Source organism: Xanthomonas sp. 1678 (assembly GCF_031455575.1).
Taxonomy (GTDB): domain Bacteria; phylum Pseudomonadota; class Gammaproteobacteria; order Xanthomonadales; family Xanthomonadaceae; genus Xanthomonas_A.
Genome location: NZ_JAVDSZ010000005.1, coordinates 56,798 through 285,763, shown reverse-complemented (window position 1 = coordinate 285,763; position 228,966 = coordinate 56,798). Strand labels below are relative to the sequence as shown.

Genomic DNA, 228,966 nt, shown 5'->3' with positions numbered 1-228,966 from the left:
TCGCCGCTGACCGATTTCAGCTTCGATTTCCAGGATCTGTTGCTGACCCCGGTCGCCGACGCGTCGTGAGCTCGGCGGTGCCGATGCTCTCGCACGTGCATCTGGGGGTGAACGATTTCCCGGCCGCATTCGCGTTCTACGCGCCGCTGTTGCAGGTGCTGGGGCTGCAGCTGACGTTCCGCGACGACGTGCGCGGCTGGGCCGGCTGGACGGCGCCGGACTCGCCGCGGCCGTTGCTGCTGATCGGCCGCGCCTTCGACGGGAGTCCGCCATGCCGGGCAATGGGCAGATGCTCGCGCTGCAGGCAGCGAGCCGAGCGCAGGTGGATCGCTGCCATGCATTGGCGCTGGCCCACGGCGCGCGCTGCGAAGGCGCGCCCGGGTTGCGCGCGCACTACCACCCGGACTACTACGGCGCATACTTCCGCGACCTGGACGGGAACAAACTGTGCGTGTGCTGCCACCGCACGGAATGAGTGCGGTGGCTGCTGCGCTGCTGTTGGTTGCTGCCTCGTTTCGAGATGGCCCGCTGCGTCAGAAATAGACGCCGATCGCCAAGCCGATTGACTGTAGGAGCGGCTTCAGCCGCGACCCCGAAGCCGGAGGCCGTCGGCTTCGGTGGCAGTCGGGACTGAAGTCCCGACTGCAGAAGCAAGGGCGGCCGCGCGGATGGCTTTCGCGCGCCGCTTGTTGTGGAAGCGACTTCAGTGGCGACCCCGAAATCGGAAGGCATCCGGCTTCGGCAGCAGTCGGGACTGAAGTCCCTCCCACAGGGAGCCGAACCGGCCGTGCGAATGGCGTTCGGCACGTGCAGCTTTGTTGTGGGAGCGACTTCAGTCGCGACATCGAAGCCGAAGGCCGTCGGCTTCGGTGGCAGTCGCGACTGAAGTCCCTCCTACAAGAAGCCCTATCGCGGCACCGGTCACAGGGATACTCGCGCAGCGGCAAGCAGTCGCGATCGATCCTCCGGCGTCGGCACCGGTATCGGCGTGTACCAGCGCGACCCCCTCGTCCCGCTAACCGGCGATGCCGCCGATCGTGCCAGTTATTCGACCGGCCATTTGCGGTATTGCCTGCAGGATCGCCGGGACGGCATGCAGCCGGCCACGCGTTGCGCGCGCAGCATCGTTGCTCAGCGCTGTGCGGCGGGCGGGCCCAGCGAGCCGCGCAGCAACAGGCGGTACGGCAGGGTCTCGCAGGCCGCAGGCTGCGGCGCGCGCAGCCGCGCCAGCAGCAGTTCCAGCGCGCGCCGGCCCATCTGCTGCAGCGGTTGCTGCACCGTCGCCAGCGCCGGCGACACCTGTTGTGCGACCAGGGTGTCGTCGAAGCCGCAGATCGACAGGTCGGCGGGCACGCCGAGCCCGCGCAGGCTGGCGCTGCGCAGCACGCCGGCGGCCATCTCGTCGTTGGCGGCGAACACCGCGCTGGGCCGATGGCGCTGCCCGAGCAGGCGCTCGCCGGCCTCGATGCCGGAGGCGAAGTCGAAGCGGCCCGGCACCACCAGGCGCTCGTCGTAGGCGATGCCGGCGGCGGCCAGCGCATCGCGATAGCCGGCCAGGCGCCACTGCGTCGCGCCGTGGCCGGGCAGGCCGCGGATGTGGGCGATGCGGCGATGGCCGAGCCGCACCAGCTCGCCGACCAGTTCGCGCGCGGCGCGCCGTTCCTCCAGGCGTACGCCGGGCCAATGGCGCTGCCGCCGCGGCGAGATGCAGGCCAGTGCGATGCGCTCCGCATCCAGGCGCCGCAGCAGCGCGTCATCGTCGGTCAGTGGCGGGATCAGCAGCAGGCCATCGATGTGCTGGTGCCGCGCCAGTGCGACCAGCGCATCGGCATGGTCGGGGCGGCTGCGGTCCACCGGCGCCAGCATCAGCGTGTAGCGCTGCGCGCGGCAGGCCTCGAGCACGCCGTTCTGGATCTCCATCTGGTAGTACGAGGGATTGTCGTAGACCAGTGCCACCGCGTAGGAGCGCTGCCCGGCCAGGCTGCGCGCGGAGGGGTTGGGCTGATAGCTCAATTGCTGCATGGTCTGCTCGACCTTGCGCCGGGTCTGCTCGCGCACGTTGGGCTCGCCGTTGATGACCCGCGACACGGTCTTCATCGAGACGCCGGCGCGCGCGGCGACGTCCTCGATGCGCAGGCCCTGCGTCGCGCGTTTGCTCATCGCCTCGCGCCCGCCGCCGGTGCCGCCCAGACAAAGCTCGCCATGCTGCGCGCCGGCAGGGTGTAGCGGAAGCCGCGCGCGCCATCGGCCACCGCCACGGTGCGTTCGCGGTCGGCGCTGTTGACCGCCACCAGCACTCGCGAGCCGTCGGGATTCAGGAACGCCACGTTGTCCACGTCTTCGCCGCCTTCGCTGGAATCGATACGCCAGGCCTGCGGCCGCACGAAGCGGCTGGCATGGGCGAGCGCATAGTACTCGTCGGTGCGCACCACGCGCTCGCCGTCCGCGCCGATGTCGACGACGCCGCGGCAGGTGTCGCAACCGCCGGCATGCGGCCCGCCCTGCAGGTCCAGCGCAAGGTTCCAGAACAGCACGCCGCGCGCGCCGTGGCGCACCGACTGCACGATCAGCCGCCGCGCCTGCAGGGTCAGGCCGCCGCTGCGCAGCGGTTCCCAATCGCCGCCGGAACACTCGGTCATGTAGGCGTCCTTGTCCGGGTAGGCCGCCTGCACCGGGCTCTGCGCGGCGGGATCGCCGGCATAGCAGTGCCACGCGACGGCGGCGACATGACGCCGCGCCTGCGCATCGGCGAGCACCGCCAGCGGCTCGTGCGGCTGGTCCCAGTTGTGGTCCCAGTCGAAGATCAGCGGCGGATCGCGGCGCGCGTCGAGCAGCGGGCCGAGGTGGCGGCCGATCAATTGCGCGCGCTGGCTCGCCTCCAGGCGCATGCCCGGATAGTCCTTGGGGGTGAAGCCGGGTTCGTTCTGCAGGGTCAGGGCGAAGATCGGCACGCCGGCCTGCGCATAGGCATCGACGTAGCGCAGCAGGTAGCGGGCGAAGGCGTCGTAGTACTCCGGCTTGAGCGTGCCGCCGATCAGGCTGCCGCTGGTCTTCATCCACGCCGGCGCGCTCCACGGCGAAGCCATGATCTTCAGCTCGGGATTGATCGCCAGCGCCTGTCGCGCGATCGGCAGCACGTCGTCGCGGTTGGGAGCGATGCTGAAGTGCGCCAGCGCCGGGTCCGGCGCGTTGTCCGGAGTGTCGTCGAGGCTGTAGTGGTGGCGCGAGAAGTCCGAGGCGCCGATGGTCAGCCGCGCGAAGCTCAGTCCCAGGCCGCCGTCGGCGCGCCCGAACAGTTCGCGCATCAGCGCGTCGCGGCGCGGCGGCGGCAGTTGCTGCAGCACCCAGGCCGAGGCGTCGGTGATCGATGCGCCGAAACCGAGCATACGTTGGCGCCGCGCCGCGGCATCGATGCGGATGTCGGCGTGCGCCTGCGTGGTCCAGGTCGCGGCCGGCGCCGGTGCGAGCGCCTGGCGATGATCGTGGGTGGTGATCCAGACCTGGATCGTATCGGCCGGCGCTGGTGGCGTGGCCACGGCGAGGCTGCAGCAGACGCCGAGCAGGGCGCCGCAACAGGCACGCGCAGCGCCTCGCCGCATAGCGCGCGCGGCCGCGAAACGCCGCGCAAACCCCGTGTTGCGCCGCAACGATTCCATGCGGCGCGACGCCGCATCGGCGAAGAACGTCATGAATTTGCTTGGCTGCGGCATTGCGCGCTCCTACCGGGATTGACCGCACTGGATACAGCGCGTATGACAGCGCTGTCAAAAATGCCGGGAGGGGCAGCACATGAAGGGGATGCAGGAATTCTTCGTCGCCCGCGCACGCCGCGGCGTGCCGGCACGGCGGCTGCTGGCCGTGGCCTGTTGCATCGCCGCGCTGCAGCAGGCGCACGCGCAAACCGCCAGCCCGGCCGTGCCGGCGCAGCAGGACACGGTCGGCACGCTGGACGCGGTGCGCGTCACCGGCATCCGCCATGCCATCGAGACGGCGGTGGAGACCAAGAGCGAATCGTCGCTGATCGTGGAGGCGATCTCGGCCGAGGACATCGGCAAGCTGCCGGACGTGAGCATCGCCGATTCGATCTCGCGGCTGCCGGGCGTGGCCACCCAGCGCGTGGACGGGCGCTCGCAGGTGATCAACATCCGCGGCATGTCCGAGCAGTTCGTCGGCACCACGCTCAACGGCCGCGAACAGGTCAGCACCGGCGACAGCCGCGGCGTGGAGTTCGACCAGTTCCCGGCCGAACTGATCAATGCGGTCACCGTCTACAAGACCGCCGACGCCGCGGTGATCGGGCAGGGCCTGTCCGGCACCGTGGACCTGAAGACGATCCGCCCGCTGGACCTGGACGAGCGCCGCATCGTGGTCAGCGGCAACGGCGAGAAGAATTCCTTCGGCAAGCTCGGCGACGACGGCCACGACACCGGCTACCGCGCGGCGGCGTCCTACGTGGACCAGTTCGCCGGCGACACCATCGGCGTGGCGCTGGGCGTGGCGCGGCTGAATTCGCCGTTCCAGGAAAAGCACTACAAGGCATGGTGGTGGGGTAATCCGGACAGCTGGGGCGCCACGCAGCCGGGCAAGCCGCCGGGCGCGGTCGCGCTGCAGGGCTCCGAAGCGTGGATCAAGTCGCGCGAACTCACCCGCGACGGCGTGATCGGCACGCTGGAGTACAAGCCGAACGAGCACTTCCACAGCGTGCTCGACGGCTACTGGTCCAAGTTCGAGCAGAACGAGACGATGCACGGCGCGATGTGGTCCAACGCGCCGGACTTCAGTAACGCGCTCGGCCAGCAGGTCGCCTATCGCGACATCGTCACCAGCGACCGCCAGGGCGTGCCGATCATCACCCAGGGCACGCTGAGCGGCGTGCAGCCGGTGCTGCGCAACGACCGCAACGACCGCGAGGACAAGCTGCTCTCGGTCGGCTGGACCAACACGCTGCGCTTCGCGCCCTGGTCGCTGAGCCTGGACCTGAACTACTCGCGCGCCGAGCGCCGGCAGTCGCAGCTGGAGACCTACGCCGGACTGGCCGATCCGCAGGACATCGGCTTCGAGCTGCCGCTGAGCAACGATTTCGCGCGCTATTCGCTCGCCGACCTGGCCGACCCCGGCGCGGTGTATCTGTGGGACCCGCAGAAGTGGGGGCACGACGGGCGGGTGGAGAATTCCTGGCAGAAGGACGAGATCAAGGCCGGCCGCCTGGAGTTCAACTACGACGTCGACACCGCGCTGGTGCGCAGCTTCGACCTGGGCGTGAACGTCAACCGGCGCAGCAAGGACAAGCGCGCCGACGTGTACTTCGCCGACCTGCCGGGGCGCACGCCGACCCTGGTCGACCCGTCGCTGCTGTATGCGCCGACCTCGCTGGGCTTCGCCGGCATCGGCGACATCCTCAGCTTCGATCCGCGCGCGCTGCTGTCGCGCTACTACGACGTGAGCCTGTCGGAGAGCAACGACGACCTGCGCAAGGACTACGTAGTCGAGGAGGACGTCAACACCTACTATCTGCGCGCCAACATCGACATGGACCTGGGCGAGCGCGTGCGCGTGCGCGGCAATGCCGGCCTGCAGTACATCAGCACCGACCAGTCGTCGACCGGCTTCAACGCCAGCGGCGGTGCGGTGGTCGGCGCGCAGACCCTGGGCGCGCGCTACCACGACGCGCTGCCGAGCCTGAACCTGGTGTTCGACTTCGGCGACGGCTGGATGGCGCGCCTGGGCGCGGCCAAGCAGCTGATGCGCCCGCCGATCAACTACCTCAGCGCCGACGCCAGCGCCGCGGTGGACACCAGCACCGGGCTGTGGAGCGGCAGCGGCGGCAACCCGACCTTGCAGCCGTACCGCGCCGATGCGCTCGACCTGTCGCTGGAGAAATACTTCGGCTCGGCCAGCTACGTCAGCCTGGCGCTGTTCTACAAGGACCTGCAGACCTACATCTACCGGCAGAACCTGACCTGGGACTTCACCGGCTACAACCCCGACGGGCAGACCCCGGTGTCCAACATCGGCACCTTCAGCACCTGGGCCAACGGCAGCGGCGGCTACATGCGCGGCATCGAGTTCGCCGCCAGCGTCACCGGCGACGTGTTCAGCGAGCGCCTGGACGGCTTCGGCGTGCAGGTCAACGGTTCCTACACCGAGTCGTCGATCGACCCCGATCCCAGCGACAACTCGCCCGGCACCGACACCATTCCCGGCCTGTCCAAGATCGTCGCCAACGCCACGCTGTTCTACGAGAAGCACGGGTTCAGCGCGCGCGTCAGCCAGCGCTACCGCGACGCCTACCGCGGCGAGTACGGATCGCTGTTCGGCCAGCGCAGCTACCGCAACACGCTCAGCGAACGCGTCACCGACCTGCAGCTGAGCTACGACTTCCCGGACAGCGGCAGGCTCAAGGGGCTGTCGTTGATGTTCCAGGTCAACAACCTGACCAACGAGGCGTTCCGCACCGAGGTCAGCGCCGCCGGCATCGCGTCGACGGTGTTCCTGCCCGAGGAATACACCGAGTACGGCCGCCAGTACCTGCTCGGCTTCCGCTACAAGCTCTGAACCGGCGGCCGCGTACGCCGCACCGGGCGCCGCGCTGCTGCGCGGCGCCCGGCCGCCCATCGATGGAGGAAACCGCATGTCCACACCGCACCCCTGGGCCCGCGCGCTGCTCGCCGCCGCCAGCCTCGCCGCCGTGGCCGACGCCGCGCCGCCGGCCGCGCCGGCGCCGGCACCGCTGCGCGACTGGCCGGCGCTGCGCAGTGCGGTCGCGCAGGATCCGGCCAGCGAGGCGCGCATCGCGCAGATCCTGGGCGGCATGACCCTGGCGCAGAAGGTCGGGCAGATGACCCAGGCCGAGATCAAGTCCATCACGCCCGAGCAGGTGCGCCAGTACTACATCGGCTCGGTGCTCAATGGCGGCGGTTCGTGGCCGGGCAAGAACAAGCACGCGCGGGTGCAGGACTGGCTGCAGCTGGCCGACGCGTACTACCAGGCGTCGATGCGCACCGATGCGCAGGTGCCGATTCCCATCGTCTGGGGCACCGATGCGGTGCATGGGCACAGCAACGTGTACGGCGCCACGCTGTTCCCGCACAACATCGGCCTGGGCGCGGCGCGCGACCCGGCGCTGGTCGAGCAGGTCGCGCGCGCCACCGCCGAGGCCAGCCGCGCCACTGGCATCGCCTGGGCGTTCGCGCCGACCCTGGCGGTGGCGGAGGATCCGCGCTGGGGGCGCACCTACGAGAGTTTCTCGTCGGACCCGGCGCTGGTGCGCAGCTACGCCGCCGCCTACGTGCGCGGCATGCAGGGCCGGCTCGGCGACGATGCCAGCGTGCTGGCCACCGCCAAGCACTACCTCGGCGACGGCGCCACCGAGCACGGCCGCGACCAGGGCGTGGCGCGGATCGACAAGGCGCGGATGGTCAACGTGCACGGGCAGGGCTACTACGGCGCGATCGAGGCCGGGGTGCAGACGGTGATGGCGTCCTACAGCAGCTGGAACGACGTCGGCGCCGGCGTCGACTACGGCAAGATGCACGGCGCAGAACCGCTGCTGACCGGGGCACTGAAGCGGAAGATGGGCTTCGACGGCTTCGTCGTCTCCGACTGGAACGGCATCGGCCAGGTGCCGGGCTGCAGCAATGCCAGCTGCGCGCAGGCGATCAACGCCGGCGTGGACATGGTGATGGTGCCCGACGACTGGAAGGCGTTCATCGACAACACCGTGGCCCAGGTGCAGTCCGGGCAGATCCCGCAGGCGCGCATCGACGATGCGGTGCGGCGCATCCTGCGGGTCAAGCTGCGCGCCGGGCTGTTCGCGCACGCGCCATCCGCCAGCCGCTACGCCGGGCGCGAGGATGCGCTGGTGCAGCGCGACCTGGCGCGGCGCGCGGTGCGCGAATCGCTGGTGCTGCTGAAGAACGAGCGCAGCGCGTTGCCGCTGCGCCGCGGCCAGCGCCTGCTGGTGGTCGGCAGGCGCGCCGACAGCATCGCCGACCAGGCCGGCGGCTGGTCGCTGACCTGGCAGGGCACCGACAACGGCAACGCCGATTTCCCCAATGCGCAGAGCATCCTGGCCGGCTTGCGCGAGGTCGGCGGCGCCGCGCAGGTGCGTTATGCCGAGTCGGTCGCCGCGGCGCAACCGGGCAGCTACGACGCGATCGTCGCGGTGATCGGCGAAACCCCGTATGCCGAGGGCAGCGGCGACATCGTCGCCTCCAGCACCATGGCGCACAGCCAGCGCCACCCGGAGGACCTGAGGACGCTGCAGGACGCGGCCGCGACCGGCAAGCCGGTGATTACCGTGCTGTTGTCCGGGCGGCCGCTGTACGTCAACGACCTGCTCAACCTGTCGCAGGCCTTCGTCGCCGCCTGGCTGCCGGGCAGCGAGGGCGGCGGCGTGGCCGACGTGCTGTTCGGCGGCGCGCACGATTTCCGCGGCCAGCTGAGCTTCCCGTGGCCGGCGCAGGCCTGCCCGCCGCCGGTGGCGCCGGCCGATCCGGCGCGTCCGCCGCTGTTCGCGGTCGGCTACGGCTTGCGCTACGCGCGCGGCGGCCGCGTCGGCGCGCTGCCGGTGCAGCTGCCGGACAATTGCGGCGCGGCCACCACGCTGCCGGTGTTCAACCTGCGCGATGCGCCGCCGTTCGCGCTGAAGCTCGCCGCGCGCGGCCAGGAGCACGCGCTCGGCGCCGATCTCAATACCGCACTGCAGTGGCCGCAGCCCGAGCCTGCGCTGAGCGTGCGCACGGTGCAGGTCAGCACCCAGCAGGACGCCAAGCAGGTGACCTAGCACGCGCCGGCGCGACTGTTCGCCAGCAGCCCCGGTGGCCAGAACCTGACCGCGATGGCGCAGGCGCACGCGGCGCTGCAGTTCGACGTGGTGGTGGAGCACGCGCCCAGCGCGCCGGTGACGCTGCGCCTGGGCTGCCTGCGCGGCTGCGGCGACGGTATCGACATCGGCCCGCTGCTGGCCGCCGCCGGCAGCGGCAAGCGCACCGTGACCGTGCCGCTGGCCTGCTTCGCCAAGCGCGGCGCCGACCTGGGCGGCATCGACATGCCGTTCGCGATCGATGCCGATGCGCCGTTCGCGGCCGCCTTCACCCGCATCCAGATCGTCGCCGGCGCCGCGGATGCGGGCGACGCGGTGCAGTGCCAGTAGCCGCGCTGCGCAGCGCAAGCGGCCGCGGCTAGGTTGCGAGCCGGGGATGCGCGTGGCGCCGCCCGGCCCGCGCGTGCGTGGCGAAGCGCGCCGGATGTCGGCGGTTCCCGTTCGCGGACGCCGCCGTCCGCGCTCTGCGCTCTGCGCTTGACGCGCGATAGGCTACCCTGGCGCCCCGTTGGTCGTTGGCGTTTTTCGATGTTCCGCTGGTTCGAATCCCTGATCGAGGTCTTCCCGAAGGTGGAGACCGAGATGCCGCCGCGCGGCGTGGCGCGCTTCTACCTGCATTACCTGCGTCCGCTGTGGCCGCTGCTGCTGGCCACGCTGGTGGCCGGGCTGCTGCTGGCGCTGGTGGAAGTGGCGATGTTCGACTTCCTCGGCCGCATCGTCGACATGCTAGCCGAGCGGCCGGGGCCGGAATTCTTCCACCGCCACGGCGGCGAACTGCTGTGGATGGCCGCCATCGTGCTGGTGGCGCGGCCGCTGTTCGTGGCGCTGCACAACCTGCTGGTCAACCAGGCCATCGTGCCCGGGCTGAGCAACCGCTCGCGCTGGCTGATGCACAACTACGTGGTGCGGCAGAGCCTGGGCTTCTTCCAGAACGACTTCGCCGGGCGCATCGCCAACCGGGTCATGCAGACCGGCACCTCGCTGCGCGAGTCGGCGGTGCAGATGGTCGATGCGCTGTGGTACATCGCCGTCTACACCGGCAGCGCGCTGTGGCTGTTCGCCCAGGCCGACCCGTGGCTGATGGCGCCGCTGCTGGTGTGGCTGCTGGTCTACGTGGGCCTGATGGTGTACTTCGTGCCGCGGATGAAGAAGCGCGCGTGGATCGCCTCGGATGCGCGCTCCAAGGCGATGGGCCGCATCGTCGACGGCTACACCAACATCGCCACGCTGAAGCTGTTCTCGCATGCCGGGCGCGAGCAGAGCTACGTGCGCGAGGCGATCGGCGAGCTGGCGGCCAAGCACCGCCGGCAGACCCGCATGACCACGGCGATGGACACCGCCATCGCCGTCGCCAACGGCTTCCTGATCGCCGCCACCTGCGCGCTGGCGCTGTGGCTGTGGAGCCGCGGCCAGATCAGCGTGGGCGCGATCACCCTGGCCACCGGTCTGGTGATCCGCATCCACAACATGTCCGGCTGGATCATGTGGACGGTCAACGGCATCTTCGAGGACATCGGCGCGGTGCAGGACGGCATGGAGACCATCGCGCAGCCGGCGCAGGTGCAGGACCGCGCCGACGCGGTGCCGCTGCGCGTGGAGCGCGGCGACGTGCGCTTCGAGCACATCCATTTCCACTACGGCAAGCGCGGCGGGGTCATCGCCGGGCTCGACCTGCAGGTGCGCGCCGGCGAGAAGATCGGCCTGGTCGGGCCGTCCGGCGCCGGCAAGTCGACCCTGGTCAACGTGCTGCTGCGGCTGTACGACCTGGAGAGCGGACGCATCCTGATCGACGGCCAGGACATCGCCGCGGTCACCCAGGAAAGCCTGCGCGGGCAGATCGGCCTGGTCACCCAGGACACCTCGCTGCTGCACCGTTCGATCCGCGACAACCTGCTGTATGGCCGGCCCGACGCCAGCGAGGCGCAATTGCGCGCCGCGGTGGCCAAGGCGCGCGCCGCCGAGTTCATCGAGCAACTGGTGGACGGCGAGGGCCAGCGCGGCTACGACGCGCAGGTCGGCGAGCGCGGGGTCAAGCTGTCCGGCGGTCAGCGCCAGCGCATCGCCATCGCCCGCGTGCTGCTCAAGGACGCGCCGATCCTGATCCTGGACGAGGCGACCTCGGCACTGGATTCGGAAGTGGAAGCGGCGATCCAGGACAGCCTGGACGAACTGATGGCCGGCAAGACGGTGATCGCGATCGCGCACCGGCTGTCGACCATCGCGCGGATGGACCGGTTGGTGGTGATGGACCAGGGCGCGATCGTCGAAACCGGCACCCACGCCGAACTGGTCGCGCGCGGCGGCCTGTACGCACGGCTGTGGGCGCGGCAGACGGGTGGATTCGTAGGAGCGCGCTAGCGCGCGGCGTCAGCGCATTCGCGCTGTCGCCCCCACAGTTTGCTACGCAAACCGTGGGCCCCAGCTCATCACCATCCAGATCCCCCGCGCCTGTCGGCGCGCCCCCCTTGACTCAAGAGGGGCTTTTCTCCAGTTGGATCGCGTGAGGTCATCGGGCGCGGTGGACCGCTTCTACGAATCCCGACTCCCGAATCCCCAATCCCGGCTTCTCACTGGATCGGCTCGTCCAGCATCAACTCCCGCACGAACCGCACCGGCGGCGCGCCGTAGGACAGCACCTGGTCGTGGTAGGCCTTCAGGTCGAAGGTGTCGCCGAGCTTGGCCTGCATCGCCTTGCGCAGGTCCAGGTGTTCCTGCACGCCGACGAAGTAGGTCGGCAGCTGCGCCGAGGTCAGCTGCGCACGCACCCATTTGCCCTCGGCTTCGCTCTGCTGCTGGAAGGTGTCGTGCACCATCAGTTGCATGGCCTGTTCCTTGCTCCAGTTGTCCACGTGCACGCCCTGGTCGAGCAGCGCGTTGGCGAGGGTGCGCAGGTAGAACTTCAGCTGCACCAGGTGGAACAGCGGATCGTTGTCCAGGTAGCCCTGCTCCTGCATCATCCGCTCGGTGTACACCGCCCAGCCCTCGGCGAACACGCCCGAGCGCAGCACGCCGCGCAGGGTCGAGGGGAACTTGGCCGAGTGCCAGCCTTCCACGTAATGGCCGGGCACGCCTTCGTGGATGCTCAGCAGGTGGATCATGCGGCCGTTGTATTCGCGCAGGAACGATTCGGCCTGCTGCGCGCTCCAGTCGTCGGGAATCGGCGACACCGCGTAGAAGGTCTTCAGGTTTTTGTCCAGCGGGCCGGGCGAGTCGCAGTAGGCCACCGCCACGCCGCGCTGGAACTCGGGCATCAGGATGATGTCCACCGGCGCGTCGGGCAGGGTCAGCAGGTTCTTGCTGCGCACGAACTCGGTGGAGGACGCCAGCGAAGCCTTGGCGTCGTCGACCACCTTGTCGCGCGCCGGATGCTGCGCGTAGGCCAGTTCCAGCGCCGCCTCGATCGCCGCCTGCTGCTGCGCGTCGCTCGGCGCATCGACCAGCGCCGGCGCGTTCGGGGTGTCCTTCAGCACGGTGCGGGCGATGCCATACATCTCCTCGCGCACGCGCTTGAGCTCGGCTTCGGCGCGCTGCTTGATCTCGGCGCGCGACAGCGAGGAATTGAGCGCGAACTTCAGCTTCTGGTCGTACTTCTCCGCGCCGATGCGGAAATCGCCCTTGGCGTTGGGTACCAGGGTCTTGTCCAGCCAGGTCTGCTGTTCGGCCACCGCCTGCTTCAGCCCGTCGATCGCCGCCTGCAGGCGCTGCGCGTCGGCCTCTGGCAGTTCCTTGGCGTGCGGAACGATGAAGGTGTCGACGATGCTGAGGATGCCCTGGTTCTGCTTGGCCACGGTCTGCGCGTTGATCAGCGGCACCCGCGCCGGGTCCAGGTTGGCGCGCGCCTGCGCGAACAGCGCCGGGATCTTCTCCATGCGCGCGGTGGCCGATTTCAGCCGCTCCGGCAGCGGCGCGAATTCGCGCGCCATCAGCCCGTAGATCGCGCCGCCGGCCAGGCCGTTGTAGACCTGCGGATCCCAGGCCCAGCTCTGCGCCACCTCGCTGCTCCAGATGTCCGACTGCAACTGGTTGCGCAGGATCGCCGCGTCCACCTGGTTCTCGCGCGAGAGCTTGGCAATGTCCAGCTTGTCCAGTTCGGCCAGCAGCTGCTTGCTCGCGTCCAGGCTCTTCTGCCGGCCGGCGGCGCTGAGGTCGTCCAGTTCGCTGTCGTAGCGGTGGTCGCCAGTCTGGGTGGCGCCGACCGGGGACAGCTGCATCCAGGTGTCCACGGCGCGCTTGGACAGCGCGGCGAAGGCGGTGTCGGCGGCCGGGTCGGCGGCCGCGGCGGCGCTGCCGGGCGCGGCGGCGGACGCCGTCGTCGGGGCATCGGCGGGTTTCTGGCAGCCGGCGAGGGCGGCGAGCAGGGCGGCGGCGAGCAGGTGCTTGCGCATCGGGGTTCCTATAGTGGGTCGATCCGCCAGCATAGGCGGCCGCCGCTGCGCGCGCACCTGCCGTTGGATTACCCTTGCGCTTCTTCTTGGTCCTCGGAGTGCAGGGATGAACTACTCGGGCAGCTGCCATTGCGGCCGCATCGCATTCGAACTGGAAACCGAGGCGCCGATCGCCGAGGTCTACGACTGCAACTGCTCCATGTGCCGGCGCCGCGGCGGGCTGCTGTGGTTCGGCGCGCGCACGGCGCTGTCGCTGCGCAATGCGCCGGAGGCGCTGGGCACCTACCGCTTCAATCGCCTGCACATCGACCATCATCACTGCCCGGGTTGCGGCATCGCCCCGTTCAGCGAAGGCACCCACCCCAAGACCGGCGAGGCCACGGTGGCGGTCAACGTGCGCTGCCTGCCGCAGGTGGACCTGACGGCGCTGCAGGTGCACAGCGTGGACGGGGCGAGCCTGTGAGGGCGCGGCCCTTGCACTGGGGCGTGCTGCTGCTGGCGTTGGCCGCGGGCGGCTGTTCCAAGCACGCCGACAGCGTCGGCGGTGCGGCCGAAGCGTCCGCGGCGGCACCGACCGCGGATGGACGCGCGGCGATGCTGGCCTACGAGCACGAGGTGAGCGTGCAACTGCCGGCGGCGCAGATCGAGGCGCGGCTCAAGCAGGCCCAGGACAGCTGCCTGAGCGGGCGTTTCGGCGCCTGCAACGTGCTGTCGGTGGAACAGCGTGGTGGCGAGCATCCGCAGGCCTCGCTGAGCGTGCGCATCGTGCCCGCCGGGGTCGAGCCGCTGATCGCCCAGGCCGGCAGCGACGGCGAGATCGGCAGCCGCAGCACCCGCGCCGAGGATCTGGCGCAGGCGGTGCAGGACAACGCCGCCCTGCAGCAGCGGCTGCAGGCCGAGCAGCGGCGGCTGCAGGAGTTCCAGCAGCGGCGCGACCTCAGCGTGGCCGACATGATGAGCCTGTCGGCGAAAATGGCCGAACTCGACACGCAGCTGCTGGCGGCAAGTCAGGACGCGGCGCAGCATCGTCGGCGCATCGAGACGCAGCGGCTGACCCTGCAGTTCGCCACGCCCGACGGCGAACGTGGCCGCAGCGAGATCGGCGAAGCCTTCGCCGACACCGGCGCGATCTTCGCCTCCGCCACCGCCTGGGCGATCCGCGTGATCGCGGCGCTGACCCCGTTCCTGCTGCTTGGCGCGGTGCTCTGGTGGCTGATCGCCTGGCTGCGCCGGCGCCGCAGGCGCATCTAGGAAGCCGGTGCTGCCGATGTGTCTCTTGTAGGAGCGACTTCAGTCGCGACGGGCTCTACCGGTAAGCCGCCGCGGCTGAAGCCGCTCCTACAGTCCTTGGGCAGCCGAGAGAGAACGCGCTAGCCTTCGTCCTGCTCGAACTCCACGATCACTTCCAGGTCGAAGGCCAATGCCTCCACCGCCTCGCGCACCTTCTGTGCAGTGGCCAGGTTGCCGGCCTCGATCTCGACCTCGTGGGTACCGGGACCCTGGTCGTCGGGCAGCCCGGCGGAGCTGGAATCGTCGTCGTCCATATGGTTCATCAGGTCGTCGATCTCCTCGACGTGCTCGATGCCTTCCAGGCTGCCGAGCAGGTTGATGATGGCGCGGGCGTCGTCTTCGCTGCCGGTGATGCGGATACGGAGCAGGGGCATGGGCCGTTCTCTGGGTAGGGGAAAGCAAGGCTAGGCAGGCGCCGGCTAAGGCGAAGTGATGACGTCTCAGGATGCGCGTGCGGCCTGCTCCCGCACCGCCGCGTCGAGCACCGGCGACAGCAGCGCGTCGGCCGCCGCGCGCAGCATCGCCGGGGCGATGTAGTGGCGATGCGCGCGCGCGATCGTGGCCATGTACAGGCGCCCGAACCAGTTGCGGCAGGCCACGCGCGTGTCCAGGCTCAGTTCGACGCTGCCATCCTCGTCCAGTGCCACGCCCACGCAACTGCGGAACAGCAGATGGCGGTCGTCGGCGCCGAGCAGCACCTGCGCGCGCCGGTCGTGCGCGGCATGCGCCTGGTCCAGCACTGGGAAGCGGCCGGCGAACAGGCGCTCGCGCTGCGGCGACAGCAGCGAGGACACCGGACAGCCCAGCGGCGAGGTGCGCAGCCGCAGCGGCGCGACCAGCGTGTTGCGGATCCGCATCAACCAGGTCACGCCGAGCGGCGGACGCTGCATGAAGCCCTCCAGCAGCGCCACCATCAGCGCATGCGCGCCGTGCTGGTGCACCTGGTGCGCCTGCAGCCGCAGGCGCACGCTGTCCTGATGATCGTGCGCCGGCAGTTCGCGCCACAGCAGCGAACCGGGCACCGGCTGCGGGTGCGCACGCACCGCCGCCAGCCGCGGCGCCAGCGCGACGAAGCCGGGCGGGTGCCGCCAGCGGCCCAGCGCCTGGCGCAGGCGCCCGCTGAGCGCGCGCAGGCTCGCGCACCAGGCCAGCCGGCGGCTGCCGGGCGAAGCCGACAGCGACAGGCGCACCGTCGGCACCTGCAGCGCCCGCGCCTGCGGCGATGCCAGCAGCGCGGTCACCGTGTCCGGCAGCAGTTCGGTCAGCGTGGCGATGTCGGCGGTACCGGCCAGCACTTGCGCGCGGACCTCGGCGGCGAGATCGCCGCCGGCCTCGTCGCTGTGGCAGGACAGGGCGAAGAACGTCGGATGCGTCGCGTGCGCGCGCAACGGCGCGAACTGGTGCCAGGTGCCGCCACCGAAGCGCACGGTGAACAGGCAGTCGGCCGGCAGGTCGACATGGCGCAGCGCGGCCAGGAAATGCTGCGGGTCCTGCTCGAGTTGCGCCATCGACGCGGTGCAGAAGCGCAACTGCGCGCCGCCGCTGCCGGTGATCGCGGTGAACATGCGGTGCCCGGCGTGGCGATGGAAGGGATGCCCGTTCGCGCCGACCGCGAAGGAGAACAGCGAGGTCGTTTCGCCGTTGGCGAAATCGGTGCCGGCCAGACGCGCCGACGGCTCGTCCAGCGCGTCGTGGAAGCTGGGATGCGCGCGCTGGCGCACGCAGGCCTGGGCGATCAGCGGGTCGCCGGCGCCGGCGCCGAGCTGCGCGATCAGCGTCACTTCCACCGGCAGCCCGCCGCTGTACGAGGCCAGGCGCACGGACGGAAAGCCGGTCTGTGCGGCGGCGCGATCCCTGGGCGGGGCAATGGACATCGGCGGGTTCCTTGTGGCCGTTGCGGGAAGGGGCTCAGGCGTTCTTCTTGGCCAGCTTGCGCGCTTCGCGCTTGAGTGGGCCGGCGGTGGGGCAGACCTCGAAGGCGAAGCCGCTGAGCGTGTTGACCAGGTTGTCGGGGGTGAGCCGGTACACCACGAACTGGCCGCGGCGCTCGCTGGACACCAGGCCGGCCGCTTCCAGCACCGACAGGTGCCGCGAGATCGCCGGGGCGCTCATCGCGAAGCGCTGCCCGATCTGCCCGGCGCTGAGTTCCTGCGCCGACAGGTAGGCGAGGATCTCGCGGCGCGGGCGGGAGGCGAGGGCTTCGAACACACGATCGATGGACATCAGGGATTAGATAATTAACGAATTAGCTAATTAATGATGCATTGACGGCCGCGTGTCAAGCGCCGTATGGGAAGTCCAGTTTCGGGCGATGGCCTTTTGTAGGAGCGGCTTCAGCCGCGACAGGATCCATCGGTAACGCCTGTCGTGGCTGAAGCCGCTCCTACAAAAGCGCAGCCAGGCGAGAACAGTTAGCTCGCCCCCGGCGGCAGCCCCAGCAGTTCGGCCGGCAGCGCCGGCATCGGCGTGCGTTCGTCCAGCGCCTCGCGTTTGAGCCAGTCGATGAACTGGCTGGCCGCCGGGCTGGGCAGGCGGTGGCCGGGGTGCACGATGTAGTAGGAGTAGCGCGCCTTCAACGCCGGGCCGGGCAGCCGCACCAGTTCGTAGCGCTGCAGGTATGGCTGCGCGATGTGCTTGCGCGCCAGCACCGCGCCGACGCCGTACACCGCCGCGCGCATCGCGTCGGTGCTGTCGTTGAAGGTGTGCATCGGCGGCAGCGCCACGCCGCGCACCGCGGCGGCGCGGAACCAGTCGCGCCAGCCCTGCGGCGACATGTCGCTGAGCAGCGGCAGCTGCGCGATCTGTTCGGGATGGCGCAGCGTGGCCAGCTGCGGCAGCGCCGGGGAGGCCACCGGGAACAGTTCGTCGTCCATCAGGTGGTGCGAGGTCAGCCCCGGCCACGCGCCCTGGCCGTAGCGGATGCCCAACTCCGGACCGCCGTCCTCGAAGCGCGAGAACGCTGCGTCGGTCTGGATGTCCAGGCGCACGTGCGGATGCGCCTGGCAGAAGCGCGGCAGCCGCGGCAGCAGCCAGCAGTAGGACAGCGAGCGCAGCGTGGTGATGCGCAGCGGCGCTGTGTCGGCCTGTGGGTGCAGGTTGCCGGCCACCGCGGCGATATCGGCCAGCGCCGCGCTGGCCGCATCGGCCAGCTGCCGACCCTCGGCGGTCAGCTTGACCCCGCGCGCGTGGCGCTGGAACAGCGTCGCGCCGAGCAGCGCCTCCAGCTTGCGCACATGGTGGCTGACCGCGCTGGCGGTGAGGTGCAGTTCCTCCGCGGCATGGGCGAAGTTCTGGTGGCGCGCGGCGGCGGCGAACACGCCGAGCGCGGGCAACAGGGCAGGGCGCAATTGCATCGGCAGACACGCGGCAGATTTGTGGCTCGCGACGATACTACGCGCTTGTGGGCATTGCGACGGCGCGCGATCCTGGCAGCCATGCGCAAGATACGCGGCCGGCGCGGGCCACGTACCGGCGCGGCCCCCGCTTCTCGTGACCCGTTTGCCCGTGTGGCTGCAGGCGCACAGGCGCCGCCACACGCGACGGCATCGACAACGAACCAGGAGACAGCACGGTGAATGCAGCCAACCCCGCGTCCGGCGATCCGGCCGACCACCTTCCGGCGCCGGCGGTGCGCGACTGGCGCACGCCGCTGGAGCTGCTGTTCCTGGGCATCGTCTGGGGCTGCTCGTTCCTGTTCATGCGCGTGGCCGCGCCGCAGTTCGGCGCCTACGCGCTGGTGGAACTGCGCCTGGCGCTGGGGGCGACGGTGCTGCTGCCGTTCCTGTGGATGGCGCGCGCGCGCTTTCCGCTGCGGCGCTGGCCGACCCTGGCGGCGATCGGGCTGCTCAACTCCGCGCTGCCGTTCCTGCTGTTCGCCTGGGGCGCGCAGCATGCGCCGGCCGCGATCGGCGCGATCTGCAACGCGATGACCGTGCTGTTCACTGCGCTGATCGCGTTCCTGTTCTTCGGCGAGAAGATCGGCGCGCGGCGCGCGGTGGCGCTGCTGATCGGCTTCGTCGGCATCGTGGTGCTGGCCACCGGCAAGTCCGCCGGGCTGAGCGTGGGGCCGGCCGCGTTCGCCGGCGCCACCGCCTCGCTGCTGTACGGCATCGGCTACAGCCTGGTGAAGCGCTACATGAGCGACCTGCCGCCGGCCGCGTCGGCGGCCTCGACCCTGGGCTGCAGCGCCTTGCTGCTGGCGCCGCTGGCATGGACGCACTGGCCGACCGCACCGGTGCCGGCGGCGGCTTGGGCCTGCGCCGGCGCGCTGGGCGTGGTCTGCACCGGCCTGGCGTTCCTGATGTACTACCGGCTGATCCAGCGCATCGGGCCGGCGCGCGCGTCCACCGTGACCTACCTGGTCCCCGTCTTCGGTGCGCTGCTGTCGTGGTCGATCCTGGGCGAGCCGTTGACCTGGAGCATGCTGCTGGCCGGCGTGCTGATCCTGGGCAGCGTCGCTTTCAGTCAGCGCGCGCGCTAGAGAGGCCGCCACCGATTCCCGTAGGCTGCGTGGCTGCAGTCAGGCTCAAGCCACAGGCCGTCCTTGCACCTGCAGGTAGCAAGGAAAAGCGAGTGGACAGATACTTTTTCCGAGCCCGGGAGGTGTGCCCGGGAATCGATGACACGCGCCAAGGACATCCCGATGACCGCTTCCCTGCTCGCATCGCAATTCGCCTTCAAGGCCTGGGCCAATGCCGAACTGCTGCAGGCGCTGGCGCAGATCGATGCGGCCGCGTATCCGGCGCAACGCCTGCGCGCGATCCGGCTGTTGAACCATACCTATGTCGTGGACCGGATCTTCGCCGCGCACCTGGACGGCGGCACGCATGCGTTTACGGCCAGCAACACGCCGCAGACGCCGGAACTGGAGGCGTTGCACGCGGCCGTCGCCGAATCCGACCGGTGGTATGCCGGCTACATCGCCCGGCTCGACGCAACCGCATTGCAGCAGTCGCTCGCGTTCCGCTTCACCGACGGCGATGCCGGCCGCATGACCCGCGAGGAAGTGCTGTTCCACGTGCTGGCGCACGGCGCCTACCACCGCGGCAACATCGCCATGCTGCTGAGCGAGTGCGGGCTGGAGCAGCCGCGCGAGCTGTTCACCCGCTTCCTGCACGCGCGCGAACCCGAGCGCCGCGGCGCGGCGTTGGCTTAGACGCTGGGCCGCGTCGCCAACGCTAAACCGCGCTGCAGTGCATGAGCTGACGATGAGATGCAATCATGTTTGGCTAGCGACTGGATCTGCCTAACCAACCTGCCTCGACGATCTCGACAGCCGACAAGATTTTCTGCGCAAAAGCGCGAGCCTGCGTCACGTCGAACTCGATCGCAGCTTCGTAGGGCATTGCGACGACCTTGATGAAGATGACGCCCTCGTCCTGACGCGCCTCGCAGTCAACGGTCTCTTGGTAAGGCTGCCTGGAGAGGTCGGTCAGGTTTGTTAGGGCGCCTGACGTGCGGGTGAGGGGCAACCGGAGCGCGCGTTAGCCAACGCGCGCTCGCAAGCAGTGATTGCTTTGTCGACTAATTGTTCGCGGAGTTCTCATGGCACGTAACCATTACTGCGGTGGCGTGCGCACCGGCAGCGGTACGTTGCACAGGTCGATGTGCCCGGCCGGGCGCTTGTAGAAATCGTCGCGGCGGTTGCGCCGCGCTTCGGCCACGTCGCGGAAGGTCTGGGTGTCGGTGCGCAGCAACTGCAGCGGCGTGCGCTCGGCTTCGGGCAGGTCGCTGGCGAGCTTGATCGCGCGGATCGGCGTGCGCTGTTCGGGCTTGGCGTAGAAGCCCATCGGGTCCGGTCCGCGCGGGATCACGCTGAGCAGTTCCATGCCCTTGACCACGCGCCCGACCACGGTGATGTTGCGGTCCAGCTGCCGCGGCGATTGCCCGGTGACCACGTACAGTTCGGCGCCGATGCTGCTGTCCTCGTCGTTGTTGCGGCCGGCGCCGAGGGTGCCGTAGCAGTGTGCCAGCCAGGCCTTGCCATCCTTGGGATCGCGCGCGGCGGGGAAGCCTTCGACGAAGCCCACTTGCGGCGCCCAGCCGTCGCGGTCGGGCAGCGCCTGGAACGCCAGGCCCTTGGCGTCGCGCTGGAACTCGGCAGGCAGGTGCCGCTTGGCCGACCCCAGCGACTTGGCCTTGCCCGCCTCCTCGCCGTCGGGATCGCCGAACTGCACCACGAAGTTGTCCTGCGAACGGTAGACGCTCAGGCCGTCCCAGAAGTGCTCGTGGGCCAGGGTGCGGATGTTGTCGACATGCTCCGGCGCGAATGCCGGCGCCAGCTCGATGACCACGCGGCCGGCGTCCAGGTCCAGGTACAGCGTGTTGGCCGGGTCCAGCGTGCGCCAGTCGGCGGGCTTGGACGCGTCCAGGATCTGCTGCGGACTGCGGTACGGCGCGGCAGGCGCGGCGGCCAGCGCGGCGGTGGCGGACGACAGCAGCGCGAGGGCGAGCAGGGTGGGGCGCAAGGGCATGACGGCAGCCTGGAGGACGGTAGCCGATTCTTACCCATGCGCCGGCGGTGCGCCAATGGCGGCGTCGCGCCGCCGCGCCGCCGTGCCGGCACGCTCAGCGCGATGGCGCGCGTTGCTGGGCCTCCGCCAGGTCCTGCGTGGCGGCGGCAGGCGGCGCGGTCGCGCGCAAGGCATCGAGCTGGCGCACGCTGTCCTGCAGCGGGATGGCCGCGGCGGCCTGCGCGTCCACGTAGGCGGTGCGCTTGTCCGCGGCCATCGGGTCGCCCTGCACCGCAAACACGCGGCCGGCGTCGTTGCGCAGCACGTGGTCGACCTGGCTCAGGCCTTCGCGCTTGGCGGACAGCAGCAGTTGCGTCGCCAGTTGCGGATCGGCCGGCCTGAGTCTGGCGTCGATCGCGCACTGCATCGCGTAGTCGGGGTGGGTCGGGTCGCGCGGATCGGGCGAAGTAGCCGCGCGCGTGGCCGGTGCGGCGGCCGCCGCACCGGGTTCGGTCCCGCCGATCCCGGCGTCGATGCGGGTCAGCGCGCCGCTCAGTTCGCCATCGGCGTCGGTGGCGACGGTGAACAGGCGTTGGCTCAGGCCGTACGGCGAATTGCCCATGTTGCGCGCCAGGCCGACCGCGAAGTCTTGGTTGCTGGCAGTGGCGTAGGCGCCGGCCTGGTCGCGCTCGGACGGGCGCGCCTGCGCCGCCCTTGCGTACTGCTCGCGCAACGCGCCCATCTGCGCTTCGGAGAAGCTCAGGGTCAGGTCCTGGCCGGCGGCGATGGGGCCGTCCGCGGTGTCTTTCCCGGACAACGCGGCGTTGAGCAGTTGCGCCTGGTTGCCATCGACCTTGCCGAAGCCGAGCTGGTAGCGGCGCGCCTCGACGTCTTCGCTGCCGGCGGCATCGAACTGGCGGGTGAGGGTGAGCGGCACGTTGTCGGCGTACTGCAGGCGGCTGCTGACGGTGCTGCTGCCGTCGGCGTGGGTGGTGCGCACGTTCTCGCCGCTGTTGCGCTGCCCGGCCAGCTCCACGCTCAGCGATTCGCCCAGGCCGAGTTTGGCGCGGGTCTGCGAACTCATGTTTAGGGTGTCGATCCGCTGCACGTCGCTGACCCCGGAGGTCGGCGCCGGCAGCCGGCCGCTGCCGAGGAAGTCGCGGTAGGCGGCCTGCGCCTGCGGGTCGCGCAGGTCGAAGGTGGCGGTGTGCATGCTGGCCTGGCCGAGCGCGTCCTGGCGGCCGAACATGGCCTGCGCCAACGGCGTCTTCAGCCCGACCATCTCCAGCCGTTCGATCGCCGCGGTGGGGCCGGTCGCCACCCGCACGCGGTGCTCGTCCAGGCGCTGCGCGGCGTAGCTGACGCCCGCCGCGTCGGTCCGTTCGCTGCTGGTGGCGAAGCCGCGGAACGAGGCCTCCAGCGAGGTACGCAGGAACGCCTGGCCGTCGAGCTTGACGCTGCCGCCGACCGGGAGCGTGAGCGGATCGAACGGATTGACCCCGCGCGCGGTCTCGACGCTGGCGTCGCCGGGCAGGCTGACGCTGTAGCGCGCACGTTCGCCGAGCTGGGTCGAATTTTCGGCGCTCGCCGCGTTCCTGCCGCTGGTGGCGCCCTTGAACTGGTGGCCCTGGCGGAACTCCATCTCCAGGCCGAACTCGGTGTTGCCGTCGACGCTGCGGCGGCTGGCGCCCACGCTGCGGGTGGAGACGAGTTCGTGCTGCAACGGTCCGGTACGTCCCAGCGCGTGGCGTTCGGTGCGTTCGGCGGTGACGCTGCCGTCGGCCGGATTCCATTTCAGCGGACCGGCGCTGACGTTGCCGGCGGCACTGCCGAAGGTCGGATCGGTGGCCTGGGCGGGGGGCGTCGTCGAGCTCATGCATTCTCCTTGAGAGCGCCTGCCGGCGCGAGCGGCGGGGACTATAGCCAGGGGAATGTTGCCGATGCGTCAGGCTTTCGTTGTGCGGCCATGACTAGCGGCACATTCGCTATACCTAACTCAACACTAGTATGCATTCCAACCTAGTGGGAGGTGGTCATGGTCGATCCGGATGCGCAGCTGAGAAAGTTCCAGAAGGAGCTGAGCGCGGGCACCGTGTCGCTGGCGCTGCTGGCGGTGCTGGCCGAGGCCGCGGAGCCCTTGTACGGCTACCTGATCGCCAAGCGCCTGGAGAAAGTGGGCGAGGGCGTGCTCAGCGGCAAGCAGAGCGCGCTGTACCCGGTGCTGCGCAACCTGGAGGCGGCCGGCCTGTTGTGCAGCCATGTCGAACCGTCGGTGGCCGGGCCGCCGCGGCGCTACTACCGCATCACCGAACCCGGCCGCGCCACGTTGCAGCACTGGGCCGCCGCGTGGCGCGCCACCCGCGATTCCGTCGATTCCGTCCTGAAGGGGATTTCAGAATGAGCAGCGAACAATTCCAGGCGCGGCCGTTGCCGGCCACCATTCCCGACTACCTGGCGCAACTGCGCACGGCGCTGGCCGGCGCCGATCCAGCGCTGGTCCAGGACGCGCTGTACGACGCGGAGGAATACCTGCGCGCCGAGCTGGCCGAGCAGGGCGGCAAGAGCGAGGCCGAGGTCATCGCCGAGGTCGCCGGCAGTTATGGCGCGCCGGAGGAGGTGGCGGCGATCTACCGCGACACCGAGGTCACCGTGAACCGCGCGCTGAAGCCGCCGGCACCGCCCAGGCGCAAGTCGCTGCTGGGCCGCTTCTTCGGCGTGGCCGCCGATCCGCGTGCCTACGGCGCGTTCTTCTACATGCTGCTGTCGCTGGTCACCGGCATCTTCTACTTCACCTGGGTAGTCACCGGGGTCAGCGTGTCGCTAGGCATGCTGGTGCTGATCATCGGCGTGCCGTTGCTGGTGCTGTTCTTCGGTTCGGTGCGGCTGCTGTCGCTGGTGGAAGGGCGCATCGTCGAGGTGTTGCTGGGCGAGCGCATGCCGCGGCGGCCGCTGTACAGCGCGCGCGAACAGCCCTGGCTGCGGCGCATCGGGCAGATGTTCACCGATGCGCGGACCTGGACCACGATGCTGTATTTCGTGCTGATGCTGCCGCTGGGGATCGTCTATTTCACCGTGTTCGTCACCCTGCTGAGCACCGCGCTGGCGCTGGCGGCGGCACCGCTGGGCCTGTTGTTCCCCAACCAGATCAACGTGGGCCTGTCGTTCGGCGACTTCAGCTTCGCCGATCCCGGCCTGTGGCTACTGCCACTGTTCAGTGCGCTGGGCATCGTGCTGCTGTTCGCCACGCTGCACCTGGCGCGCGGCGTCGGCAAGCTGCACGGCCTGCTGGCCAAGCACCTGCTGGTGCACAGCGCGGCGCAGTGATGGTGATGACGCTGCGGCCGGCGGACGCCGGCCGCGAGCGGGATGCCGCTCAGCCGGCCTTGCGGCTGCCGCGGCGCTTGAGCGGGGTGACGTTGCCGCTCGGTGCCTGCACGGTGGCCGACGCATTGGCGGCGATGAACGCACGCACCTGCGGATAGACGATGTCGCGCCAGCGGCGGCCGCTGAAGATGCCGTAGTGGCCGGCGCCTTCCACTTCCAGATGCTGGCGGCGGTGCGCGGCGATGCCGGTGCACAGGTCCTGTGCGGCGGCGGTCTGGCCCAGGCCGGAGATGTCGTCCAGCTCGCCTTCGATGCTGAGCAGCGCGGTGTCGCGGATCGCCGCCGGATCGACGCGCTCGCCGCCGATCACCCATTCGCCGCGCGGCAGCAGGAACTCCTGGAACACCACCCGGATCGTGTCCAGGTAATAGCGCGCCGGCATGTCCAGCACCGCGTTGTATTCGTCGTAGAAGCGGCGGTGCGCCTCGGCATCCTGCAGGTCGCCCTTGACCAGGTTGGCGTAGAAATCCCAGTGCGACATGAAGTGCCGGCTGGGATTCATCGCCAGGAACCCGGTGTGCTGCAGGAAGCCCGGGTACACCGCGCGGCCGTGGCCCGGATACGCCTGCGGCACGGTGTGGATGACGTTGTGCTCGAACCAGGACAGCGGATTGCGCGTGGCCAGGTTGTTGACCTGGGTCGGGCTGCGGCGCGCGTCGATCGGCCCGCCCATCATCACCAGCGAGCGCGGCGTGGCTTCGCCGCGGCCGGCCATCAGCGACACCGCGGCCAGTACCGGCACGGTCGGCTGGCACACGCTGATCACGTGCAGCTTGTCGGCGCCGATGTGGCGGATGAAGTCCTGCACGTAGTTGACGTAGTCGTCCAGGCCGAAATCGCCGTCGCTCTGCGGCACCATGCGCGCGTCGATCCAGTCGGTGACGTAGACCTTATGGTCGCGCAGCAGGGTGCGCACGGTATCGCGCAACAGCGTGGCGTGGTGCCCGGACAGCGGCGCCACCACCAGCACGGCCGGCTGCTGCTTGAGCCCGGCCACGACCTTGGCGTCGTCGCTGAAACGCTTGAAGCGCAGCAGGCGGCAGAACGGCTTGCGCAGCACTTCCTGCTCGACGATCGGCAGCGGGTGGCCGTCGACCTCGACATGGTCCAGTGCCCACGCCGGCTTCTCGTAGTCCTTGCCGAGCCGGTGCAGCAGCTCATTGGTGGCGGCCAGGCGCTCGGCGCCCGGGAGCGTGGCCCACAGGCTATTGGCGTCGGAGAAGATCTTGGCGTTGGCCGCGGCCTGGTGGACCCAGGGAGCGAGCAGGTTGCGGGTCAGTTCGTGCCACTGGTAGAGCATGCCGGTGTTTCCATCCTGAGCGTATGCTGCCGTGCAGCATATCCTATCGGGTGTGATTGCACCTTAATGGGGCACCAGACCAATCGTCTCCAGCGCCGCCGCATCGCCCGCCAGCGCAGGCGAGAGCCAGCAATGACTGCCCACCGGGCGCAGCCCCAGCGCACCAAACTGGCGCCGGTACCAGCGCGCCGGACGCGGCTGGAAGCCGGCATGGTCGCCGTCGAAGGCGTCCTCCTGGGCGAAGGTTTCCAGGAACGCGACCCCGCCGCACAACTCGGCCAGGCCCGGCAGGCCCTGGCGCAACTCGCGGTTGGGCACGTAGTGCAGCACGTCCGAACACACCAGCAGGTCCACCGGCGCGCACGGCCGCAGCCAGGCGAAGTCGCCGAAGCGCGCCGGGCGCAGGTTGCGATGGCGGCCGTAGCGGGCGACCGCGTACTCGCTGCTGTCGAAGCCCAGGTAGCTCAGCTTCGGCCGCAGCTTCAGCAGCGGCGCGCGCCAGGCGCCTTCGCCGCAGCCGATGTCGAGCACGCTGCGGATCGGCCGTTCCAGGTAGTACTCGGCCTGGGCCACGGCGAGCGCGACCTTGCGCGCCAGGCGCGCGCTGCCGCCGATATCGTCGCGGCGATACCAGCGCTGGAAATAGTCGGCGTCGTACTGTTTGTCCATGCGGGGTCGTGGTCCGTGCGGGCGTGATGCGAATCGGCGAAAATGGCGTGACATCCTACGCCAGCGACCCGGAGCCAGCGCATGCAACTCTATCTGTGGATCAAGTCCCTGCACCTGCTGTTCGTGGTCGCATGGATGGCGGCGGTGTTCTACCTGCCGCGGATCCTGGTCAACCTCGCCGAGAGCGCGGGCCAGGCGCAGGTGCAGGCGCGGCTGGTGCTGATGGGGCGGCGCCTGTACCGCTTCGGCCACATGATGTTCGGCCTGGCGCTGCTGTTGGGGCTGACCCTGTGGCTGGGCTACAAGGTGCTGCCCGACTTCCCGACCATGGTCGCGCCCGGCCACAGCGGCTGGTTGCACGCCAAGCTGGGGCTGGTGGGGCTGCTGCTGGTGTATTTCGTATTCAGCGGACGCTGGCTCAAGGGCGTGGAACAGGCGCGGGCGCTGCCGTCCTCGCGCGTGCTGCGCCTGTTCAACGAGGTGCCGGTGCTGGTGCTGCTGGTGGTGATCTGGCTGGTGTTGGCGAAGCCGTTCTGAGCTGTTGCCGGGACTCGGGACTCGGGACCGGGGACTCGGAGCAGGGCTGGTGGCTGATCCGGTGGGGGCGTGCCCGGACAACTGGAGCGGGTGCGGCGTCACTTCAGGGCTGATGACCAAAGGTTGCCCAGAGTTGCTTCGCACCCGTCGTTGAGGGCGCAGTGCGCTAGGTGCTGGCGCTGTCGAGTTGCTTGAGTTCGCGGCGGGCCAGGTCTATCCACTGGCGTTGGTCGCGCTGGTAGTAGCGTGGGGCCAGGCTCGAGCGCTTCAGCACTTCGTTGAACACGGTGCCGGCGCGCTGCGGCTGGCCCGCGCGTTGCAGCAGTTGCGCGTAGCGCACGCGGGCTTCTTCGCCGGGGTAGTCGTCGGCGAGCGCGGCGTATTCTTCCAGGGCCGCGTCGGTCTCGCCCAGCGCCTCGGTGGCGCGGGCGTACAGCAGGTGGCCGTCGTGCGAGCGGAACTGCGGGTTGGCGGCGATCAGGCGGTCCAGCGTGGCTTTCACCGCAGCCGGTTGGTCCAGGCCGAACTGCGCCTTGGCCAGGCCCAGCAGCAGCCCCGGGTCGTCGCGGTGGATGCCGCGCAAGCCGCTCTCGAAGACCTCGGCCGCCTGCGCGTATTCGCCGTTGCCCAGGTGCACCTCGGCCAGTTGCCGGCGGTTGTCCACGGTGTCGGCAAGTTCCAGCCGATTGCCGGCGGTGCGCGTGTCGCGGTTCGGGTCGAGCTTGGCGCCGACCTTGCGCAGGTGGCGGCGCGCGCGCGGATCGTTGCGCCATTCCGGCAGCAGTTCGGCGATCACGTAGATCAGGATCCCCAGATACGAAAAGATCAGCAGGATGAAGATCCAGTACAGCGGGCGGCCGCTGCGCACCACGTGCACGCAACAGGCCAGCTGCAGGGCCAGCGACAGCAGAACGATGGGACTCATGGACGACGCTTCCTTGTCGTGGCGATCACGCTGCTTCGTACGCCCCGTAGCCGCGCAGGCGCTCGTAGCGCTTCTGCAGCAGCTGCTCGACCGGCAGCTGTTCCAGCGCGTCCAGTTCGTTGAGCAGCACCGCCTTCAGGCGCTTGGCCATCTGCGTGGGATTGCGGTGGGCGCCGCCGATCGGCTCGCGCACGACCTTGTCGACCAGGCCCAGCGCGGACAGGCGCTTGGCGGTCAGGCCCAGCTGCTCGGCGGCGTCCTTGGCCTTGGCCGCGTCCTTCCACAGGATCGAGGCGCAGCCTTCCGGCGAGATCACCGAATAGGTGCCGTATTCCAGCATCAGGGTGCGGTCGCCGACGCCGATCGCCAGCGCGCCGCCGGAGCCGCCTTCGCCGATCACGGTGCAGATCACCGGCACCTTCAGCTCGGCCATCTCCAGCAGGTTGCGCGCGATCGCCTCGCTCTGGCCGCGCTCTTCGGCGCCGATGCCGGGATAGGCGCCGGGGGTGTCGATGAAGGTCAGCAGCGGTAGCTTGAAGCGCTCGGCCAGCTTCATCAGCCGCAGCGCCTTGCGGTAGCCCTCCGGACGCGGCATGCCGAAGTTGCGCGCGACCTTGGTCTTGGTGTCGCGGCCCTTCTGGTGGCCGATGATGACCACCGGACGCCCGTCGATGCGGCCCAGGCCGCCGACGATGGCCTTGTCGTCGGCGAACGCGCGGTCGCCGGCCAGCTCCTGGAATTCGTCGCAGAACACGTTGATGTAGTCCAGCGTGTACGGCCGCTGCGGATGCCGCGCCAGCTGCGAGATCTGCCACGACGACAGATCGCGGAAGATCTGCGCGGTGCGCACCCGCAGCTTGTCCTGCAGCGCCCGCACCTCGGTGTCGACGTTGACCGCCGGGCCGGTGCTGGCATTGCGCAGTTCCTGGATCTTGGCTTCCAGATCGGCGATGGGTTGCTCGAAGTCGAGGTAGTTCGGATTCATTGGAAACCGTCGTGAACTAAAGCGGCAAGTGTAGCCGAACGGCTGCGGCCAACCCGTACGGGGCCGTGCGGTCGCCGCGGCGCGGGAAACGGAGCGGTGCCGCCGGCAATCAGCGCTGCGGAGCCGCCGCCGGTGCGGCCGCGACCAGCGCGGGGCTGCCGAAGGCCTGGCCGAGCTGCAGCACGAAGTCGTTGCGCGCCTGGTTCGCCTCGGCGCCCAGGTCCGCGCCCAGCGTGGCGGTGGCTGCGGTGAACTGCATCATGGCCTGGAAGTAGTCCTTCTGCAGCTGCAGCTGCTGCGCCGGATCGGACGCGCGCAGATAGCGCGCGTAGACCTGGCGCAGCGGCGCCGCATGCGCCTCGAACGCGGGCGCCAGCGGCGGCAGCGCCGCGGACGCGGGTTCCAGCGTGCGGCGCGGCGCCTGCCAGCCCGGCGCGCGCTGTTGCGCGAAGTAGCCCCGTTGGCCGCTGCCGGCCTCGTAGTAGGCGATGAACTCGGCGGCGCCGAACAGCTTGGTCTTGATGTTGCCGCCGCGGTCGGCGACGTAGGCCACGGTGCGCTCGGGAAACGGCTCGCGCAGCCCGTAGTCCCACTGCTTGCCGATGAACAGCGCGTGTCGCGCCTCGAACGGACCACTGACGCTCACTCCTTGCAGGGTCAGCGTGGACTCCACCGTGCCGAAGTTCTTCAGCTTGGAGGCGTCGGTGACGTAGATTTCCCGGCCGATCACGTAGTCGGACAGGGTCGGGTTGATCAGCCCGCCGTGGCCGCCGGCATAGACGATGAAGGGCACTTCGCCCAGCGCTGCGGTCCGTAGCCGGTGTGCGCCCGGCGCCAGCTCGAGCGTGGTCGCACTGTCCGCGGCCACGTCGTAGGCCTGGTCGTCGACGACGATCCGCAGCGGCGCCGCGGTCGGGTTGTCGACCACGAAGCGCTGCGCCGCTTCACCGCAACCGCCGAGCAGCGCGGCGCACGCCAACAGGATCGAAAAACGCGTCATGGAAGGCACTCGATGCATGCGGAAGGAAGGCGCTGCCCTGGAGTGGGCGGCAGGCTCACGTCGCCCAGGGCGGGTTGTACTTGACCTTGACCGCACGCACGCCGGGATCGGCGCGCAGGGTGTCCAGCAACTGCGGATCCACGCGCACCGAGTGGCTGCCGTTGAGGTCGAGCATGCCGGCCACGCTGCCCTGTTCCGAGGCCAGCAGCAGGTCCAGGCGCAGCGGCGTCTTGCCGGGGCGGTGGCGCGCCAGCAGTGCGTCGATGCGCGGCCAGGTGCTGCGCTGGCGCAGGTCCAGGCGCAGCGACAGGCGTTGCGCGTGGTGGGTGCAGATCTGTTCGTAGTCCCAGCACTGGCGGATGCGCATGGCATAGCCGCCATTGAATTCGTCCTCGCGCACGCCGCCCTTGACGATCAGGATGCGGTCGCGGGTGAGCAGGTGGCCGAACTCGGCGATGGCATCGGTGAACGCGCTGCACTCGACCCGGCCGCGGCCGTCCTCGAGTTGCACGAACACCTGGCTGTCGCCCTTGCGGCGCACGCCGACCACCTGGCCGGCCAGGATCGCGCTGATCTCCGGGCGCCAGGCGCGTTTCTCGCCGTCGCCACCGCCGCCACCGCGGCCGCCGCCGGATTGCGAACAGATCTTCTCCAGCGCGCTCAGGTCGCAGCCGACCAGGTCGCGCACTTCCTCGCGGTACGGATCGAACGGATGGCCGCTGAGATAGAAGCCCAGCGTCTCGCGCTCGCCGGTCAGCAATTGGCCCAGCGCCCATTCCTTGCTTTCCGGCAGTTCCAGGCGCAGCGCCGGCGCGCTGGTGTCGGCGCCGCCGAACAGCGAGTTCTGGCCCGAGGCGCGCTCGCGCGCCATCTGCTCGGTGGCCTTCATCACTTCCGGCAGCTGCAGCATCAGCGTGGCGCGGTTGCTGCCCAGCCCGTCCATCGCGCCGGCGTTGATCAACGCTTCCAGGGTGCGCTTGTTGAGCTTGGCCGATTCCACGCGCGTGCAGAAATCCAGCAGCGAGGCGTATTCGCCGCCGCGCTCGCGCTCGGCCACGATTGCCTCGCAGGCGCCGCGGCCCACGCCCTTGATCGCGCCCAGGCCGTACTGGATGGTGTCCGGCGTGGCCGCGGCGAACATGTACGCCGAGGCGTTGATCCGCGGCGGCAGCACGGTCAGGCCGAGGTTGCGCACCTCGTCGAGGAAGCCGACCACCTTGTCGGTGTTGTCCATGTCCGAGGACAGGGTCGCGGCCATGAACTCGGCCGGGTAGTGCCGTTTCAGCCAGGCGGTCTGGTAGCTGACCAGCGCGTAGGCGGCGGCGTGCGACTTGTTGAAGCCGTAGCCGGCGAACTTCTCCATCAGGTCGAAGATTTCGTCGGCCTTGGCCTGGCCGACGCCGCCCTTGGCCGCGCCCTCGCGGAAGATCTCGCGGTGCTTGGCCATCTCCGCCGGCACCTTCTTGCCCATCGCGCGGCGCAGCAGGTCGGCGCCGCCCAGCGAGTAGGCGCCGACGATCTGCGCCATCTGCATCACCTGCTCCTGGTACACCATGATGCCGTAGGTGTCTTTCAGGATCGCTTCGGTGCGCGGATCGGGGTAGATGATCTCCTGCTGGCCGTGCTTGCGCGCGTTGAAGTCCGGGATCAGGTCCATCGGGCCCGGACGGTACAGCGACACCAGCGCGATCAGGTCTTCGAAGCGATCGGGCTTGGCGTCCTTCAGCAGCCGGCGCATGCCCGAGGATTCGAACTGGAACACCGCGCCGGTGTTGCCCGAGGCGAACACGCCCTTGTAGGTGGGCGCGTCGTCGAGCGGGATCGCGGTGATGTCCACCGGCGGGATGCCGGCGCGCGCATGCCGCACGTTGATCGCCTTCACCGCCCAGTCGATGATGGTCAGCGTGCGCAGGCCGAGGAAGTCGAACTTGACCAGGCCGACCTGCTCGACGTCGTCCTTGTCGAACTGGGTGACCGGGTTCTTGCCCAGGTTGTCGACGTCGTGTTCGGCGAACAGCGGGCAGAAGTCGGACAGCGGCGTCGGCGCGATCACCACGCCGCCGGCGTGCTTGCCGGCGTTGCGGGTCAGGTCCTCCAGCTGCCGCGCCAGATCCATCAGGTCGCGGACGTCGTCCTCGCTCTGGTAGCGCTGGATCAGCTCCGGCGAGGCCATCTCGCTGTCCTTGCCTTCGCCCATCGCGTCCTTCAGCGTGATGCCGAGGATGTTGGGGATCAGCTTGGCGACGCCGTCAACCAGGCCGTACGGGAAGCCGAGCACGCGGCCGCAGTCGCGCACCACCGCCTTGGCCGCCATGGTGCCGTAGGTGATGATCTGGCTGACCCGGTCGCGCCCGTACTTGCGCGCGACGTAGTCGATGACCTCGTCGCGGCGGTCCATGCAGAAGTCGATGTCGAAGTCGGGCATCGACACGCGTTCGGGATTGAGGAAGCGCTCGAACAGCAGGTTGTACGGCAGCGGGTCCAGATCGGTGATCTGCAGCGCCCAGGCCACCAGCGAGCCGGCGCCGGAGCCGCGGCCGGGGCCGATCGGGATGCCCTGGTTCTTGCCCCACTGGATGAAGTCGGCCACGATCAGGAAGTAGCCGGGGAAGCCCATCTTGATGATCGTGTCCAGTTCGAATTCGAGCCGGTCGACGTAGTCCTGGCGGGTCTTGCCCGGCGCCAGCGGGTTCTTCTCCAGGCGCGCGGCCAGGCCCTCGCGCGACTGGCTGCGGATCCAGCTGTCCAGCGTCTCGTTGTCGGGCACCGGATAGGCGGGCAGGAAGTAGGTGCCCAGCTGCATCTCGATGTTGCAGCGCTGCGCCAGCGCCAGCGTGTTGTCGATCGCGTCGGGGATGTCGGCGAACAGCGCGGCCATTTCCTCGGACGACTTCAGGTATTGCTGGTCGCTGTAGTCGCGCGGGCGCTTGGGGTCGTCGAGCACGCGGCCGGAGGAAATGCACACGCGCGCCTCGTGCGCGGCGAAATCGCTGGCGTACAGGAAGCGCACGTCGTTGCTGGCCACCACCGGCAGCCCGCGCATGCCGGCCGCATGCAGCGCGAACTGGTTGAACGCTTCCTCGCCGTCGCGGCCGGTGCGGGTCAGTTCCAGGTGCAGGCCGTCGCCGAAGATGCGCTGCCAGTCGGCCAGCTGCTGCTCGGCCAGGTCGTGGCGGCCTTCGCTGGCCAGGCGTCCGGCCAGGCTGTCGCGCCCGGCCAGCGCGAACAGGTTGTCGCTACCGGTCTGCAGCCATTCCGGGCGCAGCGCCACGCCGCCTTCGTTGCGGTGGCCCTCCAGCCAGGCGCGGGTCAGCAGCCGCGACAGGCTCAGGTAGCCGTCGCGGTTGCGGCACAGCACGGTGAGCCGCCACGGCGCCTGGGTGCCGTCGCTGATCAGCAGGTCGGCGCCGGCGATCGGCTTGATGCCCACGCCTTCGGCGGCCTTGTAGAACTTGACCAGCGCGAACAGGTTGTTGAGGTCGGTGACCGCGAGCGCGGGCAACTCCAGTTCGACCGCGCGGCTGAGCAGGTTGGCCTGCTTGGCTTTCTTCGGGTCGGCCTGATCCGGTTTCTCGGGCACACGGATGGTGGAATCCGCCAGCGAGAATTCGGTGTGGACGTGCAGATGGGCGAAGCGGGAAGTGGACATGCGGAACCAGGACGATGCCCGGTCAGGTTAGCGGCGGGAGGCGGGGCGAACAAGGCTTGACAGGGCGGACTCGGGACTCGGGACTCGGGACTCGGGACTCGGGACTCGGGACTCGGGACTCGGGACGGGTCTCATTTGGGGTTGAGCGAGGCCTAGCCGTCGTTGATCGCTTCCGTCGCGCCTGCGCCAGCGAAATTCGCATTCGCGATGCCGAGTCCCGAGTCCCACGTCCCGAGTCCCGGCTCCCCCAGCGCACGGCGTACCGGCGCGAAGCTGCGCCGGTGCTGCGGGCACGGGCCATGGGTCTGCAGCGCCGCGAGATGCGCGGGCGTGCTGTAGCCCTTGTGCAGGTCGAAGCGGTAGTGCGGGTGCTGCTCGTGCAACTGCCGCATCAGGCGGTCGCGGGTGACCTTGGCCACGATCGAGGCGGCCATGATCGCGCGGTCGAGCGCATCGCCGCCGATCAGCGCTTCGGCTGCGCACGGCAGGCCCTTGGGGATGCGGTTGCCGTCGATGCGCGCGAACTGGGCGACGTGGGCCACGCCCTCGACCGCGCGGCGCATGCCGAGCATCGTCGCCTGGTAGATGTTGATGCGGTCGATCTCCTCGTTGTCGATCAACACCACCGACCAGGCCAGCGCGCGCTCGACGATGCGCGCATACAGCTGCTCGCGGCGCTCGGCGTTGAGCTGCTTGGAATCGTTCAAGCCATTGATGCGCGGCCGCGACGGATCGAACACCACCGCCGCCACCGCCACCGGCCCAGCCAGCGGGCCACGCCCGGCTTCGTCGACGCCGGCGTAGAGCAGGGATTGGTGAGTGGGGATTGGGGATTGGAACAGCAGGCCGGACCCGTCGGAGTGCTTCATGACGTCGCCTCCGAATCCCGAATCCCGAATTGCGAATCCCGGCCTTCAAGCAATTCCGCCACCGCATCGGCAGCCCGCACCGACGCATCCTGGCGCAGCAACTGATGCAAGCGCAGGTACTCGGGTTGCAGCGCTTCCACCGCCTGCGGGTCGCGCAGCCAGTGCAGCAGCGCGGCCGACAATTTGTCCGCGGTGCAGTCGTCCTGCATCAGTTCCGGCGCCAGATCGCGGCCGGCGAGGATGTTGGGCAGCGCGTAGCGGTCGACCTTCAGCAGGCCCAGCGCCTTGACGATGCGGTAGGTCAGCGGCGCGACCTTGTAGCCGACCACCATCGGCCGCTTCACCAGCATTGTCTCCAGCGTCGCGGTGCCGGAGGCCAGCAGCACCACGTCGGCGGCGAGCAGCGCCGTGCGCGCCTGGCCGTCGAGCAGGTGCGAATACACCACCGGCAAGGCCGAACGTGACAGCTGTTCGGCGATCAGCGCCTTGCACGCGGCGTTGGCCGCCGGCACCACCACGTGCGCGCCCGGCGTCTGCTGCAGCACCTGCCAGGCGGCGGCGAAGAAGGTATCGCCGAGCCGGCCGATCTCGCCCAGGCGGCTGCCCGGCAGCACCGCCAGCACGGTCGCGGCGGCCGGCAGCCCGAGCTCGGCGCGCGCCGCGTCGCGGTCGCCTTCCAGCGCGATCGCATCGGCCATCGGGTGGCCGACGAAGCGCGCGTCCACGCCGTGCCTGGCGTAGATCGGCGGCTCCATCGGGAACAGGCACAGCACCATGTCGGCGCTGGCGCCGATCTTGGCCGCGCGCTTCTCGCGCCAGGCCCAGACCGACGGGCTCACGTAGTGCACGGTGCGGATGCCGCGCTGCTTGAGCCAGCGCTCCACGCCGAGGTTGAAGTCGGGCGCGTCGACGCCGACGAACACGTCCGGGCGCCAGTCCAGCAGGCGCTCGCGCAGCGCGCGGCGCAGTTTCAGCAGGCGCGGCAGATGCCGCAGCACTTCCATCAGGCCCATCACCGCCAGTTCGCTGGCATCGAACCAGGTCTGGCAACCGGCGTTGCGCATCGCATCGCCGCCGATGCCGGCGAACTCGGCATCCGGGTACCGCGCGCGCAGCGCCTCGATCAGTCCGGCACCAAGCTGGTCGCCGGAGGCCTCGCCGGCGACGAGGGCGATGCGGATGGAGCGGGGACCGGGGACCGGGGACCGGGGACCGGCAACGCCCAGTACATCGACTCCTCGCTGTTCCCGGGTCCCTGGTCCCCGGTCCCCGGTCCCGGCATTCATCGCAACAACGGCCGCTCGCTGGCTTCGATGAATTCCAGCATCGCGCGCACGTCCTCGCTGCTTTCGGCCAGTGCCGCCAGTTGCTGCTTGGCTTCGGCCAGCGGCAGCCCGGCCACGTACAGCGCGCGGTAGGCGCGCTTGATCGCGGCCAGGCGCTCGGTGTCGAAACCACGGCGCTTGAGGCCTTCGCTGTTGATGCCGCGCGGGCGTCCCAGCGAGTTGCCGCCGACCATGGTGAACGGCGGCACGTCACCGTTGATCAGCGCGCCCATGCCGAGGAAGGCGTGATCGCCGATTCGGCAGAACTGATGCGCGCCGGCGAAGCCGCTGATGATCACGTGGTCGCCGACTTCGACATGCCCGGCCAGGGTGGTGTTGTTTGAGAACACGCAATGGTCGCCGACCACGCAGTCGTGGGCGACGTGGGTGTAGGCCAGGAACCAGTTGTCGCTGCCGACGCGGGTGATGCCGCCGCCGTTGCCGGTGCCGCGGCTGACGGTGACGAATTCGCGGATCACGTTGCGGTCGCCGATCACCAGTTCGGTGCGCTCGCCGGCGAACTTCTTGTCCTGCGGATCACCGCCGAGCGCGACGTGGCCGACCAGATGGTTGTTGCGGCCGATCCGGGTCGGACCGACGATGCTGCAATGCGAGCCGATCACGCTGCCTTCGCCGATCTCGACCTCGGCGCCTATCAGGCTGAAGGCGCCGACGCGCACGTCCGTCGCCAGCTTGGCCGATGGGTCGATCACCGCGGACGGATGGATGAGGGGGGCGTTGTCGCTCATTGCAGGTCTCCTGCCAGGATCATTCGCGGGTGCCGGCGCACAGCACCTCGGCGCAGGCGACGACCTTGCCGTCGACCTTGGCTTCGCCGTAGTACACGGCCATGTTGCGGATCACGCGCTTGATTTGCACGTGCAGCTCCAGCACGTCGCCGGGCACGACCTGGCTGCTGAAGCGGGCGTTGTCGACCTTGACCATGTAGAACAGCTTGGACTGCGCGTCGCGGCCCAACGCCAGCTGGGTCAGCACACCGCCGGCCTGGGCCAGCGCCTCGATGATCAGCACGCCGGGCATGATCGGCTGGCCCGGGAAGTGGCCCTGGAAGAACGGCTCGTTGACGCTGACGTTCTTGTGCGCAACGATCTTGCGGTTCTCGAAGTCGAGCGACACCACCTTGTCCACCAGCAGGAAAGGATAGCGGTGCGGAATCAAGGCCTTGATCTGGGTGATGTCCGGCAGTGTCTGTTCGTGGCTCATTGCTTCTCCTTGCTTACAGACAGGATGCGACGGGCCAGGGCATCGAGCTGCTTGAAGCGCGCGGCGTTCTTGCGCCACGTGCGGTTGTCGGTCAACGGGGTGCCGGAGGAATACTCGCCCGGCTCATGGATGGAGTTGCGCACCACCGACTTGCCGGTGATCACCACCTTGTCGCAGATTTCCAGGTGGCCGACCACGCCGACCGCACCGCCGAGCATGCAGTAGCGGCCGATCTTGGCGCTGCCGGCGATGCCGGTGCAGCCGGCGATCGCGCTGTGCGCGCCGATGTGCACGTTGTGCGCGACCTGCACCAGGTTGTCCAGGCGCACGTCTTCCTCGAGCGTGGTGTCCTCCAGCGCGCCGCGGTCGACGCAGGCGTTGGCGCCGATCTCGCAATCGTCGCCGATCACCACGCCGCCGAGCTGCGGCACCTTGATCCAGTGGCCGGCGTCCATTGCCAGGCCGAAACCGTCGGCGCCGAGCACCGCGCCGGGGTGGATGCGCACGCGTTGTCCCAGGCGCACGCGGGTGACCAGGGTGACCCGGGCGATCAGTTCGCCGCCGGCGCCGACCTGGCAGTCCTCGCCGATCACGCAGCCCGGGCCGATCACGCAACCGTCGCCGATCACGCTGCGCGCGCCGATGCTGACGAAGGCGCCGATGTGGGCACTGGGGGAAACCTGCGCGCTGGGGTCGATGCTGGCGCTGGGATGGATGCCGGGCGGACGCGCCGGCGCCACGTCGAACAGCGCGGCGATCTTGGCGAAGGCGACGTACGGATCGCGCGCGATCAGCGCGGTACCAGGCGCCGCTTCGGCATCGTCGGCGCGTAGCACCACCACCGCGGCGGTGCTGTCGGCCAGCTGCGCGCGGTAGCGCGGATTGGCCAGGAAGCTGAGCTGTCCGGGGCCGGCATGCGCCAGCGTGGCGACACCATGCACGGCGACGTTGCCGTCGCCATGCACCTGCAGGCCGAAGCGCTCGGCGATCTCGTATGCGGTATGGGAAGGAATATTCACGCAGGGATTCTACCGCGTGCCATCGGCACGGTCATGCTGCGCCCGTGCCGCAGGCAGTGCGGCCAGGATCGGCCAATGCTCAAGGCCGCGATCAATCAACAGCAGAAAAGCCCCGTTTGAGGGCCATGCCAGGGTCAACCAAGCGGAAAACCTCTGCTTCACTCAGATCGCGATCATCCAACTCGGACAAAAGCCCCCTTTAGTAAAGGGGGCGCGCCGAAGGCGCGGGGATTTGGGAGAAGACGAGCCGGGGCCCACCATTCGCGCAGCGAATCGTGGGGCGTCAGCGCGAACGCGATGACGCGCTCCCTGGCGGCGGGTGGGCAGTTCTTAGAACTGCCCACCAAACGTGAACTGCAGGCGCTCGATCTCGTCGTTGTCTTCCTTCTTCAACGGGAACGCGTAGCTGATCGAGATCGGGCCGACCGGTGCCCGCCACAGCAGCGCCACGCCGGTGGAGGCGCGCAGTTCGTTGGTCTTGTAGTTGTCCACGCCGTTGAACACGTTGCCGACGTCGATGAACGCCGAGATGCGCGCCGACGGGCTGTCGAACAGCTTCGGGAAATACATTTCCGCCGAGCCCACGGTCTTGAACGAGCCGCCCAGCGGCTGGCCGCGGCTGTAGGAGGCGGTGGCCTCCGAGCGCGGGCCGAGGGTGTTGTCCTCGAAGCCGCGCACGGAGTTGGTGCCGCCGGCGTAGAAGTTCTCGTAGAACGGCAGGCCCGAGGCGGTCACGCGGCGGAGCAGGTTGCTGCCATTGCAGTCGGCCGCCGTGTAGGCGTTGTTCTGGACCACGCCGCAGATGTCGCGCGAGACGTCGCTGCCGTAGCTGTCGCCGTAGCCGAACTCGGCGCGGGTGTTGAGCACCAGCGAGGGAATGATCGTCCAGTACTTGGAGACCTGGTAGTTCAGCTTCCAATACTCGACGGTGGAGCCGGGCAGGGTGGCTTCCAGGCCGATGCGCTGGTACAGGCCGCGGGTCGGCATGAAGTAGTCGTTGCGGGTGTCGCGCGCCCAGCCCAGTTCGCTGCGCCAGGCATGGAAGGTCTTCTGCCCGATCGCGTCGATGTAGTTGATGATCGCGTTCGGCGTGTAGCTGGGGTAGGTGGTGATCTGGTTGCTGTCGATGCCGAACATCAGCGAGACGGTGTCGTTCTCGGTGATCGGCACGCCGAAGATCATCTGAGCCGCGCCGTTCTTGCTGTTGTACTGGGCGGTGCCGAAGTCGGAGTAGTCCAGCTTGCGGTAGGAGATGTTGTAGCCCAGCGACACGCCGTCGTCGGTGAAGAACGGGTTGGTGTAGGAGAACGCGTAGCGCTCCTGATAGCTGCTGCGCGAAGCGTCCACCGAGACGCGGTTGCCGCCGCCGAGGAAGTTGTTCTGCGACAGCTGGATCGAGGTGGTCACGCCATAGGTCTGCGAATAGCCCAGGCCGAAGGTGAAGCTGCCGGAGGTGGTTTCCTTGACGCTGTAGACCACGTCGACCTTGTCGTTGCTGCCCGGCACCGGCGGCGTTTCCACGTCCACCGACTCGAAGTAGCCCAGCCGCTGCAGGCGGATCTTGGAGCGGTCGATCGCGGCCTGCGAGTACCAGCTGTTCTCGAACTGGCGCATCTCGCGGCGCAGCACTTCGTCTGAGGTGCGGGTGTTGCCCTTGAACACGATGCGGCGGACCGCCACGCGCGGGCCCGGCACCACCTGCAGGTTGATCGCGACGGTGCGCTTCTCGCGGTCGGTGGTCGGGATCGGATTGACCTTGGCGAAGGCGTAGCCGATGTTGCTGAGCGTGTTGGTGATCGCGTCGGAGCTGAACTCCAGCAGCGCGCGCGAGAAGGTGTCGCCCGGCTTGGGAATGACCAGCTTCTCGACCTCTTCCTGCGGCAGCACGGTGTCGCCGGTGACCTTGATGTCGGAGATCTTGTACTGCTCGCCCTCGGTGATGCCGGCGGTCAGGTACATGTTGCGCTTGTCGGGGCTGATCGACACCTGGGTGGAATCGACGCTGAAATCGACGTAGCCGCGGTCCAGGTACCAGGAGTTGAGCTTCTCCAGGTCGCCGGACAGCTTTTCCTTGGAGTACTGGTCGTCGCGGCGATACCACGACAGCCAGTTGTGCTCGCGCGACTCCCAGCTCTCCAGGATGTCCTCGGTGGCGAACTTCTCGGTGCCGACGATGTTGACGTGCTGGATCTTGGCGGCCTTGCCTTCCTTGATCGCGATCGCCACGTCGACCCGGTTGCGGTCCAGCGGGCTCACCGTCGGGGTGATCTCGACGTTGTACTTGCCGCGGTTGTTGTACTGGCGGGTCAGCTCCTGGGTCACCCGGTCCAGGCTCAGCCGGTCGAAGGTGCCGCCCTCGGTCAGGCCGATGTCGGACAGGCCCTTGAGCAGTTCTTCGCTCTTGATGTCCTTGTTGCCGGTGACGGTCAGCTTGTTGATCGCCGGGCGTTCCTTGACCGTGACCACCAGGATGTTGCCCTGGCGATCGACCTGCACGTCCTCGAAGAACCCGGTGCGGTACAGCGCGCGGATCGCCTCGCCGACCTTGGCGTCGTCGACCGTGTCGCCGCGTTCCACCGGCAGGTAGGTGAAGACGGTGCCGGAGGAGATGCGTTGCAGCCCGTCGACGCGGATGTCGCTGGCGGTGAAGGGCTCCGTCGCCTGGGCCAGCGCCGGCAGGCTGAGGCTGGCGGCGAGGGCGAGGGCTAGCAGGCGGCGAGTGGGAAATCTCGTCATGTCACGTCCGGGTAGAGGTCGATATCGTTGTTGCATGGGCGCCGGCGTAAGACGACGACAGCGGGGTCGGGTGGATCAGCATCGGGTTCATCGCAAAGCCTGGCCGAAGATGTCGTTGTAGAACGCCAACCCCATCAGCCCGGCCAGCATCGTCAGACCGACGACCTGCCCCGCCGCCATGGCACGCTCGCTCAGCGGGCTGCCCTTGACCAACTCAATAAGGTAATACAGCAAGTGCCCGCCGTCCAAGATCGGGATCGGCAGCAGGTTCATGATCGCCAGGCTCAGCGACAGCAGCGCCAGGAAATACAGGAACCAGTCCGGCCCCTGCTTGGCCGATACGTTGGCGACCTTGGCGATGGTGATCGGCCCGGACACGTTCTTGAGCGAGGCCTGGCCGGTCAGCATGCGCCGGATGACCCCCAGCGTGTCCCCGGCCAGCTTGCCGGTTTCGCGGAACGCGGCCGGGACCGCCGCCAGCGGGCCGTACTGCAGCTTGGCGTCGAACGCCGGTGCCGGGCGGTCCTTGCCTCCGAAACCCACGCCCAGCGTCAGGCCCTGCACCCGCGGATCCTTGCTGGGGGTCAGGCGCACGTCCAGCGCCAGGCGCTCGCCGGCGCGCTCGACCTCGACCAGGCCGCTGCCGCCGTTCCTGGCCAGCGCCTGGACTTGTGGCCCGACCTGGTCGGCGTTGGTGACCGGCGCGCCATCCACCGCCAGCACGCGGTCGCCCGGGCGCAGCACGCCATCGGCCGCCGAGCCTGGGGTCACCTCGGAGATGACCGCCGGCTGCAGGGTGAAGTGCCAGGTGAGGCCGGCCAGGCGCGGCACCTGCTGCTCGTCGAAGCCGGCGGGCAGCTGCGACAGGCGCAGGGTATGCACGCGGCTGGCGCCGTCGCGCGTGTCCTCGGTCTGGATGCGCACATCCGCGCGGTCCATCGCCGCCACGGTCAGCTGCATGCTGGCGTCGCTCCAGCTGGACACCTCGCGCGTGCCGATGCGCACGATGCGCTCGCCCGGCTGCAGCCCGGCCTGCAGCGCCAGGCCGTCGGCGCGGCCGACGACTGCGGCGTAGTCCTGCTTGCCGATCACGAACATCGCCCACAGCAGCGCCACGCACAGCACCAGGTTGGCGATCGGGCCGGCGGCGACGATGGCGATGCGCTGCCACACGCTCTTGTTGTTGAAGGCCTGGCCGCGCTCGGCCGGGGCCACGTCGCCCTCGCGCTCGTCGAGCATCTTCACGTAGCCGCCCAGCGGGATCGCGGCGATCGCGAACTCGGTGCCGTGGCGGTCGTAGCGCGACCACAGCGGCTTGCCGAAGCCCACCGAAAAGCGCAGCACCTTGACCCCGCAGCGGCGGGCGACCCAGAAATGGCCGAACTCGTGGAAGGTCACCAGCACGCCCAGGCTGACGATCATCCACCAGACGGACCCGATGAAATCACCCATGCGCGTGGCTCATAGGGGCGTGCGTGTCAGACATGGGCAGGCTGGCGGGCAATGGCGAGTTCGGTGATCTTGCGCGATTGCGCGTCCGCCGCGAGCAGCGCGTCCAGGGAGTCGGCCGCGCCTGCAGGCAGCACGGTCAGGGCGTTCTCGACCAGCGCAGGAATCGATAGGAAACCGATACGGCCCTGAAGAAAGGCTGAAACAGCCACTTCGTTGGCCGCGTTCAGGATCGCCGGGGCGCTGCCGCCGGCCTGCATCGCGCGCCAGGCCAGGCCCAGGCACGGGAACGCGTCCAGGTCCGCCGGCTCGAAATCCAGGCGGCCGTGGGCCAGCAGGTCCAGCCCGGCGACTCCGGACTCGATCCGCTGCGGCCAGCCCAGGCCCACCGCCAGGGTGGTGCGCATGTCCGGCAAACCCATCTGCGCCAAGGTGGAACCGTCGATGAACTCCACCAGCGAGTGCACCAGGCTCTGCGGGTGCACCAGCACCTCGATGCGCGAAGGCGGCAGCGCGAACAGGTGGTGCGCCTCGATCACTTCCAGGCCCTTGTTCATCAAGGTGGCCGAGTCGACCGAGATCTTCGGGCCCATCGACCACTTCGGGTGCGCCACCGCCTGCGCCGGGGTCACCGACTGCAGGCGCGCGCGGTCCCAGCCGCGGAACGGGCCGCCGGAGGCGGTCAGCAGCACCCGCCGCACCTCGGCGCCGGCCTGGCGCGAGCGCAGGCACTGGAAGATCGCGCTGTGCTCGCTGTCGATCGGGATGATCTCGGCGCCGGCCGCGGCGGCCGCGGCGGTGACCAGCTCGCCGGCCAGCACCAGCGATTCCTTGTTGGCCAGCAGCAGGCGCTTGCCGGCGTGGGCCGCGGCCAGGGTCGAGGCCAGGCCGGCGGCGCCGACGATGGCGGCGACCACGCTGTCGCAGGCGTCGCTGGCCACCAGCTGCTCCAGCGCGGCGGCGCCGGCATGCGCTTCGGTGCGCAACCCGGCATCGCGCAGGCCGTCGCGCAGCGCCGGGTACAGCGCCGGGTCGGCGATCACCGCGTGCGCCGGCCGGTGCACGGCGCACAGCGCCAGCAATGCGGCGACGTTGCCGCCGGCGGCCAGCACGCTGGCGCGCAGCCGCTGCGGGTGGCGCGCGATCACGTCCAGCGCGGAGGCGCCGATCGAACCGGTGGCGCCGAGCACGGCGATGGAGCGGACGGCATCGGACATGTTCAGAACCCGAAGATGTCCTTGCCCAGCGCGAAGATCGGCAGCGCCGCCAGCACGCCGTCGACGCGGTCGAGCACGCCGCCGTGGCCGGGGATCACGTTGCCCGAGTCCTTGGCGCCGACGTGGCGCTTGAGCAGGCTTTCGAACAGGTCGCCGACCACCGAGGCCAGCACGCTGACCGCGGCCACGATCAGCAGGCCGGGCAACTGCGGCAGGGTGACCCCGGCCAGCCAGCCGAAGCCGGCGGCGCAGACCAGGCCGGCCAGCAACCCGCCGATCAGGCCCTCGACGGTCTTGTTGGGGCTGATCCGCGGCGCCAGCTTGTGCTTGCCGAACTGGCGCCCGGCGAAATAGGCGCCGGAATCGGCGGCCCAGACCGTGACCAGTGCGGTCAGCAGCCAGCGGTGCCCGTTCGGCTCGCTGGCGTGGATCAGGCCCAGCGCAGACCAGGCCGGGACGATCGCCAGGGTGCCGGCGGCCAGCTTGAACACCCGCGCGTAGGTGGCGTGGTCGGAGCCGAACTGGAAGAAGCGCAGCCACAGCAGCGCCACGCACCACCAGCCGACGCCGACCAGGGTGGTCAGCTGGAACAGCACCAGCGAGCCGGCCGAGGCCCACACCAGCAGCACCATCAGCAGCAGGTTCAGCACCAGCAGGATGGTGCGCGGCAGGGTGTCGTCGACCTCGGCCAGCTTCAGCCATTCCCACAGGCCGACCAGGAAGATCAGCGCGGCCAGCGCCGCCAGCCATTGCGTCGGCAGCAGCAGGATGGCGCAGATGGCCAGCGGGGCCATGATCAGCGCGGCGATGACGCGGGTACGGGTCATGCGGGTGTGTTCTCCGTCGCCGGGGCGACTTGCGCGCTGGTCAGGCCGAAACGCCGCTCGCGGCTGGCGTAGTCGTCCAGGGCTTGTTGCAGCACCTCGGCGCCGAACTCGGGCCACAGGGTCTCGGTGAACCACAGTTCGGTGTAGGCCAGCTGCCACAGCAGGAAATTGCTGATGCGCACGTCGCCGCCGGTGCGGATGAACAGGTCCGGCGGCGGCAGGTCGGACAGCGCCATGCGCGCCGACAGCAGGTCCTCGTCGATCTGCTCGGGACGCAGGCGCCCGGCCGCCACGTCCTCGGCCAGTGCGCGCGCGGCCTGGGCGATGTCCTGGCGGCCGCCGTAGCTGGCCGCGATCGACAGGTGCAGGGCCTGGTTGTCGCCGGTGCGGGCTTCGGCCTGGGCCATGCGCTCGCGCAGCGACGGGGCGAAGCGCGAGCGGTCGCCGATGAAGCGCACGCGCACGCCGCGCCGCTGCAGTTCCTCGACCTCGCGGTCCAGCGCATGCAGGAACAGCTTCATCAGCGCGTCGACTTCTTCCTGCGGGCGGCCCCAGTTCTCGCTGGAGAACGCGAACAGGGTCAGCGCGGGGATGCCGCGCTCCAGGCAGAAGTCGATGGTGCGGTTGACCGCGCGCGCGCCGGCGCGGTGGCCGATCACGCGCGGCCGCCGGCGGCGCTGCGCCCAGCGGCCGTTGCCATCCATGATGATGGCGATGTGGCGGGGCAGGGACATAGCGTGGGGGTCGGAAGGCATGGCCGCGAGGCGCAGGCTCAGACCGCCATCAGTTCCTGTTCCTTGCCCTTGACCACGTCGTCGACGTCCTTGATCGCCTTGTCGGTCAGCTTCTGGATGTCGTCCTCGGCGGCGCGCGCCTCGTCCTCGGTGACCTTCTTGTCCTTCAGCAGATCCTTGATCTGCTGGTTGGCGTCGCGGCGGATGTTGCGGATCGCGACCTTGCTGTCCTCGCCTTCGCTGTGCACGACCTTGGACAACTCGCGGCGGCGCTCTTCGGTCAGCGCCGGCAGGTTGAGGCGGATGGTGGTGCCGGCGGTGTTCGGAGTCAGGCCCAGGTCCGAGGCCAGGATCGCCTTCTCCACCGCGCTGACCATCTGCTTTTCCCACGGGCTGATGGTCAGCGAACGGGCATCGGCCACGGCGACGCTGGCGACCTGGCTCAGCGGCATTTCCGACCCGTAGTAGTTGACCTTCAGGTGCTCGACCAGGGCGGTCGACGCGCGGCCGGTACGCACCTTGATGAGCGTATGGCGCAGCGCATCGATGCTCTTGGCCATGCGGGTCTGTGCGTCTTGCTTGATTTCGTTGAGCATCGCCGGTGTCCGTGCTGAATCTGAATCGGACGATTATAGCCGGGAACAGCGAGGTGCCGGGATTGGGGATTGGGGATTGGGGAATCGCAAAAGCGTTGCGCACTGCAGCAGGTTGTCTGCCGCACGCGCCTCGCAACGGCTCATGCTAGCGGCTGTCGCGTTTGCGAATCCCGAATCCCGAATCCCGGCCTCTCAGCTACGGCCCTTGACCAACGTCCCGATCTCCGCGCCGTGCAGGATCTTCAGCAGTTCGCCGGGCTGGCCCATGTTGAAGATGCGCAGCGGCAGGTCGCTGTCGCGGGCCAGGGCGAACGCGGCGGTGTCCATCACTTCCAGGTTGCGGGCGATCACCTCGTCGTAGGTCAGGCTGTCGAAGCGCACCGCGTCGGCGTGCTTCTTCGGGTCCTTGTCGTACACACCGTCGACCTTGGTCGCCTTCAGCAGCAGGTCGGCGCCGATCTCGATCGCGCGCAGCGCCGCGCCGGAGTCGGTGGTGAAGAACGGATTGCCGGTGCCGGCGGCGAAGATCGCGATGCGGCCCTTCTCCAGGTGACGGATCGCGCGGCGGCGGATGAAGTCCTCGCACACGTCGTTGATCTTGATCGCGCTCATCACCCGCACCTTGGCGCCGAGCTTTTCCAGCGCGTCCTGCATCGCCAGCGCGTTGATGACGGTGGCCAGCATGCCCATGTGGTCGCCGGTGACCCGGTCCATGCCGCCGGCGGCCAGGCCGGCGCCGCGGAAGATGTTGCCGCCGCCGATCACCAGCGCCACTTCGGCGCCGGCCTGCTGCGCCTCGATCACTTCATGCGCGAGGCGGTTGATGACCTTGGGGTCGATGCCGTAATCCCCGTCCCCCATCAGCGCTTCGCCGGAAAGTTTCAACAGGATGCGGCGATAGGCGAGCTGGGACATGGTGACCTCGTTGGGGGGACGGGCAAACCACGTGATTCTAGCCGAAGCGCGCCGCGGAATCTGCCGCGGGCGCGGGTTTCAGGCCAGAGTGTCGCGGAACGAGCGCGCAGTGACGCGGTTGCGGCCGCCGTGCTTGGAGCTGTACAGCATGTCGTCGGCGGCCTGCAGCAGGTCCTGCGCGGTGCCGAAGCGCTCGCGTCCGCCCTGGGTGGCGATGCCGGCGGAGAAGCTGATGTGCAGCGGCCCGCTCTTCACCTCGGCCATCGGCCGCTGCACGATCTCGATGAGGATGCGCCGGATCACGTTCAATGCGGCTTCTTCGCTGGTGTTGGGCAACAGCACCAGGAATTCCTCGCCGCCGAAGCGGGCCACGGTGTCGCTGCTGCGCAGCAGCGGCTGCAGGGCCTGCGCGAACGCGCGCAGCACCTGGTCGCCGATCAGGTGGCCGTGGGCGTCGTTGATCTTCTTGAAGTCGTCCAGGTCGATGAAGGCGACCGACAGCGGCCAGTCGTGGCGCGAGGCCAGATCGAACTGCTGGGCCAGCAGGACCTCCAACTGGTGCCGGTTGTAGACCCCGGTCAGCGCGTCGCGACTGGCCTGTTCGGCCAGGCGCCGCGCGCGGTGTTCCGATTCGTCGGCCTGGTGCCGTGCCTGGGTGGCTTCCTGGATCTCGCGCAGGTTGCGCAACACCATCAGTTCGCGGGCATGGCTGATGATCGCGTCGATCCGTTCCGGCTGCACGATGCGCACATCGAAGATCGGGCCGATTTCCGGCAGCGCCGCGGCCATGCCGGCGATCACCTCGTCGAAGCGCCGGCTGTCCAGCTGCAGGTCGCGATAGACCCGCTCCATCGCCAGGCTGCGCGCGGCGTCGGTGTCGGCGGCCAGCCAGATGTCGGCGATGCTGCCGGACAGCAGCACGCACCGGCCGAACGTGTCCGGCGCCGGCTCGGTGCCGGTGCCGAGGCCGATGCTGCGCTGCAGGTAGTCGGGCAGCTTCCACTTGCGCGCCAGCCAGGCGCCGACTTCGGCGTGGTCGCAGCCCAGTTGCTCGCGTTCCAACGCGGCCAGGGCTTCGCTGTCGCCGTTGCCGGCCTCGCGCAGCAGCGGCGCGTATTCGTTGTGGCAGACGTGCAGCAGGGCCAGCGCACCCATGTCCTGCAGCAGTCCGGCCAGCATCAGCTCCTCCTGCTTGCGCAGGCCCATGGCCTGGCCGAGCAGGCGGCTGGCCAGTGCCGACAGCACGCTGCGCTTCCAGATCCGTTCCTGCAGGTCGTTGGATGCGGTGCCGTCGCGCAGGCTCTGCACCATCGAGAAGCCCAGCGCCAGGCTCAGCGCGGCATTGAGCCCGAGCATGGTCAGCGCCTGGCCGAGGTTGTCGATGCGGCGCCGGCTGGCGTACAGCGGCGAGTTGGCGATGCGCAGCATGCGCGCGCTCAGCGCCATGTCCATCGCGATGGTTTCGGCGGTGGTGGCGAGATCGACCTCCGGATCCTGGGCCAGGTCGATGATGCGCAGCGCAATCCCGGGCGGCGAGGGCAGGTTGCGGGAGTGAGCCAGGATGGCTTCGAGTTCAGGGCGCATGCGGTTCCGCGTAAAGTGTGATCGGGGCAGCGATATGCCCCGGCATGCAGAGCGTACCACCGGCAAAAAAAAAGCCGCGACCAAGCGCGGCTTTTTTTGTCCCGGGACGGCGGACTCAGGCCAGGCCGGCCTGCTTCATCACTTCGGCGGCGTAGTCTTCCACCACCTTCTCGATGCCTTCGCCCACGGCCAGGCGCTGGAAACCGATCACGTCGGCGCCGGCGGCCTTGACCGCCTGCTCCACGCTCTGGTCGGTGTTCAGCACGTACGGCTGGCCGTACAGGGTGACCTCGTTGACGATCTTGGCGATCTTGCCGCTGATGATCTTCTCCAGGATGTCGGCCGGCTTGGCCTTGTCCTTTTCCGACATCTTGGCCAGCTCGATTTCCTTTTCCTTGGCGACGAAGTCGGCCGGGACGTCGGACGCCTTCACGTGCGGCGGGTTCATCGCGGCGATGTGCATGGCGATGCCGCGGGCCAGTTCGGCGTCGCCGCCCTTGACCTCGACCAGCACGCCGATGCGGCCGCCATGCACGTAGGCGGCGACGTTGTTGGCGCTGTCGATGCGCACCAGGCGGCGCACCTGCACGTTCTCGCCGACCTTGGCGATGACCGCGGCGCGGGCTTCCTCGACGGTCTCGCCGCCGGGCAGCTTGGCGCTCTTCAGCGCCTCGGCGTCGGCGGCGCCGGAGCTCAGCGCGGCCTGGGCCACGGCTTCGGTGAAGGCCAGGAAGTTATTGTCCTTGGCGACGAAGTCGGTCTCGGAGTTGATCTCGACCAGCACGGCCTTGCCGCCGTCCTGGGCCATCGCGATGCGGCCTTCGGCGGCGACGCGGTCGGCCTTCTTGTCGGCCTTGGCCAGACCCGACTTGCGCAGCCACTCGGCGGCGTTGTCGATATGGCCGGCGTTCTCGGTGAGCGCCTTCTTGCATTCCATCATGCCGGCGCCGGTGCGCTCGCGCAGTTCCTTGACCAGGGAAGCAGTGATTTCCACGGGGTGACCTCACAAAAGGTGGGAAAGGGCCGGCGTGCCGCCGGCCGGGAATTCTGGGAAACGGGCGCTTGCGGCGCCCGCGGACCCGGGCGCGCAGCGCGCGCCGGGTGGCGACTGCGCATGGTCGCGCAATCGCATGGCGCGCCGATTACTCGGCGGCGGGAGCGGCTTCTTCGGCCTTCTTGCCGTTCTTGCGCGGGCCGCGGCCCTTGTCGTCGCCGGCTTCGCTGCTGAACTCTTCCTCGCGCACGCTGGCGGCGTTCGGCGCGGCGGCCTTGCCTTCCAGCACGGCGTCGGCGGCGGCGCGCGCGTACAGCTGCACGGCACGGATGGCGTCGTCGTTGCCCGGGATGGCGTAGTCGACCAGTTCCGGGTTGTAGTTGGTGTCGACCACCGCGATCACCGGGATGCCGAGCTTCTTGGCTTCCTTGATGGCGATGTCTTCATGGCCGATGTCGATGACGAACAGCGCGTCCGGCAGGCGGTTCATTTCCTTGATGCCGCCCAGCGAGGCCAGCAGCTTTTCGCGCTCGCGGCGCAGGGTCAGCACTTCGTGCTTGACCAGCTTGTCGAAGGTGCCGTCGGTTTCGGCCGCTTCCAGCTCCTTCAGGCGCGCCACCGACTGCTTGACGGTGCGGAAGTTGGTCAGCGTGCCGCCCAGCCAGCGCTGGGTCATGAACGGCTGGCCGCAACGCTCTGCTTCTTCCTTCACCGAGTCGCGGGCGCTGCGCTTGGTGCCCAGGAACAGGATGGTGCCGCGCTTCTGCGCGACGCTGGAGATGAAGTTCATCGCGTCGTTGAACAGCGGAACCGTCTTCTCGAGGTTGATGATGTGGATCTTGCCGCGCGCGCCGAAGATGTACGGCGCCATCTTCGGGTTCCAGTAGCGGGTCTGGTGGCCGAAGTGGACGCCGGCTTCCAGCATCTGACGCATGGTGACTTGGGGCATTGCAGTGACTCCTGATGGGGAATCGGCCGTGCGCGGGCGATGGTAGGTGAGTCCGCGCATGGACATGCAGGCCCTGGCGGGCTTGCACGACGATTCCGGGGTTGGGCCTCCCTGCGGCCTTACGTGACCGAACTCCTTGCGGAGCACCCCGGCACGGGCGATGGCAGCAGGTGTGTATTCGCCGGTGCGTCCGGCGTGGACGGTCCGCCGGCCCGGGCGGGCGCAACGAAGCAGCGGAACTATAGCCGGCCGCGGCCGGCGGCGCAAATCCAGGTGCGCCGGGTCATTCGGCCGGCAGCGCGCGCAATTCGGCGTCACTGTCGAGCCGTGCGGCGAAATGGCCGCCGCGTGCGGTCCCGACCGCGGCCGGCAGCGGCCAGCGCTTCTGTTCCCCAGCGAGCACGTAGCCGGCCAGGTTCTGGAACAGGGTCAGCTGACTGCCGTCGGCGCCGATGAAGCTCAGGTCGCTCAGCCGCGCATGCGCGGTGCCGCGATTGCGCACCTGCAGTTCGTGGCCGTAGGCGCCGGCGATCAGGCTGGCGCTTAGCGCGGCGGCCGGCGCGGCGCCGGACGCGGATAGGAACACCGGCGTGGAGTAGCGCAGCAGCAGCCGCGGTTCGGCGCCGCTGGGCGTATCAGCGGGGGCGCGCTCCTCCAGCACCAGGCGGTAGGCGATCTCGCGATCGGTCGCCGCCGGCCCGGTGCGCACGACCCGCAGCAATTGCCGGCCCTGGGCGGGGATGTCGATTACGTGCGGGCTGAGCTGGACGTCGTCGGTCGGCTGCAGTTGCTCGATGCCCTCGGCCTGGTGCCAGCGGTACAGCTGGGCCTGCGCCCGCCAGGGCAGGTCCTGGGTGTTGTTCAGCCAGATCTCGGCGGTCTGCGCGCCGGGTGCGACGCGCACGATGGCCGGGCTGATGCGCACGCCGGCCGCCGCAGCCAGGCTCGGCAGCAGCGCCAGCAGCAGGCCGGCGATCCAAGCGCGACGGCGCCTGCCCACCTCAGAACGCGACCGTGGTGTAGCGCGCATCCTGTGGCCGCAGCCCGTCCGCCGCGCTCAGGCTCAACGCCAGCGCACCGGCCGCGCTGGGCGCGGCGGCGCCGTCGATGCTGACCTGGTAGGGCAACGGGCGGGTGCAGTTCACCTGCGGGGCGCCGGGTTGGTTGCGCCCGGCGGTGCTGATCTCGCAGCTGCGCTGCAGGCGAATGCCGACCCGGAACGCCGCGCTTTCGTTGGCAGCGATGTTCTGCGCTGCCGCATCCGCGCAGACGGCACAGACGCTCGCGAGCAGCAGCGATTGCATGAATGGCCTGGCGATCATGGCGGTATTCCGAGGAAGGCGTGACAGATAACGGCGCGCGGCGGCGCAACTTTACCCAAGGCGCGCGTGCGTTCAGTCCTCAGTAGGTGACCGTCACCTTGACCACGTCGCTGTAGCTGCCCGGGGGCGGCGTCTGCGCGGCCGGCACCTGGCCGTACAGGGTCAGCGACTGGGTGCTGCCGGTGCCGGTACCGGTCTGGGTGTCGCCGTTGAGGGTGCCGCCCCAGCGCTGGCTGCGCGCCGCGTCGCGGTACAACTCGTAGCGCAGGTATTGGCCAGCGGCGTTGCGCATGCGCCGGATGGTGCCGCTGGCGTACTGGCCGTTGTCCAGGCCGACCTGCCAGGCGGTGCGCCGACGGCAATTCATGCTCAGCGCGGTGGTGTAGTTGAGCGCGGTATCGACCAGGCCGGATTGGCTGCCGAAATCCAGGTCGGCGATGCTGGCGATGGTGCAGACCGGGGCCACGTTGGCCGAACTCACGAACGGGAACTGCGCCGAAGTGGCGCCGCCGGTGCCACCGGTGGTGCAGGAGGCCGGCATGCTCGCCGGGGTGCCGATCAGCGGTTCGTCGTAGCGGTACTGCAGGTTGGTGTACACCCCGCTGAAGCTGTTCTGGTACAGCCCGGTGGCGATGCCGCTCTGCAGCGGGACGCGCCCGTAGACGGTGTAGCTGGCGCTGCCGCTGCCGCCGATCGCCAGCGACGAATAGGCCAGGTCCACCTGCAGTGGCGTGGAGGCGTTCAGCGCGCTGCCCCAGATCAGGCTGCGTGCGCTGTCGCGGTACAGCTGGAAGCCGAGACTGTCGCCGAGCGGATTGAGCATGCGCCGCGACGCGATGCCGAGGCCGCCGCCTTGCGCGCCCTCGCCGATGTTCAGGCACAGGCGCACGTAGATGGTGCCCAGGATGCTGAGCGCGCCGGTCTGGCAGGTGACGGTGATCTGGGCGCTGCTGTCGGTGGCCGCGCTGTTGGAGACGTTGCCGAAGTCGAGCGCGGTGGCCGCTGCCGTGCACACGGTGGTGGCGCCGGCCCGCAGCGGCGCCAGCGCCGCGGCCAGCGCCAGCACGGCGGCGCACCGCCATGCGGCGGCGCCGGTCACGGCGCCGGCCCCGCGCTGCAGCGCAGCGGCCCCAGCCGGGCCGGGCGCTGTTGCGGCGTGTGCTCGATGCGCACTCGGCAGCTGCCTGCGGCCATCTCCACCTGCAGTTCGTTGCGTCCGACCCTCAGGCCTTCCAGGTAGGCCTCGCCGTCGTAGCCGACCACCGCGTCGATGCCGGGGCCGCGCACCCGGCTGCCGACCGGCAGCGGGGCGTCGCGCGCATCGTGCAATTGCACCAGCACGCCGTCGCTGGTGCGGATCGGGAAGTCCACCACCACGCCGGTGCGGTCGCGCGGCACCACGATCTGGTCGACCCGCTCCGGACGCATCCGCGGTGGCAGTTGCATCGGATCGATCGACACTTGGTTGTGCTGCCAGCCCATCAGCGGGGTGACCATCAGGAAGCCGCGCGCATCGGTGACGCCGATCGGGCGGTTTTCCAGCAGCACCGGCACGCCGGCGACGCCGTCGGTGGAGACCAGGGCGAAGGCCTGGTCGAGATCGCGGCCGGGGAACCAGCCGCCGCCGATCCGGGCCAGGCCGCCGGAGGCTTCGGCATAGCCGTAGGTCTGGCCGCCGTAGCTGGCCATGCCGGCGGCATAACGCGCGCGCTCGCCGCGCCAGCTGGCCTCGGCCAGGCCGCCGGCGCTGTCCTGGCCGCTGCGCGCCTGCAGCCGCCAACCGCTGCCGCCGTCGCCAGCGGCCGAACGGCTGAGGTCGGCGGCGGTGCTGAGACGGTCGCCGATCCGCTGCAGCGCGACGCTGGCCTGGCGCGCGCCGCTGAGCGCGATCGACCAGCCCAGGTACATGCTGCGGTCGCTGGCCTGGTCCAGGTTCTGGTTGACGCTGAGATTGAGCGAGGACTGCCACGGCAGCGCCCGGGTCCAGAACAGGCTGGCGTAGCGTACGTCGTCGCTGTCCGGGTAGGCCAGGCGCACATAGCTCAGCGACACGTTGCCGATCCGGTCCCAACTGACTCCTGCCAGCGCGCGTTCGCTGATCCGCGGCGGCGGCGCGCCGTACTGCGAGGCCACGTCGCGATAGCCGCGCTGCGCGCGCTGGGTGTCCATCGAGACGTTGAAGCGGCCGTTGTTCCAGCGGTAACTGAGCGCGTACTGGTGGCCGCTGCGGCCATCGCCCTGGCTGTGCGCGAGCGAGGCGCCGACCACGCCGGCCTGGGGCAGCAGCCAGATGCCGCCGGCGCCGGCGTTGCGCACCCCGGCGCCGGCCTCGGCATGCGCCTCGGCGGTAAAGCGGGCGCTGACGCCGCGGCGCCAGCTGGCGCTGGCGACGGTGTCGCCGGCATAGTTGAAGGCATCGCTGCCGTAGCCCTGGCGGACCCGGCCCAGCGCCAGCGACCAGTCGTCCAGACCATCGGCGAGCAGGTCCTGGGTGGCGTAGAACGGGAATTCGACCGAACGGCTGCGGCCGTAGGCGTCGGTGATGACCAGCTGCGCGTTGCCGGCGCCGTCCACGCCGGGCGCGGCCGACAGCTGGAACGGCCCGGCCGGTAGCTCCGAGCCGTACTGGCGGATGCCGTTGACGTACAGGTCCACGCTCGACGGCACCGTCACTTCGCCGAGGAATTCCGGCAGCGGGGTGGTCACCCGGTACGGCTGCAGGCCGAAGTCGCGGCCCACGCGTATCCCGCCCAGGCGCAGCGTGCGGCTCCAACTGGTGCTGCTGCTCAGCGTATCGCCGACCACCACGCTGGTCATGCTCTCGGGCAGCGACCACCACCACTGCGTGTCCAGGCGGATCGCCTGGCTGCGCCAGGCGCGCTGCGGCTCGCGGTACAGGCGGCCGACGAAGGATTGGCGGAACATGCCGCGGCCCAGCACGCCGTCGCCCAAGCCGAAGGCGCGCAGTTCGCCGCTCGCGGTGAGATTGCTGGCGCTGCCCTGGCGGCTGGCGTACAGGTCGTAGTCCAGCAGCGCGCCGGGCGAACTGGTCGCCGGCAGCGCCGGCCCGCCGCCTTGCGCGTCGATGCGGGTCAGCGGCACGTCGAGCAGCGCCACCGGCGCATCGATCGCCAATCGCTGCAGGCTGGCGTCGTAGCGGTAGCGCACTCCGTCCAGGGTCTCCAGGGCGATCGCGGCGGTGGCATCGTCGGCGATGCGCAGGCCCAGTTGGCGCAGCGTGGCGGCATCGGCGAGCATGCGCGCGCCGGCCTGCTGGAAACGGAACAGCCCGGGCTTGCGGGTTTCGTTCAGGGTGACCTCCAGGTACAGCGTTTCCTGCTCGGACGGCAATTCGACGGGCTGCGCGGCGGCGAGATGCACTGCGCTCGCCCACAGCGCCAGCAGTAGCTCAAGGAGCCTGTGCTTCCAACGCAAGCGACTGAGCAAGGGGCTCACCGTTGATCGTGGCCTTGAACGTGCCATCGGCACGCGCCAGCGCGGGAGGGAGCGGCCAACGCTTGCGCTGGCCCGGCAGGACGTAGCCGGCCAGGCCGTCGGCGATCGCGGCACGGGTGCCGTCGCTGGCGAGGAAATACAGGTCGACCAATTGGGCGTGCTCGCTGCCCTGGTTCACGACTTCCAGCGCCGGCGCGGCGGCGTCGTGGATCAGCCTGGCTTGCAGCGCCGGGGCTGCGGCGACCGCCGGCTTGACGAAGATGGGTACCGAGTAGCGCAGCACGAATTGCAGGCCGGCCGTGCTGCCGGCGGCGGCATCCGCCGTCGGCAGTTCGTCGACCAGCACCCGATAGGTGTCCTCGGTGGCGCGGGGTGCATCGTCCAGGCGGATGATGCGCACCAGTTGCCGCGAGTGCGGCGCCAGTTGCAGCATCGGCGGGCTGATCGCGATCCTGTCGGTGGGTTCGAGCAGGTCCTCGCCGTGCTGCTGGCGCCAGCGGAACACCCGCACCTGCGCCTGCAGCGGCGTGTCGCCGCTGTTGCTCAGCCACAGGCCCTGCGCCGATTCCTCCGCGGTCAGCTGCACCGAGGTGGGCGCAACCTGCAGGCTGGCAGCATGGGCCGCCAGCAGTGCCGCCAGCCACAGCGCGGCGGCGAGCGGCAGGCGCAAAACGAGGGATCGGTGCAAGGCCATGGAACGCTCCGGTTACCAGGTGACAGTGGCGGTGACGATGTCGCTGTACGAGCCGGCAGGGTAGTTGGTGCTGGCGACCTGGCCGTAGACGACCAGTGGTTGCACCGCACCATTGCCGGTGCCGGCCTGGGTGTCGTTGCCGATGGTCGAACCCCAGTTCTGGGTGCGCGCCGAGTTGCGGTACAGCGCGTACGGCACGCGTGCGGTATTGCCCGCATCGGCGCTGCCCATGGTGCGCGAGCTCACGGTCGCGCCGGAGCCGCTGCCGGCGTTGAGCGCGATGTTGTACGGGGTGCCCGAGGTGCAGCGCACGTTCAACGTGCCGGTGCTGTTGATCGAGGTCTGGGTGGAATTGACGCTGCCGAAATCGACGTCGGTCGGTGCGGTCTGGATGTCGCAGACGCTGGTGATCTGGATCTTGACGTTGAAGGTGCGCGAATCGGTCTGGGCGGACGCCACGCCGGTCCCGGAGGCCAGCAGCACAACGATGGCTAGTGCACGATGGAAAGCTTGCATTGGATGAGGCTCTTCGGAATGACGGAGTCCGTCGGAGCCCGGAGCAATGCAAAACGTGCGCCACTGCACATTTATATGGATGTGCATCTAGTTCTGATCAGTGACGCAATTCACCCTTCTCCAGGGTTAATTTTGTGAGAAGGGAGGGCGGCGGCCGGGTGCCGAAAAACCGGCAGCCTGCATCGGCGCGTTCAGGAAAGCCCGGATGAGCGATAATGGTGGGTATGACCGTCAATCTGAAAACCCCCCAGGACATCGAGAAGATGCGCATCGCCGGCCGCCTGGCCGCCGAGGTGCTGGACATGATCGGGCCGCACGTGAAGCCCGGGGTGACCACCGCCGAGCTGGACCGCATCTGCCACGACCACATCGTCAACGTGCAGCAGGCGGTCCCGGCCAACGTCGGCTACCGCGGCTACCCGAAGACGGTGTGCAGCTCGGTGAACAACGTGATCTGCCACGGCATCCCCAGCGACAGCAAGGTCCTCAAGGATGGCGACATCGTCAATATCGACGTCACCGTGATCAAGGACGGCTGGCATGGCGACACCAGCCGCATGTACTACGTCGGCACGCCGTCGGTGATGGCGCGGCGCCTGGTCGAGGCGACCTACGAGGCGATGTGGCGCGGCATCCGCGCGGTGCGCCCGGGCGCCACGCTCGGCGACGTCGGCAACGCGATCCAGCAGTACGCCGAGGGCGAGCGCTTCAGCGTGGTGCGCGAGTACTGCGGCCACGGCATCGGCAAGGTCTACCACGACGAGCCGCAGGTGCTGCACTACGGCCGTCCCGGCGAAGGCCTGGTGCTCAAGCCGGGCATGACCTTCACCATCGAGCCGATGATCAACGAAGGCTCGCGCTACACCCGCGTGCTGCCGGACGGCTGGACCGTGGTGACCAAGGACCGCAAGCTGTCGGCGCAGTGGGAGCACATGATCGCGGTCACCGAGGACGGCGTGGAAGTGCTGACCCTGTCGCCCGGCGGCCTCGGCGAGCCGTGAGCCTGCTGCCGGCCGGGACCGATGCCGGCATGCCCGATGCGGCCGCCGACGATGCCGACTGGGCCGCGGCGGCGCGGCAAGTGCTGGCCCAGGCCGATGCGCGGCTGAACAAGCGGTTCGACCAGGGCGACGATATCGACCGCCTGCTGGCATTGCGCGCGCGCGCGCTGGACCAGCTGATCAAGCATGCCTGGAGCCGCTGCCTACCGCGCGACGCCGGGCTGGCGCTGTACGCGGTCGGCGGCTACGGCCGCGGCGAGCTGTTCCCGCGTTCGGATATCGACCTGCTGGTGCTCGGCGAACCCGAGCGCCAGCGCGCGCACGAGCAGGCGCTGGCGCGGCTGTTCGCGCTGCTCTGGCATGCCGGCGTGCCGGTCAGCCACGCGGTGCGTTCGGCCGCGCAATGCACCACCGCCTGCGCCGACCAGACCGTGCTGACCGCGCTGATCGAGGCGCGTCCGCTGCTGGCCGATGCCGCCGCGCGGGCGTCGCTGGCGGCGGCGATCGCGCCGCAGCGGGTGTGGACGCCGCGCGCGTTCTTCCTGGCCAAGCGCGAGGAACTGCAGACCCGCCACCAGCGCTTCGGCGACACCGCCGACAACCTGGAGCCGGACATCAAGGACGGCCCGGGCGGCCTGCGCGATCTGCACACGCTGGGCTGGATGGCGCTGCGCGCGTTCGGCGTGCGCGACCTGGAAGCACTGATCGGGCTCGGCCACGTCGGCGGCGACGAGGCCGCGGCGTTGCGCCGCGAGCGCCGCGAACTGGCGCGGCTGCGCTACGGCCTGCACCTGGTCGCCAACCGCCCGGAGGAGCGCCTGCGCTTCGACTACCAGAAGACGCTGGCGCAGCGGCTGGGCTTCTCCGACGACGCCGAAAGCCTGGGCGTGGAGAAGATGATGCAGCGCTTCTACCGCAGCGCCGCGATCGTGCGCCGGCTCAGCGACCGGCTGCTGCAGCGCTTCGAGGAGCAGTTCGACGGCGAAGCGCAGCCGCAGCCGCTGGGCGGTGGCTTCTCGCTGCGTCGCGGCTACCTGGCCGCCGATGCCGAGACCTGGCCGCAGGACGATCCGGTGCAGGTGTTCGCGCTGTTCGCGACCTGGGCCGCGCACGGCGAGGTGCGCGGACTGCATTCGCTGACCGCGCGCGCGCTGGCCGAGGCGCTGCCGCAGCTGCCCGCCTACGCCAGCGCCAGCGCGCCGGCGCGCGAGCGTTTCCTGGCCCTGTTGCGCGGCCCGCGCGCGGTGCAGACGCTGACCCGGATGGCGCGGCTGGGCGTGCTCGGGCAATGGATCCCGGCGTTCGCGCAGGTGTCCGGGCGCATGCAGTTCGACCTGTTCCACGTATACACGGTGGACCAGCACACGCTGATGGTGCTGAAGAACATCGCGGTGTTCGCCAGCGCCCGCGCCGACGACCGCTTCTCGATCGCGCACGAGGTGTGGCCGCGACTGCGCAAGCCGGAACTGCTGCTGCTGGCCGGGCTGTTCCACGACATCGCCAAGGGCCGCGGCGGCGACCATTCCGAACTCGGCGCGGTCGACGCGCGCGCATTCTGCGCCGGCCACGGGCTCAGCGCGGCCGATACCGAACTGGTCGCGTGGCTGGTCGAGCAGCACCTGCGCATGTCGGTGACCGCGCAGAAACAGGACATCTCCGACGCGGAGGTGATCCACCGCTTCGCCACCCTGGTCGGCGACCGCGAGCGCCTGGACTACCTGTACCTGCTGACCTGCGCCGACATCGCCGGCACCAGTCCCAAGCTGTGGAACGCGTGGAAGGACCGGCTGCTGGCGGACCTGTACTTCGCGGCCCGGCGCGCTTTGCGCGAGGGCCTGGAGCATCCGCTGCCGGTCGCCGAGCGGGTGCAGGAGGCGCGCGAGGCCACCCGCGCGCTGATGCACATCCAGGGCCACGACGACGCGGTCATCGACCGCCAGTTCGCCGGCATGCCGGACGAGAGCTTCCTGCGCTTCCGTCCCGAGCAGTTGGCCTGGCAGGCCAGTTCGCTGATGGAAGTGGAACTGGGCGGCACCCTGGTCAAGGTGCGCCCGGTCACGCCCGACGACGACGCGCTGGAAGTGTTCGTGTACTCGCCCGACCGCGACGGCCTGTTCGCCGCGATCGTGATGACCCTGGACCGGCGCGGCTACGGCATCCACCGCGCGCGCGTGCTCGACGCGCCGCACCAGGCGATCTTCGATACCTTCGAGGTGATGCCGGCCGACGCCTTCGCCAGCGGCGATCCCGCGCAGCTGGAAGCCGCGCTGCGCGAGGCGCTGGCCGGCGACCTGACCCGCTTGCGCCCAGCGCGGCGGGTGGTGCCGCGGCAGCTGCGGCATTTCCGCTTCGCGCCGCGCATCGAATTTCGCGAAAGCGTGGACGGCCGCCGCACCCGCCTGAGCCTGGTCGCGCCGGACCGCCCCGGGCTGCTGTCGAACGTGGCGCAGGTGCTGCGCCGCCAGCAATTGCGCGTGCACGACGCGCGCATCGCTACTTTCGGCGAACGCGCCGAGGACCTGTTCCAGATCACCGACGAGCACAACCAGCCGTTGCCCGACGCTTCCCGCCAGGCGTTGCATGCCGCACTGCAGGCCTGCCTGGACCCCGATACCCCGCCTGGAGAATCCCGCTAATGGCCACCAAGAAGCCTGCCGCCGCCAAGAAGCCTGCTGCTAAAAAGCCTGCTGCCAAGAACGCCGCCGTCGGCAAGACCACCGCGAAGAAGGCCGTGGCCAAGAAGGCCGTCGCCACCGGCGCCGTCACCAAGCCCGTGGCCGCGCCGAAGTCGCCGGCCAGGCCGGCACGCGCCAAGCCAATCGCCGGCCCCAGCGCCGACGAGCTGAAGTTCACCATCGACAGCGCCTTCGAGCGCCGCGCCGCACTGACCCTGGACGAGATCGAAGGCTCGACCCGGCCGGTGGTCAACCGCGTCATCGACGGCCTGGAGACGGGCGAGTTCCGCGTCGCCGAGCCCGATGGACACGGCGGCTGGAAGGTCAACGAGTGGCTGAAGAAGGCCGTGCTGCTGTACTTCCGGGTCAACGAGATGGCCGTGGTCGGAGCGCAGCCGGCGCCGTTCTGGGACAAGGTCGAGTCGCGCTTCGCCGGCTACCACGAGGCCGAGTTCCGCAAGGCCGGCGTGCGCGTAGTGCCGGGCGCGATCGCGCGCCGCGGCAGCTACTTCGGCAAGGACGTGGTGCTGATGCCCAGCTTCACCAACATCGGCGCGCACGTGGGCGAGGGCACGATGGTCGACACCTGGGCCACGGTCGGTTCGTGCGCGCAGATCGGCAAGCACTGCCACCTGTCCGGCGGCGCCGGCATCGGCGGCGTGCTCGAGCCGCTGCAGGCCAGCCCGACCATCATCGAGGACCACTGCTTCATCGGTGCGCGCTCGGAAGTGGTGGAAGGCGTGGTGGTCGGCCACCACAGCGTGATCGGCATGGGCGTGTTCATCGGCCAGAGCACGCGCATCTACAACCGCGCCACCGGCGAGGTGTCCTATGGCTACGTGCCGCCGTACAGCGTGGTGGTGTCCGGCCAGCTGCCGTCCAAGGACGGCTCGCACTCGCTGTACTGCGCGGTGATCGTCAAGCAGGTCGACGCCAAGACCCGCAGCAAGACCAGCGTCAACGACCTGCTGCGCGGCCTGGCGGACTGAGGTCCGGGCAAGGCCGCCGCAGCACGAACGCGTGGCGATCCGCGCGGGCCGAAGTGCCGCGATGCGTGCGCGCATCGCGCAGCGCTCCAATGGCGGGCGCCCGGTCCGTCACGACCGGGCAAGCGGGCGTACATCGGCTGCCGGATACGCTCCGGCGAGGCGTCGCAGTGGCGCGCACCGGCTGGTCGTGTACCACGTCTGCCGCTGCGGCTGCCGCCGCCCTGACCGGAGAAACGTATGCGAATGACGATGTGTGGCTGGTGGCTCGTGCCTGTGTTCGCGCTTTGCGGATGCGGCGCGGCGCCAGATCGCGATGGCTCCGCCAACGCCGAGCGCGGCACTGCACCGAACGCCGATGCCGCGCTTGCGGCACCGAGCCCGAAGGCCGCGGCAGCTTCGACGCCGGCGGCCGATACGGCAGCGGACGCGAAACCGGCCGAGCCGCTGTCCTGCGCCGCCGAACTCGGCGCCGCCGTCGCGGCCAAGCGCGTGGCGACCTGCGTGGCGGTGTCGCCGGCGACCCATCCGCCCTGCAACGCGGCCAACAGCTGCGCCCTGATCGAGGACGAGATCGCACGCAGTTGCGCGCTGTTCGACGGCAAGGGCGCGCCGATGGCTGGCTGCGGGCCAGCGCCCAAGAGTCCGGAGGCCGCCGCCGCCGTGGTGCAGCGCTACTACTCGGCGATCGACGCGCGCGACTACGACGTGGCGTGGCGCCAGTGGGGCGAGGAGGGGCGTCCCGGCCAGAGCCTGGCCGCGTTCAAGGCCGGCTTCGCGCACACGCGTTCGACCAAGGTGACGATCGGCACGCTCGCAGCGGGCGATGCCGGCGCGGGGTCGCTCTACCAGCCGGTGCCAGTAACCGTTGAGGCGACGCTGGAGGACGGCACGCAGCAGCGATTCCAGGGCACCTACACCCTGCGCCGCGTCAACGACGTGGATGGCGCCTCGGCGGAGCAGCTGCGCTGGCATATCGGATCGGCCCAGCTCAAGGAAGTGCCGGCGGATTGATGCCGGCGGCGCCGTCGCCATGCGCCGCGGTGCGCCGGCCGGCTTGAAGGTGCCGTCGGCCACGCGTCGTATTCGCCGCTGCACGATGAAGCCTGGCGCCGCTGCGGCGTCGCCCGCGCGAACTGCTGCGCGGCTTGGCCGACGGATGCGCTTTGGGCTGCGTGACGCCTTTGCATGTGCGCCGTACCGGCACGGTGGCCTCCATCGGGGTGCAAACCGTCTTACACTCGAACTACGACTTCCAGCTCAGGATCTCCGATGCGATTCGGCATGGTGGTGGCAGGCGTCGCGTTGATGTCGGCAATGACGCTGGCGGCCGCGGCCACGTCGGTCGCGCGCGCTGGCAACCCGGTGTTCCCCGGCTGGTACGCGGACCCGGAAGCGGTGGTGTTCGACAAGACCTATTGGATCTACCCGACCACCTCGCGGCCCTACGCGCAGCAGACCAGCTTCGATGCCTTCTCCTCGCCGGACCTGGTGCACTGGACCCGGCATGCCGACGTGCTGTCGCTGCCGGCGATCGCGTGGGCCAAGCAGGCGCTGTGGGCGCCGGCGGTGGTGCGCAAGGATGGCAAGTACTACTTCTTCTTCTCGGCCAACGATATCCAGAGCGATGCCGAGGTCGGCGGGATCGGCGTGGCGGTGGCCGACAGACCGCAGGGCCCGTACCGCGACCTGCTGGGCAAGCCGCTGATCGACAAGTTCCACAATGGCGCGCAGCCGATCGACCAGTTCGTGTTCGAAGACGACGACGGCAGCTGGTACATGATCTACGGCGGGTGGAAGCACGCCAACATCGTCAAGCTCAAGGACGACTTCACCGGCGTGGAGCCGATGGCCGACGGCAGCGTGTTCAAGGAGATCACCCCGGCCCCGGAGTACGTGGAGGGCTCGCTGATGTTCAAGCGCGATGGCCGCTACTACTACATGTGGTCCGAGGGCGGCTGGGGCGGGCCGGACTACTCGGTCGCCTATGCGATCGCCGACGCGCCGACCGGGCCGTTCAAGCGTATCGGCAAGGTGCTGCAGCAGGATCCAGCGATCGCTACCGGCGCTGGCCACCACTCGGTGATCCGCGCGCCCGACGACGACAGCTGGTACATCGTCTACCATCGTCGCCCGCTGGGCGAGACGGACCGCAACCACCGGGTGACGTCGATCGAGCGGATGGACTTCGACGCGCAAGGCCATATCCTGCCGGTGAAGATCACTCACGAAGGCGTGCAGGCGCATCCGCTGCGCTGAGCGCCGGTGCCGCGCCGCGCGCGGCCTACCCTGGAAACGCATATGAGCACCACGCTGTACGGATTGAAGAACTGCGATACCTGCAAGAAGGCGACGAAGTGGCTGGACCGTTTCGGCGTGGCCTACAGCTTCGTCGACTACCGCGAGCACAAGCCGAGCCCGGAGACCATGGTCGAATGGGCCGGCAAGGCCGGTGGCTTCGACGCGCTGGTCAACAAGTCCTCGACCACCTGGCGGCAGCTGCCCGACAACAAGAAGACGCCCGGGTCCGAGGCCGAATGGAAGCTGCTGCTGCGCGAATACCCGCAGCTGATCCGGCGGCCGGTGGTGATCACCGACGACGGCACGCTGAGCCAGGGTTTCTCGGACAACGGCTTCAAGCAGCGCTTCGGCGTGGGCTGAGCCGGTGTCGGTGGCGCTGCCGCTCGTCGCTCCCTGTAGGAGCGGCTTCAGCCGCGACCGTATCGCCGGGGATGTCATTGAAACCCGGATCAAGCGCAGTTGCCGGCATGCATGGCACCCTCCGTACCTGTCGCGGCTGAAGCCGCTCCTACCGTGACCCCAGACCCATGTCCGACGTCGTCGACCTCACCTGCGAACTGATCGCCCGCCCGTCGGTGACCCCGGACGATGCCGGTTGCCAGGACCTGATCGCGCAGCGGCTGGCGCGCGCCGGTTTCGCCATCGAGCGGCTGCGCTTCGGCGAGGTCGACAACCTGTGGGCCACCCACGGCCGCGCCGGCAACGACGGCCCGGTGCTGGCGCTGCTCGGGCATACCGACGTGGTGCCGCCGGGGCCGCGCGAGGCCTGGGCCAGCGACCCGTTCGTGCCGCAGATCCGCGACGGCGTGCTGTATGGACGCGGCGCGGCCGACATGAAGAGCGGGGTGGCCGCGTTCGTGGTCGCCGCCGAGCGGTTCGTCGCCGCGCATCCCGATCACCCCGGCAGGTTGGCGCTGTTGCTGACCTCCGACGAGGAAGGCGACGCGCTGGACGGCGTGCGCAAGGTCGCCGAGACCTTCCGTGCGCGCGGCGAGCGCATCGACTGGTGCATCACCGGCGAACCGTCGTCCACCGCGCGACTCGGCGACCTGCTGCGGGTCGGACGCCGCGGCAGCCTGTCCGCCACGCTCGCGGTCAAGGGCGTGCAGGGCCACGTGGCGTATCCGCACAAGGCGCGCAATCCGATCCACCTGGCCGCGCCGGCGCTGGCCGAACTGGTCGCGCGGCATTGGGACGACGGCTACGAGAGCTTCCCGCCGACCAGCCTGCAGATCTCCAATCTGCACGCCGGCACCGGCGCCAACAACGTGATCCCCGGCGACCTGCAGGTGGCCTTCAACCTGCGCTACAACCCGCACTGGGACGCGCCGCGGCTGGAGGCGGAGATCGCCGCGCTGCTCGATCGCCACGGCCTGGACTACACGCTGCGCTGGCACCGCAGCGGCGAGCCGTTCTACACCCCGGAAGGGCGCCTGCGCAGCGTCGCGCGCGACGTGCTCGGCGCCTTCGCCGGCGCGGCGCCGGAAGAGAGCACCGGCGGCGGCACCTCCGATGCGCGCTTCATCGCGCCGCTGGGCGCGCAGTGCATCGAGGTCGGGCCGGTCAACGCCAGCATCCACCAAGTGGACGAGCATGTCAGCGTCGCCGACCTGGACGCCTTGCCCGGGTTGTACCTGCGCCTGATCGAACGGTTGCTGGCGTAACAGTTGCGCCGGCCCTGCTTGCCGGGTTACGTTCGCCGCATGACCTCGCTGTCCGCCCTCCGCCCGATCCACGCCAACGGCCGCAATAATGTGCTGGCGAATAATCGTGCGCGGCCGATGCGGGTCTGCGACTAGGCGCTAGCGAAACACCACGCCCAGTATCCAGAAAACCCGCATCAGCCGATGCGGGTTTTTTTATGGGTGCGTGGAGTGGCGGATCCCCCACGACAGCCCGGCCATCGATGGCCGGGAATGCAAGTAACACCAACCCCACGACCAGGAGTGTTTCATGTGTTCGATCTTCGGCATCTTCGGCCTGCAACCGGGCGACGACCTGCAGGCGCTGCGCCGGCAGGCGCTGGACTGCTCGCAGCGGCAGCGCCATCGCGGCCCGGACTGGAGCGGCGTGTATGCCGACGACGGCGCGATCCTGGTGCATGAGCGCCTGGCCATCGTCGATCCGGCTGGCGGCTCGCAGCCGCTGCTGTCGGAAGACGGCCAACTGGCGCTGGCGGTCAACGGCGAGATCTACAACCACCGCGAGCTGAAGAAGCAGCTGGCCCGGCCCTATGCGTTCCAGACCGCGTCGGACTGCGAGGTGATCAACGCGCTGTACCGCGAGGAACAACCGGCCGCGCTGCTCAACCGACTCAACGGCATCTTCGCCTTCGCGTTGTGGGACAAGGCGGCCGGGCGCGCGCTGATCGCGCGCGATCCGATGGGCGTGTGCCCGCTGTACTGGGGCCACGACCAGCAGGGCCGGCTGCGCGTGGCCTCGGAGATGAAGTCGCTGGCCGACAGCTGCGCCGACGTCGCCCAGTTTCCACCCGGCCACTACTACGACAGCGCCAGCGGCGAACTGGTGCAGTACTACCGCAAGCCGTGGCGCGACTACGACGCGGTGCAGGGCGTGGAGGTGAGCAAGCAGGAGCTGCGCGAGGCGTTCGAGCGCGCGGTGCACCGCCAGCTGATGACCGACGTGCCGTACGGCGTGCTGCTGTCCGGCGGGCTGGATTCGTCGCTGGTCGCGGCGGTGGCGGCGCGTTTCGCGCGCAAGCGCATCGAGGACAACGACGAGGCCGAGGCCTGGTGGCCGCGCCTGCATTCGTTCGCGATCGGCCTGAAGGGCTCGCCGGACCTGGCCGCCGCGGCGATCGCCGCCGAATCGCTGGGCACCGTGCACCACGGCTTCGAATACACCTTCGAGGAAGGCCTGGACGCGCTGCCGGAAGTGATCCGGCACATCGAGACCTACGACGTCACCACCATCCGCGCGTCCACGCCGATGTTCCTGCTGGCGCGGCGGATCAAGGCGATGGGAGTGAAGATGGTGCTGTCCGGCGAGGGCAGCGACGAGATCTTCGGCGGCTACCTGTACTTCCACAAGGCGCCGAACGCGCGCGAGTTCCACGAGGAGCTGATCCGCAAGCTCGACGCGCTGTACAACTACGACTGCCTGCGCGCCAACAAGTCGATGATGGCCTGGGGCGTGGAGCCGCGCGTGCCGTTCCTGGACGTGGAGTTCATGGACGTGGCGATGCGCATGGACGCGCAGTACAAGATGATCGACAAGACCAACCCTGGCGCGGTGCGCATGGAAAAAGGCGTGCTGCGCGCGGCGTTCGAAGGCTACCTGCCCGAGTCGATCCTGTGGCGGCAGAAGGAGCAGTTCAGCGACGGCGTCGGCTACGGCTGGATCGACGGGCTCAAGGCGCATGCCGAGGCGCAGGTCAGCGATCGCGAACTGGCCGCGGCCGACAAGCGCTTCCCGGTCAATCCGCCGCAGACCAAGGAAGGCTATTACTACCGCACGCTGTTCGAGCGCGCGTTCCCCACGCCCGCGGCGGCCGAGACCGTGCCCGGCGGCAAGTCGATCGCCTGTTCCTCGCCGGCGGCGATCGCCTGGGATGCGAGTTTCGCGACGATGGCCGATCCGTCCGGGCGCGCGGTGGCCGGGGTGCACGAGCAGGCCCTGGCCTCGTGAGCTGAGCGCGGCGATCGCTGCGCGAAGCGCGGGGCTGCGGCCTCGGCGCCGGCGGCTGTCGGCGCCCGGTCGCGCTGCTGGACTACGCAAGCGGCGCTTCGCGCCGCTGCAATGCGATGGCGATCGTCGCTTGCCGCGGCGCCGCCGGGTCAGGCGTCGTCCGCAGCGTCGCCGATACCGATGTGGATGCGGCCCTTGCCTTCGCGCTTGGCCGTGTACAGCGCCTGGTCGGCGCGCTTGAGCAGGTCCGCCACGTCGCCGCCAGCGTCCAGCCGCGCGGCGCCGGCGCTGAACGCGAAGTCCACGCCTTCCACGCGCAGGCCGCGGACCCGGTCGAGCAACCGTTGCAGCGACGCGCCGACCTGCGCGTCGCTCATGTTTTCGAACAGCACGCCGAATTCCTCGCCACCGAGCCGGCCGATCTTGCAGCGCACGCCGAGCCCGACCAGTTCGGCGGCCAGCGCCAGCAGCACCGCGTCGCCGACGTGGTGGCCATGGGTGTCGTTGACCTGCTTGAAGTCGTCGATGTCCAGCATCGCGAAATGCAGCGTGCCGTGCCCGCGCGCGGTCGCCGCGCGCAATTGCGTCATCAGCGCGCGGCGGTTGGCGATACCGGTCAACGCGTCGGTCTCGGCCAGGCGCCGGTAGTCTTCCTTCAGCGCGTAGGCGGTGCGCATGGCGCCGACGAACATGCGGTTGAGGGCGACACCGAGCAGCGCCACCACCGCCAGCAGGATCGCCAGCAGCGGAAGATCGCCGGCCACCGGCACCAGCCGCGGCTGTCCGCTGAACATGATCGCCCAGGTGCAGGCCATGGCCAGCAGATAGTCGCGCGACAACGAGAACAGCAGGCTCACGCCCAGGCAGATGGTGATCGCCACCGGCAGCACCCAGAACAGCCCGTTTTCTCCCATGGCGTGGAGTTCGACCCGGAACGCGGTGGTCAGCGCGATCACGAACAGGAAGCCGCTCTGCCGCCACTGCCAGAACCGCTTGGCCAGGCTCATGTTCGCCGAGCTGATGAGCAGGGCGACGAACACCAGCGCATAGCGGGCGTCCAGCGGCCCTTGCAGGTGCGGATTGCACAGCACCGACGCCGGCCAGGCCACCAGTGTCAGCAGCTGGATGGTCATGATGGAACTGCCGAGCATGCGGCGGATGTGGTTCTGGTACGTCTCGTCGCCGTGGGCGCCTGGCGCGGCGTGGTCGTGGTCGGCAGGAGACAGGCCATCCGGCTCCATGCCCGATGCCTCGATCGCCCTGGATCGCCGCTCGACTATCGACATGGCCTGGCGCTGCTTGAGCGCCGCCACGCGCGGTCCGCCGGCGGCCTGGCGCCGGACAGCTGCAGCGGAGCGTGCGTCATCGCGGGGGCGGCCATCGCGCTGCGCCGCGCCTTATTCGAAGCGCATGCAGCGCCCGTAGCGTTCGGGCTGGATGTCCACCCCGGAGGCGTCGGCCTGGTTGTTCTTGCGCCACAGGTTCTGGCGGAAGTCCGCGCCACTGCAGTTGGCGGCGCGGTCCACGCCGATCGTGTAGGTGTAGGGGTTGCCCTTGAAGGTGTTGTTCTCGAAGGTGTTGTCCTGGCTCATGCTGTTGTCCCAGCACAGGATCTCCGGGGTGCGCTGGCGGATCGAGCAGGCCAGGTAGATGCCCGCGCCCTTGTTGCCGGTGAACTGGTTGCCGGCGAACAGGTTGCGCCGCGCATCGGCCAGGTACACGCCCTGGCTGCCGTTGCGCTCCAGGCGGTTGTTGCGGATCTCGCTGTCTTCCAGATGCTCGGTGGTGATGCCGGCGGCGACGTTGTCGTGGATGTAGTTGTCGATCAGCTTGACCTTGGCGGTGCGGTTGAACGAGACCCCGTCCCAGATCGCGCCGGACACGTCGTTGCGCTCGATCAGCAGGTCGCGGCTGTCATACTCGCTGAGCAGGCAGGCGCTGCGGCACTTGCTCACGCGCAGCCCGGACAGGCGGATGTTCTGGCCGGCGCGCACCACCACCAGGCTGTTGCTCAGGTACGGGCGCTCGGGCATGAATTCCTTCTCGGCGCTGCCGCCGACGATCTGCAACTGCTCGACGCTGACGTCGCGGATCGGCCGCTGCGGGCGTTCGTTCTGGTAGTCGCCGACCACGATGACCGGCTGCTGCACGCCGTCCTGCATGCGCAGCACCGTGGCATCGCCCTGGCCGCGCAGGCGCAGGCCGTCGCGCTGGATCGACAGCAGCTTGGTCACGTGGAAGTCGCCGGCGGTGAGGCACACGGTGGCCGGCTTGCCGTCGTTGGGCACGCGGTCGACCGCCGCCTGCAGGTCGTCGCCGGGTTCCGCGCGCACGCTGCAATCGGTGGCAGCGGCGGTGGACGCGGGCGTGGCCGCCGTGGCGCAGCCGCTCGACAGGCAGGCGGCGAGCGGCAACAGCAGGGCGAGCAAGGGGCGGCGAAGCGTCATCGGATACAGGCTCTGCTTGGGGGAGGAGGGCAAGGCGGTTCGGCCGCGGGCGCCGCGCGGCCGCCGTGGCAGGCGGTACCGCGCAGCACGCGAGCGATGCCGCAATCGGTCATTGTTGCGCAGGCGGTCGTAATGTCAGCGTGTAGCGCGCAGGACCGGGCAGGAACGGCGTTGCCTGGCCCTGCACCCAGGCGTCGTGGCCGGCGCCCCAGAACGGCGACAGCGGATGCTCGCTCTGGCCGCCGGGCATGTGCGCGATGCCGTCGGCCTCGTGGCCGGGCGCCACCACCATGCGCTCGGAGGCGCCGAAGTCCGGGCGCTGCACCCGCGGCATGTCGTTGTCGCCGGGCAGCGGCTCGGCCGGCATGCACAGCCAGCGCTTCAGGAAGCCGGGCAGCGACCGCGCCAGCGGATGGCAGACCGCGGCGGTGTTCTGTTCGCCCCAACGGCGCTGCGGCAGCGGCGCGTCCTGCTCGGGCGCGTCGCGGACCTCGGCGGCGGCGTCCTCCAGCAACGCTTGCCAGCTGCCGTAGCGGCGCGGCAGCAGATGCGGAGGTTGTTGCTGCAGCAGCGGCCAGGCCACCGCTTCCAGCTGCGGCAGCGGCGGCATCGCGTAGTCGGCGCCCAGTTGGGCGCGGGCCGGGGCGATCAGGCCATCGCGGATCCGGGTCAGCAGCGCCAGGCGCCAGGCGCGCACCAGCCGATAGCTGACCGAATCGGTGCTGGCGCGGCCCTCCCAGTGCTTGCTGGCCTGCGCCAGCGCGTGCAGCGCGGGCGTGGCGGCGCCGCCGTCGCGTTGCTGCAGCAGCGTCCACCAGCGTTGCAGCAGCAGCGCACGGTCGTCGAGCTGGATCGCCAGCAGCTGGCGCTCGTCCAGCTGCGGATGCAGGCGCAGGTCGTCGCGGATCTGCTGCGCGCGCGCGCCCAGCGCGTAGCCGCCATCGCCGAGCAGCGCGAACTCCTCGCCGCCGACCACACGCGCATTGGCGGTCCACAGCTGCCCGTCGGCGGGATCGATGCGCTGCGGCGAGTGTTGCGTGGAGACCGGCCAGGGCGCGCAGCGTTGCGCCGCCGGCACGCCCGCGCTGACGTCGTGGACCAGGGCGTCGCTGGGGCACGCCGGGCCGCGCAGCGGCAGCGCACCGAGCACGCGCCAACCGATACGCCCGGCGCTGTCGGCCAGCACCATGTTCTGCGCCGGGGTGGCGATGTGCTGGGCACTGGCGAAGGCGCTGGCCAGCGAATCGGCGCGGGCCAGGTCGGCCAGGCCCAGGTTCAGCGCGCCGGGCAGCTGCGCCGCCCAGCGTTGCGCCAACGCGGTGCCGTCCGGCTCGTGCTGCAGGATCGGGCCGTAGACGGTGTCTTCCACGTCCAGCGCGACATCGACGCCACCGGCCACCTTGATCCGTTCGCGGTGGCGGACCACCGCGGTGCAGCCGGGCTGCGGCGTAGCCGCGCACGGCGTCACCCGGTACCAGTCGCTGGTGTCGGCGTAGCTGTTGGTGAAGCCCCAGGCGACATGGCCGTTGCTGCCGACGATCACCGCCGGCAGGCCCGGCAGCGAAAACCCGGTGACGTCCACGCGGCCGCCTGGTGCCTGCGCGTCGGCGTAGCGCAGCCGTACCCGGAACCAGAGGCTGGGCGCGCCCAGTTGCAGGTGCATGTCGTTGGCGACGATGGCACGGCCGTCGGCGCTGCGGCTGCCGGCGATGGCCCAGTTGTTGCTGCCCGGCGCGGCATGCTCCGCTGCGCTGCCGTCGGAGGGGGCGTCGGGCAGGGCGCGCAGATCGACCTGGCTGGCGTCGGGCAGCGTGGCGTCGCCGCGCGCCGGGGCGTCCAGGGCGGCGTCCCAGCTGCTGCCGTCGTGGCGCAGCAACGCGAACAGCGGCGCCGGCAGATGCTGCTGCAGGCGGTACAGCGACAGTTCGCGGTCGCCCTGGCGGCCTTGCAGGTCGAAATACATCGCCTCGCCGGCCAGCACCGAATCCACCGGCTGCCAGTCGCGCGGTGCCTTGAACAGCAGCAGGTAAGGCCACGGCCGCACCCGCAGCGCGTGCAGGCCGCGATTGACGCCGGCGCTGTAGGCCTGCAGGGCCGCGGCATGGCCACCGCCGAAGGCAGCCAGTTGCGCCCCGGCGCGCGCCCGCAGGCGGTGCGCACGGCGATGCTCGTCCACCCCGAGCGCGGCGCGGCCGACCAGATCCGACAGTTCGCCGGCGGCGGCGCGGCGCATCAGGTCCATCTGGAAGTAGCGTTCCTGCGCATGCACGTAGCCGAGCGCGCGCATCGCATCGGCCTCGTTGCCGGCGTCGATGGTGACCACGCCCAGCGCGTCGCGCTGGATCGTCACTGGCGCCGCCAGCCCGTCCAGATCGACCTGGCCGTCGAGCCTGGCCAGGCTGCCGCGCAGCAGCAGCCACACCACCAGGACCAGGCCGAGCGCCAAGGCCGCCAGCCACAACATCCCTTGTTTCCACCTGCTCCGCATCCACGTCTCTCCCGGCCGATGCTGGATTCTAGACGCGACTGCGTGTCGTTCCTGTGCGACCTGTCCGTGGCGGGTTGGGGCAGGGTCAGGTTCATCGCGCGGGTGGGCTATCGGTCGTCGCTGACGCGCGCTGCACGTCGGCTGGAATCGGGATGCTAATGATTCCGATTGGAACGCGGCGCGCGCGGCTCGGGCACTATGGCCGCCTTAGCTGAAAACGGAGCCTGCCCCATGAAGGGACATCCTGAAGTTGTGCAATGCCTCAAGGACCTGCTGCGCGGCGAACTCGCCGCACGCGACCAGTATTTCATCCACTCGCGACGCTACGAGGATCAGGGCCTGCAGGCGCTGTACGAGCGCATCAACCACGAGATGGAAGAAGAGACCGAGCACGCCGACGCGCTGCTGCGGCGCATCCTGTTCCTGGAGGGCGACCCGGACATGCGCCCGCACGCGTTCGAGCCCGGGCGCACGGTCGAGGACATGCTGCAGAAGGACCTGAAGGTCGAATACGAAGTGCGCGCGAATCTTGCCGCGGGCATGAAGCTGTGCGAGGAGCACGGCGACTACGTCAGCCGCGACATCCTGCTCAAGCAGCTGCAGGACACCGAAGAAGACCACGCCTGGTGGCTGGAGCAGCAACTGGGCCTGATCAAGCGCCTGGGCATGGCGCTGTACCAGACCTCGAAGATGGGCGGGAGTGCGGTGGGGGAGTAACGGGACTCGGGACTCGAAGAGTCCTACCGTCCGCTGCTGTTTTGATGCGAGAAAAAAATCGGCCCGAAAGGGCCGATTTGCTGTTTGCTGTTGCGAGTCCCGAGTCCCGAGTCCCGAGTCCCGGCCTCAAACTCACTCCACCGCCAAGTCATCCACCTTCTGCCAGCCGCGCGGCAACAGCCCGCCGCGGCTCGCGCGCACGCCTAGGTAGGCGTCCAGGTCCTTGAACGACAGCGACATGGTGCGCTGGCCGCTCTTCACCAGCAGCGTGTTGCCCGGTGCGACCGCGGCGATCGCCACCACTCGCTCGGTGCCGAGCTTGGCCTTGGGGATCTCGATGATCTTGTTGCCCTTGCCCTTGTCCAGCTCGGGCAGGTCGGCGATCGGGAACGCCAGCAGGTGGCCGGCGCTGGTCACTGCGACGATGCGGTCGGTTGCGAGATTGCTCACCGAGGCCGGCGTCAGCACCTTGGCGTTCGGGGTCAGGTTGAGCATCGCCTTGCCGGCCTTGTTGCGGCTGGTCAGGTTCTCGAAGCGGGTGACGAAGCCGTAGCCGTGCGAGGACGCCAGCACCAGCCGGCTGTCGTTCTCGCCGCTGGTCATGGCCTGGAACGAGGCGCCGGAGGCCGGCGAGAAACGCCCGGTCAGCGGTTCGCCGTTGCCGCGCGCCGAGGGCAGGGTATGCGCCAGCGTGGAATAGGCGCGCCCTTCCGAATCCAGGAACGCCACCTGCTGCGTGCTGCGCCCGCGCACCGCGGCCAGCAGGCTGTCGCCGTCGCGGTAGGACAGCCCGGCCGGGTCCACGTCGTGGCCCTTGGCCGCGCGGATCCAGCCCTTCTCCGACATCACGATGGTCATCGGCTCGCTCGGCACCAGTTCGGTCTCGTCGATCGCCTGCGCCGCGCCGCGCTGCACCAGCGGCGAGCGCCGCGCGTCGCCGAACTTCTTGGCGTCGGCGACCAGCTCGTCCTTGATCATCTTCTTCAGCTTGGTCTTGCTGGCCAGCACCGCCTGCAACTGTTCGCGCTCCTTGGCCAGCGCGTCCTGCTCGCCGCGGATCTTCATCTCCTCCAGCCGCGCCAGCTGGCGCAGGCGGGTTTCCAGGATGTAGTCGGCCTGTTCCTCGCTCAGCGCGAAGCGCGCGATCAGCGCCGGCTTGGGCTCGTCCTCGCTGCGGATGATGCGGATCACTTCGTCCAGGTTGAGGAACGCGACCAGCAGGCCTTCCAACAGGTGCAGGCGGCGCTCGACCTTCTCCAGGCGATGGTTGAGCCGGCGCACCACGGTGTCGCTGCGGAAGCGCAGCCATTCCTCGAGCAGGGTCTTGAGGTTCTTGACCTGCGGGCGGCCGTCCAGGCCGATCACGTTGAGGTTGACCCGGTAGCTGCGCTCCAGGTCGGTGGTGGCGAACAGGTGGCCCATCAGCTGCTCGGCGTCGACCCGGTTGGAGCGCGGCACCAGCACCACCCGCACCGGGTTGGCGTGGTCGGACTCGTCGCGGATGTCTTCCAGCCACGGCAGCTTCTTGGCGCGCATCTGCTGCGCGATCTGCTCGATCACCTTCGACGGCGACACCTGGTAGGGCAGCGCGGTGACCACGATGTTGGCGTGTTCCTTCAGGAACGTGGCGCGTGCGCGCACGCTGCCGTGCCCGGTCTCGTAGATCGCGCGCAGGTCGGCGGCCGGGGTGATGATCTCGGCGGTGGTCGGGTAGTCCGGGCCGCGCACGTGTTCGCAGAGGTCGGCGACGCTGGCGTCGGGATCGTCGAGCAGGCGGATCAGCGCGCTGACGATCTCGTTGAGGTTGTGCGGCGGCACGTCGGTGGCCATGCCCACGGCGATGCCGGTGGTGCCGTTGAGCAGCAGGTGCGGCAGCCGCGCCGGCATCCAGGTCGGCTCGTCCATGGTGCCGTCGAAGTTCGGCGACCAGTCCACCGTGCCCTGGCCGAGCTCGCCGAGCAGCACTTCGGCGATCGGGGTCAGCTTGGACTCGGTGTAGCGCATCGCCGCGAACGACTTGGGGTCGTCGGTGGAGCCGAAGTTGCCCTGGCCCTCGATCAGCGGGTAGCGGTACGAGAACGGCTGCGCCATCAGCACCAGCGCCTCGTAGCAGGCGCTGTCGCCGTGCGGGTGGTACTTGCCGATCACGTCGCCGACGGTACGCGCGGACTTCTTCGGCTTGGCTGTGGCGTTCAGGCCGAGCTCGCTCATCGCGTAGATGATGCGCCGCTGTACCGGTTTCAGGCCGTCGCCGAGGAACGGCAGGGCGCGGTCCAGCACCACGTACATGGAATAGTCGAGATAGGCGCGTTCGGCGTATTCGCGCAGCGGCAGCTGTTCGAAACCATGGAAGGCGGGGCGGGCGAGATCGGTCATGCGCGGGAAATACCTATAGGGGAACGCGGCGGCGGGCGCCGCAGGTCAGCCGGTCGATTATCCGGATGCGGCCGGCGATGCCAAGCCGCGCGTGGTGCCGGTGCGGCCGGTGCTGGCCAGATAACGGGCCGGAGGATGGCCGAAATGGCCGCGGAAGGCGGTGACGAAGGCGCTGGGGCTGCTGTAGCCGAGCCGGTGCGCGGCATCGGCGACGCTGGCGCCGTCGCTGAGCTGGCGCAGCGCCTCGGCCAGCCGTGCCTGCTGCCGCCAGCCGGCGAAGCCGAGCCCGGTCTCATCGCGGAAATGCCGGCTCAGGCTGCGTGGCGACAATCCGGCCCAGTGCGCCCATTGCGCCAGCGAGCGATCGTCGGCAGGCGTGGCGAGCAGTTGCCCGGCGATGCGCAGCAGGCGCCGGTCGCTGGGCATCGGCAGGTGCAGGCCTTGCAGCGGCGCTTTGCGCAACTCGTCCAGCAGCACCGCGCCGATCCGCTGCTGGTCCGCGTCCAGGGCCTCGGGAAGGTCCCATGAGGCCACCCGCAGCAGCAGTTCGCGCAGCAGGCCGTTGATGCCGATCACGCACGGGCGATCGGGCAGGTCGGCGCAGACGGACGGCGCCACCAGCAGCACGTAGCCGCGCAGCGGCCCGGAGATCTGCACCGTATGCATCGCCTGCGGCGGCATCCAGCCGGCGCAACCGGGCGGCAGCGACCAGTGGCCGTGCTCGGTGCGGGTGCTCAGCAGGCCTTCTTCCACGCAGATCATCTGGCCGCGGACATGGCGGTGCCAGTCCACCTCGTGCTCCAGCGCGACCGGCTTGTGCGCCAGGAACGCGAGCAGCGACGGGCCGTCGGCCCGCTCGAACCAGTCCTTCGCCCGCGGATCGAGCAGATGGGCCGGTTCGTGGTCGGGCGATGATGGCGAGAATGGCGCGATTTCGATATTCATTGTCCCGATTGTAATACTTGGCCAGGCCTGTCCGGGACTAGAGTGTGCGCGCGCCGGCGTTGCGTTGCTGCAACGCAGCATTTGTTTGTAGGTGCGATATTTCCTTGACATATATTTCCAGATGAAAATAATTGGCACCCATGAACTGCGCTCCCTCCCTTCCCGATCCGCCGTCGTTCGGCCTGCTGCTGCGGCAGGTGCGCGACGGCCTGATGCGGCGTCTGGATGACTCCATGGCCGAGCTCGAGCTCGGCCTGGGCTTCAGCCACTACATCGGCATGAAGGCACTGGCCTACATGGCGCCGTGCACCGCCAACGAACTGGCCCAGGCCATCGACCAGAACCCCAGCGCGGTCACCCGCCTGCTGGACAAGCTCCAGGACCTGGGCTGGGTGCGCCGCGAAGCGCATGCGCAGGACCGCCGCGCGCTGCAGATCGTGCTCACCGACGAAGGCCGCGCGCTGTGGCAACAGCTCAAGCGGCGCGGCGACGAGACCATCGCCAGCGCGCTGCGCGATCTTTCCGCCGACGAGCGCGAGCACCTCACTTCGCTGTTGATCCGCGTCCGCGATTCCCTCAATTCGCCATGAATCCGCTTATGAACCTCTCCGCTTCGTCCCATCGCCTGCGCCCGTTCGCGGCCGCGGCACTCACCCTGGCGCTGGCCGCCTGCGCCAGCAGCCGCGGCCTGGAGCCGCAGGGCCGCAGGCTCGACGCCGACCAGCAGCTGCAGGCCGGCAAGACCCTGGCCGCCGACCAGCTGGCGCCGGCCGCGTGGCCGCAGCAGGACTGGTGGAAGGCGCTGGGCGACCCGCAGCTGGACGCGCTGATCGCCGAGGCGCTGCAGGGCACGCCTAACCTGGAAGCGGCCGACGCGCGGCTGCGTCTGGCGCAGGCCCAGGCCGGCGCGGCCAATGCCGACCGCGGCGCCAAGCTATCGCTGTCGGCCGGCTATACCGGCCTGCAGCTGCCCAAGGGGCTGGCCGGCGACGAGATCGGCGGCAAGTACATCCACAACGAGCAGGCGCTGCTGAACTTCAGCTACGGCTTCGACCTGTGGGGCGGCAAGCGCGCGGCCTGGGAAGCGGCGGTGGACCAGGCGCATGCGGCGCAGGTCGATGCCCAGGCCGCGCGCCTGGACCTGTCGGCGGGCGTGGCCCGCACCTATGCGCAGCTCGGCTACGCCTGGCGCCTGTACGACCTGGCCGGCGAAGAACTGGCGCGTTCGGACAACAGCCTGAAGCTGGTGCGGCAGCGCGTCGCCGCCGGCATCGACAGCAACCTGCAGCTGCGCCAGGCCGAGGCGCGGGTGCCTGCGGCGCGCCAGCAGCAACAGGCCGCGCAGCAGCAGATCGACGAGGCGCGCACCGCGCTGGCGGCGCTGCTCGGGCGCGGCCCGGATCGCGGCCTGCAGATCGAGCGGCCGCGGCCGCTGGATCCGGTGGCGATGCAACTGCCGTCGGTGCTGCCCAGCGACCTGCTCGGGCGGCGCCCGGACGTGGTCGCCGCGCGCTGGCGCGTGGAGGCCTCCTCGCAGAGCATCGGCGCGGCCAAGGCGCAGTTCTATCCCAGCATCGACATCCTCGCGCTCGGCGGCGTGGCCGCGACCAATCCCTCCGACCTGTTCAAGGGCGACGCCGTGCTGGGCGTGTTCGCGCCGAGCCTGAGCCTGCCGCTGTTCGACAGCGGCCGCCTGCGCAGCCAGCTGGCCGAGCGCGACGCGCAGTACGACCTGGCCGTGGCCACCTACAACCAGGCGCTGGTGGCGGCGCTGCGCGAAGTCGCCGACCAGGTCAGCGCGGCGCGCTCGCTGGCACAGCAGGCGCAGCAGCAGGCGCAGGCGGTAGACACCGCGCAGGCCGCCTTCGACCTGGCGCAGCAGCGCTACCGCGCCGGCATCGGCAACTACCTGGACGTGCTGAGCGTGCAGCAGCAACTGCTCGAGGCGCAGCAGCGCCTGGCCTCGCTGCAGTCCAACCAGATCCTGGTGTCGGTGCGCCTGAACCAGGCGCTGGGCGGCGGCTACGAAGCCACCTCCGCGGCCGACGCCCCGTTGACCTCTTCCGCTTCCACGCATTCCTGAGACCGCCGCAATGAATCAGACAACGACCCCCGATTCCTCCGCTCCCGCCCCCAGCCGGCGCGGCAAGCTGCTGCGCGGCCTGGCCGTGGTGGTGGTGCTGGTGCTGATCGCGCTGGCGATCTGGTACTTCGTCTCCGGCCGCTGGCACGAAGACACCGACGACGCCTACGTGCAGGGCAACCTGGTGCAGATCACGCCGATGGTAGCGGGCACCGTGGTCAGCATCGGCGCCGACGACGGCATGCGCGTGCAGCGCGGCCAGTTGCTGGTCAAGCTCGACCCGGCCGATACCCAGGTCGCGCTGCAGCAGGCCGAAGCCAACCTGGCGCGTACCGTGCGCCAGGTGCGCGGCCTGTTCCGCAGCGTGGAAGGCGCGCAGGCCGAACTGTCGGCGCAGCAGGTGACCCTGCAGCGCGCGCGCGCCGACGTCGCCCGCCGCAGCAGCCTGGTCGCCACCGGCGCGATCTCCGCCGAAGAGCTGGCGCATGCGCGCGACCAGTTGGCCGCCGCCGAGGCCGCGGTCAGCGGATCGCGCGAGACCGTGGAGCGCAACCGCGCGCTGATCGACGACAACGGCGTGGCCCACCAGCCCGACGTGCAGGCCGCGGCCGCGCAGGTGCGCCAGGCGTTCCTCAACAACGCGCGCAGCGCGATCGTCGCGCCGGTCTCCGGCTACATCGCGCGGCGTTCGGTGCAGGTCGGCCAGCGCGTGCAGCCCGGCACCGCGCTGATGGCGGTGGTGCCGCTGGAGCAGGTGTGGGTGGAAGCCAACTTCAAGGAAACCCAGCTCAAGCACATGCGCCTGGGCCAGCCGGTGGAGCTGGAGTCGGACCTGTACGGTGGCGCGGTGCGCTACCAGGGCACGGTGCAGAGCCTGGGCCTAGGCACCGGTAGCGCGTTCTCGCTGCTGCCGGCGCAGAACGCCAGCGGCAACTGGATCAAGATCGTGCAGCGCGTGCCGGTGCGCATCGCCATCGATCCCAAGCAACTGGCGCAGAACCCGTTGCGCATCGGCCTGTCGATGAAGGTGGACGTGAACCTGCACCAGCAGAACGGCGGCGTGCTGCCGAGCAAGTTCGCCACCGGCACGTTGCTGGACACCGACGTCTACGCGCAGCAACTGGGCCAGGCCGATGAGGCCATCGCGCAGATCATCCACGCCAACCTGCCCGCCGCCGCCAAGGCGAACTGAGCCCGGCCATGTCCAACCAAGCTGCCATTCCTGCCGCGCCCGGGGCACCGGGCGCGCCTGCGCTGGGCTTCCGCCCGCCCAGCGTGGCGTTGTGCACGATGGGCCTGGCGATGGCCTCGTTCATGCAGGTGCTCGACACCACCATCGCCAACGTCTCGCTGCCGACCATCGCCGGCAACCTCGGCGCCAGTTCGCAACAGGCGACCTGGGTCATCACCTCGTTCGCGGTCAGCAACGCGATCGCGCTGCCGCTGACCGGCTTCCTGAGCCGCCGCTTCGGCGAGACCAAGCTGTTCATCTGGGCCACGCTGGCGTTCACCGCCGCCTCGCTGCTGTGCGGGTTGGCGCAGAGCATGGGCATGCTGGTGGTGTCGCGCGCGATCCAGGGCTTCGTGTGCGGGCCGATGTACCCGATCACGCAGAGCCTGCTGGTGTCGATCTACCCGCGTGAGAAACGCGGACAGGCCTTGGCGCTGCTGGCGATGATCACCGTGGTCGCGCCGATCGCCGGGCCGATCCTCGGCGGCTGGATCACCGACAACTACAGCTGGGAATGGATCTTCCTGATCAATGTGCCGCTGGGCATCATCGCCGCGGTGGTGGTCGGCGCGCAGCTGCGCGACCGCCCCGAACCGACAGAGCGCCCGCGCATGGACTACGTCGGCCTGATCACCCTGATCATCGGCGTGGGCTGTCTGCAGCTGGTGCTGGACCTGGGCAACGACGAGGACTGGTTCAACTCGGACAAGATCATCGTGCTGGCCGCGGTCTCGGCGGTGGCGCTGGCGGTGTTCCTGATCTGGGAGCTGACCGACAAGGATCCGATCGTCAATCTGCGCCTGTTCCGCCACCGCAACTTCCGCGCCGGCACGCTGGCGCTGATCGTGGCCTACGCCGCGTTCTTCAGCGTGTCGCTGCTGATCCCGCAGTGGCTGCAGCGCGACATGGGCTACACCGCGATCTGGGCCGGCCTGGCCACCGCGCCGATCGGCATCCTGCCGGTGATCATGACCCCGTTCGTCGGCAAGTACGCCCCGCGCTTCGACCTGCGCATGCTCGCCAGCGTCGCCTTCATCTTCATGGCGGCGACCAGCTTCATGCGCTCGGACTTCAACCTGCAGGTCGATTTCGCCCACGTGGCCGGCGTGCAGTTGCTGATGGGCGTGGGCGTGGCGCTGTTCTTCATGCCGGTGCTGCAGATCCTGCTGTCGGACCTGGACGGGCGCGAGATCGCGGCCGGCTCCGGCCTGGCCACGTTCCTGCGCACGCTGGGCGGCAGCTTCGCCGCCTCGCTGACCACCTACCTGTGGGCCAAGCGCACGCAGATGCACCACGCGCATCTCACCGAGCACATCTCCACCTACACGCCGGGGATGCAGGAACAGGTGCAGGCGATGGGGCAGGGCGACCTGCAGACCGGCGCGGCGTTCCTCAACAACACCATCAACCACCAGGCCTCGCAGATGGGCTTCAACGACATCTTCTACCTGCTGGGCTGGGTGTTCCTGGGCATTATCTTCTTCCTGTGGCTGGCCAAGCCGCCGTTCGCGGGCGGTGGCGGCAGCGCGGCGGCGGCAGGCGGCCACTGAGGCTGAGTGGGCGAGGGCTTCAGCGTGGCGCTACGCCCCTGCAACTTGGGGGCGCCGTGGCACTAGATGGCCATGTCGGTAAAGCGTCAGGGCTGAGGTCCCTTTGACGCACGCTACGGGGAGAGTTGAAATGCTGTTGAGCGCTCAACAACGGCTGTAGCTAGTGAGTCTTCGAGCCTGTACCTGCGGCTAGCCGTTCTCGGCTGACTTGGGCAAAGGGCATCCTGCCCAGATGACTTGCATCACGAGTACACCGACCCCGTTGTCGCAGTGCCAGCGGTACTGCCAGGGAACAGATTGGCACCTTTGCCCCCGGTCCAGATCGAAGACAGCACGTGCATTGCGTATCGCGGCCCCGTCGCCGCACCATTGAATGTGAGCGTTGCCGCATCACCTGCGTTTACCGAAGAATTGCGCCCTACGACGACAAAGCCAGCACTGAACGAAGGCGTCCCGGTCAGCGTTGTGGTAATTGCTGAGTAAACGGCCATCGAGCCATCAAGTACGCCGATATGAGAATTGGCGCCATCTGTAATCGTATAACCACCTTCAATAGAGAGGTATGCTTGCCGCGCGACCAAAATATGCCGGCTTGCAGCAGCTCCAAATACGCTGCCACCCTCCAGTATTAGCGACGCCTGGCCAGTTACGCCGATGTGATAGGTTGCAATTGTGCCTCCGCCAAATGTGAATCCTGCGACCCGGATGTTTGAGCCAAAGGACGCACGTAATGCATATCCGCCAACACCACGCCAGTTCGCCGCTGTGCTGCCTGCAAAGCGTATTGCGCCTGCGCTGCCATATAAAACAAGCACTTCTTCAGTATAGATGCCGTCCGCGACGTTGATATTTGCCATATGGCCTGATAGATCGTAATTGCGCAGCACCACATCCACTGCTCGCTGGATTGTTCGGAATGGCGTTTCTGGGGTCAGGCCATCGCTGTCATCATCCCCGATCGTACTAACGTACAGATTCAGTGTCATGGTCAAAGCAATACGGCCGCCGCTTATCAAGTCGCCTGCGGGCAATTCGCCCACTCGGTTGTCATCTAGTAATACCAGTGGCTTGCGCGTGCTCATGGGTCACCCCCGGATGATCGGCTGGTCGATTTCGGCGTAGAGGGTCGTGGCGGTGACCGCCACTCCAAGAACCTGCAAGCTCTCACCCGCCGTGGTAGTGGCCGTCCCCAATTCGATCACAGCGCCGGGTATGGAATGGCTCAGTGCGTAGGTTAAGCCTGGCGTCAAGCCGACCAGCCGGTCATTGGTGCCCTTGAAATATACCGTCGCATGGCTGCCCGCCGCTGTGGCAACTCTCACGAATCCTTGCGCGACCTTGTCGGCATTGGCGGCGGAAGCATCTGCCTTGCGAGCATTGGCAATTCCGCCGTTGTCGTAGATGTTAACAAAGTCACCCGGATCCAGATCCTCCGAGGCGAGGATAATATTATCCACGGACAGTTCCTCCTATTTGAGTCGGAGCATAACATGCACTAATAAAAGCTGCTGACGCCCCGAAGCATACATCAAAGATCTTGCCTGTTTCCAATTTGGGCATATCAAGGACTGCTGATTACAGTAGTATTTATTTCGGCACCAAAGTCTTGGACACAAGAAGATATCAGTTTGTTATGGATGCACCACGCGCATCTCACCCAGCACATCTCCACTACACGCCGGGGATGCAGGAACAGGTGCAGGCGATGGGGCAGGGCGACCTGCAGACCGGCGCTGCGTTCCTCAACAACACCATCAACCACCAGGCGTCGCAGATGGGCTTCAACGACATCTTCTACCTGTTGGGCTGGACGTTCCTGGGCATCATCTTCTTCCTGTGGCTGGCCAAGCCGCCGTTCGCGGGCGGTGGCGGTGCGGCCGCCGCAGGCGGTCACTGAGTCCGGGCTGCCGGCAACCACGAAACCCCGCCTGGTGCGGGGTTTCGTTTGTGCGGCGGACGCCGAGCGCCACACCGGACTGCACCGGCGCCGCGCTTGCCGCCGCGGCGATCGGCGGACCAGAATGCCGTTCCTTCGCAAGCATCGGCAGGTTCGGACATGCAGCGTTTTCTGCGCGCCTTGTGGTCTGGCTCGGACTTCTCGCGGCCGCGTCGCGGCGGTGCGCGCGCCTGGCAGGGCGCGGCGTTGCTGCTGTCGCTCAGCTTCTTCGGCGTTGGTGGCGCGCAGGCCGAAACCGGCGTGGCGGCGACCACGCCGGCCGATCGCCTGCACGAAGCCTGGTGGGCGCAGCGCCATGAGCAGGTGCTGGCGCAGGTGCGCGCGCAGCCGGACGCGCCGCTGCTGCTGATCGGCGATTCGATCACCCACAACTACGACAAGGCCGACGCGCCGGACGAGGATTTCCAGCCGACCTGGCAGACCTTCTACGGCAGCCGCGGCGCGCTCAACCTGGGCTTCAGCGGCGATGCCACCGAGCATGTGCTGTGGCGGCTGCAGCACGGCGAAGTGGATGGCCTGCGGCCGAAGGTGGCGATGCTGCTGATCGGCACCAACAACACCGGCCACGAAAACCACAGCGCGGCGGATACCGTGCTCGGCATCGACGCGGTGGTGGCGACGCTGGAACAGCGCCTGCCGCACACGCGCATCCTGCTGCTCGGCCTGCTGCCCAGCGCGGTGTCGGCGCAGAAGAGCGCGCGCGATGCCGAGGTCAATCGCGCGCTGGCGGTGCGCTACGGCGACAATCCGCGTGTCACCTATCTGGACATCGGCGCGGTCTTCGGCAAGGACGGCGCGCTCGACCAAAGCCTGTTCTACGACCCGCGGCTGCGTCCGGCCGGCAAGGCGCTGCATCCGGACACGCGCGGCCAACGGCGCATGGCCGAGGCGATCGAGCCGACCCTGGCGCGGCTGCTCGGCGAGCCGCCGCGGGTCCCGCTGGCGGCGATGACGCAGGCCAACACCGCGCTCGTGCCGGTGCCGTGGCTGGAGCAGGATTCCTACGACTGGTACGCGCGCCACCACGCCGCGCTGGACGCGGCGCGCCGGCTGCAGCCGGAGGTGGTGATGATCGGCGACTCGATCACCCACTTCTGGGCCGGGCCGCCGCAGGCCACCCGGGTCAGCGGCGCGCAGGCCTGGCAGCGCACCTTCGGCGCGCGCAAGGTATTGAACCTGGGCTTCGGCTGGGACCGTACCCAGAACGTGCTGTGGCGGCTGCGCCAGGGCGAGCTGGACGGGCTGGCGCCGCGCTGGGTGGTGATCAACATCGGCACCAACAACCTCACCGGTACCGACAACGCGCGTGCCAGCACGCCGCAGGAAACAGCCGACGGCGTGGCCGCGGTGGTTGCGCAGGTGCGGCAGCGGCTGCCGCGCAGCAAGATCGTGTTGATGGGCATCCTGCCGCGCGGCTTCGCCGCCGACGCGCCGCGGCGCGAACCGATCGTGCAGACCAACCGCTTGCTGGCCGCGCGTTTCGGCCACGACCCGGCGGTGCGCTGGCTGGACATCGGTGCGCGCTTCCTGCAACCCGACGGCAGCCTGCCGCAGGCGCTGATGCCCGACAGCACCCACCCCAGCGAGGACGGCTACCGGATCTGGGGCGAGGCGTTGCGCGAGGTCGGCGTCGGCGATTGAAACACTGCTTGGGGGAGCGGTGTTGCCCTGCCAGGGCGGCACCCGGCCACGCTGGCCGTCGGCGTCGATCAGCGGCGCGCCGTTTTTCTCTGTAGGAGCGGCTTCAGCCGCGACCGGATCTGTCCGGGAACGCCCCGGTCGCGGCTGAAGCCGCTCCTACAGGGGATGTCCGCTGGTGGATGCGGCGGCGGACTCAGCCCTTGTCCGGCTTGAGCAGCTCCAGCACGGCTTCGCGGCGCCGCGCCGGCAGGTTGCGGTAGCGGGTCAGCAATGCCTGCTCGTGCGCGTCGTGCGCCTGCAGCGCGTAGTCCCCCGGCAGCTCATGCACGCGCGCGCCCTGGCCCTGGCCGCAGATCAGTTCGTCGAGCGAGCGCTTGAGCACGCCGCGCAGGTTCGGCAACAGGCGGAAGCTCGGGGTCTCGCGATCGTTTTCCCAGGCCGACACCGACGACTTGGTCACGCCCAGCGCGAAGCCCAATTGTTCCTGGGTGAGCCCGGCGGCTTTCCTGGCTTCGCGCAAACGGTCGCCGAAGCTTTTCATCGCGGTGGGCCTTGCTGAGACGGGGCCTACCAAGATATGGAGCATCCGCAACCTTGTCGTACAGCCATGCTTGACTCTAGATGTTCTGAGATTCGATACTTTGGCGGTGCGGGCCACGCCGACGCGTGAGGACATGCACGCCGGACAAGGACGACCCAGGAGTACGCAGTGCTGCGCCCATTTTCCATTGCCGTCGCGGCGACGGCGCAACCGAGCGCCGTGCGGTCGCGCCGGACCGCCCGGGCCGGTGCCAGCGCGTGTTGCGCGGATGCGGCATGGCCACCTACGAAGTGAAGCTCAGGCGCGTGGCGCAGCTGGAGCCGACACTGTCCGTGTTGGTCCACGCCGCCAACGCCTACGTGGCCGCGCGCGCAGCCGAGCGCCACAATCCGGGCTATCGGGCGTACCTGGTGGCGGTGTGGGTGGAAGGTGTGCGCGTGGACCTCGGCGCGTTCCGGCGGCTGGAGCGCTGAGCGCGCCGCGGATGCGGGAACAGGCATGCGTGCATGCCGGCGCTGTTGCTGTCGCGTGGCGTTGTGCAGCGATCGCCCTCGCAGCGACGCGCGGCGGAATCCGGCGAGCATGCGGTCGCCGCGGCTACGCGGAGGCGTGGGCTATCGGAGTGGACGTGGTGAGACGTGCGGCGCAGGCAACAAAAAACCCGCCGAAGCGGGTTTTTCTTTAAGGCTCTTGCTGTATCGATGGTGCCCAGGAGAGGACTCGAACCTCCACGAAGTTGCCCCCGCTAGCACCTGAAGCTAGTGCGTCTACCAATTCCGCCACCTGGGCGATACAGGCGCGGAATTCTGCTGGCAGTGCGCGGTGCTGTCAAGCAAGTTAGTGCGTGCATGGCGTGCGATCGCGGCGCGCTGGCCGAACCGCTCCTGCGGCGCGACCCGGGCATGCATGCGGGGGCGATCGCGTTATCGGGGCAGGAGGGATGCCGGCCGCCTCGGCAAGCCAAGCGCTGACGCATCGGCGACAACATGGGACCGCAGTCGTTGTAGTTGTAGGAGGGCTTCGGTCCCGACGCGACACAGCCGGCAAAGCGCCGGACAGGCGTCCTCCCCACAAAGCCCGAGCAGGGCATGCACGGGTGACGCACGCCGCAGCGGCGAACGCCAGGCAAAAAAAATCCCGCCGAAGCGGGTTTTTCTTTACGACGCTTGCTGTATCGATGGTGCCCAGGAGAGGACTCGAACCTCCACGAAGTTGCCCCCGCTAGCACCTGAAGCTAGTGCGTCTACCAATTCCGCCACCTGGGCGATACAGGCCGAGAATTTTGTCGGTTGCGCGCGCCGCTGTCAAGCCTTGCCTGCCGACACCGCGTCGGCGGTGGCGCGTGCTGTCGGCGGTGCGTGCAACCGACGCTCCTGAGGGAGGGTCCAGCGCGAAAGCGCAGGTCTTGGGCGGTCGCGCCGCAGTGGCCGAGCGTGGCACCGCTCCGCCGATGGGGCAGGGGGCATCGTCAGGTTGCAGTCGCTGCTGCTGCCCGGATGCACTTGGTGGCGCGGGAACTGCCGAATTTGGCACGCCATCGCGGCGTGCGGCGACGTGTTCGGCGGCGGTGGACGCGTCGTCGTCGGCGATCCCCCACGAGGCGCCGATGCGCAGGCCTCCGCGGCCGGCGGTGGCAGGACACCGCCGTGGTCGGGCATGCACTGGTTCGAGCCGGTCGCGACGCGGCCGAAACGCCAGCGCATGGCACGCGTTCGATCACGGCACGCATCCAGCGGCCTGGCGACGCACACGGAATGTGCCGTTCGCTGCCCGCGCGTCCCCTGGCGCCGCGTCGTTCGCCGGCGTTGACAAGGGCGCGCGCTGCCCGCAGAATTCGCGGCCTTCAGCGCCCAGATGGCGGAATTGGTAGACGCACTAGCTTCAGGTGCTAGCGGGGGCAACTTCGTGGAGGTTCGAGTCCTCTTCTGGGCACCACATGCAAGACGCGGGAGCGCTGAACTCCCGCAACGACCGGCCCGCTGACGCGGGCCTCGTCGTTTCTGGGCGGCCCCGGTCCGGGACCGGGTTTGCCTGCGTTGACGGCCCAGCGAGTACCATGGGCGAATGACCAATCGAAAAACCAAGTCCGGCAAGCCCGGCAAGTCTGCGTCCCACGACACGCCCGCCAGCAAGGGCGGCGCCCCGGCCGCACCGCCTGCGGCGAAGAAATCTCGGATGCCGTCGTGGATGCCCAGTCTCCCCAGTTTCCTGCGGCGTAGTCCCAAGCCGCCGTTGCAGCCGCTGCATCCGCCCGAGCCTGTGGCCGCGCCGTCCTCGCGCAACGCACCGTCCTCACGCAAGAAACCTGCCGCGGTCGCCGATCCGTTCGCCGCGCGCGAGGCCGAGCGCTATGCCGAACCGATCGCCAGCCGCGAGGCGATCCTGCAGCTGCTCGACCGCTGCGATGGCCCGCAGACCCTGGAAGAGCTGGCCACGCAGCTCGGCCTGACCGAGCCCTCGCGCATGGAGGCGTTGAGCAAGCGCCTGGGCGCGATGCTGCGCGAGGCACAACTGGTGCAGAACCGCCGCGGCGGCTACGCGCCGGTGCAGCAGACCAACCTGATCCCCGGCGTGGTGATCGCCAATCCCGACGGCTTCGGCTTCCTGCGCCCGGACGAGGGCGGCGACGACCTGTTCCTGCCGCCGTACGAGATGCGCAAGGTGCTGCATGGCGACCGCGCGCTGGCCAACGTCACCGGCATCGACCGCCGCGGCCGCCGCGAAGGCAGCATCGCGCGGGTGATCGAGCGCGGCCTGAGCCGGCTGATCGGCCGTTTCAGCATGGAAGGCGGCATCGCCTACGTGGTGCCGGACGACAAGCGCATCCAGCGCAATATCCAGATCCCGACCGATGCGATGGGCGAGGCCCGCGACGGCCAGCTGGTGGTGTGCGAACTCACCTCCACCCCGGACGGGCGGCGCCCGCCGATCGGCAAGATCATCGCGGTGCTCGGCGACAAGCTGACCCCGTCGCTGGTGGTGGAAACCGCGATCCACGGCCGCGAACTGCCGTACGAATTCCCGCAGGCGGTGCTCGACGAAGCCGCGGCGGTGCCGCTGACGGTGGAGCCGGCCGCGATCAAGGGCCGCGTGGACCTGCGGCAGACGCCGCTGGTGACCATCGACGGCGCCGACGCCAAGGACTTCGACGACGCGGTGTTCTGCGAACCCAACGCCGACGGCTTCCGCCTGGTGGTGGCGATCGCCGACGTGTCGCACTACGTGCGCCCGGGCACGCCGCTGGACGCAGAAGCGATCCGGCGCGCGACCTCGGTGTACTTCCCCGGCTTCGTGGTGCCGATGCTGCCGGAGACGCTGTCCAACGGCATCTGCTCGCTCAATCCCAAGGTCGACCGCATGTGCTTCGTCTGCGACATGCAGATCGATCGCCAGGGCGAAGTGGGCGGCGCGCGCTTCTACGAGGCGGTGATGAATTCGCATGCGCGGCTCACCTACGACCAGGTGTGGCAGGCGGTGGGCGAGAAAGACGAGCAGGTGCGCAAGGACGTGGCCGCGGTGCTGCCGCAGATCGAGCGCCTGTACCAGCTGTTCCACGTGCTGGCCAAGGCGCGTTCGCGCCGCGGCGCGATCGAGTTCGAGACCTCGGAAGTGCGTTTCGTGCTCGACAACACCGGCGAAGTGACCCAGGCCGGCATGCTGGTGCGCAACGACGCGCACAAGCTGATCGAGGAATGCATGATCGCCGCCAACGTGGCCGCGGCGCGGCACCTGCTGGAGGCGCGCATCCCGGCGCCGTACCGCGTGCACGAGCGGCCGCCGGAGTCCAAGTACGCGGACCTGCTCGAGTTCCTGAAAGAATTCAAGCTGAGCTTGCCGCCGTGGAGCAAGGTGGTGCCGGGCGACTACACCAAGCTGCTGAAGAAGGTGCGCGAGCGCCCCGACGCGGCCTTGCTGGAGTCGGTGCTGCTGCGCAGCCAGAGCATGGCGGTGTACTCGCCGGACAACGCCGGCCACTTCGGCCTGGCGCTGGAGGCGTACGCGCACTTCACCTCGCCGATCCGCCGCTATCCGGACCTGCTGGTGCACCGCGCGATCAAGTACGCGCTGACCCACGGCGCGCCGGACAAGTACCTGTACTCGCCGCGCGAGATGGCGGCGCTGGCGCTGCAGTGCTCCGAGCGCGAGCGCCGTGCCGACGAGGCCGAGCGCGAGGTCGACGAGCGCTACCGCGCGGCGTGGATGGAAAAGCACGTCGGCGGCCAGTTCGACGGCGTGGTCAGCGGCGTCACCAGCTTCGGCCTGTTCGTGGAGCTGGACCAGTCCAAGGTCAACGGCCTGATCCACGTGACCCAGCTGCCGCAGGACTATTACCAGTTCGACGCGGTGCGCAAGACCCTGTCCGGCGAGCGTCGCGGCATGCAGTTCCGGCTCGGCGACCGGGTCCGCATCCTGGTGCTGAAGGCGAGCATGGAAGAGCGCAAGATCGACTTCCGCCTGGTCGTGGAAGGCGAGCCGATGACCGACATGCCGCCGCCGCCGGAACGCGGCCAGCAGCAGCCGGCCAAGCGCAAGAAAAAGAAGTACTGATGGCGCAGGATCGCGGCGGGCCGCCCAGCGGCCGCCGCGATCGCTGGCTCCTTGCGCGATGCGCAGGGGGCGCTTCCTGCGCGATGCGATTCGTAGCGGAGAGCGGACATGGAGCATGACGACTACAGCGGAGGTTGCCAGTGCGGCGCGGTGCGCTTCCACGTGCGCGGCCGGCTCGACGACGCCTCGATCTGCCATTGCCGGATGTGCCAGAAGGCGTTCGGCGCCTACTACGCGCCGCTGGTGTCCACGCGCGGCGCGGAGTTGGTATGGACGCGTGGCGCGCTGAAGCATTTCCAATCCTCCAATCTGGTGCGGCGCGGTTTCTGCGCCGACTGCGGCACGCCGCTGACCTACGAGGCGCCGGACGGCATCGCGGTGGCCGCCGGCGCGTTCGACGATCCGGCGGCGCTGCCGCCGCGGATCCAGTACGGGTTGGAGGGCAAACTGCCGTTCGTCGATGGCCTGCACCGCTTGCCGGCGATTCGCACCGATGCCGATCTGGACGCGGCGCCATTCCTGGCGCAGGTGGTGTCGCACCAGCATCCGGACCACGACACCGAGCGCTGGCCCGCCTGAGCCGGGCTGCTGCGGTGCCATGCGGCTTTTCTGTAGATCGCGCCTGGTGGGCTCACGTTCGCGACAGGACTCCTGCGCGCTTGGCCCCGGTCGCGGGGCCGCATGGAGGCGGGCGCGGTCCGGCCCGCGCGCCGGCAATGTGACGTGGGCGCCGGCAACGCCTACCATTCCCGCTTTCCTTCCTCGCAGTCTCCGCCTCATGAGCAAGCAGAACCAGTGGATCGTCGGCGTCAACGCCGTGGCCTCGTCGATCGAGAACGATGCCGACAACGTGCGCGAAGTGCTGGTCGAGGCGGGCAGCAAGAATCCGCGGCTGGTGGAGATCGAAGAGAACGCACGGCGCAAGGGCATCGAGGTGCGGCGGGTCAACACCCAGGCGCTGGACGGCGTCGGCGGTTCGGTGCGGCACCAGGGCGTGGCTGCGCGCTATGCGGCGGCGCGCACCTGGGGCGAGAACGAACTGGAAGGGCTGGTCGCCGCGGCCGAAGGCCGCGCGCTGCTGCTGGTGCTCGACGGGGTGCAGGATCCGCACAACCTCGGCGCCTGCCTGCGCAGCGCGGCCGCCGCCGGTGCGACGGCGGTGGTGATCCCGAAGGACAAGTCGGCGCCGGTCAATGCCACCGTGCGCAAGACCTCGGCCGGCGCCGCCGATCGCATTCCGATCGTGGCGGTGACCAACCTGGCGCGCTGCCTGCGCGACCTGCAGAAGCAGGGCGTGTGGATCTACGGCCTGGTCGGCGAAGCCGAGACCTCGCTGTACGCGCAGGACCTGCGCGGCAACGTGGCGCTGGTGCTGGGCGGCGAATCCGACGGCCTGCGCCGGCTGACCCGCGAGCATTGCGACGGCCTGGTCAAGATCCCGATGCCCGGCGACATCGAAAGCCTCAACGTGTCGGTGGCGACCGGCGTGACCCTGTTCGAGGCGGTGCGCCAGCGCATGGGGTGAGCGGCGCGCGCGCAGGCGGCTGATCGCTGGAAAGCGCGGCGCCACGCCGTGTCTGCGCAACCTGCCCGAAGGCTGCTCCGTCAGCCTGCGGGCAACGCGCGGCGCCGCTGCGCCGGAGCCGGGCGCGGCACGCGGATCCACCCGCGGCGGCGGATTTTTGCCTACCATATGCGCTCTCCCCGTGTTCCGTTCCGGCAATGAGCCAGCATCGCCCCCGTCTCGCCGATCCTGGCCGGCCATCGTGCCTGTGTCCTGGTGCGTGTCGTCCATCGCCGCGCTGGATCGACGCGCGCCGCTCCTGCGGCCGCCCGGGGTTGCGCCGGCGCGCGAAGGCGAACGTTTCTCCACATGCTCGTCCTTGCTTGCCGCGTGCGTGCGCAGGAACCTTGCGGCGTACCCAGGAATGGCCGGCACGTCCTGGCGCGCTTCGGGTCGGATCCGCTAGGTGAGGGGAGTGGCGCCGTTGCATGCGGCGGCTGGCCGCCGCGCCGCGCCCGCGTGGTTGCCGGTCTTGCTGGCGTTGCTTGCCTTGGTGTTCGGGGCAGGGGCCGCCGCGGCGAACGACACGCCCGATGCCGGGCCGCCGCCGCTGCGCGACTACGCCGTGGATGCGTGGACCTCGCGCAACGGCCTGCCGCACAACTCGCTGCGCGACCTGGCGCAGACCGCGGACGGGCGCCTGTGGTTCGCGACCTGGGAAGGGCTGGTGCGCTACAACGGCCTGGATTTCGCGGTGATCGACCGCAGCACCCGCCCGGGACTGCCCGACAACGGCGTCGGTTCGCTGTACGTGGGCCGCGACGGCGCGCTGTGGCTCAGCGACTCGCGCGGCAACCTGGGCCGCTACGACCGCGCCGGCAACTGGCGCTTCTGGGTGCAGCCGCCGGGCTGGCCGCGCGCCTTGATCCACGCCATGACCCAGGACCGCCACGGCCGCCTGTGGCTGCTGTTCGAAGGCAACGGCCTGGGCTGCCTGTGGCCGGACGGCCGCTTCGACTACCAGCCGGCGCCGCCGGGCCTGCCGTTGGCGGCGAGCTTCCCGCATATCGCCGTCGACGACCGCGACCGGGTCTGGATCGGCAGCCTCGACGGCCTGCTGTACCGCGACGCGCAGGGCGTGCTGCGGCGCGCGCCGGCGGCGTTCGGGCTGCCGCCGGGCCTGGCCTGGCCGTATCGCGACGCCGACGGCACGCTGTGGCTGGTCGCCGGCGAGAACGTGTACCGGCTGCAGGGCGAGCGCGCGGTGCTGATGCATCGGCTGCCGGGCTACGGCCATTTCACCGCGATGCTGCGCGATCGCAACGGCGCGCTGTGGCTGGGCACCGAGAACCGGGGCCTGCTGCGCATCGGCCGCCATGGCGTCGAGCACATGGCGCCGGGCGAGGTGCTGCCCAACGGCCGCGTGGTCAGCCTGCTCGAGGACGCCGAGGGCAGCATCTGGATCGGCGCCAACGGCGGCCTGTTCCGGTTGCGCGAAACCTTGTTCACCAGCTACACGCGCCGCGACGGACTCAGCGGCGACTACGTGCGCGCCTTGCTGGAGGCGCCCGACGGCGCGCTGTGGATCGGCAGTGCCGCCGGCCTCGACCGGATGGCGGCGGACGGCACGGTGGCGCCGGCGGGCTTGCGCAACGCCAACGGCAGCGCGCCGTCGGTGCTGAGCCTGGCGCGCGGCGCGGACGGCGACCTGTGGGTCGGCACCTACGCCGACGGCGTGTACCGGATGCGCGACGGCCGCGTGCGCCGCCACTACGGCCAGGGCGAGGGCCTGCCCAGCGGGCACGTGCGCACGATCAGCGTGGACCGCGCCGGCACGGTGTGGATCGGCACCCAGCGCGGGCTGGTGCGCATCGACGGCGAGCAGGCGCGGGCCGCCGCCGTGCCGGGCCTGCCGCAGGGCCTGATCACCGCGCTGGCCAGCATCGACGGCGCGCTGTGGATCGGCTCGGTCGAAGGCGCCTCGGTGCTGCGCGACGGCCGCGTGCAGCGGCTGCCGCTGGAGCCGCTGGGCGGCGCGCGCAGCGTGTTCGGTTTCCAGGCGCTGGGCGGCGACGTGTGGATCTCCACCGATCGCGGCCTGCACCGCTACCGCGACGGCCGCCTGGCGCGGGTCGGGCTGGAGCAGGGCATGCCGGTGGACGCGGTGTTCCAACTGGTCCGCGACCGCCTCGGCGACGTCTGGATCAGCAGCAACCGTGGCGTGCTGCGGACCAGCGCCGCTGCGCTCGACGCGGCCGCCGACGGCCGCGTCGGCAGGTGGCAGGTGACCCGCTACAACGAGATCGACGGCATGGCCAACGCGCAGGGCAACGGCAGCTCCGGCCCGTCGATGATCGTGCGCGGCGACGGCAGCGTGTGGCTGGTCACCGCCGGCGGCGTCAGCACGGTCGATCCGCGCCGTCTGCAGCGTTTCCGCGAACGCCTGCCGCCGCCGGCGGCGATCGAGAACGTGTTGCTGGACGGGCGGCCGTTCGCCTGGCGCGGCCGGTCGCGCCTGCCCGGCGCCACGCGCATCGCGGTGTCCTACGTCGGGCTCAGCTACCTGCTGCCCGAGCGCATCCGCTACCGCACCCGGCTCGAGGGCCTGGACGCGGGCTGGGTGGAGCGCGGCCAGCAGCGCAGCGTCGAGTTCATCGGCCTGCCGCCGGGCGACTACACCCTGCACGTGGCCGCGGCGCACCCGGATGGCGCGTGGAGCACGCGCGAAGCGGTGTGGCGGTTCAGCGTGGCGCCTTTGTGGTGGCAGCGGCGCAGCGTGCAGGCCGGCGCCGCGCTGGCGCTGCTGCTGGGCATGGTGGCGCTGTACCGCTACCTGATCGGCCGCTACAAGCGCCGCAACCTGCGCCTGGAACGGCTGGTCGAGCAGCGCACCGGCGCCCTGCGCCTGCAGACCGAACGGCTATTGCAGGCCGACGCCGACAAGAACCGGTTGCTGGCCGAACTGCAGGACCAGGCCGACGCGTTCGAGCGCCAGGCCCACGAGGATGCGATGACCGGGCTGCCGAACCGCCGGCATTTCGACGAAGTGCTGGTGCGCGAGGTCATGCGCGTGCACCGCAGCGGCAGTCCGCTGTGCCTGCTGGTGATCGATATCGACCGCTTCAAGCAGATCAACGACGGCTACTCGCATGCCACCGGCGATGCGGTGCTGCGCGAGGTCGGACGCCTGCTCGGCGAAGCCTGCCGCGGCTCCGACCTGCCAGCGCGGCTGGGCGGCGAGGAATTCGCAGTGCTGCTCAGCGATACGTCGCTGGCCGATGCCGAACGCGTGGCCGCACGCCTGCGCGAGCTGTTCCATGCGCGCCCGCAGTGGGCCGACGCGCCAGCGCTGCGGGTGACCTTTAGCGCCGGGCTGGTGGCGCTGAGCGGGGAGGAGACGCCGAGCCAGCTGCTGCAGCGTGCCGACGCGGCGCTGTACCGGGCCAAGAGCGGGGGGCGGGACCGGGTCTGTGTGGGGTGAGTGCGAGTGCGGCGGCAGCTCCAGGCGCAGGCAACGGCGCCCGCCGCGCATTCGTCCGTCGTGGCGGGATCGGGCACGCGATCGCGGCACAGTCGGGAAACTGCAGCCGCTGTCGCCGATGGCCCGCCGGTCGCAAACCGGCCGCCCAGCCTCGGTTGCTTGTGCAGCGGCGCTGGACGCCGCGTTTGCTCGCACCGCCGAGCCGGTGCAACTTGCCCGCGTGGTCAGGGAGAGGTGGTCTGCAAGAACTTGAACATGACGTGGGCGTCCACCAGGCCCAGCTGCCGATGCCGGAAGGCCTTGGGCAGCGTGCCGACGATGGCGAAGCCGAGCTTCCGGTACAGCGCCATGGCCGCGACATTGGTGCTTACGACATAGTTGAACTGCATCGCCATGAACCCCTCGCGCTGCGCCTGGGCGAGGCTGTGCTCGACCAGCGCGCGGCCCACGCCCTGGCCTTGCGCGGCCGGGTCCACCAGGTAGGTCGCGGTGGCGACGTGCGAGCTCAGATCCGGGTAGTTGGCGCCCAGTTTGTACATGCCGAGCAAGCGCGCGCCGGCCATGGCCACAGATGCGATGTGGCCCCCGAACCAGTGCGCGCGAAAGGTGTCACGGTCCAGGCCGTCGGCAAACGGCAGTGCGTCGCCAGGCGCGATGACGGCCTGGAAGAGCATCCACATCGCCTCCAGATCGGCCAGCCCGGCCTGCCGGATCAGCATGGTCGCGGGCAGGGAGCTCACCTGCGCTCGTTCGCGGCCGGTCGGCAAGGCGGGTCGGCCTGCTGGCGCCTGGTCAGGCCTGGTCGGCCGTCAGCGATCCCAGGCTGAAGCCGGACACCGCGTTGATCTTGCCGCGCCACAGCACGCCGCGGTTGTTCGGCAACGGTTGGCCGCCAGGCGAAAAGTGGCGCGAATCGATCAAGTGGATGAACTGCGGCGGCGACGTGGTCTGCTCGCCGTTCTCCGAGTCGTAGATGGAGGCGTGGCTGGCGAAGGCCTGGCGAATGCTCTCCTTGCCTTCGGCGTCGCCGGGATAGGCGGCGGAGAATTCCTGCGCGAAGGTCTCGAAGTATTTCTTGCCGCTGACCAGCACGCCCGAGACGATGGCCCCCTCGACGAACAGGGTGACGCCGAACTGCACGGTGGACGTGTTGACCACGGTGACGAGCTTCTGCAGATACCAGTCGACGCTCTGGCCGTCGAACGACAGCTTGATCTGTTCCGGAGTGGATTGATTTTCGTCTTGAGCGGTCATGCGGTTCTCCTCGGTGGAGCGGCTAGGGCGTGCGCTGAGCCGCACCGCGAAACGGCGTGGCTTGCATGGCATGTCAGGCAGTGACCGGCCGACGGGTTCGACGGTGCAAACCTGCTTCCCCAGCACTGCTGCCCGAGTGTGCCACAGTCGGCATTGCGGCCGTGGCGCGGCGCGGTCTTGTGGTTCTTCTTGAAGATGCAGGGCCTGTCGACCGCGACGTTGACGCCTGGTGCAGCGTCTCCGCGTCGCCAGGCTGCGCCAGCCGCAACGTGCGGAACGGCCGGCGCGCGGGCCGTGTGCGCCGCGCTCAGCCGATCTGCGGTGCCGGCCAGGCGTTGGCGATCTTGCAGAACAGCCGCGCGGTCTGCTCGGTGTCGTAGACCGCGCTGTGCGCGTCGGCGGCGTTCCAGTCGAAGCCGGCCGCCTGCACCGCGCGCGCCAGCACGGTCTGGCCGTAGGCGATGCCGGCCAGGGTCACCGTGTCGAACACGCTGAAAGGGTGGAACGGGTTGCGCTTGTGGCCGCAGCGCGCGACCGTGGCGTTGAGGAAGTTCAGGTCGAAGTGCGCGTTGTGGCCGACCAGGATCGCGCGCTGGCAACCGTATTTCTTCACCGCTGCGCGCACCGGCGCGAACACGTGGTCCAGCGCCTCGCGCTCGGGCTTGGCGAAGCGGAACGGGTGGTCGAGGATGATGCCGGTGATTTCCAGCGACTTCGGGTCGATGGCGGTGCCGGGCGCCGGCACCACGTGCGCGCTGGCGGTGACGCCGGGATACAGCTGGCCGAAATCGTCCATCTCGATCGGCACCGCGGCGATCTCCAGCAGCGCGTGCCGGTTCCAGTCGAAGCCGCCGGTCTCCACGTCCACCACCACCGGCAGATAGCCGCGGAAACGCCGCGACATGGGGGTGATGGCGAGGGGCTGGGACGGGCTGTCGACGTGATCGTTCATGCGTCCAGGGTAGCAGAGCGCGGCTAAACGCCCGCCGCTGGCGGTCGCGCGCGCATGGCTTGGGTACATCGGGGCAGGCGTAAGCCGGCGGTGCAGGCGCCGTGCGTAGCAGCGCGGATTCCTGAGGATCGCTGGAGTGGAGCGGCATTGGAGCCGAGCATTCGCAGGCTGCGACGTATGTGGGGCGTGTCCGGATGAGCGTCGGGTGATCGGTTGCGGCGGGCATTGCCGGTAATGCCCGTCGCGACTGAAGTCGTTCCCACAAGGCGGGCGGCACGCTGTTTCGGCGCTGCGTGGTGCGCAACAAAAAGGCCCCGCCGAAGCGGGGCCTTGATTGCGGTCGTTGCCTGGGTCAGCGGCTGTTGGCGATGACGCTGGTGATGATGCCGGTGGCCACTGCGATCAGCACGTACTGGTTGTCGACCCGGCGCCACTCGTGGCCGCGCGGCGGCGCCCTCAGCCCGTGCTTGCGGTAGTCCGACACGCGATCGCCGCGATGGCCGAGCGCCAGCCGTTCGCCGCGCTTGTGGTTGCGCCAGCCTTCGTGACGGCCATTGTCGTGGCGATCGTCATGGCGGTTGTCGCGGTGATCGTGGCGATCGTCGTCGTGGCGCGCCTGCTGCGGGCCGCGGTCGTCGCGGTGGTCGTTGCGGTCCTGGGGCCGATCGTGGTCGCGAACGCGGCCGTCCTGGCCGGCGGCGAAGGCGCCGCCGGAGGCCAGCAGCGACAGTGCGAGGACCGAACCGATGATGCGCTTCATGATGTCTCCTGGGTGGTCGGTGGAGAACGGCTCCACGCGTATCCGCACCGTACGCGCCCATAGATGAACGCGATGGATTGTCAGGAAATTCAGCAGGTTGCAGGTGCCGATAGGTGTCGCCACCTACCGGCTGCCTGGCCAGGCCGGGGAATCGCGCTCAGATGCCGGTGGTGGTGCTGGTCTCGTCGCGCTTGTCGCGCGGCGGCAGCGGCTGGTCGCCGTGCACCAGGAACCATACGTTCTCGGCGATGTTGGTGGCGTGGTCGCCGATCCGTTCCAGGTTCTTGGCCATGAACAGCAGATGCGTGCACGGGGTGATGTTGCGCGGATCTTCCATCATGTAGGTCAGCAGTTCGCGGAACAGCGCGGTGTACTGCGCATCCAGCAGCGCATCGCCCTGGCGCACCCGCAGCGCCGCGTCGGCGTCGCCGCTGCGGTAGGCGGCCAACGCTTCGCGCACCTGTTGCGCGGCCAGCGTGCCGAGCTGGCGCAGGCCCAGCGTCTGCGGCATCGGCGGTGAGGTGTTCAGCGCGATCGAGCGCTTGGCCACGTTCGCCGCGTAGTCGCCGATGCGCTCGATGTCGGCCGGGATGCGCAGGCCGGCGAGGATCTCGCGCAGGTCGCGCGCCATCGGCCCGCGCAGCGCCAGGCGCATCACGTCGTGGCTGATCGATTGCTCGAGCGCGTCGATCGCCTCGTCGTTGACGACGATGCGCAGCGCGGCGTTGTCGTCGCGCCGTTCGACCACGTCCAGCGCCGCTTCCAGCTGCGCCACCGCGGTCTCGCCCATGCGTACGATCTCGGCCGCGATGCGGTGCTGCTCTTCGTCGTAGCTCTTCACGATGTGCTCGTTCGGCTGGGTATTCATGTCGTAGGTCCGTTGAAGTCGTTAGTGTCGCCGCGGCCATTCCTGGCGTTGCGGGGCTGGCGTCGGAGCGGCCGGCCCGGCCCTCCATGGCCGGGCGTCGGCGGTCGCAGCCGATGCCGTTCGGGCTACGCCCGGGCGCTGCCGCTTACCCGAAGCGGCCGGTGATGTAGTCTTCGGTCTGCTGCTTGCTGGGCTGCGAGAAGATGATCTCGGTGCGGTCGTGCTCGATCAGGTCGCCCAGGTACATGAAGGCGGTGTAGTCGGACACGCGCGCGGCCTGCTGCATATTGTGGGTGACGATGACGATGGTGTAGTCGTTCTTCAGCTCTTCGACCAGCTGCTCGATGCGGCTGGTGGAAATCGGGTCCAGCGCCGAGGTCGGCTCGTCGAGCAGCAGCACGTCCGGGCGCAGCGCCACTGCGCGGGCGATGCACAGGCGCTGCTGCTGGCCGCCTGACAGGCCCAGCGCGCTCTGCCCGAGCTTGTCCTTGACCTCGTCCCACAGCGCGCCCTGGCGCAGCGCCTGCTCGACGCGATCGGTCATGTCCGCCTTGGACAGCTTCTCGTGGTGGCGGATGCCGTAGGCGACGTTCTCGAAGATGGTCATCGGGAACGGCACCGGCTTCTGGAACACCATGCCGACCTTGCTGCGCAGGCGGTTCATCGGGTACTTCGGCGACAGGATGTTCTCGCCGTCCAGCAGCACCTCGCCGCGCGCTTCCAGCTTCGGATACAGCGCGTAGATGCGGTTGAAGATGCGCAGCAGCGTGGACTTGCCGCAGCCGGAGGGGCCGATCAGCGCGGTGACGCGCTTTTCCGGCACCTCGATGTTGATGCCCTTCAGCGCGTGGTACTTGTCGTAGTAGAAGTCCAGGCCGCGCGCGGCCACCTTGACCGGCGATGGCGCCAGCGCGGTGTGCCCGGTGGGCATGGCGATGCGGTGCATCGGTGCGGCGTTGTGCTGATCGTTCATGGCCGGTTCCATAGGGGAATCAATCGTTGGATGTCTTGTAGCGGCTCAGCAGGCCGCGCGCGCCGAGGCTGACCAGCAGCACGAACACGGTGAGTACCAGGGCGCCGGACCAAGCCAGCTGCTGCCAGGTCGGGTAGGGGCTGCCGGCGAAGGAGTTCATCACCACCGGCACGCTCGCCATCGGCTGCATGACGTTGTTGTTCCAGTACTGGTTGCCGAACGCGGTGAACAGCAGCGGCGCGGTCTCGCCGCTGATCCGCGCCAGCGCCAGCAGCACGCCGGTGACGATGCCGGCCGAGGCGCTGCGGTACAGCACCTGGATCGTCACCTTCCACTGCGGGATGCCCAGCGACAGCGCCGCTTCGCGCATCTGCGAGGGCACCAGGCGCAGCATCTCGTCGGTGGTGCGCACCACCACCGGCAGCACGATGAAGGCCAGCGACAGCGCGCCGGCCATCGCCGAGAAGCGTCCGCCGGTCTGCATCACGTACAGCGTGTACACGAACAGGCCGAGCACGATCGACGGCGCCGACAACAGGATGTCGTTGACGAAGCGCACCACCTGGCCGGTCTTGCGCGCGTTGCCGTATTCGGCCAGCCAGGTGCCGGCGGCCACGCCCAGCGGAGTGCCGATCAGCAGCGCCAGGCCGCACATCACCGCGCTGCCGAAGAACGCGTTGGCCAGGCCGCCGTCTTCGCCCGGCGGCGGGGTCATGCGGGTGAACAGGTCGACGTCGATGCCAGCGATGCCCTTGGACACCAGAGTCCACAGGATCCAGCCCAGGAACGCCAGCCCGAACAGCGCGGTGAGGCAGGACAGCAGCAGCGCGAAGACGTTGACCACGCGGCGGCGGTTGTACAGGCGATCGGCGATGTCGGCGGCCATCAGTTGCCCTCCCGGCGCGACAGTTGCTGCAGCATCAGGCGGGCGATCGCCAGCACGATGAAGGTGACGATGAACAATACGAAGCCCAGCAGCAGCAGCGCCGAGCGGTAGGTCTCGGTGGCCTCGCCGAAGTCGTTGGCGATCAGCGCGGCGATGGTGGTGCCCGGCTCCAGCAGCGACGGCGACAGCCGCACCGTGTTGCCGACCACGAACGCCACCGCCATGGTCTCGCCGAGCGCGCGGCCCAGGCCCAGGAAGATGCCGCCGATCACCGCCGAGCGGGTATAGGGCAGCACGATGTCCCAGCTCACTTCCCAGCGCGTGGAGCCCAGCGCGTAGGCCGACTCCTTCAGCCGCGTCGGCACGGTCAGGAACACTTCGCGCATCACCGAGGAGATGAACGGGATCACCATGATCGCCAGCACAAAGCCGGCGGTGAGCAGGCCGATGCCCAGCGGCGGGCCCTGGAACATCGGACCGATGATCGGCAGCGTGCCGACGTGGTCGTTGAGCCACGGCGTGCCGTACTCGGTCATCACCGGCACCAGCACGAACAGGCCCCACATGCCGTAGATGATCGACGGGATGCCGGCCAGCAGTTCGATGGCGGTGCCGACCGGGCCGCGCAGCCAGCGCGGCGACACTTCGGTGAGGAAGAAGGCGATGCCGTAGCTCACCGGCACCGCGATCAGCATCGCGATCATGGCGGTGACCAGGGTGCCGTAGATCGGCGCCAGCGCGCCGTACTTGTTCTCGACCGGATTCCATTCGCTGGAGTAGAAGAAGCTCAGGCCCTGCATCTGCAGGGCATGGCGGCCACCCCACAGCATCGACAGCGCCGCGCTGGCCAGCGCGACGAGGACGAACACGACGGTGGCGGTAAGTATCCAGCGGAACAGACGGTCGGCACGGGCGTCGCGCAGATCGCGTCCGCGGGGCGCCGTTATCGCTTCGGGAATGACAGTGGCGTTCATGGGCTCGGTGTTTGCCGGAGCGCGCAGCTGCGCGCTCCGATCGTGGCCGCGGCGGGGGTGGCCGCTCGCGGTGGGTGGCTGCGTCGCTCCCGCGCAAGCGGGAACCCGAAAGTCCGGAATACGTCGTACCGATGCGGCGACCGGCGCTGCCTGCTGCAGCGCCGGTCGCGTGTCACGTGCGCGGCGCGTGCTGCCGCCGCGTACACGCTGCCGCCGGCGAGGGCGGCAGCGCGGTTGCGCTTACTTGAACTCCTTGGCCCAGTACGCCTCGATCTGCTGCACCAGCTCCGGCGGCAGCGGCACGTAGTGCAGGTCGTTGGCCTGCGGCTGGCCCTTCTCGAACGCCCACTTGAAGAACTCCAGGGTCGCCTTGCTGCGCGCCGCATCCTTGGGCTGCTTGTGCATCAGCATGAAGTTGGTGGCGGTGATCGGCCACGCCTGCGCGCCGGCGGCGTTGGTGATGACCAGGTTGAAATCCTTGGCGTTGGCCCAGTCGGCCGACGCGGCCGCCGCGGCGAAGCTTTCGGCGTTGGGCTGCACCCAGTTGCCGGCCGCGTTCTGCAGCGAGGCGTACGGCATCTTGTTCTGCAGCGCGTAGGCCAGTTCGACGTAGCCGATCGAGCCCTTGATCTGCTGCACGTACGAGGCCACGCCTTCGTTGCCCTTGCCGCCGACGCCGCCCGGCCACTGCACCGAGGTGCCTTCGCCGACCTTGCTCTTCCAGTCCGGGCTGACCTTGGACAGGTAGTTGGTGAAGTTGAAGCTGGTGCCCGAGCCGTCGGAGCGGTGCACCAGGTTGATCTTGGTGGTGGGCAGGGTGGTGCCGGGGTTCAGTGCGGCGATCGCCGGGTCGTTCCAGGTGGTGACCTTGCCGAGGAAGATGTCGGCCAGCACGGCGCCGGTCAGCTTCAGCTTGCCCGCTTCCATGCCGTCCATGTTGATCACTGGCACGACGCCCCCAATCGCCGAGGGGAACTGGCCGAGGCCGGCGGCGGCCAGTTCGGCGCTGTCCAGCGGCTTGTCGGAGGAACCGAAATCGACCGTGCCGGCCTTGATCTGGGCGATGCCGCCGCCTGAGCCGATCGACTGGTAGTTGATCTTGTTGCCGGTGGCGGTGTGGTAGTCGGCCGACCACTTGGACACCAGCGGATAGATGAAGGACGCGCCGGCGCCGGAGATCTCCGCGGCGGTCTTGGCGCCGTCGGCCGGAGCGGCTGCGGGTGCGCCACCTGCCGCATCGGCGGCACCCTGCGGCTTGTCGCCATTGCCCGGCTGGCAGGCAGTGACGGCGAAGGCGAGGGCCAGGGACAGGACGGCAAAGCGTGCCGGCTGCAGTTTCATGGGGTCACTCCGTAGCGAAGAGGGCCGGACGGGCCGGCGGATGCACGCTATGAAATGATGTTTTTGTTACAGCCTCATGACGCAGCTGCCCATCCGTGAGATTGATCAAGAAAAACAACCGCTTCGCCGCCCTTGTCCGGTCGGGAGAGGGGCCGGGGTGAGGGTAGGGGCGAAGCCACGCGCAGCTTGCTGCGCCTGCAGCTTGTGCGCCTGCACGCAGGCACCGCGCCTGGGCCGGCACCATCCTGCACATCTCCTGATCCGCCTTGCGGGCGCACTCCCCCTAGAAAGGGGGCATGCGCCCCGATGGAGAGAAGAAACAAAAAACGCGGACCCCATGAGGGGCCCGCGTCCTGGTAGCGATCGGCGGGAGAGAGAGCGCCGATCAGTACTTCAGGTTGGCGCTCCAGTAGGCGTCGATCTGCTTGACCAGCGCGTCCGGCAGCGGCACGTAGTCCAGCTGCTTGGCCTGCGCGTCGCCATTGGCGTAGACCCACTTGAAGAAGTCCTTGGTGGCCTTGGCGCTGGCCGGGTTCTTCGGCTGCTTGTGGACCAGGATGAAGTTGGTCGCGGTGATCGGCCACGAGGTCTCGCCCGGGGCGTTGGTCATCACCAGGTAGAAGTCCTTGGCGCTGGCCCAGTCGGCGCTGGCGGCCGCGGCGGCGAAGCTCTCGTCGCTGGGCTGCACGAACTTGCCGGCGGCGTTCTTCATCGAGGTGTAGGACATCTTGTTCTGCAGCGCGTAGGACAGCTCAACGTAGCCGATGCCGCCCTTGATCTGCTTGACGTAGGCGGCGACGCCTTCGTTGCCCTTGCCGCCGATGCCGACCGGCCACTGCACCGCGGTGCCTTCGCCGACCTTGCTCTTCCAGTCCGGGTTGACCTTGGACAGGTAGTTGGTGAAGTTGAAGCTGGTGCCCGAACCGTCGGAGCGGTGCACCACGGTGATCTTGCCGTCGGGCAGCTGCACGCCCGGGTTCAGGGCGACGATCGCCGGGTCGTTCCAGGTCTTGACCTTGCCCAGGAAGATGTCGGCCAGGGTCTTGCCGTCCAGCTTCAGCGCGCCCGGGGCGATGCCCTGCACGTTGACCACCGGCACCACGCCGCCGATCACCGACGGAAACTGGGCCAGGCCCGAAGCGGCCAGGTCGTCCGGCTTGAGCGGCGCATCGGAGGAACCGAAGTCGACCGTGGCGGCCTTGATCTGGGCGATACCGCCGCCGGAACCGATCGACTGGTAGTTGACCTTCTTGCCGGTGGCGGTGTTGTAGTCGGCCGACCACTTGGACATGACCGGATAGATGAAGGAGGCGCCGGCGCCGGTGACATCGGCGGCGTTGGCGGCGAACACGAACGACGCGGCGACGGCGGCGGCCAGGACGCGGGATTTGAGCGAGAAGATCACGGAGGAAGCTCCTGAAGGGTGGTATGCGGGGCACCGCACGCGGCCATTACATAACCGTTCGATGACAGCGACACGGCCGTTACATGACGGAAACATGACGCCGCGGCGGCGCAGGGTGCGGGTGCGGAGCGCGACGGTCGCGCCCCGCACCGGCTGGAGCGATTACCAGTAGAACTGCGCGCGCGCTTCGAGGATGTTCGGCTTGTCGCTGACGTTGCCGCGGACGGTGCTGCTGTACTTGCTGCTGTCCACCATCACGTAGTTCAGCGCGAACTTGAAGTTGGAATGCCAGTACCAGTTGGCGCCGACCGTCCAGGTGTTCATCTTGCCGCCGAGCACGCCGTCGACCAGCGGTGCGCCGACCGGACGCGCGACCAGGTCGCCATCGTTCAGGTCGATGCTGTCGTAGCGCACGCCCAGCTGCCACATGCCGCTGGCCGGCTCGTTCGGCAGCGGGGTGGTCGGCACGCCGGCCTTGTAGCCCCAGGTCTCGCCGGTGATGTTCCACACGCCGCTGAGGTACCAGCCGTCGGTGCTGTAGTTGTCGCTGGCGCCGTAACGCTCGACCTTGGCGTTGTAGTACTCGCCCTGGGCCTTGAACGGGCCGGTGACCCACATTGCTTCGCCGCCGATCACGCCGATGCGGTCGGTGTTGGTCAGGTTGCCGCTGTCGACCAGACGCACACCGGACAGGTCAGCGTTCGGACGTGCGCGCAGGCGCAGCGTGTCGGCGTCGGTGTCGTAGTTCACGTAGCTCAGGCCGAAGTGCAGGATGTTGCCCGACTCGTTGATCGGCGCGAAGGTGCCGCGCGCGCCGTAGCCGCTGCCGTGCGCCAGGTTGCGGCTCAGCTCGCGGCCGAACACGCTGCCGACCACGCTCCAGTTGCTGTCGCCGAAGCCGACCGCGCCGCCGAGACGGCGTGCCACCGCGTAGGTGTTGGTGACCGAGGACTTGGAGATGAAGTCGTTGTTCTTGGTGCTGGACAGTTCTTCCAGGCTGTTCGGCTGCTTGTACTGGCCGACCTGCAGGAAGTTGTTGGCGTTGCCGCCGAACTTGTACTTGATGTTGGTGTCCAGGAACTTGCCGCTGCTGCGCACCGTGGTGCCGTTGTTGGACGATTCGCGCAGGGTGCTGGCGTCGTAGCCCAGGACCCACTCGAAATTGCCCGGGCCCTTGCCCTTGGCGACCAACTCGGCACGGCGAAGGCCGAAATCGGTGTTCTTGCCGTTGTTGCCGGTGGTGCCGTTGAGGTCCTGGACGTCGTTGTCGTACCAGCTGCCGTCGGCCTGGACCAGGCCTTCGAAGGAGATTTCCGAGCCGCCGATCACGTCGATGGCGATCTCGGCGTGAGCGGCGGGCGCGAACATCGCAGTGAGCACGGCTGCCGAGAGGAGGGTGCGAGACAGTTTCATGGGTTGCCTGGGCGGTGGAAGATGCGCGCAGGCTAATATGTGAAGATTGCGTAAATATGACACTTGGCGGACATGGCCCGCGCAGGCTGGCGCCCGCTGCCGCGCCGTCTGCATCATTGGACGCGCGCCATGTTGCGGTCCGATGGCGCGCAGATGAAACCCGCGCGCCGCTGCCGCGCACGACGCGCATCACAAACTGCGGCATCGTCTCGCCACCGCGCCATCGATCGGCTTTTTTGTGCGCTGCACCACTTGTCGGTACTGGTCACGCTGGTTAGCGTGGAGGCATGAACTCGCATGCCTGCAAGCGGATGCCGATGCTCGCCGCACTGCTGTTGATCGCGTTGCTGGCGCTGATGCCGGCGTTGCGTTCTGCGCCGCCGGCCCTGCCGCCGCCGCCGGCCGACATCGGCCTGACGGCAGCGCTGGAACTGCCAGCGACGGACGCGCACGACGCATCGCGCAGCACTGGCGACCCGCTCGACCAGCTGGCTTACGACGACACGCCGGTACTGCCGGCCGCGGCGTGGCGGCCGACACGTGGGGCGCCCCTGTGGCCCGAGCCGGCGGCATGGCACGGCGCCGGCACCCATCCGCGGCCGCGGCTGCGCCCTCCCAGCGCCTGAGACGGCGGATCCGATCGCGCCCGGCCGCCGGCCGCTGCGATCGCCGAGCCGCCGCCCGCACGCCCCGCCTGCCGTGCTCGCGCAGTGCGCGATGGCATGGCCTTCGCTCTTCTTTCCCCGTTCTGCGGCACCGCCGCGGCGACACCTTCCCCTTGTTCCGAGGTTCCCCCATGCAAAGCCTGCTCGATGGTTTCCGCCACTTCCGCAAAGAGGTCTATCCGCGCCAGCGCGGCCTGTTCCGGCAACTGGCCGGCGGCCAGACCCCGCATACGCTGTTCATCACCTGCGCCGATTCGCGGGTGATGCCGGAGCTGATGTTCGCCGCGCAACCCGGCGAACTGTTCGTCTACCGCAACATCGGCAACGTGGTGCCGCCGTACTCGCAGCATGTCAGCGGCGTGGTCGCGGCGATCGAATATGCGGTGGCGGTGCTGCAGGTGAAGCACATCGTGGTCTGCGGCCATACCGACTGCGGCGCGATGAAGGCGGTGCTCAATCCCGACGCGCTGCGCGACGTGCCGAACGTGGCCGCCTGGCTCAAGCACACCGACAGCGCGCGCCAGGTCGCCGCGCAGCACGATCACGCCGGGCACGCCGAAGACGCGCTGCACTGCCTGACCGAGGAGAACGTGGTGTCGCAACTGGACCACCTGCGCACGCAGCCGGTGGTGGCGGCGCGGCTGGCGCGCGGCGCGCTGCGCATCCATGGCTGGATCTACGACATCGCCCATGGCGAGATCCGCGCCTTCGACGCCGAGCAGGGCCGCTTCGTGCCGCTGCTGCCGGAAGAGGGCAAGCGTCCTCCCGAAGCCACCCCGCGCCCGCGCCTGGCGCCGGTGCTGCGCGACGTCGCGGTCTGAAGGAGCCGAACATGCGAACCATGACAGACCGATCCGACGCCGGCGCTTCCGCGTTCGCCGGCTATTTGCGCAACCGCGCGTTCGGCCGCGACCTGCTGGCTTCGGTGGTGGTGTTCCTGGTCGCGCTGCCGCTGTGCATGGGCATCGCGATCGCCTCGGGCATGCCGCCGGCGGCCGGACTGATCACCGGCATTGTCGGTGGCCTGGTGGTCGGCTTGATCGCCGGTTCGCCGCTGCAGGTCAGCGGCCCGGCGGCCGGGCTGGCGGTGCTGGTGTTCGAGCTGGTGCGCGAGCACGGCGTGGCGGCGTTGGGGCCGGTGATCCTGCTGGCCGGCGCGATCCAACTGGTGGCCGGGGTGTGCCGCGCCGGCGTGTGGTTCCGCATGACCTCGCCGGCGGTGGTCGCCGGGATGCTGTCGGGCATCGGCATCCTGATCGTCGCCTCGCAGGCGCACGTGCTGATGGATGCGGCGCCGAAGGCGCGCGGCCTGGAGAACTTCGCCGCATTGCCGGCGACGCTGTGGCGCGCGCTGGACGCCGGCGTGGGTCGCGCCGCCTTGCTGGTCGGGCTCGGCACCACCGCGATCATGCTGGCCTGGGAGCGGCTGCGTCCGCAGCGGCTGCGTTTCGTGCCCGGCGCGTTGCTGGCGGTGGTGGCGGTGACCGCGTGGGTGCAACTGCAGGGCGTGGACGTGCGCAAGGTCGACGTGCCGGCCAACCTGCTCTCGGCGATCCACACGCCGACGCTGGCGCAGATGCTCGGCGTGTTCGACGCGACGCTGCTGCTGTCGGCCTTCACCTTCGCCTTCATCGCCAGCGCCGAGACCTTGTTGTCGGCGGCGGCGGTGGACCGTATGCACGACGGCCCGCGCACCCATTACGACCGCGAACTCGCCGCGCAGGGCGTGGGCAACATGCTGTGCGGCTTCCTCGGCGCGTTGCCGATGACCGGGGTGATCGTGCGCAGCGCGGCCAACGTGCAGGCCGGCGCCGCCACCCGCGCGTCGACCATGCTGCATGGCGGCTGGCTGCTGGTGTTCGCGCTGCTGCTGCCGTGGCTGCTGCGGATGACCCCGGTGGCGTGCCTGGCCGGGATCCTGGTGTACACCGGGCTGAAGATGGTCAAGCTGGGGCAGGTGCGCGAGCTGGCCGCCTATGGCCGCGGCACCGCCGCGATCTACCTGGCGACCACCTTCGCCATCGTCGCCACCGACCTGCTCACCGGCGTGCTGATCGGCTTCGCCTTGTCGCTGCTGCGGCTGGCGCTGCAGCAGTCGCGGCTGAAGGTCGGCGTGCATGCGCACGAGAACGCCGACGGCGGCGCCGCGGCGGGCGCCGGCAAGCTGCGCCTGTCGCTGGAGGGCTCGGCCACCTTCCTGCGCGTGCCGACCATGGCGCGGACCCTGGAACGGCTGCCGCCCAACACCGAGTTGCATCTGGATGTGGCGCGGCTGCACCACGTCGACCACGCCTGCCTGGAACTGCTGCGCGACTGGAGCCGCAACGCCGCCGCCCGCGGCTGCGCGCTGGTGGTGGACTGGAAGGAACTGGACCGGCGCGTGGAAGGGCAGCGCGCGGCGTAGTTGGCCGTGCCGAGGCAACCAAACGCTAGTTGGCCGTGTCGAGGCAGCCAAACGCTTCCTGTAGGAGCGGCTTCAGCCGCGACGAACGAAGCGGTGTGGTTTCCGTAGTGGCATGCAGTCGGGACTGAAGTCCCTCCCACAGAAGGCCCCGCAACTCCGCTTCGTCAGGGACGCCCTTTGTGGGAGGGACTTCAGTCCCGACGAGTGAAGCTGAGAGAGCTCCGGCTTCGGAAGGTGTCGCGGTTGAAGCCGCTCCTACAGTGCACCCAGCCGGCTATCCGAAGGCCGTTGTAGGAGCGGCTTCAGCCGCGACGAGCGAAGCGGTGTGGTTTCCGTAGTGGCATGCAGTCGGGCTGAAGTCCCTCCCACAGAAGGCCCTGCAACTCCGCTTCGTCAGGGACGCCCTTTGTGGGAGCGACTTCAGTCGCGACGAGTGAAGCTGCGAGAGCTCCGGCTTCGGAAGCTGTCGCGGCTGAAGCCGCTCCTACAGTGCACCTGATCGACGATCCGACGGCCGTCGTTCCAAGAGCCTCACTCCGGCGTCTTGTCCTTGAACCGGCAAAGGTCGCGGATCACGCAGCGCGGGCAGTCCGGTTTGCGTGCCTTGCACACGTAGCGGCCGTGCAGGATCAGCCAGTGGTGCGCGTCGTGCATGAACTGCGCCGGCACCCGCTTGAGCAGGCCGTCCTCGACCGCGCGCACGTCCTTGCCGGGGGCCAGGCCGGTGCGGTTGGCGACGCGGAAGATGTGCGTGTCCACGGCGATGGTCGGCTCGCCGAAGGCGGTGTTGAGCACCACGTTGGCGGTCTTGCGGCCGACCCCGGGCAAGGCTTCCAGCGCGGCGCGGTCGCGCGGTACTTCGCCGGCGTACTGCTCGACCAGGATGCGGCAGGTGGCGATGACGTTCTTGGCTTTCGCGTTGAACAGGCCGATGGTGGAGATGTAGCGCTTCAGCCCGTCCTCGCCCAGTGCCAGGATCGCCGCCGGCGTGTTCGCCACCGGGTACAGGCGGCGCGTGGCCTTGTTGACCCCGACGTCGGTGGCCTGCGCCGACAGGATCACCGCGATCAGTAGTTCGAACGGGGTGCTGTAGTCCAGTTCGGTGGTCGGCGTGGGATTGAGTTCGGACAAGCGCGAGAACAGTTCGTGGATCTCGGCCTTGCTCAAGGTCCGTCCGCGCCGCGGCGCGGCGGCGAGTGCGGTCATGGCGTTCCCCGTGCGGCGGCCTTGGCCTTGGCCCGCGCCAGGATCGCCGCGGCCGCCGGCGGCAACGATGGGGCGGTTGCGGCCACTGCCGCGGGCGGCGCCGCACGGCGGGCCTCGCGCGCGGCGGCGCGGCGCGCCAGGCGCGCTTCGCGGGCGCGATAGCGCTCGCGCGCGGCCCAGGCCTCGCGCAGGCGCCGCTGCGCCGCCAGCAACTGCGCGCGCAGCTGCGGATGGGCCGGGTCGAGCCGGTCGTCGTCGGCGTCGCCGGCGTAGTCCATCAGGCCACCGTCGATCGCCGCGTCGAGATCGTCGTCGAGCACCCAGCGCAGCAATTGCAGCGGCGCCGCAGGGGAGGGCGAGCCAGGCATCGGTGTGCGCGGCTCAGCGGTTGCGGAACAGCGGCGGGCGCCGTTCCAGGAACGCGCGGGTGCCTTCGCGCATGTCCTCGCTGGAAAACAGCAGGCCGAACTGCGCGGTCTCGTATTCGAGGCCTTGCTCGATCGCCGACTCGCCGCCCACCTGGATCGCGTCGAGGATGCCGCGCAACGCCAGCGGCGCGGCGCCGGCCAGTTGCCGCGCCAGCTGCAGCGTCGCCTCGCGCAGGTCGGCGGCCGCCACCACGCGGTTGACCAAGCCCAGCTGCAGCGCGCGCGCCGCGTCGATCGGCGCGCCGAGCAGGCACAGCTCCAGCGCCGCGGCGCGGCCGACCAGCCGCGGCAGGCGCTGGGTGCCGCCGAAGCCGGGGATCAGCCCCAGATTGATCTCCGGCTGGCCGAAGCGGGCGTTGTCGGCGGCCACGCGCAGGTGGCAGGCCATGGCCAGTTCCAGTCCGCCGCCGAGCGCGAAGCCGTTGACCATCGCCAGCACCGGCTTGGGCATGCGCTCGATCCGGCGCATCAGGCGCTGGCCGAGGTGCGAGAAGTCGCGGCCCTGAACCGGTGTAAGTTCGTTCATCTCGGCGATGTCGGCGCCGGCCACGAAGGCCTTCTCGCCGGCGCCGGTCAGCACCACCACGCGGATCGCGGGGTCGGCCTCGGCTTCGGCGAAGGCCGCATCCAGGCCCTGCAATGTTTGGCGATTCAACGCGTTGAGCTTGTCGACGCGGTTCACGGTGACGATGCGGATCGCATCCTGGGTATCGGTGACGACCGGCGCGCCGGACATGGCCATTCCTGAGATGTAAAAAAAAAGTGAAGGGAACTCTGGGCGCGCCGGCCTGTCACACCTGCGTCCCGTCGGTAGCGGTTATGCGCCGCGGCGGCTATCCTAACGCGTCATCTCAGGCGGCACAGGCCGTCCTGTGCCACCACCCTGGAGAATTGTTTGATGAAGTTGCGTTCTATTGCGGTCGCCGTGGCGGCCCTAGCCCTGAGCGGCAATGCGTTCGCCCAGGACACCTCGTCCGAGAAGGGCAAGCTGAGCTATTACTTCGGTTACGACTACGGCAACAACCTTGCCGAACTGTCCGGCCGCGGCGAGCAGCTCGATATCAATGCGGTGGTGAAGGGCTTGCAGGATGCCTACGCCAAGAAGCAGCCGGCGGTCGCCGCCGACCAGCTGAAGCCGGCCGTCGAAGCGTTCCAGAAGCGCGAGCAGGGCCGTGCCCAGCAGGCCAAGGCCGACTACGAGAAGGCCGCTGCCGAGAACAAGACCAAGAGCGACCAGTTCATCGCGCAGAACAAGGCCAAGGCCGGCGTGCAGACGCTGCCCAGCGGCGTGCAGTACCGCGTGATCGAAGCCGGCAAGGGCGCCAAGCCGACCCAGGCCAGCACCGTGCAGCTGGAAGTGGCCGGTCCGTATCCGTTCGGCCAGCGCCCGGCGCAGGCGCGTCCGGCGCAGCAGATTCCGTCGATCAAGGTCAGCGAAGTCGAGATGCAGGCCATGCGCGACACGCTGCTGCAGATGCCGGCCGGTTCCAAGTGGGAAGTGACCCTGCCGCCGGACAAGGCTTATGGCGCCGACCCGCGCACGCCGTTCCCGCCGAACGTGGCGGTGCAGTTCGAGATCAAGCTGATCAGCGTCAAGTAAGCGCGCTGCCCAGTGCATGACCAGTGCGCCGGCGGCAACGCCGGCGCATTTTTTTTTGTGGCGCGCAAAGTGCCGCCGCCGGCGAATCGCGCTAGGCTGATCAGGTGTCGAATCCGATGGATCCCGTCCCCCATGTATTGCTCACGCCCTGTGTCGGTCTGTGCACGCTCGATGCGCAGGGCTATTGCGCCGGCTGCCTGCGCAGCGGCGACGAGATCGCGCGCTGGCGTGGCATGAGCGACGCCGAGCGCCAGCACTACATGCAGGACGTGCTGCCGGCACGCGGCTGGTCGCCGACGCCGGGCCAGCGCCTGGCCGAACGCACGCGGCTGCTGCGCGCATTGCATCCGCTGCAGCGGCCGCCCGCAGGCCCGGGCTGGAATCACCACGAACTGCACGATCTGCTGCCCGACGGCGTGTTGGCCGAGGCCGCGGTGCTGGTCGGGCTGCTGCCGCGCGCCGATGGCGCCCACGTATTGCTGACCCGGCGCACCGACGGCCTGCGCCACCACGGCGGCCAGGTCAGTTTTCCCGGCGGCCGCATCGAAGCCGACGACGCCGATGCGGTGGCCGCGGCGATCCGCGAGAGCGAGGAAGAGATCGCGCTGTCCGCGGCGCAGGTGGAACCGCTGGGCTATCTGGACCCGTTCGTGACCATCAGCGGTTTCCGGGTGAGCTCGGTGGTGGCGGCGATCGATCCGGCCTTCGTGCCGCAGCCGCATCCGGGCGAGGTGGCGGAGGTGTTCGAAGTGCCGCTGGCCTATCTGATGGCGCCGGACAACCTGCGCAGCATCGAGACCGACTACCGCGGGCGGCCGCGCGCGGTGCTGGAATACGGCTGGCCGGGGCAGCGGATCTGGGGCGCGACCGCGGCGATCCTGCTCAACCTGCGTCGACGACTGGAGCAAACCGCATGAGCGATCCGTTACCCGATTGGCAGCAACTGGTCGACGCGCCGGCGCTGGCGGCCGCGCTCGACCATCCCGACCTGCGCCTGGTGGATGCGCGTTTCGCCGCGGCCGCGCTTGCCGATCCGCAGGCCGCGCAGCTGGCGCGCCAGGCCTACACGCAGTCGCATCTGCCCGGCGCGGTGTATGCCGATCTCAACACGGACCTGTCCGACCTCGGCCGCCCAGGCCTGGGCCGGCATCCGTTGCCCGAGGCCGACGCGTTCGCGCGCACGCTCGGCCGCTGGGGCATCGCGCCGCACACCCAGGTGGTGGTCTACGACGCCGGCGACGGCAGCATGGCCGCGGCGCGGCTGTGGTGGATGCTGGGCCTGCTCGGGCATCGCCGCGTCGCCGTGCTCGATGGCGGCCTGGCCGAATGGCGCCGGCTCGGCTTGCCGGAAACCGATGCCGTTGCCGCGCCTTCGCCGCAGCCGCCGTATCCGCAACGCTTCGATACCAGCCGCATCGCCGATGCCGAGGAAATCGCCGCGCGCCTGCACGAGGCGCCGGGCTGGTTGCTGGACGCGCGTGCTGCCGAGCGCTTTCGCGGCGAGGTCGAGCCGATCGATCCGCTCGCCGGGCACGTGCCCGGCGCGATCAACCGCCCGCTGGGCCAGAACCTGCGCGACGGACGCTTGCGTGCGCCGCAGGAGTTGCGCGCCGAACTGGAGCCGCTGCTGCACGGGCGCGATCCGCGCGAGGTGGTGCTGATGTGCGGGTCGGGCGTGACCGCCTGCCATCTGTTGCTGGCGCTGGAACATGCCGGCCTGCATGGCGCGCGCGTCTATGCCGGATCGTGGAGCGGCTGGATCGCCGATCCGGCGCGGCCGCGCGCCAGCGGCTGAGCGCTGCACGCGGCGCGCAGCGCGCGCGCCGGATCGGTGTGAGGAAACACACGGTGGCAAGCACAGAGGCTGAGGCGATGCGGTGGCGTGGAGTGTGGATGCTGGCGGTGGCGCTGAGCCTGGCCGCCTGCGGCGAGCGGCCGCCCGCGGCGGGCGCCGACGCGTCGCCGGCATCGCAATCCGGCGCGCACTACCGGATGGCGGTGGAGCAGCACCGCGCCGAGCGCGTGGCGCGGTTGCGCGCGCCGGCCGGCTGGCTCAGCTACACCGGCTCCGGCCGGTTGCGCAGCGGCGAGCACCGGGTCGGCAGCGCCGCGGGCAACGATGTGCAGTTGCCGGCCGGGCCGGCGTACCTGGGCCGCTTGCGGATCGACGACGAGGCCGGCGTGTTCTTCGAGGCCGCGGCGGACGTGGCGGTGACGGCGCACGGGCAGCCGTTCGGCGCCGGTCGCCTCGGCACCGACGCGGCGCACGGCACCGAGACGCGGCTGGCGCTGGGCGAGCAGGAGTTCTACGTGGTGCGTACCGGCACCCTGTTCGGCTGGCGCTTCCGCGATCCGCATGCGGCCGCGCGCAACGGCTTCCGCGGCATCGACTATTTCCCGACCGATCCGCGCTGGCGCGTGGTGGCCGACTGGCACCCGGCCGCGACGCCGCGCGCGATCGTCCTGCTCACCTCGATCGGCACGCCGCAGCCGCTGGCGCTGGCGGGCGTCGCCGAATTCACCCTCGGCGGCCGCCGCTACCGGCTGCAGGCGCTGCGCGAGGATGCCGGCAAGCGGGTGTTCTTCCCGTTCTCCGACCGCACCAGCGGCCGCGAGAGCTATGGCGGCGCGCGCTACCTGTTCGTCGAGCCGCCGCAGGGCGAGTGCGTCGTGCTGGACTTCAACCTGGCGCAGAACCCGCCCTGCGCGTTCACCGCGCACGTGGTATGCCCGCTCGCCCCGGTCGCCAACCGCCTGGAGCTGGCGGTGACCGCGGGCGAGAAGAATTACCTCGGTCCGCGCTGAGCATGCCCCGCTGTGGCGTCGTGCGCAGTGGCACGGCGCCGCGGGTGTCTTTTTGTAGGAGCGGCTTCAGCCGCGACACGCACCGTCAGGCTGCCTGTCGCGGCTGAAGCCGCTCCTACAGGGGCCTGCGCCAACGGCGTCAGTGGTCGGAAACCGCATCCGCCGAAGGCACATACGGCGTCAGCGCCACCGCCTGCAGCACCTGCGCCCACGGAAAGCGCGGACCGGGATCGAGCTTGCGCTGCACCTGCAGCGCCGGATCGTCGCTGGCCGGTTCGCGGCTGCGGTCCAGCGCGTCGTGGCCGGCGATGTGGCGCAGCTGCGGCAACTGCGCTTGCAGCTGGCGCAGCAGGGCGATCAGCGCCTGAATCTGCGCCGGCGGATACGCTTCGTCCAGCGCCTGGTGGCGCGAATCCAGCCAGTGCGGATAGCGCCCGCGGTTGACCAGTTCGATGCCCAGCGACTGCGGGTTGTAGCCGCGCACGTGGTGCGCCACCCGCTGCAGCGGCACGTAGCGGTGCACGCTGCCGTCGCGGTCGATGTAGAAGTGGCCGCTGTTGCCGGTGCCCGACGGATACAGCACGCGTTCGCCGTAGGCGCGTGCGCTGGCCAGGTCGGGTAGTTCGGTGCAATGGATCACCGCCAGTTCGATCGCATCCAGGGAGCGCGCCTGCAGCCGTTCGACGTAGGGCAGGGGGGCATCGTGGATCGGCAACGGCGGGGTCTGCGACATGCGCGGATGCTAGCATTCGCTGATCACTCTGAAGCCCGATGATGACTCTGAATCCCGATAGCCCGCTGGCGACGCTGCTCGCCACGTTGCCGCGCGCCGGACGCGTGGACTGGATAGGCCTGCGTCCGGCGCGCGACGTGCCGATGCTCGAGGTGGCGCAGGCGCTGGCGCATGCCGACGGCGGCCTGTTCGGCGACCGCTACGCGGGCAGCAACGGCAAGCGCGGGGTGACCCTGATCCAGGCCGAACACCTGCCGGCGATCGCCGCGCTTGCCGGCCATGCGCAGCTGGCGCCGGCGACCCTGCGCCGCAACCTGGTCGTCTCCGGCATCCCGTTGATCGCGCTGAAGGGGCGCCGCTTCCGCATCGGCGAGGTTGAGCTGGAGGGCATCGCGCCGTGCGACCCGTGCTCACGCATGGAAGACGCGCTGGGCGCGGGCGGCTACAACGCGATGCGCGGCCATGGCGGGCTGTGCGCGCGGATCGTGCACGGCGGCACGCTGCGGCTCGGCGATGCGGTGGTGGCGCTGTGAGCCGCGGCCACTGCATCCTGGTGCACGGCTTCGAGAGCGGCCCGGACGCGATCAAGGTCGCGGCGCTGGCCGAGGTCGCGCAGCGCCTGGGCTGGAGCCATGAGCGCCCGGATTTCACCGACCTGGACGCGCGCCGCGAGGTCAGCCAGCTCGGCGACGTGCCGGCGCGGCTGCAGCGCCTGCTGGCGCTGGCGCAGGCCGCCGCGCAGCGCGGGCCGTTGGTGCTGGCCGGGTCCAGCCTGGGCGCGTACATCGCCGCGCAGGTGTCGCTGCAGGTGTCGGTGCGCGGCCTGTTCCTGATGGTGCCGCCGACGCGGTTGGGCTGGATGCCGGCGCTGGACGCGGCGCCGGTGCCGATCTCGATCGTGCACGCCTGGCACGACGAACTGATTCCCGCCGCCGAGGTGATCGCCTGGGCGCAGGCGCGCGCGGCGCGGCTGCTGCTGGTCGACGACACGCACCGGCTGGGCGCCCACGTCGAGACCTCGGCACGGGCCTTCGCCGAACTGCTGGAAACGCTGTGAGCAGCGCTGCCTGCGTCGCGCGCTACGCCAACCGGAGTCGCCGATGGAACTGAACATCCGCGCCGAAACGGCCGCCGACCACGCCGCGATCGAGGCGCTGACCCTGGTCGCGTTCTTCCGCGTCGCGCACAGCCGCCACGACGAGCAGCAGGTCATCGAACGGCTGCGCGCGGACGGCGCGCTGACCCTGTCGCTGGTGGCCGACCACGACGGCTACGTGGTCGGCCACGTGGCGGTGTCGCCGCTGCAGCTGTCCGACGGCAGCCGCGGCTGGTATGCGCTGGGGCCGCTGTCGGTGGGGCCGGGCCATCAACGCCAGGGACTGGGCACGCGGCTGGTGCGCGAGGCGCTGGCGCAGTTGCAGGCGCTGGGCGCGGCCGGCTGCGTGGCGCTCGGCGAGCCGGCGTTCTTCGCCCGTTTCGGCTTCGCGCCGGAACCGGGGCTGGTGCTGCCCGGCGTGCTGGCCGAGTATTTCCAGGCGATCGGTTTCGGCGACCGCCTGCCGCCGGTGGCCGAGGCCGAGTACCACGCCGCGTTCCTGGCCGGCGGCTGAGCGCCGCCGCCGCTTCGCGGCCAGGCCGCGCGCACGCGGGTTACCATCCTGGCTCAGAGTAGTGAGCTAGCCGAGGATTCCTCCGATGCGCCAGTGATGCCGCCGTCTTCGACGGCCTTGTCCGTTCCTGCCGAACCCGGCGGGCGCGACCGGCATCCCTGGAGGTCCCATGACGCATCCCCTGCTCGCGCTGCAAAGCGCGTCGTATGTCCTGCCCGACGGCAGGACCCTGTTTTCCGATCTCGATTTCGTGCTCGATGCGCGGCGCACCGGCCTGGTCGGCCGCAACGGCGTCGGCAAGAGCGTGCTCGCGCGCCTGCTCGCCGGCCAACTGGCGCCGAGCGCCGGGCGCTGCCGCCGGCATGGCCGCGTCCATTACCTGCCGCAGCAGATCGTGCGCGCCGCCGGCGACACGGTGGCCTCGCTGGCCGGGGTGCGTCCGGCGCTGGACGCACTGGCGCGGATCGAGGCCGGCAGCGCCGATCCGGCCGACTTCGACACGCTCGGCGAGCGCTGGGACATCGCCCAGCGCCTGCGCGCCGAACTGGCGCTGCACGGGCTCGGCCAACTGGCGCCGGAGCGGCCGGCGGCCATGCTCAGCGGCGGCGAGGCGATGCGCGTGGCGCTGCTCGGCGCCTGGCTGTCCGACGCCGATGTGCTGATCCTGGACGAACCGAGCAACCATCTCGACTGTCCGCAGCGCCAGCAGCTGCAGCAGCAACTGCGACGCTGGCCGAACGGGCTGCTGGTGGTCAGTCACGATCGCGCGCTGTTGCAGGACATGCAGCGCACCGTGGAGCTGTCGTCGCTGGGCCTGCGCGACTACGGCGGCGACTACGCGTTCTACGCGCAGTGCAAGGCGCAGGAGCAACAGCACGCGCTGGCCGACCTGGAACGCTGCAGGCACGAGCGGCGCCGCCACGGGGATGCGTTGCGCGAGCAGCAGGCGCGCCAGCAGCGGCGCAGCGCGCACGGCCGCCGCCAGGCGCAGGACGCCAACCAGGCGTCGATCCTGCTCGGTGGGCAGAAGCAGCGCAGCGAGCACAGCGCCGGCAAACAGCGGCAGCAGCTGGCCGCTGCGCACGCGCGGCTGTGCGCACAGGTGCGCGCGGCCGCGAGCGAGGTCGAGGCCGCCGCGCCGATCGCGTTGTTCGCGCCAGCGCCGGCCGCGGTGGCCACGCGCCGGGTCGCCGACCTGCACGGCCTGCGGCTGCCCTACGCCCCGGCCACGCGCGCCGCGCTGGACCTGCGCATCGGCGGCCGGCAGCGGATCGGCGTGGTCGGGCCCAACGGCAGCGGCAAATCGACCCTGCTGCGGGTGCTCGACGGCCAGCTCGCGCCGCGGGCCGGGCGCTGCGATGTGCAGGTGCCCAGCGCCTACCTGGACCAGTCGCTGCAGCTGCTCGACCCGGCACGGCCGGTGCTGGCACAGGTGCAGGCGGCCAATGCCGTCGCCGATGTCGCCGAGCTGCGCACGCGGCTGGCCCTGCTCGGCCTGGACGCGCAGCGCATCGGCGTGCCCAGCGGCCGGCTCAGCGGCGGCGAGCGGCTGAAGGCGGCGCTGGCCTGCGCGTTCTACCGCGATCCGCCGGCGCAGTTGCTGCTGCTGGACGAGCCGGACAACCACCTGGACCTGGACGCGCGCGAGGCGCTGCGGCAGGTGCTGCTGCAGTATCCGGGCGCCTTGCTGGTGGTCTCGCACGATGCCGGGTTCCTCGACGGCCTGCGCCTGGACACGCGCCTGCAGGCCGACCCCGACCGCTGGCGGCTGGCGCCGTGGTGAGCGTGGGCCGCGCGCCATGCGGCCCACGCCAGGGGCATGGCGCGGCCCCGGGCTGGTAATGGCGGGCGCGATGGCCGACCATTCGCGTCTTCCCGTCCGTTGCCGCCGCCCGCCCGTCGCAGGCCGCGCTGCCGCGATACGCGCGGGGCGGGCCGGTGTCCGCCCGTGCATTCCTCCTTCTTCGTGTGGTCCGCATTCCCGTGAAATTCTTCGTCTCCTGCGCCAAGGGCCTGGAATACCTGCTCGTCGACGAGCTGCTCGCGCTCGGTGTGGCCAAGGCCACCGCCACCGTGTCCGGGGTCAATAGCGAGGGTGAGTTGCGCGATGCGCAGCGCGCCGTGCTGTGGTCGCGCCTGGCCAGCCGCGTGCTGTGGCCGCTGGACGAGTTCGATTGCCCCGACGAGACCGCGCTGTACGCCGGCGTCGCCGCGCTGCCGTGGCGCGAGCATCTGACCTCGCAGCACACCCTGGCGGTGGACGCGCACGTGTCCGGGACCGCGATCACGCATGCGCGCTACGCCGCGCAGCGGGTCAAGGATGCGGTGGTGGACACGCTGCGCGGCGAGGGCCTGGAACGGCCGTCGGTGGACGTGGAGGATCCGGACCTGCGGCTGAACCTGTCGCTGCGCAAGGGCCGCGCCACGCTGTCGGTGGACCTGGGCGGCGGTTCGCTGCACCGGCGCGGCTGGCGCCAGGCGCAGAACGAAGCGCCGCTGAAGGAGAACCTGGCCGCGGCGGTGCTGTTGCGCGGGCAATGGCCGCAGCTGTACGCGCAGGGCGGCGGCCTGCTGGATCCGATGTGCGGCAGCGGCACGCTGCTGATCGAAGGCGCGCTGATGGCCGCCGACGTGGCCCCGGGGCTGTTGCGCGGCGATCTGGCCGCCGCCCGCCGCGGCGACGCCGGCCCGCTCGGGTTCAGCGTCGCGCCGAGCCGCTGGCTGGGCTTCGACCAGGACGCCTGGCGCGCGTTGCTGGCCGAGGCGCGGCAGCGCGAAGCGGCCGGCCGCGCCGCGTTGCGGCCGGTGATCCATGGCGGCGACATCGACCCGCACGCGATCCGCGCCGCGCGCGAGAACGCGCAGGCGGCCGGCGTCGCCGCGGCGATCGCGTTCGAGGTGCGCGACGTCGCCGACCTGCGCACGCCGGCGCAGGCGCTGGGCACGGTGGTGTGCAACCCGCCGTACGACGAGCGCCTAGCCGCCGACACCGCGCTGTACCGGCGCCTGGGCGAGGCGCTCAAGCGCGCGGTGCCGCAGTGGCGCGCCAGCCTGCTGTGCGGCAATGCCGACCTGGCTTACGCCACCGGCCTGCGCGCGGCCAAGAAATACCAGATGTTCAACGGCGCGCTGGAATGCCCGTTGATCGTCTGCGACCCGATCGCGGTCGCGCAGCGCGAGCCGGCCGAGGCGCCGCGCGCGCTCAGCGACGGCGCGCAGATGGTCGCCAACCGGCTGCGCAAGAACCTGCGCAAGTTCAAGACCTGGCGCGCGCGCGAGCAGGTCAGCTGCTTCCGCGCCTACGATGCCGACCTGCCCGAGTACGCGGCGGCGATCGACGTGTACCAGGAAGACGGCGGCCAGGCGCGCACCTATCTGCACGTGCAGGAATACGCCGCGCCCGAAGAGATTCCCGACGCCGACGTGCGCCGCCGCCGCAACGAGTTGCTGGCCGCCGCGCGCGAGGTGTTCGAGGTCCAGGCCGAGCGGGTGGCGCTGAAGTCGCGCGAGCGCGGCAAGGGCGGCAGCAAGTACGGGCGCTTCGAGCAGCGCGGCGAGTTCCTGGTGGTGCGCGAGCATGGCGCGCTGCTGCGGGTGAACCTGTTCGACTACCTGGACACCGGCCTGTTCCTGGACCACCGCCCGCTGCGCGGGGCGATGGCGCAGCAGGCGCGCGGCAAGCGCTTCCTCAACCTGTTCTGCTACACCGGCGTGGCCAGCGTGCAGGCGGCGGTGGCCGGCGCCGATTCCACCACCAGCGTGGACCTGTCCGGCACCTACCTGCAGTGGTGCGCCGACAACCTGGCGTTCAACGGCAAGGGCGGCGCCCAGCACCGGCTGGTGCAGGCCGACGCGCTGACCTGGCTGGAGGCGGAGAAGAACCGCTACGACGTGATCTTCTGCGATCCGCCGACCTTCTCCAACTCCGCGCGCGCGGAGGACTTCGACATCCAGCGCGAGCACGTGCGCCTGCTGCGCGCGGCGGTGGCGCGGCTGATGCCCGACGGCGTGCTGTACTTCTCCAACAACTTCCGCCGCTTCAAGCTGGACGAGAACGCGCTGGCCGAATTCGCGCTGTGCAAGGAGATCACCGCGCAGACCATCGCGCCGGATTTCGAGCGCAACCCGCGCATCCACCGCGCCTGGCGCTTGCAGCGGCGCTGAGGACTGGTTGGTGCCGCTTGCTGCGGCGGCCCGATCCGGGCGCTGTTGGTCGTAAGGGCGTTTTTGTGGGAGCGACTTCAGTCGCGACGGGCATTACCGATAAAGCCCGTCGCGACTGAAGTCGCTCCCACAGTGTGCTCTGCGGCTCAGCTGTCGCTGTGCCGCGCCGCGGCCTGGGTGGCCGGACGCGGCTGCACGTCCTCGCCCGAGTCGCGTTCGCTCCAGTAGTCCTGGATCTGCAGGATCTGCGGCAGGATCGCGGTGAACAGCGCCACCAGGCGCGGCTCGAACTGGCTGCCGGCCTGTTGCTGGAACAGCTCCATCACCTTGGCCAGCGGCCACGCCTCCTTGTACGGGCGCTGCGTGGTCAGCGCATCGAACACGTCGGCCACGGCCACGATCCGCGCCGATTCGGGAATGCGTTCGCCGGCCAGGCCGGCCGGGTAGCCACTGCCGTCCCAATGCTCGTGGTGGTACAGCGCGACTTCGGCGGCGAGCCGGAACAGCGGTGCGCCGCTGCGGCTGAGGATGTCGTAGCCGATCTGCGGATGCCGCTTCATCACCCGCCATTCCTCCGCATCCAGCGGCCCGGGCTTTTTCAGCACCGCGTCGGGGATGCCGATCTTGCCGGTGTCGTGCATCGGCGCGGCCTGCTCGAGCAGGCTGGCGTCCTCGCTCGACCAGCCGGCGGCCACCGCCAGCGCACGCGCGTAGGCTGCCATGCGCCAGATGTGGGTGCCGGTGTCCGAGTCGCTGTAGTGGCCGGCCATGCCCAGCATGCGGATCGCGTCGCGGTGGCTGCTGGCCAGGCTGGCGGCGCTGACCAGCGACAGGTGGGTGCGCACCCGCGCGCGCAGGATGCTCGGCGAATAGGGCTTGGTGATGTAGTCCACGCCGCCGGCCTCGAAGCCGATGCTCTCGTCGGCGTCCTTGTCCTTGCCGGTGACGAAGATGATCGGGATCGCCGCGGTGCGCGGATCCTGCTTGAGCGTGCGGGCGATGGTGTAGCCGTCCAGATCGGGCAGGTCGACGTCGAGCAGGATCAGCGCGGGGCGGTGCTTGACCACCGCGCGCAAGGCTTCGGCGCCGTTCTTGGCGAAGGTCAGCGCGTAGTCCTCGCGCAGGATCTGCCGGATCAGCGCCAGGTTGCTGGCTTCGTCGTCTACGCACAGGATCGGAGGGTGGGCCATCGTGGTTCCTTGTCGTGTGCACGCCGCTGCGCCCGGACTGGGGCGCAGCGGCGGATGCTATTGGTTTGCATCGGCCTGCCAGCGCCTGACTTTAGTTTCGGCCTCGCGGAAGGAAAAGCTTTCCACCAGGTGCAGCAGTTCCGCCGTCATCGCCGCCGGCAGCGACGGCGCCAGGCCGTGCAGCACCCGCTCGACGCGGTCCGGGTCGTCGCTGTCCAGGGCCTGCAGCAGTTGCTGCAGTTGCTGTTGCAGCAGGACCGGGGACGCTGCGCTCTCGCCGACATCCGCGGCGGGAGCGGCCGGCGGCGCCTGCGCGGCGGCGGCCTCGGCCTCGGCCACGAAGCGCTGGATCGCCGCGGCGGTGGCGGCCATGGCCGTGCCCAGCGCCGCGATCGCCGCGCCGGCCTGGGCCGGCGCATCGCTCAGCCGTTCCTCCAGCGCGGCGCTGGCCGCGGCCAGCGCCGGCAGCGCCAGCGAACCGGCCGAGCCGCGCAGCTTGTGCACGTAGGAGATCGCCGCTGCCGGCGCCCCCGGGGCCAGCAGCGTGCGCAGCATCGCCGCCGGATCGGGGTTCTCCTGCAGCAGCTTCAGCAGGTAGCGCTGGTAGGGCGCGCGTTCGCTCCACAGGCGCCGCGCCTGGTCGGCGTCGAGCAGTTGCGGGTCGGCGTCGGGCCAGACCTCGGCAGCGACCGCCGGCGGTGGCGGCTCGAGCGGCAGCGGCATGCGCAGCGGCAGGAACTGGCGGATCACCGCGATCAGCTCTTCGACCTGGAAGGGCTTGGCGATGAAGCCGTTCATGCCGCTGGACAGGGCCAGGTCCTGCTGCTGGCGGTAGGCGCCGGCGGTCAGCGCGATCACCGGCAGGTGGGCCAGGCGCGGGTCCTCGCGCAGCAGGCGGGTGGCCTCGTAGCCGTCCAGGGTCGGCATCTGCACGTCCATCAGCACCAGATGGAAGCGGCTGGGATCGCGCCGCAGCCGTTGCAGCGCCTGCTCGCCGTCGTGCGCCAGCTCCACCAGCGCGCCTTCGCCCTCGAGGATGCGCTGTGCGACCTCGCAATTGATCTCGCTGTCGTCGACCACCAGCAGCCGCGCGCCGGCCAGGCGCGGGGTGCCGTCGCCGCTGAGCAAGGGCGCGGGGCCATCGCCGCGGCGCCGCGCCAGCAGCGTGGCGATGGTGCGGTACAGCGCCGAGGCGGTGACCGGCTTGGTCATCACCGCGTCCACGTCGCTGGGCGCGTGCTGCTGTTCCTCCAGCAGGCGGCGCTCGTAGGCGGTGACCATGACGATGATCGGTTGCCGGTCCGGCGCCGATTGCGCGCGGATGCGCTGCGCCACGCTCAGCCCGTCCAGGTCGGGCATGCGCCAGTCGAGTAGGATCACGTCGAAGCTGTCGCGTTCCGGACCGGCCGCGGCGACCGCCGCGGTCCCGCTGGACACCGCTTCCACCTGCCAGCCGAAACCGCTGGCGATGCTGGCCAGGTTGTTGCGCACCAGGTCGTGGTCGTCGGCGATCAGCACCCGGCGCGCCTCCGGGTGCTCCACCTCGGCGGCCGGCGCCGGCAGCACCGCGAAGCTGATCGCGAAATAGAAATCGCTGCCCAGCCCAGGCGTGCTCTGCACCTCCAACTGGCCGCCCATCAGTTCCACCAGGCGCCGGCTGATGGTCAGGCCCAGGCCGCTGCCGCCGTAGCGGCGGCTGGTGGAGGTGTCGGCCTGCAGGAACGGCGAGAAGATCAGGCTCTGCTTCTCGCGCGCGATGCCGATGCCGGTGTCGCGCACCGAGAAGAACAGCTTGACCTTGCCGGGCTCGGGGCTGGGGAAGCTGCGCACCGACAGCGCCACTTCGCCCTGCTCGGTGAACTTGATGGCGTTGCCGACCAGGTTGATCAGCACCTGGTTCAGGCGCAGCGCGTCGCCGCGCAGCCAGCGGCAGCCGGCCGGCAGCGGCTCGACGATCATCTCCACCGGCTTGGCGCTGATCGCCGAGGTCATCAGCGCGGCGATGTTCTCCAGCAACTGGTTCAGGTCGAACGGTTCCGATTCCAGGTCGATGCGCCCGGATTCGATCTTGGAGAAGTCGAGGATGTCGTTGATGATCTCCAGCAGCGAGCGCGCCGAGGTATCGATCTTCTGGATCATGTCCTTGGCCGCCTGCGGCAGCTCGCTGTGCTGCAGCAGGTACAGCATGCCCAGGATCGCGTTCATCGGCGTGCGGATCTCGTGGCTCATGTTGGCCAGGAAATCGCTCTTGGACTGGTTGGCGGTTTCCGCCGCGTCGATCGCCAGGCGCAGTTCGCGCTCGTGGCGCTTCTGCTCGGTCAGGTCGACCGCGATGCCGAGGTAGCCGATCACCTGGTCGTTGTCGTCGCGCAGCGTGCTCAGCGTCAGCAGCACCGGGAACGGGCGGCCGTCCTTGCTGACGTAGGTCCATTCGCGGGTATCGCTGCGCCCCAGCGTGGACAACGCGGCCACCGACTCGAACGCCGGCACCACCGCCATGCCCGATTGCGCGGCCATGTGCTCGGCGCGGCTGGCCAACTGCTCCGGATCCAGGAACAGGCCGGTGGCCTTGCGTCCGATCATCTCGTGCGCGGCGTAGCCGAGCATGGTCTCGGCGGCGGGGTTGAACAGGGTGATGGTGCCGTCCGGATCGGTGGCCACGATCGCGTAGCCGGCGTTGGCCAGGATCGTGCGCTGCAACGCCGAGTAGGTGACCAGCTCGCTGGTGCGCTGCGCCACCTGCTGTTCCAGGGTGGCGTTGAGCTCCAGCACCCGCGCCTCGGCGCGCACCCGTTCGGAGACGTCGTGCAGCAGGTGCGAGTGGCCGACGACGTCGCCGTCGGTGTCCAGGATCGGCGAGGCGCTGGCCAGCGCGCTGACCACGTGGCCGTCGCGATGGCGCAGTTCACGCACCTGCGTGTCGTTGCCGGTGGAATCGCGTACCTGCGTACCCAGCAGGTCCTGCAGCGGCTGGCCGATGGCCTGGCCCGGGGTGTGGCCGAAGATGCGTTCGGCGGCCGGATTCCAGTGGGTGATGCGGCCGTGCAGGTCTTCGGCCACGATCGCTTCGCTGGTTCCGCCGACCAGCGAAGCCAACTGGCTTTGCTCGCGCAGGATCAGGTCGCGCCGATGGCGGCCGGTCAGGTACAGGTACAGCAGCGCGGCGAGCAGCAGCGAGATGCCGCCGACCAGGCCGCCGACCAGCAGCGGCGAGGTCTGGTTGAGCGAGCGGACGAAGCCCGGCGTGGCCTGTGCGCTGAGCAGCCAGCGCCGTCCGTAGACCGGCAGGCTGCGCTCGGCGCGCAAGCCCGCGACCGGCGCCCCCGCGGCGGCACCGCGATAGAACGGCTGCGTGCTGTTCTCGCTGTCGGCCAGGGTCAGCAGCAAGTCGTGGGCATGGTTGGGGGACGACACCAGCACTTCGGCAATATTGAGCGGCGCATAGGCCCAGCCGGTGGTGGCCTGCCAACGTTGCTCCGGGGTCTGCAACGGCAGGTCTTCGCGGTAGATCGGCAGCAACAGCAGGAACCCGCTGTTGCCGACCCCGGGACTCTGCACCAGGCGGATCGGCGTGGTGAGGGTCGGTTTGCCCGAGCGCGCCGCGGCGATCGCCGCGGCGCGCCGCGCCGGCTCGGAGGCGATGTCGAAGCCCTGCGCGGGATTGTTGACGCGCACCGGCTGGATATACAGGATCACGAAGCGGTCGCCGTCGTGCGGCGCCAGCTGCCCGATCTGCAGCGACGGCGCCCCGTCGGCACGCGCCTGCTGCAGGAACGCGGCCTCTTCGCTGCGCGCCACCCGGCGGATATAGCCGAAGCCGCGTACGCCGGGGAATTCGCGCCGGTACTCGCGCGAATCGCTGTAGCGTGTGAAGCGTTCGCGAGTGATGCGGTCGCCGCCGGCGGCGATCACCGCGCCGCGCGCGCCGCGCAGGCCGTGTTCGTAGACGTTCATGCGTTGCTGCAGTTCGCCGGTGGCGTGGCTGGTCAGCTCCTGGAAGCGGTCGCGGGCCTGCTGCAGATTGCGTTGCTGCAGGCCGCGTGCGATCAATGCCGCGGCCAGCAACCCGAGCACCAGCACTGCCAGGGCGGCGATGCGCGCCAAACGCGCAGGGCCGGCAGCGGGTGTCCAGTGGTTCTTCGACATGAGCCCCTTTCCTTTGGCGAACGCTGGCGATGCGCTGGCATCGCCGTCCTTCCGCTTATACGGGATATCGGCCTTCACGATTGCAGCGCCGGTCCTGCCCCGACCGTGCGGACCACGCTAGCGCGATCGTTGCCGCCGCACCAGCCCCCATTCAGGGCTGGGGCAACGGTTCAGACCATCATGGAATCAGCGTGACGGCTGCGTGGAGCGCGAGCCCGATCAAGCCGCCGACCAGGGTGCCGTTGAAGCGGATGTACTGCAGGTCGCGGCCCACGCTCAGCTCCAGCTGCTCCACCAGGTGGCGCTCGTCCCAGCCTTTCACGGTCTGCGCGATGTGCTCGGTGACGCCGCTGCGCAGGCGCTGGGTCAGTTTCTCCGCGCCGCCCAGCAGGTGCTGGTTGAGCGCGTCGCGCAGCGCGCTGTCCTGGGCCAGCGACTGCCCGAGCGCGCCCAGCGAGCGTTGCAAATGCTGCACCAGCACACCGTCGCTGCGCGACAGGTCCTCGCGCAGGCTGGCGTGGATCTGCTCCCACAGGCCCTGCACGTAGTCCTGCACGCCGGGGTGCTCGATCAGGCGCTGCTTCATCGCCTGCAGCTTGTCGGCGGTGGCCGGGTCGTTGCGCAGGCGCTGCACGTAGCCGCCGAGCCAGCGCTCGTAGTCCTGGCGCAGCGGATGCTGCGGCTGCGACAGCACGTCCTGCAGTTCGTCCAGCAACGCATGCGCCAGGCGTTCGGCGAGGGTGTCGGCAATGCCTTCCACCGGCTTGACCCATTCCACCGTGCCGACCAGCTTGGGCCATTCGCGGCGCGCGTACTTGACGATCATCGCCGACACCCGCTGCTTGACCGCCGCGTCGTCCAGGTGCCGGCCGAGCCGGGTCAGCGCTTCGTCGAGCAGGGCCTGGTGGCGGCCGTCGGCGGTGAGCAGGCCGAGGATCTCGCCGGCGGTCGCGGCGGCATTCCATTCGTGCAGGCGCGCGACCACGAAGCCGTGGATGCGGCGCCGCACCGCGGCCTCGTCGAGCAGGTCCAGCGCCTGCAGCGCCCAACCGCGCGCCAGCTCGGCCAGCTTGCCTGCCTGCACCGGTTCGGCCAGCCACTGGCCCAGCCGCGCGGCGGGGTCGAACGCGCTGAGCTTGGACAGCAGCGTCGCCGGTTCCAGGAAATGGTCGCGCACGAACACCGCCAGGCTGTCGGCGATGCGGGTCTTGCCGTGCGGGATGATCGCGGTGTGCGGGATCGGCAACCCCAGCGGATGCCGGAACAGCGCCACCACCGCGAACCAGTCGGCCAGCGCGCCGACCGTGGCCGCCTCGCAGAACGCGCCGATCCAGGCCCAGGCGCCGTGCATGCCCATGACGTGGCTGAGCAGGAAGCCGGCCAGCATCGCCAGCAGCAACAGCGCGGCAAGCAGCTTCATGCGCCGCAGCTGCGCGCGGCGCGGATCGGGCGGCATCGACGGGGCGGAGGAAACGCTCATGCCGGCCAGTGTACGCAGCGGCGGGTTAGGCGGATTTCATCGCCGGGCGAGGGTGGTTGGCGTGTCGTACGGCAAGTGTGTAAGAACGATGGCCTTGCACATGTCATCGATGTGCGTGGCGTCTCCGTGGGGCGGGCGGCATCCCTGTGGGAGGGACTTCAGTCCCGACGCGGTATTGCCGGAACAAGCCTCGGGACGGAAGGCTCTCCTGCACGTGCTGCGCATGGGACCGATGCGTGGCGGGCCAGTGCCGGATCAGTCCTGCAACTGCGCCCGCAACGCCGCCAGTTCATCGCGCAGCACCCGGTTCTCGGCATCCAGTTCGGCCACGCGCAGGCGCAGCGCGGCCAGTTCCGCGTCGTCGCCTTGCACCGCGTTGCCCTCGCCATCCTGCTCGGCCGGGGTTTCGCGCGGCTTGCGTTTGGACTCGCGGGCGCGCTTGGCCGCCTGCTTGAGTTCATCCTTGCCGGCCCTGGCCGCGGCGCGCTGTTCCTCCTCCGGCAGGCTGGCCACCGCGGCGGCAGCGTTGATCGAGATCGCGCCGGACTTCACCGCTTCCACCACTTCGGCGGTAGCCTGCTTCTGGATCTTCTCGATCTGCACCACCTGGCTGTTGCTGAGCCGCGCGGCGCGCGCCAGGTCGGCACGGCTCAACGGCGCCGGCGCCGCCTCGACGCTCGCGCCGTCTCCGCCGGCTGGCGCATCGGCCCAGGGCGCGGCATCGTCGTGCGCATCGGTTGTCGCTTCAGGGCTGTCGACGGACGCCGCGGTCGCCGCGGCGGCGCGGCTGCGGCGCTCGGCCAGGATCTCGCGCTTGCGCAGCGCCAGCACGCCGCGCTGGAAATCGGACACGCTGCGCCGGCCCAGGTGCTGGTCGATCATCCACAGGTGCACGTCCTGCAGCGACTGGAAACGGGTGTTCTGCACGGTCTGGAACGGCAGCCCGTGTTTCTGGCAGATGCCGTAGCGGTTGTGCCCGTCGACCAGGATCTCGCCCCACAGCACCAGCGCATCGCGGCAGCCCTCGGCGAGCAGGCTGCGCTCCAGCGCCGCGTATTCGTCGGCGGTGAGCGGATCGATGTAGGCCTTGAGGTCTTCGTTGACGACGATGTTCATCGGGGCAGGGCACGGCATTGCGACAGGGGGCGGCATTGTAGAGACTTGCGCGCGTCCGCGCCGGTCGGTGTGCGGCCGTTGACGCTATGCCGGACCAGGCACAGAATCCGCACGGCCTGGCGATCGGGGGATCGCGGCCCGGCCGATGGGGACGCGACGATGATCTTGTGGGGCTGGGGCGAGCGCGACGTCGCCTGTGGCATGGAGGAGCGCCAGTTCTGCCCGCGCTGCGAACAGGAGCGCGCGTTCGCGATGCGCCTGCGCTATTCGTACGGGCACTTCTACCACCTGTTCGGATGGGTCCGCGAAAAGCAGTACCAGCTGGTGTGCCCGGTGTGCCATCACGGCTGGCTGCTGAACCAGGCCAGCGCCGAAGGCCTGCTGCAGACCGTGCCGATCCCGTTCCACCAGCGCTGGGGATGGCTGGTGATGCTGGTGCTGTCGGTGCTCATCGCGGCGGCGGTGTTGCTGCGCGGTGGCGAGGCCTAGCGGACGCGCCGAACCGCCTTCGCCGGTACCGCGCCAGTTCTGCTGTAATGCGCGGTCCTCTGCCGCCGACGCTTCGCCATGCCCGTTTCCGCAACCGCACGCCGCCGTCTGTGGTTGACCGCCGCCATCGTCGCGACGATCGCCGCCGGGTTGGCGTCGCGGCACTTCCCGTGGCTGTTGCCGTCGTGGCTGGGCAAGTTTCCCGGCGATGCGCTGTGGGCGCTGATGGTCTACCTCGGCCTGGCGTGGCTCGCGCCGCGCGCGCGGCCGCTGCGCTTGGCTGCCGTGGCATTGGCCGTGTGCTGGCTGGTGGAGGCGTCGCAGCTGTACCGCACGCCCTGGCTAGACGCGCTGCGCGCTACCACCCTGGGGCACCTGGCCTTGGGCTCGACGTTCGTGTGGCTGGACCTGCTCGCCTATACGCTGGGCGTGGCCGCCGGCGCATGGCTCGACCGGTACTGCGCGCGCGATGAAAGCGGTCAGGAGCTGCAGGATCCGTAGTTCGGTGGTGGCCGGTCCCGGCGGCTGACGCGAACCGTGAAGCGCAGCCGAGAGCCGGCAGGGTGTCGATGGCGCGTCCTTGCCGCGGTCGCCTTTGCGGCGAGCAGAAGGGCAGGGCCGCTGCGCCAGCGCGCAACGGCCGCAGCGCTCAGTCGACCACCACCTCGCTGATCTGCATCACCGGGGCCAGGTCGGTGTAGTTCTTGATGTCGCCGAGGATCTCGTCGGCATGCGGGCCGAAGCCGGCCTGGAACGTCTCCACCGAGTCGCTGAAGATGTGGCACATGCCGACATAGGTGGGGTCGCTGCCGGGGGCGCCGCCGGACAGGCCTTTGTCCACGGTGTAACGCTTGCAGGCCTCGCCCATGCGCGCCTGCAGCAGCGGCATGTGCGTGTCGCGGTAGTAGTCGTGGTCGAAACGGGCGCCTGGCGTGTACGGGTACATCACGCTTACCTTGATCATCGTGCTGCTCCTGTCGGTGATACCGCGAAGGTCGGCCACCGCGGGGTCTGGCCGGCGCTGGCGCAAGGCTAGCACCGGGTGCCGGTGGCGATAAGTGCCGCGGGTCAGGCCCAGGCGAGGCGGTGGCGGCCGGGGCCGGTCCACACGATCCGCAAGAACGCGCCGCTCAGCAGGCCGCGCTCGCGCAGGTGCGCGAACACCTCCGCCGGGCTCCATTCCCTGCCGTCGGCGAAGGCCACGCCCAGGGCACGCAATGCTGCGAACGCGGTGGCCTTGTGCGCGTCGTCGGCGACCTGCAGCAGCCACGCGTCGGGCTGCGCCGCCGCGAATCCAAGCGCGGCCAACGCGTCGTGCAGCCGGCGATCCGGCAGTTTGACCCGGATCGCAGCGCCGTCGGCTTTTTCCACATAGGCGACGGCCGGCTCATCCATCGCGCGGCGACGCTCCTGCGGCATGGCGGCGAGCGGCGCTTTTCGCCAGGCAATGGGCACGCAACATGGTGGCCGGGCTGCGCCTCATTGCATCGTCGGCATCGCGAACTCGGCATCGCGCGCGGCCGCCGGCCAGCGTGCGGTGACGGTCTTGAGCCGGGTGTAGAAGCGCACCCCGTCCGGGCCGTGCACGTGCAGCGGGCCGAACAGCGAGCGCTTCCAGCCGCCGAAACTGTGGAACGCCATCGGCACCGGGATCGGCACGTTGATCCCGACCATGCCGGCCTGCACGCGCCGGGCGAAGGCGCGCGCGGCGCCGCCATCGCGGGTGAACACCGCCGCGCCGTTGCCGTATTCGTGCGCATCGATCAGCTGCAGTGCGGCCTCGGCGTCGGCCACGCGGACCACGCACAGCACCGGGCCGAAGATCTCTTCGCGGTAGATGCGCATGTCGGCGCGCACGCGGTCGAACAGGCTGCCGCCGAGGAAGAAGCCCTCGGCCGGTGCCGGCGTGTGCGTAGCGCGGCCGTCGACCACCAGCGTGGCGCCGTCGGCCACGCCGCTGTCGATGTAGCCGCGCACGCGCTCGCGGTGCGCGGCGCTGATCAACGGGCCCATGTCCGGTTCGTCGGCGCCGGCGCCGAGCGTCAGCGCGGCCACGCGCGGCGCCAGCCTGGCGACCAGCGCATCGGCCACCGCATCGCCCACGCACACCGCCACCGAGATCGCCATGCAGCGTTCGCCGGCCGAACCGTAGCCTGCGCCGAGCAGGGCGGCCACCACGTCGTCCAGATCGGCGTCGGGCAGCACCACCAGGTGGTTCTTGGCTCCGCCCAGCGCCTGCACGCGCTTGCCCAGCGCACTGCCGCGCGCGTACAGGTCGGCGGCGACCCGGGTGGAGCCGACGAAGCTCAGCGCCTGCACCTGCGGGTGCGCGAGCAGCGCGTCCACCGCCGGCTTGGCGCCGTGCACCACGTTGCACACCCCGTCCGGCAGGCCGGCCTCGTGCAGCCATTCGGCCAGCAGCAGCGAGGCGGACGGATCGCGTTCGGAGGGTTTGAGCACGAAGCTGTTGCCGCAGGCCAGCGCCACCGGCAGCATCCACAGCGGCACCATCGCCGGGAAATTGAACGGGGTGACGCCAGCGACCACGCCCAGCGGCGCGTACTCGCTCCACGAATCCACGCCGCGGCCGACATCGACCGAATGCTCGCCCTTGAGCAGGTGCGGAATGCCGCAGGCGAACTCCACCACCTCCATGCCGCGGGTGACTTCGCCGCGCGCGTCGGACACCACCTTGCCGTGCTCGGCGCTGATGCAGCGGGCGAGGGTGTCGGCATGCCGTTCGAGCAGCTCGCGGAAGCGGAACATCACCCGTGCGCGCTGCAACGGCGGGGTGGCGGCCCAGGCCGGGAATGCCTGCGCGGCGGCGGCGACCGCGGCATCGACCTCGCGCGCGCCGCCCAGCGGCACGCGCCGCGCCACCGCGCCGCTGGCCGGGTCGAACACCTCGGCATGCTCGCCGCCGTCGAAATCGACGCGGCGGCCGCCGATGTAGTGGGACAGGGACTCGCTCATGGTCGGCACTCCTCCAGGGTCAGCCCAACGCGTCCAGCGGCCGCACGAACTCCTGCCCGAGCGCCTGCGCCACCGCGCGGTGGGTGAGCTTGCCGGCGTGGACGTTGAGGCCGTTGCGCAGGTCCTGGTCGTCGCGCAGCGCCTGCAGGCCGTGTTCGGCCAGCTGCAGCACGAACGGCAAGGTCGCGTTGGTCAGGGCGAAGGTGGAGGTGCGTGCCACGCCGCCGGGCATGTTGGCCACGCAGTAGTGGACGATGCCGTCGACCTCGTAGGTCGGCTGCTGGTGGGTGGTGGCGTGGCTGGTCTCGAAGCAGCCGCCCTGGTCGATCGCCACGTCGACCAGCACCGAGCCCGGCCGCAGCAGCGCCAGCTGCGCGCGTGACACCAGCTTGGGCGCGGCGGCGCCGGGGATCAGCACCGCGCCGATCACCAGGTCGGTGTGCGGCAGGCATTGCTCGATCGCGTCGCGGGTGGAATACAGCGTGGTCAGCTGGTGGCCGTACAGTTCGTCCAGGTACTTGAGCCGTTCCAGCGAGCGGTCCAGCACCGTCACCCGCGCATGCAGGCCCATCGCCATGCGCGCGGCGTTGATGCCGACCACGCCGCCGCCGATCACCAGCACTTCGGCCGGCTTGACCCCGGGCACGCCGCCGAGCAACACGCCCGAGCCGCCCTGCGCCTTCTCTAGCGCGTGCGCGCCGGCCTGGATCGCCATGCGCCCGGCGACCTCGCTCATCGGCGCCAGCAACGGCAGGCCGCCATGGCCGTCGGTGACGGTCTCGTAGGCGATCGCGGTGCAGCCGGAGCGCAGCAGCGCACTGGCCTGCGCCGGATCCGGCGCCAGGTGCAGATAGGTGAACAGCAGCTGCCCCGGGCGCAGCTGCGCGCATTCGTCCGGCTGCGGTTCCTTGACCTTGACGATCATGTCGGCCTGCGCGAACACGCTCGCCGCGTCGTCGGCCAGGCGCGCGCCGGCGCGTTCGTAGTCGGCATCGGTCAGGCCGATGGCCTGGCCGCCGTCGCGCTGCACCAGCACCTGGTGCCCGTGCAGCACCAGTTCGCGAACTCCGGCCGGGGTCAGCCCGATCCGGTATTCGTGGTTCTTGATCTCTTTCGGGACGCCGACCAGCATGAGCGGTTCTCCAGGCATGCGGCGCGCGTGGGGAGCGCGGAGCGGGTTGTGATGAGGGCGGGGATCAGGGCGTGGTGCGGATCATGTCGGCGAGCACCGCGAAGATGCGGTCGATGTGCTCGCGCTCCACGATCAGCGGCGGCGACAGTGCGATGGTGTCGCCGGTGACGCGGATCAGCAGGTCGCCCTCGTGGAAGCAGCGCTCGAAGATCTCGTAGCCGCGCGCGCCGGGCGCATCCTTGCGCGGCGCCAGTTCGATCGCGCCGATCAGGCCGAAGTTGCGGATGTCGACGACGTGCGGCAGGTCCTTCAGCGCATGGATCGCCTGCTGCCAATAGCCGCCCAGTTCGATCGCCTTGTCGAACAGGTTCTCCTCCGCATAGGTGTCCAGCGTCGCCAGCGCCGCGGCGCAGGCCAGCGGATGACCGGAGTAGGTATAGCCGTGGAACAGGTCGATGGCGCCGGCCGGGCCGTGCGCGAAGGCGTCGTGGATCGCGTGCGAGACGAATACCGCGCCCATCGGCACGCAGCCGTTGGTCAGTCCCTTGGCGGTCGTCATCAGGTCCGGGGTGACGCCGAAGCGCTGCGCGGCGAAGGCCTTGCCGACGCGGCCGAAACCGGTGATCACCTCGTCGAAGATCAGCACGATGCCGTGCTTGTCGCACAGTTCGCGGATGCGCTGCAGGTAGCCGTGCGGCGGCAGCACCACGCCGGCCGAGCCGGAGATCGGCTCGATGATCAGCGCGGCGATGGTCGAGGCGTCGTGCAGTGCGACCAGCCGCTCCAGGTCCTCGGCCAGTTCCGCGCCGTGCGCCGGCAGCCCTTGCGAGAACGCGTTGCGCTCGATGTCCAGGGTGTGTCGCAGATGGTCCACGCCGGGCAGCAGCGGGCCGTACCATTTGCGGTTGTTGGGCAGCCCGCCGACCGAGATGCCGCCGAAGCCGACCCCGTGGTAGCCCTTCTCGCGGCCGAGGAAGCGGGTGCGCTGGCCTTCGCCGCGGGCGCGGTGGTAGGCCAGTGCGATCTTCATCGCGGTGTCCACCGATTCGGAGCCGGAGTTGGTGTAGAACACGTGGTCCAGGCCGGTCGGGGCCAGTGCGACCAGGCGCTCGGCGAGCACGAACGGCAGCGGCGAGCCCATCTGGAAGGTCGGCGCGAAATCCAGCGTGGCGATCTGCCTGGATACCGCCTCGACGATGCGCGGCCGCGCGTGCCCGGCGTTGCAGCACCACAGCCCGGCGGTGCCGTCGAGGACCTGTCGGCCGTCCACGCTGCGGTAGTACATGCCCTCGGCCGAGGCCAGCAGCCGCGGCCGCGCCTTGAACTGGCGGTTGGCGGTGAACGGCATCCAGAACGCCTCCATGGCGTCCGGCGCCTGCGTGGCCTGGGCGGCGTAGTGGTCGGCCAGCGCCTGGGAGGAGGGGGGCGACTGAGGGCGCATCACAGGCTCCACGCAAGAGAAGTGTTGAAAAAACTTTACACCAACCGGAGCCGCGGTGGCGGCCGGGCCGCGTCTGCGCCACCGCCCGCAACGCAGGCCACTGCGCGGCGCGAACCCACGCATCAGCGCCAGGGTACGCCGGTCCAGCCGGATCGGCCGGTCGCGACGCGCGGCGCGCAAATTGACCGCGAGGAGCGGCTGTGTAAAGTATCCGGCAACACCCTCCAGGCCTTCCTCATCACGCGATGGATATCGGCGCCCGCCTGCATCGGGTTCGCACCGCCCACGGGCTGAGCCAGCGCGAGTTGGCCAAGCGCGTGGGCGTGACCAACAGCACCATCTCGCTGATCGAGCAGAACAAGGTCAGCCCATCGGTGAGTTCGCTGAAGAAGGTGCTGGACGGCATCCCGATCTCGCTGGCCGATTTCTTCACCCAGGACCTGGACATCGGCGCGGCCGATGCGCCGTTCTACCGCACCGACGAATTGCCAGACGTGGGCAGCGACGGCATCCACTACTACCTGGTCGGGCAACACCGTCCGCAGCGGCAGATGTGCATCCTGCGCGAGGTGATGCCGCCCGGCAGCGACACCGGCGCCGCGATGCTGGTGCACGAGGGCGAGGAAGGCGGGGTGGTGGTGGCCGGCGAAGTGGAGATCACCGTCGGCGCGCAGGTGCGGGTGCTGCGCGCCGGCGAAGGCTACTATTTCGAAAGCCGGGTGCCGCACCGGTTCCGCAACGTCGGCAGCGACGCGGCGGTGATCGTCAGCGCCAATACCCCGGCCACGTTCTGAGCGGCGCGTGCGCCCGGCCGCGCTCGCACGACTTCAACATCCGTTCCTTCTTTCCGATCCGGAGCTCCCGATGAACGCACCCCGCACCCGCGACGCATGGCAGGCGATGGCCGCCGCGCTGCACCTGCGCACCCAGGCCTTCATCGACGGTCGCTACGTCGATGCGGCCAGCGGCAAGACCTTCGATTGTATCAGCCCGATCGACGGCCGCGTGCTCGGCCAGGTCGCCGACGGCGGCGCGGAGGACATCGAACGCGCGGTCGCCGCGGCGCGGCGCAGCTTCGATGGCGGGCGCTGGTCGCAGGCCAAGCCGGCGCAGCGCAAGAAGACCCTGCTCAAGCTGGCGCAGCTGGTCGAGCAGCATGCCGACGAACTGGCGCTGCTGGAATCGCTGGACATGGGCAAGCCGGTGCGCGATGCGCGCAGCGTGGACGTGGCGGCGACGGTGCGCTGCCTGGCCTGGACCGGCGAGGCGCTGGACAAGGTCTACGGCGAGGTGGCGCCGACCGGGCACGACGAACTGGGCCTGATCACCCGCGAACCGCTGGGCGTGGTCGGCGCGATCGTGCCGTGGAATTTTCCGCTACTGATGGCGGCGTGGAAGATCGCCCCGGCGCTGGCCGCGGGCAACTCGGTGGTGCTCAAGCCCTCGGAGAAATCGCCGCTGAGCGCGCTGCGCCTGGCCGAACTGGTGGCCGAAGCTGGCATCCCCGACGGCGTGTTCAACGTGGTGCCCGGGTTCGGCAAGAGCGCCGGCGAGCCGCTGGCGCTGCACATGGACGTGGACGGGCTGGTGTTCACCGGATCCACCGCGGTCGGCAAGCGCCTGCTGCAATGCGCCGGGTTGTCGAACATGAAGCGTGCCTACATGGAATGCGGCGGCAAGAGCCCGAACCTGGTGTTCGCCGACGCGCCGGACCTGGAACAGGCGGCGCAGGCCGCGGCCGGCGCGATCTTCTACAACCAGGGCGAGGTCTGCACCGCGGCGTCGCGGTTGCTGGTGGAGCGCTCGATCAAGGACGAATTCGTCGCCCGCGTGGTCGCCGCCGGGCGCGCGCTGCAGCCGCGGCATCCGTTCGACGACGACGCGGCGATGGGCGCGCTGGTGGACGAGGCGCAGACCAACCGCGTGCTCGACTACATCGCCCGCGGCAGCGAGGAAGGCGCGCGGCTGCTGCTCGGCGGCAAGCGCGTGGACGTGGTGGCCGGCGGTTGCTACGTGGAGCCGACGATCTTCGACGAGGTCGGCCACGAGGACACCATCGCCCGCGAGGAGATCTTCGGCCCGGTGCTGTCGGTGATCGCCTTCGACGACGAAGCGCACGCGCTGCGCATGGCCAACGACAGCGACTACGGCCTGGCGGCCGGCGTCTGGACCCGTGACATCGGCCGCGCGCACCGCGTGGCGCGCAAGCTGCGCGCCGGCAGCGTGTGGGTCAACTACTGGGACGGCGGCGACATGACCGCCCCGTTCGGCGGCTACAAGCAATCGGGCAACGGCCGCGACAAGTCGCTGCATGCGTTCGACAAGTACACGGAGATGAAGGCGACTTGGATCAATTTGGCCGTTTAGTTCGGGACTCGGGATTTTCGCAAGTTTGCAGCTTTCGCGCTTTTCTGTAGGAGGGGCTTTAGCCCCGACGCCTTACCGATAACGCGTCGGGCTAAAGCCCCTCCTACAGAAAAGCGGTTGCGCCGGAGTTGCAAAAAAAAGGGCCGCTTTTTTCTTAAAAAAAGCGGCCCTTTTTGCATCAAATCGCTTGACATGGATTTGCCCCCGGACCTCATCCTGCCGTCCCGAGTCCCGAGTCCCGAGTCCCGAGTCCCGAGTCCCGAGTCCCGAGTCCCGAGTCCCGAGTCCCGAGTCCTCAAACCCGATCGACCCGGCAAGCGAAACAGCCCTGGCGCGCATTGTGCAGATGCAGGTAGCGCACCTGCGGATCGGCGAAGGCCTGCACGATCGCGGCCGCGACCGTCTCGCCGGCATGCACGTCGGCGGCGACCATCATGTCGGCGGCGTCGTAGCCGCGCAGCGAGATCAGTCGCCGGCGGATCGCGTCGGGCACCTGGTCCGGTACCGCCACGGCGGTGGGCACGTGGCGGCGCACGTAGATCGGCCCCGCGGCGCGGTACGGCGTGTCCGCCGGCTGGTGCTGGTAGTGCAGCAGCAACAGTTCCTCGCCGGGCTGGGCGTCTTCCAGGCTGACCCGGCACGGGAAGCCCGGCATCTGGTCGGCGCGGACGCGGCGCGCGCCGTGCGCGTGCAGTCGCGCATCGTCCAGGTCGAACAGCGGTGCGAAGTGCGCGGCCGCAAGGCCGACACAGACGAAACTGGACATGCGCGCTCCCGATAGGAAAGTGAGCGCACAGCATGCGCGCCGCTGCAGCGCAGTGCCGGCCGGATTCGGACATGGCAACGGCGCGCGATCGCTGGGCAGCACACCGGCGCGCTGGTGGAAGCGATCGCTCGCTCACTGTCGCCCTGACGGCGCGCCGTGGCGTGTGCAATGCGTTTCTTCGCGGACTTGCCGCACACCGCCCCGGCTTCGTGCAGTCACTGCCGACAAAGCGTCGGGCCAAAGAGCCTCCAGGCGCGCAGCGTTGCAGCGCCAGCGTCGCGACGCTCGCTCCGAATCCTGAGTCCCAATTCCAATCCCCAATCCCCAATCCCCAATCCCGGCTCATACCAACCCGGCAAACGCCTCCGCCAATCCCTGCACGCGTCCACAGTCGTGCGCGTCGTAGCCGGGCAGCAGGCCCAGTTCGTGCTGGAACGCCTCGCTGCGCAGCAGATCCACGATCGGTGCAAGGCGGCCGCTGTCCAGCGCTTCGCGGCGGCACAGCAGGAAATAGCGTTCGTTGACGATCGGGATGAAGTCCAGGCCGTAGCGTCGCGCCGGCGGTTCCAGGCCCAGCCCGGCATCGGCCAGGCCGCTGGCGACATAGGCGGCGACCGCGGCATGGGTCAGCTCTTCCATGTCGGCGCCGTGCAGGCCGCTCAGCGGCAGGCCCTGCCGCGCCAGCAGGCATTCCAGCAGCAGGCGCGTGCCCGAGCCGGGCTGGCGATGGATGAAGCGCACGTCGGCGCGCAGCAGGTCGGGCAGGGCGTGGATGCGTTTGGGATTGCCCGGCGCCAGCACCAGGCCCTGGGTGCGCGTGGCCAGGTGCAGCACGCAGTCGCCGTGCGGGTCGAGCCGGTCGCGGTAGTGGCCGAGCAGTTCGGCTTCCAGTTCGCCGATCGGCAGATGCAGGCTGGCCAGGTCGCAGGCGTCGTTGCGCAGCGCGCTCAGCGCGTCGTCCGGACTGCGGTACTTCAGCTCCAGCGGCGCGCCGGCCAGCACCATGCACCGGCGCAGCGTCTCCACCCCGAACCCGTGCGAGGCGTGCAGGCGCAGCGGCGTCGCTTCCTGCCGGAACACACGCTCCAGCTCGGCCTCCAGCTCGCTGGCCAGGCTTTCCAGGGTCGGCGCCAGGCGTGCGGCGATGCGCTGCTCGGCCCAGACCAGGCGCTCGCCGATCGGCGCCAGGCGCGCGCCGCGGCCGCGGGTGGCGCGCAGCAGCGGCTGCCCGAACAGGCGCCGCGCCTCGCGCAGCGAGCCCCAGGCGTAGCGATAGGACAGCCCGGTCTGGCGGCAGGCCGCGGCCAGCGAACCGGTGTCGCGGATCGCCAGCAGCAGTTCCACCAGCCGCGGCGGCAGGCGCTGTCCGGCGTCGGTATGCAGTTCCCACTGCGGTCGGATCGTCACTTTGTACATGGCGGCTGCGGCGCGTGCCCAATCGGCTTTCCACAGCCGATTATTAGACCATCGGGCGCTCGGCACCATTGCGCTTTCGTACTAACCTCGCCGCGCGTCGTTGCATCGCCATATGCAGTCGATCACATAAACGCCGGGCATCAAGGGGAACCGAATGAGCGACTCACGCACTGCGGCGCCGTCCGCGCACACCGCCCACGCCGCCCTGCTGTCGAAGGAACGCATCGTCGCCGGGCCGGGATTCAACCGCTGGCTGGTGCCGCCGGCGGCGCTGGCGATCCATCTGTGCATCGGCATGGCCTACGGGTTCAGCGTGTTCTGGCTGCCCCTGTCCAAGGCGCTGGGGATCACCGAGGCGGTGGCGTGCCCGGCGGACATGGGCTTCTTCGCGCGCATCGTGTCGGCCAGCTGCGACTGGAAGATCAGCGAGCTGCAGTGGATGTACACGCTGTTCTTCGTACTGCTGGGCTGCTCGGCGGCGCTGTGGGGCGGCTGGCTGGAACGCGCCGGCCCGCGCAAGGCCGGGGTGGTCTCGGCGCTGTGCTGGTGCGGCGGGCTGGTGATCTCGGCGCTGGGCATCCATCTGCACCAGATCTGGATGCTGTGGCTGGGGTCGGGGGTGATCGGCGGCATCGGCCTGGGCCTGGGCTACATCTCGCCGGTGTCCACGCTGATCAAGTGGTTCCCGGACCGCCGCGGCATGGCCACCGGCATGGCGATCATGGGCTTCGGCGGCGGCGCGATGATCGGCAGCCCGCTGGCCGATGCGCTGATGCGCCATTTCGCCGGCCCGGCGTCGGTGGGGGTGATGGAGACCTTCCTGGTCATGGCCGCGCTGTACTTCGTATTCATGATGGCCGGCGCGTTCGGCTACCGGGTGCCGCCCAGCGGCTGGACCCCCGCCGGCTGGACCGCGCCGGCGGCCAGCGCCAACGCGATGATCACCGCCCACCACGTGCACGTGAAGAAGGTCTGGGGCATCCCGCAGTTCTGGCTGCTGTGGGGCGTGCTGTGCCTGAACGTGTCGGCCGGCATCGGCGTGATCGGCATGGCCTCGCCGATGCTGCAGGAAGTGTTCGGCGGACGCCTGATCGGCGTGGACGCCGGCTTCGGCAGCCTGGACACCGCGCAGCTGGCCGCCATCGCCGCCATCGCCGCCGGCTTCACCGGCCTGCTCAGCCTGTTCAACATCGGCGGGCGCTTCTTCTGGGCCAGCATGTCCGACAAGCTCGGCCGCAAGCACACCTACACCGTGTTCTTCGTGCTCGGCATCGTCCTGTACGCGGCGGCGCCGTGGGCCGGCAAGATCGGCGGCACCGCGTTGTTCGTCGGCATCTTCTGCGTGATCCTGTCGATGTACGGCGGCGGTTTCGCCACCATCCCGGCCTACCTGGCCGACCTGTTCGGCACGCAGATGGTCGGCGCCATCCATGGCCGCCTGCTGACCGCCTGGGCCACCGCCGGCATCCTCGGCCCGGTGGTGGTCGGCTATATGCGCGAATACCAGCTGGGCCTGGGCCTGCCGCCCTCACAGGTGTACAACACCACGATGTACATTCTGGCCGGGATGCTGGTGCTGGGCCTGGTCTGCAACCTGCTGGTACGGCCGGTGGCGGCCAAGCACTTCATGACGGCGCAGGAACTGGCGGCGGAGAAGCAGCTGGCGCACGAGAAGGTCGGCAGCAACGGCCAATCGGCGCTGGATGCGGCGCAGCTGGCGCAGGTCGGCCACGGCGGCAACCCGCTGCTGGTGGCGCTGGCCTGGCTGGCGGTCGCGGTGCCGATGCTGTGGGGCATCTGGATCACGCTGCAGAAGGCGTTCGTGCTGTTCCGTTGATTTTTTGCGAAAGGGGGGCGTCACCATGTACTCGCGTGCGTCTTCCCGGCCCGGCGCCGTCGCGCGCGGCGTGCGCCGCCATCGCGACGGACGGACCGCCGTGACCCAGGATCTGGTGGCGGCCGAGGTCCCGGTGGCGTTCGCCTACAACGGCGAGCCGTTCGTGGTGATGATGGCCACCCCGGAAGACCTGCACGACTTCGCGCTGGGCTTCTCGCTCAGCGAGGGCATCGTCGAGGACCCGGCGCAGCTGCATATCGCCAGCGTCGACACGTTTCTGGAAGGGGTCTCGCTGCAACTGCAGATTCCGCCGGCGCATGCCGCGGCCTTGCAGGCGCGGCGCCGCAATCTGCAGGGCCGCAGCGGCTGCGGGGTCTGCGGCAGCGAATCGATCGAGGCGGTGCTGCGCGCGCCGCGGCCGCTGCCGGCCGGCACCGCGATCGCGCCGGCGGCGCTGGCGCGTGCGCTGCGCGAGCTGCGCCAGCGGCAGACGCTCAATGCGATCACCGGCGCCACCCACGCCGCCGCCTGGGCCGCCGCCGATGGCGGCGTGCAGCTGGCGCGCGAGGACGTCGGCCGCCACAACGCGCTGGACAAGCTGATCGGCGCGCTGGCGAGCGCCGGCATCGATCCGGCCGGCGGCTTCGCCGTGGTCACCAGCCGCGCCAGCTACGAGATGGCGATGAAGGCCGCGCAGGCCGGTATCCCGTTGCTGGCCGCCATTTCCGCACCCACCGCGCTGGCGATCGCGCTGGCCGACAGCGCCGGCCTGACCCTGATCGGTTTCGCCCGCGACCACGATTACGTCGTCTACAGCCATCCGCAGCGCCTGACCCAGGCCGAGCACGCCGGAGAGCCCGCATGAGCAAGAAAACCATCCAGCCCTACACGCAACCGGCCGGCGGCTGGGGCGCGCTGCGCGCCGTCGCCAAGCACCTGATGCAGCAGGACGTGGCGGTGCAGGGCTCCAAGACCCTGCTGCACGTCAACCAGCCCGACGGCTTCGACTGCCCCGGCTGCGCCTGGCCCGACCGCGACCACACCTCGACCTTCGAGTTCTGCGAGAACGGCGCCAAGGCGGTGGCCGCCGAATCCACCGCGCGCCGCGCCACACCGGAACTGTTCGCGCAGCACAGCGTCGCGCAGCTGGCCAAGTACAGCGACTACTGGCTGGAAGGGCAGGGCCGGCTGACCCATCCGCTGCGCTACGACAGCGCCAGCGACCACTACCTGCCGGTGAGCTGGGACGACGCGTTCGCGCTGATCGCCGGCCACCTCAACGGCCTGGCCTCGCCGGACCAGGCGATCTTCTACACCTCCGGGCGCACCAGCAACGAGGCCGCGTTCCTGTACCAGCTGTTCGTGCGCGAGTTCGGCACCAACAACTTCCCCGACTGCTCGAACATGTGCCACGAGCCGTCCGGCACCGCGCTGAAGGCGCAGATCGGCGTGGGCAAGGGCACCGTGTCGCTGCACGACTTCGAACTGGCCGATGCGATCTTCATCTTCGGCCAGAACCCGGGCACCAACCATCCGCGCATGCTCGGCGAGCTGCGCCAGGCGGCCAAGCGCGGCGCCGCGATCGTGTCGTTCAATCCGCTGCGCGAGCGCGGCCTGGAGAAGTTCGCCGATCCGCAGGACAAGCTGCAGATGCTGCACAACGGCTCCACGCGGATTTCCTCGGACTATTTCCAGCTGAAGATCGGCGGCGACCTGGCCGCGGTCAAGGGCATCATCAAGCACGTGCTGGAGCGCGACGCCGAAGCGGCGCGCGCGGCGCGGCCGCGGCTGCTGGACCTGGAATTCATCGGCCAGCACACCGCCAACTTCGACGCCTTCGCCGCCGACGTGATCGCCGAGCCGTGGTCGGTCATCGTCGAGGAATCCGGGCTGAGCGAGGCCGAACTGCGCCACGCCGGCGAGATCTACCTGAAATCGGAGCGGCTGATCGCCTGCTGGGGCATGGGCATCACCCAGCACAAGCACTCGGTGGCGACGATCCACATGATCGCCAACCTGCTGCTGCTGCGCGGCCATCTCGGCCGCCCCGGCGCCGGCGCCTGTCCGGTGCGCGGCCACAGCAACGTGCAGGGCGACCGCACGATGATGATCTACGAGAAGCCGCCGGAGGCGTTCCTGGACCGGTTGCAGGCGGTGTTCGGCTTCGATCCGCCGCGCGCGCCCGGCTTCGACACGGTCGGCGCGATCGAGGCGATGCTCGACGGCCGCGCCAAGACCTTCTTCGGCATGGGCGGCAATTTCGCCACCGCCACCCCCGACACCGAGGCCACGCACCGCGCGCTGCGCCGCTGCGACCTCACCGTGCACGTGACCACCAAGCTCAACCGCAGCCACCTGGTGCACGGCCGCGACGCGCTGATCCTGCCGTGCCTGGGCCGCACCGAGATTGACATCCAGGAGGCCGGGCCGCAGGGCGTCACCGTCGAGGACTCGATGAGCATGGTGCACCTGTCGGCCGGCATCAATCCGCCGGCCTCGCCGGAGCTGCTGTCGGAGCCGGCGATCGTCGCGCGCCTGGCCGAAGCCACGCTCGGCACGCGCAGCGCGATCCGCTGGCGCTGGCTGGTCGCCGACTACGACCGCATCCGCGACCTGATCGCGCAGGTGTTCGTGGACTTCGCCGATTTCAACGCGCGGGTGCGCGTGCCCGGCGGCTTCCGCTTGTCCAACACCGCGCGCGACCGCGTGTGGGAGACGCCGGAAGGCCGCGCGGTGTTCAAGGCGCACCCGGTGCCGACCGACAACCCGATCCACCGCGCGCGCCGCCAGCGTCCCGAGCAGCCGGTGTTCACCCTGGCCACCACGCGTTCGCACGACCAGTACAACACCACCATCTACGGCCTGGACGACCGCTATCGCGGCGTGTTCGGCGAGCGCCGGGTGCTGTTCATCAATGCCGCCGACATCGCCGACCTGGGCCTGCAGGCCGGCGCCTGGGTCGACCTGGAAAGCCTCGGCGAGGACGGCGTGCAGCGCCATGCCAAGCGCTTCCTGCTGGTGGAGTACAACATCCCGCGCGGCTGCCTGGCGGCCTACTACCCGGAGACCAACGGCCTGGTGCCGCTGTCCAGCTTCGCCGACGAGGCGCGCACGCCGACCTCCAAGTCGATCCCGGTGGTGGTGACGCCGCACCTGGCCGAGGCCGCCGACGCGGCGCCGCGCGACATCGGCGTGGCGCTTGTCCGCTGATCCGGCGCTGACCCGGGCGCTGCTCGAGGCGCTGGCGCCGGAGCCGGAAGGCATCGCCCTCGCGCGGCTGTGCAAGCGCATCGGCGTGCGCATGAGCGTGCTGCTGCGCACCCTGGCCTGGCTGGGCGAAGCCAACCTGGACGGACGCCCCGGGCCGGGCTGGATCCGGGTGGAGACGCGCGGCGAGCGCGAGGTCGCGGTGCTGACCGCCGCCGGCCGCGCGCAACTGCCGCACTGAGCGCAGGCCACATCGCGCTGCGTGGCCTTGGCCGATCTGCCAGAATCGGGCGGTTTCCCGTCGATCCCGCCGCCATGACCGCTGCCGCGCTGCCCGTTTCGCCCCTCAATTCGCCGCGCCGCGTGCTGCTGGCCAGCCTGGTCGGCACCACCATCGAGTTCTTCGATTTCTACATCTACGCCACCGCCGCGGTGCTGGTGTTCCCGACCCTGTTCTTCCCCGCCGGCGACGCCGACGCGGCACGGCTGCAGTCGCTGGCGACCTTCGCCGTGGCCTTCGTCGCGCGGCCGCTGGGCTCGGCGCTGTTCGGCCATTTCGGCGACCGCGTCGGGCGCAAGGCCACGCTGGTGGCGGCGCTGCTGACCATGGGCCTGTCGACGGTGCTGATCGGGTTGCTGCCCAGCTACGCCCGCATCGGCATGTGGGCGCCGGCGCTGCTGGTGCTGTGCCGCTTCGGCCAGGGCCTGGGACTGGGCGGGGAATGGGGCGGGGCGGTGCTGCTGGCGACCGAGAACGCGCCGCCGGGCAAGCGCGCCTGGTACGGCATGTTCCCGCAACTGGGCGCGCCGCTGGGCTTCCTGCTGTGCTCGGGCATCTTCCTGCTGCTCGGCGCGCTGCTCGACGATGCGCAGTTCATGCAGTGGGGCTGGCGCATTCCGTTCGTGGCCAGTTCGCTGCTGGTGGTGACCGGGCTGTGGGTGCGCCTGCGCATCCACGAGACGCCGGACTTCCAGCGCGCGCTGGACCGCAACGAGCGGGTGCGGCTGCCGATGTGGACGGTGCTGTCGCGGCATACCGGGGCGATGCTGCTGGGCACGCTCGGGGTGTTCGCCACCTTCGTGCTGTTCTACCTGATGACCGTGTTCGCGCTGGGCTACGGCACTTCGGCGCTGGGCTACAGCCGCGAGCAGTTCCTGTTGCTGCAGATGGTCGGCATCCTGTTCTTCGCCGCCGGCATCCCGCTGTCGGCGCATTTCGGCGACCGCCGCGGCACGCGCCTGGCGATGATCGTGGCCAGCGTCGCCATCGTCCTGTTCGGGCTGGGCTTCGCGCCGCTGTTTCAGGCCGGGCAGCCGTGGCAGGTGCTGGCGTTCCTGTCGCTGGGGTTCTTCTTCATGGGCCTGACCTACGGCCCGTGCGGCACCTTGCTGGCCGAGCTGTACCCGGTGCCGGTGCGCTACACCGGCGCCTCGCTGTCGTTCAACCTGGCCGGCATCATCGGCGCGGCGCCGGCGCCGTACGTGGCCAGCTGGCTGGCCCAGCACTACGGGCTGCAGTGGGTGGGCTACTACCTCAGCGCCGCGGCGCTGCTGACCCTGCTTGCGCTGGTGGCGATCCGCGCCGCGCGCCGCTGAGCCGCGGCGCACTCACCACAGCGCGTCGCGCAGCTTGTACCAGGACATCGCCGCCACCAGCAGCGGGGTGCGCAACAGGCGCCCGCCGGGAAACGGCGCGTGCGGGATCCTGGCGAACAGGTCCAGGCGTTGCGCCTGTCCGGCGATGGCGGAGGCGATGACCTCGCCGGCCAGGCCGGTGGCGGCCACGCCGTGGCCGGAGAAGCCCTGCGCGAAGTAGACGTTCGGGGTCAGCCGGCCCCAGTGCGGGGCGCGGTTGCGGGTGATGTCGACATAGCCGCCCCACACGTAGTCCAGTTCGACCTCGCGCAACTGCGGGAATACCCGGCGCATGCGCCGGGTCATGACCCCGCGCAGGCCCGGCGGCGGCAACGACGAATAGCTGGCGCGGCCGCCGAACAGCAGGCGGTGGTCGCGGCTGAGGCGGAAATAGTCCAGCGCCCAGTTCACGTCGGCCACCGCCATGTCGTTGCCGATCAGCTCGCGCGCCAGCGCCGCGCCCAGCGGCGCGCTGGCGCCGATGTAGGTGCCGACCGGCATGATCCGCGACTCCAGTTCCGGCGCGATGCCGCGCAGCCAGGCGTTGCCGGCCAGCACCGCGAACTCGGCCTGCACCTCGCCGTGCGCGCTGCGCAGGATCGGCCGCGCGCCGCGCACCAGCGCGGTCACCGGCGACTGCTCGTAGATGCGCACGCCGGCGGCCAGCGCCGCGCGCGCCAGCCCGCGCGCGTACTCGAGCGGGTGCAGATGGCCGCTGGCCGGGTCGTACATCGCGCCCAGGTAGCGCTCGCTGCGCAGCTGCTCGCGCAACTGCGCGCGATCCCACCACTGCAGCGGATAGTCGTATCGCTGCGCCATCTCGACGATGCCGGCCTGCAGCGCGCGCACCTGGCGCGGCTTGATCGCCACGTGCGCATGGCCGTCGCGCCAGTCGCAGGCGATGGCATGACGCTGGATGCGGCTGCGCAGCAGCTGCATGCCGTCGCGCGAGAAGTCGAACAGCAGCCGCGCCTCCGCGCTGCCGAGCAGCGCCTCCAGCGTGTGCTGCTCGCAGCCGTAGCCGACGATGGCCTGGCCGCCATTGCGCCCGGACGCCCCCCAGCCGACCCGCTGCGCTTCCACGATCGCGACCTGATAGCCGGCCTCGGCCAGCGCCAGCGCCGCGCTCAGCCCGGTATAGCCGGCGCCGAGGATGCACACGTCGGCGCGCACCTGGCCGCGCAGCGGCGGCTGCGGCGGGAGCGGCGTGGCGCTGGTGGCGTACCAGTTGTCGGGACCGGGGACCGGGGACCGGGGACCCGGGGGGCTGGACGCGCGCTGCAACTCATCGTGACGATCGGACATGATGCTCGGGTTCTCGGCTCTTGGCTTTTCCGGGTCCCCGGTCCCTGGTCCCCGGTCCCGGCTCGACACTCACACTGTCCGCAAATACCACCGATAATCCAGATCGCTCACCTGCGCATGGAAATCCAGCATCTCGCGCCGCTTCTGCTGGCCGTAGACGTGGCGGAAGCGGGGGCCGAACTGGTCGGCGACGAAGTCGCTGCCGAGGAATCCGGCGATCGCGCCGCGCCAGTCCGGATGGCGGATGTCGGTCTGTTCGTAGGCGTTGCCCTGCACCGGCGGGCCGGGGTCGAAACCGTGCTGCAGGCCGTGTTCGATGCCGGCCAGCACCGCCGCGGCGACCAGGTAGGGATTGGCGTCGGCGCCGGCGATGCGGTGTTCGATGCGGGTGTTGGCCGGGTCGCTGTGCGGCACGCGCATCGCCACGGTGCGGTTGTTGAAGCCCCAACTGTCGTTGAGCGGCACGAACGCATTGGGCACGAAGCGGCGGTAGCTGTTGGCGTGCGGGGCGAACAGCAGCAGGCAGTCGTCGGCGCTGCGCTGCAGGCCGCCGATGGCATGGCGCAGCGCGTCGGCCGGCGCCTGCACGGTGCCGGCGAAGACGTTGGCGCCGGCCGCGTCGAGCAGGCTCACGTGCAGGTGCAGGCCGCTGCCGGACTGCGCCGCGAACGGCTTGGCCATGAAGCTGGCGAGCAGGTCCTGCTGCTGCGCGATCGCCTTGATCGCGCGCTTCAGCAGCACCGCGTCGTCGCAGGCGGCCAGGGCGTCGCCGCGGTGTTTGAGGTTGATTTCGAACTGGCCGGGCGCGTACTCGGCGACCGCGGTATCGGCGGGGATGCCCTGCGCGCGGCAGGCCTGCGCGACCGCGTCGGTGAAGCCGCGCTGGTCGTCCAGTTCCTGCATGTAGTAGACCTGGGTGCTGTCGTTGCGCAGCCCGGTCTGTGCCTGCAGCGGCGGTTGCGGCCGGCCGTGCGCGTCGGCGCGCGGATCGAACAGGTAGAACTCCAGCTCCACCGCGATCACCGGGGTCAGCCCGCGCGCGCGCAGCCGCGCCAGCACCCGCGCCAGCACTTCGCGCGGGGCGAACTCCAGCGGGCTGCCAGCGTCGTCTTGCATCGCCAGCAGCAGCTGCGCCGACGGCACCGGCGCCCACGGCACCGGCTGCAGCGTGCCGGGGATCGGGAAGCACAGCCGGTCCTCGTCGCCGATGTCGTAGCCCAGGCCGGTCTCCTCCACCGTATTGCCGGTGATGTCGGTGGCGATCAGCGACATCGGCAGGCACACCCCGTCGCGATAGACCTTGTCCAGCGCGTCGCGGGTGATGCGCTTGCCACGCAGCAGGCCGTTGCCGTCCGGCAGCAGCAGGTCGATCTGTTCGCAGCCGGGGATGCGCTGCAGGGTCTGGGCGTCGTCCGGGGGCAGGTGCGGAGCGTCGTGCGTGCGGGTCATGGCGGCGGCCTGCGGGAGTGTGGCGAGCTTAGCAGAGCCATGCGCGCGTCAAGAATACTCAACAGGCGGAGTGTCGGGCGGAAGCGCAGGATGGCGTCGGGTCCGCGCGTTTGCTGTCCTGAGTAGCGCATGCACTGTAATAAACAGCGCTATGGCGTGTGCGGGCGACCGCGCCACGCAATCTGGTGCCAACCGCACGCCGAGGCCGCGTGTTGTAAAAATAAAACGCCCGGGGTAACTTGCGGCCACGCCACACGAGTTCTTCGCATGGCCGTATCGCCCCTGGTCGGCCTGCCGACCGATCGCAAGCTCATCGGCCAGCATCCGTTCCTGGTCGCTGGGGAAAAGTATCTGCGCGCGGCCGTCGACGGCGCCGGGGTGACCCCGGTGCTGCTGCCGTCGCTGCAGCCGCCGGTCGCGGCGCGCGACTGGCTGGCGCGGCTGGACGGCCTGCTGCTGACCGGCGCGATCAGCAACATCGAACCGCACCACTACAGCGACGAGCCGAGCTGGCTCGGCAATCCGCACGATCCGGCACGCGACGCCAATACGCTGGACCTGATCCCGCAGGCGATCTCGCTCGGCCTGCCGATCCTGGCGATCTGCCGCGGTTTCCAGGAAGTCAACGTCGCCCTGGGCGGCACCCTGCACCAGAAAGTGCACGCGGTGTCGGGGCTGTCCGATCATCGCGAAGACAACCAGGCGGCGCTGGAGCTGCAGTACGCGCCGGCGCACGACGTGATCCTGAGCGAGGGCGGCTGGCTGGCGGAGATCGCCGGCAGTACGCGTGCGCGGGTCAATTCGCTGCACGGGCAGGGCGTGGCCCGGCTCGGCGGCGACCTCATCGTGGAGGCGCTGGCGCCGGACGGGCTGATCGAGGCGTTCCGCGGCGTCGGTCCGGGCTTCCTGCTGGGCGTACAGTGGCACCCGGAATGGCGTGTCCTCGACGACCCGTTCTATCTCGGCATCTTCCAATCCTTCGGCGATGCCTGTCGCCACTACGCGGCTCGCCGCACGCACTGAATCGATATTCCCCCATGGCCAGCCGACCGCGTTCCCGCAAGAACACCCCCGAACAGCAGGAGAGCTCGCTGCGCCGCTGGCTGAAGGACCGCCACATCACCGAGGTCGAGTGCCTGGTGCCGGACATCACCGGCAACGCGCGCGGCAAGATCATTCCCGCGGCCAAGTTCTCGCACGACTACGGCACGCGCCTGCCCGAGGGCATCTTCGCCACCACCGTCACCGGCGAGTATCCGGACGACTACTACGACCTGACCTCGCCGTCGGATTCGGACATGCAGCTGCGCCCGGATCCGGACACGGTGCGGATGGTGCCGTGGGCCACCGACCCCACCGCGCAGGTGATCCATGACTGCTACACCAAGGACGGCCAACCGCACGACCTGGCGCCGCGCAACGTGCTGCGCGGCGTGCTGCAGGCGTATGCGGAGCTCGGCCTGAAGCCCGTGGTCGCCCCGGAGCTGGAATTCTTCCTGGTGCAGAAGAACACCGATCCGGACTTCCCGCTGCTGCCGCCGGCCGGCCGCTCGGGGCGGCCGGAGACGGCGCGGCAGTCGTACTCGATCGACGCGGTCAACGAGTTCGACCCGATCCTGGACCTGATGTACGACTACTGCGACGCGATGGAGCTGGACGTGGACACCTTGATCCACGAATCCGGCGCGGCGCAGCTGGAGGTCAACTTCACCCATTCCGACGCGCTGTCGCGCGCCGACCAGGTGTTCCTGTTCAAGCGCACGATGCGCGAGGCGGCGATGCGCCACGGCGTCTACGCCACCTTCCTGGCCAAGCCGATGGAGAACGAGCCGGGCAGTGCGATGCACATCCACCAGAGCCTGGTCGATAAGAACGGCAAGAACGTGTTCAGCGGCCGCCGCGCCGGCGAGTACAGCCGCACCTTCGCGCACTACCTGGCCGGGTTGCAGAAGTACGTGCCGATGGCGATGGCGCTGCTGGCGCCGAACGTCAACTCCTACCGCCGGCTGATGTTCGGCGAGGTGTCGCCGAGCAACGTGCTGTGGGGATTCGACAACCGCACCTGCGGGCTGCGGGTGCCGATCGACACGATCGAGAACATGCGGGTGGAGAGCCGTTTCGCCGGTTCGGACGCCAATCCGTATCTGGCGATGGCGGCGACGCTGGCCTGCGGATTGCTGGGCATCCGCGAGAAGCTGGAGCCGACCGAGCCGATCAGCGGCAACGGCAAGGAGATGGGCTATCAGTTGCCGCGTTCGCTGGGCGAGGCGCTGGACGAGCTGGAGCGGTGCGTGCCGCTGCAGGAGATGCTGGGGCCGCGCTTCGTGCGCGCCTACATTTCGGTCAAGCGCAAGGAATACGAGACGTTCTTCCGGGTGATCAGTTCGTGGGAACGGGAGTTCCTGCTGCTCAACGTGTGAGGTGGCCATCCGTCTTGTGACGGAGCAGCTATGAGCGGTAAACCCTCTTAGGACTTTGCTGTTGCTGTTGCTGTTGTTGTTGTTGTTGCCCGGCTGTGGCTTTGGCTTGGATTGGCTGTCGCTTTAGCTTTTGCCTTACCGGGTTCCCTTCCGTAGCGGCGAACCAGGCGGGAAAAACCCGAAGGGCGGCGCACATGGATGTGCGCCGTCCGCGGTAGGGGCAGGATGCCCCTTCCGCGGATCCCGTCTGGTTCGCGGACCCGGAGCGCGCAGCGCGGAGGGCGCGGAGGCAGGGTGTGCTTTCTTTTGGTTACTTTTCTTTGCACAAGCAAAGAAAAGTGACCCGCGCAGCGGAAGCTTTGCTCCTGCTCCTGCTCCTGCTCCTGCTTCGTATGCTCATGTTGTTGTTCAGGCTTGCAAGCAAAGGCAAAGGCAAAGGCTTTCGCCTTGGGGCGAGTCACTTTTCTTTGCTCGCGCAAAGAAAAGTAACCAAAAGAAAGCGCGCCCTGCCTAGCGCCCTCCGCGCTGCGCGCTCCGGGTCCGCGTCCATAGCGGGGATTCGCGGAAGGGGCATCCTGCCCCTGCCGCGAACGGCGCACATCCTTGTGCGCCGCCCCTTCGGGGTTTTTCCCCGCCATGGCCGCCGCTGCGGAAGGGAACCCGGTAAGTCAAAAGCAATTGCAAAGGCAACAGCCAAAGCCAAAGCGACAGCAAGAGCAGGAACAGCAAGAACAAGAGCAGCAAGAACAGAGCAGCAAGAACAAGAGCAGCAAGAACAGCAGCAACGGCCATAACAACAGCGGTAGCAACAGGTACAACCACGAGCACGGAGTGGACATGGATCGGATAGACACGCGGGCCCTGCAGGACCTGGATGCGGCGCATCACCTGCACCCGTTCAACGACAACGCCGCGTTGGCCCAGAAAGGCACGCGCATCCTCACCCGCGGCGACGGCGCCTACGTCTGGGACGCCGACGGCAACAAGCTGCTCGACGCCTTCGCCGGGCTGTGGTGCGTCAACGTCGGCTACGGACGCAAGGAGTTGGGCCAGGCCGCCGCGCGGCAGATGGAACAGCTGGCGTACTACAACAGCTTCTTCCAGTGCACCACCGAACCCACCATCCGCCTGGCCGCCAAACTCGCCGAACTCACCCCCGGCGACCTCGACCATGCCTTCTTCACCAACTCCGGCTCCGAGGCCAACGACACCATCCTGCGCCTGGTAAGGCACTTCTGGGCCGTGCAGGACCAGCCGCAGAAGAGCATCTTCATCGGCCGCCACGACGGCTACCACGGCACCACCATGGCCGGCGCCAGCCTCGGCGGCATGAAGGGCATGCACCGCCAGGGCGGGCTGCCCATTCCCGACATCCACCATATCGACCCGCCGTACCCATTCGGCGACGGCGGCGATCTGGATCCGGAGGAATACGGCCTGCTGGCCGCGCGCCGGCTCGAGGACAAGATCCTGGAGCTGGGGCCGCAGCGCGTGGCCGCGTTCATCGGCGAGCCGATCATGGGCGCGATCGGCGTCTACGTCCCGCCGCGCAGCTACTGGCCGGAGATCGAGCGCATCTGCCGCCGCTACGACGTGCTGCTGGTCGCCGACGAAGTGATCTGCGGTTTCGGCCGCACCGGCGAATGGTTCGGCGCGCAGCATTTCGGTTTCCAGCCAGACGTGATGACCATCGCCAAGGGCATCACCTCCGGCTACATCCCGCTCGGCGCGGCGATGTTCGGCAAGCGCGTGGCGACGGTGCTGAAGGAGCAGGGGGGCGAGCTGGCGCACGGTTGCACCTATTCGGGGCATCCGGTGTGCGCGGCGGTGGCGCTGGAGAACCTGCGCCTGCTGCAGGACGAGGGCATCGTCGCCCGCGCGCGCGACGAGATCGCGCCGTACCTGGCGCAGCGCTGGGCCGAGCTGGGCGAGCACCGGCTGGTGGGCGAGGCGCGCATCGTCGGCATGATCGGCGCGCTCGAGCTGGTCCCGGACAAGCCGCGCCGGCACTATTTTCCCGACCGCGGCAAGGTCGGCGCGCTGTGCCGCGACCACGCGCTGCGCCGCGGCCTGATCCTGCGCGCGACCAACGATGCGATGCTGCTGTCGCCGCCGCTGATCCTCAGCCGCGCCCAGGTCGACGAACTGTTCGACAAGGCCTGGCTGGCGCTGGAGGACACCGCGCAGGCGCTGGGCAAATAGGCCGGCGCTGGTTAGTCTGGGCCGTCAGCCCCTGACTCGGCCGCGCGGCGCCGCGGCGTGTATCTTCCGATCTTCCCCACGGACCTGCGGAGACCTGCAATGAAGCTGCGACTGCTCACTCTTTCCCTTTCTGCGGCGCTGCTCGCCTCCTGTGGCGGTTCCGGCGGCGGGGAGGGCGGCAAGCCCGCGGCGGGCGAAGACCAGGTGCTCAACGTCTACAACTACTCGGACTACATCGCCGAGAACACCATCCCCGAGTTCGAGAAGGCCAGCGGGGTCAAGGTCACCTACGACGTGTTCGACAGCGACGAGATGGTCGAGACCAAGCTGCTGGCCGGCGGCAGCGGCTACGACGTGGTGGTGCCGACACTGAACTTCTTCGGCCGGCAGATCCAGGCCGGCGTGTTCCTGCCGCTGGACAAGAGCAAGATCCCGAACCTGGCCAACCTGGACCCGGAAATCATGCAGCGCATCGCGCAGCAGGATCCCGGCAACAAGTACGGCGTGCCGTACATGGTCGGCACCACCGGCATTGGCTACAACGTGGACAAGGTCAAGGCCGCGTTCGGTAGCACCGACATCGCCAACAGCTGGGACCTGGTGTTCAAGCCGGAGAACATCGCCAAGCTCAAGGACTGCGGCGTCACCATCCTCGATACCCCGTCGGACCTGATCCCGATCGCGCTGCACTACCAGGGCGAGGATCCGCACAGCACCGACACCGCCAAGATCGAGAAGGCCGCGGCGCTGATCAAGAGCATCCGCCCGTACGTGCAGAACTTCCACTCCTCGCAATACGTGACCTCGCTGGCCAACGGCAGCACCTGCCTGGCGGTGGGCTGGTCGGGCGACATCATCCAGGCGCGCGACCGCGCCGAGGAAGCCAAGAACGGCGTGCATGTGGCCTATTCGATTCCCAAGGAAGGCGCGCCGCAGTGGTTCGACATGCTGGCGATCCCGAAGGATGCCAAGCATCCGGAGAACGCCTACAAGTTCATCAACTACCTGTTGACCCCCGAGGTGGCCGCGGCCAACAGCGACTTCATCCACTACGCCAACCCGGTGCCGAAGGCGACGCCGCTGGTGGATGCGGCGATCCGCAACGACCCGACCATCTATCCGCCGCCGGAGGTGGCGGCGAAGATGTTCACCTATGCGATCAACCCGCCGGAGGTGGACAAGCTGTACACCCGCCTGTGGACGGAGATCAAGACCGGCCGCTGAGCCGGTCGCGTCCGTGGTCCATGGCGCGGCGCGACGGCGCGGTGCCTGCACGCAGTACGGCCGCGCCGCGCGCGGCCGCCGAAGGGGAGGACCACCGGGATGCGCGCCATGTGCGCGTCCCGCCAACCGCCGCCCGCAACGGGCGGCATGGAGACGACGATGAAGCGGCGAGCGATAGCGGGGATGGTGGCGGTGCTGTGCCTGGCCGGTTGCGGCGAAGCGGGCCGGCAGGGCGACGCGACGGATGCGGCCGGCGATGCGAAGCAACTGAACGTCTACAACTGGTCGGACTACATCGCCGAGGGCAGCGTGCCCGGCTTCGAACGGCACAGCGGCGTCCACGTCACCTACGACGTGTTCGACAGCAATGAGGTACTGGAGGCCAAGCTGCTGGCCGGCGGCAGCGGCTACGACGTAGTGGTGCCGTCGTTGAGTTTCCTCGGCCGGCAGATCCAGGCCGGCGTGTTCCTGCCGCTGGACAAGAGCAAGATCCCGAACCTGGCCAATCTGGACCCGGCGATGATGCAGCGCATCGCCCAGCAGGACCCGGGCAACACCTATGCGGTGCCGTACCTGTGGGGTACCACCGGCATCGGCTACAACGTCGACAAGATCCAGGCCGCGTTCGGCACCACCGATGTGGTCAACAGCTGGGACCTGGTGTTCAAGCCGGAGAACCTGGCCAAGCTCAAGGACTGCGGAGTGACCTTCCTCGACACCGCCTCGGAGATCGTGCCGACGGTGCTGCACTACCTGGGCGAGGACCCGAACAGCACCGATCCGAAGGTGATCGAGAAGGCCGCGGCCAAGCTCAAGGAAATCCGCCCCTACATCCAGAACTTCCATTCCTCGCAGTACATCGACGCGCTGGCCAAGGGCAGCACCTGCCTGGTGGTGGGCTGGTCCGGCGACATCCTGCAGGCGCGCGACCGCGCCGAGGAGGCCAAGAACGGCGTGCACATCGCCTATTCGATTCCGAAGGAAGGCGCGCTGCAGTTCTTCGACATGCTGGCCATCCCCAAGGACGCCAAGCATCCGGAGAACGCCTACCAGTTCATCAACTACCTGCTGACCCCGGAAGTGGCCGCGGCCAACACCAACTTCGTCAGCTATCCGAACGCGGTGCCCAAGTCGCTGCCGCTGATCGATGCGGCCATCAGCGGCGACCGCACCATCTACCCGCCGGCGGAGGTGCAGGCCAAGCTGTTCGCACTGGCGGTGATGCCGCCGGAAGTGGACCGCCAGTACACGCGGCTGTGGACGGAGCTGAAGACGGGACGCTGAGCGGCTCGCAGCAGATGATTGGCCCCTCTCCCTGCGGGAGAGGGGTTGGGGTGAGGGTACGGCCGCGCCGGAGAGTTGCAGGTCTGGGGAGATCACGCTGTCGCCATCTCGCAGCCCTCGCAATGACCGGATAGCACGCATGTTGCCCGTACCCTCATCCGCCCTTCGGGCACCTTCCCCCAAGAAGGGGGCCATGGTCCCGAGGGGAGAAGGGAGTTGTGCGACGCCTCCGCACCTGCAATGGCTCAGCCTGCCGTACAGCAACGACGCCATGATTTCCCTCTCCCTGCGGGAGAGGGGTAGGGGTGAGGGTACGGCGGTGCTGGGAAGTTGCAGATCTTGGGAGATCACGCTGTCGCCATCTCGCAGCCCTCTCGCAATGACGGATAGCGCGCGTGTTTGCCCGTACCCTCATCCGCCCTTCGGGCACCTTCCCCCAAGGGGAGAAGGGACGTCGTCGGTCGCTGTGGCAGGCAAGATCGGTAGATGTGCCCCGCGGAGCCCATGCCGGCGCCCTAAATGCCGCCATCGGCGGCATTCACACAATCTGGACTCGCCGGTACAGATACTTGTGTCGTCCGTACGCCACCGTCTGGTGGAGGGCCGGCGGGTGCGGTGCATGGCCGTGCTCTGCCAGGCACCTGCGGTGACGCTCCCTCCAATCCTCCCCCAGGAACCGCGACTTGAGCACCCACGACCCAGATCCCACGCAGACGCAACGGCAGGCGGCTTCGGACGGTGGCTGGGCCGCGCTGGCCCAGGACGATGGCAAGCAGCCGGACAAGCCCTCGCCGCTGAAGAACCCCAAGGTGAAATGGACCCTGCTGCTGATCGGCCTGGTGGTCGTGGTCGGCCTGGTCGCGTGGCTGGTGTATTACCTGACCACCGGCCGCTACCTGCAGGAAACCAACAACGCCTATCTGCAGGCCGACGCGGTGGCGGTGGCGCCGCGGGTCAACGGCTACGTGACCGGCGTGTTCGTCGGCGACAACCAGACGGTCAAGGCCGGGCAGCCGCTGCTGCAGATCGACGAGCGCACCTATCGCGCCACGCAGCAGCAGGCGCAGGCCGTGGTCGCGGTGCGCCAGGCCGACATCGCCGCCGCCGAGGCCGCCCTGCAGGCGCAGCGCGCGACGCTGCTGCAGGCGCGCACCCAGGTCACCGCGGCCGCGGCCAGCCTGCGCTTCGCCCAGGCCGAGGCCAGACGCTTCGCGCCGCTGGCCGCGTCCGGCGCCGATACCCACGAGCACTACGAGAGCATCGTCCACGACCGCGACCGCGCCCAGGCCCAGTACGACGCGGCCAAGGCGCAGGTCGCCGCCGCCGAGAGCCAGTTGCAGGCCGCGGGCGCGCAGCTCGACCAGGCCCGTGCCGGGCTGCAGCAGGCGCAGGCCGACGCCGATCAGGCGCAGGTGGCGATGGAGGACACCCGGCTGACCGCGCGCATCGACGGCCGCATCGGCGACAAGACCGTGCAGGTCGGCCAGTTCGTCGCCGCCGGCACCCGCTTGATGAGCGTGGTGCCGGTCGATGCGCTGTACCTGAGCGCCAATTTCAAGGAGACCCAGGTCGGGCTGATGCGGCCCGGGCAGCCGGCGCGGATCGAGGTCGATGCGTTGTCCGGGGTCGAACTGGATGGCGTGGTCGAGAGCATCGCGCCGGGCACGGGCTCGCAGTTCGCGTTGCTGCCGCCGGAGAACGCCACCGGCAACTTCACCAAGGTGGTGCAGCGGGTGCCGGTGCGGATCCGGCTCAAGGCCGGCGCGGAGGCGCGCAAGGTGTTGGTGCCGGGCATGTCGGTGACGGTCACGGTGGATACGCGTGCGGCCAAGGACGCCAAGCAGCGGGTCGAGCAGGAAGGCGAGCAGGGCGAGGGCCGGCCGTGAACGAGGCCGCCGCTGCCCCGGCGGCGGGCGCGGGCGCGCAGCAGAAGGCCGACGCCGGCGCGTGGCTGGCGGTGGCCGCCGGCACCATCGGCTCGTTCATGGCGACGCTGGACATCTCCATCGTCAACGCGGCGCTGCCGACCATCCAGGGCGAGGTCGGCGCCAGCGGCACCGAAGGCACCTGGATCTCCACCGCCTACCTGGTCGCCGAGATCGTGATGATTCCGCTGACCGGCTGGTTCGTGCGCACCCTGGGGCTGCGCAACTTCCTGCTGATCTGCGCGCTGCTGTTCACCTTCTTTTCGGTGGTGTGCGGCTTGTCCAGCAGCCTGAGCATGATGATTCTCGGCCGCGTCGGCCAAGGCTTTGCCGGCGGCGCGCTGATCCCCACCGCGCTGACCATCGTCGCCACGCGCCTGCCGCCTGCGCAGCAGACCATGGGCACGGCGCTGTTCGGCATGACCGTGATCCTGGGGCCGGTGATCGGGCCGCTGCTCGGCGGCTGGCTGACCGAGAACGTCAGCTGGCACTACGCTTTCTTCATCAACGTGCCGATCTGCGCCGGGCTGGTGGCGCTGCTGCTGCTCGGCCTGCCGCACGAGCGCATGAACCTGCGCGGGCTGCTCGATGCCGACTGGCTTGGCATCTTCGGCCTGACCGCCGGGCTCGGCGCGTTGACCGTGGTGCTGGAGGAAGGCCAGCGCGAGCGCTGGTTCGAATCCTCGGAGATCGTGCTGCTGAGCGTGGTGTCGCTGGTCGGCTTCGTCGCCCTGGGCGCCTCGCAGTTCCTTAGCCGGCAACCGGTGATCCGCCTGTCGATCCTGCGGCAGCGCAGTTTCGGCGCGGTGTTCGTGATGGTGATGGCGGTGGGCATGATCCTGTTCGGGGTCATGTACATGATCCCGCAGTTCCTGGCCACGATCTCCGGCTACAACACCGAGCAGTCCGGCTACGTGGTGCTGCTGTCCGGCGTGCCGACGGTGCTGCTGATGCCGTTGATGCCGAAGATGCTGATGCGCGTGGATGTGCGCATGCTGGTGATCGGCGGGCTGAGCTGTTTCGCCGTGGCCTGCTTCGTCAACATGCGCCTCAGCGCCGAGTCGGTGGGTATGCATTTCGTGGCCGGCCAGTTGTTGCAGGGCTGCGGCCTGGCGCTGGCGATGATGTCGCTGAACCAGGCCGCGATCTCCTCGGTGCCGCCGGACCTGGCCGGCGACGCCTCCGGCCTGTTCAACGCCGCGCGCAACATGGGCGGCTCGATCGGCCTGGCGCTGATCTCCACCTTCCAGGAGCGGCGCATGGTGTTCCACACGCAGATGATCGGCAGCGGCACCAGCGCCAACTCGCCGCTGGCGCAGGACTACCTGCACGGCGTCGCCGCGCAGCTGCAGTCCAGCGCCGGCGCCGGTGCGGCGATGCAGTCGGTGGCGCAGCTGGCGCGGCTGGTGCAGCAGCAGGCGCTGGTGATGACCTACAACGATCTGTTCTGGATCTTCGGGGTGATCGTGGTGTGCACGATCCCGCTGGCGTTCCTGCTCAAACCGCTGCCCAAGGGCGGCGCTCCGCTCGCGATGCATTGAGGATTCCATGGCCCAGCGCTTTCCCCGTGTTCTCGTCCCTGCCGCGTTGCCGCTGCTGCTGTCGGCGTGCATGCTCGGCCCGGACTACGTGAAGCCGCCGCCGGTGGCCGAGGCCGCGCAGGCGCAGCCGCAGCTGCATCGCGCCGATGCGGTCGCCGCGGCCGCCGGCGTGGTGCCCGCGCCGCCGCCGCAGCGCTGGTGGGAGACGCTGCAGGATCCGCAACTGAACATGCTCGTGGAGCAGGCATTGCACTACAGCCCGAACCTGCGCGCGGCGCAGGCCAAGCTGCGCGCCTCGCGCGCGCTGGTGCAGCAACGCCATGCCGAACAGCTGCCCAGCGTCGGTGCCAACGCCGCCTATCTCAACGCCAGGGCGCCGGATGCGCTGGCCGACGGGCTTGGGTCCATCGCCGCCGGCAGCGGCCAGCAACTGGCGATCGATCCGCGCGCGGAGTTGTACAGCGTCGGCTTCGACGCCAGTTGGGAACTGGACTTCTTCGGCCGCCGCCGCCGCGCCAGCGAAGGCGCGCAGGCCGACGCGCAGGCCGACGAGGCCGAGCTGGCCGACACCCAGGTGCAGCTCGCCGCCGAAGTGGGCCAGGCCTACCTGGGCTATCGCGCGACCCGCGAGCGCATCGCCATCGCCCAGCGCAATCTGCAGGCGGCGCGGCAGACCCTGCAGTTGACCCGGCAGCGCCGCGAGCGCGGCGCCGATGCCGACCTGCAGGTGGAGCGCGTGCAGGCGCAGCTGCAGCAGCAGGAAGCGGTATTGCCGGACCTGCAGGCGCAGGCGAAGGAAGCGCTGGACCAGCTGGCGCTGATGATCGGCCGCGAACCGGGCGCGCTCGACGCGGCCCTGGCCGCGGACCGGCCGCTGCCGACGCTGCCGGCGGTGGTGCCGGTGGACGATGCCGGTTCGCTGATCCGCCGCCGCCCGGACGTGCGCCGCGCCGAGCGCCAGCTGGCGTCCTCGTCGGCGCAGATCGGGCAGGCGCTGAGCGCGTACTTCCCGCAGGTCACCCTGCTCGGCAACATCGGCATGGCCGCGACCTCGCCGGGCGATCTCGGCAGCGACGCGATCAACAGCGTGGTGGCGCCGTTCCTGCGCTGGTCGATCTTCGATTTCGGCGCGACCCGGGCCAAGGTCGAACAGGCCCGCGCCGGCAACGACGCGCGCCTGGCCGCCTACGAAGGCACCGTGCTGGCCGCGCTGCAGGACGCCAACAGCGCGCTGTCGCGGTTCGGCGCCGCGCGCCAGCAGGCGCTGGCCGCGGCCAAGGCCGAAGCGTCGGCGGAGCGTTCGGCGGCGCTGTTGCAGCAGCGTTACGCCGCCGGCGCCTCGTCGCTGATCGATGCGCTGGACGTGCAGCGCCAGCAGGCTTCGGCGCAGGACAGCGCGGTGCAGGCGCGGACCCAGGTGCTGCTGCGCTACGTGGCGCTGCAGAAGAGCCTGGGGCTAGGCTGGGCGCCGCCGCCAGCGCCACCGCCGACGCAGTAGAAAAACGCCCGCGCCGCGGTATCGCCGATGCGGCGGCCGCGGCTACACTGGGATCGGCCACGCGGTGTCCGGCGGCATCGGCGAACCTGCGCGGCGGTGTCTTCCACGGGGAGCAACAGATGGCGTTGAGCGAAGCGAACTCCGATCTTCCGCCGGCTGCGATTCCGGCCGCCGCGGCGCCACCGGCCAAGGGCAGCGGCTACCTGTCCATCGCCGGCCTGCGCAAGGAGTTCGACGGCTTCGTCGCGCTCGACGACGTCGACCTGGATATCCGCAAGGGCGAGATCTTCGCGCTGCTCGGCGGCTCCGGCAGCGGCAAGTCCACGCTGCTGCGCTGCCTGGGCGGGTTCGAACAGCCCAGCCGCGGCCGCATCGTGCTCGACGGCCAGCCGCTGGACGATCTGCCGCCGTACGAGCGCCCGCTCAACATGATGTTCCAGTCCTATGCGCTGTTCCCGCACATGACGGTGGAGCAGAACATCGCCTTCGGGCTGAAGCAGGACGGACTGTCGCGCGCGGCCATCGCCAAGCGCGTGGGCGAGATGCTGGAGCTGGTGCGGCTGGACAAGCTCGGCAAGCGCAAGCCGCACCAGCTCTCCGGCGGCCAGCAGCAGCGCGTGGCGCTGGCGCGCTCGCTGGCCAAGGGGCCCAAGCTGCTGCTGCTGGACGAGCCGATGGGCGCGCTGGACAAGAAGCTGCGCTCGCAGATGCAGCTGGAACTGGTCAACATCATCGAAACCTCCGGGGTGACCTGCGTGATGGTCACCCACGACCAGGAGGAGGCGATGACCATGGCCACCCGCATCGCGCTGATGGACGCCGGCTGGATCCAGCAGGTCGGCACCCCCGACGAGATCTACGAGCAGCCGGCCAACCGCTTCGCCGCCGAGTTCATCGGCTCGGTGAACCTGATCGACGCGGTCATCGACGAGGACCTGCCGGAGTACGTGACCCTGCGCACGGGCGCGTTTGCCGACAGCATCTACGTCGGCCACGGCATCACCGGCATCACCGGTCAGCCGGTGTCGTTCGCGGTGCGCCCGGAGAAGCTGGGTATCGGCAAGCAGGCGCCGGCGCAGGCGTACAACAAGGCGCAGGGCACGATCGAGGACATCGCCTACTTCGGCAGCCATTCGGTCTACCACGTGCGCCTGCCCAGCGGCTTCAAGCTGATGGCCAACTTCACCAACCAGCAGCGCTGGGCCAGCGACAACCTGACCTGGGGCGATGCGGTATGGGTGTGGTGGGGCGACAACGACGGCGTGGTGCTGACCGCATGAGCGCGCCCGCCGCCTCGGCCGCGCCTGCCGCGCCCCCCATGCCGCCGCGGCGCACGCTGCTGCAGCGCCTGCGGCGCCTGCCCGGCGCGCGCTGGGCGGTGATCGCCGCGCCGTACCTGTGGCTGCTGCTGTTCTTCGCGATCCCGTTCCTGATCGTGCTGCGCATCTCCTTCGCCGAGCAGGCGATCAGCAGCCCGCCGTACAGTGCGTTGCTGGACTACAGCGACGGCGTGCTGACGCTGAAGTTCACCCTGCAGAACTACATGGCGCTGTTTCGCGACAGCCAATACATCGCCGCCTACTGGGGCTCGATCAAGATCGCCGGGATCTCGACCTTGTTGACCCTGCTGATCGGCTATCCGATGGCCTACGTGATCGCGCGCATGTCGCCGGCGTCGCGCAACATCGCGATGATGCTGGTGGTGCTGCCGTCGTGGACCTCGTTCCTGATCCGCGTCTATGCCTGGATCGGCATCCTCGACAGCAACGGGGTGCTCAACCGCACGCTGCTGGCGCTGGGGTTGATCGAGCAGCCGCTGCGGATCCTGTACACGCCGATCGCCGCCTACATCGGCATCGTCTACTGCTATCTGCCGTTCATGGTGCTGCCGCTGTACGCCACGCTGGTCAAGCAGGACCACCGCCTGCTGGAAGCCGCCTACGACCTGGGCGCACGGCCGTGGAAGGCGTTCTTGACCATCACCCTGCCGATGTCGCGCCCGGGCATCGTCGCCGGCTGCATGCTAGTGATGATTCCGGCGGTGGGCGAGTTCGTGATCCCGGAAATGCTCGGCGGCCCGGACACGTTGATGATCGGCCGGGTGCTGTGGGGCGAGTTCTTCAACAACCGCGACTGGCCGGCGGCCTCGGCGGTGGCGATCGCGATGCTGGCGCTGCTGATGGTGCCGATCCTGATCTTCAACCGCTACCAGCAGCGCCAGCTCGAAGGCGGTCAGGCGTGAGCGGCGCGGGCGCGCTGCGCGGCGGGCGGGTGCTGCGCTGGACGGTGCTGACCGGCGGCTTCGCCTTCCTGTACCTGCCGATCCTGCTGTTGATGGTGTATTCGTTCAATTCCTCCAAGCTGGCCACGGTGTGGGCCGGGTTCTCGACCAAGTGGTACGGCGAACTGCTGCGCGACCGGCAGATCCTGCAGGCGGCGTGGATCAGCCTGAAGGTCGCGTTCTGGACCGCGACCGCGGCGATGGTGATCGGCACGCTGGCGGCGATGGTGATGACCCGTTTCCGCCGCTTCCCCAGCAAGAGCCTGTTCGGCGCGCTGGTGACCGCGCCGCTGGTGATGCCGGAGGTGATCATCGGCCTGTCGATCATGATGATGCTGGTGTCGATGGGCGGGCTGATCGGCATCCCGCCCAAGGGCGTCACCGCGATCTGGGCCGCGCATGTCACCTTCACCCTGTCCTTCGTCACCGTGGTGGTGTCCTCGCGCCTGCAGGAACTGGACCGCTCGCTGGAAGAGGCGGCGATGGACCTGGGCGCGAACCGGCTCAAGGTGTTCTTCCTGATCACCTTGCCGATCATCGCCCCGGCGCTGGTGTCCGGCTGGCTGCTGGCGTTCACCCTGTCGCTGGACGACGTGGTGATCGCCAACTTCGTCGCCGGGCCGAACTCGACCACGCTGCCGATGACCGTGTTCTCCTCGGTGCGGATGGGGCTGAAGCCGAAAATCAACGCGCTGGCCACGCTGATGGTGCTGGCGGTGTCGCTCGCCGCGTTCGTCGGTTGGTGGCTGATGGCGCGCAGCGAGAAGCGCCGCCAGCGCGACATCCAGCTGGCGTTGCAGCAGGGCGGGTAGCGGATGCTGCTTTTCTGTAGGAGCGGCTTCAGCCGCGACCGTGCCTTACCGGTAACATCCGGTCGCGGCTGAAGCCGCTCCTACAAAAGCTGCCGCCGCCGCGGAACGCTGTGGTCCATCGCGACGCTGCAGTCGCCACGCCACCGCAACCTTCGCGGCGCTAGGCTGAGCGGACTATTTCCAGGAGTCCGTCGCGATGCCTCACGACACCGTCAATCCCGCCACCGGCAAGGTCGATTATTCCCTCGAGCTGATGGACGCCGCCGCCGTCGAGCAGCGCCTGGCCGCGGCAGCGCAGGCGTTCCCGGCGTGGGCGGCGACGCCGCTGGAACGGCGCGGCGCGCTGCTGCAGAAAGTCGGTGCGCAGCTGCGCGCGCGCCGCGAGGAGATCCAGCGGCTGATGACTGCGGAGATGGGCAAGCTGCGCAAGGAGGCGCTGGCCGAGATCGACAAGTGCGCCGACGCCTGCGACTACTACGCCGAACATGCCGCGGACTACCTGCGCGACGTGCAGGTGGCCACCGATGCGCAGCGCAGCTACGTGCGCTACGAGCCGCTGGGCTGCGTGCTGGCGGTGATGCCGTGGAATTTCCCGATCTGGCAGGTATTCCGCTTCCTGGCGCCGGCGCTGATGGCCGGCAACGTGGCGCTGCTCAAGCATGCCAGCAACGTGCCGCGCTGCGCCGATGCGATCCAGGCGGCGCTGGCCGCCGCCGGCGTGCCGGCCGGCGTGTTCGACGTGCTGCACATCGACAACGACCAGGCCGCCGAGGTGTTGCGCGACCCGCGCATCGCCGCGGTGACGCTGACCGGCAGCGAGCGCGCCGGCCGCTCGATCGCCGCCAACGCCGGCGGGCAGCTGAAGAAGTGCGTGATGGAACTCGGCGGCAGCGATGCCTTCGTGGTGCTGGACGACGCCGACCTGGACACGACCGTGGCCGCGGCGGTGAAGTCGCGCTTCGACAATGCCGGGCAGACCTGCATCGCGGCCAAGCGCTTCGTAGTGGTGGACGCCATCGCCGACGAATTCGTGCGCCGTTTCGTCGCCGCCGCCGCCGAGCGCCGGCTCGGCGATCCACAGGACGAGGCGACCACGCTGGCGCCGCTGGCGCGGCAGGACCTGCGCGACGAACTGCACAAGCAGGTGCAGGCCAGCCTCGCCAAGGGCGCCACGGCGCTGCTCGGCGGCGCGCCGGATACCAGCACCCACGCCGGCTACCCGGCCACGATCCTGGACAACGTCGCGCCGGGCATGCCCGCCTACGACGAGGAACTGTTCGGCCCGGTCGCCGCGATCCTGCGCGTGGCCGACGAAGAAGAGGCGGTGCGCGTGGCCAACGACAACAGCTTCGGCCTGGGCGGCAGCGTGTGGAGCGCCGACCGCGATCGCGGCGAACGCGTGGCGCGCCAGCTGCAGTGCGGCGCCGCCTTCGTCAACGCCATCGTCAAGAGCGACGTGCGCCTGCCGTTCGGCGGCATCAAGCGCTCCGGCTTCGGCCGCGAACTGGCCGAGCACGGGATCCATGAGTTCATGAATATCAAGTCGGTGTATGTGGGGTGAGGCCGGGACCGGGGACCGGGGACCCGGGACCCGGAACGGCAAAAGCAAAGGCAAAAGCAGGTGGCTACCGCGTTACGCGCAGAGTTTCAGCCATCGCAAATCCCGCTTTTCCGGGTCCCTGGTCCCCGGTCCCCGGTCCCGGCCTCACAGCCACCGCGCCCGCTTGAACGCCAGATACATTCCCACGCAGACCACGGCCACGCCGCCGATCATCAGCGGATAGGCCCAGGGCCATTCCAGTTCCGGCATCAGCTTGAAATTCATGCCGTACCAGCTGGTGATCAGGGTCGGGGCGGCGAGCAGGGCGGCCCAGGCGCCGAGGCGCTTGACCGTCTCGCCCTGGGCCAGGGTCACCAGCGACAGGTTCACGCTCAGCGCGGTGCCGAGCATCTCGCGCAAGGTGTCGATGGCCTCGTTGGTGCGCACCGCGTGGTCTAGCACGTCGCGCAGGTACAGCCGCACTTCGTCGGGGATCAGCGGGCCGGGATTGCGCTTGAGGTGCGAGAGCACGTCCTGCAGCGGCGCCACGCCAAGGCGCATCTGGTTGAGCTCGCGCTTGAGTTCGTACAGGCGGATCGCGGTGTCGCGCCGGTAGGCCTCGGCGAAGATGTCCTTCTCCAGGCGCTCCAGGCTCTGCCGGAACTCGTCCAGGATCGGCTGGTAGTTGTCGACGATGTAGTCCAGCACCGCGTACAGCGCGTAGGACGGGCCGAGCTGCATCAGCGCCTTCTCGCGTTCCAGCCGCTCGCGCACCGGCGCGTACGGCAGCGAGGCGCCGTGGCGCACGGTCAGCAGGAAGCGCGCGCCGAGGAAGGCGTGAGTCTCGCCGTAGACGATGCGCTCGTCGATCACCTGCGCGGTGTGCACCGCCAGAAACAACGAATTGCCGTAGGCCTCGACCTTGGGCCGCTGGTGCGCCATGCGCGTGTCTTCGATCGCCAGGTCGTGCAGCTGGAATTCTTCCTGCAGCTTCTGCAGCACGTCGTCGCCGGGCTCGTACATGCCGACCCAGACGAAGCCGTCGTCTTCGGCCAGCACGTCGCTGATCCGCTCCAGGGCGATGTCGTGGCGGCGGCCGTGGCCGTCGTAGTGCACGCAGTTGATGACGCAGGCGGGGTTTTCGGGGACAGAGGCCATGGGCGGGAATCGTGCGCGGGCGGGATCAGCGCTGCAAGCGGCGCCGCGTGAACGCCCAGGCCAGTGCCGCATGTACCGGCAGCAGCAGGGCGATCCACTGCAGGTTGAATTGCGGCTGCAGCATCGACAGCCAGTGGATCAACAGCGCCGCGCCGGCCAGCGCGACCACCGTCCACAGCAGCACGCCGAACCAACGCCCGGGCTGGCGCCCGCGCAGCAGCGTCACCGCGCCGGCCAGCAGCGGCAGGCACAGCGGGTCGAGCAGCAGCAGGTTACGGTTGGCCCAGGCCGCGCGGTGGTCGCTGAAGCCCCACAGATACAGCAGCACGCCGCCGCCGAGCGCGCACAGCAGCCAGAACGGCAGGGCCAGCGCCGCCAGCCGGCGCGGCCGCCGCGCCAGCGCGAGCACGCCGGCGGCGATCAGCGACCCGGCCAGCAGCCACGGCCACCAGTGCCGCAGTCGTTCCTTCGGTTCCGGCGCCAGCCGCTGCGGCAACACCTGCTGGCGGGCCTGCACCAGCGGGCGCCCGGCGCGGTTGCGCACTTCGCCCAGGCTATCGGCCAGGCGCATCGGCACGAACGCCTCTTCCCAGCGCGACAGCGGCTTGTCCGCGAACGGGCCCAGGCCCAGGTCGAAGCCGAGCCACATCCACGGCGCCGGCGAGGCCAGGCGCACCGATTCGCTGCGATAGGTGTTGCCGCGCGAACGCCCGGACAGCTGCGCGTGCAGCGCGCCGTCCAGCGCCCGGTCCAGCGCGTCGCGGACCATCGTGGCGCAGTTGGCGGTGTAGTAGTCGTAGCGGTAGCGCGCGTTTTCCGGGCGCGCACGCCAGCTCAACGCGGCCTGCAGCGCGCGCGCTTGCGCCGGTTCCATGTCCAGCCACTGGATGTCCACGCCGCGGCCTGCGTCGCGGTACTGCGCCAGGTCCTCCTGCAGCGGCAGGGCGACCAGGTAATACCGCATGTCGCCGGCGGCGAAGCGGCTGACGAAGTCCGGTTCGCTGGGGTCGAAGAAGCCGAAGTTGTACGAGGTGGCCTGGCCGCTGCGCGGATCGACCACCACGATCGCGTCGTGGCCGAAGCGTTCGAAGAACACCTCGCCCGGCTGCATCGTGGCCACGCCGATGCGCGGCGCCGGCGCCTCGGCGTCCGCGTCGGGCGCAGTGGCGACCGGGGCCGTGGCGGTGGCGGTGGCGGGCGCTAGCGCCGGCGGCGCGGCCAGGTCGGTGCCGGCCTGCGCGAACGCCAGCGCCGCGCAGAAGGCCAGCAGCGTGCCCAGCAGCCAGTGCGGCCAGCCGCGCGCCGGCAGGCGCTGCGAACGAGGGGGGATCAAGCGTCTTCCTGCGGGCCGGGCGGCAGGATGGTGACGTGGAACGCCTGCACCCGGCGCGCGTCGGCGCGGGCCACGCGGAACGCGAAGCGCCCCAGGGTCAGTTCCTCGCCGGTTTCCGGCAGATGGCCGATGGCCTCGGTGACCAGGCCGCCGACGGTGTCGTAGTCGTCGTCGGGGAAGTCGGCGCCGAAGCGTTCGTTGAAATCCTCGATCGGGGTCAGCGCGTCGACCACGTATTGGCCGTCGGCCTGCGCGGCGATCAGCGAGGCCTCGTCCTCGGCGTCGTCGTGCTCGTCGTCGATCTCGCCGACGATCTGCTCCAGCACGTCCTCGATGGTGACCAGCCCGGCGACGCCGCCGTACTCGTCGACCACGATCGCCATGTGGTTGCGCGAGAGCCGGAACTCCTTGAGCAGTACGTTGAGCTTCTTCGACTCGGGGATCAGCACCGCCGGGCGCAGCAGTTCGCGCACCGTGCCGGGGCCGTGGTCGGCGACCACGCCGCGCAGCAGGTCCTTGGCCAGCAGGATGCCGAGGATGTCGTCCTTGTTCTCGCCATGCACCGGGAAGCGCGAATGGCCGGATTCGACCACCTGCTTCATCAGGTCCAGGAAGCGCGCTTCGGCGGACAGGGAGACCATCTGCGAGCGCGAGACCATCACGTCGCCGACGGTGAGTTCGGACACCGACAGCGCGCCTTCCATCATGCGCAGCGTATCGGCGGCGATCAGCCCGTCGTGCTGGGCGTCGCGCAGCACCTCGACCAGGTCGTCGCGGGTGTGCGGGTCGCCGGAGAAGACCGAGCTCAGGCGTTCCAGCCAGCCGCGGCGTTTTTCGTGGGTTTCCGGAGGGGAGCTACTAGAGTCGTCTTCTGACATGTTCTGTGGATACGGCACCCGGTCTGCCGGGCGATGTGCGCAAGTCTAGCAGGGCCAATGGGACAGAGCCGCGACGCCGGCGGCGGTCGTCGCGGCGTCCATGGGGGCGGCTCAGCCGCCGGTGGCGGGCGCGTGCAGCGGGTCCGGCGCGGGCGCGGCGTCCGGGTCCTCGGGCAGGTCCAGGCTGTAGCTGCAGCCGGCCAGGGTCTTGCCCGGATGCGACTTCACCGTGGACAGGCTGAGGATGATCGATTCGATCATCGGCTCGCCGGTCTTCGGATCGGTCACGTCGCGGCTGACCACCTCGCGGCCGAACATCGCCTTTTCCGGAGTATCCACCGCCGCTTCCAGCTGCAATTGCGTGGCCAGCGGGCGCGGATCGGCCACATCCAGGATCGCCATCACGCTGGCGCCGGCCACCGCGATGCGCGTGGTGCTGTGGCCGAACACCTGGATCGGCCGCACCAGCTCGTACTCGCTCATGAACAGGTTGGATTGCGGCAGCGGCCGCCAGCCCTGCGCCACGGCCTTCAACGGATCGGCCAGCAGCGGCCCCAGCGCGGCGAAGTCGGCCACGCGCTGGCGGCATTCCAGCAGCGCCGGCAGGTCGATCGTGGGCGTGGGCGTGGGCGCGGGTGCGGCGGCCGCGGGAAGCGCGGATACGAGCGCGAGCAGAACGAGCGATGGATGGATCAACGCGTTGGACCTCGGGCCGGGGAACGGGGCAGGGCGGCACAGCGGCCGCGCGGCAACGTTAACGTCCGCGCCGGCACTTGACCAGCGCACCCGATCCAGCGGATGGGCCGCGGCAGCTCTGCATAGATACGCGGATGTCGAGCCGATGCAGGGCCAGCCGCAGCTGGGCGCGCTATTCGCCAGCGACGACCCGCAGGTGGCGGTATCGAGGCGAGCACAGCGTGGCCGCCGGCGCGCCACGGCGGCTCATCCGCCACGCGCGGGCGTATCGTCCTCGACTTAGCGATGTCCCTGCCATGCGCCGGCGCGCGCCACGCGGCCGGGAAGGAGGCTGTGCCTCAGCCAGCGCCAGGCGCTGGTCAGCGTCAGCAGCGCGGCAACGAAAAAGAGCGCGGAACCCGCACCGAACACAAGATGGGCATCGACCTGCTGCCCAAGTTGGCGGCAGCTCAACCAGGCGCCGAGCGACAGCGGGAACAGCAGCGCGACCCGCCCGGCGCGGGCGCCGACGCGTACCCGGCCGGTGTCGGCATCCCGGTGCCGGCGTAGGTACCACCAGCGCCACGCGCCGGGCGTGGTGGCCAGCACCAGCAACGCCAGCGCGCCCAGCCAGGGCAGCAGTTCCTCCGCCAGGCTGCCGCTGCCCGCGAACAGGGGCGCCGGACGGATCAGCGCCAGATATGCATAGCCGGCCAGGCCGGCCGCCCACAGCGCGGCGGCGATGCCGTGCAGGCGTGGCATCCCGGTGCGCGGGCCGGCGTGGGCGGTTGGTGCTGGTGCCTGCATCCGTGTGTCTCCCGGTCCGAAAAAGCCCGCCGCGCGGCAGGCGTCACCCTTCCGCGGCGTAGGGATCGTCCACGCCCAGGTCGGCCAGGATCTCGCGCTCCAGTTGCTCCATCGCGTCGGCCTCCTTGTCGTCCTCGTGGTCCCAGCCGAGCAGGTGCAGCACGCCGTGCACGGTCAGGTGCGCGTAGTGGGCGTTGAGCGGCTTGCCCTGTTCGGCGGCTTCGCGCGCCACCACCGGCGCGCAGATCACCAGGTCGCCGAGCAGCGGCAGCTTGACCCCCTTGGGCAGGCCTTCGGGCAGCTCGGCCGGGAAGCTGAGCACGTTGGTGGCGTAGTCCTTGCCGCGGTAGTGATGGTTTAGCGAACGGCCTTCCTTGGCGTCGACCAGGCGGATCGCCAGGTCGGCTTCGCGGATGCGGCCCTTCAGCGCCGCGGCGACCCATTTGCGGAAGCTCCCCGCCGCCGGCAAGCCGGCGCGGGGCAAGGCGTAGCTGACGCCGACATCGAGGCGGACCGGACCTTTGGTCATGGCGATACGGCAGTTCGCAGCGGACAGGAGCCGACAGTATCGCGCGTGCGGCGCTTCACCGCGACTTCCGGTCGTCGGCGGCGTACGAGCAGAACGTGGCGACCGTTTACGGCCAGCGCGGCGTCACGCCGCCGGGCCGGTCAGCTTGTCGGTGAGATCGCGCTTTTCGTAGGCATTGACGATGCGCGCCACCAGCGGATGGCGCACCACGTCGCGCGCCTCGAAGAAGGTGAAGCTGACGCCCTCGACCTCGTGCAGCACCTCGATCGCGTCGCGCAGGCCGGACTTGACGTGCTTGGGCAGGTCGATCTGGGTCAGGTCGCCGGTGACCACCGCGGTGGAGCCGAAGCCCAGCCGGGTCAGGAACATCTTCATCTGCTCGATGGTGGTGTTCTGCGCCTCGTCCAGGATCACGTAGGCATCGTTGAGCGTGCGTCCGCGCATGTAGGCCAGCGGCGCGATCTCGATGACGTTCTTCTCCAGCAGCTTGACCACCTTCTCCACGCCGAGCATCTCGTACAGCGCGTCGTACAGCGGGCGCAGGTAGGGATCGACCTTCTGGCTCAGGTCGCCGGGCAGGAAGCCGAGCTTCTCGCCGGCTTCCACCGCCGGGCGCACCAGGATCAGGCGCTGCACGCGCGATTCGTTCAGCGCCTCGACCGCGCTGGCCACCGCCAGGAAGGTCTTGCCGGTGCCGGCCGGGCCGATGCCGAAGTTGATGTCGTGGGTGGTGATCTGGTGCAGGTACTTGGCCTGGTTGGCGCCGCGGCCGCGCACGGTGCCGCGCTTGACCTTGATCGCCACCTCCTGCGGCTCGTAGGCGCGCTGCGCGACGCGGTCGACATTGGCCTGGTTCAGGCGCAGGTGGATGGCCTGGTCGTCGAACACGACGCTGTCGGCTTCGGCGTACAGCGCCTGCAGCAAGGTCTCGGCGGCGGCGACCGCGGTGGCCGGGCCGGTGACCCGGTACACGTTGCCGCGGTTGGAGATCTCCACGCCCAGGCGCAGTTCGATCTGGCGCAGGTGCGCGTCGAACGGCCCGGCCAGGTTGGCCAGGCGTTCGGTGTCGGCGGGTTCCAGGGTGAAATCGCGTTGTGCGGGGATGGTCATCGAGGTTCGTCCGCGGCGCGCAATGCGACGCCAGCGTCGTTGGATAGGGAGGGAGAGCGTAGCGCGCGTAGCTGTGAAGGAACAGGCGACGCGCGCTGTGGCGCGGCGTCGCCATGGCGTTCCGGCAGGAAAAACAATGCGATCGCGGCCGGTCGCGCATATGGCGCGGCCTGCGCGCGGCGCTTGCGTCAGCGCCCGGTACCCGGCGCTGGGCCCGGCGACAGCGTGCCGGCGAACAGCCACTCTCCCGGACACGGATCCGGGTCGGCAGGATCGTCGGAGTCGGCCAGCGTGTCCAGCGCCAGTCCGGCCGGCAGCAGCGTCGCCGGCAATGCCGCGCGGCTGCATCCCCAGCGGAACGGCTCGCCGCTCCAGCGCAGCCAGCACCGCAGCCAGGGGCGCGCGTGCAGGAAATCCGCGCGGCCGTCGCCGCGCGTCTGCATCGCGGTGGCGATGCAGCGCGCCTGCCGCAGCAATCCGGCCAGCCCGTGCAGCAGCCGGATCGCCGCCGGTGCGGGCAGATACATCAGGACGCCCTCGGCGATGACCAGCGTGGGCGCGTCGGGGTCGAACTCCGCGGCGCCGGCGAGCGAGGCCGGTAGCGACGCCTGCGCCAGATCCAGCGCCACGAAGTGCAGGCGCGGTTGCTCGATCCCCAGCGACGCCAGCGCACGCTGCTTGATCGCGATTCCGGGTGCAAGATCGACTTCGTAGACATGCAGGTACGCGGTACGGTCCGCCAGTTCGACGCCCAGCGCATCGAACCCGGCGCCGAGAATCACCAGCTGCCGCATTCCGTCGGCGCAGGCGTGTTCGGCCCAGGTGCGGATTCGACGCTTGCGCCATGCGTAGTGCGCACCGATCCCTGGCAGCAACGCGTACTCGAGCCAGCGCAGCATGCAACGCCCCAGCCGCGTGCCGGTCGCACGCAGCAAAGCGCTGCCGGCGCCGCCGCCGTGCCGCAGACAGGCCTCGGCCACGCGCGCGTTCCATGCCGACGCCGGCGCGCCGGCGCGCGCCTGCAGCACGGCCGCCGCGGCGAGCACCTGTGCGGTGGACAGCCGCGGCATGTCAGCTCCGCGCCGCGACGATGTGGCGGTACCAGTCGCTGCGCCACAGCCCGCGCGGATCGAATTCGCGCTGGGCGGCGAGGAATGCGTCGATGCGCGGATGCGCGGCCTGCAGCTGCGCGGCCGTGGCCCAGCGGTGGTAGGTCAGGTAGTAGCTGCCGCCGAAGTGCAGCGCATCGTCGATCAGTGCGCGGAACGCGTCGGCAGCCTGCGCGAGGCCCGCCGGGTCGTGCGCCACGTGCAGGTTGAAGACGATGCAGGCCCAGTTCTCGCGCGCCCAGCACAGCATGCTGGTGGGGTCGGGTTCGATCAGGCGGACCGTGCCGTAGACCGGTTGCGCGGCGCAGCGGCGCAGGCTGTCCGCGGCGCGGGCCATGAACCCGGGCAGGCAGGCGCGCGGCACATAGAGTTCGGTGATCATGTCCGAGCCGCGATGGCCCAGGCTGCGATCCACCGCCGCGTGGTAGTCGCCGAGATAGACGCCGCTTTGCTGGGTATCGCAGTGGTAGTGCTGGCCGTCGGTGGCCAGGTAGAAATTGGCGTATTCGTCGAACGCGCGCGAGGGCGCCGTATGCGCCAGCCCCAGCAGCCGGGCGAAATCGTCGGCCTGCAACTGCACGGGTGCGGCGACCGCGGCGGCCGGCGCCGGGTAGTAACACGACAGCACGCCCAGATCGAGGAAGTCGGCGCTGGCCGGATCGATCGCGAACTGGAAATCGCCGTAGCACGCGCCATCGGCGATCGCCTGCTCGAACGCCTGCGGCAGGCCGCCCACCCGCTGCAGGCGCACGCGCCGCTGCAGCACCCGGCGCGGCGTCAGCCGCAGAGTGAGTCGCACGACCAGGCCGAACAGCCCATAGCCGCCGGCGGCCAAGGCGAACAGCTGCGGTTGCGCGAGGCGGCTGGCATGCACCAGGCGGCCGGACGCGTCGACCAGCGTCACCGATTCGACGTCCTCGACGAACGGCGCATAGCGCAGCCCGCGGCCGTGCACGTTCGCGGCGAAGGCGCCGCCGAGGCTGAAGTCGTCGGCGCCGGTCTGCTTCTGCCGGATGGTCCAGCCGCGTGCGTTGCCGGGATGCTGGCGCAGCCACGCCAGCAGCGCCGGCCAGCGGATGCCGGCTTCGACGGTCAACAACCCGCGCTCGGCATCGAATGCGAGCACCCGGTCCAGCGCCGAGGTGTCCAGAACGCAGCCGTGGGTCAGGAACTGCTGGCCGCCCATGGCGTGGCGGGCGCCGGCGGCGATGAGGCTGCGGCCGGCGCGGGCGCAGGCACGCACCATCGCCACCGCCTCCGCTTGCGTGGCCGGCGCCAGCAGGCGCACGGGCGTGGCGTTGAGCCGCGAATGCACGTCGTTGAGCAGTCGTTCGCCGCGTTGGGCGTGGCGCAGGAGCGAGGACGATGACATGGGCTGGAGGCGAATGAGGAGGCCGGGCGAACGTGGCAGCGGGTATTGCCAGGCGCAACCGTGCCAATCGAGGTATCGCTATGTGATACCGTGCGTCGCACCCGCCACGACGATGCGCCCATGCTCGAACGCGAACGCCTGCTCGCTGCGCTGAAGCAACTGCTGAAGGAGCGCGGCTGGCGCTACGCGGATCTGGCCGCCGCGGTCGGCGTGTCCGAGCCGACGATCAAGCGCATCCTGTCGACCGGGCGCATGGATCTGGACCGGCTGGAGCGCATCTGCGAGGTGCTGGAGATCGATTTCTTCGAACTGGCGCGCGCGGCCAGCGGCACCCGACAATCGCGGCGCCTGCTCAGCCTGCGCCAGGAGCAGGCGCTGGCCGATGCGCCGCGGCTGATGATGGTCTTCCACCTGCTGTGCCAGGGCTGGCGCAGCGAGGCGATCACGGCCGACTACGGGATGGCGCATGCCGAATTGGTGCAGTTGCTGGCGCGCCTGGACCGGGTCGGCCTGATCGAGCTGCTGCCGGGCGACCGCACGCGCCTGCGGGTGGCGCGCGACTTTTCCTGGCGCGACGACGGGCCGGTGCGGGCGCGTTACCTGGGGGCCGCCAGCCGGGAGTTCATGCAGGACGCGTTCGATGCACAGCAGGCGCTGCTGGCGCTGGAGGTTCGCGAACTGGGCGATGCGTCGATCGCCGCGTTGCGGCGCAAGCTGGAACGGCTGGTGGTCGAATTCCGCGAGGCGGCGGACGTGGATGTCAGCCTGCCGCACGAACGCCGGCGCAGCGTCGGCATGCTGGTGGCGATGCGGCCGTGGGTGTTCTCACTGGCCGACAGCCTGCGCGTGGCCGACACGCCCGTCGCCGCCACGCCGGTGCGCGGCGGTCGCCGGCGCGCCAGGACACCGTAGCGCGTTCGTCGCCGGTGCCGGCGTTGCATACGCCGGCGCGGTCTTGCAGTTCCCGGCCCACGCCGGACCCGACCCATGAATCAGCGAATCGGCCTGCTGCGCTGTCGGCGACGCAGGTGCTGCGCCATGCGGTCGGCGCTCGCGCCGGCCGGTTGCGACACCGCGGCCGCCTAGATGCCAGCCGCCGTATCCACCGCCGCGATGCGCCCGCGCAGTGAATTGCTCAACGCCTCGGTGATCGCCACGTCGACGAACCGGCCGATCAGGCGCGGATCGCCGGGGAAGTTCACCGAGCGCATGTTCTCGGTCTTGCCGGTCAGTTCGGCCGGGTTCTTCTTTGACGGGCCTTCGACCAGCACCGTCTGCACGCTGCCGACCATGCCGCGCGAGATCTGCAGCGAGTGCGCGTTGATGTGCGCCTGCAGCTGCGCCAGGCGCGCGTGCTTGACCGCGTCGGGCGTGTCGTCTTCCAGGTCGGCCGCGGGCGTGCCGGGGCGCCGCGAATAGATGAAGGAGAAGCTCTGGTCGAAGCCCACGTCCTCGATCAGCTTCATGGTCTTGTCGAAGTCGGCGTCGGTCTCGCCGGGGAAGCCGACGATGAAGTCCGAGCTGATCGAGATGTCCGGGCGCACCGCGCGCAGCTTGCGGATCTTCTGCTTGAACTCCAGCGCGGTGTAGCCGCGCTTCATCGCGCTGAGGATGCGGTCGCTGCCGGCCTGCACCGGCAGATGCAGGTAGTTGGCCAGCTGCGGCACGTCGCGGTAGGCGTCGACCAGCGAATCGCTGAACTCCAGCGGATGCGAGGTGGTGAAGCGGATGCGGCCGATGCCGTCGATCTGCGCGATGCTGCGGATCAGCAGGCCCAGGTCGGCGTACTGCGGCTGCTCGCCGGCCTCGGCATCGGCGTAGGGTCCGCGATAGGCGTTGACGTTCTGGCCGAGCAGGTTGATCTCGCGCACGCCCTGCGCGGCCAGCTGCGCCACTTCTACCAGCACGTCCTCGAACGGGCGGCTGATCTCCTCGCCGCGGGTGTAGGGCACCACGCAGAACGAGCAGTACTTGGAGCAGCCCTCCATGATCGACACGAACGCCGACGGGCCTTCGGCGCGCGGTTCCGGCAGGCGGTCGAACTTCTCGACCTCGGGGAAGCTGATGTCCACCTGCGACTTGCCCGATTCGCGCCGCGCGCGGATCAGCTCCGGCAGGCGATGCAGGGTCTGCGGGCCGAACACCAGGTCCACGTACGGCGCGCGCTTGACGATCGCCTCGCCCTCCTGCGAGGCCACGCAACCGCCGACGCCGATGATCACTGGCTTGCCGCCGGCCTTGAGCGCCTTCCAGCGGCCGAGCTGGCTGAACACCTTCTCCTGCGCCTTCTCGCGGATCGAGCAGGTGTTGACCAGCACCACGTCGGCTTCTTCGGGGTTGTCGGTCAGCTCCAGGCCCTCGGCGGCGGCGAGCACATCGGCCATCTTGGCCGAGTCGTACTCGTTCATCTGGCAACCGTGGGTCTTGATGTACAGCTTGCCGCGCACCGGCAAGGCAGCGGTCGGCGTGCCGGCGGAGGGCAGGGGATGCAGGGCGGTCCCGGTCATGGCGCTTAATCCAGGCGGGTGGAAAGGGAAGCCGGCTAGTCTACCCGCGCCGGCTGCCCCGCGCAGGCGGCTCAGGCCTCGGCGGCCGCGTCGATCGCCTGCGCGCGCTGCACCGCCGGCCGCGCCGCCATGCGTTCGACATAGGCACGGGTCGGCGCCGGCGGGTCCATCAGGCCGAAGCCGATCATCCAGCCCAGCGCGCTGCCCCACAGCACGTCGGCCGCGGTGCAGCGCTCGCCGAGCAGGTAGTCGCCGCGCGCCAGCTGGTCGTCGACCACGCCCATCACCGTGTCGCAGTCGGCGTAGGGCGACAGCATCCGCGGCGGCGCCTCGCGCTTGAGCGCGCGGTCGAGCACCGCCGGCTCGAACGCCGAGCCGTAGAACGCCAGCCAGCGCAGGTAGGGGCCGCGGCGCGGATCGCCCATCGCCGGGGCCAGCCCGGCCTCGGGGTACAGGTCCGCCAGGTACTGGTAGATCGCCACCTGTTCGGTGATCGGCGACCCCAGGTGCACGATCGCCGGGACCTTGCCCATCGGGTTGATCGCCAGGTATTCCGGCGCCAGTTGCTCGCCCTTCTGCAGGTCCAGGCGTTCGATCGCATAGTCGGCGCCCAGTTCCTCGAGCAGGATCAGCACGCCCTTGGAGCGCGATTTGGGGTTGTGGTACAGGGTGACGCGACGGTCGGCGGTGGGCATGTCGGGCTCCTTGGCGGTGAGCGCTCATGCTAGGCCGTATTGCGGACGGATCGTGTCCGCAATACGGTGGCGCGATGGCTTCCCCCGCGTCCCGCATGCTGCGCCTGATCGCCCTGTTGCAGACCCGCCGGGTCTGGCCGGGCGCCGAGCTGGCCGAGCGCCTGGGCGTGGACCGGCGCAGCCTGCGCCGCGACGTCGAGCGCCTGCGCGGCCTGGGGTATCCGGTGCGCGCCTCGTCCGGCGTCGGCGGCGGCTACCAACTGGCGGCCGGCGCGCAGATGCTGCCGCTGCTGTTCGAAGAGGACGAGGCGGTGGCGGTCGCGGTGGCGCTGCGCGCGGCCGCGGCGAGCATGAGTGGGCTGGAGGATACGGCGCTGCGGGTGCTGGCCAAGCTGGATCCGCTGCTGCCGGCGCGGGTGCGGCAGCGCGCCGGCGCGCTGCATGCGGTGACCGTGTCGCTGGGGCACGACTTGCCGGTGCCGGATACCCGCCTGCTGATCGGCATCGCCGGGGCCTGCCGCGACCGGCGCCTGCTCGGGTTCGGCTACCGCGACCACCAGGGCCAGGCCAGCCAGCGCTGCATCGAGCCGTTGCGCCTGATCAACTATGGGCGCCGCTGGTACCTGCTGGGTTGGGACCGCGACCGGGCCGACTGGCGCACGTTCCGGGTCGACCGCATCGACGCGCCGCTGCATCTCGGCGAGACGGTCGCGGCGCGGCTGCCGCCGCGCGATCCGGCGACGATGGTGCGCGAGGCGATCAGCTTCGCGCCGTTCCCGGTGCAGCTGCGGGTGCGCCTGCGCGGCGATCCGGCCGAACTGGCCGCGCGCATCCCGCCGTGGTGCGGGGTGCTGGAGGTGGGCGAGGACGGCGATTGCCGGCTGGCGATGGGCGCCGAGTCGCCGGCCTGGCTGGCGGCGGAACTGCTGACGCTGGGGGTTCCGTTCGAACTGATCGACGGGCAGGCACTGCGGCCGGCGCTGCTGGCGGCGTTGCGCGACGCGGCGGTCTGCGTCGGCGAGCAGACGCCATGACGGGGCGCGGCGCGCTGCCGTCGATGCGGCCGTCGGCGAGGCGGGCGAGCGGTGCGGCGGCGAGCCAGCGCGGCGCGGTGAAGGTGGGCCGCGGCTTCGGTGTCGGCCGTGACGACATCCTTACGGGCGGCTGCAGCCTGGAGCGACGAGGGACTCAGCACAGGGCGGCGGTATCGGCCGTGCCGGCATCGGGCATCCCGTCCCGCGGCCGGCCGGGCCCGGCGAACGGGTCGCCGATCCCGGTAGCGGCGGCGCGCACTTGGCAAGCGCCGGCGAAGTTGGGACACTCGCCGCCATGAAGGGGATGGTGGGGCTTCTGGGGCTGGCAATCGTCACGCTGTCGGCTACGCCGGCCAGCGCCGGCACCCTATACAAGTGCGTCGGCGGCGATGGCGTGCCCAGCTACGTCAGCAAGCGCGTGGCCGGCGCCAACTGCAGCGTGGTCAGCCGCTATGTGCCCGACCGCCGTGCCGCGCGCGCTGCGCCTGCGCCTGCCGCGGCGTCGGTTTCCGCCGAGCGCGCGCCCAGCCGTGGCGTCATCGCCCTGGCCTCGCCGCAGTCCGGCGCCCCGGCCACCATCATCAGTACCCCCGTCGCGAGCACCCCGGTCGCGGCACCGGCGGCGGTCGCCGCCAGCGTGGCGCCGACGCGGGTGGCGCCCGTGCCTGCGGGCAATGGCGCCGCGCCGCGGCGGGTGGTCAGCGGCCAGGTCTATTCCTATATGAAGGACGGCGTGCGCCACTACACCAGCGCGCGGCCGACCCAGGTCGCCAGTCTCGGCGCGGTGCGCACCATCCACTACAGCTTCATCGAGACCTGCTACGCCTGCGCCAATCCAGGGCTCAACTTCGGCGCGGTGCGGTTGAACACCACCGCCTACCAGAGCGAGATCGCCGCCGCCGCGCGCGAGTACGGGGTCGACGAGGCGGTGGTGCGCGCGATCATCCATGCCGAGTCCGCGTACAACCCGATGGCGCTGAGCCGCGCCGGCGCGCAGGGCCTGATGCAGCTGATGCCGCCGACCGCGCGCCGCTTCGGGGTCAGCGATTCGTTCGATGCGGCGCAGAACATCCGCGGCGGCGTGCAGTACCTGGCCTGGCTGTTGAAGCGCTTCAACGGCAACCTGACCCTGGCCGCCGCCGGCTACAACGCCGGCGAGGGCGCGGTGGACAAGCATGGCGGGGTGCCGCCGTACAGCGAGACCCAGCGCTACGTGCAGCGCGTCGGCTTGCTGGCCGACCGCTACCGCGGCGTGCTGGCGACGGCGCATTGAGTCATTCCGTTGCCAGCGCGACGATGCATTGTCTGCGCGTTGACGGTTCCGCTACACTGCAGTGGATTTTATGCGGCTCGACCCCCACCGAGCCGCTGGCAGCCTCACGCTACCCAATCAAAAATCGGAGTGCCGGATGGCCAACGATGGGGTCAACGATTCTGTAAATGCAGGACGCCGCCGCTTTCTCACCGCCACTACGGCGGTGGTAGGCGCGGTTGGAGCAGGTTTCGTCGCGGTTCCTTTCATCAAGTCGTGGAACCCCAGCGCCAAGGCCAAACTGGCCGGCGCGCCGGTCACCGCGGACATCAGTGCGTTGCAGGAAGGCCAGCGCCTGATCCTGGAGTGGCGCGGTCAGCCGATCTGGATCGTCAAGCGCTCCAAGGCGATCCTGGATGCGCTGCCGACGCTGGATGGGCGGCTCAAGGACCCCAAGTCCGAGGTCACCGACCAGCAGCCGGCCTACATCAAGGGCGAGGGCCGTTCGATCAAGCCCGACATCTCGGTGCTGGTCGGGCTGTGCACGCACCTGGGCTGCTCGCCGGAGATGGTCGCCGAGATCCGTCCCGAGCCCTACGATCCGGAATGGAAGGGCGGCTATTTCTGTCCCTGCCACAAGTCGCGCTTCGACATGGCCGGGCGCGTGTTCCAGGGCGTGCCGGCGCCGATCAACCTGCTGGTACCCCCGCATCACTACCAGGACGACAACACGCTGATCATCGGCGTCGATCCGAGTGCGTCCGCGAAGGGGGCCGCCTAAGCCATGGCTGACAATATCCTTACCCGCACCGCGGGCAACGTGTTCGGCTGGGTCAACGAGCGCGCGCCGGGGCTGATGCCGTTCTACCGCAAGCACGTCAGCGAGTACTACGCGCCGAAGAACTTCAACATCTGGTACTACTTCGGTTCGCTGGCGATGGTGGTGCTGGTCAACCAGATCGTCACCGGCATCTTCCTGACGATGCACTACAAGACCAGCGCGGCCGAGGCGTTCAACTCGGTCGAGTACATCATGCGCGACGTCGAGTGGGGCTGGCTGATCCGCTACATGCACTCCACCGGCGCCTCGCTGTTCTTCATCGTGGTGTACCTGCACATGTTCCGCGGCCTGCTCTACGGCAGCTACAAGAAGCCGCGCGAGCTGGTGTGGATCCTGGGCATGCTGATCTACCTGGTGCTGATGGCCGAAGCGTTCATGGGCTACGTGCTGCCGTGGGGGCAGATGTCGTTCTGGGGCGCCAAGGTGATCATCTCGCTGTTCGGCGCGATCCCGGTGATCGGCAACGGCCTGACCGAGTGGATCATGGGCGACTACCTGCCCTCCGACGCCACCCTCAACCGCTTCTTCGCGCTGCACGTGATCGCGCTGCCGCTGGTGTTGCTGTTGCTGGTGGTGCTGCACCTGGGCGCGCTGCACGAGGTCGGTTCCAACAATCCCGACGGCGTGGACATCAAGAAGGGCCCCAAGGGCAACCGCTGGGATCCGAACAAGCCAGCTGACGGCATTCCGTTCCATCCGTACTACACGGTCAAGGACATGGTCGGGGTCGGCTTCCTGCTGATGATCGGCGCCTTCATCATCTTCTTCGTGCCTGCGTTCGGCGGCCTGTTCCTGGAGCACGACAACTTCACTGAGGCCAACCGCCTGGTCACGCCCGAGCACATCAAGCCGGTGTGGTACTACACGCCGTACTACGCGATGTTGCGGGTGGTACCGAACAAGCTCGGTGGCGTGCTGGTGATGTTCTCGGCGATCGCGATCCTGTTCCTGGTGCCGTGGCTGGACCGCGCCAAGGTCAAGTCGATCCGCTACCGCGGCTGGATCTCCAAGGTGATGCTGGGCGTGCTGGCGGTGTGCTTCGTCTGGCTCGGGGTGATCGGGTCCGGTCCCGGCACCGAGGCCAGCGAGACCTACATCGGGCGCGTGCTGACCGTGCTGTATTTCGGATTCTTCCTGACCATGCCGATCTGGACCACGTTGGACCGAACCAAGCCGGTGCCGGAGCGGGTGACCACCCATGACTAAACCCATGATCGCCGTGCTGGCCTGCTTCGCAACCGTCTCGCTGCTGTCCGCCATGAGCTACCTGCTGCCGGTGGGGCAGATCGTGTTCTGGGGCAAGCAGGCGATCGTCTCCCTGTTTGCTGCGGCAACGGGGGGCTCACTATGAGCAAGCGCCTGATCGCCGTCCTGGCCTGCTTCGCATCCGCCCTGTTGTTGTCGGTCTCGGCGCTGGCCGCGGAGGGCGGCGCCACTCAGCAGGCCGGCAACGACCTCGGCGACCGCGCCTCGCTGCAGCGCGGCGCCAAGCTGTTCATGAACTACTGCTCCGGCTGCCATTCGCTGAAGTACCTGCGCTATTCGCGCATGGCCGAGGACCTGGGCCTGAGCGAGGACGAGGTGATGGCCAACCTCAACTTCACCGGCGCCAAGGTCGGCGAGCACATCGAGGCGGCGATGCCGCACGATGCGGCGACCAAGTGGTTCGGCAAGGCGCCGCCGGACCTGAGCCTGATCGCCCGCGTGCGCGGCACCGACTGGGTCTACACCTACCTCAAGTCGTTCTACCTGGACCAGTCGCGTCCGCTGGGCTGGAACAACAAGCTGTTCGCCAATGCCTCGATGCCCAATCCGCTTTGGGAGCTGCAGGGGCTGCAGCAGCCGGTCTACGGCAAGGCCGAGCAACCGGGCGTGGACAAGCCGGTGGAGCGGCTGCAGCTGGGCACGCCGGGCAAGCAAACCCCGGCGCAGTTCGACCAGACGGTCCGCGACATCAGCAATTTCCTCGAATACGCCGGCGAACCGGCGGCGCTGAAGCGGCAGAGCCTGGGCGTGTGGGTAGTGCTGTTCCTGGCGCTGCTGACCTTCCTGGCCTACCTGCTGAAGACGGAATACTGGAAGGACGTGCACTGAGCGCCGTCGTCGGCCTCGCGCCGGCGCTGGCTGCATCGTAGCTGACCCGATCCCCTGTTCATCCTATTGGCTTTTGCCAGCGAGGGTTGCACACTCAGGGGCCGTGATGACCGTCAGCAAGGTGTTGGCGGCATCGATGCGGCCGGCGGATTCCGGTCGTCGGAGAGCCTTGAATGGCGGCGAGTTTGCGCATGCGAAATACCCTGACGTTGTTTTCTTCCACAGATGACGTGCTGTGCCACCGCGTGCGTCTGGTGCTCGCCGCAAAGGGCGTGACCTACGATTTCGTGGCGGTGGATCCGCAGAATCCCCCGGAAGACCTGATCGACCTCAATCCCTACCATTCGGTGCCGACCCTGGTGGAGCGCGAGCTGGTGCTGTACGCCGCCTCCGTGGTCAGCGAATACCTGGACGAACGCTATCCGCATCCGCCGCTGATGCCGGTCGATCCGCTGTCGCGCGCGCGCCTGCGCCTGGCCATGCTGCGCATCGAGCACGACTGGGTGCCGCAGGTGCAGGCGATCCAGCTCGGCAACAAGGCCCAGGCCGAAGCCGGGCGCAAGCGGCTCAAGGAGCTGCTGACCGCCTCGGTGCCGCTGTTCAAGGCCAGCAAGTTCTTCCTCAATCCGGAAATGAGCCTGGCCGACTGCGCGATGGCGCCGATCATCTGGCGCCTGCAGGCGCTGGACATTCCGCTGCCCAAGGACGGCAAGGCGATCGAGGACTACGGCAACCGCATCTTCCGCAATCCCGGTTTCATCCGCAGCCTGACGGACCAGGAAAAGAAACTGCGCGACCTGCCGGCCTGATTTCCGGCCGCGCGTGGCGCATCCGGTATTTCCTGAGTTGCGCCGGCGCCTTCGCGTGCCGGCGCGTAGAATTGGCGCATGACCGACGATATTTCCCGCATGACCAGCCATCGCCCGTACCTGCTGCGGGCGCTGGTGGAGTGGATCAACGACAACGGCATGACGCCGCACATCCTGGTGGATGCGGGCCTGCCGAACGTGCAGGTGCCGCAGAGCGCGGTCAAGGACGGCCGGGTGGTGCTCAACATCGCCGAGCGCGCGGTGGTGCGCCTGCAGATCGACAACGACGGGGTCAGCTTCACCGCGCGCTTCGGCGGCGTCAGCTATCCGGTGCAGGTGCCGATGGCCGCGGTGCTGGCGGTGTACGCGCGTGAGACCGGGCAGGGCATGGCGCTGCCGGACGACATCCACGGCGCCACCGAGCCGCCGGGCGACGACACGCCGCCGCCGCGTCCCAGCGGCTCCGACGACAGCGCCGGCGGCAAGCGCCCGCACCTGCGCGTGGTCAAGTAAGGCGATTTTTCGGCCGGCGTCCGTGCGCATCGCGCGGACGCGGGCGCGGCTGCAGCGCGATTTGTTCGCCATTGCGCCACCTGGTCACTGCTTCGCCAGCAGCACGCGTTGCGCTCTTGCCTGACGAAGCAGTTGTAGGCGCGCCTTCAGGCGCGATCGGATGCGGGCTGCTACGCGGACGATCTCCGCAACGCAACGCCCTTTACGAACATGGCCTTCGCGCAGAGACCCTGCCGGGCCTCACTCGATTGGCGGACGCCCTTCGTGCAGCGCCGTGACCGTGGCCACCGATGGCCCGGTGAAGGCGATCAGCTGGTCGCCGAGTAGCACCAGGCGGCCGCTGTGGCGATCGACGCCATCGTAGGAATAATCGAAGCGGAAGGTCCGCTCGAAGCCCAGCCAGCCGTTGGGCAGGCGCCGCAGGCGCAGGCCGGTGCCGTGCACGCTCTGGTCCAGCCACTGCACATCGGCGGCCTTGCAGGCATTGCGGCCGAGGCTCTCGGCACGTTCGGCGGCAGCGCGCGACGCGTTCCAGAACGCGAACACCGCGGCGCCGGCAATCATCAACAGGATCAGGCTGGGCATGGCGTCACTGTAGCGAGCGGGCGGGTGCGGCGGCAATGCTGGGTTGGGGACTCGGGACTCGGGACTCGGGACTGGGGACTGGGGATTCGGGATTCGGGATTCGGGATTTCGGGCCGCGGCCGGGATTCGAGAGCGGGACGCGGATTGCGGGCGGAGAGTTTTCGTGTGCGGCTGGTGGCTTCTTGTGGGAGCGACTTCAGTCGCGACGCGCCTCACCAACAAAGCCCGCTGCGACAGACGGCCCGAGGCGAGCCGACATGGATCCTGGAAGTCGCAAGCAGTCGATAAAACGCTAGCGCTCCGGCAGCGGTTCGCTCGCTTGCGGTTGCGACACGGGCGTCGCCGGCGCAGCCGCCGGCGTGGCTGGCACGGTGCCGGATGCCGCCGGTGTTGCCGGTGTTGCCTGTGGCGCCATCGGCGCAGCGGCCGGCAGCGGGACCTGCGGCGCGACCGGATCCACTGCGGGAACGACCCCCGGCGTTACAGGCGGCAGCAACTGCGCCTGCGGTTGCAGCTGCAGCAGCGCCGCCCAGTCCTGGCGGTTGAAGTCGCACAGTTCCTCGCGGCCGGGCGTGCATTCCAGGCCGGCGCCGTCGTCGCCGACCTGGTCCTGCGCCAGCGGCGCTTCCAACTGCAGGCGCCCGGCGCGGTCCAGCGGCAGCTTGCGCATGGTCACCGCGTTGAGCACGTTGCCGCCGATCAGGTACAGCGTGTGGTCGCCGCCGACGTTGGCCGCGACCACGACGTCGCAATGCGATTCCCACGGCAGCGCGCCGCCGCGCGCCAGCGCCTCGCGCAGCCCGGCCGCACCCAGCGGCTGCTTGCGCCCGCGCAGGAAGCACAGCAGGTCGCCCGGCGCCGGCTTGTCCTGCTGCGGGTCGGCGTAGCGGTACGGCAGGCCGTCGGCGCCGCCCTGATAGGCGGCGCGGATGTAGTCGATGTGCCGCACCGAGGTATGGAAGCCGCTGACGCCGGCGCGCACCATCACGTACGACACGAACGCCGCCGACCATGGGTTGTCGACGATGAATGCGCGGCAGTCGGTTTGCCGGTAGCGCGAGCCGTCCAGCTGCTGGCAGCTGGCGGCGCCGTCGCTGCCGCCCATCGCGCCCAGCGTGCCGCTGTCGCGCCAGTAGGCGGCCACGCGCTGCCAGGCTTCGATGCCATGGTCGGCGAGGTAGCCGCGTTCGGCCTCGGTCACGCGCAGCCCGGCGAGGCGCCCTTCGCCATCGATGAACGGCCGCCACCACAGGCGATGCTCGTTGCAGGCGGTGCGCACGATGGCCACGGCGGTCGCGGTCAGGCCGTAGCGCGGCGGCAGGTCGCACACCTCCGCGGCGGCCGCGCGGCCGGCGGGAAACAGGGCGGCGGCACACAACGCGGCACACAACAACGCGAACCTGGAACGGGCCATCGACAACTCGGTGAATAGGGGGAGATGTGCAGCGTCGCAGAGCGGTGTGGCCGCGGCCGTGAAGTCAGTGCGGCGGCGGTCCCAGCTTCAGCGACAGATCCACCGCCTGCACGTGCTTGGTCAGCGCACCGATGGAGATGCAGTCCACGCCGTCGGCGGCGATCGCGCGCACGCCGTCCAGGGCGACGCCGCCGGAGACTTCCAGTGGGATCGCGCGATTGAACGGCGCGGCTGCGGCGATCGCCACCGCCTCGCGGCGCTGCGCGGCGTCGAAGTCGTCGATCAGGATGCGGTCGCAGCCGACCGTCAGCGCTTCGCGCAGCTGCGCCAGCGTTTCCACCTCGACCACCAGCGGCAGCGCCGGCCACTGCGCACGCGCGGCATGTACCGCCGTGGTCAGCGAGCCGGCGGCGCGGATGTGGTTTTCCTTCAACATCACCGTGTCGTACAGGCCGACACGGTGGTTGCTGCCGCCGCCGCAGCGCACCGCGTACTTCTGCGCCAGGCGCAGGCCGGGCAGGGTCTTGCGGGTGTCGAGGATGCGCGCGCCGGTGCCGGCGACCGCGGCCACGTAGGCGGCGGTGGCGGTGGCGGTGGCGGACAGAGTCTGCAGGAAGTTCAGCGAGGCGCGCTCGGCGCTGACCAGCGCGCGGCTGCGCCCGTGCAGCAGGGCCAGCACAGTGCCGGCGGCGACGCGCTCGCCCTCGGCGATGCGCCAGTCGATGCGCACCTGCGGGTCGAGCGCACGGTGGCAGGTGTCGAACCAGGGCCGGCCGGCGATCACCGCATCCTGCTTGCACAGCAGGTAGGCGCTGTCGGCGCGGTCCGGCAGCAGCGCGGCGGTGACGTCGCCGCTGCCCAGGTCCTCGGCCAGCGCGCGTGCCACGTCGGCGTCGATCGATGCCTGTGCCGGCGCCTGCGGCGGCGCCACGTCGCCGCTCATTTGCCGGGGAAGTCGGCGAGCTGGGCGGTGCCGATCGCTTCTTCGGCCAGCAGCACCGGGATGCCGTCGTCGACGCGGAACACCTGCTTGCGGTCGCGGGTGATCAGCGCCTCGCGCAGCGCTTGCGCCTGCGGGCTGCCGTCGGCGCGCTGCACGGTGCCGGCGGCGATGGCGCGGTTGAGCGCCTCCAGGCCGCGCGCATCCAGCAGGGCCAGCGGTTGGCGGGTGTCGGGCGAGCACAGCAGGTCGAGCAGTTTGCGGTCCATCCGGTCTTCGTCTTGCGTGGAAGACGGCTAGAATACGTCTTTAAGGCAGGGGACGGCCATGACCTCCAAGCAAACCGCGCCGCTCGTCGGCATCGTGATGGGTTCCCGTTCCGACTGGGAGACCATGCAGCATGCGGCGCAGAAACTCGATGCGCTGGGCGTGCCCTACGAAGTGAAGGTGGTGTCCGCGCACCGCACCCCGGACGTGCTGTTCGCCTATGCCGAAGCGGCCTCCGCGCGCGGCCTGCGCGCGATCGTGGCCGGCGCTGGCGGCGCCGCGCATCTGCCGGGCATGCTCGCGGCCAAGACCGCGGTGCCGGTGCTCGGCGTGCCGGTACAGTCCAAGGCGCTGAACGGAATGGACTCGCTGCTGTCGATCGTGCAGATGCCGGCCGGCATTCCGGTGGCCACCTTTGCGATCGGCAATGCCGGCGCGGCCAATGCCGCGCTGTTCGCCGCGGCGATGCTGGCCGCCGAGCACGCGGATATCGCCGCGGCGCTGGACGATTTCCGCCAGCGCCAGACCGACGAGGTGATGGCCAAGGACGATCCGCGCCAATGACCACCACTGTCGGAATCCTGGGCGGCGGCCAACTGGCGCGCATGCTCGCTGTGGCCGGCGCGCCGCTGGGCCTGCGCTTCGTGATGCTGGATACGGTGGCCGACGCCTGCGCCGGCCAGGTCGCGCCGCTGCAGGTCGGCGACTACCGCGACGAGACGGCGCTGGCCGCGTTCGCGGCCAAGGTCGACGTGGCCACCTTCGATTTCGAGAACGTGCCGGCGGCCAGCGCCGAATGGCTGGCGGGGCAGGTGCCGGTGTTCCCGAATCCGCGCGCGCTGGCGGTGGCGCAGGATCGGCTGGCCGAGAAGACCCTGTTCCGCGAGCTGGGCATCCCGGTGCCCGATTTCGCCGCGGTCGGCAGCCGCGCCGAACTGGACGCGGCGCTGGCGCAGGTCGGCACCCCGTGCATTCTCAAGACCCGGCGCCTGGGCTACGACGGCAAGGGTCAGTTCCGGATCAAGTCCGCGGCCGACGCCGATGCGGCGTGGGCGGCGCTGGGCGCACAGGCGTCCAGCGTCGGCCTGATCGTGGAAGCCTTCGTGCCATTCCAGCGCGAGATCAGCGTGGTCGCGGTGCGCGGCCGCGACGGCGAGTTCCGGACCTGGCCGCTGACCGAGAACTGGCATGTGCAGGGCGTGCTGTCGGCCAGCCTGGCTCCGGCGCAGGCCGACGCGGCGCTGGCGCAGGCCGCCATCGCCCACGCGCAGGCGCTGGCCGAGCGGCTTCAGTACGTGGGCGTGTTCGCGCTGGAACTGTTCTGCCGCGACGGCGAACTGCTCGCCAACGAGATGGCGCCGCGGGTGCACAACTCCGGGCACTGGACCATCGAAGGCGCGGAGACCTCGCAGTTCGAGAACCACCTGCGCGCGGTGCTGGGCCTGCCGCTGGGGTCCACGCGCATGCTCGGCCATGCCTGCATGCTCAACTGGATCGGGCAGATGCCCGACGCCGCGCCGGTGCTGGCGCAGCCCGGCGGCCATTGGCACGACTACGGCAAGGAGTCGCGCGAGGGCCGCAAGGTCGGCCATGCCACGCTGCGCGAGGACACGCCGGCGGCCCTGGCGCAGGCGCTGCAGACGGTCGGCGCGCAATTGCAGCGTGGCGACCAGGTCGCGCCGGTGATCGAGAGACTGCGCGCGCAGGGCTGAGCGGGCCGAGGAGGTCGCGCCCAGGCCGCGCCTGGGCGTGGTCCGAAAGCGCACCAGCGCCATACGCGACTACGTGTCAGCCGTCATTCGACCAATCCACACGGCCGCAGGCCGGTCATCCCCAATCCCCAATCCCCAATCCCCGCCTCAGCGCAGATTCGCCGCCACGAATTCCCAGTTCACCAGCCTCCAGAACGCCTCCAGGTAGCGCGCGCGGTCGCTGCGGTAGTCGATGCAGTAGGCGTGCTCCCACAGGTCGCAGGCCAGCAGCGGGGTGTCTTCGCCGGTCAGCGGCGAGCCGGCGTTGGCCGTGGCGACCAGCGCCAGCGTGGCATCCGGGCGCTGCACCAGCCAGACCCAGCCGGAACCGAACACGGCTAGCGCCATGCGTTCGAAATCGGCCTTGAACCGGGCGACGTCGCCGAAGCTCTTGGCGATGCGCTCGCCGAGCGCGCCGCCCGGTTCGCCGCCGCCGCGCGGGCGCAGCCCCTGCCAATAGAACTCGTGGTTCCAGACCTCGGCGGCGTGCTGGAACAGGCGGCCCTGGGTGCGGCGCACCAGATCCTGCAGCGGCAGGTCGGCGAATTCGCTGCCGGCGATCTGCGCGTTGAGCCGTTCCACCAGCGCGCGCTGGTGCTGGCCGTGGTGCAGGTCCAGGGTCTCGGCGGACAGGTGCGGTGCCAGCGCCGCGCGGTCGTAGGGCAGGGGAGCGAGTTCGATGGCCATGGATCCTCGGAGCGGTTTCGGGCGCGCATGTCGGTACCGGCATGCGCAGGGCTTACACTATGCGGCTACGCGAAAGTCTAGCCGACCGCCGAGGTCGTTCTTTCGCCCAAGCAGGAGAAAACCCCCATGCAGGTGATGGAGCGCATCCAGGCCGACGTCGAACGCCACCCCATCGTGTTGTTCATGAAGGGCACCCCGCAGTACCCGATGTGCGGCTTTTCCAGCCGCGCGCTGCAGGCCCTGCTGGCCGCCGGCGCCGACCGCCTGCACACCGTCAACGTGCTCGAAGAGCCCGAAATCCGCGCCAATCTTCCGCGCCATTCGAACTGGCCGACGTTCCCGCAGCTGTTCATCCATGGCGAACTGATCGGCGGCTGCGACATCACCCTGGAATTGTTCGAATCCGGCGAGCTGCAGCGCATCGTGGCCGAGGCCTACCAGCCGTGACCGAGCCGGCGATGGCGCACGCGGGCGCGCTGGCGCAGCGCGTGGTGCTGGTGTGCGGGGCCGCCGGCGGGCTGGGCAGCGCCGCGGCGCTGGCCTGTGCCCAGGCCGGCGCCACGGTGGTGCTGCTCGGGCACAAGCCGGCGCGCTTGAACCGGGTCTACGATGCGATCGCCGCGGTCGGCGCGCAGCCGCTGCTGTATCCGCTGGACCTGCTCGGCGCCACGCCGGAAGACTACGCGACGCTGGCCGAGCGGCTGCACGCCGAACTCGGTCGGCTGGACGGCCTGCTGCACTGCGCCGCCGATTTCGTCGGCCTGACCCCGCTCGAGCACGCCGACCCGGCGCAGTTCGCACGCGCCATCCACGTCAACCTGACCGCGCCTGGCTGGCTGACCCAGGCCTGCCTGCCGCTGCTGAAGCAGGCGCCGGACGCGGCGATCGTGTTCGCGCTCGACGATCCGGCGCGCGTCGGCCAGGCCTACTGGGGCGGCTACGGCGCGGCCCAGCATGGCCGCCGCGGTTTGCTGGCGACCCTGCACGGCGAGCTGGCCGCCTCGACGGTGCGCGTGGCCGGGCTGCAGCCGGGGCCGATGCGCACCGCGCTGCGCGCCCGCGCCTACACCCATCAGGAAGACTTCGACGCGGTCGATCCGGCGCGCTACGCGGACGCCTGCGTGGAGCTGCTGTCACCGGCCGGCGCTGCGCACCGCGGCGCAATCTGGAATCCCCGCGCATGACCATCCTGTCGGCGGCGCTGCTGCTGTTCCTGATCCTCGACCCGCTGGGCAACATCCCGGTGTTCCTCAGCGTGCTCAAGCCGCTGCCGCCCAAGCGCCAGCGCATCGTGCTGGCGCGCGAACTGCTGATCGCGCTGGGCGTGCTGATGGCGTTCCTGTGGGGCGGCAAGTACGCCCTGGAAGTGATGCACCTGCGCCAGGAATCGGTGGCGATCGCCGGCGGCATCGTGCTGTTCCTGATCGGTATCCGCATGATCTTCCCGCGTCCGGAAGGCCTGATGGGCGAGATTCCCGACGGCGAGCCGTTCATCGTGCCGCTGGCGATCCCGCTGGTGGCCGGACCGTCGGGCATGGCCGCGGTGATGCTGATGGGCAGCAACGAACCGTCGCGCCTGGGCGAATGGAGCCTGGCGCTGATCCTGGCCTGGATCGGCACCTCGGCGCTGCTGTTCTCCGGCACGCTGTTGTACAAGCTGCTCGGCATGCGCGTGCTGACCGCGGTCGAGCGGCTGATGGGCATGCTGCTGGTGGCGATCTCGGTGCAGATGTTCCTGGACGGCCTCAGCGCCTATCTGAAGCTGCCGGTCGCCGGCTGAGCGGGCGCTCGCGCCGCCATCCGCGGCGTGCGCCCCGCACCGCGTTGCGCCTGCGCAGCGCCTGTCGCGACGCGCCGGCGCTGCAACACCACAGCCCTTTGCGGCAATTCGATGACATTTCCGGCGCTTTTTTGTGCCGCCGCGTGTCGGCGCGTGACGCCATCTTAAGTTTCCGTAAACGCCCGAGGCATACGCGGGCGAAATAGCCTGCCTACCGTAGCGCCCTCCGAAGCGGTGGGTGCTGTGCGCCATGTCCAGCCAGATCGTCCCGCCGCTCTCTGCCGCTCCCACGTTAGCCACAGAGGCGTTTGCCCGATGAAGTCCCGTTCCGTCCACCGTATTTCCGCTCTTTCCCTGGCGCTGGCCACTGTGCTCTCGGCCCATCCGGCGCTGGCCCAGGACGCCGGCGCCGAGAGCACAGAGCGCGTCACCGCCTCCAGCACCTCCAATACCACCGCGGCCTACGACACCAAGCGCGTGCAGCAACTGGACAAGGTCAATGTCAGCGCCGACAAGGGCGGCTACGTGCTCGGCGGCGGCAACATGACCGTGCAGACCGCCAGCAAAGCGATTTCCACGGTGACTCGCGAGGCGATCGCGCAGGCCTCCGGCGGCAGCAACTTCACCCAGATGATCGATGCGATCCCGGGCGTGGACGCCGCCACCAGCGACGTGACCGGCCTGAACAACGGCAACTACAGCCTGCGCGGCTTCGACTCCTCGGCGATCGGCGTCACCGTCAACGGCGCGCCGGTGACCGACAGCGGCAGCTACTCGGTCTATGCCACGGAGTACGGCGATGCCGAAAACTACAACGACATCACCGTCACCCAGGGCACGCCGAACGTGGACCAGCCGGAAATGGGCGCCACCGGCGGCCAGATCGCCTGGTCGACGATCGACCCGAGCCATGCGTTCGGCGTGGACTTCACCCAGAGCTTCGGCAGCAACGACTATCGGCGCACGTTCGTGCGTGTGAATACCGGCGACACCGGGCCGCTGCGCTCGTGGGTGTCGTTCTCGACCAACAGCGCCGACAAGTGGAAGGGCAATGGCGACATGTCGGTCAACAAGATCGACGGCAAGAGCGTGTGGGACATCAGCCCGGGCAACTCGATCAGCGCGTCGTTCCAGTACAACCGCCAGTCCAACTACTCCTACAACACCGCCAGCAAGGCGCAGCTGGCGAGCGCCTACGACTACGACTACAACGACAGCTGGGGCGGCGGCACGACGTCGGCCGACCAGTCCTACTGGAAGTTGCGGCGCAACCCCTACAAGAGCCTGCTGGCCAGCCTGGACGGCGAGTTCACGCTCAGCGACAGCCTGCGTCTTTCGGTGGTGCCGTACGTGTGGTGGGGCGACGGCGGCGGTTCCAGCGCCGCATCGGTGTATCCGTCCACCGGCAGCGGCAACGTCTACGGCTACTCCAGCGCCGTCAGCGGCAGCCGCGACGTCGACTACACCTATTCCTATTCCAGCACGGTGCGTCCGGGCGTGGTCGCCAAGTTCTTCCAGGACATCGGCATGGACCACAATCTGGTCTATGGCCTGTGGTACGACCGTTCGCGCAAGAGCCAGAACAACAGCATCGTCAAGACCGATCAGGCCAGCGGCCAGGCGTGCGATGTCTGGGCCGACAGCGACGATTGCTTCCTGACCTATGCCGACGGTCAGGTGCAGCAGAGCTACCGCACCTACACCGTGACCGACGTGCAGAAGTACTTCGTCCAGGACAACTGGACCCCGGCCGACGACTGGGCGATCAACTACGGCGTGTCCTGGATCCATGCCACGCGCAAGGGCCACAACTACCAGTGGCCGGATACGACCAAAGAGATCGGCGTGGACTTCGACAACAGCTACAGCAAGTTGCTGCCGGCCTTCGGCATCAAGTACGCCCCGGACAGCCGCAACCAGTTCTACTACGGCGTGGCCAAGACCTTCCGCGTGCCGGCGACCAACTCGATTTCGGTGAACCTGTCGGCCGCGCAGGACATTCCGGAACCGGAATCGGCCTGGACCAACGACCTGGGCTGGCGCTACTACGGCGACCGCTTCTCGCTGTCGACCATGCTGTATCAGAGCAACTACAGCAACAAGCAGATGTCCAGCTACGATCAGACGACGGCGCTGACCACCTACATCTCGATCGGCAAGGTGCGCATGCGCGGCTTCAACAGCGAAGCCAGCTACAACATCACCGACACTCTGAAGCTCTACGGTTCCTACACCTACACCCAGGCCAAGATCCTGAGCGACAGCTTGGCGGTGGGCACGTCCAAAGGCATCTACGACTACGCGGTCGCTGGCAAGCAGCTGGCCAATACCCCGAAGAACCTGGCCAACCTGCGCCTGAGCTACACCATCGGCGACTTCTGGGTCGCCTTGAAGGGCCGTTACTCCGGCTCGCGCTATGGCGACTACATGAACACCGAACGGGTAGGGGGCTACACCACCTTCGGCGCCGACGCCGGCTACGCCTTCGCCGACTGGGGCTGGCTGAAGAAGCCGTCGATCAAGCTCAATCTATACAACCTGACCGACAAGCAGGCCGTCACCTGGGCCAGCACCACGCAAGTGTTGGCGGCGTCCGGCGCCAGCGACTACCCGGACGTGGTGTCCACCGGCACGCCGTACTACTCGGTGCTGGAGCCGCGCGCGTTCGCGGTGACGTTCGGCGCCTCGTTCTGAGGCAAGGCCTGCCCCAACCGGGGCGGGACAATGAACGGCCGGGGCTTGCCCCGGCCGTTTTGCGTTTGCGGCATTGCAAACGGCACCTCCGCCCCGGGAGGGCGCCGCGTCGTGCTGGCTCCTCATCCGATTGGGGCGAGTGCAGGCGTGGACAGGTCGCTTCGGTTGGCCGGGAGCGGCGGCGCTCGCCGCGCCGGGACTGAAGAGGAAGGGAAACCGCCTGGGGGTAGGACGCGGGCCGATGCCGCTGCTACTAGGCGGTGACGCGTGCCTTGACGCCGCTTCCCGCTCTGCCAATCCGCCAGGAGGCGCACGCTGGCCGGCTGGGCTTTCCCTGGCCGAAAAGGCTTGTCAAAGCGCTCCACCTGGCGTCGTTCGGCTAAGCCCGCACTAATGCGGACGTGCTGCGCCGTACCTCGGTCGAACCAGCCGCGTGCGGGATGCCAAACGCGTGTCCGCCATGCCACAAAACTGCGATGCATGTCGTGTCATGTCCGCTTATGTCTGACTGTCACGTTTTGGCAACAAATCGGCCCTATGGTGTTAAACTCACGTTAACCCTTGCGGGGGATCCAGCAAGGGGGCACGAACCTCATTCCGCTGCCGTGCGTCGACCAGGGACGGCTAGCTATGCGCATTTCGTCAACTTCCATCGAGGCTATTGCAATGACTCAACCCCGCCGTCTCCGGATGTCCAAGCTCACCCTTGGCCTCGTCGCCGCGCTCGCCGCCGCCCCCGTGTTTGCCCAGAGCACCTCCTCCGGTATCGGCGGCGTGGTCACCCACAATGGCCAGCCCGTCGCGGGCGCCGAAGTGACCATCACCCACGTCGAGTCGGGAACGGTCAGCCGCGCGAGCACCGATGCGACCGGTCGCTACAACGCGCGCGGCCTGCGCGTCGGCGGCCCGTACAACGTCACCATCACCAAGTCGGGCGAGGGCACCCAGACCCAGGAAGGCATCTATCTGGGCCTGGATCAGGTCGCCAGCGTCAATGCGCAGCTGACCGGCGACGTCGCCACGTTGGAAGGGATGACGGTGACCGCCGCCCGCGGTGCCGAGGCGTTCACCGCGGACAACAAGGGTGTGTCCACCAACCTGTCGCGTGGCGATCTCGACCGCACGCCGATGCCTGACCGCTCGATCCAGAACGTGGTGCGTTCCGATCCCCGCGTCGTGGTCACCGACCGCGATCGCGGCGCATTCTCGGCGATGGGCCAGAACAACCGCTACAACAGCATCACCGTGGACACCATCAGCGCGGGCGACCCGTTCGGCCTGAACGACAACGGCCTGCCGACCAAGGGCACGCCGATCTCGCAGGACGCGATCGAGAGCTACAACATCTCCACCGCCAACTTCGACGTCGCCACCCGGCGCGGCGTGGGCGCGTGGGTGAACGCCGTCACCAAGAGCGGCACCAACGATTTCCACGGCTCGGCCTACTACGTCTACCAGAACGCCGACGACATGATCGGCAAGGGCAAGACCGACGCCAAGTGGACCGGCTATACCAAGGACACCACCAAGGGCGCGACCCTGGGCGGCCCGATCCTCAAGGACAAGCTGTTCTTCTTCGCCTCCTACGAGGAGAGCGAGAAGACCAGCCCGGGCGCGATCTGGGGCACTTCCGATTCCAGCGCCACCAACAAGGTCAACGGCCTGACCACCGCGCAGCTCCAGCAGATCACCTCCACCGCCGAAAGCCTCGGGCTCTCGCCGGGCGACGACGGTTCGACCAGCACCAACATCGAAAGCAAGCGTTACCTGGCCAAGCTCGACTGGAACATCAGCGACTACCACCGCGCCAGCCTGCGCTTCAGCCGCACCGAAGAAGACGAGCCGATCATCACCGCCAGCAACTCCACGCAGCTGAAGCTCTCCAGCAACTGGTACGTGCTGAACAAGACCAACACCAGCTATGCGCTGAGCTTCTACGACGACTGGAGCGAAAAGTTCTCCACCGAAGCGTCGGTGGGCTACAGCAAGTTCGAGCAGGACCGCGCGCCGCTGGTCGGCGGCTACCAGCCCGAGGTCACCGTGCGCACCAGCGGCGCCGATACCGGCACCAGCGTGCTGCTCGGCACCGATTTCTCCAGCCAGGCCAACGTGCTGAGCGTGAAGAGCTGGAACGCATACTTCGCCGGCAGCTGGTTCCTCGGCGACCACGTGGTCAAGGCCGGCGTGGACTACCAGCAGGACGAGGTCTACAACCTGTTCCTGCAGCGCTACAACGGCACCTACGCCTTCAACTCGATCGCCGACTTCGCCAATGGCACCTATCGCCGCTACCAGCTCTCGCAGCCGGCCGCTGGCTATAGCCTGGACAACGTCGCCGCCATCTTCAAGATGAAGCAGTACGGCCTGTTCCTGCAGGACACCTGGCAGGCGACCGATCGCCTGTCGATCCAGTACGGCGTGCGCTACGACATGCCCAAGGTCGATCCGCTGCCGACCTACAACCCGTGCTTCGCCGCCGATCCGGGCGTCACCGGCAATTTCGGCGCGTGCGGCCTGCGCGCGACGCCGGCCAACGCCAATGCGGCGGTGGGCGGCTTCGGCTTCCCCAACACCGGCACGATCGACGGCAACAACGTCCTGCAGCCGCGCTTCTCGTTCAACTATGACCTGGGCACCGAGCGTCCGACTCAGCTGCGCGGCGGCGCGGGCCTGTTCATCTCCAACACGCCGGCGGTCTGGGTGGGCAACCCCTATTCCAACAACGGCGTCGCGGTGACCACCTACGACGTCAATCGCCGCAAGACCGCCGCCGACCCGGCGTTCAGCGCAGATCCGTTCGGCCAGAACGTCCCGGGCGGCACGGTGACGCCGCCGGGCCTGGGCAGCTCGAGCATGACCGTGAACGTGGTCGATCCGGACTTCAAGCTGCCGGCCGTCTACAAGTACACCCTGGGCCTGGACCACCAGCTGCCGTGGCAGGACCTGGTGTTCACCGCCGAGTACCAGCACCTCGACGTCGACAAGGGCATCCTGTACCAGGATCTGAACATGGGCACGCCGACCGGCACGCTGCCGGATGGCCGCAACACCTATGCGCGCTTCCCGAACCAGGCGCCCGGCAGCACCAACACGGCCAACTGGAACAAGAACGCTTCGTTCAGCAACGTCATCCTTCTGACCAACACGGACAAGGGCAAGTCGGACAACTTCACCGTGTCGTTGAAGAAGCCCTTCAACGGCACCTGGAGCGCGATGCTGGCCTACACCCACAGCCGCGCCACCGAAGTGAATCCCGGCACCTCCAGCGTCGCCTTCAGCAGCTACCAGAATCGTGCCTGGTACAACCCGTCGGACGACGTCTCAGGCATCTCCAACTACTCCATCCCCAATCGCATCATCGCGCAGCTGAGCTGGGAGCATAAGTTCTTCGGCGACTACGCGACCCGCGTCTCGGCGTTCTACGACGGCCACAACGGCGCGCCGTACAGTTGGGTGTTCGGCAACGATGCGCAGGGCCTCGGCCTGTCCGGTCGCTCGCTGGCGTACGTGCCGTCCGGTCCGGACGATGTGGTCTGGGCCAATGCCGCCTCGCAGCAGTTGTCCTCGTCGTTCTGGGAATACGTCGGCAAGCATCCGGAGCTGGCGCGCTACAAGGGTCAGGTGGCCGAGCGCAACTCTTCGCGGGCGCCGTGGGTCAACCAGCTGGACATGTCCTTCAGCCAGGAAATCCCCGGTTTCGCCAAGGGCCACAAGGGCGAGATCCGCCTCGACATGTTCAACGTGCTGAACATGATCGACAAGGATTGGGGCGTGGAGCGTCGTGCCGACTTCCCGCTGGTCCGCAACCTGGCCAACGTGGCCGGCGTGACCGCGGACGGCAAGTACATCTACGACATCTCCAGCACCAGCCTGTACAACCGCAACGGCACCTACGCGCCGACCGATCTGGCCATCAACGAAACGCAGAACCCGTCGCAGCGTTGGTCGCTGCTGCTGACCCTGCGCTACACGTTCTAAGCCTGCGCGCATGGTGACAGGAGAACGGCCGGGGCAACCCGGCCGTTTTCTTTTGCGGGGGCTGACGCTAAAGTCGCCGCTGACGACAACGACAAGAATTCCGATATGACGACGAGCAACACGGCGGCGCGGGCGCTGCCGGTAGTGGACGCGCGGATCTACCCGCGCGGCGGCCTGGACATCCTCTCGCGCGCGGAAGTGGTGCGCCTGCGCGATGCTTCCAGCGGCGGCCTGCACGAACTGCTGCGGCGCTGCGCGCTGGCGGTGCTGACCAGCGGCAGCGCGTCCGACGATCCGCGCGCCGCGCGCGACCTGTACCCCGACTTCGATATCCAGGTGGTCCAGCGCGACCGCGGCGTGCGCATCGACCTGTTCAATGCGCCGGCGATGGCGTTCGTGGACGGGGAGATCATCAACGGCGTGGCCGAACTGCTGTTCGCCGTGGTCCGCGACCTGGCCTACATGGCCATCGAACTGGGGCCGGAATCGGCCGCCGACCTGGAGTCCAGCGAAGGCATCACCAGCGCCGTGTTCGGGCAGTTGCGCAACGGGCGCATCCTGCAGCCGGCCGATCCCAACCTGGTGGTGTGCTGGGGTGGCCATTCGATCTCGCGCGACGAGTATCTGTACACCAAGCAGGTCGGCTACGAGCTGGGCCTGCGCGGGCTGGACATCTGCACCGGCTGCGGCCCGGGCGCGATGAAGGGGCCGATGAAGGGCGCCACCATCGCCCACGCCAAGCAGCGCAAGCACGACAACCGCTACATCGGCATCACCGAGCCGGGCATCATCGCCGCCGAGTCGCCGAACCCGATCGTCAACCACCTGATGATCATGCCGGACATCGAGAAGCGCCTGGAGGCCTTCGTCCGCATCGGCCACGGCATCATCGTGTTCCCCGGCGGCGTGGGCACCGCCGAGGAGATCCTGTACCTGCTCGGCATCCTGCTGCGCGACGAGAACCGCGCGCTGCCGTTCCCGCTGATCCTGACCGGCCCGACCATCGCCGCCCCGTACTTCGAGCAGATCGACCGCTTCCTGCGCCTGACCCTGGGCGAGGCGGCCACCTCGCGCTACGAGATCGTGGTCGGCGATCCGATCGCGGTGGCGCGCAAGATGGCGGCCGGCATCCAGCAGGTGCGCACGTACCGCAAGGAGCAGAAGGACGCCTTCTACTTCAACTGGTCCTTGCACATCCCGCTGGAGTACCAGCGCCCGTTCGCGCCGACCCACGAGGCGATGGCCGCTCTCGATCTGCACCACGGGCGCCCGCCGCACGCGCTGGCGGCGGACCTGCGCCGCGCCTTCTCCGGCATCGTCGCCGGCAACGTCAAGGAAGACGGCATGCGCCGCATCGAGGAGTTCGGCCCGTTCGAGATCCACGGCGACGCGGACATGATGCAGGCCCTGGACGAACTGCTGCGCGCCTTCGTCGAACAGCGGCGGATGAAGATCTCCGGCGAGTATCGGCCTTGCTATCGAGTCATGGCCTGAGCGAGAACCGGCGGCCGCCGGAATGGCGGCCGCGAGAGCGGCATCACTGCGGGCGGGGCAGTTCCAGCAGGCTGACGAAGCTGTCTGTCCCATGCCGGGTGCTCAGCTTGCCATTGCCGGTGCTTTCCACCCGCGCGCGGACCGAGTCCAGGCCGATCCTGTGGCCGCCGCTGGCCACGTTTCCATCGGTCGGCAGGGAGTTGACGATCTCGATCGTGATCCAGTGGCTGTCCTGTCCGACTCGGATGCGGACGTACCCGCCGATGGTGCTGGGCTCGATCCCGTGTCGGATCGCGTTCTCCACCAGTGGCTGGATCGAGAGCGTCGGCACCTCGATCTGCGGCAATGGATCGGGTAGCTGCCACTCGGTGGTCAGGCGCTCGCCGAGGCGCATCTTCTCGATGTCGAGATAGCGCCGCACCAGCGACAGCTCCTCTTCCAGGCTGAGCCGTTCCGGTCCTGCGAGCGCTGCCCGGAACAGATCGGCGAGATCCAGCAGCAAGCGCTCCGCCTGCGCTGGCTGGAAGCGTGCCAGTGCCGCCCCGGTGTTGAGCGTGTTGAACAGAAAATGCGGACGGATCCGTGCACGAAGTGCTTCGAGCTGTGCCTGTTTGGCCTGCACTGCCAGTTGTTGCACGCGCCAGTGGTTCTGGAACGCCAGTAGCGCCATCAATCCCAGGGTGAGGGCGATGGCGGCCACCTTGAGCAGGAACGTGTGCCAGCCGCCATGGAGCAGGGTGAGCTCTTTCAAGATAGCCCACGCAACGGCATGCACGGCCACGGCGATGATCACCAGCAGCGCCACGGCGAGGTAGGCGACCTGCTGCGGACGGCAGCGTTCGAGAGGAGCCCGCACCAGATAGAGTATTGCCAGCGTGGTGAACGCGGTCCATTGCAGCAGCAACGAGGCCAGGCCGAAATGCACCCATCCGGCGGTCGCCTGGCCGGGTGCCAAGGTCAGGATCGTGGCGACGGCTTCGCCCGCCAACAGCACCCAGATCAGGGTGGCGGGCTGCCACAGGATGTCGAGCGGCGTGTGCCGGGCAGTTGCGGGGCGCATGGGTGCGGGTGTCGGAAGATGGCGCATGATGCCTCGAATCCTCTGGCCCATGTCGCCCAGGCTGCCGTTCAGCTACGATCTTCCACCGCCTATCGGACCTCGCTGGCATTGGCCTGGGCAGGGTTCTAATTTAGGGGCGGGAAAAGGGGATACGACATGCAACGCTTTCATGCCGGGCGGCCGCGCGACTTCGGACGGCGCCGACGGATCGGTGGTTTCAGCCTGATCGAGGTGATGGTGACGGTCGTCGTGCTGGCGATCGCCATGAGCATCGCCATTCCGAGCTACACCTACCTGATCAACACCAGCCGGCTGACGTCGGCGTCGAACGAAATGGTCGCATCGCTTCAGCTCGCGCGCTCGGAGGCGATCCGTCTCAATCGAAACGTCGCGGTGTGCCGCAGCGACAACGGCACCACTTGCGCAGCGGGTAGCGGCTGGAACCAATGGATCACGATCGTCTTGACCGGATCCAACGCCTTACGCGTAAGTGCGGTAAAGACCCCGGTCCAGATGAGCGTGAGCGCGGCGGTCAGCGGCAACAACGACCGCATCGTGTTCAGTCCGGACGGGTTCGCCCGCAGCAGCACCGGCATGTTGCTCAATGCGGGGTTTTCCAGTTGTATCGCGACGACGCGCCCGAACGACAATCTGCGGGTCGTGTATGTCGTGGGCGGCAGCCGTATCGGATCCGCCACTACGCCAGGCGACGCTACATGCCCTGCGCCATCAGACTCTCCACCTCCGTGAATTCTATGCATATGTCTTCTTCGCGCCCGGCATCACCGGCGTCGCAACGTGGGATAAGCCTCATCGAGGTGCTGATCTCCGTCCTGATCATGGGCATTGGCATGCTGGGGGTCGCCGCATTGCAGGCGACCGCCCTGCGCAACAACCAGAGTTCCTTCGAGCGTAGCCAGGTGGTCGTGGGTACTACCGGCATCCTCGATGCGATGCGCGCCAACGTGGCGGCGGCCCGGGACGGCAACTACAACATGAGCATGACCTGCGTCGCGCCGACAGGCACGTCGCAAGTGGTGGTCGATCAGCGCAATTTCCTCAACTCGCTGCAGGCGATCATGGGCGCTTCCGCGTGCGGTTCGATCAATTGCAGCGCCGCTGCATGTCAGGTGACCGTGCAATGGGATGACAGCAGGGCCAGCCATGCCGCGGCCGATGCCACCGCGGCGCAGACGCAGCAGTTCCAGACGGTGACCCGGCTATGAGTCGCATGTGGCGGAGTGGGGCGCCAGGCAGGCGCCACAGCGCGGGCATGAGCCTGATCGAGCTGATGATTTCGCTGGTACTGGGGTTGCTCGTGGTCGGCGCCGCCATCGGCATCTTCATCACCAACCGGCGTACCTATGCCGCGACGGAAAACCTGGGGCGCGTCCAGGAAAACGTGCGAACGGCGTTCGAGCTGATGACGCGTGACATCCGCGAGGCGGGCGGGAACCAGTGCAACAGCAGCGACAACATGGGCATGTCGAACGTCATCAACAATCCCGCGTCGCGCTGGTGGACGAATTGGTCGGGCAACCGGCTGGTGGGGGTGTCGGCCAGCGGCAGCTTCCCCGATACGGTGTCAAATCGTGTGGCCAACACCGAGGGGCTGATGCTGATGTCGTCCGGTGATGCGACCGCGATCGTCACCGCGCATACGCCCGCCGCTGCGCAGTTCACGGTCAACACCAACGCCCACGGTTTACGCAACGGCGATCTTCTGATCGCCTGCGGTCCGAACTCCCAGGCGACAGGCGTGTTGCGCACCGGCGCGCTGTTCCAGATGAGCAGCGGGGCGGGCACGACGACCATCGGCCATGCCGTGGGCGGGTCGCCTGGCAATTCCAGCAGCAACCTCGGCATCAACGGTTCTGTCTTCACGTATGGGCCGAACACGATGCTCAGCCGCTTGAACGCGTCGCGCTGGTTCATCGGCACCAACTCTAGGGGCGGACGCTCCTTGTATCAGGGGGTGTTGACGAACACCGCCGGTACGCCGGCAATCCTCAATCAGGAAGTGGCCGAAAACGTGCAGAACATGGTCATCACCTATCTCGTACCCAGTGAAGGTGGCTATGTCAGCGCCACGACCGTCGGCACGCGCTGGGATCAAGTCACCGCGATCAACCTGTCGCTGACGTTCCAGACCCAGGATGCGATCGGGACGAATGGCTTGCCGTTGACGCGCACGATCAGCAACGTCGTGACCTTGCGGAATCGCAACCAATGATAAGAACCTCAGATCGGCCGCGGGTTGCGCGGCAAAGCGGCGTGTCCTTGATCGTCGTGCTCATGCTGCTGCTGGTGATGACCCTCCTGGGCCTGGCGGTCGTGCGCGGCACGCTGATGCAGGAGCGGATGAGCGGCAATCTCCTCGATCGCAGCGTGAACTTCCAGGCCGCAGAATCGGCATTGCGCGAGGGCGAGGCGCTTGCGCTGGCTCAAACCGCGGTGCCGACGGGCAATGGATGCAGTGGAGGTGTCTGCGGCCAACCTCTGGCGACCCAGACGGAGCGTTGGCGTGACGCCAGCTTCGCAGGCTGGGTGGACGCGTCCACCACGACGCGCAGCGCTTCCGCATCGCGAACCCAGTTCTACATCGAATACATGGGCACTTCCGAAGCCTGGTTCGAATGCAACAGCGACGAGAAGTACACGGGACAGCCGATCTGCGTGCGCCCGATGTACCGGATCGTCGCGCGCAGCGAAGCGCCGGGTCGTGCCAGTGTCATCCTTCAATCAAGCTATATCGCGCCGTAAGACGGAGTCACCATCATGAGCCAGTTCCACGACGTTCGTCTGCGCAGGCATAGCTTCTTGCCTCGTCTCAATGCGTTCGCAGCCGCTTTCGCTTGCACCATGCTCTCGCTGCCCGCCAGCGCCGGTATCGTCGTGCCGAGCTATCCGTTGCAATCGGGTGGGCGCATCGCGCCCAATGTGTTGTTCATCCTGGACGATTCGGGTTCCATGGAGAACGCATATATGCCAGACGCCGTGCCGCAAGTATTGGTTACCATTGATGGTAACAACTTGAATATTGGCAATAGTACTTATGCGCGCAATACCATCTATTACAATCCTGCTGTCAATTATGAGCCATGGGTGGATGCTGCTGGTGCCCCCATGACCGGCGGGATGGACTATGGTAGCGTTTATAATAATGTTGAGTTTTTGACGGATAATGTGAGTCTTTCCGGCTCGGATAGATCATTTTATGTCCCCAAAGACCTCTCCAATACCGCCGAGAGCTATCTCTCAAATGCTGTAAATTATTATCGTTACCAAATTCGTACGGATCTTACGGTCATCCGCAGTGAGTTGATGTTTGGTGTGTCTGGTCAGCAAGGGTTGACTGGAAGCGGATGTAGCAACTCAAATGCCGGCTGGCAATGGAAGAATTGCACCCGGGACACTCCTGTTACTCCGGTCCCTTCTCCGGGTTTGCCCATTCACAGGAGCGAGGCGGAGGAGCGTAGGAATTTCGCGACCTGGTGGTCTTACAGTCGTACTCGAATGAAGGTGGCAAAAGGAAGCGCTGGCCGCGCCTTCAGCGATCTTGGTACAAACATACGTGTCGGGTTCCGCACTATTTGGCGAAAGGAGCTTGCAGGGAATCTGATCACTCAGGCGGCTCCCATTCCTGTCGGTCGGAATAATGGATTTTTTGATAATCCGAATGGCGTGAATGGCGCGGACAACAATCGGACGCTTTGGTATCAGCGGTTGTATGGAGCCGATGCAGGAGGGGGTACGCCGCTCCATGGAGCGCTGAACGATGCTGGGCAGTATTTCAGCAGCAGTGCGGCTGGCGGGCCTTACGGCCCGCAAGTCGGGGCTGCCCAGTTTGCTTGCCGACAGAATTTCACGATTTTGACGACGGACGGCTATTGGAATGGCAAGGATAACTATGCAACTCATGTCAATGAACAGGATAACGTTGCGGGTTCCGAGATAACCAGGCCTGTTGGCGATCCCTACACCTATACGCCTGCCCGTCCTTACAGCAGTTCCGACTCGGACACGCTGGCCGACGTCGCGATGCGCTACTGGAAAACCGATCTTCGAACGGATTTGGTGAACAGGGTGCCTAGTAGCGCCTCGGATCCTGCGTTCTGGCAGCACATGACGACGTTTGCTATTTCTATCGGCGCCAAGGGAACGCTCGACCCGAAAACGGACCTGCCTGCAATAACCTCGGGGGCGAAGAATTGGCCCACGCCGGTCAATAACAGTATTCAGAACGTCGACGATTTGTGGCATGCAGCGGTCAATGGTCGCGGCAGCTTCATTGTCGCCAGCAATCCTAACGAGTTTACCCAGGGACTGAAGGCTGCACTGGGGGAAATCGTGAAGCGTACCGGTACCGGCGGCAATCTTGCCGCCAATTCCAGTAGCCTTACCAGCGATACGCATGTCTATCAGGCGACCTTCGTGTCAGGGATATGGACGGGCGAAATGAAAGCCGTCCCGGTCACGAGCACGGGTGTAGATACCACTGCTCCAACATGGCGCAGCAGCATTCCCAGCACAGGCCGCAATATCCGTACGTGGAGCGGTAGCACGGGTGCGGCGTTTCCTACCTCCGCACAACAGACGGCATTGACACGTGCGGTGACGGCGACCGCTGCGGCGGTGACGGGTGCCGACAACGCCGCCTATATCGCGGGAAGCCAGGATCTCGAGCTGAATCGCACCGGCGGGTACCTGCGCACGCGCAGCACCCTGCTCGGCGACATCGTCAATTCTTCTCCGGCCTACGACAGCGTCAGCGGCACCATCTATGTCGGCGCCAACGACGGCATGATGCATGCGTTCGATGCGAGCAATGGCGTGGAGCGCTTTGCCTACGTGCCTGGCAGCCTCAACTTCACCGACTTGGCTACCCTCAGTGCGCCGGACTACGACCACCGGTTCTTCGTGGATGGTCCGATCAGTCTTTCCCGCAAGGATCAGTTGAGCAATCAGACGATCCTGGTGGGCACCCTCGGGCGCGGTGGTAAGGGCATTTACGCGCTGGATGTCACCAACCCTGGCAGCTTCTCCAACAGCAATGTGCTCTGGGAAAAAGCGGGCGACAATTTGGCGTCCACTGCTGCGGACAACAACATGGGCCTGAATCTTGGCGCGCCCGTCATCGCCAAGCTCAACAACGGCGAATTGGGCGTGATCGTGGCCAATGGTCCCAACAGCACCAGCGAGCGTGCGGTGCTGTTCGTGTACCGGCTCAGCGACGGCGCGCTGCTCTCCGAAATCGACACCGGCGTCGGATCCTCGACGTCGCCGAACGGACTGTTTGCGCCGGCCGTTCGCGACATCGACGGCAACGGTACCATCGACTACGCCTATGCCGGCGACTTGCAGGGCAACCTCTGGCGCTTCGATCTTTCCGCATCGACGACATCCAGCTGGAACACTGCATCCAATCGCCTGCGCATGTTCACCGCGACAAATTCCGCCGGTACTGCGCAGCCGATCACGTCGGCGCCGGCGATAGCGCGCGATCCGGCGACCTTCAATCTATGGATATTCTTCGGCACAGGTCGGTTCCTCACCGCCGACGACGTGACCAATACCACTGTGCAGACTGTCTACGGCATCAAGGACTCCACAACCGCAGTTGCCAAGGCCGATCTGCAGCGCCGGAAATTCGCTGCCAAGGGCGTGGTCAATAATCAGAACGTGCGGGTCATGGAAGCCAACAGTGCGTTGGGTACAGGCAAGAAGGGCTGGTATCTGGACTTGATCGATCCACCAGTTGCAGATCCAGCGCCGGCAACGGCCAATGGCGAGCGGGTCTACACTGGTGTGAACGTCATCTCAGGCGTTCTGACATTCACCAGCAATATTCCCGATGACGACCCGTGTCTGCCCGGTGGTAAGGGTCAGGACAATGCAATTGACGCTTTTACCGGGTCAAGCCTCGGCCAGTCGTTCTTCGATCTCAATCAGGACGGTTCCTATGCCGACGAGACACTGACGGTAAATGGCGTGAAAATTCCGGTGGCATCGGTCGCGTTGGGTGGATTGGGCAGCTCGAGCAACTACTTCACCGGGGGCGGTTCGGGCAGCAGCGGCGGCCTGGCTTGCCTCAACATCAACGATGGCAGCGCGGTCTGCAAAAAGATCCGCGAGATCCGCAAGGTCGGGCGTGTCCAGTGGCGGGAGGCGATCCAGGAATGAGTGCGCCCACTTCAATCGTCCTTCACCCCCACCGGAGTCATGGCATGCGTAGTGGCAGTCGATTTTCTGGGCAGCGTGGTTTTAGCTTGATCGAGATCATGATCACGGTGGTGATCATCGCCATCCTGGCCGGTATCGCCATGGCCAGCTACAACTGGGCGATGATCAAGGCGCGGCGTTCGGCGGCGGCTGGATGCGTGCAGGAGGCCGCGCAGTACATGGAGCGTTTCCACACCACGTCCATGAGTTACGTGAATGCAGATGACAGCGCCCCAGCGCTGCCTGCGTGCAGCGCCGACGTGACCCGCTTCTATACGGTGAGTCTTGCTGCCAGCGATGCTTCCAGCTTCAGGATCACCGCAGTGCCGATCGCGGGTAAGGCGCAAGCGAAGGACACGGAGTGCGCGACGCTGCAGATCGATCAGCGCGGTACGCGTTCGGCCAGCGGCACTCTGTCCTCCACGCCTGCACAGTGCTGGTAAGGCAAAAAAAAACCGCCGATAAACGGCGGTTTTTCTTTAATGCGTGGCGCCCGAAGTTGGACTCGAACCAACGACCCCCTGATTAACAGTCAAGTGCTCTAACCGGCTGAGCTATTCGGGCGAGGCGCGTATTGTAGGCACATCTTTTCTGGCTGGCAAGCGTCCGTCCGCATCCCTCATTGTGCGCATGCTGGCCGATCCGCCAGGCGCGCCGAGCGCGCTCGCCCGGTGGCGCTGACGATCACTTCGGCCGCGACGGCCTGATTGCTGCACAGCCGGAGGGTGAGGTTGCTGCCTGCGGCCCTGCCGCTGGGAAGATAGCGCAGCTGCGTGCGGCCGGCCGAGGACAGGATGCGAAGCCTGTCGCCGCCCGGCGCCGGTGAGAGGGTCAGGACATCGCTGCTCGCGTCCGGTTGCCGGTTGCCGTCCGGGTCGGCGTAGATGATCCAGTTGCCGCCCCATTCCACGGCTGGGTGGCACTGTTGCCGATCGATCGACGGGCAGAGCGCAACGGGCTGCCCTCTGGAGATGGCCCACGTCCGGGCCAGGGCGAGCTGTGCGAGCATCTCGTTGGTCGCCGCGAGCTCCTGGTGCCTGTTCAGCATTTGGCTGAAGCTGGGGAGCGCGATGCCCAGCGCAACCACCGCGATGGCCATGGCGGCCAGCGCTTCCGTCAGTGTGAAACCTCGCATCCTTCCGTTCATGGCGCCTCCTCGACTGGCATTGCCAGCTTGGGCGAGGCCGCGCGGGGAGGGGATCGCCGGGATGCCGGCTGGCTTGTAGGAATTTTCCAGACGTGGCTGTCATCCAGCGCTCGCTATACTCATCTGTCGTCTCAAGGTGATGATCCATGTCCGACCGTTTCCAACTCGTATCGCCATACTCGCCCGCCGGCGACCAGCCGCAGGCGATCGAGAAGCTGGTGGCCGGCTTCGAGGCCGGGCTGGCCAAGCAGACCCTGCTCGGCGTGACCGGTTCGGGCAAGACCTACACCATCGCCAACGTGGTCGAGGCGATCCAGAAGCCGACCCTGGTGATGGCGCCGAACAAGACCCTGGCGGCGCAGCTGTACGGCGAGTTCAAGGCGTTCTTCCCGAACAACGCGGTCGAGTACTTCGTCAGCTACTACGACTACTACCAGCCCGAGGCCTACGTGCCGTCGTCGGACACCTTCATCGAGAAGGACAGTTCGATCAACGAGCACATCGAGCAGATGCGCCTGGCCGCGACCAAGACGCTGCTGTCGCGCCGCGATGCGCTGGTGGTGGCGACGGTCTCGGCGATCTACGGCCTGGGCGCGCCGGAGGACTACCTGTCGCTGCGCCTGATCCTGTCGATCGGCGAGCACATCGAGCAGCGCCAGCTGATCAAGCACCTGACCGATCTGCAGTACACCCGCAACGAGTACGAACTGCACCGCGGCACGTTCCGCGTGCGCGGCGAGGTCATCGACGTGTTTCCCGCCGAGTCGGACAGCGAGGCGTTGCGCATCGAGCTGTTCGATGGCGACGTCGAGAACCTGACCCTGTTCGATCCGCTGACCGGCGAGACCCTGCGCAAGCTGCAGCGCTACACGGTCTATCCGAAGACCCATTACGCCACCACCCGCGAGCGTACGCTCAGCGCCGTGGATACGATCAAGATCGAGCTGAAGGAGCGGCTGGAGCAGCTGTATGCGCAGAACAAGCTGGTCGAGGCGCAGCGGCTGGCGCAGCGCACCCAGTTCGACCTGGAGATGATGGCCGAGGTCGGCTACTGCAACGGCATCGAGAACTACTCCCGGCACCTCACCGGCAAGGCGCCTGGCGAGCCGCCGCCGACCCTGTTCGACTACCTGCCGGCCGACGCGCTGCTGGTCGTCGACGAGTCGCACGTCACCGTCCCGCAGATCGGCGCGATGTACAAGGGCGACCGCTCGCGCAAGGAGACGCTGGTGGAGTTCGGTTTCCGCCTGCCGTCGGCGCTGGACAACCGGCCGCTGCGCTTCGAGGAGTGGGAGGCGCGTTCGCCGCGCAGCATCTACGTGTCGGCCACGCCCGGCCCATACGAGCTGCGCGAATCGGCCGGCGAGATCACCGAGCTGGTGGTGCGCCCGACCGGGCTGATCGATCCGGAAGTGGAGATCCGCCCGGTCGGGACTCAGGTCGACGACCTGCTGTCGGAGATCGGTCTGCGCGTGGCGCTGGGCGACCGCGTGCTGGTCACCACGCTGACCAAGCGCATGGCCGAGAACCTCACCGAGTACCTGGGCGAGCACGGGGTCAAGGTGCGCTACCTGCACTCGGACATCGACACGGTCGAGCGCGTGGAGATCATCCGCGACCTGCGCCTGGGCAAGTTCGACGTGCTGGTCGGCATCAACCTGCTGCGCGAGGGCCTGGACATGCCCGAGGTGTCGCTGGTGGCGATCCTGGACGCGGACAAGGAAGGCTTCCTGCGGTCCACCGGTTCGCTGATCCAGACCATCGGCCGCGCTGCGCGCAACCTGCGCGGCAAGGCGATCCTGTACGCGGACAGGATGACCCGCTCGATGCAGGCGGCGATCGACGAGACCGGACGGCGTCGCGAGAAGCAGGTGGAGTACAACCTGGAGCACGGCATTACGCCGAAGTCGGTGGCGCGGCCGATCGTGGACATCCTGGAGGGCGCGCGTGGCGACGCCGCCGTCGAGGCCAAGTCGGGCAAGGGCAAGGGACGCCGGGTGGCGGAGGAGCCGGCCGACTACCGCATGCTGGATCCGGCCGAGGTCGCATCCCGGCTCAAGGCGCTGGAACAGAAGATGTACCAGCACGCCCGCGACCTGGAGTTCGAGGACGCGGCGCGCGTGCGCGACCAGATCAAGAAGCTGCGCGATGCCAGCCTGGTCAGCTAGCCGCACGGCAGCTGGCCTGGTCCTCGCGGCTATTGTTCTTGGCCGCAAGGTGGGCTAAGATTCGCGCCCCTGCAGCGGTATGGCCGCAGCAGCGATGGGCGGTTAGCTCAGCGGTAGAGCACTACCTTGACATGGTAGGGGTCACAGGTTCGAACCCTGTACCGCCCACCACGACATGCGGACAACGCACTCGCGGACAATGCACTCGTGGAACACGACAAAGCCGGCGCCTGCCGGCTTTTTTGTTGGCCGTCGTGCAGGGCGGTCGGACCGCCTCCGCTGGCGGCGGGTGGCCCTGGCGCCCGGCTTGCTTTAGCATCCAGGCGACGATCAGGCGAGGAGGCCGTGCGCATGATGGAATATCATCATACGATTCAAGTCAAAGGACGCTACCAACTCGTGGCGTTGACACGCGAACCCGAATACAGCCCGGCCAACGTGGTCGGCTATACCGTGACCACCGAGGGCGGCGCGCGCCTGGATTCGCACGACATGTCCTTGGACGAGGCGCGGGTCTGGATGGACAACCTGGTCGAGCAGGACGGCGGCGGCGTCAGCGTCGAAAAAAAGCCGTCGAAGAGCAAGCCGAGTACCCGGCGCCGAAGCTAGAATAGCCGCCACGGTGCATCAGGGAGGATAGGGGCTTGTCGAATCGTAAGGTCTATGCGGCTGTGGCCGTCGTCGCGCTCACGGCCGTTGCCGGCTATTTCCTGTCCGGCTATCTGGTGCTGCTGCTGCTCAAGCTGGACACGGGCCTGCTCGGGCTGAGCACCTACTACGAATACGTGCATGCCATCGGCTTGCCGCAGGTCGCGCCGTTCGTCGGCAAGATCAAGTGGGCGGGCTATCTGGGCTTCGGCTTGCCCGGGCTGCTGTGCCTGTTGACGCTGGTGCTGATGTTCAAGCCGCGCAAGCAGGCCCTGCATGGCGACGCCCGTTTCGCCGGTGCTGCCGATCTGGCCAAGCATGGCCTGTTCAAGCAGAGCGGCAACGGCATCGTGGTCGGCAAGTTCCGCGGCAAGCTGGTGCGCCTGAGCGGGCAGCAGTTCGTCATCCTGGCCGCGCCCACCCGTTCGGGCAAGGGTGTCGGCGTGGTGATCCCGAACCTGCTCGAATACCAGGAATCGGTGGTGGTCCTGGACATCAAGCAGGAAAACTTCGATCTCACCAGCGGCTGGCGCGCCAGTCAGGGGCAGGAGGTCTTCCTGTTCAACCCGTTCGCCGAGGACCGGCGCACGCATCGCTGGAATCCGCTCAGCTACGTCTCCGACGATCCGGCATTCCGCGTCTCCGACCTGATGAGCATCGCCGCGATGCTGTACCCGGATGGGTCGGACGACCAGAAATTCTGGGTCAGCCAGGCGCGCAACGCGTTCATGGCGTTCGCGCTGTACCTGTTCGAGAACTGGGACGACGAGCGCAACATCGGCTTCCCGGGCGGCCTGGGCACGCCGACGCTGGGGGCGATCTACCGGTTGTCCTCCGGCGACGGCAGCGACCTGAAGAAATACCTGAAGTCGCTGTCGGAGCGACGCTTCCTCAGCAGCAACGCCAAGTCGGCGTTCTCCAACATGCTGTCGCAGGCCGAGGAGACCTTCGCCTCGATCCTGGGAACGCTGAAGGAGCCGCTCAACGCCTGGATCAACCCGGTACTCGACGCGGCCACCAGCGACAACGACTTCCTGCTGACCGACCTGCGCAAGAAGAAGATGACCATCTACATCGGCATCCAGCCCAACAAGCTGGCCGAGAGCCGCCTGATCATCAACCTGTTCTTCAGCCAGATCATCAACCTCAACACCAAGGAACTGCCCAAGAGCAATCCGGCGTTGAAGTACCAGTGCCTGCTGCTGATGGACGAGTTCACCGCGATCGGCAAGGTCGACATCATCGCCTCGGCGGTGTCATACATGGCTGGCTACAATGTGCGCCTTCTGCCGATCATCCAGAGCATGGCGCAGCTGGATGCGACCTATGGCAAGGACGTGTCGCGGACCATCATCACCAATCACGCACTGCAGATCCTGTACGCTCCGCGCGAGCAGCAGGATGCCAACGACTACTCGGAGATGCTCGGCTACACCACCTTCCGCAAGCAGAACGTCACGCGCGGCAAGGACGTGACCCGCAGCGTATCGGAGGAGAGGAGGGCGCTGATGCTGCCGCAGGAACTCAAGGCGATGGGGAACGATCACGAGGTGTTCCTGTACGAGGGCATCCCGCATCCTGTGAAGTGCGACAAGATCAAGTACTACAAGGACCGGCACTTCACGTCGAGGCTGCTGCCCAAGGTCGATGTGCCGATGCTCTCGCTTTGAAAAAGCGTGATGTGGTTTGCAAATTTATTGGCGGTCAAGCAGGATTGAACGCTTTTTTACCAAACGCTTGACGTGAGCAGTGCGCTGCGGCACATTCTCGCGATGCTGGTGCTGGACAATTGGCAATAGGAACAGGGGGCGTGGGTTCTTACGACACACGCAAGGGTGACATGGAAAGTTTTCTGGCAAATTCCGTTTTTCTCAGTGCTGAAAGCCTGTCCCTGGACGCCGTTCGTCTTCAGGGGCGCTTGCCTGCGCCAGGCTTGCGTAGCCCCGGACGCTGTCGCCAAGCGCACGCGTCGGCGCGGCGTCGCGCTGTGACCTCCCTGTGGCGAAACCCGAAGTTCTCAGGCTGCCGACCGTGTGTCGGCCGTCCATCAAAACATGTTTCCGCAATTTAGAGGCTCGCGTGAAAAGAACGCATATGTTTCGGCTGATCGCCACTCTGAGCACCGTTGCGCTGTTGAGCGCCTGTGCGAGTTCGCCGGCGCCTGATTTCCGCGGCAGGTGGAAGCCGGTCAACCGGTTCTCCGAGTCGACGATGGAGATCCCACTGTATTCCTCGTACGTGTACCAGGCCGTGCCGATGGACGGCACCCTGAAGACGATGCTCGAGCGCTGGGCCAAGGACTCGAACATGGAACTGGCGTACAGCATCCAGTCCGATTACACGCTCTATGCGCCGGTAGCGAAGATCAACACCACGAGCATCCAGCAGGCCGTCGCGGAGCTCAGCGTGGTCTATGCGCAGGAGGGGGTCACGGTGTCCGCCGCGGGCAACCGCATTCTGGTGCAGCCGTCTTCTTCGTTGAGCGGGGCCGCATCGCCGGCCGCCGACGGCGGCGCGAAGTGACTTTACTTTACGGGGGCCGTTCGCGTGTCTCCGCAGCCACATTACGTAACTTGGTGAAGTCTGATGTTCGGTAAAAAACCAGTTGAGAGCGAAAGCGTCAACAAGGCGGTCGCAAAGGCTGTCAACTACGAAGTCAGCATTGCGGATCTCGCCCGGCGCAGCGAGCGCCGCGCATGGTGGGTCGCGTTCGGCGCGATCATCATGTGCCTGCTGCTGGGTGGCGGTTACTACTACATGCTGCCGTTGAAGGAGAAGGTGCCGTACATCGTGATGGCCGATGCCTACACCGGCAATACATCGGTCTCAAGGCTTCAGAACACCGCGGATATTCGCAATATCACTGCGAGCGAAGCGCTGGCCCGGAGTAATGTGGCGCGCTTCATCATCTCGCGCGAGTCCTACGATTTCGCGATGATGGGGCTCAGGGATTGGAAAACGGTGTTCGCTCTGGCCGATGGTCCTGTGGCAAACGAATATCGTCAGTTGCATGCGCCCAACAATCCTGCCGCCCCCTACTTCACATATGGCAAGACACGGGCCATTCGGATCAATATCCTCAGCATTACCCTGCAGGGTGGCAACGGTCAGCCATATACCGGCGCCAACGTTCGCTTCCAGCGCAGCATTTACGAAAAGAGCACGGGGCAAACCACGCTGCTGGACAATAAGTTTGCAATTCTTGGATTTCGTTATAACAGTAATCTAACGATGGCCGATGATCTGCGCGTGGAGAACCCGCTCGGCTTCCAGGTTACCGATTATCGGGTTGACACGGATTATGTTGGCACGCCGACACCACCTCCGGCAGCCTTCCAGGCGCCGGCAGCTGCGCCTGTTGCGCCTGCAGCTGCGCCCGCGAACCAACAACTCTTGCCGGGTCAGTCACCCGGTCAGGTCCAGGGGCAGCTTCCTGGTCAGCCGATGGCGCAGCCGGCAACGCCTGGCGTGAACGGCGTAGCCCCTGCTCAGCAGCAGTTGCCGGTGACGAATGCGATGGAGGCGCCCACTTACCAGGGCGTACAGCCCGCTCCGATGGCGCCTGCGCCCAACGCTGCACCTCAGAACAATGGAAATGGAGCGAACGTTAGATGAGTTTCATGACTAAAAATGGCTCGGCGCATCTGGCGCTGCTCGCCTTGGCTTTGGTTGCGCCGCTCGCGTCCGCTCAGGTTGTCCAACAATACGAGTACGAAGCGGACAAGATTTACCAGGTGCGTACCGGCCTCGGTATCACGACCCAGGTCGAATTGAGCCCCAACGAAAAGATCCTCGACTACAGCACCGGTTTCACGACCGGCTGGGAGTTGAGCCGTCGTGAGAACGTCTTCTACCTGAAGCCGAAGAACGTCGACGTCGACACCAACATGATGATACGGACGGCGACCCATTCCTATATTTTGGAATTGAAGGTCGTCGCAACGGATTGGCAGAGGCTGGAACAGGCAAAGCAGGCCGGCGTCCAGTACAAGGTGACCTTCGTCTATCCGAAGGACACCAGCTTCGCCGCTGCCAGCGAAGAGGTGAAGGACGAGTCGCAGATCGATACCAGGATGTCCAAGGATCGGCGCTATTACTTCGACTACGACTATTCGACGCGCTCGAAGCAGACGTGGATCGTGCCCAATAGCGTGTACGACGACGGCAAGTTCACCTACATCAAGATGGATCTTACGAGATTTCCCACAGGCAATTTTCCGGCCGTGTTCGCGCGCGAGAAGGAAAACGAAGAGGATTTCTTGGTCAACACGACGGTCGAAGGCAATACCCTGATCGTCCACGGGACCTATCCTTTCCTGGTTGTCCGCCACGGCAAGAATGTTGTCGGCTTGCGTAGGAATAAGCAAAAGTGAACTCGAACATACCTCCGTCTGACGAAAACAACGGTCACAACGATGGCCAGTCTCCTCGTTCTCCGCAAAACGGAGATGTCGGCAAGGAGAATCCTTACTTTGCCCGGCAACAGCAAACGGCGGATCCCGATCTCGATGCCAACGAGCCGGTCCTGAGATCCAGCGAGCTGCAAAAGCTCAACCGGAAGGCGTTGCTGTTCCTTGGCGCTATCGCGTTGCTGCTGATCGTGGCCATTTTTTGGCTGGTTGGTGGAAGCGATACGAAAGAGCCGCCGCCGAAGCCGCGTCAGGAAGCCGTGGTGGCGCCCGCGCTCCCGCAGACTGCGGCGCCGTTGCCGACGCAGCCCGCCGAGCCTGTGCCTTTGGCGCAGGAGAGCCTGCCGCCGTTGCCGCCGATGCCGACCGACAACGATATCCGGACGGCGCCCGTCGAGCAGCAGGAGCGTGGCCCGTCGCTGCTCGAGCGGCGCATGGCCGGCATGCAGGACGATCCGGCGCAGGTGGGCGGCGGCCAGCCGGGATTCGGCGGCATTCTGCCTCCTGGCGGACAGCAGCCTGGTGCGGGCCAGGAGCAGGAAACGTCGGCGAAGCCGATTGCGAATCCTGACGGTTTGCTGGTGCGCGGTACCTATATCCGGTGCGTGCTGGAAACGCGGATCATCAGTGACTTTGCGGGTTTCACCTCCTGCATCATCACCGAGCCGGTCTACTCCATCAACGGCAGACGTTTGCTGTTGCCGAAGGGTTCCAAGCTGTTGGGTAAATACGATTCGGTCGAACCGACTGGACCCCGCATGGAGGTCATCTGGGATCGAATCACCACGCCGACCGGTATCGATGTATCGCTTGAGGCGCCGGGTATCGACAACCTCGGCAGTGCTGGCCATCCAGGCAAGTACAACGCGCATTGGGCAAGCCGTATCTCTTCTGCTCTGATGATCAGCATGCTCAGCGATGCGTTCAAATGGGCGGCCGCCGAGAACGGGCCCAAGACCACTACGGTTGGTCTCAACTCCGGATTGGTGACCGAGCAGCCGTTCGAGAGCAACACGGCACGAACGGTGCAGCGTATGGCCGATCAGGCATTGGAGCGCTCGGGGCGTCGTCCTGCGACCGTGACGATCAATCAGGGTACTGTGGTCAACGTCTATGTCGCAAAAGACGTGGATTTCACTGCTGTACTTACCCGTTGATAGCAGCGAGATAATTACGTGACGCTGGACGACTCGCCAACTGCGCAGATATCTTCGGATTTCCTGGATTACCAGTACTCGGTGCTGGGAATCCTGGATTATCTGAATTCGCCGGAGGTGACGGAAATATGCATCAACCGGCCTGGCGAGCTATATCTGGAGACGCTGCGCGGCTGGCAGAAGTTGGATATCCCCTCGCTGACGTTCGATCGTGCGCGCCAGTTCTGCACCGCGGTGGTCAACGAGAGCAATACGGGGCAGCGCATCACCGATACCGATCCAGTCGTGTCGCTGACCTTTCCGACCGGACAACGTGCCCAGTTCGTCATTCCGCCCGCTTGCGATGCAGGCAAGGTCTCGATCACGATCCGTTTGCCTTCCAAGCACACCAAGACGCTGGAGCAGTATCAGGAGGACGGCTTTTTCCAAGAGATCCTGGAGCAGGAAGCGGGCGTCAGCGAACAGGATCGCGAGCTGTTGGAGCTGCGCAGGCAGCGGAACTACTCGGAGTTCTTCAAGAAGGCCGTATTGTTCAAGAAGAACGTCGTCGTCGCTGGCGCTACCGGCAGCGGCAAGACCACGTTCATGAAGTCGTTGGTGAACCACATTCCCAACGAAGAGCGCCTGGTCACCATCGAAGACGCGCGCGAGCTGTTCATCAGCCAGCCCAATACCGTGCATTTGCTCTACTCGAAAGGTGGACAAAGTGCGAGTAACGTAACGGCCAAAAGCTGCATGGAGGCATGCCTGCGCATGAAGCCAGATCGCATCATCCTGGCGGAATTGCGAGGCGACGAGTCGTTCTATTTCATCAGAAATTGCGCGTCCGGCCACCCAGGTTCGATCACGAGCTGTCATGCGGGCAGCATCGGTCAGACATGGGATCAGCTTGCGTTGATGGTCAAGGCCTCGGCGGAGGGTTCAGGGCTGGAGTTTGCTGTCATCAAGCGTTTGTTGATGATGACGATTGATATCGTGGTCCATATTAAATCGCATGCGGGGCGGCGCTATATCACCGGTATCGATTTCGACCCGGAGCGGACTTTGCATGGCAGCAAGTGAATTTGTTCACGAAGGTGATCGCTGAAGCTGTGCCAGATTGACTTCGATTTTGTCTTCAGGCACTATTAATTTGCGCGATCTGCGACTTTAAGGTTCTCAGGCCGATAGTCGACGGATATAGGAGGAACAACGGCATGTTGCCAGGCATGGAACTACTGAGCTGTCCTGAAATGGCAGTTCCGGCTGAAGTGATGCAGCACGTCGTGCGCGTCGAATCGTCGCACAATCCGTTTGCGATTGGTGTCGTGGGTGGCCGCCTGGTGCGTCAGCCGCAGAATCTGTCCGAAGCTGTCGCTACAGCGCGGATGCTTGAGGACAAGGGCTACAACTTTTCTCTCGGTCTGGGCCAGGTCAACCGCTACAACCTCCTCAAGTACGGGCTCGACTCGTACGAAAAAGCATTCAAGACTTGTCCCAATCTGCAGGCCGCCTCGAGGATCCTGGCCGAATGCTATGGCCGCTCGGGGGGCAATTGGGGCAAATCTTTCAGTTGCTATTACTCTGGCAACTTCGAGACTGGCTACAAGCACGGCTACGTGCAGAAGGTCTACGCATCCATCAATCAGGGCCGGGCTATTGCCGCCGCCCCTATTGGTGCTATCCCGGTCGTGCCGAATGGCGTCCGTCGCCCGGCGCAGGCCGCCAAGGCATCCGTGGTGCGCGAACTCGATTCGGTCGTCTCGCGCCGCATCGCAGGTGCCAACCAACTCGCTAATGGTTTGGCGACCCAGATCCCGCCGTCTGCGTACTATCCGGCCGCAGTCTCGGCTCCTGCTCAGACACAAGGCAATCCTGCTGGCCAGCTTCCCAGTCCCGCATCGATGACCTCCGCAGGACGAGTAGGTCAAGCGGCTGGTGCCGATGCAGAGCTATATGTAGTACGTCCGACAAGCGCCGGCAAAGGAGTGGCGGTGCCTGCTGGCGGCGGAGCCGATCCAGCTTCGCAAGCATCTGTGACCAGGGGTTCGGCCCTTGGTGGTTCCGCAGAGCCGGCCGTCCCGAGCTCGAATTCGCCGCCGCTGCCCCCCGGCGACGGCGCTTTTGTCTTCTAGCGTAGGGAAGCAATACCGCCATGGGAATGGCGTTCCATCACAACCCCTCTGTTCCAATCAGGAGATACACCATGATGTCCAAGAAGAGCGAAATGACCGCGGGTGCCAAGGTTGCCGGCTTGGCCGCGCTGAAAGCTGCCATTTTCGTAGGCTCGTTGCTGGTCGCCGGTTCGGCGATGGCAGCTGGCGGCGACTACGCCGGCACCGATGGTAAGGTCTGCGGCTTCCTGTCCAATACCAACGGCTTGCTCAACATGGCCTCGGTTGCCGTCGTGACCATCGCCGTCATCATCGCTGGCTACCAGATCGCGTTTGCCCACAAACGCATTGCTGATGTTGCTCCGCTTCTGATTGGCGGCTGCCTGATCGGTGCGGCCGGCCAGCTGGCGAAGATGCTGATCGGCGAGACTGGTGCGACCTGCAGCGGCGGCGCCGCCGGCGGCACCAGCATGTTGATCCAGATGATTCAGCACTATGCATAAGAACGTACTTTTCCGCGGCTGTACGCGCCCAGCCATGTTTTTGGGGGTGCCCTACATTCCCTTCTTCATCGGTGCGGGTAGCGGCTTGCTGGCGGGAATGTACTTCAATCTCTGGTACCTGTTGTCGATTCCGGTAATCATTTTCGCAATGCAGCAGGTGACCAAGCGGGACGAGATGATATTCAGAATGCTTGGGTTGCGTTGGATGTTCAGGGTGCGCGTGCGCAACCTGCAGCGCTACTCAGGCGCATGGGTATTTTCTCCTAACGAATATCGGAGAAACGTGCCTGGCGCCAAGCGTTAAGTTCGGCTTAGCGCCAGTGCCTTGACCCCATGCACGAACGATTCGTTTCGTGCATGGGGTTGTTCGGTTTTATCGTGGTGCCTAACTGGTTGTTGTTGTGTAGTAGGCAAGCATTCGACTACTCCCGATTCGTCCGAATCGGGCCTTGGCAAGACGAAATGGATTCAGAGTAATTCCCTATGTTCATCCCAGACACTTCGATCAGCGAGTTCATTCCTATCTCTACGCATGTAGCGCCGTCGGTGCTCAAGACGACGGGTGGAGACTACATGTTGACCTGGCACCTGGGTGGACTGCCGTTCGTCGGCCGCGAGGAATGGGAGATCGAGCATCGCCACAACACGTTCAATCGGATGCTTCAGACCTTGCGCGCGCCCGATTTCACCAATGTGGCGTTCTGGGTCCACGACGTGCGTCGGCGCCGCGGCATCAAGTCGCGCGGCAAGTTTCAGCAGACGTTCAACCAGGAATTGTCGAATCAGTATTACAGCGCGCTTTCGTCGCAGAAAATCATGCAGAACGAGCTGTATCTGACCATGCTGTATCGCCCGGTGGTCACCGGGAAGCGCTTGATGGAAAAGTCCGCCAATCTGGCGCAGCTGCAGTCCGAGCAGGACCAGTCCATCGCCAAGATCATCGAGTTGGCTGGCAATGTCGAAGCCGTGCTCAAGGACTACTCCCCCTATCGGTTGAGCATGTATGAGGCCAGCAATGGCGTCGTATTTTCCGAGGCGCTCGAATTTTTCGGCTATCTGATCAACCGGATCGACGAGCCGGTGCCGGTCCTGCAGGCGCCGGTGCCTGCATATCTGCCGGTAAGCAAGCATATGTTCGCCAACAAGACCGGCGACTTCGTCATCAAGACGCCCGAAGGTACCAATCATTTCGGCGGCATCCTGAATATCAAGGAATACACCGACGGGACTTATCCGGGCATCCTGAACGGCTTGAAGTATCTCGACTTCGAGTACGTGGTGACCCATTCCTTCAGCCCGATGGGGCGCCACGATGCGCTGAAGGTGCTGGATCGGACCAAGGGCATGATGATCTCGTCTGGCGACAAGGCGGTCAGTCAGATCCATGAGCTGGATCTGGCGATGGATCAGCTGTCGTCGGGCAGTTTCGTATTGGGCGAATACCACTTCACCATCGCGGTCTATGCAGATACGCAGGAGAAGCTGTCGCAGCAGATCGCGACTACGCGTGCGGAACTGTCCAACGCCGGCTTCGTTTCATCAAAGGAAGACTTGGCCATCGCGTCGTCCTTCTATGCTCAGCTTCCCGGCAACTGGCGCTATCGCACCCGTTTGGCGAACGTGAGTTCGCTGAACTTCCTGGGCCTGTCGCCGTTGCACAACTTTGCCCAGGGGAAGCGCGACAACAATCCGTGGGGAGAGTGCGTCACCACGTTGCAGACCACCAACGGACAACCGTACTACTTCAATTTCCATGCGACGCACCCAGCGGAGAATTCGCTGGGCGAAAAAGCGATCGCCAATACGATGGTCATCGGCAAGTCCGGTACCGGCAAGACGGCGTTGATCAACTTCTTGCTCAGCCAGGTTCAGAAATTCAATCCTTCGCCGACCATCTTCTTTTTCGACAAGGACCGCGGCGCCGAGATCTTCGTTCGCGCCTGTGGCGGCAATTACCTTGCCCTGGAGAATGGCCGGCCTACCGGCTTCAATCCTTTCCAGTGCGAGCGTAGCGAAGCCAACGTGCAGTTCCTGGCGGACCTGATCAAGGTGCTCGCCGGCAAAGCCGAGTACAGCTCACGCGACGACGAGGATATCTTCCGCGCCGTCGAGGGCATGCTGGATACGCCGATGCAGCTGCGCAGCATGACCAACTTCCGCAAGAGCCTGCCCAACATGGGCGATGACGGCCTCTATGCGCGTATGCGCAAGTGGACGACCGGAAACTCGTTGGGCTGGGTGTTCGACAATCCGGTCGACACCATCGACCTGGAAAAAGCCAACATCATCGGCTTCGATTACACCGACGTCATCGACAACCCGGAAGTTCGCGTACCGGTCATCAACTATCTGCTCCATAAGCTGGAAGCCTTGATCGACGGACGTCCGCTGATCTATGTGATGGACGAGTTCTGGAAGATCCTGGACGGCAAGGGTGGCCTCAAAGAATTTGCCAAGAACAAGCAGAAGACCATCCGTAAGCAGAATGGCTTGGGCATTTTCGCCACCCAGAGTCCGGAAGACGCACTGGCCAGCGACATCTCGGCGGCACTCGTCGAGCAGACTGCCACGATGATCCTGCTGCCCAACCCGAACGCGAGCAAGGAAGACTATATGGAAGGCCTCAAGCTGACCGAAGCCGAGTACCAGGTGGTGGTGAGCCTGGATGAGCGCTCGCGCTGCTTCCTGGTCAAGCAAGGCCATGGCTCATCGGTGTGCCAGCTGAATCTGCGCGGCATGGACGATGCGCTCGCGGTCATTTCCGCGTCCACCGACAACATCGAGATCATGCATCAGGTCCTCGAGCAGAAAGCTGCCCAGCACGGAGTAGCGCCGAATGACCTGACGCCCGAGCAGTGGCTCAGCGAGTTCTATGCCAAGCGCAAGGGTTCGGGCAAGTCCGCGTCCAAGCCTTCGGCATCGGATAGCAAGGGCGCCGCGGCGCTGGCTTGATCGTTGTATTCCCTGAAAGATCGTTTCGTTCTACATGACTAGCTGTGAGGTCTACATGGACAAGAATATGAAATCCTTCGCTCGATTCCGACTGCTGGCGGTTCTTTGCGTCCTGTGCGTCTCGGTACCGTCTACTGCGTTCGCACAGTGGAAGGTGCGTGACGAGAAGCAAATCAGCGAGAACAAGACCAATACGAACACGCTCGACAAAAAGCTCGACAAGATCCGCGACGACAACAAAATTGGTGCCAAGAGTTCCGGTGAGAAGCCGAGCGGCACAGAAGTCGAGAAGTTGAGCGACGAAATGAAGCCCAAAAAGATCGATGCGAACTATGGCATCGCGGCATGCGGTGCCACCAAGGGCACGCCGGTCACCGATGGGCAAAAGACCAACTGCGAGCTCATTCAGAAGACCAAGAACGCCCAGTTCAATTACATGGTCGCGATGTATGAGATCACGACGAAGCGCCTGGAGCGTCTGCGCGATCTGGAGAAAGAGCGCAATAACATCGCAGAGAACGAGATTGGCAAGTTGGAGGACAACACCAACAAGTTGATCGCGCTCAAGACCTTGATGGACATCGATCGCCAGCAGATGGAGTCGGCGATGTTCGCTTACGACATCCGTCTCAAGTACTTGCAGGCGCAGCAGTCCAACGAGGCCGAGTCGGCGATGAAGGGCAAGAAGAGCAATCCTGACGGCGGTGGCCTGCTTGGCGATATTGTCGGGACGATCACCGATATGGCGCAAGCAGCCGTGGCTGGTGCGGTTATGAAGACGGCGCTCGAGGGCGTCAAGACGGACAAGCCGTCTGACATGAGCCGGTTGAGCTACGAGAAGTAAGGCGGACGCCACGAGCGGCTTTGCTATGAGTTGCCGAGCGTTTTCTGGTTGCCTTCTTTCGAGGGCGGCCTCCGAAAAAATATCCGGGTGCGCTTCACCCGCATGGAAGATCCAATATGTTTAATGTGATTGCCGGCTTGATGGACTCGACACTCGGCGGGGGAGGGCAGGTAGGCTTAGGCTCTTTTCTGGGCAACATGGCCAACTATGCGTTCTTCTCGCTGATCAACGATTATCTGCGAGACGAAATCGATATCTTCCAGTGGACGCTTCTGCAGCGCACCACCATGTGGATGGGCGCGATCGCGCTCACGGTGCTGACACTGTGGATATTGATTCAAGGCTATCGATTGGCAACGGGCCAGATGCGCGAATCCGCGATGTCCTTGGTCGTCACCGCCTTGCGGGCTACGCTGATCATTGCAGTCGCAACCAGCATGGCGACCGGGTCTTCCAAGCTTTACTGGACATTGACGGACGGCCTGAGCAAGGAGATCACTGAGGTCGTCACCGGCGACGATGCGAGTCCATACAACAAGATCGATGAGAATCTGCTGATCATGCAGACCGCGCTGGCGAGCATCGATGCATTGCAGGCAGGAGGCAGCGAGGAGCGCGAATCCGACAAGACGCGTGCACGCTGGTTCATGGGCCTGGGCATCGCAGGACCAGGCGTGGTTGCCGGTTCGATGCTGCTGCTGAATAAGATCGCGATGGCGTTGTTTGTTGGTTTTGGGCCGCTGTTCATCATGTGTCTGCTATTCAATGCCACGAAGCAGCTGTTTAGCAAATGGTTGTACTACGGCATTGGAACGGTGTTTTCGTTGGCGGTGTTGAGCGTCATGGTGGCGATCACCACGAAGGTGGTAGGCGCCGTGGCATTGGCCTTCGTGACGAAGTGGGCGATGAGCACTGCCTTCAATTTCAACGGCGAAGGCGTCAGCAGCATGGCTTTGCAGCAGGGAGGATTGGGCTTGGTAATGACAACACTAGTGGTGACCGCGCCCCCGATGGCAGCAGCGTTCTTCCAGGGTGTGCTGGGCCAGTTCAGTCCGTACTCGGCGATGGGTGCTGGTGGTGGTGGTGCGGCTGCTGTGCCGGCTGGGCCTGGTGGCAGCTATGTGCCTCGACAACAGGCTCTCGATGATAAGAGCGCCAACGTAAACGTTGGTGGTAGTAGTGGTAATTTCTACGGTGCTCAGTCTGCTCCTGCGGATTTGGAGACCGGTAAGTTAGGTAAAGCCAAGACTACTAACGGATAGTGTGAGCTGAACCCTTTGTATATTTGCGGGGCTTTTTATGAAAATAAAAATGTTTGTGGCTGCTTTGTTTTTTGGCCATTCGATGCTGGGATATGCTCAGACTGCATGCCCTGTAGGTACAGCCCCGGGTTCTGCTACATGTGGTCCGTCTCCTAATCAGGAAGTTGCTGTCCCGCCTCCCACACCGTCTGGCGAGTGGATTAAGACGTGGGGCGGTATTGCTACTTCTTCCAGTGGGGGAGGCGGAGTGAGTTCGGGACGGCTTTCCAAGGAGGAAGCGGAAGATGTTGCTTTGCAAAACTGCAAAGCGTCCGGGGCAAAGAACTGCAAAGTTGAATTTGTTTACAAAAACCAGTGTGTTTCTTTGGTCTACCCGATTAATCAAAATGGAGGAATGATTTCAACTGCAGCAACTGTGGAAAGTGCATCAAGGAGGGCTTTAGAGAAGTGTAGGGTTGAATCAGGTGGCAAGCAATGTAAAGTTGCCGTTTTAGAATGTTCAAATCCTATTTTTAGAAAGTTTTGACTTGGTGGGGATGCTGTAGTACAGCAATTTTTGGCTTTTTTCTCCTCTCTGGTTAATAATTTAGTGCGGACAAGTGCTAACTTGGCAATGCATGTGAGTCATCTGGATTGGTTCCTAGCGCCGACGAACGGTTTTTAGTAAATTTGCATGAGATATTTCCTCGCAGTTTTTTTATATTTCCCCGGTTTTTTTTCTGAAAGTGCATTGGCACAAACCGCATGTCCGGTCGGTACTGCTCCAGGAAGTGCAACGTGCGGGCCTTCGGCTAGCTATGTAGAACCGCCGCCTCCTCAGCCTGTTGGAGAATGGGACAGTAGATTTGGTGCGGTTGCTGCCGATATGTCTACATCGGGAAATACAGGGGTGGCCGCCAACAAGATTTCAAAAGAAGATGCAATAAATGATGCATTGGAGAAGTGCCAGTCTTTGGGTAGCGCTAACTGCGGTATTGTGATGTCTTATTCTAACCAGTGTGTCGCCATACTTGCACCAGCAGTGAACGGGGTAGAGCATGGTGGTTCTCCTGTGACGCGACCAGGGAAGAACGTAAAAGTAGCAACTGCGTTAGCTGAGAAGGATTGTAAAAAGGCCAATAAATCACTGGAATGTATTGTGATCTATTCGGCCTGTAGCGTGCCTGTGTTTCGGCGCTATTAGTCAATATTGATTAGTTGCCTCGCACCAATGATCGAGTGTTTTTGCGGCCTCATCAAGAATAGGGATGGCTTGGCAAAGCCAGCATTCCGCCGGTTAATTCGGACTGGGTTTGTTTCGAGGTTTGTAGTATGCGATCTAAGTGTATCTATATTTTTATTGCTGGGGCCTGCGGCTTGCCCTCTTATTCATTTGCGCAGACCGCTTGTCCTACTGGAACGATTGCAGGGTCGGCTACGTGCGGCCCTGCTCCCACTAGTGAGATTATTTCGCAGCCGCCGACCCCAACTGGAGAGTGGATAAAGACTTGGGGGAGCATAGCAACGTCTCCAAGCGGAGACGGTGGAGTAAGTTCAGGTAGGCTATCAAAAAAAAAAGAGGCTGAAGATGTTGCATTGCAGAACTGTAGGAATATGGGTGCACAAGGTTGCAAGGTAGAGTTGTCTATAAAAATCAATGTGTGGCTGCAGCTTATCCTCCTGGTGGCAAGGGAGGGATGATATCTACCTCGGCTACTATTGAAGAGGCAGTGAATAGGGCGAAGTCTAAGTGTGAATCGTCTTCACAAAGCGAATGTAAAATTGCTATATCGGAGTGCTCTGAGCCTGTATTTAGGAAATATTAACTCTAGTTTTAAGCATCTTCGTGGCAATAATTTTAATGGGCAATGATTTTCTCTGCTTCTAATGAGTATTTGAAAGCCTTGTAAGGCTTTATGGGCGCCTAGCCAAGGCGTGACAATCCTTATTGTGATTGCTTGGCTTGTTGCTGTTAGTGCCGGCGTTCTGTTGTGCCGGAGTCGCCCCACGAGGCGACAAGTAGCGGTGCCTGCAATTGCTATTGAGCGTTTGTCTCTGCATCGTGCGAGCTTGCGCTGAATACGTATGCAAGCGTCCGTGCAGTCCCCGCATCGACGTTACCCTAACGCAGCTTTCCGCGTGCCCATTGCGCACGCGATTTCTGCCCGAAGGGGGGCGTTGCATGACTCAGGTTCCATGGTGGCGCGGTGCCGTCATCTATCAGATCTACCCGCGTAGTTTTCTCGATGCGAACGGCGACGGCGTCGGCGATTTGCCGGGCATCGTGCGGAAGTTGGACTACATCGCCGCGCTCGGGGTGGATGCGATCTGGGTTTCGCCGTTCTTCAAGTCGCCGATGGCCGATTTCGGCTACGACATCGCCGACTATCGCGAGGTCGATCCGCTGTTCGGCAAGATGGAGGACTTCGATCGGTTGCTGGCCAAGGCGCATGCGCTGGGCTTGAAGGTAATGATCGATCAGGTGCTCAGCCATACGTCGGTGGAGCATGCGTGGTTCAAGGAGAGCCGCCAGAGCCGGGACAATCCCAAGGCCGATTGGTACGTGTGGGCGGATGCGCGCGAGGACGGGACGCCGCCGAACAACTGGATGTCGATCTTCGGTGGCGTCGCCTGGCAGTGGGAGCCGCGGCGCGGCCAGTACTACCTGCACAATTTCCTGTCGTCGCAGCCGGATCTGAACTTCCACAACCCAGAGGTGCAGCAGGCCACGCTGGACAACGTGGAGTTCTGGCTCGCGCGCGGGGTGGACGGATTCCGGTTGGATGCGATCAACTTCTGCTTCCACGACCCCTTGCTGCGGGACAATCCGCCAAAACCAGCGGAAAAGCGGGTGGGGCGGGGCTTCAGTCCCGACAATCCGTATGCGTTCCAGTACCACTACTACAACAATACGCAGGCGGAGAATCTGCCGTTCCTGCAGAAGCTGCGCGGCCTGCTCGATCGCTATCCTGGCACGGTGAGCCTGGGCGAGATCTCGTCGGAGGATTCGCTCGCGACCACCGCCGAATACACGCGGGCCGGGCATCTGCACATGGGCTACAGCTTCGAGTTGCTGACCGACGATTTCAGCGCGGCCTACATCCGCGAGACGGTCGCGCGTCTCGAGGTGGCGATGACCGAGGGCTGGCCGTGCTGGGCGATTTCCAACCACGACGTGCAGCGGGCGGTGACGCGCTGGGGACGGGGCGCAGAAACGCCGGCGTTCGCGCGCCTGCTGACTGCGATGCTGTGCTCGCTGCGCGGTTCGGTGTGCGTCTACCAGGGTGAAGAGCTGGGCCTGGGCGAGGCCGAGGTGCCGTTCGAGGCGTTGCAGGATCCGTATGGCATCGCGTTCTGGCCGAGCTTCAAGGGCCGCGACGGATGCCGCACGCCGATGCCGTGGGACGGCAGCGCGCAAGCGGGATTCAGCGAAGGGACCCCTTGGTTGCCGGTGGCGCCGGCGCATCGCGCGCAGGCGGTGGCGGCACAGCTGGCCGATCCGCAGTCGGTGTTGATCGCGTTCCAGCAGTTCCAGGCGTGGCGCAAGCGACAGGTCGCTTTGCGCGAAGGCGATATCGTGTTCGTCGAGACCGAAGAGCCGGTGCTGATGTTCCAGCGCCGGCATGCGCAGCAGACGCTGTTGCTCGCGTTCAACCTTTCTGCGCAAGCGGCCGAGGTGGCACTGCCCGAGGGGCAATGGCGAGCTCTGGCGGTGCCGGGCGTCGATGCCGGGGAGGTCGATGGCGGCCTGCGCCTGCCTGGTTACGCGATGGTGTGCCTGGAAAGCGCTTAAGCGTCTCGACTCTGTGGTTCCGCCGCTGTTTCGCCAGGCAGCGGGACGCAATGCGCCGGTCCAAGGGCGAGTTTCCGACCTCGTGACCGAATGCCAGAACTGCCGTTGGCATTGAAGATCTGAACGTCCTGCTTGTCGGACGTTCACAGTGTTCCTACTAACCAACTGTTTCTGGGACTGCAATCTCTAGCTGACGCGAACGTGGATATCCTGCGTGATCGTCGCGCTGCATCCACGGACGCTGTCAGGCACCGACAGCGAGCAGCGCCGCGAGTATTCCTCCAGCCGTAGGTCGGCATCGGCGAGCGACGCCACGAGCGGGCCCGCAATCTCGCATCCCCGCTGGCTCTGCTGCGCCAGCCAATTGCGGCGCTCACGTCAGCACGGATCAGTGCGCTGCGGGTGCTCAGCGACACTGCCGCCACCAACGCGATTCTGCTGGCGAACAGCACGAAGGCACCGACAGCGAGCAGCGCCGCGAGTACTCCGCCAGCCGCAGGTCGGCATCGGCGAGCGACGTCACGAGCGGGCCCGCAACCTCGCATCCCCGCTGGCTCTGCTGCGCCAGCCAATTGCGGCGTTCACGTGAGCACGGATCAGTGCGCTGTGGGTGCTCAGCGACACTGCCGCCACCAGCGCGATTCTGCTGGCGAACAGCGCGCGTGCCGCCATCGACACCTTCGCGGTCCACGCAGCGGCGTATTGGCGCGGCCCTCCAGTCCCTGGCGGTTGGCAAACGGCAGCCGCGCACGAGGCTGCTGCTTCAATGCGTCCGCATCGCGTTGTCTTGCTTCGTTCAGTGACAGTGCCCAGATCGAGCGCAACGCGCGCCGCCATGCGCTTAGCGCCGCACGCCATGGCTCGCCAATTGAATGCAAAAAAAAGCCCGCCGGCATGGGCCGACGGGCGTGTTGCAGGCGGGAGGGGTTGGCCTAGAACTTGTAATTCACCCCGAGCACGTAGGTGCGGCCCCACTCGGTGTACTCAAGCGGGCGGTCCTTGCGGCCGGCATAGGTGCGATACGCTTCGTTGGTCAGGTTGCTCGCCTGCAGCAGCAGGGTCAGCCCGCTCAAGGTGCTGCTGTCGCCGAAGCTGTAGCTGAGCTGCGCGTCGGTCACGTTCTCGCCGACCACGTAACGCAGGGTACGGTTGCCGTTGAAGTTGCCGATCTCGCCGATGAAGTCCGAACGCCGGCGCTGGCTGACGCGCGCTTCGAAGCCGTTGCGCTCGTAGTAGGCGGTGAAGTTGTACACGCGCTTGGACAGGCCCGGCAGGCTGATCGGATCCGAGCCCACGCTGGACGCGCTTTCCGGGTCGAGGATCTTGATGTCGCTGTCGTTGAACGTGGCGCTGGCCTGCA

General features: G+C 68.3%; 196 protein-coding genes, 5 tRNA genes and 4 pseudogenes (2 of these 205 only partly in view). 109 read left to right on the top strand and 96 right to left on the bottom strand.

Features of this window, described 5'->3' with window-relative positions; all coding sequences use genetic code 11:
• Positions 1-69, top strand: the 3' end of a protein-coding gene (locus J2Y70_RS11975; protein WP_309917597.1) for a serine hydrolase. Its footprint begins 1,539 nt before the window's first position; the window shows 69 of its 1,608 coding nt (coding positions 1,540-1,608); its start codon lies off the left edge, out of view; the stop codon is at positions 67-69.
• Positions 66-475 (top strand): annotated as a pseudogene (locus J2Y70_RS11970) (VOC family protein). Before J2Y70_RS11975 ends, J2Y70_RS11970 begins: the two are co-directional and overlap by 4 nt.
• Before the next feature lie 656 nt (positions 476-1,131).
• On the opposite strand, the gene J2Y70_RS11965 reads toward J2Y70_RS11970, so the two are convergent.
• Positions 1,132-2,160: a LacI family DNA-binding transcriptional regulator gene (locus J2Y70_RS11965; protein WP_309917594.1), complete on the bottom strand. Its 1,029-nt coding sequence runs from the start codon at positions 2,158-2,160 to the stop codon at positions 1,132-1,134.
• On the bottom strand, positions 2,157-3,536 hold the full coding sequence (locus tag J2Y70_RS11960) for a glycoside hydrolase family 30 beta sandwich domain-containing protein (protein WP_309917591.1): 1,380 nt from the start codon (positions 3,534-3,536) through the stop codon (positions 2,157-2,159). The genes J2Y70_RS11965 and J2Y70_RS11960 overlap by 4 nt, the downstream gene beginning before the upstream one ends.
• Positions 3,537-3,789: 253 nt before the next feature.
• Here J2Y70_RS11960 and J2Y70_RS11955 point away from each other — a divergent pair, with 253 nt between their 5' ends.
• The 4 genes from J2Y70_RS11955 to J2Y70_RS11940 all read left to right on the top strand — a co-directional run bounded on the left by J2Y70_RS11955 (position 3,790) and on the right by J2Y70_RS11940 (position 11,182).
• Positions 3,790-6,555 carry a TonB-dependent receptor gene (locus J2Y70_RS11955; RefSeq protein WP_309917588.1) on the top strand — a complete coding sequence of 922 codons (2,766 nt, stop codon included), beginning with the start codon at positions 3,790-3,792 and terminating at the stop codon, positions 6,553-6,555.
• Between the two features lie 76 nt (positions 6,556-6,631).
• Positions 6,632-8,785 carry a glycoside hydrolase family 3 protein gene (locus tag J2Y70_RS11950; RefSeq protein ID WP_309917585.1) on the top strand — a complete coding sequence of 718 codons (2,154 nt, stop codon included), beginning with the start codon at positions 6,632-6,634 and terminating at the stop codon, positions 8,783-8,785.
• A 15-nt stretch (positions 8,786-8,800) separates the two neighbouring features.
• Entirely contained in the window at positions 8,801-9,154 is a 354-nt protein-coding gene (locus tag J2Y70_RS11945) for a putative glycoside hydrolase (RefSeq protein WP_309917747.1), read from the top strand.
• Positions 9,155-9,352: 198 nt separating this feature from the next.
• Entirely contained in the window at positions 9,353-11,182 is a 1,830-nt protein-coding gene (locus tag J2Y70_RS11940; protein ID WP_309917582.1) for an ABC transporter ATP-binding protein, read from the top strand.
• 209 nt (positions 11,183-11,391) lie between these two features.
• On the opposite strand, the gene J2Y70_RS11935 is transcribed toward J2Y70_RS11940, so the two are convergent.
• Positions 11,392-13,209 carry a DUF885 domain-containing protein gene (locus J2Y70_RS11935; protein ID WP_309917579.1) on the bottom strand — a complete coding sequence of 606 codons (1,818 nt, stop codon included), beginning with the start codon at positions 13,207-13,209 and terminating at the stop codon, positions 11,392-11,394.
• A gap of 106 nt (positions 13,210-13,315) precedes the next feature.
• On the opposite strand from J2Y70_RS11935, the gene J2Y70_RS11930 reads away from it, so the two are divergent.
• Both J2Y70_RS11930 and J2Y70_RS11925 read left to right on the top strand, forming a co-directional pair.
• Complete coding sequence (locus J2Y70_RS11930; RefSeq protein ID WP_309917576.1) at positions 13,316-13,672, top strand: GFA family protein; 357 nt, start codon at positions 13,316-13,318, stop codon at positions 13,670-13,672.
• An 11-nt stretch (positions 13,673-13,683) separates the two neighbouring features.
• Positions 13,684-14,460 carry a DUF4349 domain-containing protein gene (locus J2Y70_RS11925; RefSeq protein WP_309917573.1) on the top strand — a complete coding sequence of 259 codons (777 nt, stop codon included), beginning with the start codon at positions 13,684-13,686 and terminating at the stop codon, positions 14,458-14,460.
• A 119-nt stretch (positions 14,461-14,579) separates the two neighbouring features.
• Here J2Y70_RS11925 and J2Y70_RS11920 read toward each other — a convergent pair whose 3' ends face one another.
• From J2Y70_RS11920 to J2Y70_RS11905, 4 genes are all read right to left on the bottom strand, one after another.
• The gene (locus tag J2Y70_RS11920; protein ID WP_309917570.1) at positions 14,580-14,873 is read right to left on the bottom strand and encodes a hypothetical protein; all 294 of its coding nucleotides are present in this window, start codon (positions 14,871-14,873) and stop codon (positions 14,580-14,582) included.
• 66 nt (positions 14,874-14,939) lie between these two features.
• Positions 14,940-16,373, bottom strand: a complete 1,434-nt coding sequence (locus tag J2Y70_RS11915; protein WP_309917567.1) for a DUF2867 domain-containing protein — start codon at positions 16,371-16,373, stop codon at positions 14,940-14,942.
• 34 nt (positions 16,374-16,407) lie between these two features.
• Positions 16,408-16,722, bottom strand: a complete 315-nt coding sequence (locus tag J2Y70_RS11910) for a metalloregulator ArsR/SmtB family transcription factor (protein WP_309917563.1) — start codon at positions 16,720-16,722, stop codon at positions 16,408-16,410.
• Between the two features lie 188 nt (positions 16,723-16,910).
• Positions 16,911-17,852 (bottom strand): LysR substrate-binding domain-containing protein, encoded by a 942-nt coding sequence (locus tag J2Y70_RS11905; RefSeq protein ID WP_263395072.1) that lies wholly within the window; start codon positions 17,850-17,852, stop codon positions 16,911-16,913.
• A 218-nt stretch (positions 17,853-18,070) separates the two neighbouring features.
• Here J2Y70_RS11905 and J2Y70_RS11900 point away from each other — a divergent pair, with 218 nt between their 5' ends.
• Together J2Y70_RS11900 and J2Y70_RS11895 are read left to right on the top strand one after the other, a co-directional pair.
• Positions 18,071-18,979 (top strand): DMT family transporter, encoded by a 909-nt coding sequence (locus J2Y70_RS11900; RefSeq protein ID WP_309917558.1) that lies wholly within the window; start codon positions 18,071-18,073, stop codon positions 18,977-18,979.
• A 162-nt stretch (positions 18,980-19,141) separates the two neighbouring features.
• Positions 19,142-19,654 carry a DinB family protein gene (locus J2Y70_RS11895; protein WP_309917555.1) on the top strand — a complete coding sequence of 171 codons (513 nt, stop codon included), beginning with the start codon at positions 19,142-19,144 and terminating at the stop codon, positions 19,652-19,654.
• A 73-nt stretch (positions 19,655-19,727) separates the two neighbouring features.
• On the opposite strand, the gene J2Y70_RS11890 is transcribed toward J2Y70_RS11895, so the two are convergent.
• The 3 genes from J2Y70_RS11890 to J2Y70_RS11880 all read right to left on the bottom strand — a co-directional run bounded on the left by J2Y70_RS11890 (position 19,728) and on the right by J2Y70_RS11880 (position 22,827).
• Positions 19,728-19,970 carry a hypothetical protein gene (locus J2Y70_RS11890; protein WP_309917552.1) on the bottom strand — a complete coding sequence of 81 codons (243 nt, stop codon included), beginning with the start codon at positions 19,968-19,970 and terminating at the stop codon, positions 19,728-19,730.
• A gap of 87 nt (positions 19,971-20,057) precedes the next feature.
• A complete protein-coding gene (locus J2Y70_RS11885) occupies positions 20,058-20,972 on the bottom strand; it encodes a peptidylprolyl isomerase (RefSeq protein ID WP_309917550.1) in 915 nt (304 codons plus the stop codon).
• Between the two features lie 94 nt (positions 20,973-21,066).
• Positions 21,067-22,827 carry an XVIPCD domain-containing protein gene (locus J2Y70_RS11880; RefSeq protein WP_309917547.1) on the bottom strand — a complete coding sequence of 587 codons (1,761 nt, stop codon included), beginning with the start codon at positions 22,825-22,827 and terminating at the stop codon, positions 21,067-21,069.
• Between the two features lie 159 nt (positions 22,828-22,986).
• Here J2Y70_RS11880 and J2Y70_RS11875 point away from each other — a divergent pair, with 159 nt between their 5' ends.
• Positions 22,987-23,352 carry a PadR family transcriptional regulator gene (locus J2Y70_RS11875; protein ID WP_263395066.1) on the top strand — a complete coding sequence of 122 codons (366 nt, stop codon included), beginning with the start codon at positions 22,987-22,989 and terminating at the stop codon, positions 23,350-23,352.
• A complete protein-coding gene (locus tag J2Y70_RS11870; protein ID WP_263395065.1) occupies positions 23,349-24,275 on the top strand; it encodes a sensor domain-containing protein in 927 nt (308 codons plus the stop codon). Before J2Y70_RS11875 ends, J2Y70_RS11870 begins: the two co-directional genes overlap by 4 nt.
• Positions 24,276-24,405: 130 nt before the next feature.
• On the opposite strand, the pseudogene J2Y70_RS11865 reads toward J2Y70_RS11870, so the two are convergent.
• Positions 24,406-25,635: pseudogene (locus tag J2Y70_RS11865) on the bottom strand (polyhydroxyalkanoate depolymerase); the annotation flags it as partial.
• A 63-nt stretch (positions 25,636-25,698) separates the two neighbouring features.
• Positions 25,699-26,304: a class I SAM-dependent methyltransferase gene (locus J2Y70_RS11860; protein ID WP_263395063.1), complete on the bottom strand. Its 606-nt coding sequence runs from the start codon at positions 26,302-26,304 to the stop codon at positions 25,699-25,701.
• An 81-nt stretch (positions 26,305-26,385) separates the two neighbouring features.
• Between J2Y70_RS11860 and J2Y70_RS11855 the strand changes: the two genes are divergently transcribed.
• Positions 26,386-26,841, top strand: a complete 456-nt coding sequence (locus tag J2Y70_RS11855; RefSeq protein ID WP_309917538.1) for a CopD family protein — start codon at positions 26,386-26,388, stop codon at positions 26,839-26,841.
• Positions 26,842-27,007: 166 nt separating this feature from the next.
• Here J2Y70_RS11855 and J2Y70_RS11850 read toward each other — a convergent pair whose 3' ends face one another.
• The 25 genes from J2Y70_RS11850 to J2Y70_RS11730 form a co-directional block, all read right to left on the bottom strand.
• The gene (locus J2Y70_RS11850; RefSeq protein ID WP_309917535.1) at positions 27,008-27,766 is read right to left on the bottom strand and encodes a tetratricopeptide repeat protein; all 759 of its coding nucleotides are present in this window, start codon (positions 27,764-27,766) and stop codon (positions 27,008-27,010) included.
• Between the two features lie 25 nt (positions 27,767-27,791).
• Complete coding sequence (locus J2Y70_RS11845; protein ID WP_263395059.1) at positions 27,792-28,751, bottom strand: acetyl-CoA carboxylase carboxyltransferase subunit alpha; 960 nt, start codon at positions 28,749-28,751, stop codon at positions 27,792-27,794.
• A gap of 109 nt (positions 28,752-28,860) precedes the next feature.
• Positions 28,861-29,751 (bottom strand): hypothetical protein, encoded by an 891-nt coding sequence (locus tag J2Y70_RS11840; protein WP_309917531.1) that lies wholly within the window; start codon positions 29,749-29,751, stop codon positions 28,861-28,863.
• Positions 29,752-29,806: 55 nt separating this feature from the next.
• Entirely contained in the window at positions 29,807-33,400 is a 3,594-nt protein-coding gene (gene dnaE / locus J2Y70_RS11835; RefSeq protein WP_263395057.1) for a DNA polymerase III subunit alpha, read from the bottom strand.
• Between the two features lie 152 nt (positions 33,401-33,552).
• The gene (locus J2Y70_RS11830) at positions 33,553-34,269 is read right to left on the bottom strand and encodes a ribonuclease HII (protein WP_309917527.1); all 717 of its coding nucleotides are present in this window, start codon (positions 34,267-34,269) and stop codon (positions 33,553-33,555) included.
• Complete coding sequence (gene lpxB, locus J2Y70_RS11825; RefSeq protein ID WP_309917744.1) at positions 34,266-35,495, bottom strand: lipid-A-disaccharide synthase; 1,230 nt, start codon at positions 35,493-35,495, stop codon at positions 34,266-34,268. The genes J2Y70_RS11830 and lpxB overlap by 4 nt, the downstream gene beginning before the upstream one ends.
• Before the next feature lie 56 nt (positions 35,496-35,551).
• Positions 35,552-36,343 carry an acyl-ACP--UDP-N-acetylglucosamine O-acyltransferase gene (gene lpxA, locus J2Y70_RS11820; RefSeq protein ID WP_309917526.1) on the bottom strand — a complete coding sequence of 264 codons (792 nt, stop codon included), beginning with the start codon at positions 36,341-36,343 and terminating at the stop codon, positions 35,552-35,554.
• A 19-nt stretch (positions 36,344-36,362) separates the two neighbouring features.
• Positions 36,363-36,818 carry a 3-hydroxyacyl-ACP dehydratase FabZ gene (gene fabZ / locus J2Y70_RS11815; protein WP_263395054.1) on the bottom strand — a complete coding sequence of 152 codons (456 nt, stop codon included), beginning with the start codon at positions 36,816-36,818 and terminating at the stop codon, positions 36,363-36,365.
• Positions 36,815-37,837, bottom strand: a complete 1,023-nt coding sequence (gene lpxD / locus J2Y70_RS11810; RefSeq protein ID WP_309917524.1) for a UDP-3-O-(3-hydroxymyristoyl)glucosamine N-acyltransferase — start codon at positions 37,835-37,837, stop codon at positions 36,815-36,817. Before lpxD ends, fabZ begins: the two co-directional genes overlap by 4 nt.
• Before the next feature lie 330 nt (positions 37,838-38,167).
• Positions 38,168-40,573, bottom strand: coding sequence for an outer membrane protein assembly factor BamA (gene bamA / locus J2Y70_RS11805; RefSeq protein WP_309917521.1), 2,406 nt, complete (start codon positions 40,571-40,573; stop codon positions 38,168-38,170).
• A gap of 87 nt (positions 40,574-40,660) precedes the next feature.
• Entirely contained in the window at positions 40,661-42,025 is a 1,365-nt protein-coding gene (gene rseP / locus J2Y70_RS11800; protein WP_309917519.1) for an RIP metalloprotease RseP, read from the bottom strand.
• A gap of 26 nt (positions 42,026-42,051) precedes the next feature.
• Complete coding sequence (gene dxr, locus J2Y70_RS11795; RefSeq protein WP_309917516.1) at positions 42,052-43,239, bottom strand: 1-deoxy-D-xylulose-5-phosphate reductoisomerase; 1,188 nt, start codon at positions 43,237-43,239, stop codon at positions 42,052-42,054.
• A 2-nt stretch (positions 43,240-43,241) separates the two neighbouring features.
• Entirely contained in the window at positions 43,242-44,066 is an 825-nt protein-coding gene (locus J2Y70_RS11790; protein WP_309917513.1) for a phosphatidate cytidylyltransferase, read from the bottom strand.
• The gene (gene uppS / locus J2Y70_RS11785) at positions 44,063-44,800 is read right to left on the bottom strand and encodes a polyprenyl diphosphate synthase (protein WP_263395047.1); all 738 of its coding nucleotides are present in this window, start codon (positions 44,798-44,800) and stop codon (positions 44,063-44,065) included. Before uppS ends, J2Y70_RS11790 begins: the two co-directional genes overlap by 4 nt.
• A 38-nt stretch (positions 44,801-44,838) precedes the next feature.
• A complete protein-coding gene (gene frr, locus J2Y70_RS11780) occupies positions 44,839-45,396 on the bottom strand; it encodes a ribosome recycling factor (RefSeq protein WP_263113025.1) in 558 nt (185 codons plus the stop codon).
• A gap of 192 nt (positions 45,397-45,588) precedes the next feature.
• Positions 45,589-46,311 carry a UMP kinase gene (pyrH, locus tag J2Y70_RS11775; protein ID WP_104558608.1) on the bottom strand — a complete coding sequence of 241 codons (723 nt, stop codon included), beginning with the start codon at positions 46,309-46,311 and terminating at the stop codon, positions 45,589-45,591.
• A 78-nt stretch (positions 46,312-46,389) separates the two neighbouring features.
• On the bottom strand, positions 46,390-47,895 hold the full coding sequence (locus tag J2Y70_RS11770) for a GGDEF domain-containing protein (protein ID WP_309917503.1): 1,506 nt from the start codon (positions 47,893-47,895) through the stop codon (positions 46,390-46,392).
• A gap of 115 nt (positions 47,896-48,010) precedes the next feature.
• Complete coding sequence (gene tsf, locus J2Y70_RS11765) at positions 48,011-48,889, bottom strand: translation elongation factor Ts (protein WP_309917499.1); 879 nt, start codon at positions 48,887-48,889, stop codon at positions 48,011-48,013.
• 148 nt (positions 48,890-49,037) lie between these two features.
• The gene (rpsB, locus tag J2Y70_RS11760; RefSeq protein ID WP_263395044.1) at positions 49,038-49,838 is read right to left on the bottom strand and encodes a 30S ribosomal protein S2; all 801 of its coding nucleotides are present in this window, start codon (positions 49,836-49,838) and stop codon (positions 49,038-49,040) included.
• Between the two features lie 283 nt (positions 49,839-50,121).
• On the bottom strand, positions 50,122-50,838 hold the full coding sequence (locus tag J2Y70_RS11755; RefSeq protein ID WP_309917496.1) for a fimbria/pilus periplasmic chaperone: 717 nt from the start codon (positions 50,836-50,838) through the stop codon (positions 50,122-50,124).
• A 1-nt stretch (position 50,839) separates the two neighbouring features.
• A complete protein-coding gene (locus J2Y70_RS11750) occupies positions 50,840-51,160 on the bottom strand; it encodes a hypothetical protein (RefSeq protein WP_309917494.1) in 321 nt (106 codons plus the stop codon).
• 79 nt (positions 51,161-51,239) lie between these two features.
• Positions 51,240-52,259: a spore coat U domain-containing protein gene (locus J2Y70_RS11745; protein ID WP_263395041.1), complete on the bottom strand. Its 1,020-nt coding sequence runs from the start codon at positions 52,257-52,259 to the stop codon at positions 51,240-51,242.
• A complete protein-coding gene (locus J2Y70_RS11740) occupies positions 52,256-54,541 on the bottom strand; it encodes a fimbria/pilus outer membrane usher protein (RefSeq protein ID WP_309917488.1) in 2,286 nt (761 codons plus the stop codon). Before J2Y70_RS11740 ends, J2Y70_RS11745 begins: the two co-directional genes overlap by 4 nt.
• 28 nt (positions 54,542-54,569) lie before the next feature.
• Positions 54,570-55,310: a fimbria/pilus periplasmic chaperone gene (locus J2Y70_RS11735; RefSeq protein WP_309917485.1), complete on the bottom strand. Its 741-nt coding sequence runs from the start codon at positions 55,308-55,310 to the stop codon at positions 54,570-54,572.
• A gap of 12 nt (positions 55,311-55,322) precedes the next feature.
• Positions 55,323-55,826: a spore coat U domain-containing protein gene (locus J2Y70_RS11730; RefSeq protein ID WP_309917483.1), complete on the bottom strand. Its 504-nt coding sequence runs from the start codon at positions 55,824-55,826 to the stop codon at positions 55,323-55,325.
• Positions 55,827-56,050: 224 nt separating this feature from the next.
• Between J2Y70_RS11730 and map the strand changes: the two genes are divergently transcribed.
• The 8 genes from map to asnB all read left to right on the top strand — a co-directional run bounded on the left by map (position 56,051) and on the right by asnB (position 66,437).
• A complete protein-coding gene (gene map / locus J2Y70_RS11725; RefSeq protein WP_309917741.1) occupies positions 56,051-56,827 on the top strand; it encodes a type I methionyl aminopeptidase in 777 nt (258 codons plus the stop codon).
• Between the two features lie 2 nt (positions 56,828-56,829).
• Positions 56,830-59,463, top strand: coding sequence for a [protein-PII] uridylyltransferase (locus J2Y70_RS11720; RefSeq protein WP_309917739.1), 2,634 nt, complete (start codon positions 56,830-56,832; stop codon positions 59,461-59,463).
• The gene (dapD, locus tag J2Y70_RS11715; RefSeq protein WP_309917480.1) at positions 59,463-60,491 is read left to right on the top strand and encodes a 2,3,4,5-tetrahydropyridine-2,6-dicarboxylate N-succinyltransferase; all 1,029 of its coding nucleotides are present in this window, start codon (positions 59,463-59,465) and stop codon (positions 60,489-60,491) included. Before J2Y70_RS11720 ends, dapD begins: the two co-directional genes overlap by 1 nt.
• A 273-nt stretch (positions 60,492-60,764) precedes the next feature.
• On the top strand, positions 60,765-61,502 hold the full coding sequence (locus J2Y70_RS11710) for a hypothetical protein (RefSeq protein ID WP_309917478.1): 738 nt from the start codon (positions 60,765-60,767) through the stop codon (positions 61,500-61,502).
• 258 nt (positions 61,503-61,760) lie between these two features.
• Positions 61,761-62,747, top strand: a complete 987-nt coding sequence (locus J2Y70_RS11705) for a glycoside hydrolase family 43 protein (protein ID WP_309917475.1) — start codon at positions 61,761-61,763, stop codon at positions 62,745-62,747.
• Positions 62,748-62,789: 42 nt separating this feature from the next.
• Complete coding sequence (locus J2Y70_RS11700) at positions 62,790-63,149, top strand: arsenate reductase (RefSeq protein WP_309917472.1); 360 nt, start codon at positions 62,790-62,792, stop codon at positions 63,147-63,149.
• A gap of 167 nt (positions 63,150-63,316) precedes the next feature.
• On the top strand, positions 63,317-64,453 hold the full coding sequence (gene dapE, locus J2Y70_RS11695; RefSeq protein ID WP_309917469.1) for a succinyl-diaminopimelate desuccinylase: 1,137 nt from the start codon (positions 63,317-63,319) through the stop codon (positions 64,451-64,453).
• Between the two features lie 289 nt (positions 64,454-64,742).
• Positions 64,743-66,437, top strand: a complete 1,695-nt coding sequence (asnB, locus tag J2Y70_RS11690) for an asparagine synthase B (RefSeq protein WP_309917466.1) — start codon at positions 64,743-64,745, stop codon at positions 66,435-66,437.
• Positions 66,438-66,586: 149 nt separating this feature from the next.
• On the opposite strand, the gene J2Y70_RS11685 is transcribed toward asnB, so the two are convergent.
• From J2Y70_RS11685 to J2Y70_RS11675, 3 genes are all read right to left on the bottom strand, one after another.
• A complete protein-coding gene (locus tag J2Y70_RS11685) occupies positions 66,587-67,723 on the bottom strand; it encodes a GGDEF domain-containing protein (protein ID WP_309917464.1) in 1,137 nt (378 codons plus the stop codon).
• 111 nt (positions 67,724-67,834) lie between these two features.
• Positions 67,835-68,884 carry a right-handed parallel beta-helix repeat-containing protein gene (locus tag J2Y70_RS11680; RefSeq protein WP_309917736.1) on the bottom strand — a complete coding sequence of 350 codons (1,050 nt, stop codon included), beginning with the start codon at positions 68,882-68,884 and terminating at the stop codon, positions 67,835-67,837.
• A gap of 109 nt (positions 68,885-68,993) precedes the next feature.
• Complete coding sequence (locus tag J2Y70_RS11675; protein WP_309917461.1) at positions 68,994-71,372, bottom strand: penicillin acylase family protein; 2,379 nt, start codon at positions 71,370-71,372, stop codon at positions 68,994-68,996.
• 231 nt (positions 71,373-71,603) lie between these two features.
• Here J2Y70_RS11675 and bfr point away from each other — a divergent pair, with 231 nt between their 5' ends.
• Positions 71,604-72,089 carry a bacterioferritin gene (gene bfr / locus J2Y70_RS11670; RefSeq protein ID WP_263395028.1) on the top strand — a complete coding sequence of 162 codons (486 nt, stop codon included), beginning with the start codon at positions 71,604-71,606 and terminating at the stop codon, positions 72,087-72,089.
• A gap of 132 nt (positions 72,090-72,221) precedes the next feature.
• Here bfr and parC read toward each other — a convergent pair whose 3' ends face one another.
• Both parC and J2Y70_RS11660 read right to left on the bottom strand, forming a co-directional pair.
• A complete protein-coding gene (gene parC / locus J2Y70_RS11665; RefSeq protein ID WP_309917456.1) occupies positions 72,222-74,465 on the bottom strand; it encodes a DNA topoisomerase IV subunit A in 2,244 nt (747 codons plus the stop codon).
• 57 nt (positions 74,466-74,522) lie between these two features.
• A complete protein-coding gene (locus J2Y70_RS11660; RefSeq protein WP_309917453.1) occupies positions 74,523-75,410 on the bottom strand; it encodes a helix-turn-helix transcriptional regulator in 888 nt (295 codons plus the stop codon).
• A 140-nt stretch (positions 75,411-75,550) separates the two neighbouring features.
• Here J2Y70_RS11660 and J2Y70_RS11655 point away from each other — a divergent pair, with 140 nt between their 5' ends.
• Genes J2Y70_RS11655 through J2Y70_RS11640 form a run of 4 tightly spaced genes read left to right on the top strand, consistent with a single transcriptional unit; the run spans position 75,551 to position 80,274 of the window.
• The gene (locus J2Y70_RS11655; protein WP_309917450.1) at positions 75,551-76,000 is read left to right on the top strand and encodes a MarR family transcriptional regulator; all 450 of its coding nucleotides are present in this window, start codon (positions 75,551-75,553) and stop codon (positions 75,998-76,000) included.
• 8 nt (positions 76,001-76,008) lie between these two features.
• Complete coding sequence (locus J2Y70_RS11650) at positions 76,009-77,493, top strand: efflux transporter outer membrane subunit (RefSeq protein ID WP_309917447.1); 1,485 nt, start codon at positions 76,009-76,011, stop codon at positions 77,491-77,493.
• Between the two features lie 10 nt (positions 77,494-77,503).
• On the top strand, positions 77,504-78,685 hold the full coding sequence (locus tag J2Y70_RS11645) for an efflux RND transporter periplasmic adaptor subunit (RefSeq protein WP_309917443.1): 1,182 nt from the start codon (positions 77,504-77,506) through the stop codon (positions 78,683-78,685).
• Between the two features lie 8 nt (positions 78,686-78,693).
• The gene (locus tag J2Y70_RS11640; protein ID WP_309917439.1) at positions 78,694-80,274 is read left to right on the top strand and encodes a DHA2 family efflux MFS transporter permease subunit; all 1,581 of its coding nucleotides are present in this window, start codon (positions 78,694-78,696) and stop codon (positions 80,272-80,274) included.
• 242 nt (positions 80,275-80,516) lie between these two features.
• Here the strand turns inward: J2Y70_RS11640 and J2Y70_RS11635 are convergent, their stop codons facing one another.
• Entirely contained in the window at positions 80,517-81,356 is an 840-nt protein-coding gene (locus tag J2Y70_RS11635; RefSeq protein ID WP_309917436.1) for a hypothetical protein, read from the bottom strand.
• A gap of 3 nt (positions 81,357-81,359) precedes the next feature.
• Positions 81,360-81,731 carry a hypothetical protein gene (locus tag J2Y70_RS11630; RefSeq protein WP_309917433.1) on the bottom strand — a complete coding sequence of 124 codons (372 nt, stop codon included), beginning with the start codon at positions 81,729-81,731 and terminating at the stop codon, positions 81,360-81,362.
• A 180-nt stretch (positions 81,732-81,911) separates the two neighbouring features.
• Between J2Y70_RS11630 and J2Y70_RS11625 the strand changes: the two are divergent.
• A pseudogene (locus tag J2Y70_RS11625) lies at positions 81,912-82,171 on the top strand (MFS transporter); the annotation flags it as partial.
• A gap of 159 nt (positions 82,172-82,330) precedes the next feature.
• Entirely contained in the window at positions 82,331-83,872 is a 1,542-nt protein-coding gene (locus tag J2Y70_RS11620; protein ID WP_309917430.1) for a GDSL-type esterase/lipase family protein, read from the top strand.
• 193 nt (positions 83,873-84,065) lie between these two features.
• Here J2Y70_RS11620 and J2Y70_RS11615 read toward each other — a convergent pair whose 3' ends face one another.
• On the bottom strand, positions 84,066-84,413 hold the full coding sequence (locus tag J2Y70_RS11615; RefSeq protein WP_263395020.1) for a helix-turn-helix domain-containing protein: 348 nt from the start codon (positions 84,411-84,413) through the stop codon (positions 84,066-84,068).
• A 275-nt stretch (positions 84,414-84,688) separates the two neighbouring features.
• On the opposite strand from J2Y70_RS11615, the gene J2Y70_RS11610 reads away from it, so the two are divergent.
• Positions 84,689-84,886 carry a hypothetical protein gene (locus J2Y70_RS11610; RefSeq protein WP_263395019.1) on the top strand — a complete coding sequence of 66 codons (198 nt, stop codon included), beginning with the start codon at positions 84,689-84,691 and terminating at the stop codon, positions 84,884-84,886.
• A 229-nt stretch (positions 84,887-85,115) separates the two neighbouring features.
• Here the strand turns inward: J2Y70_RS11610 and J2Y70_RS11605 are convergent.
• Both J2Y70_RS11605 and J2Y70_RS11600 read right to left on the bottom strand, forming a co-directional pair.
• Positions 85,116-85,202, bottom strand: a tRNA-Leu gene (locus tag J2Y70_RS11605).
• Positions 85,203-85,591: 389 nt separating this feature from the next.
• Positions 85,592-85,678: transfer RNA gene (locus J2Y70_RS11600), tRNA-Leu, on the bottom strand.
• Between the two features lie 583 nt (positions 85,679-86,261).
• On the opposite strand from J2Y70_RS11600, the gene J2Y70_RS11595 reads away from it, so the two are divergent.
• The 5 genes from J2Y70_RS11595 to J2Y70_RS11575 all read left to right on the top strand — a co-directional run bounded on the left by J2Y70_RS11595 (position 86,262) and on the right by J2Y70_RS11575 (position 93,946).
• A tRNA-Leu gene (locus J2Y70_RS11595) sits at positions 86,262-86,348 on the top strand.
• A gap of 129 nt (positions 86,349-86,477) precedes the next feature.
• Complete coding sequence (gene rnr, locus J2Y70_RS11590; RefSeq protein ID WP_309917423.1) at positions 86,478-88,961, top strand: ribonuclease R; 2,484 nt, start codon at positions 86,478-86,480, stop codon at positions 88,959-88,961.
• Between the two features lie 108 nt (positions 88,962-89,069).
• On the top strand, positions 89,070-89,540 hold the full coding sequence (locus J2Y70_RS11585) for a GFA family protein (protein WP_263395017.1): 471 nt from the start codon (positions 89,070-89,072) through the stop codon (positions 89,538-89,540).
• A gap of 199 nt (positions 89,541-89,739) precedes the next feature.
• The gene (gene rlmB, locus J2Y70_RS11580; RefSeq protein WP_263395016.1) at positions 89,740-90,486 is read left to right on the top strand and encodes a 23S rRNA (guanosine(2251)-2'-O)-methyltransferase RlmB; all 747 of its coding nucleotides are present in this window, start codon (positions 89,740-89,742) and stop codon (positions 90,484-90,486) included.
• 532 nt (positions 90,487-91,018) lie between these two features.
• Positions 91,019-93,946 (top strand): diguanylate cyclase, encoded by a 2,928-nt coding sequence (locus J2Y70_RS11575; protein ID WP_309917732.1) that lies wholly within the window; start codon positions 91,019-91,021, stop codon positions 93,944-93,946.
• A 224-nt stretch (positions 93,947-94,170) separates the two neighbouring features.
• Here J2Y70_RS11575 and J2Y70_RS11570 read toward each other — a convergent pair whose 3' ends face one another.
• The 11 genes from J2Y70_RS11570 to J2Y70_RS11520 all read right to left on the bottom strand — a co-directional run bounded on the left by J2Y70_RS11570 (position 94,171) and on the right by J2Y70_RS11520 (position 104,772).
• Positions 94,171-94,713: an N-acetyltransferase gene (locus tag J2Y70_RS11570; RefSeq protein ID WP_309917420.1), complete on the bottom strand. Its 543-nt coding sequence runs from the start codon at positions 94,711-94,713 to the stop codon at positions 94,171-94,173.
• 25 nt (positions 94,714-94,738) lie between these two features.
• Positions 94,739-95,200, bottom strand: a complete 462-nt coding sequence (gene gvpU, locus J2Y70_RS11565; protein ID WP_309917416.1) for a gas vesicle accessory protein GvpU — start codon at positions 95,198-95,200, stop codon at positions 94,739-94,741.
• Positions 95,201-95,507: 307 nt separating this feature from the next.
• Positions 95,508-96,152: a ribonuclease T gene (gene rnt / locus J2Y70_RS11560; protein WP_263395013.1), complete on the bottom strand. Its 645-nt coding sequence runs from the start codon at positions 96,150-96,152 to the stop codon at positions 95,508-95,510.
• Positions 96,153-96,504: 352 nt separating this feature from the next.
• Positions 96,505-96,912, bottom strand: a complete 408-nt coding sequence (locus tag J2Y70_RS11555) for an RcnB family protein (RefSeq protein WP_309917413.1) — start codon at positions 96,910-96,912, stop codon at positions 96,505-96,507.
• Between the two features lie 157 nt (positions 96,913-97,069).
• Positions 97,070-97,780 (bottom strand): phosphate signaling complex protein PhoU, encoded by a 711-nt coding sequence (gene phoU, locus J2Y70_RS11550; RefSeq protein ID WP_263395011.1) that lies wholly within the window; start codon positions 97,778-97,780, stop codon positions 97,070-97,072.
• A gap of 145 nt (positions 97,781-97,925) precedes the next feature.
• On the bottom strand, positions 97,926-98,753 hold the full coding sequence (gene pstB, locus J2Y70_RS11545; protein ID WP_263395010.1) for a phosphate ABC transporter ATP-binding protein PstB: 828 nt from the start codon (positions 98,751-98,753) through the stop codon (positions 97,926-97,928).
• A gap of 19 nt (positions 98,754-98,772) precedes the next feature.
• Positions 98,773-99,642, bottom strand: coding sequence for a phosphate ABC transporter permease PstA (gene pstA, locus J2Y70_RS11540; RefSeq protein WP_263398486.1), 870 nt, complete (start codon positions 99,640-99,642; stop codon positions 98,773-98,775).
• Complete coding sequence (pstC, locus tag J2Y70_RS11535; protein ID WP_263395009.1) at positions 99,639-100,613, bottom strand: phosphate ABC transporter permease subunit PstC; 975 nt, start codon at positions 100,611-100,613, stop codon at positions 99,639-99,641. The genes pstA and pstC overlap by 4 nt, the downstream gene beginning before the upstream one ends.
• A 240-nt stretch (positions 100,614-100,853) precedes the next feature.
• Complete coding sequence (gene pstS, locus J2Y70_RS11530; RefSeq protein ID WP_309917410.1) at positions 100,854-101,954, bottom strand: phosphate ABC transporter substrate-binding protein PstS; 1,101 nt, start codon at positions 101,952-101,954, stop codon at positions 100,854-100,856.
• Between the two features lie 385 nt (positions 101,955-102,339).
• A complete protein-coding gene (gene pstS, locus J2Y70_RS11525) occupies positions 102,340-103,359 on the bottom strand; it encodes a phosphate ABC transporter substrate-binding protein PstS (RefSeq protein WP_309917408.1) in 1,020 nt (339 codons plus the stop codon).
• 162 nt (positions 103,360-103,521) lie between these two features.
• Positions 103,522-104,772, bottom strand: coding sequence for an OprO/OprP family phosphate-selective porin (locus J2Y70_RS11520; RefSeq protein WP_263395006.1), 1,251 nt, complete (start codon positions 104,770-104,772; stop codon positions 103,522-103,524).
• A 287-nt stretch (positions 104,773-105,059) separates the two neighbouring features.
• Here J2Y70_RS11520 and J2Y70_RS11515 point away from each other — a divergent pair, with 287 nt between their 5' ends.
• The 3 genes from J2Y70_RS11515 to J2Y70_RS11505 all read left to right on the top strand — a co-directional run bounded on the left by J2Y70_RS11515 (position 105,060) and on the right by J2Y70_RS11505 (position 107,841).
• Entirely contained in the window at positions 105,060-105,398 is a 339-nt protein-coding gene (locus J2Y70_RS11515) for a hypothetical protein (protein ID WP_309917405.1), read from the top strand.
• A 170-nt stretch (positions 105,399-105,568) separates the two neighbouring features.
• A complete protein-coding gene (locus J2Y70_RS11510; RefSeq protein WP_263395004.1) occupies positions 105,569-106,258 on the top strand; it encodes a carbonic anhydrase in 690 nt (229 codons plus the stop codon).
• A 20-nt stretch (positions 106,259-106,278) separates the two neighbouring features.
• Entirely contained in the window at positions 106,279-107,841 is a 1,563-nt protein-coding gene (locus J2Y70_RS11505) for a SulP family inorganic anion transporter (RefSeq protein WP_309917401.1), read from the top strand.
• A gap of 531 nt (positions 107,842-108,372) precedes the next feature.
• Here J2Y70_RS11505 and nth read toward each other — a convergent pair.
• The 3 genes from nth to J2Y70_RS11490 are packed head-to-tail and all read right to left on the bottom strand — an operon-like array spanning position 108,373 to position 110,211.
• Positions 108,373-109,047 carry an endonuclease III gene (gene nth, locus J2Y70_RS11500; protein ID WP_309917398.1) on the bottom strand — a complete coding sequence of 225 codons (675 nt, stop codon included), beginning with the start codon at positions 109,045-109,047 and terminating at the stop codon, positions 108,373-108,375.
• Positions 109,044-109,415, bottom strand: coding sequence for a hypothetical protein (locus J2Y70_RS11495; RefSeq protein WP_309917395.1), 372 nt, complete (start codon positions 109,413-109,415; stop codon positions 109,044-109,046). The genes nth and J2Y70_RS11495 overlap by 4 nt, the downstream gene beginning before the upstream one ends.
• Positions 109,416-109,428: 13 nt before the next feature.
• Positions 109,429-110,211: an enoyl-CoA hydratase-related protein gene (locus tag J2Y70_RS11490; RefSeq protein ID WP_309917392.1), complete on the bottom strand. Its 783-nt coding sequence runs from the start codon at positions 110,209-110,211 to the stop codon at positions 109,429-109,431.
• Positions 110,212-110,373: 162 nt separating this feature from the next.
• Here J2Y70_RS11490 and J2Y70_RS11485 point away from each other — a divergent pair, with 162 nt between their 5' ends.
• The 4 genes from J2Y70_RS11485 (at position 110,374) to J2Y70_RS11470 (ending at position 113,880) form a co-directional block, all read left to right on the top strand.
• Positions 110,374-111,075, top strand: a complete 702-nt coding sequence (locus tag J2Y70_RS11485; RefSeq protein ID WP_263395001.1) for an FKBP-type peptidyl-prolyl cis-trans isomerase — start codon at positions 110,374-110,376, stop codon at positions 111,073-111,075.
• A gap of 116 nt (positions 111,076-111,191) precedes the next feature.
• Positions 111,192-111,992, top strand: a complete 801-nt coding sequence (locus J2Y70_RS11480) for a DUF1289 domain-containing protein (protein ID WP_309917387.1) — start codon at positions 111,192-111,194, stop codon at positions 111,990-111,992.
• Positions 111,989-112,870: a sulfurtransferase gene (locus J2Y70_RS11475; RefSeq protein WP_309917385.1), complete on the top strand. Its 882-nt coding sequence runs from the start codon at positions 111,989-111,991 to the stop codon at positions 112,868-112,870. The genes J2Y70_RS11480 and J2Y70_RS11475 overlap by 4 nt, the downstream gene beginning before the upstream one ends.
• Before the next feature lie 77 nt (positions 112,871-112,947).
• Complete coding sequence (locus J2Y70_RS11470) at positions 112,948-113,880, top strand: DUF1684 domain-containing protein (protein ID WP_309917382.1); 933 nt, start codon at positions 112,948-112,950, stop codon at positions 113,878-113,880.
• Between the two features lie 139 nt (positions 113,881-114,019).
• On the opposite strand, the gene J2Y70_RS11465 is transcribed toward J2Y70_RS11470, so the two are convergent.
• The gene (locus J2Y70_RS11465; RefSeq protein ID WP_309917379.1) at positions 114,020-114,613 is read right to left on the bottom strand and encodes an N-acetylmuramoyl-L-alanine amidase; all 594 of its coding nucleotides are present in this window, start codon (positions 114,611-114,613) and stop codon (positions 114,020-114,022) included.
• Positions 114,614-114,654: 41 nt separating this feature from the next.
• On the opposite strand from J2Y70_RS11465, the gene J2Y70_RS11460 reads away from it, so the two are divergent.
• From J2Y70_RS11460 to rlmKL, 5 genes are all read left to right on the top strand, one after another.
• Positions 114,655-115,146 (top strand): MOSC domain-containing protein, encoded by a 492-nt coding sequence (locus J2Y70_RS11460; RefSeq protein ID WP_309917376.1) that lies wholly within the window; start codon positions 114,655-114,657, stop codon positions 115,144-115,146.
• The gene (locus tag J2Y70_RS11455) at positions 115,143-115,670 is read left to right on the top strand and encodes a YqiA/YcfP family alpha/beta fold hydrolase (RefSeq protein WP_263394995.1); all 528 of its coding nucleotides are present in this window, start codon (positions 115,143-115,145) and stop codon (positions 115,668-115,670) included. Before J2Y70_RS11460 ends, J2Y70_RS11455 begins: the two co-directional genes overlap by 4 nt.
• 43 nt (positions 115,671-115,713) lie before the next feature.
• Positions 115,714-116,223: an N-acetyltransferase gene (locus tag J2Y70_RS11450; RefSeq protein ID WP_309917370.1), complete on the top strand. Its 510-nt coding sequence runs from the start codon at positions 115,714-115,716 to the stop codon at positions 116,221-116,223.
• Positions 116,224-116,392: 169 nt separating this feature from the next.
• Complete coding sequence (locus J2Y70_RS11445) at positions 116,393-118,006, top strand: ATP-binding cassette domain-containing protein (RefSeq protein ID WP_309917367.1); 1,614 nt, start codon at positions 116,393-116,395, stop codon at positions 118,004-118,006.
• A gap of 200 nt (positions 118,007-118,206) precedes the next feature.
• Positions 118,207-120,387: a bifunctional 23S rRNA (guanine(2069)-N(7))-methyltransferase RlmK/23S rRNA (guanine(2445)-N(2))-methyltransferase RlmL gene (gene rlmKL / locus J2Y70_RS11440; RefSeq protein ID WP_309917364.1), complete on the top strand. Its 2,181-nt coding sequence runs from the start codon at positions 118,207-118,209 to the stop codon at positions 120,385-120,387.
• 146 nt (positions 120,388-120,533) lie between these two features.
• Here the strand turns inward: rlmKL and J2Y70_RS11435 are convergent, their stop codons facing one another.
• The 4 genes from J2Y70_RS11435 to J2Y70_RS11420 form a co-directional block, all read right to left on the bottom strand.
• Positions 120,534-121,577: an HD domain-containing phosphohydrolase gene (locus J2Y70_RS11435; RefSeq protein ID WP_309917362.1), complete on the bottom strand. Its 1,044-nt coding sequence runs from the start codon at positions 121,575-121,577 to the stop codon at positions 120,534-120,536.
• Between the two features lie 57 nt (positions 121,578-121,634).
• The gene (locus tag J2Y70_RS11430; RefSeq protein WP_309917358.1) at positions 121,635-125,723 is read right to left on the bottom strand and encodes a CHASE domain-containing protein; all 4,089 of its coding nucleotides are present in this window, start codon (positions 125,721-125,723) and stop codon (positions 121,635-121,637) included.
• 178 nt (positions 125,724-125,901) lie between these two features.
• Complete coding sequence (locus J2Y70_RS11425) at positions 125,902-127,143, bottom strand: DUF445 domain-containing protein (protein WP_263398483.1); 1,242 nt, start codon at positions 127,141-127,143, stop codon at positions 125,902-125,904.
• Positions 127,144-127,458: 315 nt separating this feature from the next.
• Positions 127,459-128,319, bottom strand: coding sequence for a plasmid replication/partition related protein (locus J2Y70_RS11420; RefSeq protein WP_309917356.1), 861 nt, complete (start codon positions 128,317-128,319; stop codon positions 127,459-127,461).
• 159 nt (positions 128,320-128,478) lie between these two features.
• Between J2Y70_RS11420 and J2Y70_RS11415 the strand changes: the two genes are divergently transcribed.
• Positions 128,479-128,808: a hypothetical protein gene (locus J2Y70_RS11415; RefSeq protein WP_309917354.1), complete on the top strand. Its 330-nt coding sequence runs from the start codon at positions 128,479-128,481 to the stop codon at positions 128,806-128,808.
• Positions 128,809-128,886: 78 nt separating this feature from the next.
• The gene (locus J2Y70_RS11410; RefSeq protein WP_309917352.1) at positions 128,887-129,309 is read left to right on the top strand and encodes a DUF2809 domain-containing protein; all 423 of its coding nucleotides are present in this window, start codon (positions 128,887-128,889) and stop codon (positions 129,307-129,309) included.
• A gap of 148 nt (positions 129,310-129,457) precedes the next feature.
• On the opposite strand, the gene J2Y70_RS11405 is transcribed toward J2Y70_RS11410, so the two are convergent.
• The 5 genes from J2Y70_RS11405 to J2Y70_RS11385 all read right to left on the bottom strand — a co-directional run bounded on the left by J2Y70_RS11405 (position 129,458) and on the right by J2Y70_RS11385 (position 134,354).
• Entirely contained in the window at positions 129,458-129,772 is a 315-nt protein-coding gene (locus J2Y70_RS11405) for an EthD family reductase (protein WP_263394986.1), read from the bottom strand.
• A 104-nt stretch (positions 129,773-129,876) separates the two neighbouring features.
• On the bottom strand, positions 129,877-130,263 hold the full coding sequence (locus tag J2Y70_RS11400) for a hypothetical protein (protein WP_309917350.1): 387 nt from the start codon (positions 130,261-130,263) through the stop codon (positions 129,877-129,879).
• Positions 130,264-130,287: 24 nt separating this feature from the next.
• Positions 130,288-131,781, bottom strand: coding sequence for a CoA-acylating methylmalonate-semialdehyde dehydrogenase (locus J2Y70_RS11395; RefSeq protein ID WP_309917348.1), 1,494 nt, complete (start codon positions 131,779-131,781; stop codon positions 130,288-130,290).
• A gap of 19 nt (positions 131,782-131,800) precedes the next feature.
• On the bottom strand, positions 131,801-132,913 hold the full coding sequence (gene ald / locus J2Y70_RS11390) for an alanine dehydrogenase (protein ID WP_309917346.1): 1,113 nt from the start codon (positions 132,911-132,913) through the stop codon (positions 131,801-131,803).
• A 64-nt stretch (positions 132,914-132,977) separates the two neighbouring features.
• Positions 132,978-134,354 (bottom strand): aspartate aminotransferase family protein, encoded by a 1,377-nt coding sequence (locus tag J2Y70_RS11385; protein ID WP_263394982.1) that lies wholly within the window; start codon positions 134,352-134,354, stop codon positions 132,978-132,980.
• Between the two features lie 245 nt (positions 134,355-134,599).
• Here J2Y70_RS11385 and J2Y70_RS11380 point away from each other — a divergent pair, with 245 nt between their 5' ends.
• Entirely contained in the window at positions 134,600-135,148 is a 549-nt protein-coding gene (locus tag J2Y70_RS11380) for a cupin domain-containing protein (protein WP_309917343.1), read from the top strand.
• A 70-nt stretch (positions 135,149-135,218) separates the two neighbouring features.
• The gene (locus J2Y70_RS11375; protein WP_309917341.1) at positions 135,219-136,721 is read left to right on the top strand and encodes an aldehyde dehydrogenase; all 1,503 of its coding nucleotides are present in this window, start codon (positions 135,219-135,221) and stop codon (positions 136,719-136,721) included.
• A 295-nt stretch (positions 136,722-137,016) separates the two neighbouring features.
• Here the strand turns inward: J2Y70_RS11375 and J2Y70_RS11370 are convergent, their stop codons facing one another.
• A complete protein-coding gene (locus tag J2Y70_RS11370) occupies positions 137,017-137,487 on the bottom strand; it encodes a DUF1203 domain-containing protein (protein ID WP_309917338.1) in 471 nt (156 codons plus the stop codon).
• Between the two features lie 342 nt (positions 137,488-137,829).
• A complete protein-coding gene (locus J2Y70_RS11365) occupies positions 137,830-138,903 on the bottom strand; it encodes a substrate-binding domain-containing protein (protein ID WP_309917335.1) in 1,074 nt (357 codons plus the stop codon).
• Positions 138,904-139,057: 154 nt separating this feature from the next.
• Here J2Y70_RS11365 and J2Y70_RS11360 point away from each other — a divergent pair, with 154 nt between their 5' ends.
• From J2Y70_RS11360 to J2Y70_RS11340, 5 genes are all read left to right on the top strand, one after another.
• On the top strand, positions 139,058-140,740 hold the full coding sequence (locus J2Y70_RS11360) for an OFA family MFS transporter (protein ID WP_263394977.1): 1,683 nt from the start codon (positions 139,058-139,060) through the stop codon (positions 140,738-140,740).
• Between the two features lie 25 nt (positions 140,741-140,765).
• Positions 140,766-141,605 carry a formate dehydrogenase accessory sulfurtransferase FdhD gene (fdhD, locus tag J2Y70_RS11355; RefSeq protein WP_309917332.1) on the top strand — a complete coding sequence of 280 codons (840 nt, stop codon included), beginning with the start codon at positions 140,766-140,768 and terminating at the stop codon, positions 141,603-141,605.
• Positions 141,602-143,950, top strand: coding sequence for an FdhF/YdeP family oxidoreductase (locus tag J2Y70_RS11350; RefSeq protein ID WP_309917329.1), 2,349 nt, complete (start codon positions 141,602-141,604; stop codon positions 143,948-143,950). The genes fdhD and J2Y70_RS11350 overlap by 4 nt, the downstream gene beginning before the upstream one ends.
• Positions 143,940-144,188 (top strand): hypothetical protein, encoded by a 249-nt coding sequence (locus J2Y70_RS11345; RefSeq protein WP_309917325.1) that lies wholly within the window; start codon positions 143,940-143,942, stop codon positions 144,186-144,188. The genes J2Y70_RS11350 and J2Y70_RS11345 overlap by 11 nt, the downstream gene beginning before the upstream one ends.
• 74 nt (positions 144,189-144,262) lie before the next feature.
• Positions 144,263-145,543 carry an MFS transporter gene (locus J2Y70_RS11340; RefSeq protein ID WP_309917322.1) on the top strand — a complete coding sequence of 427 codons (1,281 nt, stop codon included), beginning with the start codon at positions 144,263-144,265 and terminating at the stop codon, positions 145,541-145,543.
• Positions 145,544-145,555: 12 nt separating this feature from the next.
• Here the strand turns inward: J2Y70_RS11340 and J2Y70_RS11335 are convergent, their stop codons facing one another.
• Together J2Y70_RS11335 and J2Y70_RS11330 are read right to left on the bottom strand one after the other, a co-directional pair.
• Positions 145,556-146,755: an FAD-binding oxidoreductase gene (locus J2Y70_RS11335; protein WP_309917726.1), complete on the bottom strand. Its 1,200-nt coding sequence runs from the start codon at positions 146,753-146,755 to the stop codon at positions 145,556-145,558.
• A 201-nt stretch (positions 146,756-146,956) separates the two neighbouring features.
• Positions 146,957-148,336, bottom strand: a complete 1,380-nt coding sequence (locus tag J2Y70_RS11330) for a glutamine synthetase family protein (protein ID WP_309917319.1) — start codon at positions 148,334-148,336, stop codon at positions 146,957-146,959.
• A 267-nt stretch (positions 148,337-148,603) separates the two neighbouring features.
• Between J2Y70_RS11330 and J2Y70_RS11325 the strand changes: the two genes are divergently transcribed.
• Both J2Y70_RS11325 and J2Y70_RS11320 read left to right on the top strand, forming a co-directional pair.
• Positions 148,604-149,359 carry a gamma-glutamyl-gamma-aminobutyrate hydrolase family protein gene (locus J2Y70_RS11325; protein WP_309917316.1) on the top strand — a complete coding sequence of 252 codons (756 nt, stop codon included), beginning with the start codon at positions 148,604-148,606 and terminating at the stop codon, positions 149,357-149,359.
• A gap of 14 nt (positions 149,360-149,373) precedes the next feature.
• Positions 149,374-150,756, top strand: coding sequence for a glutamine synthetase family protein (locus tag J2Y70_RS11320; RefSeq protein WP_309917314.1), 1,383 nt, complete (start codon positions 149,374-149,376; stop codon positions 150,754-150,756).
• Positions 150,757-150,803: 47 nt separating this feature from the next.
• On the opposite strand, the gene J2Y70_RS11315 is transcribed toward J2Y70_RS11320, so the two are convergent.
• Entirely contained in the window at positions 150,804-151,394 is a 591-nt protein-coding gene (locus J2Y70_RS11315) for a hypothetical protein (protein ID WP_309917311.1), read from the bottom strand.
• 199 nt (positions 151,395-151,593) lie between these two features.
• Between J2Y70_RS11315 and J2Y70_RS11310 the strand changes: the two genes are divergently transcribed.
• The 10 genes from J2Y70_RS11310 (at position 151,594) to J2Y70_RS11265 (ending at position 165,084) form a co-directional block, all read left to right on the top strand.
• Positions 151,594-152,958 (top strand): aspartate aminotransferase family protein, encoded by a 1,365-nt coding sequence (locus J2Y70_RS11310; protein WP_309917308.1) that lies wholly within the window; start codon positions 151,594-151,596, stop codon positions 152,956-152,958.
• Positions 152,959-153,057: 99 nt separating this feature from the next.
• Positions 153,058-154,182, top strand: coding sequence for a polyamine ABC transporter substrate-binding protein (locus tag J2Y70_RS11305; protein ID WP_263394967.1), 1,125 nt, complete (start codon positions 153,058-153,060; stop codon positions 154,180-154,182).
• Between the two features lie 159 nt (positions 154,183-154,341).
• Complete coding sequence (locus tag J2Y70_RS11300) at positions 154,342-155,466, top strand: extracellular solute-binding protein (protein WP_309917304.1); 1,125 nt, start codon at positions 154,342-154,344, stop codon at positions 155,464-155,466.
• Positions 155,467-156,218: 752 nt separating this feature from the next.
• Positions 156,219-157,352: an HlyD family secretion protein gene (locus J2Y70_RS11295; RefSeq protein ID WP_309917723.1), complete on the top strand. Its 1,134-nt coding sequence runs from the start codon at positions 156,219-156,221 to the stop codon at positions 157,350-157,352.
• The gene (locus J2Y70_RS11290) at positions 157,349-158,932 is read left to right on the top strand and encodes a DHA2 family efflux MFS transporter permease subunit (RefSeq protein ID WP_309917301.1); all 1,584 of its coding nucleotides are present in this window, start codon (positions 157,349-157,351) and stop codon (positions 158,930-158,932) included. Before J2Y70_RS11295 ends, J2Y70_RS11290 begins: the two co-directional genes overlap by 4 nt.
• Before the next feature lie 7 nt (positions 158,933-158,939).
• A complete protein-coding gene (locus tag J2Y70_RS11285) occupies positions 158,940-160,430 on the top strand; it encodes an efflux transporter outer membrane subunit (RefSeq protein ID WP_309917298.1) in 1,491 nt (496 codons plus the stop codon).
• A 119-nt stretch (positions 160,431-160,549) separates the two neighbouring features.
• Entirely contained in the window at positions 160,550-161,710 is a 1,161-nt protein-coding gene (locus J2Y70_RS11280; protein ID WP_309917295.1) for a polyamine ABC transporter ATP-binding protein, read from the top strand.
• Positions 161,707-162,672 carry an ABC transporter permease subunit gene (locus J2Y70_RS11275; RefSeq protein WP_309917292.1) on the top strand — a complete coding sequence of 322 codons (966 nt, stop codon included), beginning with the start codon at positions 161,707-161,709 and terminating at the stop codon, positions 162,670-162,672. The genes J2Y70_RS11280 and J2Y70_RS11275 overlap by 4 nt, the downstream gene beginning before the upstream one ends.
• Positions 162,669-163,523: an ABC transporter permease subunit gene (locus J2Y70_RS11270; protein WP_263394960.1), complete on the top strand. Its 855-nt coding sequence runs from the start codon at positions 162,669-162,671 to the stop codon at positions 163,521-163,523. Before J2Y70_RS11275 ends, J2Y70_RS11270 begins: the two co-directional genes overlap by 4 nt.
• A 196-nt stretch (positions 163,524-163,719) precedes the next feature.
• Positions 163,720-165,084, top strand: a complete 1,365-nt coding sequence (locus tag J2Y70_RS11265) for an NAD-dependent succinate-semialdehyde dehydrogenase (RefSeq protein ID WP_309917287.1) — start codon at positions 163,720-163,722, stop codon at positions 165,082-165,084.
• 144 nt (positions 165,085-165,228) lie between these two features.
• On the opposite strand, the gene corA is transcribed toward J2Y70_RS11265, so the two are convergent.
• The 9 genes from corA to J2Y70_RS11220 all read right to left on the bottom strand — a co-directional run bounded on the left by corA (position 165,229) and on the right by J2Y70_RS11220 (position 174,034).
• Positions 165,229-166,221 carry a magnesium/cobalt transporter CorA gene (gene corA, locus J2Y70_RS11260; RefSeq protein WP_263394958.1) on the bottom strand — a complete coding sequence of 331 codons (993 nt, stop codon included), beginning with the start codon at positions 166,219-166,221 and terminating at the stop codon, positions 165,229-165,231.
• Positions 166,222-166,246: 25 nt separating this feature from the next.
• Positions 166,247-167,554 (bottom strand): DUF4105 domain-containing protein, encoded by a 1,308-nt coding sequence (locus J2Y70_RS11255; protein ID WP_309917282.1) that lies wholly within the window; start codon positions 167,552-167,554, stop codon positions 166,247-166,249.
• Positions 167,551-168,432 carry an HlyC/CorC family transporter gene (locus J2Y70_RS11250; RefSeq protein WP_263394957.1) on the bottom strand — a complete coding sequence of 294 codons (882 nt, stop codon included), beginning with the start codon at positions 168,430-168,432 and terminating at the stop codon, positions 167,551-167,553. Before J2Y70_RS11250 ends, J2Y70_RS11255 begins: the two co-directional genes overlap by 4 nt.
• Positions 168,433-168,543: 111 nt before the next feature.
• Positions 168,544-169,128: a hypothetical protein gene (locus J2Y70_RS11245; protein WP_309917278.1), complete on the bottom strand. Its 585-nt coding sequence runs from the start codon at positions 169,126-169,128 to the stop codon at positions 168,544-168,546.
• 279 nt (positions 169,129-169,407) lie between these two features.
• A complete protein-coding gene (locus tag J2Y70_RS11240) occupies positions 169,408-169,869 on the bottom strand; it encodes a hypothetical protein (protein WP_309917275.1) in 462 nt (153 codons plus the stop codon).
• 88 nt (positions 169,870-169,957) lie between these two features.
• Entirely contained in the window at positions 169,958-170,443 is a 486-nt protein-coding gene (gene ybeY / locus J2Y70_RS11235; RefSeq protein WP_309917272.1) for an rRNA maturation RNase YbeY, read from the bottom strand.
• Between the two features lie 123 nt (positions 170,444-170,566).
• The gene (locus tag J2Y70_RS11230; RefSeq protein WP_263394951.1) at positions 170,567-171,553 is read right to left on the bottom strand and encodes a PhoH family protein; all 987 of its coding nucleotides are present in this window, start codon (positions 171,551-171,553) and stop codon (positions 170,567-170,569) included.
• Between the two features lie 188 nt (positions 171,554-171,741).
• Positions 171,742-172,623: a class I SAM-dependent methyltransferase gene (locus J2Y70_RS11225; RefSeq protein WP_309917269.1), complete on the bottom strand. Its 882-nt coding sequence runs from the start codon at positions 172,621-172,623 to the stop codon at positions 171,742-171,744.
• A 1-nt stretch (position 172,624) separates the two neighbouring features.
• Complete coding sequence (locus J2Y70_RS11220; RefSeq protein WP_309917266.1) at positions 172,625-174,034, bottom strand: FAD-binding oxidoreductase; 1,410 nt, start codon at positions 174,032-174,034, stop codon at positions 172,625-172,627.
• A gap of 120 nt (positions 174,035-174,154) precedes the next feature.
• Between J2Y70_RS11220 and J2Y70_RS11215 the strand changes: the two genes are divergently transcribed.
• Complete coding sequence (locus J2Y70_RS11215; protein ID WP_309917264.1) at positions 174,155-174,946, top strand: helix-turn-helix transcriptional regulator; 792 nt, start codon at positions 174,155-174,157, stop codon at positions 174,944-174,946.
• 170 nt (positions 174,947-175,116) lie between these two features.
• Here the strand turns inward: J2Y70_RS11215 and miaB are convergent, their stop codons facing one another.
• A complete protein-coding gene (miaB, locus tag J2Y70_RS11210; RefSeq protein WP_309917261.1) occupies positions 175,117-176,541 on the bottom strand; it encodes a tRNA (N6-isopentenyl adenosine(37)-C2)-methylthiotransferase MiaB in 1,425 nt (474 codons plus the stop codon).
• 71 nt (positions 176,542-176,612) lie between these two features.
• Positions 176,613-177,236 carry a glutathione S-transferase family protein gene (locus J2Y70_RS11205; protein WP_263394946.1) on the bottom strand — a complete coding sequence of 208 codons (624 nt, stop codon included), beginning with the start codon at positions 177,234-177,236 and terminating at the stop codon, positions 176,613-176,615.
• Between the two features lie 74 nt (positions 177,237-177,310).
• Between J2Y70_RS11205 and J2Y70_RS11200 the strand changes: the two genes are divergently transcribed.
• The 8 genes from J2Y70_RS11200 to J2Y70_RS11165 all read left to right on the top strand — a co-directional run bounded on the left by J2Y70_RS11200 (position 177,311) and on the right by J2Y70_RS11165 (position 183,779).
• Entirely contained in the window at positions 177,311-178,270 is a 960-nt protein-coding gene (locus J2Y70_RS11200; RefSeq protein ID WP_309917257.1) for a WYL domain-containing protein, read from the top strand.
• Between the two features lie 295 nt (positions 178,271-178,565).
• Positions 178,566-179,543 carry a lytic transglycosylase domain-containing protein gene (locus J2Y70_RS11195; RefSeq protein WP_309917254.1) on the top strand — a complete coding sequence of 326 codons (978 nt, stop codon included), beginning with the start codon at positions 178,566-178,568 and terminating at the stop codon, positions 179,541-179,543.
• A gap of 136 nt (positions 179,544-179,679) precedes the next feature.
• Complete coding sequence (petA, locus tag J2Y70_RS11190) at positions 179,680-180,303, top strand: ubiquinol-cytochrome c reductase iron-sulfur subunit (protein WP_263394942.1); 624 nt, start codon at positions 179,680-179,682, stop codon at positions 180,301-180,303.
• Between the two features lie 3 nt (positions 180,304-180,306).
• Positions 180,307-181,569, top strand: a complete 1,263-nt coding sequence (locus J2Y70_RS11185; RefSeq protein ID WP_263394941.1) for a cytochrome bc complex cytochrome b subunit — start codon at positions 180,307-180,309, stop codon at positions 181,567-181,569.
• 4 nt (positions 181,570-181,573) lie between these two features.
• A complete protein-coding gene (locus J2Y70_RS11180; RefSeq protein WP_263394940.1) occupies positions 181,574-181,714 on the top strand; it encodes a hypothetical protein in 141 nt (46 codons plus the stop codon).
• Entirely contained in the window at positions 181,711-182,457 is a 747-nt protein-coding gene (locus J2Y70_RS11175) for a cytochrome c1 (protein ID WP_309917249.1), read from the top strand. The genes J2Y70_RS11180 and J2Y70_RS11175 overlap by 4 nt, the downstream gene beginning before the upstream one ends.
• A gap of 173 nt (positions 182,458-182,630) precedes the next feature.
• A complete protein-coding gene (locus tag J2Y70_RS11170) occupies positions 182,631-183,266 on the top strand; it encodes a glutathione S-transferase N-terminal domain-containing protein (RefSeq protein ID WP_010342124.1) in 636 nt (211 codons plus the stop codon).
• A 78-nt stretch (positions 183,267-183,344) separates the two neighbouring features.
• Positions 183,345-183,779: a ClpXP protease specificity-enhancing factor gene (locus J2Y70_RS11165; protein WP_263394938.1), complete on the top strand. Its 435-nt coding sequence runs from the start codon at positions 183,345-183,347 to the stop codon at positions 183,777-183,779.
• Positions 183,780-184,019: 240 nt separating this feature from the next.
• Here J2Y70_RS11165 and J2Y70_RS11160 read toward each other — a convergent pair whose 3' ends face one another.
• From J2Y70_RS11160 to J2Y70_RS11145, 4 genes are all read right to left on the bottom strand, one after another.
• Positions 184,020-184,364, bottom strand: a complete 345-nt coding sequence (locus tag J2Y70_RS11160) for a DUF3301 domain-containing protein (protein ID WP_309917244.1) — start codon at positions 184,362-184,364, stop codon at positions 184,020-184,022.
• 292 nt (positions 184,365-184,656) lie between these two features.
• Positions 184,657-185,778 carry a DUF2272 domain-containing protein gene (locus tag J2Y70_RS11155; RefSeq protein WP_309917240.1) on the bottom strand — a complete coding sequence of 374 codons (1,122 nt, stop codon included), beginning with the start codon at positions 185,776-185,778 and terminating at the stop codon, positions 184,657-184,659.
• Positions 185,779-185,842: 64 nt separating this feature from the next.
• The gene (gene nadC, locus J2Y70_RS11150; RefSeq protein ID WP_309917237.1) at positions 185,843-186,721 is read right to left on the bottom strand and encodes a carboxylating nicotinate-nucleotide diphosphorylase; all 879 of its coding nucleotides are present in this window, start codon (positions 186,719-186,721) and stop codon (positions 185,843-185,845) included.
• Positions 186,718-186,987 carry a Trm112 family protein gene (locus J2Y70_RS11145; protein ID WP_263394934.1) on the bottom strand — a complete coding sequence of 90 codons (270 nt, stop codon included), beginning with the start codon at positions 186,985-186,987 and terminating at the stop codon, positions 186,718-186,720. Before J2Y70_RS11145 ends, nadC begins: the two co-directional genes overlap by 4 nt.
• A 58-nt stretch (positions 186,988-187,045) precedes the next feature.
• Between J2Y70_RS11145 and purE the strand changes: the two genes are divergently transcribed.
• Both purE and J2Y70_RS11135 read left to right on the top strand, forming a co-directional pair.
• Complete coding sequence (gene purE / locus J2Y70_RS11140) at positions 187,046-187,549, top strand: 5-(carboxyamino)imidazole ribonucleotide mutase (protein WP_263394933.1); 504 nt, start codon at positions 187,046-187,048, stop codon at positions 187,547-187,549.
• Positions 187,546-188,697, top strand: coding sequence for a 5-(carboxyamino)imidazole ribonucleotide synthase (locus J2Y70_RS11135; protein ID WP_309917232.1), 1,152 nt, complete (start codon positions 187,546-187,548; stop codon positions 188,695-188,697). The genes purE and J2Y70_RS11135 overlap by 4 nt, the downstream gene beginning before the upstream one ends.
• A 147-nt stretch (positions 188,698-188,844) precedes the next feature.
• Here J2Y70_RS11135 and J2Y70_RS11130 read toward each other — a convergent pair whose 3' ends face one another.
• Positions 188,845-189,423, bottom strand: a complete 579-nt coding sequence (locus tag J2Y70_RS11130; protein WP_309917229.1) for a Fe-Mn family superoxide dismutase — start codon at positions 189,421-189,423, stop codon at positions 188,845-188,847.
• A gap of 126 nt (positions 189,424-189,549) precedes the next feature.
• On the opposite strand from J2Y70_RS11130, the gene grxD reads away from it, so the two are divergent.
• The 6 genes from grxD (at position 189,550) to ppnN (ending at position 199,369) form a co-directional block, all read left to right on the top strand.
• On the top strand, positions 189,550-189,870 hold the full coding sequence (grxD, locus tag J2Y70_RS11125) for a Grx4 family monothiol glutaredoxin (RefSeq protein WP_263394930.1): 321 nt from the start codon (positions 189,550-189,552) through the stop codon (positions 189,868-189,870).
• Between the two features lie 11 nt (positions 189,871-189,881).
• Entirely contained in the window at positions 189,882-190,607 is a 726-nt protein-coding gene (locus tag J2Y70_RS11120) for an SDR family NAD(P)-dependent oxidoreductase (RefSeq protein WP_263394929.1), read from the top strand.
• Positions 190,604-191,203, top strand: coding sequence for a YhgN family NAAT transporter (locus J2Y70_RS11115; RefSeq protein WP_263394928.1), 600 nt, complete (start codon positions 190,604-190,606; stop codon positions 191,201-191,203). The genes J2Y70_RS11120 and J2Y70_RS11115 overlap by 4 nt, the downstream gene beginning before the upstream one ends.
• 315 nt (positions 191,204-191,518) lie before the next feature.
• Positions 191,519-193,897, top strand: a complete 2,379-nt coding sequence (locus J2Y70_RS11110; RefSeq protein WP_309917225.1) for a TonB-dependent receptor — start codon at positions 191,519-191,521, stop codon at positions 193,895-193,897.
• A 690-nt stretch (positions 193,898-194,587) separates the two neighbouring features.
• Positions 194,588-197,875: a carboxypeptidase regulatory-like domain-containing protein gene (locus tag J2Y70_RS11105; RefSeq protein ID WP_309917223.1), complete on the top strand. Its 3,288-nt coding sequence runs from the start codon at positions 194,588-194,590 to the stop codon at positions 197,873-197,875.
• A gap of 105 nt (positions 197,876-197,980) precedes the next feature.
• A complete protein-coding gene (gene ppnN, locus J2Y70_RS11100) occupies positions 197,981-199,369 on the top strand; it encodes a nucleotide 5'-monophosphate nucleosidase PpnN (protein ID WP_263394925.1) in 1,389 nt (462 codons plus the stop codon).
• Positions 199,370-199,412: 43 nt separating this feature from the next.
• Here ppnN and J2Y70_RS11095 read toward each other — a convergent pair whose 3' ends face one another.
• Positions 199,413-200,456, bottom strand: a complete 1,044-nt coding sequence (locus J2Y70_RS11095) for a histidine kinase (RefSeq protein ID WP_309917218.1) — start codon at positions 200,454-200,456, stop codon at positions 199,413-199,415.
• Positions 200,457-200,585: 129 nt separating this feature from the next.
• On the opposite strand from J2Y70_RS11095, the gene J2Y70_RS11090 reads away from it, so the two are divergent.
• From J2Y70_RS11090 to J2Y70_RS11065, 6 genes are read left to right on the top strand one after another with little or no spacing between them, the layout of a single operon-like run.
• A complete protein-coding gene (locus J2Y70_RS11090; RefSeq protein ID WP_309917215.1) occupies positions 200,586-201,179 on the top strand; it encodes a GspH/FimT family pseudopilin in 594 nt (197 codons plus the stop codon).
• An 11-nt stretch (positions 201,180-201,190) separates the two neighbouring features.
• Complete coding sequence (gene pilV / locus J2Y70_RS11085) at positions 201,191-201,655, top strand: type IV pilus modification protein PilV (protein WP_263398480.1); 465 nt, start codon at positions 201,191-201,193, stop codon at positions 201,653-201,655.
• Positions 201,652-202,662 carry a prepilin-type N-terminal cleavage/methylation domain-containing protein gene (locus J2Y70_RS11080; protein WP_309917212.1) on the top strand — a complete coding sequence of 337 codons (1,011 nt, stop codon included), beginning with the start codon at positions 201,652-201,654 and terminating at the stop codon, positions 202,660-202,662. Before pilV ends, J2Y70_RS11080 begins: the two co-directional genes overlap by 4 nt.
• On the top strand, positions 202,659-203,192 hold the full coding sequence (locus J2Y70_RS11075) for a PilX N-terminal domain-containing pilus assembly protein (RefSeq protein WP_309917209.1): 534 nt from the start codon (positions 202,659-202,661) through the stop codon (positions 203,190-203,192). Before J2Y70_RS11080 ends, J2Y70_RS11075 begins: the two co-directional genes overlap by 4 nt.
• 15 nt (positions 203,193-203,207) lie before the next feature.
• Entirely contained in the window at positions 203,208-206,612 is a 3,405-nt protein-coding gene (locus J2Y70_RS11070) for a PilC/PilY family type IV pilus protein (protein WP_309917206.1), read from the top strand.
• A 44-nt stretch (positions 206,613-206,656) separates the two neighbouring features.
• Positions 206,657-207,094 (top strand): type IV pilin protein, encoded by a 438-nt coding sequence (locus J2Y70_RS11065; RefSeq protein ID WP_309917203.1) that lies wholly within the window; start codon positions 206,657-206,659, stop codon positions 207,092-207,094.
• Positions 207,095-207,138: 44 nt separating this feature from the next.
• Here J2Y70_RS11065 and J2Y70_RS11060 read toward each other — a convergent pair.
• Together J2Y70_RS11060 and J2Y70_RS11055 are read right to left on the bottom strand one after the other, a co-directional pair.
• Positions 207,139-207,215: transfer RNA gene (locus J2Y70_RS11060), tRNA-Asn, on the bottom strand.
• Positions 207,216-207,270: 55 nt separating this feature from the next.
• The gene (locus tag J2Y70_RS11055) at positions 207,271-207,798 is read right to left on the bottom strand and encodes a GspH/FimT family pseudopilin (RefSeq protein ID WP_309917200.1); all 528 of its coding nucleotides are present in this window, start codon (positions 207,796-207,798) and stop codon (positions 207,271-207,273) included.
• Positions 207,799-207,944: 146 nt separating this feature from the next.
• On the opposite strand from J2Y70_RS11055, the gene uvrB reads away from it, so the two are divergent.
• The 19 genes and pseudogenes from uvrB (at position 207,945) to J2Y70_RS10965 (ending at position 227,606) form a co-directional block, all read left to right on the top strand.
• The gene (gene uvrB / locus J2Y70_RS11050; protein WP_263394918.1) at positions 207,945-209,966 is read left to right on the top strand and encodes an excinuclease ABC subunit UvrB; all 2,022 of its coding nucleotides are present in this window, start codon (positions 207,945-207,947) and stop codon (positions 209,964-209,966) included.
• Between the two features lie 96 nt (positions 209,967-210,062).
• Positions 210,063-210,137, top strand: a tRNA-Val gene (locus J2Y70_RS11045).
• Between the two features lie 180 nt (positions 210,138-210,317).
• Entirely contained in the window at positions 210,318-210,575 is a 258-nt protein-coding gene (locus tag J2Y70_RS11040) for a hypothetical protein (RefSeq protein ID WP_309917197.1), read from the top strand.
• Positions 210,576-210,610: 35 nt separating this feature from the next.
• Entirely contained in the window at positions 210,611-212,284 is a 1,674-nt protein-coding gene (locus J2Y70_RS11035; RefSeq protein ID WP_309917194.1) for a type IV secretory system conjugative DNA transfer family protein, read from the top strand.
• Between the two features lie 424 nt (positions 212,285-212,708).
• Positions 212,709-213,137, top strand: a complete 429-nt coding sequence (locus tag J2Y70_RS11030) for a toxin co-regulated pilus biosynthesis Q family protein (protein WP_263394914.1) — start codon at positions 212,709-212,711, stop codon at positions 213,135-213,137.
• A 63-nt stretch (positions 213,138-213,200) separates the two neighbouring features.
• Positions 213,201-214,229, top strand: coding sequence for a type IV secretion system protein (locus J2Y70_RS11025; protein ID WP_309917191.1), 1,029 nt, complete (start codon positions 213,201-213,203; stop codon positions 214,227-214,229).
• Positions 214,226-214,987, top strand: coding sequence for a TrbG/VirB9 family P-type conjugative transfer protein (locus J2Y70_RS11020; protein WP_309917188.1), 762 nt, complete (start codon positions 214,226-214,228; stop codon positions 214,985-214,987). The genes J2Y70_RS11025 and J2Y70_RS11020 overlap by 4 nt, the downstream gene beginning before the upstream one ends.
• Positions 214,984-216,180: a TrbI/VirB10 family protein gene (locus J2Y70_RS11015; protein ID WP_309917185.1), complete on the top strand. Its 1,197-nt coding sequence runs from the start codon at positions 214,984-214,986 to the stop codon at positions 216,178-216,180. The genes J2Y70_RS11020 and J2Y70_RS11015 overlap by 4 nt, the downstream gene beginning before the upstream one ends.
• 18 nt (positions 216,181-216,198) lie before the next feature.
• Positions 216,199-217,242: a P-type DNA transfer ATPase VirB11 gene (virB11, locus tag J2Y70_RS11010; RefSeq protein ID WP_309917182.1), complete on the top strand. Its 1,044-nt coding sequence runs from the start codon at positions 216,199-216,201 to the stop codon at positions 217,240-217,242.
• A 146-nt stretch (positions 217,243-217,388) separates the two neighbouring features.
• Complete coding sequence (locus J2Y70_RS11005) at positions 217,389-218,294, top strand: lytic transglycosylase domain-containing protein (RefSeq protein ID WP_309917720.1); 906 nt, start codon at positions 217,389-217,391, stop codon at positions 218,292-218,294.
• 71 nt (positions 218,295-218,365) lie between these two features.
• Entirely contained in the window at positions 218,366-218,776 is a 411-nt protein-coding gene (locus J2Y70_RS11000; RefSeq protein ID WP_309917178.1) for a TrbC/VirB2 family protein, read from the top strand.
• Positions 218,769-219,080 (top strand): type IV secretion system protein VirB3, encoded by a 312-nt coding sequence (locus J2Y70_RS10995; protein ID WP_263394908.1) that lies wholly within the window; start codon positions 218,769-218,771, stop codon positions 219,078-219,080. Before J2Y70_RS11000 ends, J2Y70_RS10995 begins: the two co-directional genes overlap by 8 nt.
• Positions 219,081-219,259: 179 nt before the next feature.
• Positions 219,260-221,728 (top strand): VirB4 family type IV secretion/conjugal transfer ATPase, encoded by a 2,469-nt coding sequence (locus tag J2Y70_RS10990; RefSeq protein ID WP_309917175.1) that lies wholly within the window; start codon positions 219,260-219,262, stop codon positions 221,726-221,728.
• A gap of 55 nt (positions 221,729-221,783) precedes the next feature.
• The gene (locus J2Y70_RS10985) at positions 221,784-222,572 is read left to right on the top strand and encodes a hypothetical protein (protein WP_309917172.1); all 789 of its coding nucleotides are present in this window, start codon (positions 221,784-221,786) and stop codon (positions 222,570-222,572) included.
• Positions 222,573-222,712: 140 nt separating this feature from the next.
• On the top strand, positions 222,713-223,834 hold the full coding sequence (locus tag J2Y70_RS10980) for a type IV secretion system protein (protein WP_309917718.1): 1,122 nt from the start codon (positions 222,713-222,715) through the stop codon (positions 223,832-223,834).
• A gap of 37 nt (positions 223,835-223,871) precedes the next feature.
• Positions 223,872-224,360: a DUF4189 domain-containing protein gene (locus J2Y70_RS10975; protein WP_309917170.1), complete on the top strand. Its 489-nt coding sequence runs from the start codon at positions 223,872-223,874 to the stop codon at positions 224,358-224,360.
• Positions 224,361-224,507: 147 nt separating this feature from the next.
• The gene (locus J2Y70_RS10970) at positions 224,508-225,017 is read left to right on the top strand and encodes a DUF4189 domain-containing protein (protein WP_309917166.1); all 510 of its coding nucleotides are present in this window, start codon (positions 224,508-224,510) and stop codon (positions 225,015-225,017) included.
• 128 nt (positions 225,018-225,145) lie between these two features.
• A pseudogene (locus tag J2Y70_RS22260) lies at positions 225,146-225,639 on the top strand (DUF4189 domain-containing protein).
• Positions 225,640-225,995: 356 nt separating this feature from the next.
• Positions 225,996-227,606, top strand: coding sequence for an alpha-glucosidase family protein (locus J2Y70_RS10965; RefSeq protein WP_309917715.1), 1,611 nt, complete (start codon positions 225,996-225,998; stop codon positions 227,604-227,606).
• Between the two features lie 932 nt (positions 227,607-228,538).
• On the opposite strand, the gene J2Y70_RS10960 is transcribed toward J2Y70_RS10965, so the two are convergent.
• On the bottom strand, positions 228,539-228,966 hold the 3' portion of the coding sequence (locus tag J2Y70_RS10960) for a TonB-dependent receptor (RefSeq protein WP_309917164.1). Its footprint extends 2,335 nt past the window's final position; the window shows 428 of its 2,763 coding nt (coding positions 2,336-2,763); its start codon lies off the right edge, out of view; the stop codon is at positions 228,539-228,541.

Coding starts and splice junctions, on each gene's coding strand:
- J2Y70_RS11915 (WP_309917567.1), bottom strand. CDS start 16,373: ATGTCCATTGCCCCGCCCAGGGATCGCGCCGCCGCACAGACCGGCTTT.
- phoU (WP_263395011.1), bottom strand. CDS start 97,780: ATGAATACCCAGCCGAACGAGCACATCGTGAAGAGCTACGACGAAGAG.
- J2Y70_RS11955 (WP_309917588.1), top strand. CDS start 3,790: ATGAAGGGGATGCAGGAATTCTTCGTCGCCCGCGCACGCCGCGGCGTG.
- J2Y70_RS11450 (WP_309917370.1), top strand. CDS start 115,714: ATGGAACTGAACATCCGCGCCGAAACGGCCGCCGACCACGCCGCGATC.
- J2Y70_RS11750 (WP_309917494.1), bottom strand. CDS start 51,160: ATGATCGCCAGGCCATTCATGCAATCGCTGCTGCTCGCGAGCGTCTGT.
- J2Y70_RS11325 (WP_309917316.1), top strand. CDS start 148,604: ATGGCCGTATCGCCCCTGGTCGGCCTGCCGACCGATCGCAAGCTCATC.
- J2Y70_RS11680 (WP_309917736.1), bottom strand. CDS start 68,884: ATGACGCTTCGCCGCCCCTTGCTCGCCCTGCTGTTGCCGCTCGCCGCC.
- rnt (WP_263395013.1), bottom strand. CDS start 96,152: ATGAACGATCACGTCGACAGCCCGTCCCAGCCCCTCGCCATCACCCCC.
- J2Y70_RS11735 (WP_309917485.1), bottom strand. CDS start 55,310: ATGGCCTTGCACCGATCCCTCGTTTTGCGCCTGCCGCTCGCCGCCGCG.
- J2Y70_RS11905 (WP_263395072.1), bottom strand. CDS start 17,852: ATGCAATTGCGCCCTGCCCTGTTGCCCGCGCTCGGCGTGTTCGCCGCC.
- uppS (WP_263395047.1), bottom strand. CDS start 44,800: ATGTCCCTGCCCCGCCACATCGCCATCATCATGGATGGCAACGGCCGC.
- J2Y70_RS11105 (WP_309917223.1), top strand. CDS start 194,588: ATGTCCAAGCTCACCCTTGGCCTCGTCGCCGCGCTCGCCGCCGCCCCC.
- J2Y70_RS11275 (WP_309917292.1), top strand. CDS start 161,707: ATGAGCGCGCCCGCCGCCTCGGCCGCGCCTGCCGCGCCCCCCATGCCG.
- bfr (WP_263395028.1), top strand. CDS start 71,604: ATGAAGGGACATCCTGAAGTTGTGCAATGCCTCAAGGACCTGCTGCGC.
- J2Y70_RS11470 (WP_309917382.1), top strand. CDS start 112,948: ATGCGGTGGCGTGGAGTGTGGATGCTGGCGGTGGCGCTGAGCCTGGCC.
- pstS (WP_309917410.1), bottom strand. CDS start 101,954: ATGAAACTGCAGCCGGCACGCTTTGCCGTCCTGTCCCTGGCCCTCGCC.
- uvrB (WP_263394918.1), top strand. CDS start 207,945: ATGTCCGACCGTTTCCAACTCGTATCGCCATACTCGCCCGCCGGCGAC.
- dnaE (WP_263395057.1), bottom strand. CDS start 33,400: ATGTCCACTTCCCGCTTCGCCCATCTGCACGTCCACACCGAATTCTCG.
- J2Y70_RS11165 (WP_263394938.1), top strand. CDS start 183,345: ATGACCGACGATATTTCCCGCATGACCAGCCATCGCCCGTACCTGCTG.
- J2Y70_RS11095 (WP_309917218.1), bottom strand. CDS start 200,456: ATGCGCCATCTTCCGACACCCGCACCCATGCGCCCCGCAACTGCCCGG.
- J2Y70_RS11875 (WP_263395066.1), top strand. CDS start 22,987: ATGGTCGATCCGGATGCGCAGCTGAGAAAGTTCCAGAAGGAGCTGAGC.
- dapE (WP_309917469.1), top strand. CDS start 63,317: ATGTCCGACGTCGTCGACCTCACCTGCGAACTGATCGCCCGCCCGTCG.
- J2Y70_RS11365 (WP_309917335.1), bottom strand. CDS start 138,903: ATGTACAAAGTGACGATCCGACCGCAGTGGGAACTGCATACCGACGCC.
- J2Y70_RS11655 (WP_309917450.1), top strand. CDS start 75,551: ATGAACTGCGCTCCCTCCCTTCCCGATCCGCCGTCGTTCGGCCTGCTG.
- J2Y70_RS11385 (WP_263394982.1), bottom strand. CDS start 134,354: ATGCGCCCTCAGTCGCCCCCCTCCTCCCAGGCGCTGGCCGACCACTAC.
- J2Y70_RS11485 (WP_263395001.1), top strand. CDS start 110,374: ATGAAGTTGCGTTCTATTGCGGTCGCCGTGGCGGCCCTAGCCCTGAGC.
- J2Y70_RS11040 (WP_309917197.1), top strand. CDS start 210,318: ATGATGGAATATCATCATACGATTCAAGTCAAAGGACGCTACCAACTC.
- J2Y70_RS11155 (WP_309917240.1), bottom strand. CDS start 185,778: ATGGCCCGTTCCAGGTTCGCGTTGTTGTGTGCCGCGTTGTGTGCCGCC.
- J2Y70_RS11315 (WP_309917311.1), bottom strand. CDS start 151,394: ATGGCGGGGAAAAACCCCGAAGGGGCGGCGCACAAGGATGTGCGCCGT.
- J2Y70_RS11195 (WP_309917254.1), top strand. CDS start 178,566: ATGAAGGGGATGGTGGGGCTTCTGGGGCTGGCAATCGTCACGCTGTCG.
- J2Y70_RS11030 (WP_263394914.1), top strand. CDS start 212,709: ATGTTTCGGCTGATCGCCACTCTGAGCACCGTTGCGCTGTTGAGCGCC.
- J2Y70_RS11965 (WP_309917594.1), bottom strand. CDS start 2,160: ATGAGCAAACGCGCGACGCAGGGCCTGCGCATCGAGGACGTCGCCGCG.
- J2Y70_RS11660 (WP_309917453.1), bottom strand. CDS start 75,410: ATGAATATCGAAATCGCGCCATTCTCGCCATCATCGCCCGACCACGAA.
- J2Y70_RS11220 (WP_309917266.1), bottom strand. CDS start 174,034: ATGTCATCGTCCTCGCTCCTGCGCCACGCCCAACGCGGCGAACGACTG.
- J2Y70_RS11340 (WP_309917322.1), top strand. CDS start 144,263: ATGACCGCTGCCGCGCTGCCCGTTTCGCCCCTCAATTCGCCGCGCCGC.
- J2Y70_RS11705 (WP_309917475.1), top strand. CDS start 61,761: ATGCGATTCGGCATGGTGGTGGCAGGCGTCGCGTTGATGTCGGCAATG.
- rlmB (WP_263395016.1), top strand. CDS start 89,740: ATGAGCAAGCAGAACCAGTGGATCGTCGGCGTCAACGCCGTGGCCTCG.
- J2Y70_RS11375 (WP_309917341.1), top strand. CDS start 135,219: ATGAACGCACCCCGCACCCGCGACGCATGGCAGGCGATGGCCGCCGCG.
- J2Y70_RS11445 (WP_309917367.1), top strand. CDS start 116,393: ATGACGCATCCCCTGCTCGCGCTGCAAAGCGCGTCGTATGTCCTGCCC.
- J2Y70_RS11090 (WP_309917215.1), top strand. CDS start 200,586: ATGCAACGCTTTCATGCCGGGCGGCCGCGCGACTTCGGACGGCGCCGA.
- J2Y70_RS11370 (WP_309917338.1), bottom strand. CDS start 137,487: ATGTCCAGTTTCGTCTGTGTCGGCCTTGCGGCCGCGCACTTCGCACCG.
- J2Y70_RS11395 (WP_309917348.1), bottom strand. CDS start 131,781: ATGAGCGAGTCCCTGTCCCACTACATCGGCGGCCGCCGCGTCGATTTC.
- map (WP_309917741.1), top strand. CDS start 56,051: ATGACCGTCAATCTGAAAACCCCCCAGGACATCGAGAAGATGCGCATC.
- J2Y70_RS11615 (WP_263395020.1), bottom strand. CDS start 84,413: ATGAAAAGCTTCGGCGACCGTTTGCGCGAAGCCAGGAAAGCCGCCGGG.
- rseP (WP_309917519.1), bottom strand. CDS start 42,025: ATGGGTGATTTCATCGGGTCCGTCTGGTGGATGATCGTCAGCCTGGGC.
- J2Y70_RS11175 (WP_309917249.1), top strand. CDS start 181,711: ATGAGCAAGCGCCTGATCGCCGTCCTGGCCTGCTTCGCATCCGCCCTG.
- J2Y70_RS11515 (WP_309917405.1), top strand. CDS start 105,060: ATGAACTCGCATGCCTGCAAGCGGATGCCGATGCTCGCCGCACTGCTG.
- parC (WP_309917456.1), bottom strand. CDS start 74,465: ATGACCGATCTCGCCCGCCCCGCCTTCCATGGTTTCGAACAGCTGCCG.
- J2Y70_RS11495 (WP_309917395.1), bottom strand. CDS start 109,415: ATGCCTGGCTCGCCCTCCCCTGCGGCGCCGCTGCAATTGCTGCGCTGG.
- J2Y70_RS11360 (WP_263394977.1), top strand. CDS start 139,058: ATGAGCGACTCACGCACTGCGGCGCCGTCCGCGCACACCGCCCACGCC.
- J2Y70_RS11930 (WP_309917576.1), top strand. CDS start 13,316: ATGAACTACTCGGGCAGCTGCCATTGCGGCCGCATCGCATTCGAACTG.
- J2Y70_RS11170 (WP_010342124.1), top strand. CDS start 182,631: ATGGCGGCGAGTTTGCGCATGCGAAATACCCTGACGTTGTTTTCTTCC.
- J2Y70_RS11635 (WP_309917436.1), bottom strand. CDS start 81,356: ATGAGCACGCGCAAGCCACTGGTATTACTAGATGACAACCGAGTGGGC.
- nadC (WP_309917237.1), bottom strand. CDS start 186,721: ATGAGCGGCGACGTGGCGCCGCCGCAGGCGCCGGCACAGGCATCGATC.
- J2Y70_RS11330 (WP_309917319.1), bottom strand. CDS start 148,336: ATGACCCGCACGCACGACGCTCCGCACCTGCCCCCGGACGACGCCCAG.
- ald (WP_309917346.1), bottom strand. CDS start 132,913: ATGCTGGTCGGCGTCCCGAAAGAGATCAAGAACCACGAATACCGGATC.
- J2Y70_RS11205 (WP_263394946.1), bottom strand. CDS start 177,236: ATGCCCACCGCCGACCGTCGCGTCACCCTGTACCACAACCCCAAATCG.
- ppnN (WP_263394925.1), top strand. CDS start 197,981: ATGACGACGAGCAACACGGCGGCGCGGGCGCTGCCGGTAGTGGACGCG.
- J2Y70_RS11320 (WP_309917314.1), top strand. CDS start 149,374: ATGGCCAGCCGACCGCGTTCCCGCAAGAACACCCCCGAACAGCAGGAG.
- J2Y70_RS11910 (WP_309917563.1), bottom strand. CDS start 16,722: ATGTCCATCGATCGTGTGTTCGAAGCCCTCGCCTCCCGCCCGCGCCGC.
- J2Y70_RS11650 (WP_309917447.1), top strand. CDS start 76,009: ATGAACCTCTCCGCTTCGTCCCATCGCCTGCGCCCGTTCGCGGCCGCG.
- J2Y70_RS11055 (WP_309917200.1), bottom strand. CDS start 207,798: ATGAACGGAAGGATGCGAGGTTTCACACTGACGGAAGCGCTGGCCGCC.
- J2Y70_RS11620 (WP_309917430.1), top strand. CDS start 82,331: ATGCAGCGTTTTCTGCGCGCCTTGTGGTCTGGCTCGGACTTCTCGCGG.
- J2Y70_RS11465 (WP_309917379.1), bottom strand. CDS start 114,613: ATGTCGCAGACCCCGCCGTTGCCGATCCACGATGCCCCCCTGCCCTAC.
- J2Y70_RS11830 (WP_309917527.1), bottom strand. CDS start 34,269: ATGAAGCACTCCGACGGGTCCGGCCTGCTGTTCCAATCCCCAATCCCC.
- J2Y70_RS11490 (WP_309917392.1), bottom strand. CDS start 110,211: ATGTCCGGCGCGCCGGTCGTCACCGATACCCAGGATGCGATCCGCATC.
- purE (WP_263394933.1), top strand. CDS start 187,046: ATGACCTCCAAGCAAACCGCGCCGCTCGTCGGCATCGTGATGGGTTCC.
- J2Y70_RS11845 (WP_263395059.1), bottom strand. CDS start 28,751: ATGAATCCGAACTACCTCGACTTCGAGCAACCCATCGCCGATCTGGAA.
- J2Y70_RS11645 (WP_309917443.1), top strand. CDS start 77,504: ATGAATCAGACAACGACCCCCGATTCCTCCGCTCCCGCCCCCAGCCGG.
- J2Y70_RS11115 (WP_263394928.1), top strand. CDS start 190,604: ATGACCATCCTGTCGGCGGCGCTGCTGCTGTTCCTGATCCTCGACCCG.
- J2Y70_RS11505 (WP_309917401.1), top strand. CDS start 106,279: ATGACAGACCGATCCGACGCCGGCGCTTCCGCGTTCGCCGGCTATTTG.
- frr (WP_263113025.1), bottom strand. CDS start 45,396: ATGCTCAACGAAATCAAGCAAGACGCACAGACCCGCATGGCCAAGAGC.
- J2Y70_RS11850 (WP_309917535.1), bottom strand. CDS start 27,766: ATGAGTCCCATCGTTCTGCTGTCGCTGGCCCTGCAGCTGGCCTGTTGC.
- lpxA (WP_309917526.1), bottom strand. CDS start 36,343: ATGAGCGACAACGCCCCCCTCATCCATCCGTCCGCGGTGATCGACCCA.
- J2Y70_RS11510 (WP_263395004.1), top strand. CDS start 105,569: ATGCAAAGCCTGCTCGATGGTTTCCGCCACTTCCGCAAAGAGGTCTAT.
- petA (WP_263394942.1), top strand. CDS start 179,680: ATGGCCAACGATGGGGTCAACGATTCTGTAAATGCAGGACGCCGCCGC.
- dapD (WP_309917480.1), top strand. CDS start 59,463: ATGGCCACCAAGAAGCCTGCCGCCGCCAAGAAGCCTGCTGCTAAAAAG.
- J2Y70_RS11430 (WP_309917358.1), bottom strand. CDS start 125,723: ATGTCGAAGAACCACTGGACACCCGCTGCCGGCCCTGCGCGTTTGGCG.
- J2Y70_RS11265 (WP_309917287.1), top strand. CDS start 163,720: ATGCCTCACGACACCGTCAATCCCGCCACCGGCAAGGTCGATTATTCC.
- J2Y70_RS11770 (WP_309917503.1), bottom strand. CDS start 47,895: ATGCGCCCTGAACTCGAAGCCATCCTGGCTCACTCCCGCAACCTGCCC.
- J2Y70_RS11460 (WP_309917376.1), top strand. CDS start 114,655: ATGACTCTGAATCCCGATAGCCCGCTGGCGACGCTGCTCGCCACGTTG.
- J2Y70_RS11180 (WP_263394940.1), top strand. CDS start 181,574: ATGATCGCCGTGCTGGCCTGCTTCGCAACCGTCTCGCTGCTGTCCGCC.
- J2Y70_RS10975 (WP_309917170.1), top strand. CDS start 223,872: ATGAAAATAAAAATGTTTGTGGCTGCTTTGTTTTTTGGCCATTCGATG.
- J2Y70_RS11215 (WP_309917264.1), top strand. CDS start 174,155: ATGCTCGAACGCGAACGCCTGCTCGCTGCGCTGAAGCAACTGCTGAAG.
- J2Y70_RS11860 (WP_263395063.1), bottom strand. CDS start 26,304: ATGGACAAACAGTACGACGCCGACTATTTCCAGCGCTGGTATCGCCGC.
- J2Y70_RS11305 (WP_263394967.1), top strand. CDS start 153,058: ATGAAGCTGCGACTGCTCACTCTTTCCCTTTCTGCGGCGCTGCTCGCC.
- J2Y70_RS11585 (WP_263395017.1), top strand. CDS start 89,070: ATGGAGCATGACGACTACAGCGGAGGTTGCCAGTGCGGCGCGGTGCGC.
- J2Y70_RS11240 (WP_309917275.1), bottom strand. CDS start 169,869: ATGCCACGCCTGCACGGCATCGCCGCCGCGCTGTGGGCGGCCGGCCTG.
- J2Y70_RS11675 (WP_309917461.1), bottom strand. CDS start 71,372: ATGCGGAGCAGGTGGAAACAAGGGATGTTGTGGCTGGCGGCCTTGGCG.
- J2Y70_RS10965 (WP_309917715.1), top strand. CDS start 225,996: ATGACTCAGGTTCCATGGTGGCGCGGTGCCGTCATCTATCAGATCTAC.
- J2Y70_RS11005 (WP_309917720.1), top strand. CDS start 217,389: ATGGAACTACTGAGCTGTCCTGAAATGGCAGTTCCGGCTGAAGTGATG.
- J2Y70_RS11685 (WP_309917464.1), bottom strand. CDS start 67,723: ATGTCGATAGTCGAGCGGCGATCCAGGGCGATCGAGGCATCGGGCATG.
- J2Y70_RS11350 (WP_309917329.1), top strand. CDS start 141,602: ATGAGCAAGAAAACCATCCAGCCCTACACGCAACCGGCCGGCGGCTGG.
- fdhD (WP_309917332.1), top strand. CDS start 140,766: ATGTACTCGCGTGCGTCTTCCCGGCCCGGCGCCGTCGCGCGCGGCGTG.
- J2Y70_RS11065 (WP_309917203.1), top strand. CDS start 206,657: ATGCGTAGTGGCAGTCGATTTTCTGGGCAGCGTGGTTTTAGCTTGATC.
- J2Y70_RS11250 (WP_263394957.1), bottom strand. CDS start 168,432: ATGTCAGAAGACGACTCTAGTAGCTCCCCTCCGGAAACCCACGAAAAA.
- J2Y70_RS11700 (WP_309917472.1), top strand. CDS start 62,790: ATGAGCACCACGCTGTACGGATTGAAGAACTGCGATACCTGCAAGAAG.
- J2Y70_RS11020 (WP_309917188.1), top strand. CDS start 214,226: ATGAGTTTCATGACTAAAAATGGCTCGGCGCATCTGGCGCTGCTCGCC.
- J2Y70_RS11790 (WP_309917513.1), bottom strand. CDS start 44,066: ATGACCCGTACCCGCGTCATCGCCGCGCTGATCATGGCCCCGCTGGCC.
- J2Y70_RS11435 (WP_309917362.1), bottom strand. CDS start 121,577: ATGGCCCACCCTCCGATCCTGTGCGTAGACGACGAAGCCAGCAACCTG.
- J2Y70_RS11855 (WP_309917538.1), top strand. CDS start 26,386: ATGCAACTCTATCTGTGGATCAAGTCCCTGCACCTGCTGTTCGTGGTC.
- rpsB (WP_263395044.1), bottom strand. CDS start 49,838: ATGCCCCAAGTCACCATGCGTCAGATGCTGGAAGCCGGCGTCCACTTC.
- J2Y70_RS11410 (WP_309917352.1), top strand. CDS start 128,887: ATGCCCGTTTCCGCAACCGCACGCCGCCGTCTGTGGTTGACCGCCGCC.
- J2Y70_RS11080 (WP_309917212.1), top strand. CDS start 201,652: ATGAGTCGCATGTGGCGGAGTGGGGCGCCAGGCAGGCGCCACAGCGCG.
- J2Y70_RS11310 (WP_309917308.1), top strand. CDS start 151,594: ATGGATCGGATAGACACGCGGGCCCTGCAGGACCTGGATGCGGCGCAT.
- J2Y70_RS11935 (WP_309917579.1), bottom strand. CDS start 13,209: ATGCGCAAGCACCTGCTCGCCGCCGCCCTGCTCGCCGCCCTCGCCGGC.
- grxD (WP_263394930.1), top strand. CDS start 189,550: ATGCAGGTGATGGAGCGCATCCAGGCCGACGTCGAACGCCACCCCATC.
- J2Y70_RS11480 (WP_309917387.1), top strand. CDS start 111,192: ATGGATCCCGTCCCCCATGTATTGCTCACGCCCTGTGTCGGTCTGTGC.
- J2Y70_RS11475 (WP_309917385.1), top strand. CDS start 111,989: ATGAGCGATCCGTTACCCGATTGGCAGCAACTGGTCGACGCGCCGGCG.
- dxr (WP_309917516.1), bottom strand. CDS start 43,239: ATGTCCGATGCCGTCCGCTCCATCGCCGTGCTCGGCGCCACCGGTTCG.
- J2Y70_RS11640 (WP_309917439.1), top strand. CDS start 78,694: ATGTCCAACCAAGCTGCCATTCCTGCCGCGCCCGGGGCACCGGGCGCG.
- fabZ (WP_263395054.1), bottom strand. CDS start 36,818: ATGAGCCACGAACAGACACTGCCGGACATCACCCAGATCAAGGCCTTG.
- pstC (WP_263395009.1), bottom strand. CDS start 100,613: ATGAACGCCACTGTCATTCCCGAAGCGATAACGGCGCCCCGCGGACGC.
- J2Y70_RS11895 (WP_309917555.1), top strand. CDS start 19,142: ATGACCGCTTCCCTGCTCGCATCGCAATTCGCCTTCAAGGCCTGGGCC.
- J2Y70_RS11285 (WP_309917298.1), top strand. CDS start 158,940: ATGGCCCAGCGCTTTCCCCGTGTTCTCGTCCCTGCCGCGTTGCCGCTG.
- J2Y70_RS11610 (WP_263395019.1), top strand. CDS start 84,689: ATGGCCACCTACGAAGTGAAGCTCAGGCGCGTGGCGCAGCTGGAGCCG.
- J2Y70_RS11520 (WP_263395006.1), bottom strand. CDS start 104,772: ATGAAACTGTCTCGCACCCTCCTCTCGGCAGCCGTGCTCACTGCGATG.
- J2Y70_RS11880 (WP_309917547.1), bottom strand. CDS start 22,827: ATGAGCTCGACGACGCCCCCCGCCCAGGCCACCGATCCGACCTTCGGC.
- ybeY (WP_309917272.1), bottom strand. CDS start 170,443: ATGACCAAAGGTCCGGTCCGCCTCGATGTCGGCGTCAGCTACGCCTTG.
- J2Y70_RS11185 (WP_263394941.1), top strand. CDS start 180,307: ATGGCTGACAATATCCTTACCCGCACCGCGGGCAACGTGTTCGGCTGG.
- J2Y70_RS11130 (WP_309917229.1), bottom strand. CDS start 189,423: ATGGCCATCGAACTCGCTCCCCTGCCCTACGACCGCGCGGCGCTGGCA.
- J2Y70_RS11160 (WP_309917244.1), bottom strand. CDS start 184,364: ATGCCCAGCCTGATCCTGTTGATGATTGCCGGCGCCGCGGTGTTCGCG.
- J2Y70_RS11555 (WP_309917413.1), bottom strand. CDS start 96,912: ATGAAGCGCATCATCGGTTCGGTCCTCGCACTGTCGCTGCTGGCCTCC.
- J2Y70_RS11280 (WP_309917295.1), top strand. CDS start 160,550: ATGGCGTTGAGCGAAGCGAACTCCGATCTTCCGCCGGCTGCGATTCCG.
- J2Y70_RS11950 (WP_309917585.1), top strand. CDS start 6,632: ATGTCCACACCGCACCCCTGGGCCCGCGCGCTGCTCGCCGCCGCCAGC.
- J2Y70_RS10995 (WP_263394908.1), top strand. CDS start 218,769: ATGCATAAGAACGTACTTTTCCGCGGCTGTACGCGCCCAGCCATGTTT.
- J2Y70_RS11120 (WP_263394929.1), top strand. CDS start 189,882: ATGGCGCACGCGGGCGCGCTGGCGCAGCGCGTGGTGCTGGTGTGCGGG.
- J2Y70_RS11940 (WP_309917582.1), top strand. CDS start 9,353: ATGTTCCGCTGGTTCGAATCCCTGATCGAGGTCTTCCCGAAGGTGGAG.
- pilV (WP_263398480.1), top strand. CDS start 201,191: ATGTCTTCTTCGCGCCCGGCATCACCGGCGTCGCAACGTGGGATAAGC.
- J2Y70_RS11425 (WP_263398483.1), bottom strand. CDS start 127,143: ATGAAGCTGCTTGCCGCGCTGTTGCTGCTGGCGATGCTGGCCGGCTTC.
- J2Y70_RS11730 (WP_309917483.1), bottom strand. CDS start 55,826: ATGCAAGCTTTCCATCGTGCACTAGCCATCGTTGTGCTGCTGGCCTCC.
- J2Y70_RS11420 (WP_309917356.1), bottom strand. CDS start 128,319: ATGAACATCGTCGTCAACGAAGACCTCAAGGCCTACATCGATCCGCTC.
- J2Y70_RS11405 (WP_263394986.1), bottom strand. CDS start 129,772: ATGATCAAGGTAAGCGTGATGTACCCGTACACGCCAGGCGCCCGTTTC.
- J2Y70_RS11870 (WP_263395065.1), top strand. CDS start 23,349: ATGAGCAGCGAACAATTCCAGGCGCGGCCGTTGCCGGCCACCATTCCC.
- bamA (WP_309917521.1), bottom strand. CDS start 40,573: ATGACGAGATTTCCCACTCGCCGCCTGCTAGCCCTCGCCCTCGCCGCC.
- nth (WP_309917398.1), bottom strand. CDS start 109,047: ATGACCGCACTCGCCGCCGCGCCGCGGCGCGGACGGACCTTGAGCAAG.
- J2Y70_RS11380 (WP_309917343.1), top strand. CDS start 134,600: ATGGATATCGGCGCCCGCCTGCATCGGGTTCGCACCGCCCACGGGCTG.
- J2Y70_RS11135 (WP_309917232.1), top strand. CDS start 187,546: ATGACCACCACTGTCGGAATCCTGGGCGGCGGCCAACTGGCGCGCATG.
- J2Y70_RS11110 (WP_309917225.1), top strand. CDS start 191,519: ATGAAGTCCCGTTCCGTCCACCGTATTTCCGCTCTTTCCCTGGCGCTG.
- J2Y70_RS11000 (WP_309917178.1), top strand. CDS start 218,366: ATGATGTCCAAGAAGAGCGAAATGACCGCGGGTGCCAAGGTTGCCGGC.
- J2Y70_RS11415 (WP_309917354.1), top strand. CDS start 128,479: ATGATCTTGTGGGGCTGGGGCGAGCGCGACGTCGCCTGTGGCATGGAG.
- J2Y70_RS11025 (WP_309917191.1), top strand. CDS start 213,201: ATGTTCGGTAAAAAACCAGTTGAGAGCGAAAGCGTCAACAAGGCGGTC.
- corA (WP_263394958.1), bottom strand. CDS start 166,221: ATGGCCTCTGTCCCCGAAAACCCCGCCTGCGTCATCAACTGCGTGCAC.
- J2Y70_RS11200 (WP_309917257.1), top strand. CDS start 177,311: ATGGCTTCCCCCGCGTCCCGCATGCTGCGCCTGATCGCCCTGTTGCAG.
- J2Y70_RS11070 (WP_309917206.1), top strand. CDS start 203,208: ATGAGCCAGTTCCACGACGTTCGTCTGCGCAGGCATAGCTTCTTGCCT.
- pstB (WP_263395010.1), bottom strand. CDS start 98,753: ATGAACGATCAGCACAACGCCGCACCGATGCACCGCATCGCCATGCCC.
- J2Y70_RS10990 (WP_309917175.1), top strand. CDS start 219,260: ATGTTCATCCCAGACACTTCGATCAGCGAGTTCATTCCTATCTCTACG.
- asnB (WP_309917466.1), top strand. CDS start 64,743: ATGTGTTCGATCTTCGGCATCTTCGGCCTGCAACCGGGCGACGACCTG.
- J2Y70_RS11300 (WP_309917304.1), top strand. CDS start 154,342: ATGAAGCGGCGAGCGATAGCGGGGATGGTGGCGGTGCTGTGCCTGGCC.
- J2Y70_RS10980 (WP_309917718.1), top strand. CDS start 222,713: ATGGACTCGACACTCGGCGGGGGAGGGCAGGTAGGCTTAGGCTCTTTT.
- J2Y70_RS11230 (WP_263394951.1), bottom strand. CDS start 171,553: ATGACCATCCCCGCACAACGCGATTTCACCCTGGAACCCGCCGACACC.
- J2Y70_RS11920 (WP_309917570.1), bottom strand. CDS start 14,873: ATGCCCCTGCTCCGTATCCGCATCACCGGCAGCGAAGACGACGCCCGC.
- gvpU (WP_309917416.1), bottom strand. CDS start 95,200: ATGACCGCTCAAGACGAAAATCAATCCACTCCGGAACAGATCAAGCTG.
- J2Y70_RS11075 (WP_309917209.1), top strand. CDS start 202,659: ATGATAAGAACCTCAGATCGGCCGCGGGTTGCGCGGCAAAGCGGCGTG.
- J2Y70_RS11840 (WP_309917531.1), bottom strand. CDS start 29,751: ATGACGCGTTTTTCGATCCTGTTGGCGTGCGCCGCGCTGCTCGGCGGT.
- J2Y70_RS11145 (WP_263394934.1), bottom strand. CDS start 186,987: ATGGACCGCAAACTGCTCGACCTGCTGTGCTCGCCCGACACCCGCCAA.
- miaB (WP_309917261.1), bottom strand. CDS start 176,541: ATGACCGGGACCGCCCTGCATCCCCTGCCCTCCGCCGGCACGCCGACC.
- J2Y70_RS11885 (WP_309917550.1), bottom strand. CDS start 20,972: ATGCCCTTGCGCCCCACCCTGCTCGCCCTCGCGCTGCTGTCGTCCGCC.
- J2Y70_RS10970 (WP_309917166.1), top strand. CDS start 224,508: ATGAGATATTTCCTCGCAGTTTTTTTATATTTCCCCGGTTTTTTTTCT.
- J2Y70_RS10985 (WP_309917172.1), top strand. CDS start 221,784: ATGGACAAGAATATGAAATCCTTCGCTCGATTCCGACTGCTGGCGGTT.
- rnr (WP_309917423.1), top strand. CDS start 86,478: ATGACCAATCGAAAAACCAAGTCCGGCAAGCCCGGCAAGTCTGCGTCC.
- J2Y70_RS11225 (WP_309917269.1), bottom strand. CDS start 172,623: ATGCCGCGGCTGTCCACCGCACAGGTGCTCGCCGCGGCGGCCGTGCTG.
- pyrH (WP_104558608.1), bottom strand. CDS start 46,311: ATGTCCCAGCTCGCCTATCGCCGCATCCTGTTGAAACTTTCCGGCGAA.